Genomic DNA, 223,188 nt, shown 5'->3' with positions numbered 1-223,188 from the left:
TGTTGAACATCAGGCGCCTTGTAGCTGCGCGTCAGGCTGGCGCGCACCATGTCGCGGCCCTTGGGGTCGGGCTTGAAGTTCAGGTGCAGCAGGGGCGTCGTGACCTTGCTGGTGCTCTGAAAGTCGCTGCTGCCCGCCACGTCGCGATTGCCTTCACTCTGGAACTTCAGCTGCTCATGGCGCACGCCGAAGTAGGCCGACCACTGCTTGCTGATCTCCCACTCGTCTTGCGCGTAGACGGCCGTGCGCGTGATCGTCGCGTCGAAAGGCTGGCCTTCGATGCCGGGCAGCAGGTCGACGCCGTTCTCCACGGTGCGGCGCGTCTCGTCGCGGGTGCGGCGCTCCCACTCGCCGCCAACGGTGATGGTGTGGGCCTCGCCGGCGTACTGGCTGTACTTGCCGGCCAGCGACCGGTTGCCGTTGCGGTTCTCGCCCGATGTCACGCGCTGGATGGGCACCACGCCGCCGCGGCCGTCGTATTCGAAGTTGAAGTCCGCGCCGCCGGAGCCGGCACCCGCGCGCAGCTCGATGCGCTTGTCCTCGTTGAAGCGGTTGTTGTACTGCAGGTTGAGGCGATGGGCCGAGAACGTGCCGCGGTTGCGAGTCTCGTCCTCGAGCGCACGAGGCTTGTAGCCTTGGTCGTTGTCTGGCAGCAGGGTGACGCTGCTGCCGCCCTCGTTGCGGAAGCGGTTGCTGACGAAGAAGCCCTGCAGCGCCAGCGTCTCGTCGTCGCCCAGTTTCCAGTTCAGTCGCGGCGACACGTTCACGCCGCGGCCGTGGGAGCGGTCGCTGCCTTCACTGCTCAGGTGCTGACGCAACTGGCCCACCGTGGGCTCGGCGTTGGTCAGCCGCTCGCCCCGCGTCTCGTTGACGTTGTTCCACTGGTAGACCGAGATCGGCAGCACGAAGCCCAGGCCGCCGACGATGCGGTCGCCATACGTGAAGCCCGCGTTGACGACCGGCTTCTCGCTGGCATAGGCCAGGCCCAGGCGCAGGTCCTTTTGCACGACGCGCGGGGCATCCTTCAGGATGATGTTCAGCGTGCCGGCGATGGCCTGGGCGCTCTGGTCGGCCGTCGGCGCCTTGGTCACTTCCAGGCGCTCGACCTGGGCGGGGTTCAGGTTGTCCAGGCTGAAGCCCGGGGGCGCCGGCTCGCCGTTGACGAGGATCTGCGTGTAGGCGCCGCCCAGGCCGCGCATGCGCAGCTGGCCGCCGGTGACGTTGATGCCGGGCAGGCGCTTCAGCACGTCGCTCAGCTGCGAGTCGCCGTACTTGTCCAGCTCTTCGCGGCCGTAGAGCTGCTTGGCCACGGGTTCTCGCCGACGCAGGTCGGTGTCGGTCTGCTGGCGCGTGATGGACACGCGTTCGAGCTGGTTGCTGTTCTGTGTGGGCGACGTGGAGGCGCGGTCGACCTCCTGCTGAGCCAGGACCAGGGCGGGACTGAGCAGCAGCAGGGTGGCGAGGGACAGGGTTCTCAAGGCGGACTCCGAGGGGCGGTATGGGGCGGCGCGGACCATAGCCGGGCGGGGCAGGGGGCGCCGCCGCGCTGCGACCGGTTGCAATTTCAGGGGCGTCAATTGACGCCCGGCGTGGGTGGCCGACATCATGTCAGCCCCGTGCGACGGTGACGAAGGTCAGCGCTTGAGCTTGGCGAAGGCCGCCGCCATGGCGTTGCCGCCGACCGGCTGCGCGTCGCGCTGGCCGCCGCCAGACCGCTCGTTGCGGGCCGCGGGGCGGAACGCGTTGTCGGTCTTCGGGCCGCGTGGCGCCTGGGCGTCCAGCTTCATCGTCAGCGAGATGCGCTGGCGGGCCAGGTCCACCTCGAGTACCTTGACCTTGACGATGTCGCCGGTCTTGACCACCTCGCGCGCGTCGGAGACGAACTTGTTGCTCAGCTGGCTGACGTGGATCAGCCCGTCCTGGTGCACGCCCAGGTCGACGAAGGCACCGAACTGCGCGACGTTGCTGACGGTGCCTTCGAGCAGCATGCCCGGCTGCAAGTCCTTCACGTCCTCGACGCCGTCGTTGAAGCGCGCCACCTTGAAGTCCGGGCGCGGGTCGCGGCCAGGCTTTTCGAGCTCGGCCAGCACGTCCTTGACCGTGATGACGCCGAAGCGGTCGTCGGCCAGCAGCTCAGGCTTCAGCGTGCGCAGCACCTCGCTGCGGCCCACGATCTCGTCGGCCGTGCGCTTGAGCTGGGCCAGCGCCTTCTCGACGATGGGGTAGGTCTCGGGATGCACGCCGCTGAAATCCAGCGGGTTGTCGCCACCGCGGATGCGCAGGAAACCCGCCGACTGCTCGAATGTCTTGGGCCCCAGGCCGGTCACGTCCAGCAGCTGCTGGCGGTTGCGGAAGGCGCCGTTGGCATCGCGCCAGCGCACGATGCTGCTGGCCACCGATGCCGACAGGCCGGACACCCGTGCCAAAAGGGCTTGGGACGCGGTGTTCAGGTCCACGCCGACCTTGTTCACGCAGTCCTCGACGACGGCGTCCAGCGCGCGCGCCATTTCGGTCTGGTTCACGTCGTGTTGGTACTGGCCCACGCCGATGCTCTTGGGGTCGATCTTGACCAGCTCGGCCAGCGGGTCCTGCAGGCGGCGGGCGATGGAGACGGCGCCGCGCAGCGACACGTCCAGGTCGGGCAGTTCCTTGGAGGCGAACTCGCTGGCGGAGTAGACCGATGCGCCGGCCTCGCTGACGACGACGCGCTCGATCTGCACGGTGGCGTCCAGCGCCTGCAGCTTCTTGATGAGCTCGCCGGCCAGCTTGTCGGTTTCGCGGCTGGCGGTGCCGTTGCCGATGGCGATCAGGTTGACGCCGTGCGTGGCGCACAGCTTGGCCAGCGTGTGCAGCGCGCCGTCCCAGTCGCGGCGGGGCTCGTGCGGGTAGACGGTGGCCGTGTCCAGCACGCGGCCGGTGTCTGAGACGACAGCCACCTTCACGCCGGTGCGGATGCCCGGGTCCAGACCCATGACGACGCGCTTGCCGGCCGGCGCGGCCAGCAGCAGGTCGCGCAGGTTCTCGGCGAAGACTTTGATGGCGGTGGCCTCGGCAGACTCCCGAAGACGCGCAAACAAGTCTCGCTCCAGGCTCAGGCTCAGCTTGACCTTCCAGGTCCAGCCAATGGTCTTGCGGATCAGCGCGTCGCCGGGGCGGTTGGCGTGGCGCCAGCCCAGGTGCGAGGCGATGCGGCCTTCGGCCAAGGGCATCGGAGAGGACGCTTTCGGGTCCTTGGGCTGGCCGGCGAGGGGCTCCTCGTCCAGCACCAGCTTGGCGTCCAGCAGCTCCTGGGTGCGGCCTCTGAACACGGCCAGCGCACGGTGAGACGGCACGGTGCGGATGGGCTCGGCGTAGTCGAAGTAGTCGCGGAACTTGGCGTTGTCCGGCAGCTCGCCGTTCTTGCCGTCCATCAGCTTGCTCTGGAACAGACCTTCGGCCCACAGCCACTCGCGCAGCTTGCCCACCAGCACGGCGTCCTCGGCCCAGCGCTCGCTGAGCAGGTCGCGCACACCGTCCAGCACGGCGTGGGCGTCGGCAAAACCGGCCTCGGCGTTGACGAACTTCGCCGCTTCCGCCAGCGGCTCCAGCGACGGGTCGGCGAACAGCTGGTCCGCCAGCGGCTCCAGCCCGGCCTCGCGGGCGATCAGGCCCTTGGTGCGGCGCTTGACCTTGTAGGGCAGGTAGAGGTCTTCCAGCTCCTGCTTCGTCGGCGCGGTGCGGATGGCGGCCTCCAGCTCGGGCGTCAGCTTGCCCTGCTCGGCGATGGACTTCAGCACCGCCTCGCGGCGGTCGGCCAGTTCGCGCAGGTAGGCCAGGCGGGCGTCCAGCTCGCGCAGCTGGATGTCGTCCAGGCCGTCGGTGGCCTCCTTGCGGTAGCGGGCGATGAAGGGCACGGTGGCCCCGCCATCCAGCAGCTCGACGGCGGCCTGAACCTGGGCGGGCCGAACCTTCAGTTCGGCGGCAATCTGGGAAACGATGGGGTCCACAAAGACAACGGGCGCCGTGGGGCGCCCTGGCTGATACGTGAGGCGCGCATTTTGCCAAAGCGGGCGGCGGCATCCTCAATTGCGGGGAGGCGCCCGCTGCGGGGCGCCTCTAGGCTGCGGCCTGTTTCGCTGGAGGCCTGCCATGCCCGTCGCCTTGTCGCTGCCGATACTGACTCAGCTCGCACCCAACGCCCGCTCCAGCTACCGCGAGGCCGCAGCGACTGCGCAGCCGGTGCTGGACCGCCACGGCATCACGCAGAACAAGCTGCGTCTGGCGCACTTTCTCGCCCAGATCCTGCACGAGAGCGGCGCGCTGACCTTGCAGGTCGAGAACATGAACTACAGCGCGCCGCGGCTGCCGGTGGTGTGGCCCAGCCGCTTCCAGCCCAAGGGACCGCTGGACCCTGCCGCCTTCGCCAACAACCCTGAGAAGCTGGGCAACGAGGTGTACGGCAAACGCATGGGCAACACGCAGCCGGGCGACGGTTTTCGCTACCGCGGGCGCGGGCTGATGCAGCTGACCGGCCGCGACAGCTACCGCGAGGCCACGCGCTTCGTGCGCGGCTTCACGCCCGATGCGCCTGACTTCGAGGCCGAGCCGGACCTGGTCTTCAGCGCCGCCTGGGCGCTGCCCATCGCCGCCGCGGAGTGGGACGCCAAGGGCTGCAACCCGCTGGCCGATGCAGATCAGATCACCCAGGTCACGCAGCGCATCAACGGCGGCCAGATCGGCATCGCCGATCGGCGCGACTGGCTGCTGCGGGTCAAGTCCCTGCTCGGGGGCCCGTGATCCGGCCGGCGCGGCGCCGGGCCAGGCCTGTCAGCGCGGCCAGCCCCAGCGCCAGCATCGCCGCGCAGGCAGGCTCCGGCACGGGCGACAGCGGCGCGAAAGGCTGCGCCGCCCCGCCGCCGACGCTGAAGCTGTCGACCGACAGCGTGCGCGAAAAGTCGGACAGCCCGCCATCCTGGGCGCCGGTGAACAGCATCACGCTCACCATGTAGAAGTAGCGGCCGCAGGCGGGGGAGACCGGCGTGTCGCAGTGCAGCTGCGTGCCTTCGGCCGTCACCTGCAGCGTCGTGTCGACGTCGAGCGCGCCGGTCACCGTGTCCGTCTGCGCACCAAAGGCGTCGAGGTGGGTCTGGGTGCTTGGCTGCAGGCTGCCCAACTGGCGCAGCAGCGCATCGCCGCCCTCGGCCACGGCGCCCAGGCCGGCCGCGTCGAAGAGGGCGTACTGCTTCTCGCTGGTCAGCCCGGCCGGCGAGCCCACCGCCAGCGCGGCGACGGCGGCGCCCGAGCCCGAGCCGTCTGCGCCGGCCGCGCGCTGGCCCAGCGTGCGCAGCTGGCCGTCCAGCTGGAGCTGGAACTGGAAGGACGTGTTCTGCTCCAGCACCGCCCAGTACGACACCACCGAGTAGCCGACGGCCAGGGTGCCGCTGCTGGACGCATCGAGCGGGTCACGTGCCATGGCGCTGGCGCCCAGGCGGGTGGGCGAGATCTGTGCGAAGGCGGAGCCCAGCTTGCTGCCGGACATCTGCGAGTCCTGCGCGCTGCGCGTCAGGTCGGCAGCAGAGGGCAGGTAGCGCCAGGCGCCATCCTGGCTGAGCTGGCCGTCGATGACGCTGCCGGCAACCGACGCATTGGCGCCCACGTACCACTGGTTGAGTTCCAGCCCCCACAGGTTGGACGGATCCGGCAGGCCGATGGGCAGTGCGGGTGGCGCGATGTCCGCCGCAGCGGGGCGGGGCAGCAGGGCGGCAGCCAGGCTCAAAGTCAGCAGGGTGGGTCGCAGCAGGGGCATGGGACGGGGACGGTAAAAAAGACGGCGCAGTCTAGGCAGCCCGCCAGGCCCGCAGCCGCAGTGCCGATGTGCGTCCTAGGGAGGCGGCCCGGCCGAAGTGCAACAGACTGTGAGCGTTGCTCAGCCTGCCGCGCCCAGCCAGCGCGCCAGGCCTTGCGCCGCGCGCCGGCCGCTGGCGAAGCAGGCGGTCAGCAGGTAGCCGCCGGTGGGGGCTTCCCAGTCCAGCATCTCGCCGGCCACGAACACACCGGGCAGCGCCTGCAGCATCAGGTCGTCGCTCAGCGCCTCGAAGCGCACGCCGCCGGCGGTGCTGATGGCCTCGGCCACGGGTCGCGTGGCGTGCAGCGCCAGCGGCAGGTGCTTCAGCGCGACGGCGAGTTGGGTCGGGTCGAGCATCTGCTCGCGCGTCAGCAGCTCGTGCAGCAGGCCCATCTTCAGCGGACCGAGGTTCAGCCGGCTTTTCAGATGCGACGACAGCGACCGGCTGCCGCGCGGGTGCTTCACCTCGGCCAGCACGCGCTCGGGTGTCAGCTGGGGCAGCAGGTCGAGGTGCAGCGTCGCCGAGCCTTTGCTCGCGATCTGGTCGCGCAGCGCGGCGCTGGCGGCGTAGACCAGCGAGCCCTCGATGCCGGTGGCCGTGATGACAAACTCGCCGGGGCGGCTGGTGAAGCCTGCGGTCGCCAGCGCCACCGGCTTGACTGGCTGGCCGGCGAACTCGGTGGCGAAGCGCTCGCTCCAGCCGGGGCCGGCTGGGTGCGCCGCCGTGGCGCCGACGTCGAAGCCGCAGTTGGCCGGCCGCAGCGGCGCCACGTCCACGCCGCGCGCCGCCAGCCACGGCGCCCAGGCGCCGTCCGAGCCAAGCTGCGGCCAGGAGGCGCCGCCCAGCGCGAGCAGCGTGGCGCTGGGCCTCGCGAGACGCTCGCCGTCAGGCGTGTCGAAGCGCAGCGCGCCGTCGTCGCTCCAGCCGGTCCAGCGGTGGCGCATGGCGAACTTCACGCCGCTGGCGCGCAGCCGGTGCAGCCAGGCGCGCAGCAGCGGCGCGGCCTTCAGGTCGGTGGGGAAGACACGGCCGGACGTGCCGACGAAGGTCTGCACGCCCAGGCCGGCAGCCCAGGTGCGCAGCGCGTCCGCGTCGAAGCCCTGCAGCAGCGGTGCGATCTGCGTCGCCCGCGCGCCGAAGCGGCCCAGGAAGGGCTCCGGGGGCTCAGAGTGCGTGAGGTTCAGGCCGCCCTTGCCGGCCAGCAGGAACTTGCGCCCGACGCTGGGCTTGGCGTCGTAGACGGTGACGGCGTGACCGGCCGCGGCCAGCACCTCGGCGGCCATCAGGCCGGCAGGGCCGCCACCGATGATGGCGATGGAAATCGGGGAACTCATGCCCCGATTGTCCCAGGGCGCTAGTCCGCGCGCAGCTTCGCCCGCAGCCCCGCGCCGATCTCGGGCCGGTCCTTGAACGGATCGCTCGGATTGCGCTGCAGCATCACGTCCTCCAGCCGCGTCTGCACGCCGGCCAGCGCTTGCGGGTGGCTGAAGATGTAGAACTTGTGGTGGTCGATGGCGTCGAACACCAGCGCCGCCACGTCGGCTGCGGTCAGCTTGCCGGAGGACACCGCCTTGTCGGTCTGCGCCTGCGAGATCAGCTGGCTCTTGGTCGGCTTGGGCGCTGCGAACTCGCCGGGGCGGTTGCGGTGGCTCTGGCTGATGCCGGTGGGCACGAAGAACGGGCACAGGACCGAGGCATGCACCTGGTCCGTCACCAGCGACAGATCCTGGTACAGCGTCTCCGACAGCGACACGACCGCGTGCTTGGACACGTTGTAGACGCCCATGTTGGGCGGGTTCAGCATGCCGGCCATGGACGCGGTGTTGACGATGTGGCCCGCGTAGCCCGGGTCGGCCTTGGCGGCCGCCAGCATCATGGGCGTGAACAGGCGCACGCCGTGCACGACGCCCATCAGGTTGACGCCCAGCACCCACTCCCAGTCGCTGAGCGCGTTCTCCCAGATCAGCCCGCCCGAGCCGACGCCGGCGTTGTTGAAGACAAAGTGCGGGGCGCCGAAGCGCTGCTGCACCGCCGCTGCAAGCGCCTCCATCTGGTCGGCCTTGGCGACATCGACGACGCGGGACAGCACCTCGACCTGCTTGAACTCGGCAGCGGCCTGGTCCAGCGCATCGGCCTGCACATCCACGAGCACGAGGTTCATGCCGCGTGCGGCGGCCAGGCGCGCGGTTTCGAGGCCGAAGCCGGAACCGGCGCCGGTGATGACTGCGGTCTTCTTTGTCATGGCTTTCTCATCTCGATGTGGGGGATGCCGTCTTCGATGTAGGGCTCACCGTTGGGCACAAAGCCAAAGCTGCCGTAGAAGCGTTCCAGGTGCGCCTGTGCATGCAGCGTGATGGCGTGGCCGGGCCACAGCAGCGCGCACTGCGCGACCGCCTCTGCCATCAGCGCGCGGCCGACACCGCCGCTGCGTGCCGCAGGCGCCGTGACGACGCGGCCGATCAGCGCGTCGGGCCCCTTCAGCTCGGGCGGAATCAGCCGTGCGTAGGCCTTCAGCAGGCCGTCGTCGTCATGGCCCAGCAGGTGCCAGGTCTTGGGGTCGAGCCCGTCGATGTCGAGGAACACGCACTGCTGCTCGACGACGAAGACCTGCGAACGCAGTGCCAGCAGGTCGTACAGCGGTTGCGTGCCCAGCTCCGCGAACGGAACGCAGGTCCAGCGCATCAGACCAGCTTGACGAGCTGCTTGCCGAAGTTCTTGCCCTTCAGCAGGCCCATGAAGGCCTCGGGCGCGGCGGTCAGGCCTTCGGCGACCGACTCGCGGTACTTCAGCTTGCCCGTAGCCACGAGGCCGCCCAGCTCCTTCAGTGCCTCGGGCCAGACGTCCATGTGCTCGGACACGATGAAGCCCTCGACCTTCATGCGGTTCACGAGAATGAGCTGCGGCGCGGCCATCGGGATGGGCTGGCCGTCGTAGCCGGAAATCATGCCGCACATGGCCACGCGGCTGAACGCGTTGGCGCGCAGCAGCACGGCGTCGAGGATGTAGCCACCGACGTTCTCGAAATAGCCGTCGATGCCGTTCGGGCACTCGGCCTTCAGCGCGGCGGACAGCGCCTTCACGTCACCCGCCTGCTTGTAGTCGATGCAGGCGTCGAAGCCCAGTTCCTCGACCACGTAGCGGCACTTGTCGGCGCCACCGGCAATGCCCACCGCGCGCGCGCCTCGCGCCTTGGCGAGCTGGCCCACGGCCGAGCCGACCGCGCCGCTGGCGGCGCTGACGACGACCGTCTCGCCGGCCTTGGGGTTGATGATCTTCACGAGGCCGTACCAGGCCGTCACGCCGGGCATGCCGACGGCGCCGAGGTAGGCGGACAGCGGGATGTGCGTCGTGTCCACCTTCTGCAGCACGCCGCGCTGTGTGGCGTCAACGGTCTGGTATTCCTGCCAGCCGCCCATGCCGACGACCTTGTCGCCGACCTTGAAATGCTCGTTCTTCGACTCGACGACCTCGCCGACGGTGCCGCCGATCATGACTTCGTCAATGGCCTGCGACGCGGCATAGCTCTTGCTGTCGTTCATGCGGCCGCGCATGTACGGGTCCAGGCTCAGAAAGTGGTTGCGCACGCGCACCTGGCCATCGGCCAGCGGGGCCAGGGCTGCCTCCACGAGGCGGAAGTTGTCGGGGCTGACCTCGCCCTTCGGGCGGGAGGCGAGGACGATCTGGCGGTTGGTGGTGTTCATAGGGCGGCCTGTTCAGGAAACAGCCGCCATTGAATCACCCCGGGCGGGGCGCGTCGCGTCCCAGGGGCGACAGCTTCAGGCCGACGTCTGGATCGGGTAGTTCGTGCAGCCCAGCTTCTCGGAGATCTCGCGGCTGGCGGTCTGCAGCATCTTCACGACGTCCGGAGCCTTCTGCTCGTCGAAGCGGAAGGTCGGGAAGGACACGCTCATGCCGGCAATCGGCTGGCCGAGGCGGTCGAAGATGGGCACGCCCAGGCAGCGGATGTGGTCGTCGAACTCCTCGCGGTCCTCGCCGAAGCCTTGCGCCTTGACGATGGCCAGCTCCGCCAGGAACGCGGCGCGCTCGGTGATGGTCTTGTCGCGAAAGCGCGTGAACACGGCGCCATCCAGGATGCGGTCGCGGCGCTCGGGGTTCTCCCAGGCCAGCAGCACCTTGCCGATGGCGGTGCAGTGCAGCGGCGCGCGGCGGCCGACGCGCGAGTACATGCCCAACATGTGGCGCGAGTCCACCTTGTGGATGTAGATGATCTCGCTGTCGATCAGGTTGCCCAGGTGGACCGTCTCGCCGGTGGCGTCGGCCAGCATCTGCATGTGGTGCTTGGCCAGGTCCACGAGGTCGGGCGAGGGCAGGGCCTTGGCGCCGATCTCGAACATGCGCATGGCCAGGCCATAGCGCTCGCTGTCGGCCTCCTGGCGCACGTAGCCCAGGCCCTTCATGGTCTGCAGGAAACGGTAGACCGTCGCCTTGGGCATGGCCAGGCGCACCGACAGGTCGGTGATGCCGATGTCGCTGCGTTCACCCAGGGCGTTCAGGATGGCGAACACCTTGAGTACCGCGGCAACCGACTCCGGCTGCTTCGAATCGCCAATGTCTTCGTCCATCGTTTTGATTCTTTCGGGCGCTTGTTCCAGGTGGCGGATTCTGACTCAGGCCGGGCGCGCACCCGCGCCAGCGCGGATTTGCTCAACAAGACGATTGGGGTCGGCGGGCTGCAGGCCGCTCGTGTCATAGACCTCGGCCGGGCGCCAGCCGACGTCGCCGGACAGCGCCTCGGCCGGGTGGCTGGCGTTCCAGGCGGCCTTCAGGTCCACCGGCCGGCCGTTGAGCCGGTTGCCCTGTTCGCTCAACGCAGTACCTTTGAGGCGGCGGATCAGCTGGTCGGGCGCGACGCCTGCCGGCAGCTGCCAGTGGTTGAAGTCGCTGACGATCTGCGACTGGTAGCCCACGCCCAGCGAGTAGCCGAAGTCGTCGGCGCGGTCGGCACTGAACAGGTTGCAGGCCACGTGCACGCGGCCGTAGCGCACGCGCGGCGTGCGTTCCTTGCAGCCGTGGAAGTGGTTGTGGTGCAGCGTGACGCGCAGCTTGCCGATGTCCTCGGTGTGCTTCTCGTCGCCGCCGATCAGCATGGTCTTGTCGTGGCTGCTGAAACGGCACCAGGAGATGGTGATGAGGTCGCTGCCGTGGGTGATGTCCAGCAGCCCGTCGTGATGCTGCACGCGCCGACCCAGGCGCACGGGTTCGAGGTGGTCGGGGCGGTTGCCGTCGCTCAGGCTGCAGTGGTCCACCCACACGCGCCGGGCGCCGGTGATGCTCAGCGGGTCGTACTCGGAGTTCCACTCGCCATGGCCGTTGTCGCGCGGCTCCCAGGCGGGGAAGTGGTCGTAGGCGTCGGACAGGTCCAGGTGGCGCACGATGACGTTCTCCACCTTGCCCAGCAGCAGCGTGCCGTGCTGGAAACCGGCGCCAGGCGCCACGCCGATCAGCGTGGTGTTGGACGGCACGCGCACGACGATGGCGGCGGCCTGGCGCTTGGCAGAGCGCTCACGGGCCTCTTCCAGCGGGCCGGTGGGGTCGGCGCGGCCCCAGGTGGCGGGGTCGTAGGCGCGGTCGAAGGCGTCGAAGGTGAAGGCCGGGTCGCGGAAGGATTCGACACCGCCGGGGCCCAGGTCGATCAGCGTGTGCACGCGGATGATCTTGGGGGCGTCGCCGGCACGCAGCGCGGCATCCAGGCCGGCGCGGTCGCGCACGTCGAACACGTGCTCGGGCCGGGCGCCGGCGCCGCCGGTGGTCTTGCCGACGCCGGCCCAGCCGAGCGGGGCGTCCGCGGTGACCGGCGTGGCGGTGGTGGCGCAGGCGCCCAGCGCCGGCAGCGCGGCGAGGACGAGGAGACTGCGGCGGTTCAGGGTCATGGCGTGCGGTTGTTGAACTCGGTCATGCGGCTGGCGTCGGGCGCGCGGCGCGAGGTGCTGGCGGTCCAGGGGCCCACGTGCGCGCCGATCTCGCTGTCGCGCACGACGGCCATGCCGCTGGGGCTGGTGCCCGCTACCCAGGTGCCGGCCTTCACACCGGCATCCCAGGCGCGGCCCAGCGCCGTGGCACCCGGGTTGATGCCCGGCTCGCCGACGAAGCGGCTGTGCGTGACGAGAAAGCCCTGCTTCAGCCCCGGCGGCGTGCTGGGCGCGAGGACGATGCCGCCCTGGCCGGGCTTGCGAAGGTGGGCACGCGTGAGCAGAGTGGAGTGCTCGATGACCAGCGTGGCAGCGCCGAAGATGAAGTCCACGTCGCCGGCGATGAGGCTGTGGCGGATCAGCTGGCGGGCTGGCGCGTCGGGTGCGCGCCGCTTGACGTACAGCGTGTCCTGGTGGCCCAGCAGGCGCACGTTCTCCAGCTGGATGCGGTCGCCGGTCAGCGTCAGCGCGACGGCTTGGGCGCCGACGTTCTCGCCCAGCGCCGCGGGGAAGGCCTCGCCGCGACGGCCGGCGTCCATCGCGTCGTTGGCGACGGTCAGGTGCAGCAGCTGCACGTCGTCGCTTTGCACCAGCATGCTGGTGCTGCCGCTGGTGCCGATGGTGGTCTTGCCCGCCTCGGGCCAGCAGGGGTGAGAAGGTTCGTTCTCGGCCTTGGGCTTGCCGGAGAAGCGGTTGTCCACCAGCACCACGGCAGCGGCGTCGAGTGGCGTGCCGAGCAGCGCCAGCGGCACCTTGTCCTTGATGCACAGCGGGCCGCGGTAGGTGCCGGGCTGGATCTGGATGACCCAGCGCCTGCCATCGCCCTTGCCGGCCTCGGGCACCTTGTCGATGGCAGCCTGCAACGAGTCGCCCGGCTTGACGACCAAGTCGGGTGTGGCCATTGCCAGGTCAGCCAGCGGTGCGGGCGTCCAGTCGGCCAGGTAGGCCGCCGTCGTGTGCGCGGCGGCCTGCTCGGCGGTCAACTGCGGGCGCTGTGCCTGCGCTTGCGCAGTCGTCGCCAGCGCAGCCAGGGTGAGTGCGAGCAGCTTCACAGGTCGGCCAGGTAAAGGGCCGGCTCCACGCCGTTGGCGCGCTCCTTGTCGCAGCTGAACAGCACCTGCTTGTTGTCAGGCGTGAAGCTCGGGTGCGGGTGCGTGACCTGGCGGTCGTCCTTGTAGACGTCCCAGCCGCTGTCGTGGCGGGCGATGGCGCGCGTCGTGCCGGCCTTCAGGTCGAACAGGTGCAGGTAAGGGTCGCCCACCAGCATCGCGTTGCTGGCCGTGCTGTCGTGGCTGACCTTGCCGACGCCGTCGCCGACGATCAGCGTGCCGTCGTAGTTGCTCATCAGGTGCGAGCACTGCGGCATCGTGGTCAGCACCTTGTTCTGCAGCGTGACCGGGTCCAGGCTGCAGATCCAGCGCTCGGGCGAGTTGGTGTTGTACGACACATAGATCATCGCGCTGCCGTCCGGCACCCAGAACTCGTGCGTGCAGCTCTCGCCTTCGCTGTGCTCCTTGCCGCAGCGGCGGTTGGTGCCGTCCTCGTCGATGAACCACATGCGCGCGTCGATGAGGTCGTGCGGGCCTTCGTGGCAGTAGGCGACGGTGTTGTCGTCGAAGGGGCGGTACTGCGGATGGCCCAGCCAGCCGCGCTGCTCCAGGATGAGGGTGCGCTGGCCCGTGGACAGGTCCACCGAGAACAGCCGGCACAGCGGCTTCTTGTGGAACATCTCGTTGAACTTCTGCCAGGTGTTCAGCGGGAACCAGTCCTCGGCGGCGATCTCGATGCCGACGATCTTGGTGCAGGCGCTGTTGCTGACCCAGGTGCCGTAGCCGACCCAGGCGTCGGGCACGACGTACAGCACTTCTTCCTTCAGCGTGGCCAGGTCCAGGCGGATGAACTGGCGCTTGTCGCGCACGAAGAAGAGGTATTTGTCATCGGGGCTCAGGAAGCCGCCGAAGGTGTTCTCGCCGGCGCCGTCGGTCAGCTGGATGGCTGTCTGCGTGTCCAGATCCAGCAGGTGGTAGTTCCAGTTGGGGCTCGGGTGCGGGCCGAACTCGCCACCGAAGATCAGCTTGCGGCCATCGTTCGTGAAGCACTTCTGATAGAAGTAGTTGCGATGGCAGGTCACGTCCGGCGGCGTCAGGCGGGTGACGCGGGCGCCGGTGTCGGGGTCCTCGCGGGTGAGGAATTCAAACTTGCGTTCGGTGGATTTCATGGGATGGATCCTCTGCAGCAGGGCCTGCCATCGACACGGTCAACGAAAAAAGCCGGAACGACAGCACGCCCGCGCGGGGCAGGGCGCTGTTGAATTCCGGCTTGTCGTGCTCTCACCGTGTCTCCGTCGGTGGATTTTCTGTGGCCCCGCGGCGACGCCGGCGGGGCCTCCCGGCTGGCGCCGGGTTGAGGGTCAGCGTGCGAGCCAGCCGCCGTCGACCGCGACGGTGTAGCCGTTGATGTAGTCGGACGCCGTGGACGACAGGAACACGACCGGGCCGCCCAGATCCTCGGGCTTGCCCCAGCGACCAGCGGGGATGCGCTCCAGGATGGCGCTGTTGCGCTGCTCGTCGGCGCGCAGAGCGGCGGTGTTGTTGGTGGCCATGTAGCCGGGGGCGATGGCGTTCACGTTGATGCCGTGCGAGGCCCACTCGTTGGCCATCAGGCGCGTGATGCCCATGACGCCGCTCTTGCTGGCGGTGTACGAGGGCACGCGGATGCCGCCCTGGAAGCTCAGCATGGAGGCGATATTGACGATCTTGCCGCCGGTGCCCTGGGCCATGAACTGCTTGGCGACGGCTTGCGACAGGAAGAAGACCGACTTCAGGTTCAGGTCCATCACGTCGTCCCAGTCGGCTTCCGAGAACTTGATGGCGTCCTCGCGGCGGATGATGCCGGCGTTGTTGACCAGGATGTGCACGGCGCCATTCAGCGCCTTGGCCTGGGCGACCAGGTCGGGGATGCAGCTGATGTCACCCAGGTTGGCACGCAGGTCCAGGAACTTGCGGCCCAGGGCTTCGACGGCGACCTTGGTCTCGTCCGGCTCGGACACGTTGACGCCGACGATGTCGGCACCGGCCTGCGCCAGCGCCAGGGCCATGCCCTGACCGAGGCCGGTATTGCAGCCAGTGACGATGGCCGTCTTGCCGGCCAGGCTGAAGTTCTGAAGCACCATGGTGTTGTTATCCGATCAAGGCAATTAAGTCACGGGCGCGGCGCCCGTCTTGTGAGTCACCCGGTTCACATCTGCGCGTCTCTTGTTGAAGATGCGCGTCGTTCCCGCTTGAAACGACGGTGCCGGTACTGTTGAAACGCGGTTTCAAAAAATCGGTCCACCGGACTCTAAAGGGAGTCGCGGGTGTTGCGGAATCATGGTTTCTAATTAGTGAACCGATGTTCCGATTTTGCCAGCTTCCCCCTATCATCGTCCACAAATCAGCCCAAGACACCTTTCCTTACGCTTTCGAGGCAGGTCGTCGCAACTGACGTTTCTAGCCGGCGGCGGCTCCACTGAGCCGTTGCAACCCGGTGCTCGCACTGCAGCGACGCCGGTTCCAACAGACGGGCGCCCTTCGAGCGCCTGGCAAGACAACGTCCAGACCACAGAGCCGCCAGCATTTCACAGGCGGCCTCGCACCAGGAGACCCTTCATGTCCGCATCTCGTCCTTCCCGCCGCCTGGCCCTCTGCCCGGTTGCCCTGGCTGTCGGCCTGATCGCCGCGCCCGCCTGGGCTCAGACGGCACCGGCGGCGCAGCTGGAGACCGTCACGGTCACCGGCATCCGCGCCTCGCTGGAGAGTGCGCTGAACGCCAAGCGCCAGGAAAAGGGCATCGTCGATGTCATCAAGGCCGAGGACATGGGCAAGTTCCCGGACACCAACCTGGCCGAGTCGCTGCAGCGCATCCCGGGCGTGGTGATCGACCGTGACGCCGGCGAGGGCCGCAACATCACGGTGCGCGGTCTGGGCGGTGACTTCACCCGCACGCGCATCAACGGCATCGAGGCTCTGGCCACCACCGGCGGCACCGACAGCTCTGGCGGCGCCAACCGCACCCGCGCGTTCGACTTCAACGTGTTTGCGGCCGACCTGTTCAACTCGCTGACGGTGCGCAAGAGCAGCTCTGCCGACGTGGACGAGGGTTCGCTGGGCGCCACCATCGACCTGCAGACCGCGCGCCCCTTCGACATGAAGAAGTTCGTGGCGGCGGTGTCGGTGAAGGGCACGTACAACGACCTGCGCGGCAAGGTCACGCCCAAGACCTCGTTCCTGATCTCCAACACCTTCGCGGACGGCAAGATCGGTGCGCTTTTGTCCGGCGCCTACTCCAAGCGGCAGGTCTACGAAGAGGGCTTCAGCACGGTGCGCTGGGACAACGGTCCCTCCAGCGGCGGCTGGTGCTCGCCCGTGGGTGTGACGCCGGCCAGCCCGTCGACAACGCCCGCAACCAACTTCTGCGGCGCTTCGACCACCGCGACCCGCCTGCCCAACACGGCGGCCAATGTCGCGGCCTACACCGAGGCCAGCAAGGCCACCAACTTCCACCCGCGTCTGCCGCGCTACGGCCGCCTGACGCATGACCAGGAACGCCTGGGCCTGACCGGCTCCATCCAGCTGCGCCTGTCGGACACCACGCTGCTGACGGCCGACATGCTGTACAGCAAGCTGGATGCCACCCGCCAGGAAGACTTCCTGGAGGCCATCTCCTTCAGCCGCAACCTGTCGCAGGGCGGCAAGCAGCAGACCAGCGTGGTGGAGGCCCAGTACAACGCCGCCGGTCAGCTGGTCTACGGCAAGTTCAACGGCGTGGACATCCGCTCCGAGTCCCGCTTTGACGAACTGAGCACCGAGTTCTCGCAGCCCACGCTGACGTTCGAGCAGGACATCGGCGACTCCATCAAGCTGACGGTGCGCGGCGGCCGTGCCAAGTCGCGCTTCGACAATCCCATCCAGACCACCACCACGCTGGATGCGCCGAACGTCGACGGCTATGTGTACGACGCCCGTGGCGACGACCGCGCGCCGCTGATCACCTACGGCAACCTGAACCCTGCCACCGCCAACGGCGGCTTCCAGATCTACGGTGTGCCGGTTGGCGCCAGCAGCATTGCCAACTTCACGCCCAGCGAGATCCGCATCCGCCCCAACGGCGTGACCAACAAGCAGGACGTGGCCACCGCCGACATCGCGTGGGACGTGATGGACGGCCTGACGCTGAAGGGCGGCGTCAGCTACAAGAAGTTCAGCTTCGACAGCTATGACCGCCGGCGCACCGTCGAGACGATGAACACGCTGCCGGCCAATGTCCTCCCGGCCAGCCTGGTGACGAGCGTCAACGACTTCGGCAAGGGCCAGAGCCTGCCGGCTGGCTCCGTGACGTCCTGGGTCATTCCCAACCTGGACGCCATCGCCGCGGCCTACGACATCTACTGCAACTGCCTGAAGACCGGCGCCGCTGGTGGCCCGGGCGACTTCCGCCTGACGTCCATCACCAACGGCAATGCCCGCGGTGGCAACCGCGCCATCACCGAGACCGACACCGGCGCCTGGTTCATGGCCGACTTCGACACGCGCCTGGGCGGCCTGCCGGTGCGCGGCAACGTCGGCACGCGCTATGTGAAGACGGACATCATGGCCTCCGGCTACCTCGCCACCGGCGGCGGCAGCCTGGTGACGGCCGACCGTCAGTACAAGGACTGGCTGCCCTCGGCCAACGTGTCCGTCAACCTCACCCGCGAGCTGATGCTGCGCGTGGCGGCCGCCAAGGTCATGTCGCGCCCGCCGCTGCAGAACCTGAACCCCGGCGGCACGCTGTCCACCACCGGCACGCTGAGCTACACCGGCGGCAACCCGCAGCTGGATCCGTTCCGCGCCACCACGCTGGACGGCAGCCTCGAGTGGTACCACTCGAAGAACGCCTTCGTGGGCCTGGGTCTGTTCCACAAGAAGATCAAGAGCTACGTGCTGACCAAGGGCTTCGACCAGCCCTACAAGGACAGCGGCCTGCCGCTGTCGCTGCTGCCCAGCAACTTCACCGGCGACGAGGTCTTCCGCTTCAGCGCACCGGTCAACTCGCCCGGCGGCAACCTGAGCGGCTTCGAGATCAACGTGCAGCAGCCCTTCAGCTTCCTGCCGAGCTGGGGCAAGAACTTCGGCATCCTGGCCAACTACACCCAGGTCAAGTCGAAGATGGAGTACGTGCTGTCGACCACCGGCGTCGGCGCAGCCACGGTCACCGAAGACCTCATCAACCTGTCGCCGCGCTCCTGGAACCTGTCGTTCTACTACGACGACGGCACCTTCAGCGGCCGCGTCTCGACCTCGGCGCGTTCCGACTTCCTGACCACCGTCCCGGCTGGCAACAACCAGGACGTGGCGGGCAAGAAGAAGACCTTCAACGTCGACCTGTCGATGGGCTACAAGATCAACAAGCAGCTCGAAGTCACCTTCGAGGCCGCCAACCTGACCAACCAGCCGAACGATCAGTTCATCTCGCGTTCGATGGACAACGTGGTGGTGAACCACTACACCGGTCGCGAGTTCATCATCGGCGGTCGCTACAAGTTCTGACGCCACCGGGCGCTTTGCCCCGGCCGCTTCAGTCGCAGGCCGTTGCACGGCCACCGCCCCCGTCGCGAGCTAGGCGCGGGGTGCCGGTGGCCGGCACCGACGGCCTGGCACCACCGGTTCCAGAGCCCGCCCGCCGCCCGACCTCGCGTCGGGCCATGGGGCCCCCCAGGCACGACGCCGGACGCAGGTCCGGCGGCGGCCTCGCCGCGAGCGCGCGGCCATGTCTACAAACAATCACGGAGACTTCATGAACAAGAACCGCACGTCCTTCCGGCCGCAACTGAGCCTGTGCGCTGCCGCTGTGCTCGCGCTGACCGGCGCCGCCCACGCCCAGGAGGCTGCCGCCCCGGTCACGATGGAGCGCATCCAGATCACCGGCTCCTCCATCAAGCGACTGGCTGGCGAGACGGCGTTGCCGGTGTCGGTCAACAAGACCGAGGAACTGGACGCGCGCGGCCACACCGAGCTGAAGGACCTGATCCTGGAGCTGCCGCAGTCGCTGTCGCTGGGGCAGAACTCGGGCGCGGCCGGCCCGGTGCTGAACCTGCGCGGCCTGGGCCCGATGCGCACGCTGACGCTGATGAACGGCCGCCGTCTGGCCAACGAGCCGCTGCAGGACCAGTACGTGTCGGCCAACGTCATCCCGCGCATGGCGCTGGACCGCGTCGAGACGCTGCGTGACGGCGCCTCGTCCATCTATGGCTCCGACGCCATCGGCGGCGTGCAGAACTACGTCACCAAGCCCAGCTTCAAGGGCGCCAAGATCAAGGTCGAGCTGAACGCGCCGGACCGGTCTTCGCGTGGCCAGACCAATGCCGTCGGCTTCATCGCCGGTATCGGCGATCTGGGCAGCGACGGTTGGAACGTCTATGGCTCCATGGACTACCAGACCAAATCGGGGCTGATGCAGGGCGACCGTCCCGAGTTGTACGACGGCTCGGCACTGAACCAGCTGGGCCTGCTGGTCGCGCCCAGCAACAAGAACCAGAGCCCGTTGGCCAACTTCGGCTTCAGCGCCAGCGCCAACAGCAACTACAACCCGAACTTCGCGACGGGTTGCGTGTCGCCTTGGACACTGCCCACGCTGGGCGCCGGCAGCGTCGCGACGCCGGTCAGCTACAGCAACGCCGGCTGCTACCGCGATCCGAACTTCTTCACCGCCGTCAGCGATGGCAGCCGCATCAGCAATCTGTACGGCAAAGGCACGATGAATCTCGGCAAGGGCCACCGGGTGAGCCTGGAACTCGCTCACGCCGAGTTCACCATCGAGAAGTACCGCGGCCTGCAACTGCCCAGCGGCAATGAGCCGGCCACGACGTACACGATGCCGTCGACCAGCAAGTTCTACCCCGGCAAGGGCATCACGCCGTTGCCCACGGTGTACGGCAACGCCACCAGCGGCAACATGTACATCGATCCCGTGAGGACCCCCTTCACGCCGGTGCCCCTGGCCATGAACAACCGCCAGATCTTCTTCCAATGGGGGCCGGGCGAACTGGGCAACGCCTACCGCAACGACGAGCAGCTCAACGACCGCCTGGTGCTGAGCGCCGAAGGCTCGGCCTTCAACTGGGACTACCGCGTGGGCCTGAACTACGGCCACTCGACCCGCAACACCGCCACCGGCGGCGGCTACATCCTGTACAGCAAGGCGCAGGAAGGCTTCACCAAGGGCATCCTGAACCCGTTCGGCGCGCAGGACGCAGCGGGCCTGGAGTACCTGAAGAGCATCGAGCTGCGCGACTACGTCTACCGCAAGAACGAGGCCTACAACAAGTCCGTCGACGCCACGCTGACGCGCGAGCTGATGGAGTTGGGTGGCGGCCCGCTGACGCTCGCCATCACGGGTGAGCTGCGCCGCGACGAAGCCAAGGTCAGCGCTGCGCCGATGGACTACGTGAGTGTGGTCAGCAGCGCCGGTGTCGTGACCAAGGACGACATCGTGGGTGAGAACCCCACCGGCGTCGCCGCCAAGCTGAGCCGCAACATCAAGTCGGCCGTCATCGAGTTGGACGCACCGCTGACCAAGGTCTGGAGCATCAACGGTGCCGTGCGCTCGGACAGCTACAGCGACCTGAAGACCACCACGGTCAACCCCAAGCTGTCGGTGCGCTTCCAGCCCACCACGCAGGTCATGCTGCGCGCCTCGGCCAACACGGGCTTCCGCGCGCCGTCCATCATGGACATTCAGAACCCCACGCCGGAAGTGCGCACCGTGGCGATGGACGACCCGGTGCTGTGCCCCAGCACGACGCCGACGACCACCAACACCGGTGTGCCGGTGGCCTCGTGGGCTGACAGGCGTTCCCAGGTCTGCGACGTCCAGACCGACTACTGGACCAAGTCGCCCGACAACAGCCACCTGAAGCCCGAGAAGTCCAAGGGCTGGAGCTTCGGCGGCGCCTTCGAGCCGCTGCCCGGACTGCTGGTGACGGCGGACTACTGGGGCATCAAGATCACCGACGTGCTGGGCGCGCTGACGCTGGCCGAGGTGCAGCAGCAGCCTGCCAAGTACAGCGCCAACATCCTGCGCAAGGCCGACGGCACCATCGACCACATCCTGGCCAGCCAGGCCAACCGTGGCGACATGGACATGCGGGGCCTGGACCTCGCTGCCACCTACCAGCTGAAGGCCGGCAACTGGGGCACGTTCAACTTCAAGCTGGACGGCACCTACTACGACAAGTACGCGTTCTCGGTGGAGAAGGGCGGCGAGATGCTGGACAACGTCGGCATCCTGACTGGCGACGCCAAGTTCACCGGCCCCAATGCCGGGCTGGCCACCATGCAGCAGATCGTCTACCGCTGGAAGCACACCGCGTCGGTCGGCTGGCGCCTGGGCAACGTGTCGACGCAGCTGTCGCAGCGCTACAGCAGCGGGCTGAACGACCTGACGCCGCGTGCAGGCTCCAACTACACGGACGTCAAGGCCTACAAGCAGTACAACCTGAGCCTGGTCTACAACGGCATCAAGAACCTGAAGCTGAACTTCGGCATCAACAACCTCACCAACGCGTACCCGGTGTTGACGGCCAACACGACCTACAACGGCTACCTGACCAGCAACGCGGACATCCTGGGCCGCGCCTATCGGTTCTCGGCCGAGTACACGTTCTTCTAAGTCTCAGGCGGTTGCCTCGCTTCATGGCGCGCAAGGTCCCACCGGGCTTTGCGCGCCTTTTCATTTCAAGCCTCACGACCATGTCCCTTCGCACCTGTGCCATTCCGCTGCTGGCGATCGCCAGCGCCCTGCTCGCGTTCAACACCGGCGCCGCCGAGCCGGCCGCCACCGCCGCGCCAGCCGCCCACGCCGCCATCGTCCACAAGGGCTGGACCCAGACCGCCGGCGGGCGCGGCGGGCGCCTCATCAAGGTCACGACGCTCGCGGCGTCCGGCCCCGGCAGCCTGGCCGAGGCCATTGCCGCGACCGGCCCGCGCATCGTCGTCTTCGAGGTGGGCGGCGTCATCGACATGGCCGGCCAGCCGCTGAAGATCCAGGAACCCTTCCTGACGCTGGCGGGCCAGACCGCGCCCGACCCGGGCATCACCATCATCAAGGCCGAGACCACCGTCTCCACGCACGACGTGGTCATCCAGCACCTGACCTTCCGCCCCGGCGAGTTCGGCCGGCCCAAGAAGGGCGGCGGCGACCAGGACGGCATCTCCGGCATCGGTGGCGCGCGCGACGTCATCGTGGACCACTGCAGCCTCTCCTGGGCCACCGACGAGAACCTGTCCGCGTCCGGCCCGCGCTTCGAGGGCAAGACGCCCGAGGCATGGCGCCAGGCCACCTCGCACCGCATCACCTACAGCCACAACCTGCTGTACGAGGGCCTGGGCAACTCGGTGCACGTCAAGGGCGAGCACAGCAAGGGCAGCCTCATCCACGACAACACCAGCCAGGTGCTGCTGTACGGCAACGTGTACGTGTCCAACCGCCAGCGCAACGCGCTGTTCAAGGGCGGCGCGCAGGGCGCGATGGTCAACAACTACATCTTCAACCCTGGCGACCGCGCGGTGCACTACAACCTGCTCGCCAACGAGTGGGCCGGCCAGCCGTGGCAGAACGGCAGGCTGACGCTGGTCGGCAACGCGATGCGCCACGGCCCCAGCACGGTGCCCGGCACGCCTTTCTTCATGATGCTGGGCCAGGGCGACCTGGAGCTGCACATGACCGACAACCTCGCGCACGACAGCCAGGGTCGCGCCGTGCCGCTGCTGGGCAACAACGCTCAGACCACCGGCAAGATCATCGTTGCACCCAAGCCCGAACTGCCGGCGGGACTGGCCATCCGCCCCGCTGCTGATCTGGCGCGCGAGCTGCCGCCCCTGGTGGGCGCGCGTCCCTGGGCCCGCGACCCGCGCGACGCCAAGGTGCTGGCTGACATGGCCCAGGGCCAGGGCAAGCTGATCGACTCCGAGGTCGAGAACGCGCTGGGCTATCCGCGCGCCGCACAGACGCGCCGCGCGTTCAAGGCCGAGGACTGGAACCTCGATGACATGACCCCGAAAGCCGGCTGGCCGGCCCTCGCAAAATGATGAAGCAACTGCTCTCCCTCATCGCCGCAGGCCTGTGCCTGACGGCCTCCGCCAAGAACGCGCCGGCAGCCTCGGCGCCGCGCGGCGAGACCACCGCCAACGTCGCCACCGGCCCGCGCCTCATCCTCGTGGGCGACTCCACGATGGCGCCGCGCAGCGGCTATGGCAACGCGCTGTGCGCGCGCGTCCAGCAGGTCGCCTGCGTCAACCTCGCGCGTGGCGGCCGCGCCAGCAAGAGTTTCCGGGCCGAGGGCCTGTGGGACACGGTGCTGGCGCTGCTGAACGAAGGCAAGGATCAAAGCGGCGTGAAGCAGAAGACGCTGGTGCTGATCCAGTTCGGCCACAACGACCAGCCCGGCAAGCCCGGCCGCTCCACCGATTTCGCGACCGAGTTCAGCCCCAACATGGCCGGCTACGTGAAGGACGTGAAGGCCGCGGGCGGCGAGGTCGTGCTGGTGACGCCGCTGACACGACGCACCTTCAAGGAGGGCGTACTGCCCAACGACCTGCGCCCCTGGGCCGAGTCCATCCTGAAGGTCGGCGCTGAGCAGGGCGTACCCGTGCTGGACCTGAACGCCATCAGCCACGCCGCCGTCGCCGCAATGGGCCAGGCCGCTGCCGACACGCTGGCCGAAGCCCCGCCGCGGTTCGACCGCACCCACCTCGGCCCCAAGGGCGCGACGCTGTTCTCCGGCCAGGTGCTGGACGAGCTGCTGAAGCTGAAGCCTGAACTGGCGACGGCCAGGACCCTGACGCCCTGAGTCAGGGGCGCCGCGCGCGTCGCGGGCATAGAGTCTCGGGTGACTTCAACCGGAGATGCCCATGGCCTACGTCGACTGCTACATGGTGCCCGTGGCGCGCGCCAACAAGGCCGCCTACGAGGCGCTCGCCCGACTGTCCGCCGAGGTGATCAGGATGCATGGTGCGCTGCGCGTCATGGACGCGTGGCTCGACGAGGCCGGCCCCGACGCCCAGAGCTACCACGGCGACACGGCGCGCCAGCCGGGCGCGACGTACGGCGGCTTTCTGGCGGCGGCCGGCACGCGTGACGGCGAGACCGTCGTGATGTCCTGGGTGGAGTGGCCCGACCGGGCCGCGCGGGATGCCGGCATGGCCGCCTTCACCGCCGACCCGCGCGTGCAGTTCGAGGGGCAGGCCCCGGTGTTCGACGGCGCGCGCCTCATCGCTGGCGGCTTCGTGCCGATGCGGGCGGCACCTGCCACTTGAGCGGCGCGAGGCGCTGCCGCAGTCAGTTCAGACCGGTTGCCGGAAGCGCTGGCCCTTGAAGCGCAGCACCAGCTCGCGCGGGCGGATCTGCTCCAGCACCAGCTCGGCGCCCAGCCGCGCGCCTTCGCGCTGCACCTCGCCGTTGATCATCACGAAGCGGCTGGCCGGGTCGTCCGAATAGACCGAGCCGCTGATGGTCAGCCGAGGCAGCTCGCGGCGCGTGCCCTCCGGCAGTTCGGCCAGTCGCGGAATGCGGTCCTCGGGTGCAGGCGCTGCAGCCGCGACGGGGGCCGGTGCCGGGGCGGGCGTCGCAGCCGGCGGTGGCACGGGCGCCAAATAGGGTGACTCCGACACCGCCGGCGTCGGTACCGGCGCGCTGACCGTGGTGGGCACAGGCGCAGGCGCCGCTGCGACGGTCGCAGCGGGTGGTGCTGGCGGCGCTGGCAGCGTCGCCGGTGCCGAGGCTGGCATGGGGGCTGTCTGCGTCTGCGGGACGGCTGGTGGCGTTTCGCCCGCCCACCAGCTGCCGGCGCCAATGCCGGCCAGCAGCAACAGGCCGCCACCGGCCCAGGGCAGCCAGCGGCGCGGGCTGGCGCCGGCTGCGCTCGCAGGGACGGGCAGCGGCTGGGCATGCAGGCCGGGCACCTGGCCGCGCTCGCGTTCGCGGTCGGCTTCGGCCCGGCGCAAGGCATCGAGGATGTAGGACATGGCGGTTCAGTCGGTCGAATCGGTGGCCGCGTCCATGCGCGGCTCGGCCACGCCGGTGGTGCGGTTGATCAACATCAGCGTGATGGGACCGATGCGGCCGTCCGGCTGCAGGCCCTGGCCGGCCTGGAAGGCCTGCACCTGGCGCGTCAGCTCGCCCACGCCGGGCACCGCAGCGGGCGCGGAAGCGACGCCGCCTGGCGCGCGCGCGAGCTGCGTGGCCAGCCAGGTGCGCAGCGTGCCGGGGTTCTCGACCCGCTGCGCATAGCCCGGCGGCACGCGCCAGAACGTCGTGAACTCGCCGCGCCAGACGCCGGCCAGCTCGGTCAGCGCGACGCGGCGCGGCGTGCCGTCCACCAGCAGCGTGGCGTGCTGGGCGTCCAGCGCCACCAGCGCAGCCAGCGCGGCCGGCTGGCCCGGGCGCCGCAGCGTCAGCAACACCGGGCGGTCGATCAGCCGGATCAGCGCGGGGCTGCCCGTGCTGCTGCGGTAACACTGCAGGCCCCGCTGCGAGGCGGTGGCGCAGGGGTCTGCCTGCGGCGGCAGCGGCAGGCCCCAGCGGCCGGCCAGCGCGGCCCAGGCGCCGCCGTCGTCGGCACGCCAGTCGGCCAGGCGCAAAGGCGCGGGCGCCGGCGGGGCGGCGCTGGCGGACGGCGCTGCGAGCGCTGCGGGCGAAGCGGTGCCCGCAGCGCTCGCGCCCGGCCGCCCGGTCGACGCTGCGCCGGTGGGCGCCGACGTCGCAGCCACCGCCCCGGCAATGTCGTCGCGCTGCGCCGCTCGCGGGGCCTGTTGCAGCCACCAGGTCAACCCCGCAGCGGCGACGGCCGCGGTCAGCACCGCCACGCCGGCGACGGCCGGTGACGGTGCGCGCCGGCGCCGCGATGGCAACGGCGACGTACCGAACACCTCGGCCGCCGCGCGGCGCACGATGGCCGTCGTGACCTGGGCCTGGCCGCTGGCATAGCCGCCCAGCAGTGCGCGGTCGCAGAGCAGGTTGATGCGGCGCGGCACGCCGCGTGTCAGCTGGTGGATCAGGCGCAGGCTCTTGCGGTCGAAGGGCAGAGCGCCGGTGAGTCCGGCCACCTTCAGGCGGTGGCGGATGTACTGCGTCGTCTCGGCTTCGGACAGCGCGCCCAGGTGGAAGCGGGCGATGACGCGTTGTGCCAGCTGCTCCAGCTTGGGACGGGCGAGCAGGTCGCGCAGCTCGGGCTGGCCGATCAGCACCACCTGCAGCAGCTTGCGTTCGCTGGTCTCCAGGTTGGTCAGCAGGCGCAACTGCTCCAGCACGCTGCTCGACAGGTTCTGCGCCTCGTCGATGATGAGCACGTTGTTGCGCCCAGCCGCGTGCTGCGCCAGCAGGAAGGCGTTCAGCGGATCGATGTAGTCCTTGATCGTCTCGGCGCCAGGCGGCACCTGCACGTGGAACTCGTCGCAAACGGCCTGTAGCAGCTCGGTGACGGTCAGCTTCGGGTTGAAGATGTAGGCGACGTTGCAGTTCGCCGGGATCTGCTCGAGGAAGCAGCGGCAGACGGTGGTCTTGCCGGCCCCGATCTCGCCGGTCAGCAGCACGAAGCCGCCGCCGCTGTCCAGCCCGTACAGCAGGTGCGCCAGCGCCTCGCGGTGGCGTTCGCTCATGAACAGGTAATGCGGGTCCGGCGCGATCGAGAACGGCGCTTGTTTCAAGCCGAAGAAGGTCGCGTACATGGGGCGGCAGGATAACCATCCCAGCGCGGCGGTCGCTGGCACCTATCGCAAGCTCCTCCGGTACGAGGGTGCCGGCGAGCCTGCGTCAGCTATGCTGAATGGCCCGCTCTATTCGAGCGTTAGATGCTGCGGACTCATGAAGCTCATTCGAACCTCGGCCGCTCTCTTCCTTGCGATTGCGCTGGTCGGGTGCGACTTCCAGAAGGAGGCCGATGCCAAGTTTGGCGATCAGCACTTCAAGACAGCGATCTCCCTTATCGAGCTGCACAAGGTTCGGCATGGCTCGTATCCGGCAACGCTCGACGACCTCCAGTTCAAGGGTGACTGGGACGAGATTGCACTCGCGTCTGTTGAGTACGCCAAGCTGGATTCCGGGTATGCACTCAACGTGACGCGCGGCTGGGTGGGCAAGCCCACGCTCGTCTACCCGAAAGAGTTCTGGCAGGGTCTCGGCCTGCTCAAGTCGAACCTGAAGTCAGACGGCTAGCAATGCATCGGCCGCCTGGTCAGCGGCATTCATGCGCCCGCGGCTGGCGTACCGGCGTCAAGGCGCAGTCTTGCGCTTGGGCCGTATCAGCGTGCGCTGGAACCAGGCCTCGTTCATGCGCGACAGGAACGCGGCGTTGATGGGAAAGCCGCAGCGGTCGCCCAGCACGGCCTCGCTGCCGCAGCGCGGGCACATCGCGGTCTGGTCATCGATGGCCTTCGGGTCGTCCATGTTCTGCATCGTCAGCCCGGTCCAGCCGACGATCTCGTCGGGCTTGAAGAGGGCCACGCAGTGGCAGCAACCGCAGACCTGGCTGGCACCGATCTGCGCGAAGTTGTTGGTGGTGTAGCGGTAGGCGGCAAGCAGTTCGTTCATGGCACTCCCCGGCATGCGGCAACGCCGGCCGCGCGCGCTGACTATGCCAACAAACGGGCCAGCCAGGCAGTGGCGGCCTGCTGCTGCTCGGCGTCGAAGCGATGGCCGCCGGGCGTGGTCAGTGTCGAGAAGCCTGTCCCTCGCGGCCAGGCGCGCGCCAGCTGGCGCCACGCGGCCTGCTGGGCGTCCCACGGGAACAGCTTGTCTTCGGGCGATCCCATCAGCAGCAGCGGCCGGGGGGCGATCAGCGCGGCGACGTCGGGGTGGTCCAGCTCGGCGGCCAGGCCGGGGTGGGTCATGCTGAACGCCGACTGCCCCACCAGCGTGTGTTCGCCGGGCCGCAGCAGGCCCTCGCGCGTGCACATCCAGTGCGCCGCGACGCAGGCGCTGACCTGCGGCGCGACAGCGGCCAGCTGCCAGGCGCGGAAGGCACCCATCGAGAAGCCCAGCACGGCCACGCGGTCGGGCGCGATGCCCGGCTGCTCGCGCAGCCAGCGGTGGCTGCGCAGGTCGTCGCTGGCGATGACGCCGCCCCAGCTGTGGCCCAGCTGCAGCAGGTGGCTGGCCAGCGCCTGCTGGTCGTCCCGCGCGAAGCCGGGCCGGCCGCGTTCGCCCCAGCCCAGCGCGTCGATGGCCAGCACCGCGAAGCCGGCACGCACCAGCGTGTCGCCGACGAAACTGCCGCCGAAGTAGCGCTGCACCCAGCCGTCCGCTGCGGCGCTGGGAGCGAGCGGGCGGATCAGCTTCTCCTTGCCGATGTCGAAACGCGCGCCGTGGTCGTGCAGCAGCAGCACGGCCGGATGCGGGCCTGGGCCCCGCGGCTGCAGGAACAGCGCTGGCACCCGGTCGCCCAGGGCGCCGCGCAGCGTCAGCGCGCGCGCCACGTGGTCGTCGCGGTCCTGCTCCGCGCGCCACTCGGTGGCGAAGTCGCTGCTGTCGTCGCCGGGTAGCAGCACCAGGCGCTGCGCGGTGGCCAGCGCCTGGGCACGCCAGTCGGCATCGGGCCGCCACGCCAGCCGCGGGCGCCAGCGGCGCTGCAGCGCCGCCAGCGTGTCGTCCAGCGGCTCGGCGCGGCCAGTCAGTGGCGCCAGCAGGGCGAGCGAGGCGAGCAGTTGACGGCGTTTCAGGCTCATGGTTCGTCAGGGCTGCCAGTGGCAGCGTGCTGTGAGAGAGTCGGGCCACACCATCGCGAGACCACCCCGTGAGCCTGCCCCGCCGTTCCGTTTGCCTGCTGCCGTTGGCGTCGGCGCGGGCCTGGGGCGCGGGCACTGAGATCGCGCCGCTGCGCATCGGCTGGAGCGACTATCCGCCGTTCCAGCACGGCACCGCCGGTGAGCCGCCGCAAGGGCTGGACGTGGACTTGCTGGAAATGCTGGCGCGCGCCAGTGGTGAGCGGCTGCAGTGGATGCGTCGCCCGTGGGCGCGGCAGATGGCGGATGTGGCTCGCGGCGAGCTGGATCTCGTGCCCGGGGCGACGCCGTCGCCCGACCGGCTGGTGTTCGGCGACTTCACGCAGCCCTACCGGCAGGAGCGCGTGGCACTGCTGGCGCTGGCCGGCGAGCCGCAGGCGCTGCGCGGGCTGTCCGACCTGAAGGGGCGCGCGGTGCGCATCGGCGCCATCCGCGGCGTGGCCTTTCCCGCTGCGGTGCGCCGCGCGCTGGAGGACCCCGAGCTGGCGCGCCTGGTGGTGCCGCTGCACGCCAACGACCTGACGCTGTCGGCGCTGCGGTCGAGGCGCGTGGACTACGTCATCGACGACCCCAGCACGATGAACTGGCGCGTCGCACGCGAACCCGGTGCCGCGGTGCAGGTGGTGCTGGAGCTGGCCGTCAGCCCCGTGCACCTGCTGGTCGGCCGACCCCTGCTGGCGCAGCGGCCGACGCTGATCCAGCGCCTCAACCAGGGGCTGCAGGCGGCACGCCGGCAGCCGGAGTGGGCGCACGTACTGGCGCGCTACCCGGGCTACTGACGGTGGGCGGGGCGGCATGGGTGCCGCGGCCTAGTCGAGGGCGCGGTAGCGCAGGTTCGCAAAGCGCGCTTCGCCGCTGCCAGCCGCGTAGATCGCAGGGCGCAGGCTGGCGAAGCCGCCGCCCACGTTGTGGTGGTAGCCGGTCACGTCCATCTGCACCGGGAACTTGGTCCAGGGCTGGCTGGCGTCGGCGCGGCTGTAGAGCGTCAGCACATGGCGGGCGCACTTCAGCTTCAACTGCATCGTGCGGGCGATGCCGGCGGGCCGGGGCGCGGCGCGCAGGTCCTGGCCGTAGCGCAGCAGCCGGAAGCCCTGGGCGTTGGCGCCCATGCCGGCGTACAGCTTGGGGCTGTAGAACATCATCAGGCCGATCTGCACCCCCTCGTCGAAGTCCACGTCCACGTCGACCTCGAAGGCCGGGTCGCCCTGGATGAAGCCCAGCGGCGGGCTGTCGCCTGGGTCCTTGCCGGTGGCGCGCAGGTGCAGCCGGCCGCGGGCCACGCGGGCGCGCGCCAGTTGGCCTGTCCCGCCGCTGAGGAACTGCCAGTGCGACTTGAGGGCAGTCCCGGCGAAGTCGTCGGACAGCGGCAGGCCGTGGGCGACCTCCTGGCCGCCTTGCGGCTTCGTCATCGGCACGCCGTCGTCGGCCTCGACATGGAACCAGCCGTCAGCGCTGAAGCGTGCTGGCGCCAGCAGCATCTGCCGGCCCAGGGTGTGAAAGCCGTTCTCGTAGCCGTGGTACAGCATCCACCAGTCGCCGCGCGGCCCCTGCACGAGGCTGCCGTGGCCGCGCGACCACCAGCGCTCGCGCGACGAGGTCGTGCGCATCAGCGGGTTGTGCGGCGCCTGCTCCCACGGGCCGTCCAGGCTGCGCGCGCGGGCCGCAATGACCATGTGGCCGGTTGGCGGCCCGGCCGTGCCGCCCACGGCCAGCACCATGTGCCACCAGCCGCCGTGGAACAGCATCTTGGGTCCCTCGGGCGAGAAGCTCTCGACATCCCAGTCGTCGGGATAGCGCCAGGGGTCGTAGACGTGCTCGATGGGGCCAGCAACCTTGAGGCCGTCGGCGCTGAGCTTCACGCGGTCGCCGCCGGACAGGAACAGCCAGCGCTGGCCGTTCTCGCCGACCACGTGCGTGGGGTCGATGTGCCGGTGCAGGCCCAGCGGCTGCGGTTGTGACCACGGCCCCTCGATGCGGTCGGCCCAGGTCACGAGGATGTCGTTGGGCTGGGCCTTAACGGGCAGGTAGAGGTAGTAGCGCCTGCCGTGCTTGCACAGGTCCGGCGCCCACACGCTGCCCACCGGTTGCAGCAGCGCGTTCGCGATGGGCCGCCAGTTGACGAGGTCGCGCGAGTGCCAGATCAGCAGGCCCGGCAGCGCCTCGAAGCTGGAGTGCGTCAGGTAGTAGTCGTCGCCGTCCTTCAGCACCGAGGGGTCGGGCCGGTCGCCGGCCAGCACTGGGTTCATGAACCTGCCGTCGCCCATGTCCGCCTTGCGCTGGCCCTCGGTGCCTTTCGGCCAGGGCCGGCACGGCGGCAGGTAGGGCAGGCCGGGCGCGTCGCTGCAGTCGGCGGCCGCCAGCGCCGTGGACGGCGCCGCCAGCAGGGCCAGCAGTTCGCGGCGCAGCAACGTCACTTGTTCACCTGCTTGAACAGCGACGGCCAGCCGGCCTTGGGGCTCATGTCGGCGAGGTTCCAGTCGGCCTCGACGAAGGCGCGCTGCGTCGGCTTGCGCTTGGGCAGGCCGTCGGGGTTGTTCTGAGTCTCGTCGTCGATGAGCGTGCCGCGGTCCTCGGCGATGTCGGACAGCTGCTTGAAGTCCAGCGGGTCGCGTGCCCAGGGCCGCGAGCCCACCACCAGCGGCAGCAGCTTTTCCAGCTCGCGCGCCGGCAGCCAGTTCAGGCCGGCGGGCAGGTAGGGCTGGCGCACCGGCACGATCTGCGCGGTGCTGCTGGTGTAGCGACCGGTCAGCGGCAGCGGCTGGCCGTGGCGGTCCTGGGCGAGGTTGTCCTGCTCGAACAGCTCGACATCCCCTACGCCGCCCAGCGTGAACAGCGGCAGCCGCTCGACCGTGCCAGGGCCTGCACGCATGACATTGCCGGCCAGCGTGATCTTGCCGACCTGGTAGGGGCGGCCCAGCCACTCGTGCGCGATGAGGTTGTAGTGCACCGCCCTGGCGCCGGGGTTGTAGATCAGGTTGTTGACCATCGCCCCCCACGCGCCGCCCTTGAACAGCGCGTTGCGTTCGCGGTTCGAGGCGTAGACGTTGCCCAGCAGCAGGATGCGGTTGGCGTTGTCGTGGATCAGCGTGCCCTTGCTGTGCTCGCCCTTGGTGTGCACCGCCTCGCCCAGCCCCTCGTAGACGAGGTTGTGGCTGTAGGTGATCTCGTGCGACGTGGTCTCGCGCCAGTCGTCGGGCGTCGCGCCCTTGAAGCGCGGCCCACCCACCGACAGGTTCTCGTCGGTGGCCCACGAGAAGCTGCAGTGGTCCACGATGACGCGGCGTGCGCCCTCGGACGTGGTGATGCCATCTTGATCGCGGCCGCTGCGCTTGGCGCGGCCATAGGCGCCGGGGCGGATGCTGACGTGCTGCAGGATGACGTCGGCTGCAGCGATGTCGAACTCGCCACGCACCAGCGTGATGCCGGGGTCGGGCGCGGTCTGGCCTGCGATGGTGACGCGGCCCTCGCGCAGTCTGTAGCCGGCACCGCCCATGTCGATGACGCCGCCGACCTCGAACACGACGATGCGCGGCCCCGGTGTGTCCAATGCCGCCTTCAAGCTGCCAGGGCCCTCGGCCGCCAGTGTCGTCACGCGGATGATCGGGCCGCCCTGGCCGCCGTGGGTCTGCGCCCAGCCGGCGTGCAGGTAGGTGGCCGGGTGCAGCGGCGCCGTCGTCGTCGTCGATTCAGGCTGGGCCTGGGCCACGCCGGCCATCAGGGTCAGCGCCCACAGCACCCGCATCAGCCCGCCATCAGGTCTTGCATCGCGTCGCGCGGGATCAGCGCGCCGGGGTGCTGGATGACGCGTGCCGCCAGCCGGTTGCCGAAGGCAGCGGCCTCGGCCGCGCCCACGCCGCGCAGACGCTGGCTCAGATAGCCCGCAGCGAAGCTGTCGCCGGCGGCGGTGGTGTCCACCACGCGCTCCACCTTCTCGGCGGCCACTTCCTGCCACTGCCCGTCGCCGCCCACCAGCGTGGGCAGCGCGCCACGCTTGATCGCGATTTCGGCCACCGGCAGCGCCTGGGCCGCACTGACGGCGGCTTCCAGCGTGGGCAGGCCATGCAGCGCCTGGTGGTCGTCGGCGGTGATCAGCGCGACGCTGGCGGCGGCGAACGCGCGGCCGTACCAGTAGCGGGCGTCGGCCACCGAGTCCCACAGGCGCGGGCGGTAGTTGTTGTCGAATGCGACCACCTTGCCGGCGGCACGCATGCGGTTCATCAGCGCCAGCACGCGTTCGCGGCCGGCCTGGGGCAGGATGGCCAGGCTGATGCCGGACAGGTACAGCGCGTCCAGCGCGTCGGCCTGCTCCTCCAGGGCCGTCGCTGCCGATTCGAAGTAGGACCGGGCCGCCGCCTGGCCACGCCAGTAGTGGAAGCGGCGCTCGCCGTTGCCGTCCAGCTCGATCAGGTACAGCCCCGGCACCCGGCCGGGCAGGCGCTGCACCAGGCCGGTCTGCACGCCCTCGGCGGTCCAGCGCTCCAGCAGGCCGGTGCTGAGACTGTCGTCGCCAAGCGCCGTCGCGTAGTGCACGCGCAGCTGCGGGCCGCCGCAGCGGGACAAGTAGACGGCGGTGTTCAGTGTGTCGCCGCCGAAGGTCTGGCGCAGCTGGCCGAAGGCCTGGCCCTGCAGTTCCAGCATGCATTCGCCGAGAGCGGCGATGGACACCGGCCGGCCAGTGGCCGTGGAAGATGAAGTCACGATGGAAAAATGAAACAGCGGTTCAATAAACATATCGTACCTGTTCCTTCTCCGCACGTGGGTTTACCCCGGCCGCCGCATTTGAGTCAGCCGCCTGCGCGTTTGGAGGGGCTCCCCAGAGAAACCTAGGGTTACTCGGCCGCTGCCGCCGGACGCGCGGATGATGGGCCTCATCGCCCGGAGAAACGCCCATGCCGCCGTTGGAACCGCTGGACCTGCAGGACCTGGAGGTCACGATCTCGGAATTGATGGTGGCCACCGCCGACGGCCACGACCCGGCGCTGGACAAGCGCATCACCGACGTGCTGTTGACGCTGCGCCGGCAGTTGCGCATGGACGTGGTGTTCGTGTCCGAGTTCGTCGATGGCCGGCGGGTGTTCCGCTTCGTCGACGGCGGCGACCCGCTGGGCCTGCACACCGGCGACTCGGCGCCGCTGGAGCAAAGCTATTGCCAGGCCGTCGTGCAGGGCCGGCTGCCTGAACTCGTCACTGACGCCGCGCCCTTCGTCGCCGACGCCAGCCTGCCCGACGCGGGCATCCCGGTGGGCGCCCACCTGAGCACGCCGGTCGTGCTGCCCGATGGTCGCGTGTACGGCACGGTGTGCTGCTTCAGCAGCGCGCCGCAACCGGAGTTGCACGACAACGCGCTGGCCTGCCTGCGCCAGTGCGCGCGGCTGGTGGCGCGCAAGGTGGAGCTGGAGCAACACCCCGGTTGGTCGGCCACCGAGCCGCTGCCACTGCAATTTTGAAAAATTCTTGAGGAGGACCCATGAACGACGGTTTTGGACACGAGGTGCCGCCCCGGCATGCGCAGCAGACCCACCGCCAGGTGTCGCGCTACTGTGTCGTCATCGACGCCGCCGACGGCCCGCGGGCGCGGCTGCTGCTGGCTGACCGGACGCCGGTGGCCGAGTTCGACGCGGGCACCGAGGAGGTGACCGAGCTGATCAAGACGGCGCGCGCCAGCACCGGCGCCACCGGGCCGGAATGGGACCGCGCGCTGGCCGGCCACACGCCAGCCCAGCGCGCGGCGGCCACGGTCTACGAGCTGGACGTCTAACGGCCCCGACCCACGCACTGCAACGCCGCGCCGTGAAATAACCCACGAAAGCGGTGCGTGACCCGGGAACTCCTGCCAGGCGGTATCGACGATCCTGGGAATCACCCCTAGCATGCCGCCCTTTTTCGGCCGAGACCGGTTTGCCATGCACAAGCACAGTCGGGACGCAGAAGGCATCCCGACGGCGCAGGCGGTGGGGGCGCCAGCCTTGGACACCACAGGAGCCGCCTTGTCCCGCCCCGCTCGCATGGCGCGCGGTAGCGCGCCGGCTGCGGCCGACGCCGCGTGGCATGCGGTCGCGTTCCGCGAGATCTGGCAGGCCCGGCTGATCGGCATGGACCAGGCCCAGCGTGAGCTGGAGCGCTGGCGCGCGGCCCAGGGCGATGACCCCGGCAGTCTGCTGGCACTGCGCCTGGACCTGATGACCGTGCGGCTGGCGCCGCAGGGCGTGCAGGCGAGCCCGCGCTACCTCGAACTGGCCGCCCGGCTGCAGGCCAGCGGCGACCGCGACGGCGCCGTCATCGCTTCCAGCCTCGCGATGGGCACCGCGGCCTATGGCGGCGATGTGCTCAAGGCGGTGGCGACCTTCGAGCAGTTGCTCCCCGAAATCGACAAGCTGGCCGACCCGCTGGAACGCAGCGTGGCACTGTGGCCGGCGCTGTACCTGTACCAGACACTGGGCAATCCCGCCGCCTACCTGCGCCATGCCAACCAGCTGCTGGTGCTGGCCCGGTCCATGGGCCACAAGGGCATGTGCGAGGCTGCGTCGGCCAACCTGGGCATCGCGCTTTACCTGGCCGGTGACGAGCTGGCTGCGCTGCGCGTGCTGAAGGGCGTGCTGGACAGCAGCGGTGGCGTCGGCGGCTGGATCCGCTTCAGCGCCGTGGCCTGCCTGGCCGGTATCCACCACGCGCTGGGCAACTTCGACAAGGTGCTGCCGCTGCTGTCGGCCTGGGCCTTCCCGAGCCGGCAGGCCGGACTGGACCCGGAAGCAGTCAACCAGTTCCATGCGCTGGGTGCGGAGGTTCATGCCCGGCTGGGACGGCTGGACGACGCACGCCGCTGCCTGGCGTTCGTGGAGCAGGTGCCGCCGCCGCAGCGCAGCTACGACGTGCGTTGCCAGCTGGCGCTGTCGAGGGCGATGTACCTGCAGGCGCTGGGCCAACCGGCGCAGGCGCGGCTGGCGCTGGATGAGGCGGTGCAGTTGTCCGCGTTCTTCTCCGCCAGCCACCGCGTGCTGGACTCGCACTACTGGCGCTCCTTCGCGCAGCTGGCACGCGACCTGGGCGACTGGCAGGCAGCGTACGGCCACCTGGACCGCTACCGGGAGCTGGAGCAGCAGAAGAAGACCCTCGCCTCGGAGGCGCGGCGCATGGTGCAGCTGGAAAGCGGCGCGGCCGACATCGCCATGCTGGACGAGTTCCGCCGGGACCCGCTGACCGGGCTGGCCAACCGCGAGCAGATGCGCGTGCTGGGCGACGAATGGCTGGCGCGCCAGCGGGCCGAGCCGGTGGTGCTGATGTTGAACCTGCGCCGCTTCAACGCGATCAACGAAGCGCTGGGCCATGAAGTGGGCGACGCGGTGCTGGTGGCCGTGGCCGACCGGCTGCGCGCCGCCACGGCCGTGTTCGGGCTGGCGCTGGTGGCGCGCGTGTACGCCGACCAGTTCGCGCTGGCCGTGCCGCGCGACGACGGCGACGCGTCCATCCGGCAGCTCGCCGCGACGATCTTTGCCGCTCCGTTGAGCGTGCGCGGCCATCTGGTGGACATCAGCGCCGCCTGGGGCGTGGCCATGGCGCCGGCGCACGGCACGGCCATGCAGCAGCTGATGTCCAACGCCGAGATTGCGCTGCACCAGGACCGCCAGAGCGGCACCGGCTGGACGCTGTTCTCGCCGCAGCTGCGCAAGGCCAGCGCGCGCCAGCTGTCGCTGGTGTCAGAGCTGCGGCGCGCGGCGCAGGAGGACGAGTTCGAGCTGCTGCTACAGCCCAAGTTCGCACTCGCGGACGACCGCGTGACTGGCGCCGAGGCCTTGATCCGCTGGAACCATCCGGCGCGCGGCACCGTGCCGCCGGTGGAGTTCATCCCGTTCGCCGAGGACATCGGCGCCATCCGCGGCATCACCGACTGGGTGCTGCGCCGCGCGATGCAGATCACGCGCGAGCTGCAGCAGGCGCGCCTGGCCTGCCAGATCGCGGTCAACGTGTCGGCCCATGACATCGCCGCCGCCGGCTTCGGCGAGACGCTGCAGCGGCTGCTGGCCGAGACCGGTGCCCGCGCCACCGACATCCGGCTGGAGCTGACCGAAAGCGTCGTGATGAACGATCCGCAGCAGGTGGCCGGCCGCATGCGCGACATCAGCGCGATGGGCTTCGAGTGGTCCATCGACGACTTCGGCACCGGCCAGTCCTCGCTGTCCTACCTGCACCGGCTGCCGCTGCACGAACTGAAGATCGACCGCAGCTTCGTGCGCAATGCCGGCGACTCCAAGGCCACCATCACCTTGCTGAAGGCTGCCATCGACCTGGGCGCCAACCTGGGACTGAGCACGGTGGCGGAAGGCGCGGAGACGCAGCAAGAGTGGGACCTGCTGCGCCAGCTCGGCTGCGATGCCGCGCAGGGCTGGCTGCGCGCCCGGCCGATGGCGGTGGACGCCTTCCTGCGCTGGCTGGCAGCGCGCCGTTAGTGGGACGGTCTCAAGGGTTCTGACAGCTCGACGCCAGCCAGCCCGCCAGCTGCGGCAGCCAGGCGTCCACCGCCTGCGCCAGCCCGCGCACGGCGCCGCTTGCGTCGGGCGTGGAGGACCGGTCCAGCGACCAGGTCTGCTGCCGCGCGGCCTCGCCACCGGCCGGCCACAGCGTGGCGGTCAGACGCAGCTGTACATGGCTGTCGGTAGGGCTGTTGAACTGCTGCTCGAACTGGTCCAGGTGCACGGCCAGGAGGGCGGGCGAGCTGCTCGCGCAGCCGGGCATGGCGGCGAGCTGCTCGCGCAGGCGCTGGGTCAGCAGCGCGGCTGGCGGGGCCGCCCAGGCGCTGTCGCGGTAGTGCGCCAGCCGCTGCGCCTGCTGGAAGTTCAGCCGGTAGGCGATGCCGTCGCTGGACAGCCAGGGCGGTGCGGTCACGTCGGCGATGCGCCAGGCCAGCGGGCCGCCGGTGGTCGTCACCACTGCACCGGTGCCCGCGCCGGGGCCGAGGTCATAGACGGCCTGGGGCAGGGCGGTGGGGGCCAGCGAACAGGCGGTCAGCGCCAGCGTGGCGAGCAGCGTGGCAACGTGCTTCATCGGCCACCTTCCTTCAGCCGTTCGGCAAAGCCCGGCTCGCCGGGGCCGGGTGGTGGCGGGCTGCGGCCGAACAGCAGGCTCTGCGGCTGGTCGCCGAGGCCCTGGGCGGCGCGCTCCACGCTGCGGCTGGCGGCGGAGAGGTCCGTCACCAGGGGGCGCGTGCGCGGCGGGGTGTCGCCCACCAGCGCCAGTTCCAGGTTGCGCGTGCTGGCCTGCAGCTGGGCGGCGGCGCCGCCCAGTTGGTCCAGCACGGCGACCCGCGTCTTCAAGTCCTGTGTCAGCGCGCGGCCGTCGGCGGCCAGCGCCTCGATCTCGCGCAGCGCGGCGGTGGCGCGCTGCGCCGTGGCATCGGCGTCTTTCAGCAGGCCGGGCAGCGCGCGGGCGCCGGGCTGCAGTGCGGTCATCAGCTGGCTGGTGTCGGTGGCGGCCTGCTCCAGCTTCTGCAGCGACCGGCCCAACTGCGTGCGGTTGTCGTCGCTGAGCAGCAGGTTCAGCCGTTCCGCAGCCTCGGAGAACCGGGCGATCAGCAGCGGGCCGCTGGTCGCCAGGCGGTCCAGCAGTGCGGGCTGCAGTGGAATGCGCGCACCCGGCGCCGCACGCTGCAGCGGGGCGTTGGTGGCGGTTTCTTCCAGACCGATAAAGGACAGGCCCGTGACGCCTTGCAGGCCCAGCTGCGCGTGCGTTGCGGCCGACACCGGCGCGGCGGCGTCCACTGCGATGCCCACGAGGATCTGCCGGGGGTCCTGCGGGTCGAATCCGATGCTGTCCACGAAGCCGACCTCCACGCCGCGCAGCTTGACGGGTGCCTTCAGGTTCAGGCCGGAGACACCGCTGCGCGACACGACGGTGTAGTGCACGCGCGCCGTGCGGTCGCCCTGGAACCAGGCGACGCTGGCCGCCAGGGCCAGGCCCAGCAGCAGCAGGAACAGGCCGGCGGCGATGGCGTGAGCTTTGTTTTCCATGGTGTTCAAACGTTGGCTTCGTCACGCAGCACGGCGGGCACGCCGCCATCGTCGCTGGTGTCATCGAGACTGAGGCGAAAGCGCTGCAGGTCTTCTTCCGCGCAGCGCTGCACATGACCCAGGAAGAAGTTGCGCACGAAGGGGTGGGGCAGCCGGGCCACGTCGGCCAGCGGGCCGCTGGCAATGATGTGCTGGTCTGCCAGTACCGCCACGCGGTCGGCGACGGCGAACAGCGTGTCGACGTCGTGCGTGACCATGACGACGGTGAGCCCCAGCTCCTGCCGCAGCCGGCGCAGCAGCTTGACGAACTGCTTGGCGCTGTCGGGGTCCAGCCCGGCGGTGGGTTCGTCCAGGAACAACAGCTGCGGGTCCAGGATCAGCGCGCGCGCCAGCGACACGCGCTTGACCATGCCGCCTGACAGCTCCGACGGCTGCTTGGTTGCGTCCTCGGGCTTCAGGCCCACCTGCGCCAGCTTCAGCATCACCAGCGGTTTGAGCAGGTCGGGCGGCACGCTCTTGAGCTCGCGCAGCGGCAGCGCGATGTTGTCGAACACGCTCAGCGCCGAGAACAGCGCACCGTGCTGGAACAGCGCGCCCCAGCGGTAGCGCACGCACTCCAGGTCGCGCGCGGCGCAGCCGCCCAGCGGGTGGCCAAAGATCCTCACCGTGCCTTCGCGCGGCACGTCCAGCCCCAGCAGCAGGCGCAGCAGCGTGGTCTTGCCGGAACCCGAGCCGCCGATCAGCGCGACGACCTCGCCCCGGTTCACGGTGAGGTTCAGGCCGCGGTGGATGACGTGGCCGCCCAGCACCGTGGTGACGTTATCGACTTCGACGATGGTGTCGTTCATGTCACAGGCCCACGTCCGAGAACAGCACGGCGAAGATGGCGTCCACCACGATGACAAGCGTGATCGCCGTGACCACGGACTGTGTGACGGCCTGGCCCAGGCTCTCGGTGTTGGGCCGCACGCGCAGCCCGAAGTGCGAAGCCAGCAGTGCGATGAGGCCGCCGAACAGCATGGACTTGATCCAGCCCAGCCACAAATTGACCGGCTCCACCACGCCCGGCAGCGCCTGCAGGAACTGCGTCGGGTCCAGCTTGAGCTGCGCGCTGGCCGCGGCCATGCCGCCCAGCAGCATCAATGCGCTGGTCCACAGCGCCACCAGCGGCAACGACACGGCCAGCGCCAGCACCTTGGGGAGCACCAGCCGCACGGTGTGCGAGATGCCCATGACGGACAGCGCGTCCAGCTCCTGCGTGACGCGCATGACGCCGATCTGCGCCGTCATCGCCGAGCCCGAGCGGCCCGCCACGATGATGGCCGCCAGCAGCGGGCCCAGCTCGCGCAGCACGGCCAGGCCCAGGATGTTGATGACGAAGATGTCAGCGCCGTAGGTCTTCAGCTGGCGCGAGATCAGGTAGGACAGTGTCAACCCGACCAGGAAGCCCACCAGCGCCGTGATGGGCAGCGCCTGTGCGCCGGTGCGGAACACGTTGGCGGAGATCTCGCGCCACGCGATCAGCGACGGGTGGCGCAGGCCCTGCGCGAAATCCAGCAGCAGCCGCCCGGTCAGCGCGGTGAGGTCGACCGCATGGCCCGCGAACCCCAGCAGCCTCGCACGCAGCAGCGCAAGACCTGGTCCCAGCCGCGGCCGGCGTTGCGGCGCCGTGGTGGGCTGCATGAACTGCGCGAACAGCAGCGCCTGCTCGGGCAGCCACAGCAGCCGCGCGGGCCGCTGCTGGCCCCAGCCCTGCCACAGCGTCAGCGCGCCAGCGGTGTCCAGCCGGCCGACCGCCCGCAGGTCCCACAGCGTGTCGCCCCCGGCGGCCACCGCGTCGGCGATGCGCGCGCGGAACTCCTCGTAGCGGCCACGCAGCGCCAGAAGCGTCCAGTCGCCGCTGATGCGCCATTCCTGCGCGCTGCCGGCCTGCAGCTTCGGCTCGGCGTCAAGCGGCGCGGCGGGTGCCCACGCACCTGCCGGGCCGGGGGGCTCTGGCAGGTCGGGCGGGGACAGGGCGCCAGCGTCGCTCATGGCGCGCACGCTAGCACGCCATGCGTCAGCCGCACGGCAGTGCCAGCCGGCGCAGGCGCTGTGCGACGTCGTGCGCGGCCGGGCGGGTGTCGACCGCAGCGGCCAGACATGCATCGGCCAGCACCTGCACCGCGTCGGCGTGCTGTGCGCAGCGCGGGCCCAGCTCCTCCAGCAGGCAGCCGAGCGCGCGCACGTCCAGCGCCTTCAGCCGGGCGGCCTGCTGCGGCGGCACGCTGGCAAGGAACGAGGCCGCGCCGAAGTCACCCAGGCGGCCTTCTCCGTCGCCGTCGTGCAGCATGTTGTGGGCGTAGAAGTCGCCATGCGTCAGCGCGCGTGCGTGCAGGTGCGCCAGCGCGTCGGCCATGCCCGTGGCCAGCCGCAGTGCCGCGCCGGGCGCCATCTGCAGCGCCGGGTCGTAGACATCGCGCGTGCAGGACGCCAGGCTGGGCGGGCCGGCCAGCGTTCGAAAGCGCGGCGGTATCAGCGGCATCAGCAGGCCGTCGGCGCCGCCAGGGTGCCCGCTGAGCCGGCCGGTGGCGGGAATCAGGTGCGGATGCGCGCCGGCCTGCAGACAGGCCGCCAGTTCGGTGCCGGGCAGGCCGTCGCTGGTGACTTCGCCCTTGAACACCTTCAGCGCCACGGCCGTGCCGTCTGCGCGCGCAGCCCGGTGGATGTGGCCCGACGCGCCTTCGCCCAGCAGCGCCTGCACCTGCAGATCCGCCCAGTTCACGCGCGGCATGGGCGCGTTGTCGAGCGCTTCGGCTTCCTGCGCGGCGCTGAACGGGTTGCCGCCGTGCGCCAGCCACGTCAGACGTGGCAGCGTCAGCAGCCAGTCCGGCAGACCTTCGAATTGGTTCGCAGAGATCCGCAGCAGCTCCAGCCGCTCGCAGCCGGCCATCGTGGCGGGCAGGGCGGTCAGCCGGTTGCCGGCCAGCGCGACCTTCTGCAGACGGGCGCGGCGGCCCAGTTCGTCGGGCAGCGCCTCGATGCGGTTGTCGGTCAGGATCAGCCAGCGCAGCCGCGGCGGCAACGCCGCGGCCGGCACGTCGCTGATGTGGTTGGCCTTGAAGCCCACCATCTCCAGTGACTTGCAACGGCCCAGCACCTCGGGCAGGCGCGCGAAGCGGTTGTTGGAGCAGAAGATGACGCGCAGCCGGTGCAGCCGCGGCAGATCGGCGGGCAGGTCGTCCAGCGCATTGCCGGACAGGTCCAGCTCTTCCAGCGAGTCGGCCAGCGTGTAGACCTCCTCGGGCAGTTCGCGCAGGTCGGCGCGCAGTGTCAGTCGTCGGGCGCCGGACAGGGCGCCGGCGCGGAGTTGTTCCAGGGTGTTCAAGGGGCGTGGCTCGGTCTTCGCGTGGCCTGGGCCGAAGCGGGGAGGGTCTTCGCGGTACAGCGGCGCGGCATTGTCCGCGCAGCACGGCGGCGGCCGGTCGCACTTCCCCAGCGAAGCCCAGTAGCATTGGGCCATTCAACGCGAGGTGCCCCGTGAAACTCGAAGCCCTGCTCGCCACCGAGACCTTGATCCCGTCGCTGCCGGAAGGCGTCAGCCGGGTGCTTGCCGAACTGCAGAAGGAAGAACCCGACCTGCGCCGCATCAACGAACTGTTGTCCGGCGAGATCGGTCTGGCCGTGCGGCTGCTGCGCCTGGTGAACTCGGCGCGCTACAGCGCGGGCGACCAGCGCATCGGCACCATTGAGGCCGCCACAGCCCGGCTGGGGCTGGTGGCGACACGTCAGCTCGTCCAGGCGGCGGCCGTGGGCGGCGCCTTCAAAGGCGTGCCCGGGGCGGACATGACCAGCTTCTGGCGTTACAGCCTGGACGTGGCCAAGATCGCGCAGTCGCTGGCTGAAGAGCTGAGGCTGGACAAGGGCCTCGCCTTCACCGCCGGCCTGTTGCACGGCACCGGCGACCTGGTGCTGAAGATGGCGATGCCCGGGCGTGAGAGCCTGCAGCCGCCGTTCCCGACCGATGATGACCGCCACGAGACCCAGCGCGCCGACCTGGGCTATGCCTACCCGGAGGTCGGCGCCGCATTTGCCGCGCGCTGGCTGTTCCCGGACAGCATCGTCGAGGCGATTCGCCACCAGTGCGACCCGCAGGACGCGCGAGACAAGACGCTGGCAAGCCTGCTGCACCTGTCCATCTGGAGTGCCCGCGCGCACGAACTCGACATCGAGGGCGAGGCGCTGGCCGACGCGTTTCCCGGCGACGTCGCACAGGCCATCGGCCTGGCCGATGCGGAGCGGCTGCGTGGCGACGACGTCATCGCGTGGACGCCGGACGACGAGGCGCGCGACTTTTCCTGACGGCGACGACCGCCTGGCGACGCTGTAGCGCCCAGGCTGTCTGTCCTCGTGGCTCCCCGGCGTGGGCTCGAGCCCGGCCGCTCAGGCCTTCTTCACGAACTCCGACTTCAGCCCCATCGCGCCGACGCCGTCGATCTTGCAGTCGATGTCGTGGTCGCCGTCGGCCAGGCGGATGTTCTTGACCTTCGTGCCGACCTTGACGACCAGCGACGAGCCCTTGACCTTGAGGTCCTTGATGACGGTGACCGTGTCGCCGTCCTGAAGTACGTTGCCGACGGCGTCCCTGATGACGCGGGCCGCTTCGGCCGCCACCGCCTCGGAGCCCTGCGCCGACCATTCGTGGCCGCATTCGGGGCAGACGAGCTGGGTGCCGTCCTCATAGGCGTAGGCGGATTGGCACTGGGGGCAGGCGGGCAGGGTGCTCATGGGGTTCGGGAGAGATTCAGTGGGTCGAATGGAGGTGCGGCAACAGGTCAGCCGGCCTCTCGCTCTTTGTCGCCGCCAGCACCGAAGCCGACGCCGTGGGTCGCCAGGTAGTCGCGGATGAGGCGCCGCACCACCTGCGACGGGGTGACGTCCTGCTGCGCACAAAGCGTCTCGAAGGCCTTCTTTTTGTCCGGGTCGATCAGGACCGTGAGTCGTGCGGTTTTCTGCTCCATTGAGCGTCTCCTATGTAAATCGCATGATAATTGCGAACATATCTAATGCCAATTGAATTGGCTGTCTGCCCGATCGGCTCACCTCAGCATTGCTGGCGTGCGGGCCGACGCAGCCGACGCCCATCGCTGACAACTTTGCCGACCATGCCTCATACCGCCCATGCCGAGGACCACGTCAAGCCGTTCGTCTACGAGACGCTGACGACTAAGGCGCTGCACTTCTCGATCAGCGAGATCCAGAGCCGCATGCAGGTGCTCAAGCCGTTGGCTCTGGACCTGGACTACACGCGCACGATGATGGGATTCCTGCTGTTCAACGACAGTCCGGACACCATGGGCATGATCGGTCTGGGCGGTGGTTCGCTGGCCAAGTTCTGCCGCAGCTACCTGCCGAAGGCGCGCATCGACGTCGTCGAGATCAATCCGCACGTCATCGCGCTGCGAGACGTGTTCCACGTGCCGCCGGATGACAGCCTCTTCGCGGTGCGCCGGGGCGACGGCGCAGACTTCGTGCGCTCGCCGCCGCATCGCATGGACGTGTTGATGGTCGACGGCTACGACCCCGATGGCATCCCGCCTGCCTTGTGCTCGCAGGCCTTCTACGACGACTGCAGGGAATCACTGCAGCCGGAGGGCCTGCTGGTCGTCAACCTGCACATGGGTCACTGCGACTACGCCGTGCACGTCGAGCGGATCCGCCGCGCATTCGACGGTCGCATCCTTGTCCTGCGTGATCAGGACTGCGGCAACAGCATCGTCTTCGGCTGCGCCGGCTGCCGTCTGCAGCGCGCCCAGACCTCGCAGTTACGCCGCCCCCGCCACTTCGACGCCGCTGCGTGGAAAGAGCTGGCGCCCAGCCTCGCCGAGGTCATGGATGAACTGCGGAAGACGGCGTTTGACGGCGTGGGGCGCGTTTGACACATCCGCACCGCCGGGCGTTTCAAGCAAGATAGGCAGACAGCTCGCCCTCGCGGGCTGGACGTGCCCAGAAAAATGCCTCACATGCTTGCGCGTGTGAGGCTTTCGATTTGGCTCCCCGACCTGGGCTCGAACCAGGGACCTACGGATCAACAGGTCTATGGCTTGCTCAGAAGTCCGGATGTCCGAGACTGGCCAAGTCACTGTGTGTGGCAGGGTAAGGAGCAAGTTCGACAGCCGTTCACCTGGGTGTAGTAGCGCCTTGCTGCGCGTACGGCATCAGCACAGTTGTTGAACTGGCCCAGCAGTTGCACGTTCGCAGTCGACGGCCAATACATGCAGCCCTTCTTGTGCACCTCGTGGTCTCCGTTGGACTGCGCTGCCTTGTTGACGCAATAGTCGTCCATCGTTTTTTTGCCCTGGGATTGCGGAGCGATCGACTATCGGCGTGACCTGAGGACGCGGCATCCCCAAAACTTGGGAGACTTCCCCAGTCGCGCTGGAGCGGCACAGCGCTGTTCACCACAAAGAAAGAAGCCCCGCACGCTTAGACATGCAGGGCTTCTGAAGTGGCTCCCCGACCTGGGCTCGAACCAGGGACCTACGGATTAACAGTCCGGCGCTCTACCGACTGAGCTATCGAGGAAAAGTGCTTTGATGTCGGCGTGGCAAGCGGTTGCACCACGCGTCTTGGGTTTTCTGACGCTTGCGCATCAGGCTTGAATTTCTGGCTCCCCGACCTGGGCTCGAACCAGGGACCTACGGATTAACAGTCCGGCGCTCTACCGACTGAGCTATCGAGGAACAGAGCCCGTGACTATAGCAGTTTTTTCAAGGGCATCAGAGACGGACTTCGAGACTCGTGCGGAAAGTCCGCGGCGCCAGCGGGTAGAGGTAGCTGTGCTCGAACTGCCAAGGCGATTCGCGCCAGGCGCGGCGGTTGGTGACGTTGTCGATGGCAGCACGCCAGATCCAGGTTTGCGAGCCGGTGCCCGCCGTGTAGCGCAGGCCCGCATCGGCGACGGTCCAGGCCGGCACAGCGACGCTGTTGTCGGGTGTCGCAAAGCGTCGTCCTTCATGGCGCAGGCCCAGCTGCACCTGCAGGCCCGGCAGCAGGTCCTGGCGCAGCTGCGCCTTCAGCGTGGTCTTGGGGACGTTCGGTGGCGTCAGGCCGTTGAGGCTGGCGTCAGCACTGCCCTGGCGGCGTGCGCGCAGGTGCATGGCGCTGGCGAACAGGCCACCGCCGCTCCACTTCAGGTCGGCGCTGGCCTCCACGCCTCGGTGGCGGGCGACACCATCCGCGCGGCGTTCGCAGCTGTCGTCGGCACTGCATTCGGCAAAGCCGGGCAACAAGACGTCGCGCCACAGCGGGCGGCGGATGTCGAAGACGGTCAGCGCGCCTTCGACGCGTTGCGTGCCGGTCTTCAGCCCAGCCTCGATCTGGCGGCTCTTCAAGGCGGGCAAGGCCTCGCCGGCGTTCCTGTAGCGCGCACGGTTGGGTGCAACCTCGCTCTCCACGCCCTGTCCCCAGCTCGCGTAGATCAGCCACTCGCTGGCGATGGCGTGGCTCAACGCGAGCCATGGTGTCGTGACGCTCTGCGCGTAGTCGGTCGGGCGCGAACCGTCGGTGCGCACGCTCTTGCGATCCAGCCGCGTGTGACGCAGACCCATCCAAAGGCTGGTGTCGCTGCCGAGCACCACGCGGTCGCGCAGATAGAGCTCGTTGCTGCGTTCGTCGCGGTGGGTGTTCTCGCCGGTCAGGGCAGGCTTGGGTGCGGTGACGACGCTGCCGTCGATGTGGCCGATACCGGTGAAGTTGTAGGCCTGCTGCTGGAAGCGGCTCTTGAACTGGCTGGTCAGGCCGCCGACCGTGAGTTCGTGACGCATGCCGGCGAGCTGCACGGGGCCGCTGGCCGAGATGTCCAGCGACGTGGTGTCGCGGTGCTCGTTCTCGCTGCGGAAGTCGTACAGGTCGAAGCGGCCGTCGGGGCCGAAGCGGTCGCAGTAGTAGACGCCGTCGAACGTGCTGTTCTCGTTGCAGTCCAGGCCGAAGGCGAACGCGTTGCGATCGTCGGTGCGCAGGCGTTGCGCGCCCAGCGCGGCCTGGGCGCGCCAGCCGCCAGCCAGCTTGTGCTGCACGCGCAACGAGGCATGCGTGTTGTCGAAGACGACGGGCAGCGTCCAGGGCTGGTTGTTGAGGTTCAGATTGGGGTCGATGCGGCTCGCATCGGGCAGTTGATTGCCCAGCAGGCTGAAGCCGTCCTGGCTGGGTTGGCTCTGGCGGTTCAACTCCACCTCGGCCTCCACGAGCGTGTCCACACGGGGGCGCCACTCGGCCGCCAGCGCCGCCGTGTGTGCGTTGCCTTTGGTGTTGCGCACCTGCGGGTCCAGCCGGGCCACTGCCAGGTTCACGCGCAGGCCGAACTCGCGGTTGGCGCCAAAGCGCTGGGAGTGGTCCAGGCTGGCCTCCAGCGTGCCACCTTCGATCGCGCCCAGCATCAGCGTCGTCGCGTCGTCGGCCAGCGGGCGCTTGACGACGAGGTTCACCAGGCCGGCAGGCGCGCTGGTGCCGGCCTGCAAGCCGGAGCTGCCCTTCAGCACCTCCACGGCCGCCTTGTTGGCCAGCGACAGCGCGGTCTCGCCGCTGATGGGCAGGCCGTCCCGGCGCAGGTTGAAGCGGTTGTCGAGGTCGAAGCCGCGCACCTTCAGCTGCGACCAGTAACCGGCGGCCTGGTAGGCGTCGGACACAGACGCGTCCAGCTTGGTCAGGCCGGACAACTGGCTGACGCCGAGGTCGGCCAGGCGTTCGGACGACAGGCTCAGCACCTGCATGGGCAGCCTGGCGGGCGGTTCGGTGAAGCCGGCAAGGCCGGGAGCGGCCTCGACGGCCTTGCCGGTCACGCTGACCTGGGGCAGGGACTGCGCATCCGCCAGGCCGGCGGCAAGCAGTGCCGCGGCGGCGGCAAGAACGGAAACGGAAAAGAAAGGCGTTGCCATCGAAGCTCGGAGCGATGGCAGGTCGGCAAACACTGAAGACGCCGGGCCCCGGGAGACGAAACGGAAAAACGGAGGCCTGCGGTTCGGCTGCTTCCCTGCGCGAGGATTACCTCAATCAGGTTCAAAGGGACTGTCTCAGTCGCGCCTGCCGTGGCTGGCGCAACACCCCTAGCGAAGACCGGCGGACATGCCGCCGGCGGAGCGCATTCTATGGGCGCGGCTGTCGGCAGGCTTTGCTGGGAACGGTTTTTGCTGCGTCGCAGCAACGATTCCCACAGGAGCACCCCATGTCCGACCTCACCTTTGATTCCAGCACCTCACAAGCGTCGCGCATCGGCCTGGCCGAGGAGCATGAAGTGCACGGCTGGTGTCAGGCCCTCGGTGTGACCGAGGCCGAGCTGCGCGTGGCCGTGGCTGCCGTGGGTGATGATGCCGACGAAGTCCGCGGCCATCTGGGTCGGGGCGGCTGACCGTCCCAGCGGTTGGCCGTTCGGACGGCTGACCCGCCGCCCCGACGTGCGGCAAGTTCTGCGCGCAACCGGTCATCCGGGGGCTTCGCAGCGAGGCGTGATCGTCAACGCGCCTGACGCAAACAAGCCGCCCGGGGGCGGCTTTGCACGCCAGCGGCGGCCACTCAGTCGAACACCGGCGACTCCACGCCGAGCACCTTGTGCAGCTTGGGGCTGGTCGTCGTGTACTGCAGGTGCACGCGCTTGTCCGGGTACACGTAGGGTGCTGCGCCGAACGCGGCCAGTGCGGCTTCGTGGAAGCCGCTGAGGATGAGCTTCTTCTTCCCCGGGTAGGTGTTCACGTCGCCGACGGCAAAGATGCCCGGCACGCTGGTCTCGAACTTCTCGGTGTCGACGACGACCTGCTTGCGCTCCAGCGCCAGACCCCAGTCGGCGATGGGGCCGAGCTTGGGGCTGAGGCCGAAGAAGGTCAGCACCTGGTCGCAGGGCACGACGCGGGTGACGCCGTCGTTGCCGGCGACCTTCAGGCCGGTCAGCCGGCCCTCGTGTTCGGCAATGCCCACGGCCTGGCCGATGATGAGCTGCATCTCCTGCGCGTCGCACAGCTCGCGCATCTTCGCAACGCTGGCGGGCGCGGCGCGGAAGTCGTCACGCCGGTGCATCAGCATGACGCTCTGGGCCTTGTGAGGATTGCCGTCAGCGTACGCGGCGCAGAAGTTCAAAGCCCAGTCCAGCGCCGAGTCGCCGCCGCCGATGATGAGGAGGTTCTTGCCGGCGAAATCGGCCGGCGTCTTCACGCGGTAGTGGACCTGCGTGCCCTCGAACGGCTCCACGCCCTCAACCTTCAGCGTGCGCGGCTGGAAGCTGCCCACGCCGCCGGCGACGAAGACGGTCTTGGTGAGGAAGCGAGTGCCCTTGCTCGTCTCGACGCGGAAGCGGCCGTCCTGTTGCTTGTCGACCACCGTGACCTCCTGGCCCAGGTGGAAGGTCGCACTGAAAGGCTCGATCTGCCTGAGCAGGTTGTCGGTCAGCTCCTTGCCGGTGCACACGGGCACGGCTGGGATGTCGTAGATGGGCTTGTCGGGGTACAGCTCGATGCACTGGCCGCCGGGGTAGGCCAGGCTGTCGACGACGTGGGCCTTGATCTCCAGCAGGCCCAGCTCGAAGACCTGGAACAGGCCGACTGGCCCGGCGCCGACGATGACGGCGTCGGTCTCGATCAGTTCGGGGGGCGACGCTGGGGCCTGCATGGGCAGCGAGTTCAGCGGATCAGCTCGGGCAGCTTGCCCGTCTTGTCCTTCCAGTCGTCGGCATCGGGCAGCGCCGGCTTGCGCTTGGTGATGCTGGGCCAGCCCTTGGCCAGATCGGCGTTGATCTTGATCATGTGGATCTGATCGCCCGGCACATCCTCCTCCGGCATGATCGCGTTGACCGGGCACTCGGGAATGCACACGGCGCAGTCGATGCACTCGTCGGGGTCGATGGTCAGGAAGTTGGGGCCTTCGCGGAAGCAGTCCACCGGGCAGACGTCGACGCAGTCGGTGTATTTGCAGCGGATGCAGGCTTCGGTGACGACGTGGGTCATGAGCGGCTCTGGGAAGTAAGGGGCGCCTTCAGCGGCGGAATTTCGGGCGAAACAGCAATTTTATTGGAGGCGGGCAGTGCGCCCGTGCCAACGATGAGAACAGCCGGTCGGCCGCCGTGCAGCGGGGCGGCGTCGGCGAGGTCGGCGAGCCGGTGGTCGCTGGCCCGTGCGTCGGGGCAACCGGCGCGGCTGACGACCAGCGCGGGCGTGTCCGACGCCCAGCCGGCGGCCTGCAGCTTGGGGCCCAGCGTGTCGAGCTGGCGGCCGGCCATGTAGAAGACCTCGGTGTCGGCCGACAGCGCCGCACGCAGCTCGCCATCGGCCGTCATGGCCGTCGTCAGGCTCACGTTGCGGCCGCGGCCGCGGCGGGTCAGCGGGCGTTGCGTCAGCGCGGCGGCGGCGGACGCCGCCGTGACGCCGGGGACGACTTCGCTGTCGATGCCGGCAGCAGCCAGCGCCTGCAGTTCTTCTTCCAGGCGGCCGAAGATGCTGGCGTCGCCACCCTTCAGCCGCACGACGACGGCGTGGTCCCGCGCGGCCTGGACGAGCAGCGAGTTGATCTCCGCCTGCTTGGCCGAGTGCTCGAAGCCGCGTTTGCCGACGTAGGTCCAGCGCGCGTTCGGTGCCAGGTCTTGCAGCGCCGGATCGGCGAGGGCGTCGGCCAGCACGATGTCGGCCGTCGCCAGCGCGCGCGCGCCGCGCACCGTGATGAGGTCCGCCGCGCCGGGGCCGGCGCTGACGAAGATCACACGGCCAGCGGGCATTACCAGGCCTCTTCTGCCGCAGCCGCCGGCGGCGCGTCCACCAGCAACGCGCCGCTGGTGCGGTGGCTGGCCGGGTCGACGACGATCAGCGCGCCGCCGACGCGGTTGTCCACGAAAGGCTCGACAGGGAGCTCGTGCTGCACTTCCATCTGCACGCGGCCGATGGTGTTGACGGGCAGTTCGTGCGCGTCCTGTGGTTGCAGCGTGTTGATGTCCAGCACCGAGTCGATGGCCGAGATGCGCGCCTGCACCCAGCGGTTGCCGTGGCGCACCCAGTACTTGCGGCCGGGCTTGGCGGCTTCGGTGTCCAGCCAGGCCAGCGTGGCGGGGAAGGTCTTGGTCTGCGTGGCCGAGCCGGGCGTGACGATCCAGTCGCCCCGGCTGACGTCGAGCTGGCGGTCCAGCACGAGGCCGGCGGAGTCGCCAGCTTGCGCGCTGCCGACGGTCTCGCCGGACAGGCGCACTTCGGACACGACGGCGGTCTGCTTGGATGGCAGGACCTCGATGGTGTCGCCCGCCTTCACCGCGCCGTGGGCGATGCGGCCCCACAGCACGCGCGGCTGCACGCCGGTGCCGTTGGACTGGTAGGCATCCTTCTGCACGTACTGCACCGGCAGGCTCAGCGGCGCGTCGGCACGCTCGCTCAGCGTGGGCAGGCGCTCCAGCACTTGCAGCAGGCTCTCGCCGTTCCACCAGGGTGCGTCCAACGGCTGGGTCACGTTGTCGCCACGCAGCGCGCTGACCGGCACGGTGGCGGCCACGTTCAAGCCGGCCGCGGCAGCGAACTTGTCGAGCGCCGTCTTGACCTTGGCGAAGCCGGCGCCTGCGTCGTCCAGCGCGTCGATCTTGTTGATGGCGAACACGATGCTGGGCACGCGCAGCAACTGGGCCAGCAGCGAGTGGCGACGTGTCTGCGGCAGCAGCGTGACTTCGGCTTCGGTCAGGTCCAGCTTGGTGATGTCCACCAGCACGACGGCGGCGTCGGAACCCGCTGCGGCCGTGACCATGTTGCGCGTGTACTGCTCATGTCCGGGGGCGTCGGCAATGATGAACTTGCGCGTCTTGGTGGCGAAGTAGCGATAGGCCACGTCGATGGTGATGCCTTGCTCGCGCTCGGCCTCCAGGCCGTCGGTGAGCAGGCTCAGGTCAATGGGCCTCCCAGCGGCGCGGCGCTCCAGCGTGTCGAGCTGGTCGGCCAGGATGGCCTGGCCGTCGAACAGCAGGCGGCCGATCAGCGTGGATTTGCCGTCGTCAACGGAACCCGCGGTCAGGAATCGCAGCGCCTTCATCAGAAATACCCTTCCTTCTTGCGCTTCTCCATGGAAGCTTCACTGGTGCGGTCGTCCATGCGGGTGGCACCGCGTTCGCTCACCGTCACGGTCAGCGTCTCGGCCACGACCTCGCTTGCATTCGCGGCCGGGCTCTCGACCGGGCAGGTGCAGGTCATGTCGCCCACGGTGCGGAAGCGCACCTGCACGGTCTCCACCGTCTCGCCGGCTTCCGGCGGCGTCACGTCGGTGAGCGGCACCAGCAGGCCCTTGCGGCGGATGACCTGGCGTTCGTGCGCGAAGTACATGGGCGGCAGAGGGATGTTCTCGCGGGCGATGTAGAGCCACACGTCCAGCTCGGTCCAGTTGCTGATGGGGAAGCAGCGGAAGTGCTCGCCCGGGCGGATGCGCGTGTTGAACAGCGTCCACAGCTCGGGTCGCTGCTCCTTGGGCTGCCATTGGCCGAAGCTGTCGCGGTGGCTGAAGATGCGCTCTTTGGCGCGCGCCTTCTCCTCGTCGCGGCGGGCACCGCCGATCAGGCAGTCGAACTTGTGCTCCTCGATGGTCTCCAGCAGCGTCACCGTCTGGTGGCCGTTGCGGCTTTCCAGCGGGTGCGACAGGCGGATGGTCCCCTTGGCCATGCTGTCTTCGAGGTGGCCGACGATCAGGCGCTCGCCCATGTCAGCGACGCGCTGGTCACGGAACGTGATGACTTCGGGGAAGTTGTGGCCCGTGTCGATGTGCACCATCGGGAAGGGCAACTGGCCCGAATAGCCGCTGGCGTGCGCGGCGTTCTTCATCTTGAAGGCCTTCTCCGCCAGGCGCAGCACGACGCAGCTGTCCTTGCCGCCGGAGAACAGCAGGGCGGGGCGCTCGAAGCTGGCAGCCACCTCGCGCAGGATGAAGATGGCTTCCTCTTCCAGCGCATCCAGGTGCGCGTGGTCGACGTCGGCGATGAGTTGTTCAGGTTTCACAGCAGCATTCATGACTTCGCGTGCAGACCGCACTCTTTCGTTGAGTCCTCCCACCACCAGCGACCGGCGCGGAAGTCTTCTCCCACCGCGATGGCGCGCGTGCAGGGCGCGCAGCCGATGCTGGGCATGAACTGGTCATGCAGCGGGTTGTAGGGGACGGCGTACCGTTCGACATAGGCCCACACCTCCGCCCAGGTCCAATCGGCAATGGGGCTGATCTTGCGGCGGTGGTTGCCGTCGTCTTCGTCGAAGGCCACGTCACCGCGTGCGCCCGATTGCTCGCGTCGCAGGCCGGTGATCCAGGCCGAGCGACCCGCCAGCATGCGGCCCAGCGGCTCCATCTTGCGCACGCCGCAGCACGCCTTGCGCAGCTCGATGCTCTTGTACATCGCGTCCTCGCCCTCGCGGGCAACGAACTGGATGACGGCGTCTGCCACCGGCTTGAAGACTTCGACCTCGAAGCCATAGCGGTCCTTGATCTGCAGCAGCAGGCCCAGCGTCTCGGCGTGCAGCTTGCCGGTGTCCAGCGTCGAGATGTGCACCGGCAGGCCGGTGCGCGAGATCAGGTCGGTGATGACCATGTCTTCCACGCCCAGGCTGCTGCTCTGCACCAGGCCGTCGCCGTGCGCGATGCTGGCGTCGCGCAGGCGCTGCAGCGCGGCCTCGATCTTGGCTTCGAGCGCGGGCGTCCACTTGGCGTAGAGGCCGATGGCATTGCCCGCCGCGGGCGCTGCGGCCCAGGGCAGGGCGGATACGCCACTCACGCGGCGCTCCGCTGGAACCACGGCCGCGTCTCGGCCACGTCGCCCTGGTAGAAGCCCACCGGCGCGAACAGGTCCAGCGCCTTCTGCGCGAAGGCGGGGTTCTGGTCGCCCCGCAGGATGACTTCGTCGAAGCCGGTACGGGCCAGCAGCTGCATCATGTCTACCAGCACTTCGCCGCGCGCGCGGATGGCGCCGGTGAACTTGAGGCGGCTGCGCAGGATGTGGGCTTGGCTGTAGGCACGGCCGTCGGTCCACTTGGGGAACTCCAGCACGACGAGGGCAATGCGGTCCAGGTCACGCGCCAGCTCGTTGATGTCGGCATCGTTCGGAAACTCGATGGCGACCTTGAGATCGGTCGGCCAGTGGCCTTTGATCGCGTGCCACTGCTCCAGCGTCAGCAGGCGGTTGGCGGCAGGATCGGGATCGGGCTTGGGGCCGTCTTCGCCGATGGCGTGCTTCCAGGTGCAGGTGTTGGGGTTGATGAATTTCATATCGATCAAGCCTTGGCTGTGGACACACGGACGGCGTTGGCCGCGGTCTTGAACGGGTCGAGCCCCAGGCGCTTCACCGCATCGATGAAGTGCTCGCCACTCAAGCGCTCGCGCGTGAAGGTCTCGATGACGGCGTCGATGGCATCGGCGATCTCGTCGGCAGCAAAGCTCGGGCCGATGACCTTGCCAGCCACGGTGCCGCCGGCAAGCTTGGTGCCGTCCCCGCCGCCCAGCGTCAACTGGTACCACTCGGTGCCGTCCTTGTCGACGCCGAGGATGCCGATGTGGCCGCTGTGGTGGTGGCCGCACGAGTTGATGCAGCCGCTGATGTGCAGGTCGATCTCGCCCAGGTCTTCCAGTTCATCGATGTCCTGGTAGCGCTCGGCAATCTCGGCGGCCAGCGGCAGCGAGCGGGCATTGGCCAGCGCGCAGAAGTCGCCGCCAGGGCAGGCGATCTGGTCGGTGAGCAGGCCGGCGTTGGGTGTCGCAAAGCCGGCGGCGCGCGCGGCCTGGAACAGCTCGGGCAGGTCGGCAGCCTTGACCCACGGCAGCACGAGGTTCTGGCGGTGCGTAGCGCGCAGTTCGCCCAGCGAGAACTGGTCGGCCAGCGCGGCGGCGGTGTCCATCACGTCGGCCGTGGTGTCGCCCGGTGCGATGCCCACGCGCTTCAGGCTCAGCGTGACGGCGCGGTAGCCGGCGACACGGTGGCCGTGCACGTTGCGCTTCAGCCAGCGCGCGAAGGCCGGGTCACTGGTGTCCAGCGCGGGCTCGGCACTCGGCACCACGCCGGCCGGGTCGACGAAGCAGGCCGCCACGCGGTCCAGCTCGGCCTGCGGAATGATGTGCTCGTGGCCGCCGTTGTCGTCGGCCAGGATGCGGGCGAACTCCTCGTTGACCGCGTCGAAGAACTTCTGGCCTTCGGCCTTCACGAGGATCTTGATGCGCGCCTTGTAGAGGTTGTCGCGCCGGCCGGCCAGGTTGTAGCAGCGCACGATGGCCTCGATGTAGACGAGGATCTGCTGCCACGGCACGAAGGCGTTGATCTCCACGCCCGGGATGGGCGTGCGGCCCATGCCGCCGCCCACGAAGACCTGGAAGCCGATCTCGCCGGCCGCATTCTTCTTCAGCTGCAAGCCGATGTCATGCCAGCCGATAGCGGCACGGTCCTCGGCGGCGCCCGACACGGCGATCTTGAACTTGCGCGGCAGGTGGGCGAACTCGGGGTGCAGCGTGCTCCACTGGCGCAGCACCTCGGCGTAGGGGCGCGCGTCGACGATGTCGTCGGGCGCGATGCCCACGAAGGCGTCGCTGGTGATGTTGCGGATGCAGTTGCCGCTGGTCTGGATGCCGTGCATGTCGACCTCGGCCAGCAGCTCCATGACGGTGGCGCTGTCCTTCAGCGGAATCCAGTTGTACTGGACGTTCTGGCGCGTCGTGAAGTGGGCGTAGCCGCCCTGACCGGCGAACGGGCCGTCGGGCTGGCGGTCGTACTCGCGGGCGATCTTGGCGAGCTGGCGCAGCTGGCGGCTGCTCAGTTCGCCGTACGGCACGGCCACGCGGAGCATGGGCGCGTGGCGCTGGATGTACCAGCCGTTCTGCAAGCGCAGCGCGCGGAACTCGTCGTCACCCAGCGTGCCGGCGAGGTTGCGCTCCAGCTGGTCGCGGAACTGCGCGGCGCGGGCGCGGATGAAGCGGCGGTCGAAGTCGGTGTACTGATACATGCTCAGGCCAGGAAGGATCGGTAGAGGTTGAACGCGCTGACGAGGACGATGGTCGTCCCCACGAGGGCCAGCAGGGCCTTGGTGTGCAGACGCTTGGTGAGCAGCGCGGCGATGGGGGCGGCGAACAGGCCGCCCAGCACCAGCCCGGCCACGGTGACCCAGGGATTTTCGTCGCCGATCAGCAGCGCGAACACGCCGGCGCTGATGAAGGTCAGGAAAAACTCGGCCAGGTTGACCGAACCGATGGTGGTGCGCGGGTCGTGCCCGGTGCCGACCAGCGTCGTCGTGACCACAGGACCCCAGCCGCCACCGCCCACCGCGTCGACGAATCCGCCGAACAGGCCCAGCTTGGCGACGTGGCGCGGCGCGCCGCCGCGGGCCTTGATCTTGCGGAAGATCTTGCAGATGACGTACAGGCCCATCAGCAGCAGGTAGGCGGAGACGAAGGGCTTGATGACGTCGCCATCGATGCTGGACAGCACCCAGGCACCCGAGGCCGCGCCCAGCATGCCGGGCACCAGCAGGCGCAGGAACAGGTCGCGGTTGACGTTGCCCAGCTTCAGGTGGGCGAGGCCCGACACGCCGGTCGTGAACACCTCGGCGATGTGCACCGAGGCACTCGCCACGGCCGGGCTGCTGCCCGTGGCGAGCAGGAAGGACGTGCTGGTGATGCCATAGGCCATCCCAAGAGCGCCGTCCACCGTCTGCGCCAGCAGGCCCACGGCGACCGCGGCCCAGAACTCCTGGCTGGACAGGGCCTGCGAGACCAGCTGCAAGCCGCTGTAGCCGCCGGCCGGCTGCGTGAACAGCCGCGACGCCAGCGCGATTGACAGGGCCATCAACAGGCCGATCACCGACCACATGGCGACCCGCAGCACCGGGTGGCCGGGGTCGTTGGCGTGGGTCACCGCGTTCTCCAGCGGCGGCAGGCCGAGTTCGGCGTGCTCGGCGTTGACCGGGTTGTTGCTGAGGTCGAGGTCGCGGACTTTCATCGAGGCCGCGACTCTAGGGAATGTTGCGCTGCAGCAGAACTACAGAATTCTTCGGCCCATATGCCCGACGCGAATAAGCAACCTCAGTTTGTGGCCAGTTCGCGCAGGGCGGCGACCTGTTCGACGATGCGCGGCGGTACCGGCTCGGTGCCGTCGAGCATGGCGCTGATCAGCGCGGCGTTGTCGGCGGGCAGGCAGGCGGGAGACAGCGGCCAGTCCAGGTCGACGGTGTCGGCCGGATGGAGCGGCGCGGTGGCGCCGTCCTGGAAGCCGATCAGATGGGCCTTGCGGCGCAGGTGGGCGTAGGCCTCGCCCTCGCTGGCGCGCATCAACAGGGCGCGGCCACCCTCCGCCGTCAGGCCCGGCAGCGCCTGGCCCATGCTGTCCAGGTACTCGGGGTGGGTCACCGCCACCACCCGCACCCCGCGTCCGGCGGGGAAGGGGTCCAGCAGCTTGGCCAGGCTGTGCGAGCTGTTGCGCAGGCCCAGCCGGGGGCGCAAGGCCATCAATGTGTTCAAGCCTGGGTTCAGCATCTGCAAAGGCAGCACGGCCAGGCGGCGGGCGGTCAGCTGCGTTTGGGCATCGGCCAGCGTGGGGCTGGCGGCCAGTTGCAGCGCGTCCAGCAGCTCGAAGGGGCTGTGACGGCTGTCGAAGTCGTGGCGGCCGAAGATCAGCACCGGCACGCCCTCGCGCGCCAGCAGCAACGCCACCAGCGGCATCAGGTTGGCCTGCTTGCGGGCGCCATTGAAGCTGGGCAGCAGCACCGTGCGCGGGCCTGCGGGTGCGGCCAGCGACGCGGTGCGTGCGTGCATCGCCGCCAGGAAGCCGGCCACCTCGTCGGCGCTCTCGCCCTTGATGCGCATCGCGATGAGCAGGGCGCCCAGCTCCATGTCGGGCACGGCGCCGTCCAGCATCTCGCCGAACAGCTCCTCCGCCTGGGCGCGGGTGAGGTCGCGAGCACCGCGGGCGCCGCGGCCCACTTCCTTGATCAACGGGGCGTAGTCCATGCCGACAGTGTAGAAACGAAGAAGGCCGCGCGAGGCGGCCTTCTTCTAGAAGCGTCAGCTTCAGAACGCCATGCGGGCGCCCAGCGACACCATGCGCATGTTGGTGCGCTCACCCTGGTACTCGGCTCGGGTCGCGTCGATGCCCAGTTCGAGGCGGGTGGACGGCGTCAGCGCGTAGTTCACGGCCAGGCCCACGATGGGCTGCGTCTTGCTTTCCTTGTCGGAGTCCGTCAGCACACCGGCCTCGGCGCGCAGCTTGGTGCGCACGTAAGCCGCGCCCACGCGGCCGGTCAGGCCCCAGTCGGGCGACAGCGCCGCAGTGAAGGCGCCGCCCAGCACCGCCGCTTCCGGCTTGGCGCTGATCGACAGCGGGCCGCTGGATGCGCGGAACTTGCCGAAGTTGGCGTAGCCGGCTTCCAGCGCGAAGCCGTTGCCGAAGGCGTAGCCCAGCATGGCCTTGCCGCCGGTGCCGCTCTTGTCGCAGGCCAGCAGGCCGTCGCAGTCGACGTTCAGCCGGCTCTGGCCTGCCGACAGCAGCGCGTAGGTGTGGGGTTGGTTGCTGTTGGTGTTGGTTTGTGCGTGAGCACCTGCGGCCAGGGCGAGGGCGGCGAGGGTGAGGGCGATCTTTTTCATCGGGTACTGCTTTCTCTTGACTGCGTCGTTCATCGGATGCACGCCACCGATGTGGGAGGTGGCGTTGCTTCAACAGCGGCGGTTGCCGCGTGGACGCATCGTCGGCGCACCGGCGGGGTGCGGCCTGTAGGAAAACGCCTTGCGCCATGGACGGACGGTGGCGCCGCTGCTGGTGACGGGCGTAAGTGAAAGCAAGCTCGACGTCATGCAGCCGCCTGATACTGCAGCCACCCCCGCTGCCAGGCTGCCATGACGCCCCTCAAGCCCAAGACGCTGTACATGACGCTCAGCCTGCTGATGGTCGGGTTGGTGGTGCTGGTCTACGGCGTGCTGCTGCTGCATGAGCGTTCGCGCAGCGAGGCGCTGATGCTGCAGCAGGCGGCCGGCGCCGCGCAGCGCATCGGCCGCGAGGTGGCGGCCACCGTGGAGGCCGACCTGCGCCCCGCGCGTGTCACGGTGGCGTTGCTGGCAGCGGGGGCGTTGGGCCGGCCGACGCAGCCCACGGATCGCCTGGCGGCGCTGCCGCAGCTGGCGGCGGCGCTGCGCGACAACGTGTCGCTGTCTGCCGTCTACGCGGGCACGCACGGCGGCTCTTTCGTGCTGCTGCGCCGGCTGGAAGACGAACTCACGCGCCGGCGCATGGATGCGCCGGCAGGCGCCGTGTTCGCGCTGCAGACGGTGGACCGCGAGGCCGATGCGCTGCGCGGCACCTATCGCTTCTATGACGGCGCGCTGGCGGAGCTGCAGCGCAGCGACCGCATCGACTACGACTACGACCCCCGCACGCGCCCCTGGTTCCGGCAGGCCCAGCAGGTGGGTGGCGCGCGCGTGTTGCAGTCCGCGCCGTACCGCTTCTACACGACTGACGAGGCCGGCGTCACGCTGGCGCAGGCGGCCGACGCCGCGGTGCTGGGCGCGGACGTGAACCTGCGCGCGCTGGGCGAGATGCTGAAACGGCCGAAGATCAGCCGTTCGGCGGAATTGCTGATCGTGACCGCGAAGGGCGAGGTGCTGGCGCAGGCGGGAGGGGTTGCCGGCACGCCGGTGCAGCCGCTGGCGCTCGTCACGGAGGCTGCGTCACCCCTGATGCGCACGCTGTGGCAGCGCCGCGATGCCAGCGGCGCGCTGGCAGCGGTGCAGACGATTGATGGCCGCGACTGGGTCAGCCAGGCTGTGCCGCTGAACGGCACGGCCGACGCCGAGGCGCCGCTGGTCCTGTTGATGGCAGCGCCGCGCGACGAGCTGCAGGCCTACCAGATCCAGAGCCGTCGCGACGGCTTCTACATCTCACTGGTGCTGATGCTGCTGTTGCTGCCGGTGGTGCACCTGCTGGCCGACCGGGTGTCGCGGCCGCTGCGGCAGCTGGCACGGGAAGCCGAGGCGATCGAGCGCTTCGAGTTCGACGGACCGGACCCCAAGCGCAGCCTGATCCGCGAGGTGGACCGGCTTGCCGTGGCGATGACGGCCATGAAGCACTCGCTGCGGCGCTTCCTCGACATCGGTGGCGCGCTCAGCGCCGAGCGCGACTTCGACCGGCTGCTGGACCGCATCCTGCGCGAGACCATCGCGGTGACGGGCGCAGCCGGTGGCACCGTGCATCTGCTCAGCGAGGACGGCGAGCAGCTGCTGCCGGCGGCTTCAAATTCGCACGGCCAGACCGCCGCGCACACCGGGCTGAGCTGGGCGGTGGCGGACGCCGACGATGTGGCCGTGCCCGTGCAGGCACTGCGCGCCGGCGAGCCCGTGGACGTGGAGCTGACCTGGAACAACCCGGCGCAGCTGAAGGCCTATGAGCAGATGTTCGCCAGCCTGGGCGTGTCGCGCATGCGGCTGCTGTCGGTGCCGCTGCGCAACCGCCAGCGCGAGACGGTCGGCACGTTGACGCTGAGTTTTCGGCTGCCGGACACCGGACCGGCCCTGCCGCTGGGCGAGGCGCGTGTGGCCTTCGTGCGCGCGCTGTCGGGCACGGCTGCCGTGGCCATCGACAACCAGCTGCTGCTGCGCGCGCGCAAGGAATTGCTGGAGAGCTTCATCCGGCTGGTGGCTGGCGCCATCGATGCCAAGAGCCCCTACACCGGCGCGCACTGCCAGCGCGTGCCTGAGTTGACCAAGATGCTGGCGCGCGCCGCCTGCGACGCCACCGAAGGCCCTTATGCGGGCTTCTCGATGGACGCTGACGCCTGGGAAGCCTTGCACATCGCTGCGTGGCTGCACGACTGCGGCAAGGTCACGACGCCTGAGTACGTCGTCGACAAGGCCACCAAGCTCGAGACCATCTACAACCGCATCCACGAAATCCGCACGCGCTTCGAGGTGCTCAAGCGTGACGCGCTGATCGAGCGCCTGCAAGCCGAGCTGGGCGAAGCGGGCACCGGGCAGGCGCAGGCGGCTGCAGCGCAGACGCTGGCCGCACTGGATGCAGATTTCGAGTTCGTTGCGCAGTGCAACGTGGGCGGCGAGACGCTGGACCCCGCCGCCGTGGCCCGGCTGCGCGAGATCGGCGCGCGGCGCTGGCAGCGCACGCTGGACGATGGGCTGGGGCTGTCGATTGCCGAAGCCGCCAAGCTGCCGCGCGCACGCCCCGCGCTGCCGGCAACCGAGACGCTGCTGCGCGACCGCCCCGAACACATCGTGCCGCGCCCGGACGGCGAGCGGCTGGCCGCAGGCAATCGGTGGGGCTTCAGCCTGAAGCAGCCGGAGCACCTCTACAACCACGGCGAACTGCACAACCTGGCCATCGCACGCGGCACGCTGAACGAGGAGGAGCGCTACAAGATCAACGAGCACATGGTGCAGACGATCAAGATGCTGGAATCGCTACCGTTCCCGCGTCATCTCAAGGCGGTGCCGGAGATGGCCGGCGGCCACCACGAGCGCATGGACGGCAAGGGCTATCCGCGCGGCCTGAAGGGCGCCGACATGAGCCCGCAGGCCCGCATGATGGCGGTGGCCGACGTGTTCGAGGCGCTGACGGCCAGCGACCGGCCGTACAAGCCCGGCAAGAAGCTGTCTGAGTCGCTGGCGCTGATGCAGCGCATGGCGCGTGACGGCCACCTGGACGCGCAGGTGTATGAGCTGTTCCTGCGCTCGGGCGTCTGTACCGCGTATGCGCAGCGCTTCATGGCGCCGGCCGCGCTGGACGTGCCCGACGTCCAGGCCTACCTGCCCTGAGCGCGGGGATCAGGCCGCGCGCAGCTGGACGGCCAGCCGCAGCTCGCCGAACAAGTCCTTGGGGTTGGCCATTTGCGGCACCAGGTCGAGTGGCGAGCCCAGGCCCAGTTGCGCGCCGAGGTCACGCAGCAGCCGCAGCGCGGAGAAGTCCTCCAGCGCGAAGCCCACCGAGTCGAACACGGTGATCTGCGCCGGCGATTCGCGGCCCGGCACTTGGCCGGCCAGCACCCGCCAGAACTCGGTGACCGGGAAGTCCGCCGGCATCTGCTGCACGTCGCCTTCGATGCGCGACTGCGGCTCGTACTCGACCACCACACGCGCCCGCTGCAGCACGCCGGGATGCAACTCGGTCTTGCCGGGGCAGTCGCCACCGACGCCATTGATGTGCTGGCCCGGCTCGACCATGTCCGGGGTCAGGATGGTCGCGTTGGTCTTGTCGGCCGTGGCGGTGGTGACGATGTCGGCGCCCCGCACGGCGTCGACGACAGAGGCGCAGCGCACCAGCGTCACGCCTGGCATGCCGCTGAGGTGGCGCACCAGCTTGGCCGTGGCGGCCGGGTCGATGTCGTACAAGCGCAGCTCGCGGATGCCCAGCAGGTGGTGGAAGGCCAGGGCCTGGAATTCGCTCTGTGCGCCGTTGCCGATCAGCGCCATCACGCGGCTGTCCGGCCGGGCCAGGCGCCTGGCAACCATGACGGACGTGGCAGCGGTGCGCATGGCGGTGGTCAGCGTCAGTTCGGACAGCAGCACCGGCGCGCCGGTGGCCACGTCGGCGAGCACGCCGAAAGCCATCACCGTCGGCAGGCCGACGCGGTGGTTTTGGGGGTGACCGTTGACGTACTTGAAGCTGTACAGGTGGGCGTCGGCAATGGGCATCAGCTCGATGACGCCGTCGCGCGAATGCGCTGCCACGCGCGGCGTCTTGTCGAACTCGGCCCAGCGGCCGTAGTCGGCTTCCAGGTAGCCGACCAGGCGGCTCAGTAAATCGGGCAGTCCCACGCGCTGCACGAGGCGGGCAACGTCTTGGGTGGTGAGGACGGTGGGCATGGGATCTCCGGCTGGTGTTTCAGCCGATTCTTCCGAGCCCGCTCGCCAAGCAGAAGCGCAAACTCTGATGAATAACTGATTGCCATTTGACAAAATGGCAAGAGAAATTGACGGATCGATCGGCATGGACGCTTTGGATCAGCAACTGCTCGCGCTGCTGCGCACCGACGCCCGCGCCAGTGTGGCCACGCTCGCGGCCCGGCTCAAGGTGTCGCGCGGCACGGTGACCAACCGCATCGCCAAACTGGAGGACGGCGGCGTCATCACCGGCTACACGGTGCGGTTGCGGCCCGACACCGTGCCGGACCAGATCACCGCATGGATGAGCATCACCGTGGAAGGCAACCGCACGCGCGAGGTGGTGGCCATGCTGCTGGGCGAGCCCGGCATCACGGGGCTGTTCGACACCAACGGCCGCTGGGACCTCCTGGCCGAGATCCGCAGCTCCAGCCTGCAGGAGCTGGCCGACGTGCTGGAGCGCGTGCGGCTCATCAAGGGCATCGCCGGGACAGAGACCAGCATTCACCTGCAGAGCTACAAACTTGGCTGACACCACCGCTCGGGTATCGTCCGCAGCGCGCTCCTGGCCACCTGGCCCCTCAACATGATTTTTGCTCCCCTTCGCCGCGCCGCGCTGGCGTCCTTGCTGGTCTTCCTGACCGGCTGTTCGGTGATGTCCACGCAGCCGCCGTCGTTGCCCCCGGTCATTGCGCCGACGCCCGACCCCATCCCCGTCATCAAGCCGGTGCCCAAGCCACCGCGGCTGGGCCTGGCGCTGGGCGGCGGCGCTGCGCGCGGCTTCGCGCACATTGGCGTCATTCAGGTGCTGGAGGAGAACGGCATCAAAGTCGACCTGGTCGCCGGCACGTCGGCCGGCAGCCTGCTCGCGGCGCTGTATGCATCGGGCAAGGGCGGCAAGGAACTGCAGGCGCTGGCTGAGGGTATGGACGAGGGCGCCATCACCGACTGGTCATTCCCGTTGCGGGGACTCATCCGCGGCGAGGCGCTGGCGCGCTACGTGCGCGACAAGACCGGTGGCAAGGGCATCGAGCAGATGGTGCTGCCGCTGGGCATCGTCGCGACCGACCTGTCCGACGGCTCCGCCACGCTGTTTCGCAGCGGCGACACCGGCACTGCCGTGCGAGCGTCCAGCGCCGTGCCGGCCGTTTTCCAGCCGGTCAAGATCGGCCAGCGCGAGTACGTGGATGGTGGCCTGGTGTCGCCGGTGCCGGTGCGCTTTGCGCGCGAGATGGGCGCGCAGTTCATCGTCGCCGTGGACATCACGTCACCACCGGCCAGCGATCCGCTCAACGATGCCTTCCGCATGCTGCTGCAGACCTTCGCCATCATGGGCCGCAGCATCAACAGCTTCGAACTGCGCGACGCCGATGTCGTCATCCGCCCGCGGCTGGAGGGGATCGGCAGCGCCGACTTCACCGCCCGCCGCCGCGCCATCCAGGCCGGCCGCGAGGCTGCGCAGGCCGTGCTGCCGCTGCTCAAGCAGCGCATCGCCGAGAAGACGCGCTAGCCATGTCCACCGAGACGCCGCTGTTCCCGCTCGGCTCGGTGCTCTTCCCCGGCGGCCACCTGCCGCTGCGCATCTTCGAGCCGCGCTACCTGGACATGATCCAGCGCTGCCATGCCCAAGGGCAGCCCTTCGGCGTCGTCACCCTGACCGAGGGCCAGGAGGTGCGGCAGCGCGACGGCGAGGGCTTTCGGCGCGAGGCCTTCCACGCGGTCGGCACGCTGGCGCGCATCGAGCATGTCGAGCCGGTGCAGCCAGGCCTGTTCGAGATCCGCGCCCGTGGCGCGCAGCGCTTTCGGCTGCGGTCATCGCGCTGTCTCAGCCACGGCCTGCGGGTGGGCGAGGCGGACCTGCTGCCCGACGATGCCGCCGTGGCGGTGCCGGCCGACCTGGCGCCGGCGGCGCAGCGACTGCAGGCCCTGCTGGCGCAGTGGCGGGAGCGCCTCGCGGCGCACGAGTTGCCCATCCAGCCGCCTTGTCGCTGGGACGATGCTGGCTGGCTGGCCAACCGCTGGGCCGAACTCCTGCCCATGCCGCTGGCGGACCGGCAGCGGCTCATGGCGATGGACAACCCGCTGCTGCGTTTGGAGCTGGTGGTGGACCGGCTGGACGCGCTGGACGATCCGCGCGGCTGAGTCAGCGGCCCAGCCAGGCGGTCAGCACGCCCAGCACCTCGGCTTTCTCGGGTTCGTTGAAGATCTCGTGGAACAGGCCAGGCCACGGCCGCGTGGCGAGCACCTGCGCCGGGGCATTTGCAGCGAACGCTTCGCTGCCGCGCGGCGCTACGCAGCGGTCCGCGCCGGCCCACATCAACAGCGTGGGGAGCGCCCAGCGCGGCGCGTCCGCGATGACGCGCTCGCCGGCCTCGACGATGAAGCGCGTCAGCCGCGCGGTGATGCGGTCGTGCACCAGCGGGTCGGCCACGTAGGCCTGCACGACCGCGGGGTCGCGGCAGATCCAGTCGGGCTTCAGTCCGTTGCCCACCGCCAGGCCGGGCGCCAGGTTCTCGGTCAGCGCCAGCGCCAGCTTCTGCGCTCCGGACAGGCCCGCGTCCAGCGCCGGCGACGACAGCACCAAGCCGTTCAGCGGTCGGCTCCAGGCGGCCGGTTGCGGGCTCAGCGCCTCGGCGGCGAAACGCGCGGCCACCAGGCCTCCCATGCTGTGACCCAGCAGCGCGAGTCGGCTGTCGGGCTTGCGCACGGTGTCGATGACGCGTGCCAGGTCGCGCAGCAGTGCCTCGGGGTCGGGAATGTCACCCCGTTTGCCCTCGCTGCGGCCGTGGCCGCGCTGGTCCCAGCCGTGCACGTCCCAGCCCTGCGCGGCCAGCAGGGTGGCGACGGGGGCGTAGCGCCCACTGTGCTCGCCCAGGCCGTGCACGACGATCAGCTGGCCGCGCTCGGCCGCCGTGGCTGGCCAGTGGCGCGTGTGCAGCTGCAGGCCGTCGTCGGTTGTGATCGTCATGGCTTCGGGGGCAGAGTCGCAGGGTGGGACGTCAAGTTTGCCCGAGCTTCCTCGGGGCCGACTTCCGCCTCCCGCCTCGAGCCGAGTACGCGCGCGTAGGCCCAGGTGAACTCGGCGCCGATCAGCAGGATCTGCGCGGAGAAGTACACCCACACCAGCAGCGCAACCACCGATGCCGCCGCGCCGAAGCCCGACGCGATGCCGCTGCTGCGCAGGTAGAAGCCGATGACCGTGCGGCCCAGCTCGAACAGCCCCGCGGTGACGAGCGCGCCCAGCAGCACATCGCGCCAGGCCACGCGGGCGCGCGGCATCCACTTGAAGATCAACGCGAACACCGCCACCACCAGGCCCTGGCTGATGACCATGTTGGCGATGGTGGCGATGGTCAGCCACTCGCCGAACCACGGCTTCCACCACACCTGGGCGGCCGTCATCGCAGCGCCCAGCAGCAGCGACACCAGCAGCAGGAAGGACAGCCCCAGGATCAGCCCGAAGCTCAGCAGGCGCGCATGCAGCCACGCCAGCCAGCCCTGCACCGGGCGCCGCGGCACGCGCCAGATGGTGTCCAGCGCGTCCTGCAGCTCGGCGAAGACGGTGGTCGCGCCCACCAGCATCAGGCCCAGGCCCAGCGCCGTGCTGAGCCAGCCGCCCACCGGCCAGGCCACGCTCTTGAGCATGGCCTGGATCGTCGCCGCGGCCGATGCGCCGAGCAGCGACTCCAGCTGCGCGAACAGCTCGCCGCGCACCGCCTCGCCGCCCCACACCAGGCCAGCCACCGACACGACGATCAGCAGCAGCGGCGCTAGCGAGAAGAGCGTGTAGTAGGCCAGTGCCGCGCCCATGCGTGGACCGCGGTCGTCGAGGAAGCCGTCAAAAGTCAGTTGCAGCACGCGGCCCAGCGGGCGAATCGGTTCCAGCCATTGCATGGCCGCAGTCTGGCCGCAGCTGCCTCACGCGCTTGTAGGACGAAGCCCTTCGCGTCAGGGCGCGTTGCTGCGGTCCGCGAAGTGGAAGCGGACGAAGTCACGGCAAGGCCGAACAGGCGCGCTGTCCCGCGTGTCACCGGCGGTTCCTGGGTTGCGCGCGTGCCGGCAGCAGACCGCGATTCGCAGGCTCGCGCGGGGCTGCACCGGCGAATCGACGCCGCGAGTCGACGACCCTGTGGCGGTTCAGCGGCGGCGCAGCATGGACAGGCCGGCTCCGATGATGAAGACCGGCCACCAGTGACGCAGCGCGAAGAGGTCGCTGCCGAGGTTGCTGGCGGTCAGCATCGCGCCCACCAGCACCAGGGCGGCGCCGGCCATGCGCTGGCGACCTCGCAGGACCAGCCGCGCCAGGCCGAGCATCACCAGGCCCAGCGGCCAGAAGGTGCGCAGCAGCGCGATGTCGAAGAGGCGCAGGTTGTCCAGCAACGCCAGCGTGCCGACCGCGGCGATGCTCAGGCCCATGAAAACATGGCGGGCGGGAGGCGCGTCAGGGGCGCTGGTGGCGTCGGTGTTGTGGAAGCGGGTGTGGGGGCTTGGCATGGCGGGCTCCTTGGATGAATGTCGCCATTGAGCCCCGCTCGTTGCGGGACCGCGAGCCCGCCGCGCCGGATCGACGGCAGGGGCGATGAACCGTCAGCGGAGCGCGCGAATGAAAAAAGCCCGGTGCGCGAGCACCGGGCTTTCTAGTGGGGGCTGACGGTCGATCAGGCCGCGGCGCGCTTGGCGGAGCGGGTGGCCGTCTGCGTGGCCTTGACGGCCTGCGACGTGGCAGCCTGGAAGTTGGCTTCGGCCACTTCGACAGCCTGCTTGGTCGCCTTCTGGACGGACTCGAACGCGTTGTTGGCGGCGGCCACGGCCGACTTCACCAGTGCGACGGCGTTCTCGGTGCCGGCGGGCGCGTTCTTCGCGGCGGTGTCCACCATCGTGGAGAAGGTCTTCTGCGCGTCGGCGAACTGGCCTTCGGCGACCTTGGCCACTTCAGCGCCCGTGGTGGAGGCGATGTCGTAGACGTGGCGGCTGTACGAGGCGGCCTTCTCGGCGGTGGGCTGCAGCAGCGCGGCCTGCAGGGCCAGCAGCTCCTGGGCGTCCTTGACGGACATCGCGGCGGCGGTCGTGTCGGCCACTTCGGTCAGCGCGGTCTTGGCGACCTGCAGGTTCAGCTCGACGAGCTTCTCAACGCCTTCGAACGCCTTGTTCGTCAGGCCGAAGAGGGTTTCGACGTTGGCCTTGTGAGCAGCGAGGACTTGTTCAGCGGTCAGCATGTTGGACTCCTATCCTGGTTGACGAACAGTTTGCGGTGCTTTGCTGCACTGCAACATGAGTCCAATGATAAGGGTTGATCCGGAGATTGCAAGAAGTTTTTGTGCAGCGCAGCAAATTCGATGGCCATGGAGCTGACGCCCGTCCCGCCAGACGCGCTCAAGCCAGGTGCCGCAGCGTTTGCGTATCTAGGCGCTGCTGCACGGGCACCGCCATTCCTCCGGCTGGACCCGTCGACGGCTGTTCCGACTCCAGCATCAGCGTTGGCGGCGCGTCCTCAACGCCGGCGCCCTCTGCGGGGAACGTGGACACGTAGAACAGTGCTGCCACCATGCTCACGATGAGCATCGCGACAACGATGAGCTTGTGCATGGTCATGGTCACCTCGTGCGCTACTTGCGCAAGCGCATGTTCCAACCTGCGCATGCCAGCGCGTGTAGGAGTCCACCGCGCACGCGTGGCAGTCGCCGCTCTCTCCGGCGAGTGACGCTTCGGCCAAGAAAAAGGCCCTCCTGCAGCAATGCGGGGAGGGCCAAATCCACCGTTGCAGGTGGAGGAGACAAGCGGTCAAACCGAAGTTTGTTGCGCTGCAGCATAAACGAAAGGCGAGGCCGGCGCTGGGGCCAGGCGCTGCCATCTGCGACTTAGTTGGCGCGGATCCGTCCTCAGCGGGTCTGCGGCCAGCTTCCCATACACAGCGCAGGACGCTGGGCGCAGAACGCGGTGTTGCGCGTGGTCAAAAAGTGCACCAGGTCCGATATGGTGCGGGCACATGCTGGCCTTCCATTCCGACGCCCACAGCCTTGCGCTGCCGCCCGGGCACCGCTTCCCGCAGTCCAAGTACCGGATGCTGCGCGAGCATTTCGAGCGTGAGCCGGGCCTGCTGCGCATGCAGCCGGCACCCGCCGCCAGCGAGGTTGAGCTGGCGCTGGCGCACACGCCGGACTACATCGACGCCGTGCTGCGGGGCACGCTGAGCGCTGCGCAGCAGCGCGAGATCGGTTTCCCGTGGAGCCCGTCGATGGCCGAGCGCTCGCGGCGCTCGGTGGGCGCCAGCGTCGCCGCGGCGCGCGCCGCGCTGGCCGAGGGCGTGGCGGCCAACATGGCGGGCGGCACCCACCATGCCTATGCGGGCAAGGGGTCGGGCTTCTGCGTGTTCAACGACGTGGCCGTGGCCGCGCGGCTGATGCAGGCCGAGCAGACCGGGCTGCCGGTGCTCGTCATCGATCTGGACGTGCACCAGGGCAACGGCACGGCGGCCATCTTTCGTGGCGACGACAGCGTGTTCACGTTTTCCATGCACGGCGCGCGCAACTTCCCGTTCCGCAAGGAGGCCAGCGACCTGGACGTCGACCTGCCCGACGGCTGCGCCGACGCCGACTACCTCGCTGCACTGGACACGGCGCTGGCCGAGGTGTGGCGCCGTTGCGAGCCGCGACTGGCCTTCTACGTGGCCGGCGCCGATCCGCACGAAGGCGACCGGCTGGGGCGGCTGAAGCTGACGTATGCCGGCCTGGCCGAGCGCGACCGGCGTGTGCTGGAAGCGCTGCGCCAGCGCGGCGTGCCGGTCGCGCTCAGCATGGCGGGCGGTTACGGGCATGACCTGGCGACGACGGTCGCCGTGCAGGTGACCACGCTGAACCTGGCCGCCGAATCGTGGCGCGCCTGGCAGCTCAGCGCACGCGGAACTGGCTGACCACCTGGGCCAGCCGCTGCGCCTGCTCGCGCAGCGACTCGGCTGCCGCGGCGCTCTGTTCGACCAGTGCGGCGTTCTGCTGCGTCATATCGTCGACCTGGGTGACAGCCTGGTTCATGTTGTCGATGCCCCGGCTCTGCGCGGCGGCGCCGGCACTGATCTCGCCCATGATGTCGGTCACGCGCTGCACGGCGCCGACGATCTCGCCCATCGTCGCGCCGGCGTCCTGCACCAGCCGCGCGCCGGACTCCACGCGCTCCACGCTGGCGACGATCAGCGTCTTGATCTCCTTGGCCGCGGCGGCGCTGCGCCCCGCCAGGCTGCGCACCTCGCCGGCCACGACCGCGAAGCCGCGCCCCTGCTCGCCGGCGCGCGCGGCCTCGACCGCGGCGTTGAGCGCCAGGATGTTGGTCTGGAACGCGATGTCGTCGATGACGCCGATGATGTCGGCGATGCGGTTGGACGAGGCGGCGATGTCATTCATCGTGTCCACCACCTGCTGAACCACGCTGCCGCCGCGGTGCGCTACATCGGCGGCCGACGACGCGAGCTGATTGGCGGTCTGGGCGTTGTCGGCGCTCTGCCGCACGGTGCCGGTCAACTGGCCCATGGACGAGCTGGTGATCTCCAGGCTGGAGGCCGTCTGCTCGGTGCGCTGGCTCAGGTCCTGGTTGCCTGACGCGATCTCGGCGGACGCGGTGCGGATGGAGTCGGCCACCAGCATCACGTCGCCCAGCGACTGGCCGAGTTGCTCGCACATCTGGTTCAGCGCGCGCATCAGGCCGGCCAGCTCGTCCTCCCCGCTGGGCGTGGCGCGGCGGGTCAGGTCGCCGGCGGCAACGGACTCGGCCAGCGAGAGCGACGCGTTCACGTCCGCCGCGATCTTGCGCTGGATGGCCAGCAGCACGCCCATCGCCGCGCCCGCCGCCAGCAGCGACACCAGCGCGAACAGCCAGGCGCGCTGGCGTGCGCTGGCCTGCTGGGCCTGAGCCGCCTCCTGCTGCTGCACGCCCATGCCCTGCACGACCTGACCGATCAGCGTGGCCAGTTCCTTGTACCGTGCCTCGGCGTCCTGCATGGCCGCGATGCCCGTGTTGGGGTCCACCGAGGCCAGGTCGATGGCGCCGTCGGCCTTGGCCAGGTAGGCCTGCAGCAGCGGTTGCGCCGACTTGACCAGCGCCTCGGTATCGGCCGGCGTGCCCGGCATGTCGTGCAGCGTGGCCAGCGTGCGGGACAGCGCCTCCACCTGCTGCTTCAGCTGCGCGCGCAGTGCCTTGACCTTGGCATCGTCCAGCGACGCGATCAGCGCGATGGTGCGGAACACGCCCCCGTGCATCTCGCCGACCTGGGTCTGCACCGCCACCATGGTCATGAAGACCTCGTTGCGCTGCTGGCCGGCCTCGTTGGCGGCCACCACCTCGCGCAGCGAGTAGGCATTGCTGCCCAGCCCGATGGCGAGTACCACGCCCAGTGCCGCCAGGGGCGGCAGCAGCATCTTTGCAGCCAGCTTCATCGTTGCAACCTTTCGCGGACACCTTGCGGCGCCAGGGACGACAGCGCGGCCTCCGGGGCCGTGGCCTTACTTGTAAATGCCGCCGCAGACCAGCGTTTCGGCCAGCCGTTCGCAATACATCTGCTTGGGTTCGATCTTCTTCGTGGCGGGGTTGGTGAACTTGTAGTCCTGCCAGAAGCCATTGGGCTTGCTCTTGCCCAGCTCGACGCGCTCCTTCACGAACGGCTTGCCGTCGATGTCCTTCAGTTCGATGAGGTCACGCCCCACCTGCTTCTCGTTGGCGCCGTGGGCCAGACACTTGCCGTCCATGCCGTAGACCACCAGGTAGAGGTCGCTCTTGACGAACTGCGGGTCCTTGGCCGTGATGGCCGCGTAGCCCTTGGCTGCGCCGCTGGCCTTGATGAAGGCAACACCCTTCTTGACCATCGCAACGGCATCGTCCTTGGTGGCGTTCTGCGCCTGTGCGGTCGGGCCGGCGAGGAGGGCGGCCAGAGCGAGGGCAAGACCTGGAACGGGATTGCGCTTCATGGAGTGCTCCTTTCGAGCAGTGAGGGAGGCGGTGCGGGCCAGTGTCTCTCTTCGAAAAGCGGTTCAGCAAGTGCATATGCCGCATGAAAGCTGCACGGAGTCCCCCCGGCAGCGCCGTGGCGGGGCGCGTGGAAGAATGACGTCATGACCGCACGCCCCCAGCCCGACGCCCGCGAGGCCTATGCCCGCTTCGTGCCGCTGACGACCCGCTGGATGGACAACGACGCCTATGGCCACCTGAACAACGTCGTCTACTACAGCCTGTTCGACACGGCGGTGAACTCGCTGCTGATCGAGGCCGGCGCGCTGGACATCCATGGCGGCGCGGTCATCGGGCTGGTGGTCGAGACGCACTGCAACTTCTTCGAGTCGCTGGCGTTCCCGCAGCGCATCGAGGCCGGCGTGCGCGTGGCCCAGCAGGGCCGCTCCAGCGTGCGCTACGAGATCGGCCTGTTCGCCGAAGGCGCCGCCCGCTGTGCCGCACGCGGTCATTTCGTGCATGTCTACGTGGACCGCGACAGCCGCCGCCCGGTGGCGCAGCTTCCGCTCGCCTATCTGCAAGCCCTGGAGACCCTGAAACCATGAGCCGCAAGCACATCCTGGTTGCCCGTCGCACGCCGGCGGAAGTCATCGAGAAGCTGTCCGCGCACTTCGAGGTCGACGCGGTCGAGGGGGACGAGGTGCTGGCGCCCGCCGCGCTGCGCGAGCGGCTGCGGGGCAAGGCCGGCGCGTACATCTTCGGCAGCGAGCGCATCACCGCCGAGCTGCTCGACGCCTGCCCCGACCTGCGCGTCGTCAGCACGATGAGCGTAGGCTACAACCACATCGACGTGGCCGCCTGCACGGCGCGAGGCGTGCTCGTCACCAACACGCCCGACGTGCTGACCGAGACGACCGCCGACCTGGGCTTCGCGCTGCTGATGGCCGCCGCGCGCCGCATGGGCGAGGGCGAACGCCTGCTTCGCGCCGGCGGCTGGCAGCGCTGGTCGTGGGATTTCATGGCCGGCGCCGACGTGCATGGCAGCACGCTGGGCATCCTGGGCATGGGTCGCATCGGGCAGGCCATCGCACGGCGCGGCCGCTTCGGCTTCGGCATGCGGGTGGTCTATCACAACCGCAGCCGGCTGCCGGCGCAGGTCGAGACCGAACTGGCCGCGCGCTACCTGTCCAAGGACGAGTTGCTGGCCGTAGCCGACCACCTCGTGCTGGTGCTGCCGTACTCGGCCGAGTCGCACCACTGCATCGCCGCGCCGGAGCTGGCGCGCATGAAGCGCACGGCCACGCTAGTCAACATCGCGCGTGGCGGCATCGTCGACGAGGACGCGCTGGCCGCGGCGCTGCGCGAAGGCCGGCTCGGCGCGGCGGGCCTGGACGTGTTCGAGGGCGAGCCACAGGTCAACCCCGCGCTGCTGACGCTGTCCAACGTGGTGCTGACGCCGCATGTCGGCAGCGCCACCATCCCCACCCGGCTGGCCATGGCCGGCCTGGCCGCCGACAACCTCGTTGCCGCGCTGACCGGCGCGACGCCTCCCACCCCGTTGAATCCCGAAGTCCTGCCCCTGTGATGAAAGCCTTCCTGCTCGCCTTCGCGCTGGCACCGGCGCTTGCGCTGGCCCAGTCTCCTCAACCCAAGCCGCCGCCTGCCGCGCCGGCGTCGGCTCCCGCACCGGCAGCGGCCGACGACAAGCTGCCGCGCGATCCCAACAAGTTCGCCGCGCTGTCCCTGCTGGGCGACAACGTGCAGCTGTTGAACCTGACCCCCGCGCGTGGCGATACCGTGCAGGTCGGTGAATGGCGCGCCGTACCGGCGGGCGGCATCGACAACGCCGTGCTGCAGGCGCTGAACGAGGCCGTCAAGGCCGGGGACGACAAGCGCGAGGTCAAGCTCTACACCTCGTCCACGCGCAGCCTGTTCGGCGACCCGGCCAAGCTGTTCGTCGACGGCAAGCTCAACCTGCCGGGCAACCTGGCCACGGCCGTGCGCTCGGGCGGCGCCGGCATGCTGCTGCTGGTGACGCGCAGCACGCAGGAGCCCGGCCTGGTGGCCACCTTGCCGGCGCGGCTGCTCGCCAGCCTGGAGGGGCCTGGCTTCGTGCTGGACCAGCGACCCGGCGGGCAAATCGGATTCGACGGCCAGGGCGGACTGCCGGTGTTTGCGCCCTATGTGTCGTTGCGCGTGGCGCTGATCGACCTCGGCGACTTCAGGATCCGCCGCGAGCAGTCCATGGCCGTGGGCAGCCGCCTGCCGGTCACCCGCGAAGCCGGCGCCAACCCCTGGGCCGCGTTGACCGCCGAACAGCGCGTGCAGGCGCTGGAGAAGCTGATCGAGGCGGAACTGCCGAAGGCTGTGGCGGGGCTGGTCGCGCGCTGACAGGTCTGCCCCGGCGAATCTCGCCGGACCTGCGCCCGGCTGTCGGGGGCTCAGCCGCTCAGCGGCAACTCGATCCTCGCGTCCAGCCCGATGACGTGGCCGTCGCCGATGCGGTTGTCCAGCGTGATCTGACCGCCGAGGGTCTGTACCAGCGCCTGGCAAATGGCCAAGCCCAAGCCCGACCCCTTGCCAGACTCGCCGGCCGCGAATGGCAGGAACAGCCGCTGCTGCTGCGCCGGCGTCAGGCCAGGGCCGCCGTCGGCGATCAGCAGCCGGGCCCGTCCGGTGTCGACGGTCAGTGCGATGGCCAGCCGTCCGCCGGCGGGTGTGTGCTGGATGGCGTTGTGCAGCAGGTTGCGCGTCAGCTCGCGCAGCGCCCACTCGTGGCTGGCGATGGGCGCCGGCTGGGTGTGGATGTCGAAGTCCAGTCCCTGCTTGGCGATCAGCGGTGCCAGGTCCAGCGCGACCGCGCGCGTGATCTCGGCCCAGTCCTGCACAGGCATGGTCTCGCCCTGCTGGCGCATCTGCTCGGCGCGCGCCAGTGCCAGCATCTGGTTGGCCAGCTGCGTCGCGCGCGCCACGGTGGTGTCGATCTCGGCCAGCGCCTGCTGCGGCTCCACGTCACCCTGGCGGGCCGACTGCACCTGCACCTTCAGCACGGCCAGTGGCGTGCGCAGCTGGTGCGACGCATCGCGCACGAAGCGCTTCTGGTGCTCCAGCAGCCGGGCCTGGCGGGCCAGGGCGTCGTTGGTGGCGGCAATCAGCGGCGCCAGCTCCACGGGCAGGCCGGGCGCCTGCAACGGGCTGAGGTCATCGGCATCGCGGGCGCGCAGCGCCGCGCTCAGCTCGCTCACCGGCCGCGTGGCACGCTGCACCACCGCCCAGACGACGATGGCAATGACCGCCAGCAGCGCCGCCTGCCGCCACAGCGTGTGCAGCAGCACCTGGCGCGCCAGGCTGCGGCGCAGGTCCAGCGTCTCGGCGACCTGGATGGTGGCCAGCCCCATGCCGGTCTGGCCCGACACCGGCTGCAGCAGCACCGCCACGCGCACCGGCTCGCCACGGAAGTGGTCGTCGTAGAAGTCCACGAGCGCCGGATAGGCGCTCTGGTCCGGCAGCTTGCCTCGCCAGCTGGGCAGGTCGTCGTAGCCCGACACCATTTCACCCTTGAAGCCCAACACCTTGAAGTACAACCGGCTGCGGCTGTCGGTCTCGAAGGCCTCCAGCGCGGCGTAGGGCACGGCCGCCACGAGGCGCGCCTGCTCGCCGCTGCCGTCCACGCCCAGCAGCTCGCCGATCGCCTTGGCCGAGGCCAGCAGCGTCCGGTCGTAGGCGGTGTCGGCGGCCTGCAGTGAATCGCGGTACAGGCTCACGGTGTTGATGGCCACCAGCACGCCCACCGGCAGAAGGATGCCCCACAGCAGGCGCGCCCGCATGGACAGGCCGGCCAGGCGCCGGGCCAGCTCAGTCATTGCTTTGCAGCAGGTAACCCAGCCCGCGCAGCGTGACCAGCTTGGCACCGGTAGCCGCGAGGCGCTTGCGCAGCCGGTAGGCCACGACCTCGATGGCATCGGGCTGCGCGTCGGCGGCATCGGCAAATACCGTGTCGAACAGCTTCTCCTTGGCAACGGCCTGGCCCGGCCGCACCAGCAGCGCGCGCAACAGCGCGGCCTCGCGCGGCGGCAGCTCCAGCGGGAGGCCGTGGTGGTAGACGGCGCCGCTCTGTGCATCCGCGCGCAGACCGCAGAAGCCCGGCGCTTCGGCCGGGCGCGGGCCGGCCTCGCTGGCCTGGCCCTGGCGGCGCACCAGCGCGCGGATGCGCGCCTCCAGTTCGTCCAGGTCGAACGGCTTGGGCAGGTAGTCGTCGGCGCCGGTGTTCAGCCCCAGGATCTTGTCGCCCAGCGTGCCGCGGGCGGTGATGATGATGACGGGCGTGGTCAGCCCCACGGCGCGGGCTTGCGACAGCACGTCCAGGCCGTCCTGGCCCGGCATGGTCAGGTCCAGCAGCACCACGTCGGGCACGGCAGCCTGCCAGCGGCCGACGGCCTTGGCGCCATCGTCGCAGATCTGCACCTTGAAGCCGCGGCGCTCGAAGGATCGCTGCAGCGTGGTCTGCATGGCCGTGTTGTCTTCGATGACGAGGAGCTTCATGGGCCGGCAGGCTAGCACCGGGGCACACCCCGTCCCGAGCTGAGGTTTACCCCGACGTCGTCGACAGCGGATTGACAGCCTGGCTGTCGAGCATGGGCGCTCCAAACAAGACAGAGACAGGAGACAAACCATGAACTTCCAAGTGAAGCTGTGCGTGGCGGCTGCACTGGCGGCCGCATCGGCGCTGGCCGCTGCACAGACCTCCAGCGTGACCGTGTTCGGCGTGCTGGACGTCGGCGTTCAGCGCCTCAAGAACGGCAACAAGACGCTGAACCTCGAGAGCATCGATGGCATGCAGACCAGCCGCATCGGCTTTCGCGGCCAGGAACAACTGGGCGGCGGGTTGAGCGCCAGCTTCCACCTGGAGGGCGCCATCGGCCCCGATATCGGGTCCGGCGGCGACTGGCGGCGCCGCGCGACGGTGAGCCTCGCGAGCAAGGATGCTGGCGAAGTGCGCCTGGGCCGTGACTACACGCCCACGTTCTGGAACATCAGTCGCTTCAACGCCTTCGGCACCAACGGCGTGGGCGCGGCCAGCAACCTGGTGTACGGCTTCGACGGCGTGTCGGGCACCTCCAAGACGGTGATCCGCTCCGACAACTCGGTGGGCTACTTCCTGCCGGGCGGTCTGGGCGGCGTCTACGGTCAGGCGATGGTGGCGGCCGGCGAGGGCTCCACGGGACGCTACGTGGGCGCGCGCGTCGGCTACGCGGGCAGCGGGCTGGACGTTGCGCTGGGCCTGTCGGAAACGACCAACAACGCGGCAGGCGACAAATTCAAGGTCTTCAATCTGGGCGGCAGCTACACGGTGGGTGCTCTGAAGCTGCTGGGCCTGGTCCACAACAGCAAGCAGACGACGCGCGAGCAGAAGAACTGGGTGGTTGGTGCGCACTACGCGGTGGGCAGCGGCATCGTCCGCGCGAGCTACGTGAACGCGCGTTCGCGCAACAGCGCCAATGGCGAGGACTACACGGGCAAGCTGTTTGCGTTGGGTTACGTGCACAACCTGTCCAAGCGCACGTCGCTCTACACGACGCTGTCGCAGGTCAACAATAGCCGCACCGGCCGCTTCCTGATTCCAGGCGGCTCGGCCATCGCCCTCGGAGATGACTCGCGCGGACTCGAAGCCGGCATCTACCACTCGTTCTGATCCTCAAGACGACACGGAGACAACCATGCGTCGCGACACATTCCTGAAGTCCCTCGCGGCCCTGGCCGCCACCGGTGGTCTGCCCCTGGCGGCGCAAGCTGCGGGCGTCCCCATGAAGATGATGATCCCCGCCAACCCCGGCGGCGGGTGGGACACCACCGGACGCGCGCTCGGCAAGGCGCTGCAGGACGCGGGTGCCGCATCCTCGGTGCAGTACGAGAACAAGGGCGGTGCGGCCGGCGCACTGGGCCTGGCCCAGTTCGTCAACGCCAGCAAGGGCGACCCGCATGCGCTGCTCGTCATGGGCGCGGTCATGCTGGGCGGCATCATCAGCGGCCGGCCGCCGGTGAGCCTGACGCAGGCCACGCCCATCGCGCGGCTCATCAGCGAATACAACGTGTATGTCGTGCATGCCGCGTCGCCGCTGAAGACGATGAAGGACGTCATCGACCAACTGAAGAAAGACCCCGGCAGCGTCAAGTGGGGCGGCGGCTCGCGCGGCGCCACCGAGCATGTCGCGGCGGCCATGATCGCCCGCGATGTCGGTGTCGATGCGGCCAAGATCAACTACGTGCCCTTCCGCGGCGGCGGCGAGGCCACTGCGGCCATCCTGGGCGGCAACGTGACCATCGGTGGCAGTGGCTTCAGCGAGTTCCAGCCCTACCTGGACAGCGGCAAGATGCGCGCGCTGGCTGTCACGGCGCCCACACGCATCAAGGGTCTGAATGCGCCCACGCTGAAGGAGCTGGGCATCAACGTCGAGATCGGCAACTGGCGCGGCATCTACGCGCCGCCGGGCATCAGCGCCGAACAGCGCAAGGCGCTGACGGCCCTGGTCGTGCAGGCGACCAAGAGCAAGAGCTGGGCAGAGTCTTTGGAGAAGAACGGCTGGACGCCGGCGCTGCTGGCCGGGCCCGAGTTCGACGCCTTCGTCGACCGCGAGTTTGCGACCCTGCGGGCCATCATGGTCAAGTCTGGAATGATCTGAGGCCGGTCATGAGCAGCGACTCTTCCACCTCTGGCCAGGCACTGGTCGGCATCGGCGTCGGCCTCGTGGGCGCCGTGATGGCCTGGGGCGCCACCTTCATCTCGTCGGATGCCGGCTATGCCGGCGTCGGGCCGAACGCACTGCCTTGGCTGGTGTCCGTCGTGCTGATGGTGTGCGGCGCCTGGCTGGTGTGGGAGGCGCGCAGCGGCGGCTACCGCCACATGGACGAACCGTCCGGTGCCGCCCGCGGCGACTGGCGGGCGGTGGCCTGGGTGGTGGCGGGTGTCGTCGCCAACGCCAGTCTCATCACCACCCTCGGCTTCATCGTGTCCTGCGGCCTGTGCTTCGCGCTGGCCGTGCGCGGCCTGCGCATGGCGGAAGGCAAGGCGGGCGGTGGCCCGAAGCGCAGCGTCATCGACCTGCTGACCGGCGTTGCCATCGCGTCCCCGGTGTTCTGGATGTTCAGCAAGTTGCTGGCCATCAACCTGCCCGGCCTCACGGCCAGCGGCTGGCTGTGAGGAGCGGCCGATCATGATGGACCTCTGGAACCAGCTGATGGGTGGCTTCGCTACTGCCGGCACGCCCGTCAACCTGCTGTGGGCCTTCCTTGGCTGCGTCATCGGCACCGGCATCGGCGTGCTGCCGGGCCTGGGCCCGGCGGTGACGGTGGCGATGCTGCTGCCCATCACGTCGCAGGTCGAACCGACGGCGTCGATGATCTTCTTCGCCGGCATCTACTACGGCGCAATGTACGGCGGCTCGACGACGTCCATCCTGCTGAACACGCCCGGCGAGACCGGCACGATGGTGACGGCGCTGGAGGGCTTCAAGATGGCCAAGAGCGGCCGTGCCGGCGCCGCGCTGGCCACCGCGGCCATCGGCTCGTTCGTGGCGGGCACCGTCGCCACCGTGCTGGTCACGCTGTTCGCGCCGGTGGTGGCGGACTTCGCCGTCACGCTGGGTCCGCCGGAGTACTTCCTGCTGATGTTGCTGGCCTTCACCACCGTCAGCGCGGTGCTGGGCAAGAGCACGCTGCGCGGGATGACCGCGCTTTTCATCGGGCTCGCCATGGGCCTGATCGGGCTGGACCAGATCACCGGCCAGGTTCGCTACACGGGCGGCGTGCCCGAGTTCATGGACGGCATCGAGACCGTGCTGGTGGCCGTGGGGCTGTTCGCCGTCGGCGAGACGCTGTACATGGCGCTGTATGAGGGCCGCAGCAAGCAGGAGATCAACAAGCTCAGCAGCGTGCACATGACGAAGAAGGAGTGGAAGCGCTCCATCCCCGCCTGGCTGCGCGGCACGGTCATCGGCTTTCCGTTCGGCACCATCCCGGCGGGCGGCTCGGAAATACCGACGTTCCTCAGCTACGCCGTCGAGCGCAAGCTCAGCCCGCACAAGGCAGAGTTCGGCACGACCGGCGCCATCGAAGGCGTGGCGGGCCCCGAGGCCGCCAACAACGCGGCCGTGACGGCCACGCTGGTGCCGCTGCTGACGCTGGGTATCCCGACGTCGGTGACGGCCGCCATTTTGCTCAGCGCGCTGCAGAACTACGGCATCCAGGCCGGCCCACAGCTGTTCACCACGTCGTCCACGCTGGTGTGGGCGCTGATCGCGTCTCTGTACATCGGCAACGTCATGCTGCTGGTGCTGAACCTGCCGCTGGTGGGTTTGTGGGTCAAGCTGCTGAAGATCCCGAAGCCGCAGTTGTACGCGGGGATCCTGATCTTCGCGACGGTGGGCGTCTACGGCATGCGCCAGAGCGCGTTCGACCTGTTCCTGATGCTGGGCCTGGGGCTGATGGGCGTCGTCATGCGCCGTTTCGACTTCCCGACCGCACCGGTCGTCGTCGGCATGATCCTCGGCCCCCTGGCCGAGGCGCAGGGGCGCAACGCGCTGTCCATCGGCAGCGGCCACTGGAGCGTGTTCATCGAGCGGCCGTTGTCGCAGGGCCTGCTGGTGCTGCTGGCCGCGGTGCTGGTAGTGCCGTGGCTCTGGAAGCTGCGCAAGCGTCAGCCGGCCGGTTGACCGACGATGTGCCGCAGCACGTGGTCTTCCAGCCCGGCAAAGCCCGCCGCGGCGCGTGAGCGCGGGCGCGGCAGCGTCACTGCCGCATCCAGCGCGATGCCGCCGTGGTCGATCAGCAGCACGCGGTCGGCCAGCGCCACGGCCTCGGCCACATCGTGGGTGACCAGCAGCGCCGTGAAGCCGTGGCGGCGCCACAGCTGCTCGATGAGGCGGTGCATCTCCAGTCGCGTCAGCGCATCCAGCGCGCCCAGCGGCTCGTCGAGCAACAGCAGGCGCGGGCGGTGCACCAGCGCGCGCGCCAGCGCCACGCGTTGACGCTGGCCGCCCGACAACGTCGCCGGCCAGTCGCCGCCACGGCCGGCCAGGCCGACCTGGGCCAGCGCCTCCATCGCGCGGTCCTTCGCCTCGCGGCTTGTCAGGCCCAGGGCGACGTTGTCCGCCACGCGCTTCCATGGCAGCAGCCGAGCGTCCTGGAACATCAGCCGGCGCTCCTCCGCGCGGCCGGCGTCGATGTGGCCGGCGTCTGGCTGGTCCAGCCCGGCGATGAGGCGCAGCAGCGTGCTCTTGCCGCAGCCGCTGCGGCCCACCAGCGCGACGAACTCGCCGGGGGCGATGTGCAGATCCAGCGCCTGCAGCACGTGGCGCGTGCCGAACGACTTGCCGACGCCGGTCAGCGTCAGCGCCAGGCCATCTGCTTCAGCGGTCAGCGGCGCGGGTTCGGGCGCGTGTTGACGGGCCTGCACAGGTGCGTCGATCTCGGTCAGGAACATGCTCAGGGTCCTTGGGTCGCATAGCCCTGGTGCCAAGGCAGCCAGGCCTTCTCCAGACCGCGGGCGACGACATCGGCCAGCTTGCCCAGCACGGCGTACAGCAGGATGCCGACCAGCACGATGTCGGTCTGCAGGAACTCGCGTGCGTTCATCGTCAGGTAGCCGATGCCGGCCTGCGCCGACAGCGTCTCGGCCACGATGAGCAGCACCCACATCAGTCCCAGCGAGAAGCGCACGCCCACCAGGATGGACGGCAGCGCGCCGGGCAGGATGACCTGGCGGTACAGCTGCCAGCCGGAAAGCCCGTAGCTGCGCGCCATCTCGATGAGGTCGCGGTCGACGTTGCGGATACCGTGGAAGGTGTTCAGGTAGACCGGGAAGAACACGCCCACCGCGACCAGCACCAGCTTGGCGGCTTCGTCGATGCCGAACCACAGGATGACCAACGGGATCAGCGCCAGCGCCGGGATGTTGCGCAGCATCTGCAGCGTTGTGTCCAGCAGCGCTTCGGCGCGCCGCCAGGTGCCCGTCAGCAGGCCCAGTGCCAGACCCAGCCCGCCGCCCACCGCCAGCGCCGAGAACGCGCGCGCAGCGCTGACGCCGACGTGATGCGCCAGCTCGCCGGAGCGCAGCAGCGTCCAGAACGCGGCCAGCACGGCGGCCGGCTCGGGCAGGATGCGTGCGGCCAGCACGCCGCTGCGCGACGCGATCTCCCACGCGACGAGGATGCTCGCGGGCAGCAGCCAGGGGACGAAGCGGTTCAGCATGGTCACGACGCCGATACGGCCTTGGGCGCGTAGCTATTGGCGACGACTTCGCCGAACGGGCCGGTCAGCTGCGGCGACGTCAGCTTCTGCTGCAGCGACAGCGGCAGCAGCGGGAACACCAGCTCGGCGAAGCGGTGCGCCTCGTCGAGGTGCGGGTAGCCGCTGAGGATGAAGTTCTCCAGGCCGAGGTCGGCGTAGGCCTGGATGCGGTCCGCCACTTGCTGCGGGCTGCCGACCAGCGCCGTGCCGGCACCGCCGCGCACCAGGCCCACGCCGGCCCACAAGTTGGGCGAGATCTCCAGGCCTTCGCGGATGTTGGCCTTGTTGAAGCGGCCGCGGTGCAGCTCCGCCATGCGGCGCTGGCCCACCGAGTCCATGCCGGCAAAGCGGGCCTGCGCAGCGGCGACGGTGGCCTCGTCCAGCTCCGACACCAGCTCGGCCGCGGCACGCCAGGCCTCGTCCTCGGTCTCGCGCACGATGACGTGCAGGCGGATGCCGTAGTTCAACTCCCGGCCGCGGGCGGCGGCGCGCGCACGCACGTCGGCCAGCTTTTTGGCGACGTCGGCGGGCGCCTCGCCCCAGGTCAGGTAGGTGTCCACCTGCTCGGCGGCCAGCTCGTGTGCGGCCTGCGACGAGCCGCCGAAGAACACCGGAGGGTAGGGGCGGTTGATGGGCGGGTACAGCATCTTGCCGCCCTTCACGCTGAGGTGCTGGCCCTCAAACTCCAGCGCCTCGCCGGTGTGCGAGCGCTCCAGCACCTCGCGCCAGATGCGGATGAACTCGGCCGACTGCTCGTAACGCGCTTTGTGGTCCAGGAATTGCCCGTCGCCGGCCAGCTCCTCGGCGTCGCCGCCGGTGACGAGGTTCACCAGCAGCCGGCCGCCGGACAGCCGGTCCAGCGTGGCGGCCATGCGGGCGCTCTGCGTGGGCGCAACGAGGCCGGGTCGCAGCGCGACGAGGAACTTCAGGTGGCGCGTCGCGTCGATGAGGCTGGCGGCGACGACCCAGGAGTCCTCGCAGCTGCGGCCGGTGGGCAGCAGCACGCCCTCGTAGCCCAGGCTGTCCGCCGCGATGGCGATCTGCTTGAAGTAGGCGAAGTCGTTGACGCGCGCGCCGCGCGAGCTGCCGAGGTAGCGGCTGTCGCCGTGGGTGGGGATGAACCAGAAGATCTTCATGGGCGGGCGCTCGGATGGGGGCGGACGGCGGGGCGCCAGGCTGCGGCCGTGGTCGCCAGGATGGCGGCGAGGCGGTGGGCGATGGCAGTGCTCATCGCGCAGCCTCGGCCACCGTGGCACGGCCCGCTGCACCTGGCAGGGCGTCGGCCACCTTGATGGGCTTGGGAATCAGGCCCAGCGCATGGAAGGTGTCGGCGATCTTCTGCTGCTCGGCCGCGACGGCCGGCGTCAGCGGCTTCACGCCGAACTCGTAGCGCTGCAGGCTCAGCTCGACGACGTCGGGGGCCAGGCCTTGCAGCGGTGCGATGACGGCGGCGGCGGTCTTGATGTTGGCCTTCAGCGCGACGGCCTGCGCCTGCGTGTCCTCGAACAGCGCCTGCACCAGCTGCGGGTGCTTGCCGGCGAAGCCGCGCTCGGCCACGTAGTAGGCGTAGTTGTTGACGATGCCCTTGCCGTCTTGCAACAGGCGGGCGCCGCTCTGCTTCTCGACGGCGGCGAGGAACGGGTCCCAGATCACCCAGGCGTCCACCGCGCCGCGCTCGAAGGCCGCGCGTGCATCGGCCGGCGGCAAGTAGACGGCCTGCACTTCGCTGAACTTCAGGCCGTGCTTCTCCAGCGCCTTGACGAGCAGGTAGTGCACGTTGCTGCCCTTGTTCAGCGCGACCTTCTTGCCCTTCAGCTCGGCCACCGACTTCAGCGCCGAGCCCTTGGGCACCACGATGGCCTCGGCCTGCGGTGCGGCCGGGTCGAAGCCGATGTAGACGAACTGGGCGCCGGCCGCCTGCGCAAAGATGGGCGGTGCCTCGCCGACGAAGCCCACATCGACGGCGCCGACATTGAGGCCCTCCAGCAGCTGGGGGCCGGCCGGGAACTCCACCCACTTCACGTTGGCGCCCAGCGCGGCGAGCTTCTTCTCCAGTGAGCCGTTGTGCTTCTGGAACGTCAGCAGGCTGGCGGATTTCTGAAAACCGATGCGCAGAGTAGGTGTTGGCGTCTGCGCGGCGGCGCTGAACGCGAACGCGGCCAGCGCCAACGGGGCGGTCCAGCGCAGCAGGGAACGGAAGGTCGTCATCGCAAAAGTCCTTGTCGAAAAAGATCCCGGCGCTCGGTCACACCCGATCCGCGCCCGAGCGCCGGGAAGAAGTCGCCCACCCGACGGGCGGCGAGGAGACAAACGGTCAGAGGGAGAGCAGGTCGCGCAGCCGTCAACAGCTGGCCAGCGGCTCGGCAACGCGGCGCGGCGCCAGCGGTGCGACGGCACGGTCCAGCCGCGCCACCAGGTCAGCCTCCGGCACGAAGCCGCCAGCCTCATGGCGCTGCAGCTGGGCGTCGGTGGCGAACACGGCGTCCAGCACATGGCGCGCGCCGAGTGCGGACAGCACGGGCTTGAGCGCGTAGTCCAGCGCCAGCAGGTGCGCGGCGCTGCCGCCGGTGGCCAGCGGCAGCACGGTCTTGCCGCGCAGCGCGTCGGGCGGCAGCAGGTCCAGAAACAGCTTCAGCAGGCCCGAATAGGCCGCCTTGTAGATGGGGGTGCCGATGACGACCACGTCAGCTGCGGCGACGGCGCTGACGGCCAGCGCGATGGTGGCGTCCTGGGTGTCGGCGGCGATCAGCGCGGCGGCGGGCAGCTCGCGCACGCTGAGGCTGTTGCTGTGCGAGGCGACGCCTTCGAGTCGAGTCAGCGCGAACTGAGTCAGCCACGCGGAGCGCGAGCGTTCGCTGGGACTGCCGGAAATGCTGAGGATGTGCATGGTGGCCTGCGTGTGTTCAGGCCTTGCACGATAGGGACGAGCGCTTGTGCGCGGAACGAAGGAAAGCGGGGATGCTTATGCGTTCGGCGGGAAACGCTGGCGGAGGCTGTGAGATTCGAACTCACGGGCCGTTGCCGGCCGACGGTTTTCAAGACCGTTGGGTTAAACCACTCCCCCAAGCCTCCGCAAAGAGACGCGCATTCTAAGGGTGGGGCTCAGGCGCCCGGCTTCTGCGCTTGGTCGCAGTCGATCTGGACGATCTCCAGTGGCTGGCCGTCCTGCACGCGCGCTGCCGTCAGGCGGCCGCCCCAGACGCAGCCGGTGTCCAGCGCCAGCAGCCCCGGGCGGTTCACGAGGCCGAGGGTGGACCAGTGGCCGAAGGCGATGGGCGTGTTGGCCGTGCGCCGGCCCGGCGCATCGAACCACGGCATGAAGCCATCGGGCGCGGCGCCGGCGCCGTCCTTGGTCTTGAAGTCCATCTCGCCGTCGGCCGTGCAAAACCGCAGCCGGGTGAGTGCGTTGACCGTGAAGCGCAGCCGCTCGACGCCGCGCAGGTCGGGGCTCCAGCGTGCCGGTTCGTTGCCGTACATGGCGCGCAGGAAATCCGGCAGGGCAGGGCCGCGCAGCACGGCCTCGACCTCGGCGGCGAGGCCCAGCACGTCGTCGCGGCTCCACGACGGCACGACGCCGGCGTGCACCATCAGCCAGCCGGCGTCGAACGCGGCCAGGCGCTGGTGGCGCAGCCAGTCCATCAGCGCGTGGCGGTCCGGGGCGGCGAGGATGTCGTCCAGCGTGTCGCCGCCGTTTGGGCGGCGCACGCCGTGGTGCGCGGCCAGCAGGTGCAGGTCGTGGTTGCCGAGCAGGCAGGTGGCGGCATCACCCAGACCGATCAGGCGTCTGAGTGTGGCGAGCGACGCGGGACCGCGGTTGACGAGGTCGCCCAGCAACCACAGGTGGTCGCGCGACGGGGAGAAGTCCAGGCGCTGCAGCAGCCGCTCCAGGGCGTCGCAGCAGCCCTGGACATCGCCGATCAGGTAGTTCATGGACGGCATTGTCCCGGGCGCGCCCCCAGGGAAGGCCCCGTGGGCCGTGTCATGGGCTTCTGCTAGTCTCCCGGGCTTCGTTTTTGCCTTGCGCCGCCCCGGGTTATCCCGTGTCTGGCGCCTTCGATGGACACCGCTCTCGTTCTCTTCCTGATTCTTCTCAACGGCCTGTTCGCCATGTCGGAGATGGCATTGACCGCCAGCCGTAAGGCCCGGCTGCAAGTGATGGTGGAAAGCGGCGAGGGTGGCGCGCAGGCGGCGATGGACCTGCACGAGAACCCGACCAAGTTCCTGTCCACGGTGCAGATCGGCATCACCGGCATCGGCGTGCTGAACGGCATCGTTGGCGATGCGGCGTTCTCCGGCCCGCTGTCGGACTGGCTATCGCAGACCTTCAACCTGCACGGCGAGGCGATCAAGGTGGCGTCGACGGCGCTGGTGGTGGTCATCATCACGCTGCTGACCATCGTGTTCGGCGAGCTGGTGCCCAAGCGTGTCGGGCAGATCTACCCCGAGACGGTGGCTCGCCTGGTGGCGCCGCCGATGAACGTGATCTCGATGGCGACGCGGCCGCTGGTCAAGCTGCTGAGCTTCGCCACCGAAGCGACGCTGGGCCTGCTGGGCCTGCGCAACCGCGGCCAGCGCGGCGTGACGGAAGAGGAAATCGCCGCCAGCCTCGAAGAAGGCCTGGACGCCGGCGTCATCGAGCAGCACGAGCACCAGATGGTGCGCAACGTGTTCCGTCTGGACGAACGCCAAGTCGGCTCCATGATGATCCCGCGCGCTGAAATCGCGTGGCTGGAGGTCGACGCGTCGCCGGCCGAGGTGCTGGCGGTGCTGCGCGAACACGGTTTCAGCCGCTACCCGGTCTGCCGCGGCGGCCTGGGCGACGTGCTGGGCGTGGCCAACGCGCCAGCGCTGCTGGCGGGCATGCTGGAGGGCCAGCCGCTGGACCTGACGGCGGGCCTGGAGGCGCCGCTGTTCGTGCCCGAGACGCTGTCGGGCATGGAATTGCTTGAACATTTCCGCGTGTCGGACGCGCCGTTGGTCTTCGTCGTCGACGAGTACGGCGAGGTGCAGGGCGTGATTGCGGTGCGCGACGTGCTGGAAGCCATTGCCGGGGAGTTCAACGCCCCCAGCGACGGCGATGCTTGGGCGGTGCAGCGCGAGGACGGGAGCTGGCTGATCGACGGCCTGATCCCGGTCCCCGAGCTGAAGGACCGCCTGGGCCTGAAGGAACTGCCCGAAGAGGACCGTGGGCGCTACAACACCCTGGCCGGCATGATCATGCTGCTGCTGGGGCGCTTGCCGCGCACGACCGATGTCGTGGAGTGGGACGCGTGGAGATTCGAGGTCGTCGACCTCGATGGCAAGCGTGTAGACAAAGTGCTGGTCAGTCGTCTGGCCGAACCTGGAGAGAAGAGATCATGAGCAACCCCCCGATGTACGGCGAACTGCTGCCGCTGGACCGCGAAGTCCACAAGAACCTGAAGCTGGACACCGCCCAGACCGTCGTCGGCCGCGTGGCCGACCAGAACTCGGTGTTCCTGGCCGCCGTGGAGTTCGGCGACGCCTGCAAGGAGTACCCCATCGTCTTCGTGCGCGCCGGCACGCCCGACGCCGCCGGCAAGCAGGCCGTCGCGCCGCTGGCCGTGCTGGGCCTGAAGCCGGGTTCCAACCTGTTTGTCGACGGTGACAAGTGGACCGGCAACTACGTGCCTGCCTACGTGCGCCGCTACCCGTTCGCGATGGCCCGCATCGACGATGCCGCCAACTCGCTGGCCGTCTGCTACGACCACAAGTGGACCGGTTTCAATGAGTCCACCGGCGAGCCACTGTTCAAGGACGGCGAGCCGACAGAGTTTCTGCTGAACGCCCGCGCGTTCCTGGAGAACTTCGAGCAGGAGACCGAGCGCACGCGTCTGATCTGCAACCTGCTCGTCGACATGGACCTGCTGCAAGACATGCGCTTCGAGGCCGGCCTGCCCAGCGGCGAGAAGCTGGACGTCGAAGGCTTCCTGGCGCTGGACGAGAAGAAGTACAGCGAACTGCCAGACGACAAGGTGCTGGAACTGCACCGCAATGGCCTGATCGCGCTGCTGGAGATGCATCGCCTGTCGCTGTCCAACATGAACCGCCTGGCCGCACGCTACGCGGTTTGATGTCCAATAGCTGACGGCCGACCCCGGCCACGCTGGTCGTGGCCTTGTTTCACTCTGGTTGCGCACTGCAGCATGTAATTGCATGAATGTCGCCTGGTTGGGCGACGGGTTAACCCGTGTTAGTCAAGGATGCAGTTGTATCGGTGTGTTTTAGGGTGGGAAAAGTCACCCGGGTGTCCCTAGACTTCGCCGCTCACAGCGTGTTGGGCGCAAGGAAGCAGTCAACAAATGATGTCCCTCTTCAAGGAAACCCGCCGGCCGGATCACAATCCGTTCGGAGGTCCCCCGCTCGAACTCAACAGCGATTTCGGCGACATCGGCGGTGATGCGCTGGACTTGGTCGAACGTCGCTATGGTGACCGAGGGCTGGTCATTTCGCGGGAGCGCTATAACAGCGCCCGCGACGCCGAAGGCGACATTGTCTGCACGGCGCGTGACGGCGAGCGCGTCATCGGCACGATGTCGGTGCGCTTCGATGGCCGTGGCGGCCTGCACACCGACCTGATGTTTGAGGCTGAGCTGGCCGAGTGGCGGGCGGCGGGCGTCAAGCTGTGCGAGTTCGGCGGTCTGGCGGTGGACCGGGATGCGCCCGAGTCCAAGCGCGTGCTGGCGCAGCTCTTTCACCTGGGCTACCTGCATGCCTACAAGCGCGCACGGTGCGAGCGCCTGGTGGTGGAGGTCAACCCGCGTCATGTGGCGTTCTATCGCCGCTGGCTGGGTCTGCTCCCGTTCACGACCGCGCGCCACAACCCGCGCGTGGATGCGCCGTCGGTGCTGATGAGCGTGGATTTCGAAACCATCCGCGGCCAGATCGCGCTGTGGGGTGGTCGCCCAGAGACGATGTCGACGGCGCGTTGCCTCTACCCGCTGGTGTGGGGCCCGGCGGCCGAGGCTGCCATGCTCGCCAGGATCAGCTGAGGGTCAACTCAGGCGGCGTGTCCCAGGCGGCGTGACAGTTGTTGCGCCGCGCCGCGCAGGCACGCCACCAGCGGGCCTGCCGGCGTGGTGTCCATGCCGGCGCTGGGCCCGATCACTGTCAGCGCCAGCACCAGCCGCCCGGCAGCATCCATGACCGGAGCCGCTGCAGCGCTGACGCCCGCGACCACACTGTCCCTCGACGTGGCCACGCCGGCCTCGCGCACGGCAGCCAGCGTCGCCATCTCGGGCAGCGCCTCGCCCAGGGCGCGCGCATCGTCCGGCCGCCAGGCCGCGAACAGCCGCCCCGACGCCGTGCCTGACAGGCTCATGACCGTGCCGTGCCGCATGCTGATGTGCACCGGCGTTGGCCCCTCGGCGACGCGCACGATGGTGGGCCCACGCGTTCCCCAGACGGCGATGGCCACCGTGTGGCCCAGCTGCTGCGCCAGCGCCTCGATGACCGGCGTGGCCAGCCGTACCGGGTCGTACTGCTGAAGGCTGATGAGGCCCAGCTGCATGGCCAGCGGGCCGAGGCCATACGGCCCGCTGCCACCGTCCTGCTCCACCAACCCCAGCTTGATGAAGCTCACCAGGTAGGGGTGAGCCTTGGCCGGCGCCATGCCGGCCTCGCGCGCCAGGTCCTTCAGCGCCATCGGCCGGCCGTGGTGAGCCAGCGCCAGCAGCAGCTGACCACCCACTTCGATGCTTTGGATGCCTCGGGGTTCCTTCATGCTAATAATTCTATATTGGTGAATTGATTTGGATTAGGTTAAATTTCTGGCTTGCCAGCTGGAGATGCCATGACCACATCCCCCACGACCAAAGCCTTTGCCTCGCAGGCGGACCTGGAAGAAAAGCAGGTCACTTTCGAGCGCCTGTCCGAGCACGCCTGGGCCTACACCGCCGAGGGCGACCCCAACACCGGCATCGTCATCGGCCGCGACGCAGCCATGGTCATCGACACCCAGGCCACCCCGGTGATGGCGGCCGACGTGATCCGCCGCATCCGCGAGGTGTCCTCGGTACCCATCAAGTACGTGCTGCTGAGCCACTACCACGCGGTGCGGGTGCTGGGCGCCAGCGCGTTCAAGGCCGAGGGTCTGGAGCAGGTCATCGCCAGCGAAGGCACGCTGGCCCTCATCAAGGAACGCGGCGAGCAGGACAAGTCCAGCGAGATCGGCCGCTTCCCGCGGCTGTTCCGCAACGTCGAATCGGTGCCTGCCGGGCTGACCTGGCCCACGCTGACGTTCGCGGGCCGGCTGACGCTGGACCTGGGCGGCGTGCAGGTCGAGATGTTCTCGCCCGGCCGCGGCCACACGGCGGGCGACACGGTGGCGTGGCTGCCCCACGAGCGGGTGCTGTTCAGTGGCGATCTGGTGGAGTTCGATGCCACGCCCTATTGCGGCGACGCGCATTTCGCCGACTGGCCGGCGACGCTGGATGCCATCGCAAAGCTGGATGCGGCGGCATTGGTGCCGGGCCGCGGCCCAGCGCTGAAGGGCGCCGAGCAGGTCAAGGCCGGCCTGGAAGGCACGCGCGCCTTCGTCAGCGAGTTGTACGCGGCGGTGCAGGCGGGCGTGAAGGCTGGCGAGGCATTGAAGGCCGTCTACCAGCGCACGATGGCAGTGCTGCGGCCAAAGTACGGCCACTGGGTCATCTTTGATCACTGCATGCCCTTCGACGTGACCCGCGCCTATGACGAGGCCGGCGGCACGGCACATCCGCGCATCTGGACGGCCGAGCGCGACGTTGAAATGTGGAAGTCCCTCGAAGGCGCTTGAGGCTGGCATGGATCTGCCGCGCTACCCCTACCACCAGAGCCTGGAGCAGCGCTCCGGCCAGCCGCAGCGCCGCCCGGTGGTCATCGTCGGCGCCGGCCCGGTGGGGCTGACGCTGGCGCTGGACCTGGCGCGGCGCGACGTGCCGGTCGTCGTTATCGACGACAGCGACCGTATCGGCGAGGGCTCGCGCGCTGTCTGCTGGGCCAAGAAGACGCTCGAGGTGTTCGACCGGCTCGGCGTGGGCGAGGCCGTCGCGCGCGAAGGCGTGCGCTGGCATCGTGGCCGCGTGTTTCACGGCGAGCGCGAGGCGTATGCCTTCGACCTGCTCCCCGAGGCTCACCACAAGATGCCGGCGATGGTGAACCTGCAGCAGGATCAGGTCGAGGCGCGACTGGTGCGCGCCGTGCAACTGGAGCCGCGCATCGAGCTGCGCGGCCGGCACGAGTTGATCGGCCTGGAGCAGGACGCCGACGCGGTCACGCTGACCGTGCGCACGCCCGACGGCCTGTTTGACCTTCGCGCTGACTGGGTGGTTGGCTGCGACGGCGCGCGCAGCGCCACGCGGACACTGCTGGGCCTGGGTTTCTCCGGCCAGGTGTTCGAGGACCGCTTCCTGATCGCCGACGTGCGGCTGGCGCCCGATGTGCTGCCCCGCGGTCTCGACCCGGCGAAGCCTGAGCGCTGGTTCTGGTTCGACCCGCCGTTCCACCGCGGCCAGTCGGTGCTGCTGCATGCGCAGGCGGACGGGCTGTGGCGCATCGACTTCCAGCTGGGCCGCGACGCCGATGTGGCGGCGGAGCGCGACCCCGACCGCATCCGCGCTCGCGTGGCGGCCATGCTGGGCAGCGACGGGTTCGAGCTGGTGTGGTCGTCCATCTACCAGTTCTGCTGCCGCCGCGCGGAACGCTTCCGGGTGGACCGCGTGCTGCTGGCCGGCGACGCGGCGCATCAGGTCTCGCCCTTCGGCGCGCGCGGCGCCAACAGCGGCGTGCAGGACGCCGACAACCTGGGCTGGAAGCTGGCCGCGGTCGTGGAGGGCGAGGGTGACGAGGTGCTGCTGGACAGCTACGAGTTCGAGCGCCTGGAGGCGGCGGACGACAACATCGGCCACTCGACCCGCGCCACCGACTTCATCAGCCCCAGGAGTGCGTTGAGTCTGCGGCTGCGCAGGGCCGCGCTGGACCTGGCCGGGCGAACCGAGTTCGCCCGGCTGCTGGTCAATAGCGGGCGGCTGTCGCTGCCGACCGCGCATGTCGACTCCCCGCTGAGCACGCTCGACGGCGAAGCCTGGCGTGCCGGCCCCGCGCCCGGCTCGCCGGCGCCCGATGCGCCGCTGGACGCGGGCTGGCTCAGCGAACGCTTCGGTGACTTCCTGCTGCTGTGCTTCGGCTGGGCCGCGCCGGCCGCGGGCGTGAGCGTCATCACGCTGCCGGCCGAGGGCGTGGCCGCCACGCGCTACGGCGCTGGGCCGGGCAGCGTCTACCTGATCCGCCCCGATGCCGTCGTCGCCGCACGCTGGCACCGCTTCGACGCCGACGCGCTGCGCGTGGCGCTGGCCCGCGTCCACGGGAGGCCCGCATGAGCCCATTGAACCTGACCCCGAATTTCGGGCCGAATCCGCGCGAGGGGGCCGATGCCTTCTATGCCGAACTCATCGCTGCGCAGGCCGACCTGTCCGACGAGGCCGCCGCCGACTGGCTGGCGCGCCTCGCGCTGATCCTGTGCAACCACATCGGCGACCGCGACGTGCTCAGGCAGGCCTTCACCCTGGCTCACGAACCCCATGACTGAACTGACCAACCTGCAATACCTGACCGGCTTCGGCAACCAGCACAGCAGCGAATCCCGGTCCGGCGCGCTGCCCATCGGCCGCAACAGCCCGCAGCGTGCGCCGCACGGCCTGTACGCCGAACTGCTGTCGGGCAGTGCCTTCACGGCGCCGCGGGCCGACAACCAGCGCACATGGCTGTATCGATGCCGGCCCTCTGTCGTCGTCGGGGGGTATCAGCCGTTGCCGCATGCGTTTTGGAAGAGCGGGGCTGCCGAAGGCGAGGGCGCACCGCCTGACCCACTGCGCTGGGGGCCGACGCCGCTGGCCAGCGACGGGGACTTCATCGATGGCTTACGCACCTATGCCGTGAATGGCGAGGCAGGCGTGGGGGGCATGGGCGCATTGGCCTATGTCGTCACCCGGCCGATGCAACGCCGCGCGCTGGTCAATGCCGATGCCGAGATGCTCATCGTGCCGCAGCAGGGCCGGCTGCTCGTCACGACGGAGCTGGGTCGGCTCGAAGTCGCGCCCGGCTCCATCGCCTTGCTGCCGCGCGGCATGGCGTTCAAGGTCGATCCGCTGGACCAGGGCCCCGCGCGCGGCTACGTCTGCGAGAACCACGGCGCCGGCTTGCGGCTGCCGGAGTTGGGCCCCATCGGCTCCAACGGGCTGGCCAACGCACGAGACTTCGAGGCACCGACCGCCTGGCACGAGCAGGAGGCCGGCGCATACGAGATCGTCAAGCGCTATGGCGGCCAGCTCTGGCGCGCGACACAAGGCCACAGCCCGTTCAATGTCGTCGCTTGGCACGGCAACCTGGTGCCGTACCGGTACGACACGGCACGCTTCATGACGATCAACACCGTCAGTTTCGACCACCCCGACCCCAGCATCTTCACGGTGCTCACCAGCCCCAGCGACACGCCCGGCTGGGCCAACGTGGACTTCGTCATCTTCCCGCCGCGCTGGATGGTGGCCGAGGACACGTTCCGCCCGCCCTGGTACCACCGCAACGTGATGAGCGAGTTCATGGGCCTGGTGCTGGGTCAGTATGACGCCAAGCCCGAGGGCTTCAAGCCCGGCGGGGCCAGCCTGCACAACAGCTACGTGCCGCACGGGCCGGACGCCGAGGCCTTCGACAAGGCCAGCGCCGCCGAGCTGAAGCCGCACAAGCTGGACGCCACGCTGGCGTTCATGTTTGAGACCCGCTGGCCGCTCAAGCCCACGCGCTGGGCGCTCGATGAGGCGCCGCTGGAACGCAACTACGCCGACTGCTGGCGCGACCTGAAAGACGCATCCAAGGCATGAGCATGCTCGACCACACCCACGACGCCACGGCCCTCTCCTGGGTCGCCTCGGCCAACGACCTGTCCACCGACTTCCCGCTGCAAAACCTGCCGTTCTGCAGCTTCCGCCGCGCCGGCACGCTGGAGCCGTTCCGCGTTGGCGTCGGTATCGGCGACCAGATCCTGGACCTGACCGGTTGGGGCATCATCGACATGAACGCGCTGATGGCTCGCTCGAGTGGCGAGCGCCGCGCGCTGCGCCACCGGCTGTTCGACACCTTCAAGGCCGGCGCGCCCGAGGTGGAGCTGGTGCCGCAGGCCGAGGCCGAGTACACGCTGCCGTGCCGCATCGGCGACTACACGGACTTCTACACCGGCATCCACCACGCCCGCGCGGTGGGCAAGCTGTTCCGGCCTGACAGCCCGCTGCTGCCCAATTACCAATGGGTGCCCATCGGCTATCACGGCCGAAGCTCGTCCATCGTCGTCAGCGGCACGCCGCTGCGCCGCCCGCGGGGCCAGGTCAAGCCGCCAGATGCCGACGGGCCCGTCTTCAAGCCCAGTGCGCGCATCGACTGCGAGCTGGAGCTGGGCTTGTTCGTCGGCCCCGGCAACGCACTGGGCGAGCCGTTTTCCATTGACGAGGCGGACGAGCATGCCTTCGGCCTCACGTTGCTGAACGACTGGTCGGCCCGCGACATCCAGCCCTGGGAGTACCAACCGCTGGGCCCCTTCCTGGCCAAGAACTTCGGCACGACGATCTCGCCGTGGATCGTCACGATGGACGCGCTGGCGCCGTTTCGCATCCCGTTCGCGCGGCCCGAGGGTGATCCGCAGCCGCTGCCCTATCTGGACTCCGCCGCACACCGTGCGAACGCGGCGTTCGACATTGAGATGGAGGTGTGGCTGAAGACGCCCGGCATGGTCGAGCCTGCGCGCCTCTCGCGCTCCAACCTGCGCCATGCCTACTGGTCGCTAGCGCAGATGCTGACCCACCATGCCAGCAACGGCTGCAACCTACAGCCCGGCGACCTTCTGGGTACCGGCACCATCAGCGGCCCGGCCCCGGAGGAGGCCGGCTCGCTGCTGGAGTTGACCGCGGGGGGCAAGCACCCGCTCACGCTGCCCAACGGCGAGCAGCGCACCTTCTTGCTGGACGGCGACCAACTGGGCCTGCGTGCGTTCGCCGAGAAGCCCGGGTACCGGCGCATCGGCTTCGGCGCCTGCGACGGCGCAATCACGCCCGCTAGCTGAGCGCGCCCCTCGGATGGGGTGGTTGCCGCCGGGGCGTCACTGCGGGTGGGGAACCTGCAGGGCTGCCTGGGTACTCAATGCCGTCCGGCGTCCGCTGGTGCGCAGACGCCGGCGCTGCCTCTCAACGTTGAGCCGGGTGCACTTTTGCGAAGGATCTGACATGCCTGTGATGGACAACTACAAGGTGGCGACGCGCGCCTTCACGGCGCTCACCGCCAAGGTGGCGCCCACCATGAAGAGCAAGGGCCAGGAGGCCGGCTTCAAGAAGCTGCTGGTGCTGATGAAGAGCGGCAAGACGCTAGAACAGCGCATCCAGGACTACGACGACGCCAGGCAGGCGGCCAACTCCTGCAAGGATGACAACCTGAAGGCCTTGCCGGGTCTGCTCAAGGCGATGGACACGGCCTTGATCAAGATGAACGAGGCGCTGAAGAAGAACATGGACGAGTACGAGGCGCAGGCCAAGGTGCTGGGTCCTGCGGACGCCACCCTGAAGGCGGGGTTCGAGACGCTGGCGCAAAGGCTGGATGCGCTGCGCAAGTTCGCGAAGAGCGATGCCCTGCAGGTCGTCGCCATCGCCCAGAAGAGCCTGGGCAAGACCGCTTCGGCCGACGAGGTGCTGAACAAGAACCTCAAGATGGTGTACCTGGGCATCAAGAAGGGTTCGGCCGAGTTCGAGGCAGCGCTCAAGCAGTTCATCGCCAAGCCCAATGAGCAGAACCTGCAGGACGCCTTCTGCTCATCCACGGCGGCGCGGTCCATTTCCGTGGCGGTCACGCACTGGAAAGGCACGGTGCTGAAAACCAACCCCAAGATCGCCGAGCGCCTGCGCGCCGATCCGGTGCACCTGCTCACGCACATCGACGATGCTGCCCAGCAGAAGGGCGTCAAATTCTGGGAAACCCGGTTCGCCAAGAGCAAGCCGGGTTGGGAAGACCGCGCCAAGGTTCAGGCCAAGAAGTACCTTGACCAGGTCAAGAACTGGCGCACGATGGCCGACGAAATTAAGGGTCTCACTCAGTGACGGGGCCGCCGCCCTGAGACGGGCCGGCCCGCCTGACCTGCGCCGCACTCGCGCCGCACCCGTGCTTTGCGCGGGTGCGGCGCTGTCGTTTCTGGCCTTCGCTGCGCTGCTGGGGTGAGGGCGGCGCCCCGGAATAGTTCGCAGGCACCAAGCTGGACTCCCATGGTGCGCAATCGCACCAGGGTCGGGCATCGCTGTGACAAAACAGCCGGTGACATGCTGGCACGCGCCTTGCGCACAGACCTGGTTGGCTACTCGACCCCTCACATCCAACCTGGAGGCTTACACCGATGCTTCGCCGTTCTGCACTTGCCCTGGCCGCTGCTGCCACCGCTGCTCTCATCGCCCCCGCTGCCTACGCGGCCGACACCATCAAGGTCGGCGTGCTGCACTCGCTGTCGGGCACCATGGCCATCTCCGAGACCGTGTTGAAGGACACGGTGCTGATGGCCATCGACGAGATCAACGCCAAGGGCGGCCTGCTTGGCAAGAAGCTGGAGCCGGTGGTGGTGGACCCGGCTTCCAACTGGCCCCTGTTCGCCGAAAAGGCCAAGCAGCTCATCTCGCAGGACAAGGTCGCCGTCGTGTTCGGCTGCTGGACTTCAGTCAGCCGCAAGTCGGTGCTGCCGGTGTTCGAGCAGACCAACTCGCTGCTGTTCTACCCCGTGCAGTACGAGGGTGAAGAGCTGAGCAAGAACGTGTTCTACACCGGTGCCGCGCCCAACCAGCAGGCCATTCCCGCCGTGGAATACCTGATGAGCAAGGACGGCGGCGGTGCCAAGCGCTTCGTGCTGCTGGGCACCGACTACGTCTACCCGCGCACCACCAACAAGATCCTGCGCGCCTTCCTGAAGAGCAAGGGCATCGCCGACGCGGACATCATGGAGGACTACACCCCCTTCGGCCACGCGGACTATCAAAGCATCATTGCCAAGATCAAGAAGTTCTCGTCCGAAGGCAAGAAGACGGCCGTCGTGTCCACCATCAACGGTGACTCCAACGTGCCCTTCTACAAGGAACTGGGCAACCAGGGCCTGAAGGCGACGGACGTGCCGGTGGTGGCCTTCTCGGTCGGTGAGGAAGAGCTGCGTGGCGTGGACACCAAGCCGCTGCAAGGCCACTTGGCCGCGTGGAACTACTTCATGTCCATCAAGGCCCCGGCCAACGATGCCTTCATCAAGAAGTGGAGCGCCTACGCCAAGGCCAAGGGCATCGCCGGCCACAAGGACAAGCCGCTGACCAACGACCCGATGGAAGCCACCTACATCGGCATCAACATGTGGGCGCAGGCCGTCACCAAGGCCAAGAGCACCGACACCGACAAGGTCATCGCCGCCATGGCCGGCCAGACCTTCACGGCACCGTCGGGCATCACGTCCAAGATGGACGAGAAGAACCACCACTTGCACAAGTCGGTCTTCATCGGCGAAGTGAAGGCGGACGGCCAGTTCAACGTGGTGTGGAAGACGCCCGGCCCGGTCAAGGCCCAGCCGTGGAGCCCCTACATCCCCGAGAACAAGGGCAAGAAGGACGAGCCCACCAAGTAAGACCGCCGGTGCCGCAGCGTGGTGCTGCGGCCTGACGGCGCTGACCGTGGGCTGGCGAGGCCAGGCCTACGGCAGCACTGCCCTGATGGCGCGCGGCGTGCGCGCCATCCATTCCGTTCGCTTGGATCGTGATGATCAAACGACTTCTATTGGGATGCCTGCTGGCGTTGAGCGGCTTGTCGGCCTGGGCGCTGTCGCCCGAGCTGGCCAATCGCATCGCCGCAGGTGAGAGCGATGACCGCGTCGCGGCCTTGCAGCAGGCGCTGGCTGCGGGCGATGCCTCGCTTGGGCCCTTCCTGCGCGCGCTGCAGGACGGCCGCGTGCGCGTCAAGGCTGGCCAGGCCATCGTCGTCGCCGAGGGCGCCGAGGCGCCGGCCGATGCCGAAGAGCCGATGCTCAACAACCGCATGCGCCGCGAGATCGACTCCGCGCTCGCGGGGCTGGACCTGCTTTCCACCGACCGCGACACCCGCGCCAAGGCGCTGGCGACGCTGCGCGAAGACGCCGATGCGTCCAAGCTGCCGCTGCTGGAAAAGGCGCTCGCGGCCGAGGCCGACGCCGGCCTGCGCGAGCAGCTGAATTCCCTGGTGGCCGGCGCCAAGCTGTCGTCTGTCGACGCGGCGCAGCGCAAGGCCGCGGCGACCGAGCTGTCTGGCAGCGCCGACCCCGCCACGCGCGCACTGCTGCTGGAAAAGCTGGCCGCCGAGACCGACCTGGCCGCCAAGTCCGCCATGCAGAAGGCCGTCAACGACATCGGCGACCGCCTCGCCTGGGGCGAGCGCGCGCAGCTGCTGTTCTCGGGCCTGAGCCTGGGCTCTGTGCTCTTGCTAGTCGCGTTAGGCCTGGCCATCACCTACGGCCTGATGGGCGTCATCAACATGGCGCACGGTGAGCTTCTGATGGTGGGCGCCTATGCGACCTACATGGTGCAGCAGGGCTTCCGTGCGTGGGCGCCCGGCGCTTTCGACTACTACCTCTGGCTGGCGCTGCCGGCCAGCTTCCTGGCCGCGGCACTTGTCGGCGCGGCGATGGAGCGCAGCGTGATCCGCTGGCTCTATGGCCGGCCGCTGGAGACGCTGCTGGCCACCTGGGGCATTTCCCTGGTGCTGATGCAGGCCGTGCGTACGCTGTTCGGCGCGCAGAACGTGGCCGTGGAGAACCCGGCCTGGCTGTCGGGTGGCTGGGCGCTTCTGCCCAACCTGACGCTGCCGTACAACCGGCTGGCCATCCTCGTGTTCGCCGCGCTGGTGCTGGTGGGCATGGGCGCGCTGCTGGCGAAGACGCGCCTAGGCCTGATGGTGCGCGGCGTCACGCAGAACCGCCGCATGGCCGCGTGCGTGGGCGTCAACACGGCCCGCGTCGACACGATGGCTTTCGCGCTCGGCTCTGGCATTGCAGGTCTCGCCGGCTGCGCGTTGAGCCAGATCGGCAACGTGGGCCCCGACCTGGGTCAGAGCTACATCGTCGACGCCTTCATGGTGGTCGTGCTGGGCGGCGTGGGCCAGCTGGCCGGCACCGTCTACGCGGGCCTCGGCCTGGGTGTGCTGTCCAAGCTGCTGGAAGGCTGGCAGGGCGCGGTGCTCGCCAAGATCGCATTGCTGCTGGTGCTGGTGCTGGTCATCCAGAAGAAGCCTCAAGGCCTGTTCGCGCTGAAGGGCAGGTCGGTCGAATGAAAAAGACGCTCCTCATCGCCATCGCAGTGCTGACGCTGCTGGTGCCCTTCCTGCACTTGGCCTTTCCGGCGGGTCACCCGCTGCACCTCAGCGAGTTCTATGTCGGGCTGCTCGGCAAGTTCCTGTGCTTTGCCATCTGCGCGCTGGCCTTGGACCTGATCTGGGGCTTCGGCGGCATCCTCTCGCTGGGCCATGGCCTGTTCTTCGCGCTGGGCGGCTACGGCATGGGCATGTACCTGATGCGCCAGATCGGCCGTGACGGGCAGTACCAGTCGGACCTGCCGGACTTCATGGTCTTCCTGAACTGGAAGGAACTGCCCTGGCACTGGGCGCTCAGCGACTCGCTGATCGGCCAGATCTTCCTGGCGCTGGCCGTGCCCGGCCTGGTGGCCGCCGTGTTCGGCTACTTCGCGTTCCGCTCGCGCATCCAAGGCGTTTACTTCTCCATCATCACGCAAGCGCTGGTGGTGGCGGCCATGCTGCTGTTCTTCCGCAACGAGACGGGCTTTGGCGGCAACAACGGCTTCACCGACTTCAAGCGCATCGCCGGCATGCCGCTGAACACGCCGGGCATGAAGGTCGGACTGTGCGTGGCCAGCGGTGTCGCGCTGATCGGCTGCTACCTGCTGGCGAAGTGGCTCACGCAAAGCCGCTGGGGGCGCGTGCTGCAAGCCATCCGCGACGCGGAAGGCCGCGTGCGCTTCCTGGGCTACGACCCGGTCGCCTTCAAACTCAGCGCCTACGTCATCTCCGCGCTGATGTGTGCGATGGCCGGCATCCTGTACGTGCCGCAGGTCGGCATCATCAACCCCAGCGAGATGAGCCCGGCGGCCAGCATCGAGATGGCCATCTGGGCGGCGGTCGGCGGCCGCGGCACGCTGATCGGCCCGGTGCTGGGCGCCTTCTTCGTCAACGGCACCAAGTCCGTCTTCACCGTCTGGTGGCCTGAGGGCTGGCTGTATGTGCTGGGCGCGCTGTTCATCGCGGTGACGCTGTTCCTGCCGGCCGGCCTGGTCGGCCTCGTGAAGAGGTTCAAGAAATGACGCCGGAGCTTCTCGAAGCAGGCAGTGAGGCGCGTTCGCGCGCGCTGACGCGCATCGCCACCTCCGGCGAGCCCGTGTTCAATCAAGGCGTGGCGCTGTACGTCGAAGACCTGAAGGTCGCGTTCGACGGATTCCAGGCGCTGGGCGGGTTGTCGTTCACCATCGGCGTCGGCGAGCTGCGCTGCGTCATCGGCCCCAACGGTGCCGGCAAGACGACGACGATGGACTGCATCACCGGCAAGACCAAGCCGGACAGCGGCCGCGTCTACTTCGGCAGCAACCTCGACCTGCGCACGATGAACGAGCAGCAGATCGCCCGCGCTGGCATCGGCCGCAAGTTCCAGAAGCCCACCGTCTTCGAGGCGCTGACCGTCACCGAGAACCTGGAACTGGCGCTGGCCGGCGACCGCCGTGCGCGCTTCGCGATGCGCGCCAAGCTGAGCGGCTTGCAGCGCGACCGTTTGGGCGAACTGCTGAAGACTGTTCACCTGACCGATGAGCGCGAACGCGTCGCCGGTCTTCTGAGCCACGGTCAGAAGCAATGGCTGGAGATCGGCATGCTGCTGGCTCAGGACCCCAAGCTGCTGCTGCTGGACGAACCTGTCGCTGGCATGACCGACGAGGAGACCGAGCGCACGGCCGAGCTGTTCTTGAGCCTGGAAGGCAAGCACTCACTGGTGGTGGTGGAGCACGACATGAGCTTCGTCGCCACGCTGGCTGGTACTAACCGCACGGTCACGGTCCTTCATGAAGGCAAGACGCTGGCCGAAGGCACGATGGCGACCGTTCAATCGGACGAGAAAGTGATCGAGGTGTACCTTGGCCGATGACCTTCTACGGGTTCAAGACCTTCACAAGCACTACGGCGGTTCGCACATCCTGCGCGGCCTGGGCTTCGAGCTGAAGGCCGGCGAGATCACAGTCGTCATGGGCCGCAACGGCGTCGGCAAGACCACGTTGCTGAAGAGCCTGATGGGCGTCGTGCCCGTCACGTCAGGCAGCATCACGCTGGCCGGCGAGAACATCGACAAGCTCAAGACCCACCAGCGCGTGCGCGCCGGCCTGGGCTATGTGCCGCAGGGCCGCGAGATCTTCGGCCGGCTCACGGTGATGGAGAACCTGCAGATGGGCCTGTCCAGTCAGCCGGCCGGCACGCCGCTGCCGGCCGAGCTGTTCCAGCTGTTCCCCGTGCTCGACAAGATGCGCTCACGCCGCGGCGGCGACCTGTCCGGCGGCCAGCAGCAGCAGCTCGCCATCGCCCGCGCGCTCGCGCCGGGCCCGAAGGTGCTGCTGCTGGATGAGCCCACGGAAGGCATCCAGCCCAACGTCATCCAGGACATCGGCCGCGTCATCAAGCACCTGGCCCACGACAAGGGCCTGTGCGTGGTGCTGGTGGAGCAGTACTACGACTTCTGTGAGGAACTGGCGGATCAGTACCTGCTGATGCAGCGCGGCGAGATCGTCATGCGCGGGCGCGGGGCCGATATGAAGGCGGATGGGGTGAGGGAGCGGCTGGCGATTTGATCGTCACCAGCGCGTTCGGCGCATCGGCGCATCGGCGCATGCTCCAATGCCTGCTGCGGTCGTTCTCGAACGGCAGCCAACGCATCAGGTGTCTGCGTGCTTCTCCTCAAGCTGTTCCTAGTCCCCCTGTTCTTGCTGCTGTTGACATTGGCCGGTCGGCGATGGGGACCTTCGGTGGCAGGTTGGCTTGCTGGCTTGCCGGTAGTGGCGGGGCCTATCCTTCTGTTCTTGTCGCTTGAGCATGGCGCCGGTTTTGCCGCAGACGCTGCAGCCGCCGCGTTGTCTGCCGTGGTGGCGTCTGTGTCTTTCAGTGTCGCCTACTCGCATGCTGCGCAGCGCTGGGGTTGGCGAGTTTCCCTTGCTTTGGCGCTGATAGCCTGGGGTGTAGCGGCGCTGTGCCTTTCATTCATTCCGCCGTCCGCGACGACATCGCTGGCGGTATCGCTGCTCGTCCTGGCGATCGCGCCACGCCTCTTTCCCCACATGGACGAATCGTCGATAGCGCGCGTCTTCAGCGTCGGCGAATTGGGCGGTCGCATGGTGGCGGGTGCGCTGCTGACTTTGGCCGTCACCTTCGCGGCCAACTTGGTTGGTTCGACTTGGAGTGGCTTGTTGGCAGTCTTTCCGCTGCTGGGGAGCGTGCTGGCTGTGTTTTCGCACCGCGCGAATGGCCCCGCGTTTGTTGCCCATCTGCTGCGCGGCATGGCGGCAGGGCTGTATTCGTTCGTCGCATTCTGCTTTGCGTTGTCGGTCAGTTTGCCCGAGGCTGGCATTGCGCTGGCCTTCGCGGCGTCAGGGCTCATAGGCGTGGCCGTACAGCTGCTTTCAAAACGCCGCTTGAGGCGTGCACCTGGCGAGCTAGCGACGACGACTTCTGGTTGAGAGTAGTTCAAACCGCCATTGCGTCGACGTGGATCGGATGACCGAGTGCGCGCCTGCTGACGGGACGGGATGGCGTGACGCTGACCGTGTCGGTCTCGGTTTCCAACGGCCGACAGCCGGCGGCGGGTTGGAGTACGGGTTGTGGCAAGCTATCCACCGTGCCCCAAGCTCAGGCCCAGGAGATGTCCATGACCCTTGAAACCCTTCAAGCAGAAGTGATGCGTTTGTCGCCTGCTGATCGGGCAAATCTGCTGGATCGGTTGATCGCCAGCCTGGACGTGGATGCCGGTGTTGAAGCTGCGTGGGACGAGTTGGCCGACCAGCGAGAGCAGGAGCTTGCAGTCGGCGCCACGGCTGCCGTGGCCTTCGACTTGGCGATTGCTCGATTGGAAGCTCGCTTCCCCGGATGAACGTCACTCTGCATCCGGCTGCAGAGTAGGGCATTCACGAAGCCGCTGCGTTCTACGAGCGTGAGGGTTCGGCGGTCGTTGCAGCACGTTTCGTGGCTGAATTCAAACCGCTTGCGGCCCTGTTGGTCGAGCCTCCGGAGATCGGTTCGCCGCGGACAAAGGGGCGGCGTGGTCTTGCGATGAATGTCTTTCCCTACACCGTCGTCTATCGCGTGATCGGGGAGGAGATCAAGATCCTCGTCGTCAAGCACGACAGCAAGCGCCCAGGGTTTGGCGGTCGACGCGCCTAGCTTGCCTCCAGCCACAACACCGCAAACCACTGATTCGCATCCGTCCACACCTTGCCCGGCTTGAACCCCGCGCGCTGCGCCAGCGCCTGGAAGCCGCTGACCGTGTACTTGTGCGAATGCTCCGTGTGCAGGGTCTCGCCCTCATTGAACATGTAGCTCTGGTCGCCCAACCTCAGTACCAGCGGCTGCGTCGCGCGCAGGTGCATCTCGATGCGGCGGTACGCCGGGTTGTAGAAGGCGAGGTGCTCGAAGCCGCCACTCGGGAATTCGGCGCCAAGTTCCGCACGGGCGCGTTCCAGCACGTTCATGTTGAACGCTGCCGTCACGCCTCGCGCGTCGTTGTAGGCCGCATGCAGCACGTGGGCATCTTTGACGAGGTCGATGCCGATCAGCAGCCCACCGCCCTTGAGTTCGGCCGCCGCCAGGCGCAGGAAAGCATCGGCCTCGGCAGGCGTGAAGTTGCCGATGCTGGAGCCCGGAAAGAAGCCCACGCGGCGACTGCCATCGGCGCAAGGCGGCAACGTGTGTGGTCGCGTGAAGTCGGCCACCAGCGGCTGGATGGCGAGGCCGGGGCAGTCGACGGCGAGCCCGTCGCACGCGGCCAGCAGGTGCGGGCCGGAGATGTCCATGGGCACGAACTGCACGCCGTCATGCGGCATGGCGTCCAGCAGCAACCGCACCTTGCGCAGCGCGCCCGCGCCGTACTCGACGAGCTGCACCTGCGGGCCGAACTGCGCGGCCATGTCGGCGGCGTGCGCCTGCAGCAGCGCCAGCTCCGTGCGCGTCGGGTAGTACTCGGGCAGGTCGCAGATCTGCTCGAACAGGCGGGAACCGGTCTCGTCGTAGAAGTACTTGGGCGAGATCGCCTTGGGCGCACGGGCCAGTGCCGCATGCAGGTCGGCGGCGAACTGTCGTTGTTCCGCCGAAGCCCTGGGCTGGCGCCATTCGATTCCTGGTTTCATCGTGCGAGCCTCACTCCACTGAACTGCCAGCGCGCCGCCGGCGGGAAGAAATTTCTATAACTGGGCCGTGCGTGGCCCGGCGGCGTCGCGAGGCTGCCGCCGCGCAGCACCTGCTGGCCCACCATGAACTTGCCGTTGTATTCGCCGACCGCGCCCGCCGCCGGCTTGAAGCCGGGGTAGGGCGCATAGCTGGAGCGCGTCCACTGCCACGCCTGGTCGGCGGCCTGCGCGAAGCCGGGTAGCCCCGATGCCGCCTCCCACTCGAACTCGGTGGGCAGCCGCGCACCGGCCCATTCGGCGAAGGCACAGGCCTCGTAGAAGCTCAGTTGCGTGACGGGGGCCTCCCGGTCCATAGGCTGCACGCCGTGCAGGCCGAACACACGGCCGTCCTCCTGCCAATAGGCCGGCCGCTCCCAACCCTGAGCCTGAACGGCGGCCCAGCCGTCGGACAGCCACAGCAGCGGCTCGCGGTAGCCGCCGGCCTCGATGAAATCCGCGTACTCGCCGCAGGTGACGAGGCGGTTGCTGATTTCGAACGGCGTGACGAGCGCTGGGTGGCGCGGGCCTTCGTTGTCGAAGGCGAAGCCGCCGCCGGCGTGGCCGATATCGACGATGCCGCCGGGATGCTTCAGCCAGGCCTGCTCGGGAGCGCTGACCCTGGCAGGCGTTGCAGCGTCATAGGCCGGCAGCAGTGGGTTGCAGGAGAACGCGTGCAGGATGTCAGTCAGCAGCAGCTCCTGGTGCTGCTGTTCGTGGTGGCAGCCGAGTTCGATCAGCGCCAGCGCGTCGGCAGGGGCCGAATGCAGCAACTGAGGCAGCAGGTCGGCCAATGCTGCATCCACATGCGCACGATAGGCCTTGACCTCGGCGAACGACGGCCTGCTAAGCAGCCCACGCTGCGGGCGCGCGTGGCGCGGGCCCAGGCTCTCGTAGTAGGAGTTGAACAGCCGTGGCCAGCGCGGGTCGAAGATCTCGTAGCCGTTCAGGTGGGGCGTCAGCACCAGCGTTTCGAAAAACCACGTGGTATGCGCCAGGTGCCATTTGGCAGGGCTGGCGTCGGGCATGGATTGCAGCTGCGCGTCCTCGTCGGAAAGCGGCGCGGCTAGCGCCAGCGAATGGGCGCGGGTGAAACGGAGAAGCTCGGTCAACATGGGTGGCAACCGTAACGCGGTCTGGTGCCAACGGTATGTCAGTGTGATCGCCCAGGATGTAGGACGAGGCCACCCCAGGTTGATCTCAGTGGCCTTGCGTGACGACCCGCGAGGCGACCCGCGTGAAGGGCCAGGCGGCCAGCAATCCCAGCGCGATACCCAGGCCGTCGGCGACCACGTCCTGCCAGTCGGCCTCGCGCGGCGGCACGAAGCTCTGCGCGATCTCAATGCCGACGCCGTAGGCCAGCAGCGCCAGCACCAGCCAGCCCCACAGCCGCGGACGCGGCCACTGTGCCCATACGCCGACGAAGGCCAGCGTGCCAAACGCGAGCAGGTGGTTGGCCTTGTCCCAGCCGGTGTCGGCCGTCTTGGGCGGCACGGGCGCGAGCGCCAGCCAGGTGATGACGAGGAGCAGGGCGAGCAGCAGGGCTCGCCACAGGGGGCGCCGCTCGGGCGCCAGGGACGACAGGAACAGGCGGAGCATGGCGGGCTTCATTGTGGCTGCGTTGTGACCGCGTTTCGGGGCCGCAGCGTGTGAAAACGCCTGCTTGCCGTACATTGCCCGCATCCACACCTCATCGGGGAGAGAACAAGATGGAGAACTTTCAGGTCCTGTCCCTGATCGTGGGTTTTGTGCTGGGCGCCGTGCTGGCAGCCGGCGGCGTTTTCATCTGGCTTTCACGGCAGGCGAAGCTGCTTCAGCAGCGCCTGCAGCAGACGGAACTGGCCCGCCAGCAGGGCGGCCAGCAACTGACTCAGGCGCGCAAGCAAGTCGAGCAGCTGCAGCGCGACTGCCATGAACTGCGGCTGGCCGTGCGTCCCGCGCCGCGGCCGGCGCCCGCCCCCGAGGTCGTGCCCGACGCCGCCGAGGCCACGCGCCGCTACGCCGAAGCGCTGCTGAAGCCGGCGGCAGCGCCGGAGCCGGGCACGCAGGCCTTCAAGGACACGGTCGTGCTGAGCCGCGGCAGCGGCGACTGAGCCCGCGAAAGTCCTTGTCACTGCCGGGACAAGGGCGCGCAACGCGCGCTGCCTAGAATCGAACGATCGTTCTATTTCTGGGCCGACTGCTGGAGACGCGGTTTGCCCGCCAACCCGAGGTCGTGCCCATGACAGCCCATTACGAAGCCCGCGGCGCCGTTGCCGTGATCACGCTCGACAACCCGCCGGTCAATGGGCTGGGTTTTGCCACCCGCGCCGCCACGGCTGCCGGTGTGCAACGTGCGGAGGCTGACCCGGCCATCAAGGCCATCGTCCTCACCGGCGCCGGCAAAGCCTTCTCCGGTGGTGCGGACATCAAGGAGTTCGGCTCGCCCAAGGCACTGGCCGAGCCCAACCTGCTGAGCCTGATCGGCGTCGTCGAGAACTGCAGCAAGCCAGTCGTCGCGGCCATCCACAGCGTCTGCATGGGTGGCGGGCTGGAGTTGTCGCTGGGCTGCCATTACCGCGTCGCGCAGAGCGGTACGAAGGTGGCGCTGCCGGAAGTGAAGCTGGGCCTGCTGCCTGGGGCTGGCGGCACGCAGCGCCTGCCGCGCGCGCTGGGCGTGGAGCCCGCGCTGAACATGATCGTCAGCGGCGAGCCGGTGGAAGCGCAGATGCTGGCCATGGTCCCGGGCCAGAAGCTGTTCGACAAGATCGTGGATGCCGACGTGATCGATGCCGCCGTCAAGTTCGCCGAAGAGGTGTCGGACAAGCGCCCGCTGCCCAAGGTGCGTGACCTGAAGGCCCGCCATCCGAACGCCGACGCCTACTTCCAGTTCGCCCGCAACATGGTGGGTGGGATGTCGAAGAACTTCCCGGCGCCGCTGCGCTGCCTGGAAGCCGTGGTTGGCGCGGTCAAGCTGAAGTTCGACGACGGCATGCGCGCCGAGCGCGAGGGGTTCGCGGCGCTGATGCTGACGCCCGAATCGAAGGCGCTGCGCCACCTGTTCTTCGCCGAGCGCGTGGCCAGCAAGATCAGCGACGTGCCCGAGGGCACGCCGCTGCGCACCATCGCCAAGGTCGGCGTCATCGGCGCCGGCACGATGGGTGGCGGCATCTCGATGAACTTCCTGAACGCCGGCATACCGGTAACGATCCTGGAAACCAAGCAGGAAGCGCTGGACCGCGGCGTTGCGACCATCAAGAAGAACTACGAGTCGCAGGTCAAGAAGGGAAAGCTGAAGGAAGACAAGTACGCCCAGCGCATGGCCTTGCTGTCCACCACGCTGAGCTACGACGAGCTGAAGGACTGCGACCTCATCATCGAGGCGGTGTTCGAGGAAATCGGCGTCAAGGAAGCCGTGTTCAAGCAGTTGGATGCCGTGGCCAAGCCCGGCGCAATCCTGGCCTCCAACACATCTACGCTGGATGTCGACAAGATTGCTTCGTTCACGAAGCGCCCGCAGGACGTGGTGGGCATGCACTTCTTCAGCCCGGCCAACGTGATGAAGCTGCTGGAGGTCGTGCGCGGCAAGGAGACCGCCAAGGACGTGCTAGCCACCGTGATGGCTATCGGCAAGAAGATCAAGAAAACGGCCGTCGTCTCCGGTGTGTGCGATGGCTTCATCGGCAACCGCATGATCGAGCAGTACAGCCGCCAAGCCGGCTTCCTGCTGGATGAAGGCTGCACGCCTCAGCAGGTGGATAAGGCCGTCGAGAAGTTCGGCTTCGCTATGGGCCCGTTCCGCATGGGCGACCTGGCGGGCAACGACATCGGCTGGGCCATCCGCAAGCGCCGCGCCGTCGAGCGCGCCAACATGAAGTACTCGGCCAGCGCCGACCGCCTGTGCGAGCTGGGCCGCTTCGGCCAGAAGACCGGCGCCGGCTGGTACGACTACCTGCCCGGCAAGCGCGACGCGATCCCGTCGCCGGTGGTGGATGAGATGCTGGCCAAGCATCGCGAGGCTATCGGTGCGAACACACGGGACATCAGCGACGAGGAGATCGTGCACCGCCTGGTGTTCTCGCTGGTCAACGAGGCGGCCCATCTGCTGGAAGAAGGCATCGCCCAGCGCGCGTCGGACGTGGACATGGTCTACCTGACCGGCTACGGCTTCCCCATCTTCCGCGGCGGCCCGATGTGCTACGCCGACACGGTGGGCCTGTTCAACGTCGTGCAGGCGATGAACCGCTTTGCCAAGAACCCCATGGACGACGGCGAGTTCTGGACGCCGGCGCCGCTGCTGGCTCGCTTGGTGGCTGAAGGCAAGTCCTTCACCTAAGCCCTCGGTCCACCGAACAAGGATTCAAAACATGAGCAACGCACTGATCGTCTCCACCGCCCGCACCCCGCTGACCAAGAGCTGGAAGGGCGCGTTCAACATGACCCATGGCGCGACGCTGGGCGGCTGGGCCGTCCAGGCCGCCGTTGAGCGCGCCGGCATCGAGGGCGGCGCCATCGAAGACGTGCTGATGGGCTGCGCCAACCCGGAGGGCGCCACCGGCGCCAACATCGCGCGCCAGATCGCGCTGAAAGCCGGCCTGCCGGTCACGGTGAGCGGCGTCACCATCAACCGCTTCTGCTCCAGCGGCCTGCAGACCATCGCGATGGCCGCGCAGCGCATCATCGCGGGCGAGGGTGACGTCTATATCGCTGGCGGTGTGGAAAGCATTTCCTGCGTGCAGCAGGAAATGAACAAGCACATGCTTGCCGACCCGGCGCTTTTGAAGATCAAGCCGGAGATCTACTGGAACATGCTGCAGACCGCCGAGAACGTGGCCAAGCGCTACAGCATCTCGCGCGAGCGCATGGACCAGTACGGCGCCGCCAGCCAGCAAAAGGCCTGCGCCGCGCAGGCCGCCGGCCTGTTCAACGACGAGATGATCTCGGTGACGACCACGATGGGTGTAGCCGACAAGGTCATGGGCCTGATGAGCAAGGAAGTGACCGTCAGTGCCGACGAGGGCTTGCGCGAGGGCACGACCTACGAAGGCATCAAGGACCTGCGCTCGGCCGTGCCCGGCGGGCTGGTGACGGCCGGCAACGCCAGCCAGTTCAGCGACGGTGCCGGCGCCTGTGCGCTGGTCAGCGAGCAGTACGCATCCACGCACAACCTGAAGCCGCTGGGACGCTTCCTCGGGTTCGCCGTCGCCGGTTGCGAGCCCGACGAAATGGGCATTGGCCCGGTGTTCGCCGTACCCAAAGTGCTGAAGAAGCTGGGCCTGACGGTTGCTGACATCGACCTGTGGGAGTTGAACGAGGCCTTTGCCGTGCAGGTGCTGTATTGCGCCGACACGCTGGGCATCCCAATGGACCGCCTGAATGTCAACGGCGGCGCGATTGCCGTTGGCCACCCCTACGGTGTGTCGGGCCAACGCTTGACAGGCCATGCCCTCATCGAAGGCAAGCGCCGTGGCGCCAAGCGCGTCTGCGTGACGATGTGCATCGGCGGCGGCATGGGCGCGGCCGGCGTGTTCGAGGTTCTGTAAGGCTCAGGGCTGATTTGAAGGGCGGCGACCGGCTGGCGGCGCCGCTTTTCTTCATGGAGGAGGCGTGATGCGCCAGACCTTGGACTTCCTGCTGTTCGACTGGCTTCGGATCAGCGACCTGACCACGCGCGAGCGCTTCGCCGAGCATTCGGCCGAGACTTTTGCCGCGGTGCTTGACACCTGCGAGCGCATCGCCCGCGACAAGTTCGCGCCGTTCAACCGGTTGGCCGACACGCAGGAGCCCCACATAGTTTCGGATGCTGGCGGCGAGCGCGTGCACCTGCCGCAGGCCACGCACGACGCGACAAGGGCCTACGCCGAGTCCGGCATGCTGGCCGCCGCGCAGGACTACGACGTGGGCGGCATGCAGCTGCCCTGCGTCATCGAGATGGCGGGCAACGCCTTCTTCAGCAAGGCCAGCGTGGCGATGGGCGGCTACGCAATGCTGACCTCCGGCAATGCCAGCCTGTTGATGGCGCACGGCACGCCGCTGCAGCGTGAGGTGTTTGCCAAGAACGAGTTCGCAGGCCGCTGGTTCGGCACCATGTGCCTGTCCGAGCCGCAGGCCGGCTCGTCCCTGTCCGACATCACGACCCGTGCCGAGCTGGAGGACGAAGGCGATGTGCTGGGCGCGCGCTACCGGCTGACCGGCAACAAGATGTGGATCTCCGGCGGCGAGCACGAGATCACCGAGAACATCATCCACCTGGTGCTGGCCAAGATCCCCGGGCCGGACGGCAAGCAGATTCCCGGCATCAAGGGCATCTCGCTGTTCATCGTGCCGAAGTGGCTGGTCAACGAGCGCGCCGAGCTGACCGGCGAGCGCAACGATGTGGCGTTGGCCGGACTCAACCACAAGCTGGGCTATCGCGGCACCACCAACTGCCTGCTGAACTTCGGCGAGGGCCGCTGGACCCCGCAGGGCCGCAAGGGCGCCATCGGCTACCTTGTTGGCAAGCCGGGCGAGGGCCTGCGCGCCATGTTCCACATGATGAACGAGGCCCGCATTGGCGTGGGCCTGGGCGCGGTGATGCTGGGCTATGCGGGCTACGAAGCCAGCCTGGAATACGCGAAGCAGCGCCCGCAGGGTCGGCCGATGACCGCTGCCGGCAAAGACGCCGCCAGTCCGCAGCGACCCATCATCGAACACGCCGATGTGCGCCGCATGCTGCTCGCACAGAAGAGTTATGTAGAAGGCGGTCTCGCGCTGGAGCTGTACTGCGCGCGCCTCGTCGATGAGCTGAACACCAGTGACAACGCCGCCGAAGCGCAGGCCGTGCTCGACGTGCTGATCCCCATCGCCAAGAGCTGGCCCAGCGAGTGGTGCCTGGAGGCCAACTCGCTGGCCATCCAGGTGCTGGGTGGTGCGGGCTACACGCGCGACTTCCCGGTGGAGCAGTACTGGCGCGACAACCGCCTGAACATGATCCACGAGGGCACGCATGGCATCCAGGGCCTGGACCTGCTGGGTCGCAAGGTGGTGCAGCAGGGCGGTGCGTCGCTGGTGGCCACGGCAGCACGCGTGCAGGCCACCATCGAGCGCGCCATGCAGACCGACTGGGCCCCACAGGCCAATCAGCTCGCCGGCGCGCTGGCGCAGGTCGGCGGCGCGACGAAGAAGGCCTGGAGCACCGGCCAGCCCGAGGAGGCGCTGGCCAATGCCACGCCCTACCTGCAGGCCTTCGGCCACACGGTGCTGGCGTGGCTGTGGCTGGATGTGGCGTTGGCCGTCGAGGGCGACAGCGACTTCGCGCAGGGCAAGCGCGCCGCGGCCCGCTACTTCTTCGCCTACGAGCTGCCCAAGATCGCGGCGTGGCTCGACGTCGTTGCACGGCGCGAGTCGTTGTGCCGAGACATCAAATCCGAGTATTTCTGAGGAAACAGCATGAGCACCAAAGTCCAAGACCTCTTCGACCTGACCGGGCATGTGGCCCTCGTCACCGGTGGCTCGCGCGGGCTGGGTCTGCAGATCGCCGAGGCGCTGGGTGAGGCCGGCGCCAAGATCATGCTGACCTCGCGCAAGGCGGCCGACCTGGAAGAGGCCGCGGCCCATTTGCAGGCGCGCGGCATCGATGCGCGCTGGATCGCAGCCGACGCGGCCAAGGAGGCTGACGCGCAGCGCGTCGTCGCCGAGACGATGGAGCGCCTCGGCCAGATCGACATCCTTGTCAACAACGCCGGCGCCAGTTGGGGCGCGCCCGCCGAGGACCATCCCATCGAGGCCTGGGACAAGGTGATGAACCTGAACATCCGCAGCCTGTTCGTGTTCGCGCAGGCGGTGGCCAAGGCCAGCATGATTCCGCGCAGGTCGGGCCGCATCATCAACGTGGCGTCCATCGCCGGCCTGTCGGGCAATTCGGGCGTCATGAAGACCATCGCCTACAACACCAGCAAGGGTGCGGCCGTGAACTTCACGCGCGCACTGGCCGGCGAGTGGGGCGCCTACGGCATCACCGTCAACGCGCTGGCGCCAGGCTTCTTCCCGAGCAAGATGACCCAAGGCCTGCTGGCGGCTGTCGGCGAGGACAAGATGGCGGCGCACGCGCCGCTGAACCGCATCGGCGACGACGACGACCTGAAGGGCGCGGCGCTGCTGTTCGCATCGCGCGCGGGCAAGCACATCACCGGCCAGATCCTGGCGGTGGACGGCGGCGTGTCGGCCGTTCACGGGGGATGATGGCCGGATGGAATTCCCCGTTCACATTCCCTTCGTCGAGCAACTTGGCTTCCAGCTGCATGCCATCGGCGACGGTGAAGCCGAACTGCGGCTGACGGTCGCTGAGCAGCACCTGAACTCTTGGCGCGTGGCGCATGGCGGCGTCGTCATGACGCTGCTGGATGTGGCGATGGCCCACGCAGCGCGCAGCGTGAACCGACACCTCCCCGACCTCGGCCCCGGGGTCGTCACCGTGGAGATGAAGACCAGCTTCATGCGCCCCGGCGAGGGTCAGCTGCGGGCGGTCGGCAAGCTGCTGCACCGCTCCACGACGATGGCCTTCTGCGAGGGCTCGGTGTATGGCGAGGACGGCAAGCTCAGCGCCCACGCCACCGGCACCTTCATGTACCTGCGCGCACTGCCCGCTGGCCGCCAGCTGAAGCCGCTGGGCGGCGAGGGCGACTGAGCGCCCGCGGCCGAGCCCCCACAACGCGCTCGGCTTTGATTGGCGTTTTCTGAAACGTCGTTCCGATACGGGCACAATGGCGCCCAGCGCCCGCACCTGTCCTTGCGGCAGGCGCGCGGTTGGCCAGGCTGCCCATCCGGACCCTGATGGTCCTGCCCGATTCGGGATGGCACCTGGCGACGCCCGCGCCGCAGGCCCTCTGGCCTGTCGTACAGCGGCCCAGCACCCCTTCTGCACCACCCGAAAGCACCCGCCATGAAGATCGCCCTCATCATCGAGAACAGCCAGGCCGCCAAGTCCGAGATCGTCCACAACGCGCTCAAGACCGTCGCCGAGCCGCTGGGCCACCAGGTCCACCACTACGGCATGTACACGCCGGAAGACAAGGCCTCGCTGACCTACGTCATGAACGGCCTGCTCGCCGGCATCCTGCTGAATTCCAAGGCCGCCGACTTCGTCATCACCGGTTGCGGCACCGGCATGGGCTCCATGCTCGCCTGCAACTCCATGCCCGGCGTGTTCTGTGGCCTGGTCATCGACCCGACCGACGCCTTCCTGTTCGGCCAGATCAACGACGGCAACGCCATGTCCATGCCCTACGCCAAGGGCTTCGGCTGGGCTGCCGAGCTGAACCTGCAGGACTGCTACCGCAAGCTGCTGGAGAACGAGCGCGGCGCCGGCTATCCGAAGGAGCGCGCCGCCATCATGGCCAAGAACCGCGGCATCCTGAAGGATCTGAAGGCCGCCTCGTGCAAGGACATGCTGACGACGCTGAAGGCCGTCGACCAGGACCTGCTGAAGGCCGCCGTGTCGGGCGAGAAGTTCCAGGAACTGTTCTTCACGAATTGCCAGGACGACGCCATCGCTGCGCACATCAAGGGCGTGCTGGCGAGCTGAACTCCGCGCCAGCCGCTGCGCTGGCCTTCGTTCAATGAATGCGAGGGCGGGTCGCCGGCGACGGTGGCCCGCCCTTTGTGCTTCCTGGCAGCCGGCAGCCAGAATGGGTCATGAACAAGCAAAGCAGACGCAGACTCACCATCGCAGTCGGGGTGGTGGTGGTCGTGGGCTTGGTTCTCACATTTGCAGGGATGTCGGCCGAGCCTGATGCCGCAGGACTTCCTGCGGCGGCTGCGGCGCAAGCACCGTTGGTTCCGGGGCGCACCGCCGCTGTTCAGTCGACCGGGCCGTCCCCCAGCGTGCCTGTTGCCGCGCCGCCCGCAGCGACTGAAAGCCTGGTCGCCCCGACCGGGCCGCGCATTTCGGTGCCCATCGACTGGGCCCTCTATCCCGGCACGTTGCAGACACAGATCCAGCAGGCCCTGCAGAAGCACGATGGCGTCATGGCGGCGGACCTGGCGCGCAAGCTCCGGGAATGCGACATCACCGCCCGGTTGATGCGGCCCGAATCCATCCAGCGGCAGGTCGCGGCCGGCGGTGACCCTGCGTTGTCGGCGGTCAGGGACGCCGAGTTCCAGGCCTACCACCGCATCCTTGCCAATTGCCAGACGGTCGTGGGTGACCCCGTGCAACTGCGATCAGCGCTGCTGGACGTTGCCGTGGCGCGTGGCGTGATCGGCGCGGCGGTGGAGAGCTTCAACCTCGGCCAGCGCCGGCCCGAGGTGCTGGAGAGCCTTGTGCGGGACGCAGTCGCTGGGCATGTGTTCTCGTTGATACCCGTAACGTCCAACAAGCCCGCACTGTTTGGCATGTCGCTGGACCAGCAACGCAGCCTGCGCCTGGCCTTCGAGATTGCCGCGAACGATCCGGAAGTAGGCGCACTGATCCGGCCGTATGTGGGGATGGCCGAATCGCTCGCGGGTGTCTTCGTCGGCAAGCTCGGGTACCGCTTCGACCACGACGGCTTGACGTACGAGATGCGCCGCCAGGCTCAGCTCACGGCGCAGCACATCGTCGAGCGCGTCAAGGTGCCCAGGCCCGAGGTTGCGACCCTCCGATGAGCGCGCCGGGCTGCGGCCCTGCGAGACTGTCGCGATGTCTGTTGCTCCACCCCACCTCACGCTGCGCACACTGACGCGCGGCGACGGCCTGCTGGGCCTGCGGCCCCGCGGCGCCATCGGCCCGCGCGGCGAGCAGGTGACGGTGGCCATGCTGGCGCGGCGGGATGCCGACGCCGAGCACACGCTGCTCAAGATGGGTCTCATTGCCCTCGACCCCGCGCTGCTGCAATGGCGCGGACCGCCGCCGCCGCTGGGTGGCGAATCACTGTGGACGCTGGTCCAGGAAGAATTCTTCGGCGACTTCCTCGTCGAGGAAGTACCCGAGTTGCAGGCGCAAGGCTGGCAGGTCACGACCGAGCCGGGCTTCGCCCATCACAGCCAAGCGGTCAGCGGCTGGCAGCTGGGGGTCAGCGAGGCCGACGACACCGCACTCAAGCCCAGCCGTCGCGTACCGGGCACGGGCCTGGAGCGCCGGCAGGGCGCATGGCTGGTGAGCCTCGGCATGGAGGTGGACGGCGCCCGCATCGACCTGGCGCCGTTGCTGGCCAACCTGCTGCGCCGCGACAAGCGCTGGCTGGATGCCTGGGCCATCGCCGCCATCGAGGACGACGCCATCGTCAGCCTGCGAGCGCCGGGCGGGCGCCGCTACCACGCCACCGCCGCACCGCTGAAGGCCATCATGCTGGCGCTGCTGGACCTGCTGAAGCCGGCGCAGTTGGAAAAGGGCGAACCGCTGCGCCTGAACGACTGGGACGCGGCGCGGCTGCGCTGCATCGATGAGGAGTCGCGCGGCCGCTGGAAGATCCACGGCGACGCCGGCCTGCGCGCGCTGGCGCAGCGGCTGATCGCCGCAGGCACGCCGGCGGCCTTCGCGCAGCCGCCGGGGCTGGGCCTGCAGCTGCGGCCGTATCAATTGCACGGCCTCGCCTGGCTGCAATACCTGCGCGAGCAGCACCTCGCCGGCATCCTGGCCGACGACATGGGCCTGGGCAAGACGGCCCAGGCGCTGGCGCACATCTGGGTGGAGAAGCAGGCGGGTCGGCTGGACCGACCCGCGCTGGTCATCGTGCCGACATCGCTGCTGTTCAACTGGCGCCAGGAGGCCGCGCGCATCACCCCAGGGCTGAGGGTTCAGACCTGGCACGGCGCCTACCGCGCGGCCAGCGTGTCGCTGGGCGACGCCGACGTCGTGCTGACAACCTACAACCTCGTATGGCGCGACCTGCGCGCCTTGTCGAGCCAGCCTTGGCACCTGCTGATGCTGGACGAAGCGCAGTCGGTGAAGAACGCGCAGGCTCGCGCGGCGCGGGCGCTGCGCCGGCTGAACGCCCGCCACCTGCTGGCGCTGACCGGCACGCCGCTGGAGAACCACTTGGGCGAGTTGTGGTCGCTGTTTGACCTGCTGATGCCCGGTTTTCTCGGCGACTCGCGCACGTTCGCGCGGCACTGGCGCAAGCCCATCGAGCTCAACGGAGACGGTGCCCGCGCGCGGCTGCTGGCGGCACGTGTGCGGCCCTTCATCCTGCGCCGCCTCAAGAGCGAGGTGGCGACCGAGCTTCCGCCGCTGACTGAGTTCGTCAAGCGCGTGACGCTGGTCGGCCAGCAGAAGCAGCTTTACGAAAGCGTGAGAGTGGCAGCCGACCACATGGTGCGACGCATCCTGGAGCGCGACGGCTTCAGCCCGACCAGCCTCATCAGCGTGCTGGACGCGATGCTGAAGCTGCGCCAGGTGTGCTGCGACCCGCGGCTGCTGAAGGGCGTGGACATGGCGCCGCACACCGAGCGCGCCAAGCTCGAATGGTTGAACGAGCACCTACCGGACTTCGTCGCGCAGGGCCGGCGCCTGCTGGTGTTCTCGCAGTTCACCGAGATGCTCGACCTGATTGCCGCTGAACTGGACCGTTTGGGCCTGCCGCACCTGCGTCTCAGCGGCGCGACGCCTGCCGCGCGGCGCGGTGCCGTCGTGGCGCGTTTTCAGGCGTGCGAGGAGCCCATCCTGCTGGCCAGCCTGAAGGCCGGCGGCGTGGGCCTGAACTTGACCGCCGCCGACACCGTCATCCACGTCGACCCCTGGTGGAACCCAGCCGTGCAGGCGCAGGCCAGCGCGCGGGCGCACCGCATCGGGCAGCACCAGCCGGTGTTTGTCTACCAGCTGGTCGCGCAGGGCAGCATCGAGGAGCGCATGCTGGAGCTGCAGGCCCGAAAGCGCGCACTGGCCGATGGCCTGCTGGGGCAGGACGACGGTGCCAGCCTGAGCAAGTTCAGCCTGCCGGAGCTGGAGCGGCTGCTGGCGCCCCTCGAAGACGGCGCGGCGGACGCGGCCTGAGGTCAGCTGGAGGGCAGAACCGCACGGGGCCGCTGTAGCATCGCGCGCCATGACGACGCTGCCCCGCAATCTCCGCTTCAGCGTGCGCTGCGTCGCGCTGCTGGCGGCGGTGGGGCTTTCGCTGCCGGCGTTTGCGCAAACGCCGTCGGCGCCGGGTGCGCAGCGGCCGAAGGTGGGCCTGGTGCTGTCGGGCGGCGGTGCGCGCGGGGCTGCGCACCTGGGCGTGCTGAAGGTGCTGGAGGAGTTGCGCGTGCCGGTGGACGTGGTGGTGGGCACCAGCGCCGGCGCCATCGTCGGCGCGGCCTATGCGAGTGGCATGCCGCTGCGCGCGATCGAGAAGGAAATGAGCGGGCTGCGCACGGCCAGTCTGTTCCGCGACGTGGCGCGCGAGGACCTGCCGCTGCGCCGAAAGGAGGACGACGGGGTCGATTTCATCGGCCCCGAGGTCGGCCTGGGACCCAACGGCGTGCAGCTGCCCAAGGGCGCCATCTCGGGCGTGTCGCTGGAGGCGGTGCTGCGCCGGCTGACGGCGCGCCAACGCAGCGCCAACTTCGATCAGCTGCCCATCCGCTTCCGTGCCATCGCGGCGGACGTGTCGACGTCCGAGATGGTGGTGCTGGACCACGGCAGCCTCAGTGACGCGGTGCGCGCCAGCATGGCCTTGCCTGCTGCCGTCAACCCGGTGCAGCTGGAGGGGCGCCTGCTGGTGGATGGCGGCGTGGTGCGCAACCTGCCGGTGGATGTCGCGCGCAGCCTGGGTGCGGACATCATCATCGCTGTGAACATCGGCACGCCGTTGCTTGCGCGCAAGGAGATCGTGTCGCTGCTGTCGGTCGCCGACCAGATGGTGCGCATCCTGACGGCCAAGAACGTCAACCAGTCGCTCAGCGAATTGACCCCGCGCGACGTGCTGCTGACGCCCGACCTGGGCACCGTGGCCACGGCCGACTTCGACCGGCTGCCCGAAGCGGTGGCCGCCGGCGAGCGCTCGGCGCGCGAGGCCGCGGAGGTGCTGTCCAGGCTGGCCCTCGATGAGCGTGGCTATGCGCGGCTGGTGGATACCCGACGAGTGGCGGAGCAGGCCGCGGTCGGGCGCATTGACGAGGTGCGTGTGGTGGGTGCCATCAACGTGGAGCCCGCCGTCGTGCTCGCGGCGATGGAATCGCGTGCCGGCGAGCACTTCGACACCGAGGTGGCCGATCGTGACCTGAAGCGCATCTACGGGCGCGGCGATTTCGAGCATGTCAGCTACCGGGTCGTCGACGAGCCGGGCACCGGCCGCGTGCTGACGGTGGACGTCGCCGAGAAAGCCTGGGGCCCGCACTACCTGCGCTTCGGGTTGGGCCTGTCGACCGACTTCGAGGGCAACGCCTACTTCAACGCGCTGCTCAGCCACCGCTGGACCTGGCTGAACCGGCTGGGCGGCGAGTGGCGCAATGACGTGCAGATCGGTCGCACGGAGCGCCTGCGCAGCGAGTGGTACCAGCCGCTGTCTGAGGCGCAGCGCTGGTTCGTCTCCGGCTGGGGCGACTACCGGCGCGACCCGTTCGATCTCTACCAGGAGGGCCGGCGCTTTGCGCGGCTGAAGGTCACGAAGTCGCTGGTCGGCGTGGACGTGGGTGCGCCGCTGGGCACGGCGGGCGAGGTGCGCTTTGGCCTGGTGCGCGGGCGCGCCAGCTTTGGCACCGAGGTCGCGCCTTTGCTGGTCAGCGACCTGCCCAGCGATTCGGTGGGCGGCCTGTCGCTGCAACTGCGGTTCGACGAGCTGGACAGCGTGCGCTTCCCGCGCTTCGGCTATGCCGCGTCGGTGAAGTGGCAGCGTTCGCTGGGCGCGCTGGGTGCCACCAGCGTCTACACCAAGCTCGGCGTGGACCTGCGCGCCGCCTACTCGCTGGGGCGCCACACGCTGCGCGCCAGCCTGACCGGCGCCGGCGCGGTGGGGGCCGACAAGGAGCTGCCGGCGCACGAGCTGTCGCAGCTGGGCGGCTTCCTGCAGTTGTCGGGTTATCACACCGGTGAGTTCGTCGGGCGTGGCATGCGCTTCGGGCGCCTGATCTACACCTACCAGCTGCGCCAGGGCGGACTGCTGGAGGGCGCCTTCGTGGGTGTGTCGGCCGAGTCCGGCCGCATCGGCGACGCGGTGAGTGGGCCGGACAAGGCAGCCAGCCGGCGCGGCAACGCGATCTTCCTGGGGGTGGACACACCGGTGGGCCCCTTCTACCTCGGCTATGGCCGAGCCAGCGCCAACGCGCAGGCGGTGTACCTGTACCTCGGGCAGCCTTGAAGCCCGCCGTGACCTCGGCCGGCGTTGCGCTCGATCAGGGCGGCAGCGGTCGGATGCTGACGCCCAGGCTGCCCGGCGGGTGGTGGTCGTTGAACAGCTGCCACACGCGGCCGCTGCGCGCCACGTGCACGAACGCCGTTCGCAGCGTGCGGCGCTCGGCCTCGTCCAGGCTGCGGCGCGACAGGTACAGGCCGCTGGCACTCCATGCCATTTCGTCCAGCGGCTCCACGCGCAGCCGCTTCAGCAGCGGCGTCAGCTCGGGCTCGTTGACCAGCGTGCCGACCAGGATGGAGGCCGCCATCACCGTGCCGTGTGCCAGGCCCTGGCGCAGCGCGCGCGTGACACCGCTGGGGTCGGGCTCCTCGATCAGGCGATTGCGCTGGCGCAGCGCGGCGATGGCCTCGTCATAGGCTGCACCGAACGAAAAGCCGCGCACGACCGCCAGCTTGTAATCCGGCTGGGCCAGCATCTCGGCCAGCGAGCGCGGCACAGGCGCGTCGCCGTCCAACGTCAGCAGGCTCACGCGGACCTGGATCAGCGGCACGAACTCCGCCGTCGCATCGCGGGCGGGTGTGGCGGAGGCCGGAATGAGGATGTCGGCCTGGCCGGCGTCGAACATCGTCTGCAGCCGCGCGCGTGGCACCTTGCGCAGGTCCATCTGGCATTGCGAGGCGGCGGACACCTCGCGCAGCAGTGTCGGATAGATGCCCTGGGCCTTGCCGCCGTCGAAGCTGACGCTGCGCCCGATAGGCGCCAGCGGCACGTTGACGGCCCGGGTGCAGGCGGCCTGGGCGCTGGCGGCGACCAGCCAGCCCATCAACCACCAACCTGATCGCGTCCGCGCGTTCATGTCCCGTTGCCATCAGCCCTGCTGGGCCGATTGTGCGGCACGACCCGGCGCTCGGCCGCGTCGAACGCGAGCTGCATCGCGATGGCCAGAGCCGCGGCGGGCAGGGCGCCGGCCAGCATCAGCGCGGGGTCGTTGACCGCCAGCCCGGCAACGATGCGTTCGCCCAACCCCCCCGCGCCGACGAAGGCCGCCACGGTGGCCGTGCCGACGTTGGTGACGGCGGCGGTCTTCACACCGGCCAGCAGCATCGGCAGCGCCAGCGGCAGCTCCACGACACTCAGCGCCTGGCCGCGCGTGAAGCCGAGCGCCAGCGCCGCCTGCACCAGACCGCCCGGCACCGCCTGCAGGCCCGCGTGCGTGTTGCGCACGATGGGTAGCAGCGCGTAGACGAACAGCGCCAGCAGCGCCGGCAGCCAGCCGATGCGCCCGACCACGGCGATCAGGAAGGCCAGCAGCGCCAGCGAGGGCAGCGTCTGCAGCAGACCCACGGCGGCCATCACCGGTGCGGCCAGCCGCGGGAGCCGGTGTGCGGCAATGCCCAGCGGCACGGCCAGCGCGGCGGCCAGTGCCAGCGAGCCCAGCACCAGCAGCAGGTGCTGGCCGAGCAGCCGCGGCAGGTCGGGGGCCAGTAACCGCTGCATCAACCCCGACGCGGGCGGGGTGCCAGTGGCCGTCGCGGCGCCGAGGAAGCTGCGCGCCACGACCGCGAAATCCTGTCCCTGCAACTCGGCCGCGGCGTTGAGGCGGATCATCTGCGCCTCGTCCAGCCGGCCGGCAAGCGGAAGCAGCGGCGCCTCGTCGACGCCCTCGCGCATCAGCAGCACCGCGTCGTAGCGGGGGAAGAAGCCGCGGTCGTCGCGCAGCACGCGCACCGGCTGGCGGGCGAGCTGCGCATCGGTGGTGTAGACGTCAATGAGGTCGACCTGGCCGTTGGCCAGTGCCTGGTAGGCCAGACCGTGGTCCAGCCCGTTGCCCGGCGCCAGCTTCAGGGCATAGGCCCGCCGCAGCGCCGGCCAACCGTCGGCGCGGGCGATGAACTCGTGCGACAGACCCGGCTTCAACGCCGGCGCCCGGGCCGCCAGGTCCGAGATCGTCGCAATGCCCAGCTGCGCCGCGTCGGGCTCGCGCATGGCCAGCGCATAACTGTTGTTGAAGCCCAGCGGCACGGCGGCCTTCAACCCCAGCGGCTGCAGCCAGGCGTTGATCTGCGCCAGCGGCGCCTGCGCGTCGGCCGGCGCGTTGCGCTGCAGCAGCTCGCGCACGATGGTGCCGGTGTACTCGGGGTAGAGGTCGATCTGACCCTCGCGCAGCGCGGCGGCCAGGATGGCGGTGTTGCCCAGCCCCTGGCGGTGCTCGGCCGCCACGCCTTGCGACTGCAACGTCTGGCTGACGATTTCGCCCAGCAGATAGCTTTCGGTGAACCGCTTGGAGCCGACCTTGAGGGTCTGGGCATGCAAATTGCTGCATAGCCATACAAGGCCCATCAGCACGGCGAAGCGACGCAGGTTCATGAGCGGCAATGCTGCCTCAAAGCCGGTAGTCCTCGTCCTACGCAAACGGCAGAACGTCTCCGAATGCAACAGCGCGGTTGCGGTCCCAAATTGAAGTCCCATCCAGAACCCAGGAGTACCCCCATGTCCCGAGCCACCGATCTTCTGCTTCGCCAGCACAGTGACAGCCTGGGCGCCCACCTGCGCCAGTGCCGCCGCCTGTCGGATCGCAGCTTGCGTGCGCTGTGCTCGCTGGAGGCTCTGGACGCTGCCGTCGGCCACCGGCTGTTCACCACCGTCGTGTTGGGCGGCGTCGTGATGGCGGTGTTCCTGAGCTTCTCCGCCTGAGCGAAAACCGGCAAATTTTGCCGAACGGACAAGCGGCCCCGCAGGGGCCGCTTTCTTTTTGCCGATCACACCACCGCCGGTTCGGCACGCGGCACCTGGGCTAGCTCGGGCACGGGCACCCACAGCTTGAGCTCGCCCGGCTCGTCCGCGAGCACCAGCACCTTGCCCGGGGGCAGGGCACGGAAGCCGGCCGGCGCCTGTGACTGCCCCGAGGCGCGCTGCACCAGCAGCTCGATGACACGGCCCTCCACGTCCAGCCGCACGCGCGCCTGAGACCAGTGGGGCGGCAGGCAGGGCTGCACGCTGAGGTGGCCGGCGGCCAGCTGCACACCGCAGATGCTTTCCACGGCCGCGCGCAGCAGCCAGCCGGCGGCGCCCGTGTACCAGCTCCAGCCGCCACGGCCGGCATGCGGTTTCGCGGTCTCGATGTCACCCGCCACGGCGAATGGCTCCAACCCGTAGACGGCGCCATGCGCGCCGCGATGCGCCGGGCTGATCGCCGTGAAGGCCGCCCAGGCCCGGTCCGCCTGGCCCAGCCGTGCGCTGGCCATCAGGGCCCAGGTGGCGGCATGGTTGTACTGCCCGCCGTTCTCGCGCACGCCGCCGGGGTAGGCCTGGATGTAGCCGGCCTCGGGCTGGTGGTCCTTCAACGGCGGCCACAGCAGTCGCAGCAGGTGGGCGTCGCGGTCGTGCAGCTCGCGCCAGGCACTGTCCAGCGCCTGCGCCGCGCGCGCGGCGTCGGCCGCGCCGGTCAGTACGGCCCAGGCTTGCACGATCAGGTCGATGCGGCATTCGCTGGCCGTGTGCGTGCCCAGCGGCGTGCCGTCATCAAACCAGCCGCGGCGGTACCACTCGCCGTCCCAGGCTTTGGCGTCCAGCGCGGCCGACAGTCGGTCGCGCGCCTGCTTCCAGCGCTCGGCCCGCGCCTGCTCGCCGCGGGCGAGGGCCATGGGCCGCAGCGCGTCGATGACGCCGCACAGGAAGAAGCCCATCCACACGGACTCGCCGCGGCCCTCGGCGCCGACGCGGTTCATGCCGTCGTTCCAGTCACCGGTGCCGAACAGCGGCAGGCCGTGCGCGCCCACGGGCAGGCTCACGTCAATGCTGCGTGCAGCGTGCTCGTACAGGCTGGCCGTCTCGCTGCTGACCTCGGGCGTCTCGTAGATGTCTTCCGCGCCTTCGGGCACCTCGCGGCCATGGATGAAGGGCAGCTGTTCGTCGGCCAGCGCCGTGTCGCCGGTGCGCTCGGTGTAGAGCGCCAGCGCCAGCGCCAGCCACAACCGGTCGTCGGCGAAATGCGTTCGCACGCCGGCGCCGGCAGGTTCGTGCCACCAGTGCTGCACGTCGCCCTGCGGGAACTGGCGGCGCGCGTGGCGGCGGATCTGCTCCGCGAGCCGCTCGGGCGCATGGCCCACCAGCGACATCGCGTCCTGCAGCTGGTCGCGAAAGCCGAAGGCGCCGCCGGCCTGGAAGAAGCCTGCGCGGCCCCAGATGCGGCAGCCCAGCACCTGCGCTGGCAGCCAGTGGTTGACCAGCGCGTCGAAACCCGCGTCAGGCGTGGCCACCTGCACGGCGTTGCTGAGGCGGCGCCACACCTGGCGTTGCGCGGCGAGCCGGCGCAATGGGTCCTGCTGCCAGGCATTGCGGGCCAGCTCGCGAGCGGCCACCAGCGAGGGCGCATGGCCCAGCAGCACGGTGGCGTGCCAGGCATGGCCGGCCTCCAGGCGCAGCGCCACAGCCAGCAATGCGGCGGGATCGGTGCCGGGGCCGGCCTGGCCGTCCAGCGCCTGCGGCATGACCAGGCGGCCCTCGCCGTCGAACAGCAGCCGGCGGTCGCCGCTGGCCTCGACGGCAGCGTGCCACTGCCGCGGTGGGTTCAGGTCAGCCGCGAAGCCGGCCTGCTTCGGCCACGGCCACAGCGCATGGTCCTCGGCCAGCTCGGGCAACGCATCGGCCGTCACGTCGCCGCCGCGGGTGGGCCGCAGCGCCATCCACGCCGTCTGGCCGCCGAAGCCGTTCAGCCCGTCGGCCTGTGTGGCCAGCACCAGCACCGGCGCGTCGGGGCCAGCGCTGACTGCAGGACTCTCGATGCGCGTGACCACGCTCCGGCGCGCGCCGCTGTCCATGCCCAGCTGCCATTGCGCGGCGGCCAGCAGCCTCAGGCGGCGCGGCGCGCTGCCCGGCGCGGCGTGCAGCTCCACCTGGCACTGGCGCACCGCGGTGTCGGCGTCCACGGTCCAGCGCAGCCGCACCACCATGCCGGGCAGCGTGAAGGCCATCGCCGTGGCGCCGGGCAGGTGGGCCACGGCCTGGTGGTCGCTGGCGCGACCCAGCAGCCAGGCGCAGCCGCTGTCCAGGCAATGCAGGATCAGCCACTCGCCGGGCGAGTCCAGCAGCGCGTCGTTGGACCAGGGCGTGATCTGGTGCAGCCGGCTGTTGGCGGCCCAGGCCATGCCGGCGCCGCGCTCGGACACTTGGCAGCCGAAGCCCTCGTTGGCGATGACGTTGACCCATGGCCGCGGCGGCTGGGCCTGCGGTTCCAGTTCGAAGCCGCAGGCGCCGCTGGCGGTGTCGAAGTCGTACGCCGGCTGCTGAGCGCCCGGCTCCGCGTGGCGCCACTGCACATGGATGGCGCCAGCCTCGCGGCGCGCCTTGGCGGCCTGCTCGTGCGGGGCGGTCAGGCGCTCCAGCGCCTGCGCCAGCGGCCGGCCGTCGGCAAACCACCGCACGCGCGCCAGCAGGTTCAGCGCAAAGCGCGTGTCGTCCTGCACGGCGGCGTCCGCCAGCACGTGCAGCTTCGCGCGGCCGCGGATCTGCTCGGCCAGCGAGCGCAACGCGCGCGACACCGGCGCCAGGTAGGAGGCTGGCTCCGCGTCCAGCACGACGATGTCCACCGCCAGCGGGCTGCCCTGCGCCTGCAGCAGCGCGCACAGCTCGCGCACCATCATCACGCCGGTGGTGTCGGCCACGCGGATCAGGATGATGGGCGCGTCACCCGAGATGCCGTGCCGCCACAAGGCGTCGCGCTGGAAGCTACCTTCCAGCGCTGCCACGCCTTCGCGCGCGGCCTGCGAGGTCAGCAGCGTCTGCAACGACAGCCCGGCACGCCAGGCGCCCGGGGCCAGGCCCGCGCCCTGCGTTCGCACGCCTGCCATCGTGTGCGCCAGCGTCAGCGTGCGCTCCCGCAGCGGCTCCTGCGCGAGCTTGTCCAGCACGTGGTTCAGCGTCTGCGCATCCGCCGCCGCGGCGGTGGACACAGTCAGCATCACGCGGCTGCCGGGCGGCAGCGTCAGCGTCACGTGGATCAGCGAGATCGGATCGTTGCCGGTGTCCAGCTCACCGGCGGCGCTGGCCAGGCCCGTGACCTGGCCGTTGATGAGCGCCTTGGCCTCGGCGCGGGCGATGGCGCCGCCCGGCTGGCCGGGCCGGCCGCCGCGCGCCAGCCAGTGCGCGCGGTCGGCGCCGGCCTGCAGCCGCTCCAGCCGCGCGCCGCCCTCCAGCTCCAGGCCGGACAGCGCGTGCATCGCATGCACGGCCTGTTCCTTGTGGCCGCGCGGCAGGCGCTCCCAGCAGAGCGCACGCTTGTCCGGCAGCCAGTGGGCCTGCAGGAACAGCTTGCCGAAGGCCGGGTGTGCCAGGTCTGCGCGCGCCGGCGCCAGCACCGGCTCGAAGCTGGACACCAGCACGATGCGGCGGTCGCGGTCCGACAGGTTGCGCAGCGTGACGCGGCGCAGCTCCACGTCGTCCTCCACGGCCACCCACACCTCCGTGTGCGCATGCAGTTGCTCGCCCTCGGCCGTGAACTGCGCGCTGGCCGGATGCAGTCGTGCGCCATAGCGCCATTGCGGGCCGGGCGTGGGCCGCAGCGTCAGCGAGCGCCAGGGGCTGGACTCGGGGCCGCCGCGCCAGCTCTGCTCGGTGCTGGCGGGCCAGGGCGTGTCCAGGTCCCGCAGGTGGAGGTGGTGGCCCAGCAGGTCTTGCGCGAGGTCATCGTGCCAGCGGTTGACCAGCACCTGCTGGCCGGGCTCGCCCCATATCAGCGTGCCGCCGCCGTGTTCGCGCAGCATCGCGGTCAGCTTGCCGTGACCCAGCCAGGCGGTGGCGGGCAGCGCGCGTCCGCGCACGTCGGGCACCGCCAGCGACGTGTGCGTGCGCCGCGGCACGGCACGGCGCGCCGCGCGCGGCGGCTCCACCAGCGGCGCGACCTCGTGCGGCGCGCGCTCGTGCAGCAACCAGCGCACGGCCGACAGCCGCGGCTCGGCGTCGGCCCAGCGCTGCGGCGCGCCGCCGCACAGCACCTCGGTCAGCGCAATCAGGCTCATGCCATGGTGGTGGCTCATCGTCGTGGCGATGCGCTGCAGCTTCGGTCCCGGCTGGTCTCCCGAGGCCTCGGGCTGCCGGCTCGGGGTGTAGTCCAGCGCCTCCATGAAGCCGGTGTCGTGGCGCGCGCCCAGCGCCTGCAGGTGGCGCAGGTTGGCGACAGCCGCACGCGGCATCACCATCGTGGCCATCAGCGTCGCGTAGGGCGCGATGACGATCTCGTCCGGCGGCGTGTCGCGCAGCGCCAGCGCGGCCGTGCCCTGCGGGCCGTACTGGTAGGCGAGGCTCTCGTCGCGCTTGGCATACGCGCTCTCCGAAACGCCCCACGGCAGGCCGCGCGCCTTGCCTTCGCGGATCTGCTCCAGCACCGTGGCGCGCGCCGCCTGTTCCAGCGCGCTGCCGGCCGGTTCGTCCAGCACCAGCGACGGCATCAGCATCTCGAACATCGACCCCGACCAGCTTTTCAGCCCGGTCACCTGGCCGCGCGAGAAGAACGGCCGACCCAGTGCGCCCCAGTGAGACGCCGGCAGGTCGCCCTTGGCGATGGCAACGAGGCTGGCCAGCCGGGCTTCGGACGCCAGCAGGTCGTAGTGGTTCAAGTCCAGCCGCTCGGTGCCATGCTCACAGCCCATGGGGGCAACCGCGCCGATGTGCAGCTGGCGGCGCTGCGGGTCGTACAGCCAGGAGAAGTCGTGGGCGAGCGCCAGTGCCCGGGCGCGCGCCGCCACACGGTTCAGCGCGTCAGACACGTCGGCTGGCGGCGGGAAGCCGTCGCCACCGCGCGCGAAGCCCTCGCAGGCGGCAGCCACCACCAGCAGGTGCGCGCACAGGTTGCCGCTGTCCACGGCCGACACGTAGTACGGTTCCAGCACGGTCAGTCGCTGCGTGTCGACCCAGTTGTAGACGTGGCCGCGGTGCTTGGGCAGCTGGTCCAGCGTGTCCAGCGTGCGGCCGACGCGTTCCGCCAGGCCCACGTCGTGCAGCCAGCCGAACTCGCGCGCGCAGCAGGCGGACAGCAGGTACAGGCCGATGTTGGTGGGGGAGGTGCGGTGCGCCACCGCGACGTCAGGGTCGAACTGCACGTTGTCGGGCGGCAGGTCGTGGTCGTCCTTCGTCACCCAGCGCTCGAACCAGCGCCAGGTATCGCGCGCGATGCCCAGCAGGTAGTGGCGGTCGTCGTCGCTGAGCGCCTCGCGGCGCGGCCGGGCGCGTGGCCGGCTCGCCAGCGCAATCCACAGCGGCGACAGCAGCCATGCGGCCAGCAGCGGCAGCGCCTCGCCCCAGGCCAGCGGCACGCCCAGCGACGCCGCCGCCATCAGCGCGACTGCCAGCACGCCACTGGCCAACGTCAGTTTGCGGTGCTGGCGCCACAGCGGCCCCCAGTCTGTGCGGGCGGCGGCTTCCGCGGCATCGGCGGTGGTCCATTCCAGCAGGCCGCGGCGCGTTCGGTAGTGCCGCCACAGCGCGCGCGTGATGGCGTCCAGCTGCAGCCACGTGGCGGCCGGCAGCATGGCCAGGTGCCACAGCGTGCTGCCCGCCGCGCGGCCCAGCTCGATGAGCGCCTGGCGGTAGAAGCGCGGCAGCGAGATGCGGTCGCGCGTGGGCGCGCAGCCGGCCAGCGCCCCCATCAGCGGGCCGGCGCCGAAGGCCGCGGCCACAGCCGCCAGCGCCCAGCCGGGCGTCAGGCCCACGCCCAGCCACGAGGTCACCAGCAGCACCAGCGCCGCAGGTGCGACGAGGCTGCGGCGCAGGTTGTCCAGCATCTTCCAGACGTGGATGCCGCGCAGGCCCCAGCGACGTGCGTTGGCGATGAAGGGCAGCAGCTGCCAGTCGCCGCGCGTCCAGCGGTGGATGCGCGAAGCGGCCACGTCGGCGTGCATGGGCGCAGCCTCCACCAGCGTCACGTCGCTGACGCCGGCGCAGCGCATCAGCGAACCTTCCAGCAGGTCGTGACTCAAGACTTGGCCCTCGGGCAGGCGGTGCGCCAGCACCTGGGCGGCGGCCTGCACGTCGATCAGACCCTTGCCGGACGCGCTGCCCTCGTCGAAGAGGTCCTGGTAGACCTCGGAGCTGGCTGCGCTGTACGGATCCAGTCCCGGCTGGCCCGCGAACAGGCTGTGGAACCAGGTGCCGTGAACGGTGGAGCTGCCGGCTGCGGTGGCCAGCGGTGTGGCGATGCGCGGCTGCAGCATGCCGTGACCGTGCACGACGGTGATGCCGCCCTGCGGCGTGGTGGCCACGCGCGGGCGGTTCAACGGGTGAGCGGCGATGGCGACCAGCTCGCGCAGCGCGCCGGGGGGCAGGGCAGTGTCGCTGTCCAGCGTAAGGAGGTGGCGCGTGTCCGGCGCGGGCTGCGACAGTTCTCCCAGGTCCATGAAGCGGTCGGGCAATGTGTCCACCGGCTGGCCGGCCAGCAGCGCCACCAGCGCCTCGGTCTTGCCGCGCTTGCGCTCCCAGCCGATCCAATGCTGCTCTGTCTCGCTCCAGCGCCGCTCGCGGTGCAGCAGCAAGAAGCGCGGTCGCCCGTCGCAGCTGGGGCCGTGGCGCTCGTTGAGAGCGCGCACGCCGGCCAGCGCCTGGTCGACGAGGGACTGGTCGTGAGGGAGGTGCTGGGACTTGGCATCGCTGAAGTCGCTCAGCAGCGCGAACTGTGCTTGCGATTCCAGGTTGGCCAGGTGGTGGCGCTCCAACTGCGCGAGCAGCGTGGCGATGCCCTTGGGCCCGGTCAGCATGCAGGGAATGACCACCAGCGTGCGGGCCTGGGCCGGCACGCCACCGGGCCACGACAGGCGCGGCAGGCGCAGCGGCGGCGCGCATTCGCTGATGAGCCGGTTGGCCAGCGCCACGACGGCCTCGCTGACCGGCAGCAGCGCCAGCACCAGGGCGGCGGCGATCATCCAAGCACCGGCGCCGGCGGGCAGGCCCACGGCCAGCAGTACGCTCATGGCCGCAGCGCCCAGCAGCAGCAGGCAGCCCAGGTAGAGGCTGGTGCGGTGACGCAGCAGTGCGGCCGTGGCGCGCTCCGGCCAGCGCTCCTTGACGCGAAGTTCCTGCAACAGACGCTGGCGGCCGCGGCCGGTCAACCAGTGCAGCGGCGCGCGCTCGGCGTCGTCTGCGGCCCAGTCGGAGTCCGTACACAGCAGGCGCAGCACCTGCGCCACTTCGGCCTCGGGCAGGCCATGACGGGCGGCCAGGGCCTCGATGGCGTGCATCGTGCGGTCCTGCGTGCTCTCGTGCTCCTGGCGGTAGACGTCGATGTGGCCCAGCGCCCTCAGCGCCGGATGCACGGTCTGGAACAGCCCCGCCCAGTCGGCCGCGCCCATGCGGCGCAGGCTGCCGATCGCGTTACGGATGCTCTGGTGGTCGGCGGCGCTTTCGCTCTGTTCATGCGCCTGGGCGAGGGCGGCGTCGGGCAGGTTGTCGTTCAGCCACAGCCGCGCGGCGGCCCAGACCGAGCCGGGCTCGTCCGCGTGGTCGGGCAGGCCGATCTGGCGGTCCACCAGACGCTCGTGCAGGCGCAGCGCCAGCGCGTCGACGGCCGGGTCGCGCGGCCAGGCGCGCTGCCACTCGGCCAGTTGGTGTTGCACGGCCTCGGGGGTGAGCTGCGGCAGCGCCTCGAACAGCCGCTGCGCGGCGCGCCGGCCGATGTGGCGCCAGGCCGCGCGTTCGGCGAGCCGGCGCAGGTTTTCCACCAGCACTACGCGAAGCGTGGACGGCAGCGCCCACAGCTCGCGCAGCTTCAGCGCCTGGGCGTCGTGATGGCCTGCCAGGAAATGTCGCATCACCGTCAGGTCCAGCGAGCTGTCCGCGTGCGCCACCCAGGCCCAGGCGACGCCGTAAATGCGCGGCAGGCCTTGCAGCGGCTCGTCGGCCAGGCGTGGCAGGCGCTGGAAGTAGCTGCGCGGCAGGTCGTGCAGCACCTCGTCGAGCTGTTGCTGGACCAGGCGGGCGTTGTCCAGCAGCCACGCGTGCGCGGGATCGGTGTCGGCCTGCAGGCCTTCCTCGGACAGCACCTCCAGCGCGGCGCTCCACACCTCCAGGTTGCTGCGCAGCCGCGGCGAGAACGGCCGCGGCTTTTGATGGTCATCCTCGACGCGCTGGGCGGCGGCGAGGCTGCGGCCATGTTCGGCAAAGCGTTCGCTGCCGAACTGCACCGCGCGCACGGCCGGCGCGGCGGCCTCCGGGCCGGCGGCGAAGCGCAAGAAAGCGGTGGTGGCGCCGGCAGGCGTCAGTTCCTGCGGCGCTGGCGCAGGTGGCAAAGCTGTGGACGAGTCGGTCATGCAGGCACTGTCGGTGGCCCCGTCCATGGGGGACAGCGGCTCGCGTGCCGTGCGCTTGTCAGCGCATTCCTACAGCTGGCGTTACATGCAGCAAACATCCTCACGATGCGAAAAGCGCACCGTTTTTGCCTGAATTTCTAGGGGGCTCCCCGGGGCGCCCGGGATCAGCGCTGCTTTCGGAGCCGGTGCGCGAGTTCGAGGTACTCGGGGCCCACGCGTGCAGGCGTTGCATCTGCCAGATGGGCCCGCAGCACACGTTTGAGCGTCTCGGGTTGCGGCGTCAACGGGCCGGCGAAGCGCACGTGCTCGCCGTCGGCGATCAGCAGCGTCGGGAACGTCTCGATGTCCAGCTCGCCGATCAGCTCGGCCTCGTCCTCGATATCGATCCAGCGGGTGTGCAGGCCGGCCTGCGGCAGTTCGGCGCAGGCGGCTTCAAAGACTTGCTGGTACGACTCGCAGGTGCGGCACCAGGCGGCGCAGAGGCAGGCAACGTGAAGAGACATGGGCGGCATGGTGCCACGTGCCCCGGCGGACCATCTACTTCAAGCCGGCCCACCAGCGCCGGTTGGTGCGCGGCTGGCCTACGGTCAGTACCTCGCCGATCTCCGGCGTGGCCAACGCGATGCCCTTCGCCGCGGCGAGGTCGGCGATGCGGTCCAGCGGGTCGTGCCAGGTGTGGAAGGCCAGGTCGAAAGTGCTGTTGTGCACCGAGTACAGCAGCCGGCCGCGCAGGTCGGTGAAGGCCCGCACGCTCTGCTCGGGCGTCATGTGCACGGCAGGCCAGTAGGGGTCGTAGGCGCCGTTCTCCATCAGCGCGATGTCGAAGCCGCCGAAGCGATCGCCGATCTGCTTGAACCCGCCGAAGTAGCCCGTGTCGCCGCTGTAGAAGATGCGCTGGCCACCGCTTTCCAGCGCCCAGGAGGCCCACAGCGTGCGGTTGCGGTCGGCCAGCGTGCGGCCCGAGAAGTGCTGGGCCGGTGTGGCGGTGAGCTTCACGCCGGCATGAGTGGCGCCCTGCCACCAGTCGAATTCCTGCACTCGCTCGGCTGGCACGCCCATGTCCACCAGCCGAGCCTTCACGCCCAGTGGTACGAAGTAGCGCTGCACGCGCTGTGCAAGGTACTCGATGGTGGGCACGTCCAGGTGGTCGTAGTGGTCGTGGGACAGGATCAGGCCTTCGATGGGCGGCAGCTGCTGCAGCTGCAGCGGCGGCGCGTGGAAGCGCTTCGGGCCGGCAAAGCTGAACGGCGACACGCGCTCGCCGAACACCGGGTCGATGAGCCAGTACCGGCCCTGCAGCTTCAGCAGATGCGAAGAGTGGCCCAGCCGCACGATGTGGTTGGCCTGCGGGGCCAGTGCGTCGAGCTGCGCCGGTGTCAGCGGCCGCACGGGGATGGGGTCCTTGGGCACCGTCCCCACCTTTCCGGAGAACAGGAAGCGCGACCAGATGGCCCAGCCGCTGGCGCTGGCGGGCGCATCGGCATTGGGCGGGTTGACGAAGCCGCCGTTCTTGAACTGCGGCGAGGCGCGATAGGGGGAGTCCGCGTCGCCGCTGGTGGCGCAGCCGCTGAGGGCACCCAGCGCAGCCATGAAGGAAAGTCGCAGGAAGGCTCGCATCGAGTCAGTGTGCACGACCCGCCGAAAACCGGCGGCGCCCGCCGGCGGCGACAATGAGGTAATGAGCGTGATCGACGTGTTGCTGCTGGGGCTGCTGGCCCTGATCCTGATTGTTCTGATGTGGGTCTGGGTGCGGCAGCGAAGCCCGCTGGAGGTGCCGCAGGCACTGCTGCAGAGCAACGAGCGGCTGGAGCGCGAGCTGCGCGATGAGCTGGGCCGCAGTGCCAGCGGTACGCGCCAGGAGCTGGTGCAGGGGCTGGCTCAATTCCAGCAGGTGCTGGCGCAAGGGCTGCAGGGCAGCAACCAGTCGCTCAGCGCCCAGGCGCTGGCCGCCCGCGAGGCGCAGGATGCGGCCGCGGTGCGCAACGCGCAGGCGCAGGCCGAGTCGATGCAGAAGCTGAACGATGCGATGCGCGAGCAGCTGCAGGCGCTGTCCAAGACCAACGACCAGCGCCTGGCCGAACTGCGGCTGACCGTTGAGCAGCGCCTCACCGCCATCCAGCAGGACAACGAAAAGAAGCTGGAGCAGATGCGCGCCACCGTGGACGAGAAGCTGCACGCGACGCTGGAGCAGCGCCTGGGCGAGAGCTTCAAGCAGGTGGCCGAGCGGCTGGAGCAGGTGCACAAGGGCCTGGGCGAGATGCAGAACCTGGCGCGCGACGTCGGCTCGTTGAACCGCGTGCTGACCAACGTCAAGACGCGCGGCGTGTTCGGTGAGGTGCAGCTGGCCGGCCTGCTGGACCAGGTGTTCACGGCGGAGCAGTATGCCGCCAACGTGGCGGTGCTGCCGGGGTCGAACGACCGCGTGGAGTTCGCCATCTCGCTGCCCGGCCAGCGCCAGGATGGCAAGCCGCTGTGGCTGCCCATCGACGCCAAGTTCCCGCGCGAGGACTATGAGCGACTGCTGGACGCGCAGGAGCGCGCCGATGCGCCCGCTGCCGAGGCGGCCGGCAAAGCCATCGAGAACCGGCTGCGGCTGGAGGCCAAGACCATCCGCGAGAAGTACGTGGCGCCGCCGCACACGACCGACTTCGGCATCCTGTTCGTGCCGACCGAGGGCCTGTACGCCGAGGCGCTGCGCCGGCCGGGCCTGCTCGAGAGCCTGCAACGGGAATACAAGGTCATGCTGTGCGGCCCCACCACGCTGCTGGCCACGCTGACCAGCCTGCAGATGGGCTTTCGCACGCTGGCGCTGGAGAAGCGGTCGGCCGAGGTCTGGGAGGTGCTGGGCGCCGTGAAGACCGAGTTCGGCAAGTTCGGCGATGTGCTGGCCAAAGCCAAGAAGAAATTGGAGGAGGCCGGCAACACGCTTGACGCCGCCGAGGTGCGCACACGCGCGATGACGCGCAAGCTCAAGGGCGTGGAGGCCCTGCCCGACGATGCGTCCCAGCAGCTGCTTCAGATCAGCCTGGGTGAGGACGGGGAGTGATGCCACCCACAGCGGATGCCCCCGCCCCGAGGAAAGGCCTGCGCGACGCCTTTGTGTGGCTGGTGGCCACCATCATCTGCGTCCATGCCTGCATGGCCACCACGCGCGTGACGGCCAGCCTGTGGGTGCTGGGCCAGGGTTACGGCGAAGCGGCGGTCGGCATGCTGCTGAGCCTGTTCGCCGTCGCGCCCATTGTGTTGTCGCTGTGGGCCGGTCGGCTGGCAGACCGGCATGGCTTCCACCGCCCGGTGGGCGTGGGTGTGGCGATGGCGTTCGTCGGCGCGCTGCTGCCGCTGCTCGTTCCGCAGCTGTGGGCCATCGCCACCGGCTGTCTGTTGTGCGGCGGCGCGGTGGCCGTGGCCGCGGTAGCGCTGCAACGAGAGGCGGGGCTGATGGCCGAACAGCCCGGCGAGCTGAAGAAGATATTCAGCTGGATGGCGCTGGGGCCGGCCATGTCCAACGCGCTGTCGCCCATCATCGCGGGCCTGCTCATCGACTACATCAGCATGACCGCGGCGTTCGCCTTCGCGACCCTGCTGCCGCTGCTGGCCTGGGCGCTGGCGCGCAAGGTGCCGCGCAACCCGCCCAAGGTCTACACGAAGAGCTTCCGTGAGCGCGCCGCCTGGGATCTCTTCAGGCTGCCGGCCTACCGCCGGCTGCTGCTGGTGAACCTGGCGCTGTCGGCCGGCTGGGACGCGCACAGCTTCGTCGTGCCGGTGGTGGGCCATGCGCGCGGCCTGTCGGCCTCCAGCATCGGGCTGGTGCTGGGCAGCTTTGCGCTGGCGGCCACCGTCGTGCGGCTGGCCATCGTGCGTTTTGCCGACAACATTGACGAGGCCAAGGCCCTGCGCAGCGCGATGGGGGTCGCGACGCTGACCTTCATCGCCTATGCCTGGCTGCCTGGCACGATGGGGCTGGTGATCGGCTCGGCGCTGCTGGGCGTGGCGCTTGGCTCGGTGCAGCCCATGATCCTGTCCATGCTGCACCACGCGACGCCGCCGGACCGCCACGGCCAGGCGCTGGGCTTGCGCATGCTGACGCTGAACGGCGCGACGGTGGGCATGCCGGTGGGCTTCGGCATGCTGGCCGCCGCGACAGCGCTGGCCGCGCCGATGTGGGTGATGGCGGCCGCGCTGGTGGCGGCGCAGTGGCCAGCGCGCAAGCTTTGAGACAGCTGGCCTGTCCAACCTGTCCAACGCCAGCGACAGCACTTTCCTAACGTCTCCCCTTTTTGCAAGGCTTGCGCGATCATGGTGCGTGGGCGTTCTGCATCGGGCGCCGCGTCAACCAGACGAATGGAGGTGCTATGCGCGTCAATCAGCCTGTGACCCAGCGTGAGTTCGACTTCCCAGCCGACGCCACGCTGATGTCGACCACGGACACCCAGAGCTACGTGAAGTACGCCAACGACGCGTTCATCGCGGTCAGTGGTTTCAGCCGCGACGAAGTCATCGGGCAGCCGCACAACCTGGTGCGGCACCCTGACATGCCGGAGGCGGCATTCGAAGACATGTGGGGCACGCTGAAGGGCGGCGAGCCGTGGACCGGCTTCGTGAAGAACCGTCGCAAGGATGGCGATCACTACTGGGTGCGCGCCAACGCCGTGCCCATCGTGCGCGGCGGACGCACGCAGGGCTTCATGTCAGTGCGCACGCGGGCCACGCGCGAGGAGTCTGCCGCGGCCGAGCAGTTGTACGCCGACCTGCGCGATGGCCGCGCCAGCGGCGTCAAGCTGCACAAGGGCCTGATCGTGCGCACGGGGCTGGCGTCGCTGCTGAGCTGGCGCCAGACGATGGGTGTGCGCGCGCGCATCCGGCTGACGCTGGCGCTGATGGGGCTGGCCATGCTGCTGGTGGGCATCCCGCTGTCCGACGACGTCACGGCGCTGGCCAAGCTGGCTGCGCTTGTCGGCGTCGCGATGGTCGTCACCAGCATCGTCTTCGAGCAGACGTTCGCCCGGCCGCTGGAGCAACTGCGCGAGACGGCGCTGGCCGTGGCCACCGGCGCGCAGCAGGAAGTGACCAGCATGGACCGCGTCGACGAGATCGGCATGAGCATGCGCTGCATCAGCCAGCTGGGTCTGATGTTCCGCTGGCTGGTCAGCGACGTCAGCGAGCAGGTGATGAATGTGCAGACCGCGGTCAACGAGATCGCCAAGGGCAATGAAGACCTCAGCTCGCGCACGGAGCAGGCGGCATCCAGCCTGCAGCAGACGGCCTCGTCGATGGAGGAGATGACGGCCACCGTGAAGAACAACGCGGACACCGCGCTGCAGGCCAACGAGCTGTCGGGCCAGGCCAGCGAGGCGGCGGCCCACGGCGGGCAGGCAGTGTCGCAGGTCGTCTCTCGCATGGGCGACATCAGTGCCAGCTCGCGCAAGATCGCCGACATCATTGGCACCATCGACGGCATTGCCTTCCAGACCAACATCCTGGCGCTGAACGCAGCGGTCGAGGCTGCACGCGCGGGCGAGCAGGGACGCGGCTTCGCCGTGGTGGCGGGCGAGGTGCGCCTGCTGGCGCAGCGCAGCGCCGAGGCGGCCAAGGAGATCAAGACGCTGATCAACGCCAGCGTGGAACAGGTGGATGCGGGCTCGCGACTGGTGGACGACGCCGGGCAGGCGATGGGCGAGATCGTGGCCAAGGTGCAGCGCGTGTCTCACCTCATCGGCGAGATCAGCGGCTCCATCCGCGAGCAGAGCAGCGGCATCGGCCAGGTCGGCCAGGCTGTCAGCCACCTGGACCAGGTGACGCAGCAGAACGCGGCGCTGGTGGAGCAGAGCAGCGCGGCGTCCATGAGCCTGAAGCAGCAGACCGCCAGCTTGGTGGAGGCGGTGGGCGTGTTCCGCTGAGGCTGCGAAATGACCCGTCCGCGGGTGACATTTGTATCAGCGCCGGCATGTGCCGGCGTTTGCATTTCTGAGGCCTAAACTGGCTTGAGCCATTGCAACTTTCGTCTACAGGAGATGTCGATGTCCGCGGACACCCCCCGTTCCGCCAGCGGCGTTCCCGGGCTGGACGAGGTCCTTCACGGCGGCTTGATCGCCGGCCGGCTGTACCTCATCGACGGCGAGCCTGGCGCTGGCAAGACCACGTTGGCGCTGCAGTACCTGATGGAAGGCGTGCGCCAGGGCGAGCGCGCGCTGTATGTGACGCTGGGTGAAACGGCAGGCGAACTGCGGGCCAATGCGGCGTCGCACGGTTGGACACTGGACGACATCGAGATTGTCGAGCTGGTGGTCGACGAAAGCGAGTTGCAGGGCGACGCCGAGCTGACGATGTATCACGCGGCCGAGGTGGAGTTGAGCGAGACCACCCGGCGCGTGCTGGCCGCCGTGGAGCGCTGCAAGCCGCAGCGCATGGTGCTGGATTCGCTGTCGGAGCTGCGCCTGCTGGCGCAGAGCTCACTGCGCTACCGCCGCCAGATCCTGGCGCTGAAGCAGTTCTTCATCGGCCGCAACTGCACGGTGCTGTGCCTGGACGACCGCTCCGGCGAAGGCATCGATACGCAGGTCCACAGCATCGCCCACGGTGTCATCGAGCTGGACCGGACGGTGCCTGACTACGGCCCAGCGCTGCGGCAGTTGCGCGTCACCAAGCTGCGCGGCAGCAATTTCATCAGCGGCCAACAGGACCTGACGATCCGTCGGGGCGGGCTGCGGGTGTTTCCGCGGCTGACCGCCAACGAGCATGGCGCGGACTTCCCGCGCGAAGTTGTGCCCAGCGGCGTGAAGATGCTGGACACGCTGCTGGGTGGCGGCATCGAGCGGGGTACGTCGACGCTGCTGCTCGGACCGGCTGGGTCGGGCAAGTCCACGATCGCGGCCCAGTACGCCGTGGCGGCGGCGCGGCGCGGCGCGCATGCCGCGATCTTCGCGTTCGAGGAGTCGCGATCGCTGCTGCTGGACCGGCTGGCAAAGCTCGGCATGCCCGTCGACGAAGGTGTCGGACCCGGCCGTTTGATGGTGCGCCAGCTCGACCCGGCCGAGGTGCTGCCCAGCCAGTTTGTCAATCTGGTGCGCGAGTCGGTCGAGCGGGATGGCGCCGCCGTCATCGTCATCGACAGCCTGAACGGCTACATGAACGCGATGCCCGAGGCGCGCGCGCTGACCATCCAGCTGCACGAGCTGCTGACCTACCTGAACAACCATGGTGTGGCGACGTTCCTGGTGGCGACGCAGTCGGGCATGATGGGTGCAGGTACCCGCAATCCCGTCGACGCGAGCTATTTGGCCGACGCGGTGGTGCTGTTCCGCATGTACGAGCATGCCGGCACGGTGCGAAAGGCCATCTCCGTCATCAAGAAGCGCAGTGGCACGCACGAGGACACCATCCGCCAGCTGTGGTTCGACGGGCAGGGCGTGCATCTCGGCCCGCCGCTGGCGCACCTGCGCGGCGTGCTGACGGGGGTGCCCGTCGAACTGGAGCCGCCGCCCCAGCCCGCCTCCGGAGCCGATGCCAGTGCTGGGCCCGCAGGCTGAGGCCGCGCGCTCGAAGAGCGAGCGGGTCGTCGTGCTCGCCCCGACGGCGCGCGATGCCGAGGTCACGGCCCAGTTGCTGGCCCAGGCCGGTGTGGAGAGCGTCAGTGGCCGCGACTGGCCGCATGTGGAAGGCCTGCTTCGCGACGGCGCGGGCGCGCTGATGCTGGCCGACACGACGTTGATGGCTCCCGGATTTGGCAGCGTGGTCAAGCTTTTGCAGCACCAGCCGCGGTGGTCCAACCTGCCTGTGCTGGCGCTGTGCCGCCGGGGCCTGCAGTCTCCGGTGCTACGCCAGGCGGCGCTGGACAACCTGACGGTGCTGGATCGACCGACGTCTGCCGGCGTCATGATCAGTGCGGTGAAGGCGGCACTGCGCGCCCGGCGCGTGCAGTACCAGGTCCGCGACCAGATCGAATCGCTGCAGCGCGCAGACATGGCGCTGCGCCAGGCTGACCGGCGCAAGGACGAGTTCCTCGCCACGCTGGCGCACGAGCTGCGCAACCCGCTGGCGCCCATCCGCAGCGGGTTGCAGCTGCTGATGCGCGGGCCCGAGGACGAAGCGCAGCGCCAGCACGTCATGGCGATGATGGACCGGCAGATGACCCAGTTGCTGCGTCTCATCGACGACCTGCTGGAGGTGTCCCGCATCTCCACCGGCAAGCTCACCCTGCAGCGGGAAGAGCTGGACCTGAAACGCGTCGTGGAGACGGCGCTGGAGTCCAGTGGGCCGCTGGTCGCGCGCGCCGGGCATCACCTGCACGTGAGCTGGCCGGACGAAGTGCTGTGGGTGGACGGCGACCTGGCGCGGCTGGCTCAGGCGCTGAGCAACCTGGTGAACAACGCGGCCAAGTACACGCCCGACGGTGGCCGCATTGATGTGACGCTGGCGCGCGACGGCGCCCAGGGCGTGCTGAGCGTGCAGGACAGTGGCGTGGGCCTGCCGGCGGACATGATCGGGTTTGTGTTTGACATGTTTGCGCAGGTGAACCGCTCGCTGGATCGCTCGCAAGGCGGGCTGGGCATCGGACTGGCGCTGGTGCGCAGCCTTGTGGCCCTGCATGGCGGCCTCGTCAGCGCGAACAGCCCTGGCGTGGGGCAGGGCAGCACGTTCACCATCCGGCTGCCGCTGGTGCAGCAGTCGGCCGCGCCGCAGCTGCAGGCCGCGCCGCCGCCCCAAGCCGGGCAGGCGCGGCGTGTCTTGGTGGTTGATGACAACGAGGACGCCGCCACGGCGCTCGGGATGCTGCTGTCACTCGGCGGGCACGATGTGCAGGTCGAGCACAGCGGCGCTGCGGCGCTGCAGGCGGCGGCGCGCTTCCAGCCCCAGGCGGTGTTCTGCGACGTGGGCATGCCCGGCATGGACGGCTACCAGGTGGCCACCGCGCTGCGCCAGGACGCGCGCTTTGCCGGCACGCTGCTGGTGGCCCTGACCGGCCGCGGGTCAGAAGACGACAAGAAGCACGCCCGCGAGGCGGGATTCGATGCGCACCTGACCAAGCCGGCCAGCGAAGCGGCGATGTCGGCGCTGCTGGCGACCCTGTAGGTCTCGTCGGCCGGTCGCTAGCTGCCGCCGCGAACGCCGCGTGGGGGCACGCCAGTTGGAGTTCCGCATTGACGAACGGCCTGCTACGGAAAACCACGCAGAATGCCGCGCAGGCCACAGCTGTGGCGTTGGAGAGAGACACGATGAGAAGCAAGTTGGACGGGTGGATGCCCCTGTTCGCGGGTACCGCCCTGTTGACGCTGGCGCTGGGTGCGTCGGCGCAACCGGCCGTGGCGAAGCAGAAGCCCACGCCGGCCCGCGCGACGGCGGCGCCGGCCGTGGTGTCGGCGCCCGAGCGCGTGCGCGAGCTGGGCGGCATTGAGGAGTACCGGCTGCCGAACGGTCTGCAGATCCTGCTGTTCCCCGACGCGACGCAGACCACCACCACCGTCAACATCACCTACCGCGTCGGCAGCCGCCACGAGTCGCCGGGCGAGTACGGCATGGCCCACCTGCTGGAGCACCTGCTGTTCAAGGGAACGCAGCGCCAGCAGGACATCCCCGGCGCGATGGCCCAGCGCGGCGTGCGCTTCAACGGCACGACGACAGTGGACCGCACCAATTACTTCGCGTCGTTCAACGCCAACGCGGACACGCTTGGTTTCCTGCTGGACCTGGAGGCCGACCGCATGGTCAACAGCCGCGTCGCCAAGGCAGACCTCGACACCGAGATGACCGTGGTGCGCAACGAGTTCGAGCGCGGCGAGAACCAGCCGTTCGCCGTGCTGATGCAGCGCGTCAACGCGGCGGCGTTCGCGTGGCATCCGTATGGCAACGCGACCATCGGCCCGAAGAGTGACATCGAGAACGTGCCCATCGAGAAGCTGCAGGGCTTCTACAAGCGCTTCTACCGGCCCGACAACGCGACGCTGCTGATCGCCGGCCAGTTCGACCGGGCTGCCACGCTGGCGCTGATCAGCCGGCACTTCGGCCCGCTGGCGCGCCCCGCCCAGCCGGTGCCGCAGCCCTACACGGTGGAGCCGGCGCAGGACGGCGAGCGCAGCGTGGTGGTGCGCCGCGTGGGTGGCCAGCCCATCCTGCTGGCGGCCTATCACGTGCCGGCCATCACACACCCCGACACGCCGGCCATCCTCGTGTACGGTCTGCTGATGAGCCTGCAGCCCAGCGGCCAGCTGTACAAGCAGTTGGTGGAGCCCAAGCTGGCCGTTGCGGCCGGCATCTCGGGCCTGGGCGGCGTGGACCCCGGCACGACCTCCGCGTTCGCGGCATTGCCACCGGGCGCCGACGTCGACAAGGTGCAGGCGCTGCTGCTGGACCTGGCCGAGGGCCGCAGCGTCCAGCCGTTCGAAGAGAGCGAGCTGGCGCGCGTGCGCGACATCGCGCTGAACAGCTACCGGCAGCAGATGAAGAATCCCGAGGCGCTGATCCAGCAGATCTCCGGCCTCGTCGCCGCGGGGGACTGGCGGCTGCTGTTCCAGCTGATGGAGGACATTCCCAAGGTCACGCTGGCGGATGTGGAGCGCGTGCGGACTGCGTACTTCAGGCCCGCCAACCGCACGCTGGGCCGTTACCTGCCGGCCGAGCAGGTGGAGCGCGTGGAGATCCCGGCCGCGCCGGCGCTGGACCAGCGCCTGGCCACGCTGCAGGGCCCGCCGAAGGTGGAGGAGGGCGAGCAGTTGGAGCCGGTGCCGACCGTGCTGGAGACACGCATGGTCCGCACCACGCTGCCCAGCGGCATCCACCTGCACACGCTGCGCAAGCAGACCCGCGGCAACACGGTCGTGCTGCAGATGCAGTTGCGCTGGGGCGAGCGTGACGCGACCTTCGTGCGCAAGGGCACCGGCATGATCGGCTCGCTGATGAACGAGGGCAGCGCCGGCTACAGCAAGCAGCAGCTGCAGGACGCGTTGATCAAGCTGCGCGCGGGGCTGAACGTCTCCAGCTACGACCAGGGCGCCACCCTCTACCTCAGCGCCGAGCGCGATACCCTGCTGCCCGCGCTGCACGTGCTGGCCGACGTGCTGCGCCGACCGCTGCTGCCGCAGGATGCGTTCGACCGCGAGATCAAGGCGACGATCTCCGGCATCGAGGCCTCGCGCCAGGAGCCTGGTGTGCTGCGCCAGGAGGCTACCCGCGCCCACTACAACCGCGCCCGCGGTGTGACGCTGGGCCATCCCGATTACGTGATGGGCGTGGATGAGCGCCTGGCCGAGGTCAGGAAGACCACGCTGGACGACGTGCGCCGCTTCTACGGCGAATACTGGAGCGCCGACGATGCACAGGTCAGCGTGGTGGGCGCGTTGCCGGACGGGCTGGCGGCCGAGCTGGACCGGCTGTTCGGCGACTGGAAGAAGCCCGCCGCGCCGCGCTTCGTTCGCCATGTGCCCCAATACGCGGCCGTGCCGCCGGCGCGCTTCGACGCGATAGCGCGCGACAAGCCCAACGCCATCGTGCGCCTGCACCAGCCCCTGGCGCTGAACAGCGAGCAGCCGGACTTTGTCGCGTTGCAGCTGGCGGTGCAGGTGTTCGGCGGCGGCGGGCTGGAGAGTCGGCTGTCCGAGCGCGTGCGCCAGAAGGAGGGGCTGACCTACGGCATCGGCGCGTCGCTGAGCGCCGGCTACTGGGGCAATGACGGCAGCTTCGCCGTCCAGGCCAGCTATGCACCCGACAAGCGCGATCGCATCATTGCCGTCATCCAGGAGGAGATCGCCCGCATGGGCCGAGACGGCATCACCGCGGCCGAGCTGTCGCGCGCGCAGAAGGACATCTCCGAGGCCCGTCGACAGGGCCGTGCCGACCCGGGCACGCTGGTGTCCGTGCTGAGCAACCTGGCCGAGTACGGCGAAACCTGGCTGGCCTCGCACAAGCGCGACGAGGCGCTGGCGGCGGTGACCGTGGAGCAGGCCAATGCCGCCTGGCGCCGGTACATCCGTGCAGATGGTTTCATCATCTCCACCGCCGGTGACTTCAAGACGCCGTAAGGTCTAGAGTCAGCATCCCGTCACTGGAGCCCGCGATGAAGATCGACCCCTACCTGTTCTTCGAAGGCAACTGCGAGCAGGCCATCGAGTTCTACGAGCAGGCCCTCGCGGCCAAGGTGGAATTCATGATGCGCTATGCCGAGTCGCCCGAGCCGCTGCCCGAGGGCATGGTGCCGCCCGGCGCGGAGCAGAAAGTCATGCACGCGTCGCTGCACATCGGCGGCGCGCTGGTCATGATGTCCGACGACCTCAACAGCAGCGGGGGCGGCTTCAAGGGCTTCTCGCTGTCGCTGGACTGCCCCGATGCCGACGCCGCGCGCGAAGCCTTCGCCGCACTGGCCGATGGCGGCCACGTGGTCATGCCGCTGGGCAAGACCTTCTGGGCGCCCCTGTTCGGCATGGTGACCGACCGCTTCGGTGTCAGCTGGCAGGTCGGCGTGTCGGACGACGCCGCGTGAGCCTGGCGCCGCAGCTGCCGCTGTACCTGAAGGCTGACTGTTCGGCCTGCGTGGCGTTGTGCTGCGTGGTACCGCCGTTCGATGCCGTCCAGGGCTTCGGCTTCGACAAGCAGTCCGAGACGCCTTGCCACCACCTCTGTGCCGATCACCGCTGCGGCATTCACGACGGGCTGATCGCGCAGGGTTTCAGCGGCTGCGTCGCGTTCGACTGCCTGGGCGCGGGCCAGCGGCTGACGGCGCAGGCGCGGGAGCGCTTCGGCAGCGCCGACTGGCGCGCGCGGCCCGACGTGGCGCGCTGGCTGTTTTCCGCCTACCCGCGCGTGCGCGAAGCCCATGAATGGCTTGCGCGCCTGGCCCTGGCCGCGAGCGTGACCGGCCGGCCGGCGCTGCAGGCGCTGGCCGATGAACTGGACGCCGAAAGCCCGCGCTGGGCGGACTGGGCCGCGGACGAGTACGCCGCCTGGCAAGGCCGGGTGCGGGCGGTGCTGGTGCCGTTGGCACAAAATCGCGTCTCGACTTCCAGGAACTGACGCGATGTACGGATTGATGGGCAGCTTGAAGGCTGCCGAGGGGCGCCGCCCTGAGCTGATCCAGCTGCTGCTGGCCGAGTCGGGCGATATGCCCGGCTGCCTGAGCTATGTGGTGGCCGAAGACCCGGCGGACGAGCTGACCGTCTGGGTCACCGAGGTCTGGAAAGACGCCGCTGCGCACAAGGCCTCGCTGCAGCTGCCGGGAGTCAAGGCAGTCATCGCCAGGGCCAGGCCGCTCATTGCGAATTTCGGCGAGTATCGCGAAACACGTCCGGTGGGTGGCCATGGCCTTGCTGACTGAGTTCGTCGAGCCCAAGTGGCAGCGGCCGCGCGGCATCCGGCGCATCCATGTGGTGGCTGTGCTGTGCGCTTTTGCGGCGGTCGGTGTCGTGCTGGCCATGTTCGTCAGATACGGCATCGTGCAAATCGACACGTCGGGCGACCGCCTGCTCGTCGCCACCGTCGACCTGCGCCTGGGCACGCCGGCGCTGGCTGCCGAGCGCGGCGCGGCGCAGGCCCGCTTCGACATTGAGGCCGGCGAGTTGAAGGTGCAGAGCGTCGGGCCCAAGCCGGGCAAGGCCGAGCTGGCCCGGGCCGCACGCATGAAGCAGCGCTACGGCGTCGACTCGGTCAACAAGAGCGAGCAGGTGACGCCGGAAACGTCGGCCTACGTGGATGCCTACAACCGCGTCATGCGCGCCGAGATCGAACGCAAGCATGGCAAGGACGTGGCCGACGGGCTGCTGGGCTTCGAGAAGACCCGGCCCACGGTCGGTGCGTCAACGGCGTCCTGAATCGGCGCACATGAGCCTCAGCCCGCGCCCGCCGCAGACCGTGTACGTGTTCCAGGGCGGTGGCGCGCTGGGCGCCTACCAGGCCGGCGTGGTCGAGGCGCTCGATGCAGGCGGCATCGCGCCCGACTGGGTGGTGGGCACGTCCATCGGCGCCATCAACGCCGCGCTGATCGTCGGCAACGCGCCGGCCGATCGCCTGCCAGCCCTGCGCAGCTTCTGGACGCGCGTGACACGCGACGGTTTCCTGCCGAGTCTGCCCGCCAACCCGTTCACGGCCGGCCTGCAGACCTGGCAGACGCTGACGACCGGCATCCCCGGCTTCTTCAAGCCGCGTGGCCCGCTGGCCTGGGACATGAACCGCCGCGCGCCGCTGCCGGAGCTGGGGTTCTACGACACCAGCCCGCTGGCCGACACGCTGCGCGCGCTGGTGGACTTCGACCGCATCGCCGCCGCCGAGACGCGGCTGACACTGTGCGCGTGCGACGTGCGCAGCGGCGCGATGGCGCTGTTCGACAACCGCGATGGCAAGACCCGCATAGCGCCCGAGCACGTGATGGCCAGCGGGGCGCTGCCGCCTGGCTTCCCGCCGGTGCAGATCGGCAAAGAGGCCTACTGGGACGGCGGCATTTACTCCAACACGCCGCTGGACGTGGTGCTGGACGACAGCGAACGCCGCGACACGCTGTGCTTCATGGTGGACCTGTGGGACGCCAGCGAGGCCGCGCCGACAACGATGGCGCAGGCGCTGACGCGCTACAAGGATATTCAGTACGCCAGCCGCATCTGCGAACACCTGGACGACCACGAGCGGCTGCAGAACCTGCGCCGCGCGCTGCGCCAGTTGGGCAAGAAGCTCGGCGCGAAGGCGGCGGCCGACGCCGATGTGAAGGCGCTGCTGGCCCAGGGCTGCGACTCCCGCATCGACGTGGAGCACGTGGTCATGCAGGCGCTGCCGGGCGAGGACTCGTGGCGCGACATCGACTTCACGACCGCACGGCTGGACGCTCGCTGGCAGGCTGGCCTGCATGACGGCCGGCGCGTGGTCAAGCGCGCTGCCTGGCGTGAACCGATGCCCGAACACGTGGGCATGCGCGTGCACACGCTGGCGCAGCAGCGCAGCCGCTGACGCGTTCAGCGGGCGGCCAGCGCGGCGAGCTTCTGCACGGTGGCCCAGTTGCGTGTCGTGCCGGCGTCGCCGAGCTGCTTCAGCAGCGTGACCGCCGTCTTGCTTTCCAGGATGCCGTTGCCGCACCACAGGTAGGCCGCGTGGGGCGTGACGACGTAACGGTCGCCGCTGCCCGCCACGATGCTGGCCACTGCCTGCAGCGCGGCCGCGTTCGCCGGGATGGCGGCGAGCAGGCGGCTGGGGTCGTCCGCTTCGGGAATCGGCAGCTCCGCCGCAATGGCCGCCCATTCGTCGGCGGTCTTCAGGATGACCGCAGCATCGACACCGAGCTGCGCGGTCACGGCAGTACGGATCTTGTCGGCGCTGAGCGGCTTCTTCGCGTCGAATACGGCGTTGCCGCTGTTCAGCAAAGTGGCCACATTCGTCGCCCCCAGCTCGGTGAGCAGCGCCTTGAGGTCAGCCATCGCCAGGCGCTTGGCCTTGCCGACATTGATGCCACGCCAGAGGGCGATGTGGCGCATGGTCAGGACTCCTGTGAATGCACGGCGCGGGTTGCCGAGCCCGAGGTTGTAGCAGGCGGGAACCAGGGGCGCAGCCGCTCGACGTAGCCGTCTGGCAGCAGATGCCCGCCGGGGAAGCGCAGGTGCTGCTTGTCGGCGCCGGGCAGTGCGTCGAACAGCGCCTGGTTCTGCGCGCCGCTGGCGTACTCGTCGTCGTCCGCGCTGAGCAGCCAGACGCTCTTGCCGGCCAGGCCGGGCAGCAGGCGATGCGGCGAGACCAGGGCGACCTTGTCATCCACATGCGGCGGCACGATAGCCGCGACTGCCTGGATGCGCGGGTCCAGCGCGCCCAGCAGCATGGCCATCTGCGCGCCCATGCTGTAGCCTGCCACGCGCAGGTGCCGGGCGTCGATGCCGGGCTGCTGCACCGCCCAGTCCAGCAGCACGCGGTAGTCCTTCACCGTGTCGATCAGCATGCGTTCATAGGGAGCGCGCCTGCCCCACCAGTGCAGGTCGCGCATGATGTCCTGCACTGAGTGCGCGGGGTTCTTGCGCTCGCCGTGCTCGCGGGCATCCAGCGCAAGTACGGCGTAGCCGCGGGCCAGCGCCAGTTCGGCGATGCGGTGTGTCTGCTCGACGGTGGGCCGGCCCTTGAACTCAGCCTGCAACATGCGCTGGTGCGCGCGGCCCATCGCGTGCAGGCTCAACAGCAGCGGCGTGGCGCCGCTGGCATCGGCCGGGTACACGATGCGCCCCATGACCTCGGCGCCGTCGAAGCTGCTGAACCGCAACGCCTGCGCGCGGTGCCCGCCCGGCAGCGTCTGCACGTCGCCCAGCCGCACCTGCAGCGCCGCCACGGGCGCGTGGGCGTAGCGCGCCTGCACCTCGGCGGGCGAGGGGTCATAGGGCTTGAGGCTGAAGACGGCCCACCAGAGTGCGCCCGCGACCGCGGCGGTGCCGAGAAGCGCTGTCATGTACCTGCCTGCAGTCTTGATCATCATGGCCGCGCAGTCTGCGCGGCCGCGTGTGAAGAAAGCGTGAGCGCCGCGCCCGTTCAGGACAGCAGGCTGACGCGCGTCAGGCCGGCCTCGTGCGTCAGCGTCAGCCGCAGGCCGTTGCGCTCGGCCACGCGGCGCACGATGGACAGACCCAGGCCCAGCCCCGCGCTGGCCGCACCCTTCACGCCCACCGCATGGCCGGCGGCGCCAGGCTGCAGGAGTTCGGGCGGCGGGGCCGCGCTGGCATTGACGAGGCTGACCCGGTGCAGGTCGGCCTCGATGCTGATCTGCGGCGAGCCGCGGTGCGCCAGCGCATTGGCCAGTAAGTTGGACAGCAGCAGTTGCGTCAGCGCGGGTGGCCAGGAGCGTGTCAGCGTGGGCGGCACGTCGACGGCCAGCACGATGCCCTGCCGGTCCAGCAGCGGCGCATGCGCCAGCACGAGCTGCTCGATCTGAGGCAGCAGCGGCAGCTCGGGCGCGGCGTCTGGCATGCCGTCTTCTCGGGCCAGCGCGAGCAGCAGGTCCACCGCCTGCTGTAGCTGCCAGATCGCCGCATCCATCGTCGCCAGCGCCTGCTGCTGCTCGCGCGGGGCGCGGCGCTGCAGGTCCTCGCAGGCCATGCCCAGCACGGCCAGCGGTGTGCGCAGCTCATGGCTGGCATCACGCGTGAAGGCTTGCTCGCGGGCGATGAAGTCGCGCGTTCGCCTGTTCAGTGCGTCCAGGTGGCGGGCCAGGCGGCCGACCTCGTCCTCGTGCGCGTGGGCGTGGGCGTGGGCGTGGGCGTGGCCGGCCAGGTCCAGTGGCAGGTCCTCGGGCCGGCTCTGCGCGACGCGGGCCGCCAGCCGCGCCAGCGGCGCGCTGCTGCGCCAGGCCAGCCAGGCGCCCACGGCCAGCGCCAGCAGCGTCACGGCGCCGCCCCACAACGCCAGCCACATCAGCAGTCGCTGGCGCATGGGTCGTACCACGAGCTGCTTGCTCACCTCGGCGACGAGCAACGTGCCGTCGTTGCCCAGCGGCTGCAAGTGGTAGTGACGGCCCGCGTCGCCGGACAGCTCGCGGTCGTCGGGGCGCTGGGCGCGGGCGCGTGCCAGATCGCCCGGCAGCGCGTCGGCCGGCCGGTACACGCGCACGAAGTCCTGCGCCGGCACGCTCCAGTTGCCATGGGCCGCGTGGTGCGCGTGCTGGCGGCGCAGCTCCTGACGCAGCGCGCCGGTGAAGAATTCATCTTCGACGGCATAGACGAACAGCATCGCGAACATTCCGAACAGCGCACTGACCCCCAGCGCATAGCCGGTGAAGGCCAGCATCAGCCGGCGCTGCAGCCGCGGACGGTAGACGGGTTCGGGGCTCATCCCGGCACGTCGAGCCGCAATCCCACGCCATGCACCGTCTTGACCAGCGCCTGGTCAGCGCCCATCGCCTGGCGCAGCGTGTAGAGATGACTGCGCAACGCGTCGGACTCGGGCGGCTCGTCGGCCCAGAGCTGCTGCTGCAGTTCGCTGCGGGTGACGGTGCGCGGCCAGGCCTCGGCCAGCGCCACCAGCAGGCGGTAGGCCTGGCGAGGCAACGCCAGACCCTGGCCCGCGCTGCCGTGTACGGTGTGCGTGCGCCGGTCGATGCGCAGCGGGCCGCGCGTCAGCACCCAGCTGCGGCCCAGCTCGCCGCGGCGCGCCAGCGCCTGGCAGCGCCACAGCAGCTCCTCACCGGCAAAGGGTTTGAGCAGGTAGTCGTCGGCGCCCGCGCCGAAGCCTTCGCGCTTGTCCTCCAGCGCGTCGCGGGCGGTCAGCATCAACACCGGCACATGGCGGTCGGCCTGTGCGCGCAGCTGCCGGCACAGCGTGATGCCGTCCAAGCCCGGCAGACCCAAGTCCAGCAGCAGCACGTCGGGCGGCTGCTCCAGCGCCAGCTGCAGACCCAAGCGGCCGTCGCTGGCCTCGTCGACCGCCCAGCCGACGCCCTGCAGCAGTTCGACGATCTGGCGGCGCAGGGGGGTGTGGTCCTCGACGACCAGGATGCGGTTCACGCGGGCACCTCCTCGGCAGAGCAGCCTAGGGCGCGGCGCGTGAAGATTTCGTCAAGACATGCCTTGGTGGCGGAGCAAGGCGTCGATCTTCGGCTCGCGGCCGCGGAAGGCCTTGAAGTTGTCGATGGCATCGCGCGCGCCGCCGCGCTCCAGCACTTCGGTCAGGAAGCGCTTGCCGGTGGCCGCGTTGAAGACGCCTTCCTCCTCGAAGGCGCTCCACGCGTCCGCGCTCAGCAGCTCGGCCCACTTGTAGCTGTAGTAGCCGGCTGCGTAGCCGCCCGCGAAGATGTGCGAGAAGCTGTGCTGGAAGCGGTTGAAGGCGGGCGGGATCAGCACGGCCACTTCGGCGCGCACGTCGTCCAGCAGTCGCTGCACATCGGCCTCAGCGCCCGGCTCGCCGTGCAGGCGCATGTCGAACAGCGCGAACTCGATCTGGCGCAGCGTCATCAGGCCGCTCTGGAAGTTCTTGGCCGCGATCATCTTGTCGAACAGCTCGCGCGGCAGCGGTGCGCCTGTGTCGACATGGCCGCTCAGCTGCTGCAGCACGTCCCACTCCCAGCAGAAGTTCTCCATGAACTGGCTGGGCAGCTCGACGGCGTCCCACTCCACGCCGGAGATGCCGGACACGCCCAGGTCGTCGATCTGCGTCAGCATGTGATGCAGGCCGTGGCCGAACTCGTGGAACAGCGTGATGACGTCGTCATGCGTCAGCAGCGCGGGCCTTTCTTGTCCATTCAGGCCCACGGGCGAGGCGAAGTTGCACACCAGCTGCGCGACCGGTGTCTGCTGCTCACCGGTGGGCTTGAGCCAGCGGCTGCGCACCTCGTCCATCCACGCACCGGGGCGTTTGCCCGGGCGGGCGTAGAGGTCCAGGTAGAACTGCGCGATCAGCTTGCCGCCGCGCCGCAGCTCGTAGAACTTGACGTTGTCGTTCCAGACCGAGGCCTTCGCTTCGGCGATCTGCACGTCGAACAAGCGCTCGATGATGTTGAACAGGCCGGCGACGACCTTCGGCGCGGTGAAGTACTGCTTCACCGTCTGGTCGCTGAAGGCGTAGCGCGCTTCCTTGAGCTTTTCGCTCCAGTACGACACGTCCCAGCTTTCCAGCGGCTGGCCGTTGGCGAACTCGCGCAGCTCGGCCAGGTCTTTCTCGGCGAACGGGCGGGCGCGTTTGGCGAGGTCGCGCAGGAAGGTGGTCACTTCCGTGGTGGACGACGCCATCTTGGGCGCCAGCGACACCTCGGCAAAGCTGGCGTAGCCCAGCAGTTGCGCCTCTTCTTGGCGCAGCGCGACGATCTCGCGCATGGCAGCGGTGTTGTCCCACTCGGGCTTCCCCTGTTCGCTGGCGCGGGTCACGTAGGCGCGGTAGAGCTTCTCGCGCAGCGCGCGGTTCTCCGCGTACTGCATGACGGGCAGGTAGACCGGAAAGTGCAGTGTCAGCTTGTGGCCGCCGTCGTCCAGCTTGGTCGCGTCCAGCACGTCCTGCGGCACGCCGGCCAGCTCTTCGGTGCTGGCGACGTAGCTCCAGCCGTCGGTGGCATCCAGCACATGCTCGCTGAATTGCTGCTGCAGCTCCGCGCTGCGCTCCTGGATGGCAGCGTAGCGCTCGCGGGCGGCGCCCTGCAGTTCGGCACCGGACAGCACGAAGTTGCGGATCGCGTGCTTCAGCACCTGCCGGCGCGGTGCGCTGAGCGTCGCACTTTGCGCCGCCAGTACGGCCTTGTACTTGGCGAACAGCGCCTCGTTGGCGCCCATGGCCGTGCTGAATTCGGTGACGACCGGCAGCATCGCGTTGTAGGCCTCGCGCAGCGCAGGGGTGTCGGCGACGGCGTTCAGGTGGCCCACGGCACCCCAGGCGCCGCCCAGCCGCTCGGTCGCGTGGTCGAGCACGCGCGACAGCGTGTCGTAGTCGGCCGCTGTCTCGGGCTTGACAGCCTCGTCCAGCGCGGCCTGCGCGGCGGCCAGAAGCTCGGTGACGGCGGGCTGCACATGCTCGGGGCGGATGGCCGCGAAGTCGGGCAGGGCGGCGGTGGAGAGCAGGGGGTTGGACATGGTCATCAGACGGACTTGAGGCTGCGTTCGGCCGATTCAAGCGTATTCACAAGCAACATGGCAATCGTCATCGGGCCGACGCCACCGGGCACCGGGGTGATCCAGCCGGCTACTTCCTTGACGCCGTCGAAATCGACGTCGCCGCAGAGCTTTCCGTCGTCGTTGCGGTTGATGCCCACGTCGATGACGACGGCGCCGGGCTTGACCATGTCGGCGGTCAGCATGTTGCGTCGCCCCACGGCGGCAACCACGACATCGGCCTGACGTGTGTGTTGTCCGATGTCCGGCGTGGCGCTGTGGCAGACGGTGACAGTGGCGTTGGCTTGCAGCAGCAACAGCGCCATCGGTTTGCCCACCGTGTTGCTGCGACCGATGACGACGGCATGCTTGCCGCGCAGGTCGAAGCCCGTGCTCTCGATGAGCTTCATGCAGCCGTAAGGCGTGCAGGGGCGAAAGCCCGGCAACTGCGTCATCAACTCGCCCGCGCTCAGCGTGGAGTAGCCATCGACGTCCTTGCTGGTGGTAATGGCCTCGATGACCTTGTGCGGGTCGATGTGCTTGGGCAGCGGCATCTGCACCAGGATGCCGTGGATGGTCGGGTCGTTGTTCAGCGCATCGATACGGGCCAGCAGCTCTGCCTCGGTGAACGTGGCCTCGTACTTCTCCAGCACCGAGTGCAGTCCAGCGTCGGCGCAGGCCTTGACCTTGTTGCGCACATACACATGGCTGGCCGGGTCGTCGCCAACGATGACGACGGCGAGACCGGGTTTGCAGCCCTTGGCGGTCAGCGCAGCAGCACGCGTTGCCACTTCGGCGCGGATGGACTTGGAGAGGGCGAGGCCGTCGATCAGTTGGGCGGTCATGTCGATTCGCTTTCGAAAATGCAAAAGGCCGCTGGGGAGCAGCGGCCTTTGAAGTCAGTCAGGGGTCAAGCCTTGGCAGTGGCACCGAGCGCAATCTTCAGCAGATCGGCCACCGTGTTGGCGTTGAGCTTTTCCATGATGTTGGCGCGGTGCGCTTCCACCGTCTTGATGCTGATGCCGAGGTCGTCGGCGATCTGCTTGTTCAGGCGGCCAGCGACGATGCGCTCCAGCACCTGCGCTTCACGCGTCGTCAGGCGGGCCAGCAGCGCGTCGCGGCTGGCGGCTTCCTGGTGGCTGGAGAAGGCGTCGCGCGCTTGGTCGAGCATGCGCTCCACCAGGGCCAGCAGCTCTTCTTCCTTGAAGGGCTTCTCGATGAAGTCCATCGCGCCCTTCTTCATCGTCTGCACGGCCATCGGTACGTCGCCGTGGCCGGTGATGAAAACGATTGGCAGCGGGCTCTTGCGCTCGATGAGGCGGTCCTGAAGCTCCAGGCCGGTCATGCCGTCCATGCGGATGTCGGCGATCAGGCAGGCGACTTCACGGGGGTCGTAGCGGGCGAGGAAGGACTCGGCGGAGTCAAAGCACTTGACCCGGTAGTCCTTGCCTTCGAGCAGCCATTGCAGGGAGTCGCGGACCGCTTCGTCGTCATCGACAACGTAGACGTTGCCCTTCTTGGGGATCAAGCTCATGGTGTGGTGGGTTCGGTTCTCTGAGCGCTGCCGGCGCCGCCTTGTGAGGCGTCCGCACGCAGGTGTTCTGAGGTGATCGTGACTGGAATCGTGAAGGCGAATCGGCAGCCGACAACCAAGGAGCCATTGTAGAGGTTCTCCGCTTTTATCCGGCCCTGGTGAGACTCGACGATGGACCGGCATAACCCTAAGCCGATGCCCATGCCGTCGGCCTTGGTGGAGAAGAAGGCCTCGTACATGCGCGCCAGCACTTCGTCGGGCAGGCCCGGCCCCATGTCAGTGACCGAGAACTCGATCTGCCCTCCCATCTCGGCGCTGTGCTTGGGCACCACGCGCAGCTCGATGTGGCGGCGAGAGGTCGGCAGCGATTCGTTGTCGATGGCTTCGGCGGCGTTCTTCAGCAGGTTCATCAGCACTTGCTCGATGAGGATGGGGTCCACCATCATCTGCGGCAGCCGCTGCGCCACGTAGGTGTGGATGGCCACGTTGCGCCGGCGCAGCTCGATACCGGCCAGCTCCACCGCGTCCTCGACGATGTCGGCCGCGTTGGCGGGCTGGCGCTGCGGCTCGCTGCGCTTCACGAAGTTGCGGATGCGGTGAATGATCTGGCCGGCCCGCTGGGCCTGCTTGGCGGTCTTTTCCAGCGCCGCGAGCAGGTCGTCCTTCTGAATGGCGTCGTTGCGCACCCGGCTGACCATGCCGTTGCAGTAGTTGGTGATGGCGGTCAGCGGCTGGTTCAGTTCGTGGGCCACGCTGGAGGCCATCTCGCCCATGGTCATCAGCCGGCTCGTCACCTGCGCCTTCTCGGCCTGCAGCGCGGCCTGGGCCTCGGCGTGGCGGCGCACGGTGATGTCGGTGGCGATCAGCATCTGCGCCAGGCGGCCGTCGGTCCACTGCAGGTAGCGGGCGCGCACGTCGAACCACATGGCCAGCGACTCGACATAGACCTCGCGCGGATCGGCGCCGATCTCGGTCAGTGCTTCGGCAGGCAGGCCGGAGTAGTCATCCACCTCGTCCTCGCCGTCGCCCAGCGCCCCGCGGCGGCTGGTCGTGGCGCCCAGTTGCCCGCCGGCCAGCAGCGCGTGGCCCGCCGGGTCGGCGCCGAACCACAGCCGGTAGCTGCGGTTGGCGAACAGCAGCTCCGGGGGCTGCACGGACAGCACGGACACGGCGGCGTCCAGTCCCTCCAGCACGGTGGTGAAGCGCTCGTGCGAGGCCGACAGCTGGTCGCGCACCCGCTTGGCCTCGGTGATGTTGGTCATCGAGGTCATCCAGCCCGTCTGCTTGCCGCGCGTGTCCACCAGCGGCGACACGTACACACGCGCGTCGAACTGGCTGCCGTCCTTGCGCTGGATCTTGACCTCCACCCCGCCGGACGGGCTCTTGCCCTGCAACTCCTGCTGCAGCGCGCGTGCGTTGTCCTCGCGGCGGTCGCTGGGCCAGAAGGGGTAGGGCGGCGTGCGGCCGACGAGGTCGTTCTCGGTGAACCCGGTCATCGCGCAGAAGGCCGGATTCACATAGGTGATGCGCGTGTCCAGGTCCATGGCGCGCATGCCGGTCAGCATGGAGTTCTCCATCGCGCGGCGGAAGTTGGTTTCCAGCGTCAGCGCGTTCTGGATCTGCGTGCGCCGGCGCATGTGGCGCCACGTGCCCAGCAGCATCCACACCGTCAGGCCGGCCAGCGCCAGTACCAGCCAGAAGAGGGCATTGCTGATCAGGCCGATGGAGGTGCGCCAGCCCTGGCCGCGCAGCACCAGGCCGTTCAGCGCGGGGGCCAGCGGCACGTCGTGCAGCAGCGACGCGCGGCGCAGGCCCTGGCCAGGCATGGGGGTCACGGTGCTACTGACGACCTGGTCGGTGGCGTCCAGCACGGCAATGCTGTGGCGCGTGGCAACCTCGCTGGGCACGTAGTAGCGCAGCAGCGCCTCGACGGTGTACTCCGCGATCAGCACGCCCGCGAAGCCGCCGCGATCGATCAGTGGGATGTGCAGCTGGAACACCGTGGTGCCGTTGGAGTCCGTGAACGGCGGCGAGTACACAGGCTGGCGCCGATCCTTGGCGGCTTCGAAGGCCACGCCCGGTGCGTTGGACTGGTTGGGCATGGGCATGGACGGGTCGCTGCCGTCCGCCGACATCATGCCGTCGGCCTGGAAGCCGGCCGCGCCCACGCTGCTGCGGCGGTCGCGCCGCGCGCTGAGCCAGGTGACGTGCGTCAGCTCCGGCCTTTCGCGCGCGAACGCCTGCGCCTGCGCGGAGAACTCGTGCGCGTCGATCTGCCGCGTGACGACCTCGCGGGCGATGCGAACCAGTTGCTCCTGGTTCTCGATCAGCCGCAGCCGGATCTGCTGCTGCGCGATCTCAGTGTCGCGCTTGACGGACTCGGACTCGCGCTCGATTTCCTCGTTCCGCAGGTACCAGAACGCCGAGATGATGGCGGCCAGAAACAGCAGCACCGAGACCAGTGGACCCAGCGTGGCGAGGCGGTCCTGGCGCGACGGTGATTGTCGGAACCACCAGCCCAGCACCAGACGGCGCAGCGGCGTCAGGAAGCGTTGACCGCGGCTGCGGCGCGGAGGATCGAGGGTGTCGGCGGGCATGAGGAAATTATCCTGGCCGTTGCTGAGCGTCTGGTAATTTCACAATGAGAAAACACCTCGCACGATTCGAGAGTTGAGCGGGCTTTGTGCGACACTCCCGCGGCCTTCGGGCCTGCTGCCCGTGCTCGGCCCCGTCAGAACACCGTGACGCCCTGGATGCGTCGATATCAAGGAGACAACATGTCTGCCCAGCCGCAAGAGTTTCTCGGCGCCGCCGCGAACGACCAAGACCCGCAGGAAACCCGTGAGTGGCTGGATGCCCTCTCCGCCGTCATCGACCGCGAGGGTGCCGAGCGCGCGCACTTCCTGATCGAGGAAATGCTGGAGCATGCGCGCCAGCACAGCATCGACCTGCCGTTCTCGGCCACCACCGGCTACGTCAACACCATCGAGCCCTCGGCCGAGGCCCGCTGCCCGGGCAACATCCAGATTGAGAAGCGCCTGCGCGCCTACATGCGCTGGAACGCGATGGCGATGGTCGTGCGCGCCAACCGGCTGAACCCGGCCGACGGCGGTGACCTGGGCGGCCACATCGGCTCGTTCGCATCGGTGGCCAGCATGTTCGGCGCCGGCTTCAACCACTTCTGGCACGCCGACAACGGCGACCACGGCGGCGACTGCCTCTACATCCAGGGCCACAGCGCCCCCGGCATCTACGCCCGCGCCTACCTGGAAGGCCGTCTGAGCGAAGAGCAGCTGGACAACTTCCGCCAGGAAGTCGACGGCAAGGGCCTGTCCAGCTACCCGCACCCGAAGCTGATGCCCAACTTCTGGCAGTTCCCGACCGTCAGCATGGGCTTGGGTCCGCTGATGGCGATCTACCAGGCGCGCTTCCTGAAGTACCTGCACGCCCGCGGCATCGCCAACACCGAGAACCGCAAGGTCTGGGCCTTCATGGGCGACGGCGAGATGGACGAGCCGGAAAGTCTGGGCGCCATCAGCCTGGCGGCGCGCGAGAACCTCGACAACCTCGTGTTCGTCGTCAACTGCAATCTGCAGCGCCTGGACGGCCCTGTGCGTGGCAACGGCAAGATCATCCAGGAGCTGGAAGGCGAGTTCCGCGGCAGTGGCTGGAACGTCATCAAGCTGATCTGGGGCAAGGGCTGGGACGAGTTGCTGGCGCGCGACAAGAGCGGCAAGCTCAAGCAGCTGATGATGGAAACGCTGGACGGCGACTACCAGGCCATGAAGGCCAACGACGGCGCCTTCGTCCGCAAGAACTTCTTCGGCAAGTACCCCGAAACCGCCAAGCTCGTCGCCCACATGAGCGACGAGGAGATCTTTGACCTGCGCCGTGGTGGCCACGAGCCCGAGAAGGTGTACGCCGCCTTCGAAAAGGCCCACAACAACAAGACGGGCCAGCCGACCGTGCTGCTGGTCAAGACCGTCAAGGGCTATGGCATGGGCAAGGCCGGTGAAGGCAAGAACACCGTCCACCAGACCAAGAAGCTGACGGACGACGACATCAAGTACATCCGCGACCGCTTCAGCATTCCGATCCCGGACAGCGAGCTGGCGAAGATCCCGTACTACAAGCCAGCCGACGACACGCCGGAAATGCGCTACCTGCACGAGCGTCGCCAGGCCCTGGGCGGTTATCTGCCCAGCCGCCGCGCGAAGGCCGAAGAGCAGTTCACCGCACCCCCGCTGGCGACTTTCCAGGCCGTGCTGGACCCGACCGCCGAAGGCCGCGAGATCTCCACGACCCAGGCCTACGTGCGCTTCCTGACGCAGCTGCTGCGCGACAAGGACATCGGTCCGCGCGTCGTGCCCATCCTGGTCGACGAGGCCCGCACCTTCGGCATGGAAGGCCTGTTCCGCCAGATCGGCATCTACAACCCCAAGGGCCAGCTGTACACCCCGGTCGACAAGGACCAGGTCATGTACTACCGCGAGGACAAGGCCGGCCAGATCCTCCAGGAAGGCATCAACGAAGCCGGCGGCATGGCCAGCTGGATCGCTGCCGCCACGAGCTACTCGACGAACAACCGGGTCATGATCCCGTTCTACGTCTACTACTCGATGTTCGGCTTCCAGCGCATCGGCGACCTGGCCTGGGCGGCGGGCGACATGCAGGCGCGCGGCTTCCTGCTGGGCGGCACGTCCGGCCGCACGACGCTGAACGGCGAAGGCCTGCAGCACGAAGACGGCCACAGCCACATCCTGGCCAACACCATCCCGAACTGCGTGTCCTACGACCCGACCTTCGCGCACGAAGTGGCGGTCATCATGCAGCGCGGCTTGAAGCGCATGGTGGAAGACCAGGAGAACGTCTTCTACTACATCACGCTGCTGAACGAGAACTACCCGATGCCGGGCCTGAAGGCCGGCACCGAGGAGCAGATCCTGAAGGGCATGTACCTGCTGGAAGAAGCCGACGCGTCCAAGACCGTCAGCGTCAACCTGCTGGGCTCGGGCACCATCCTGCGCGAGAGCCAGATCGCCAAGATGCTGCTGGAAGAAGAGTGGGGCATCGGCGCCAACGTGTGGAGCTGCCCGAGCTTCAACGAGCTGACCCGCGACGGCCAGAACGCCGAGCGCTGGAACCTGCTGCACCCGACCGATCTGGCCTGCGTGCCGTTCGTCACGCAGCAGCTGGGCCGCACGACTGGTCCGGTCATCGCGTCGACCGACTACATGAAGAACTACGCGGAGCAGATCCGCGCCTTCATCCCCAAGGGCCGTTCGTACAAGGTGCTGGGCACCGACGGTTTCGGCCGCTCGGACTTCCGCTCCAAGCTGCGCGAGCACTTCGAGGTGAACCGCCACTACATCGTCGTCGCTGCGCTGAAAGCGCTGGCCGATGACGGCCTGGTTCCGATGACCAAGGTGGCGGAAGCGATCGCCAAGTACGGCATCGACGCCAACAAGATCAACCCGCTGTACGCCTAAGAGCCCGGGAGACAAGACATGGCATTGGTTGAAGTCAAGGTTCCCGACATCGGCGATTTCGACGAGGTCGGCGTCATCGAGCTGCTGGTCAAGGTCGGCGACACCGTCAAGGTCGAGCAGAGCCTGGTGACCGTCGAAAGCGACAAGGCGTCGATGGAGATCCCGTCGTCGCAGGCCGGTGTGGTCAAGGAGATCAAGGTCGCCGTCGGCGACAAGGTCAAGCAGGGCAGCGTGCTCGTCGTGGTGGAGGGCGATGCCGCCGCCGCGCCAGCGCCCGCAGCCGCAGCCGCAGCGCCCGCGCCGGCACCCGCCACCGCGGCCCCCGCCCCGGGGCCTGCCGCCGAGCCGGCGGCTGCCCCGGCCGCCGCTGGTGGCAGCGTCTCCGTCGTCGTGCCGGACATCGGTGACTTCGACGAGGTCGCCGTCATCGAGCTACTGGTCAAGGTGGGCGACACCGTCAAGGTCGAGCAGAGCCTGATCACCGTCGAGAGCGACAAGGCCTCGATGGAGATCCCGTCCTCCACGGCCGGCGTCGTCGAGGAGCTGCTGGTCAAGATCGGCGACAAGGTCGCCAAGGGCTCGCCGCTGGCCCGCGTGAAGGCCGCTGGTGGCGCCACCGCAGCGCCCGCCCCGGCGCCTGCCGTTGCTGCGCCGGCTCCCGCCGCTGCAGCGCCCGCAGCCGCGCCGGCGCAGGTCAGCGCCGCACCGGCCGCGGCACTGCCCGCGCACCAGCCCACCACGCCTACCGGCCAGCTGCCGCACGCGTCGCCCAGCATCCGCAAGCTCGCCCGCGAGCTGGGCGTGCCGCTGGGCGAAGTGAGAGGCTCGGGCGCCAAGGGTCGCATCACCGAGAGTGACGTGCAGGGCTTCGTCAAGGCCGTCATGGCCGGCACGACGCAGACCGCTGCGCAGAAGGCCGCCGCCCCTGCGGCTGGCAGCGGCGGCGGTGCGGGCTTGAACGTCCTGGCCTGGCCGAAGGTCGACTTCGAGAAGTTCGGCGCCATCGAGCGCAAGGAACTGTCCCGCATCAAGAAGATCTCGGGCGCCAACCTGCATCGCAACTGGGTGGTCATCCCCCACGTCACCAACCATGACGACGCGGACATCACCGAGCTCGAAGCCTTCCGCGTCCAGCTGAACAAGGAGAACGAGAAGGCCGGCATCAAAGTCACGATGCTCGCCTTCATGATCAAGGCGGCCGTCGCGGCGCTGAAGAAGTTCCCCGAGTTCAACAGCTCGCTGGACGGTGACACGCTCGTCCTGAAGCAGTACTTCCACATCGGCTTCGCGGCCGACACGCCCAACGGCCTGGTCGTGCCCGTCATCAAGGACGCCGACAAGAAGGGCATCTTCCAGATCAGCGCCGAGATGTCGGAGCTGGCCAAGAAGGCACGCGATGGCAAGCTGGGCCCGGCCGACATGAGCGGCGGCTGCTTCTCGATCAGTAGCCTAGGCGGCATCGGTGGCAAGTACTTCACGCCCATCATCAACGCGCCGGAAGTCGCCATCATGGGCGTCTGCAAGAGCAGCACGGAGCCCGTGTGGGACGGCAAACAGTTCGTGCCGCGCCTGATCCTGCCGCTGTCGCTGAGCTGGGACCACCGCGTCATCGACGGCGCCGCGGCCGCGCGCTTCAACGTTTACTTCGCGTCGCTGCTGGCGGACTTCCGTCGCATCGCCCTCTGATCGGGAGCAGGACCAATGGCACTCATTGAAGTTCAAGTTCCCGACATCGGCGACTTCGACGAAGTCGGCGTCATCGAGCTGCTGGTCAAGCCCGGCGACACCGTCAAGGTCGAGCAGAGCCTGATCACCGTCGAGAGCGACAAGGCGTCGATGGAGATCCCGTCGTCGTCGGCCGGTGTCGTCAAGGAAGTCAAGGTCAAGATCGGCGACAAGGTTGCCAAGGGCTCGGTCATCGTGTCGCTGGAAAACAGCGACGCGGCCGCACCGGCACCTGTCTCCGCGCCGGCTCCTGCTGCGGCCGCACCGGCACCCGTTGCCGCCGCACCGGCCCCGGTCGCCGCGACCTATTCGGGCAGCGCCGACCAGGCCTTCGACCTCGTCGTCCTCGGCGGCGGCCCCGGTGGCTACTCCGCCGCCTTCCGCGCCGCCGACCTGGGCCTGAAGGTCGCCCTCGTCGAGCGCTACGCGACGCTGGGTGGCGTCTGCCTGAACGTAGGTTGCATCCCGTCCAAGGCGCTGCTGCACGTGGCAGCGGTCATGGACGAGGTCAGCCACATGGCCGACCTGGGCGTGAAGTTTGGCGAACCCGAGGTGGACATCGCCAAGCTGCGAGCGCACAAGAACAAGGTCACCGGCAAGCTGACCAACGGTCTCAACGCCATGGCCAAAATGCGCAAGGTGACGGTGCTGCGCGGTGTCGGCTCACTGGTGGATGCGCAGCACCTGAAGGTCGAAGCGACCGACGGCGCGACGGGCCAGGCCAAGACCGGCGCGGTGCAGACCGTGGCGTTCAAGCGGCTCATCATCGCGGCCGGCTCGCAGGCCGTGCGTCTGCCCTTCCTGCCCAACGACCCGCGCATCGTCGACTCGACCGGCGCGCTGGAAATGGACATCGAGGCCGAGAAGATGCTCATCGTCGGCGGCGGCATCATCGGCCTGGAAATGGGCACGGTGTACTCCACGCTCGGCGCGCGCCTGGACGTCGTCGAGATGCTGCCCACGCTGATGACCGGTGCCGATCGCGACCTCGTCAAGGTCTGGCAGAAGTTCAACGCGCACCGCTTCGACAACATCATGTTGAACACGAAGACGGTCGGTGCCGAGGCCAAGCCGGACGGCATCTGGGTGACTTTCGAAGGCGAAGGCGCCCCGAAGGAACCGCAGCGCTACGACCTCGTGCTGCAGGCCGTGGGCCGCACGCCCAACGGCAAGAAGATCGCTGCCGAGAACGCCGGTGTCGTCATCACCGACCGCGGTTTCATCCCGGTCGACGTGCAGATGCGCACCAATGTGCCCAGCGTTTTTGCCATCGGCGACATCGTCGGCCAACCCATGCTGGCCCACAAGGCCGTGCACGAAGGCCATGTGGCGGCGGAAGTCATCGCCGGTGAACTGCTGGGTGATGAGAAGCTCAAGAAGAGCCAGTTCGACGCCCGCGTGATCCCGAGCGTCGCCTACACGGACCCCGAGGTGGCCTGGGTGGGCATCACCGAGGACGAGGCCAAGGCCAAGGGCATCAAGGTCACCAAGGGCCTGTTCCCGTGGACGGCTTCGGGCCGCGCGATCGCCAACGGCCGCGACGAAGGGTTCACCAAGCTGCTATTCGACGAGGAAAGCCACCGCATCATTGGCGGCGGCATTGTCGGCACGCATGCCGGCGACATGATCGGCGAGATCGCGCTGGCCATCGAGATGGGCGCGGACGCGGTGGACATCGGCAAGACCATCCACCCGCACCCCACGCTGGGCGAAAGCCTGGGCATGGCCGCGGAAGTGGCGCACGGCTCCTGCACGGACGTGCCGCCGGTGCGCAAGAAGTAAGCCGCGCGGCCCCGCCGCCAGCAGCCCGGTCCGGCAACGGTCCGGGCTTTTTTGTGCCCGGTCCTGGGGCTAACGGCAGGCTGCAGCGGCTTCGGACGTGGCGACAATGCCGCCATGACCTTCTTCTACTGGCTCATGGCCCTGGTGATGGGTGCCACGCTGCTGCCGTCGGCGCTCTTCATGGGCATCTATGTCTTCACCGGCGAAGACGCAGCCCTTCAGCGGGCGCGCGGGTTCTGGAACTTCCTGCGCGTGTTCACGCTGCTGTGCTTCAACCTGCTGGTCTGGGGCCACGTCGCCGTGGCCGCCTGGCAGTTGTTCCACTAGCCTCAGCGAGCCGTCTGGCGTCGCCCGCGCAGCCACACGCCCACCAGCCCCAGCCCCATCAGTAGCCAGGTCGAAGGTTCCGGCACAGCCGCCGCGGCGGCGTAGTCCGACAGGTACACCCCTTCGCCGTCGCCGTAGTGCACGATGAAGCTGCCGGTGCCGTCGGCCGTCAGCAGCCGCCCGCCGTCCGCCACGTTGGCGAACTGGCCGAACAGACCGCCGCCGGCGTTCAGCAGCTGGAAGCGCTGCTCCGGCCGCACCTGCGCCGCAAAGCCGGCGATGAAGTCCAGCGTCAGCAGCGTGTCACTGCCCAGGTCCACCGCACCGCCCACGTCCAGCGCGTCATAGCCGCTGCCACGCGTCAGGCCGCCCAGCTCCATCCACAGCTGGCCGCCACCGCTGAAGCTGAGGCCACTGCGCAGCGTCAGCAGGCCCGCGCTCTCGCCCGGCGCCAGCACGGCCGCCCCCATCTGTACGCGTTCCAGCTCGCCATGGCCGCCCAGCACGCCTTCGTCGACGACAGTGGTGCCCCTGTAGCTGCTGACGCCGTTCATCACCAGCGTGCCCGTGCCGGTCTTCAGCAGGCCGAGCTCGGGCGACAACTCGGAGATGCCGCCCTGCAGCACGACCGTGAAGCCGTTCGTGTCGATGAAGCCGGCGGTGTTGCCGCTCTCGCCGTCCAGGCGGATGTCGCGGCTGCCGGCCAGCGTCACGTGGTCATAGGCGCGCAGGCCGCCCCTGGCCGTGCGCGTGCTCTCGCCGTCGAAGAAGCGCTGGCCCAGCGTCACGCGGTTGGTGGCCGCACCCAGCGAGCCGTCGGCAGTGATGCCCACCACCGCGTCACCCACGCCACGTGCGTCGCCCAGTTGCACATCGCCGACGAAGCTGTTGGCCTTGTTTGCCAGCCGAACGTCGTACTTCGCACCGCTGTCGCCAGGGCGGCTGCCTCCCATGAAGGCCAGCGGTGCGCTGCCGGTCAGCGCGCGTTCGACGACCAACGATTGCCCGCCGGCCTGAAAGCCCGCGCCACCCGAGCCGATTTCCAGGTTCATCGCGGCCGTGATGACCAGCGGTGCCGCCAGCGTGCCGCGCGTGGCCAGCGTGCCGCCGTCCAGCCGCAGCAGGTTGCCCGCCGCGCCCAGCGCCTGGTCGTGGCCCACGTCGAGGCGGCTGCCGTGGCTCACCTCGATGCCGCCGCTGAAGCCGTTGGCCGCGTTCAACACCAGATTGCCCGGCGAGAAGCCCGGCCGGCCCACCACCAGCGTGCCCTGGCCCTTCACGCTGCCGTCCAGCACGCCGAACAGCGCGTCCAGCCGCGCGCCACTGCCCAGCTGCAGCTCGGCGCCGCTGGCGGTCGTCAGCGACGCGAAGGTGTGCGAGCGGCCGCCCAGGTCCAGCACCGCGCCGTCGTCCACGCTCACGTTGCTGCGTCGGCCCAGCGCCTCGGCCACGCCCAGCAGCAGGCGGCCCTGAGTTACGTCGACCTGCTGGCTGTTGCTGGCATTGCTGTTGGCGGTGTTGAGGGTCCACGTGCCCAGGCCAGCCTTGGTGATGCCCAGCCCGCTGATGGGCTGGTTGAACACCACGTTGAAGCCGTTGGTGTCCACCGTCATGTCGCGGAAGCTGGTGCTGCGCGTGGCGGCGATGGCCAGGTCGCCCGTGGCGCGCAGCGTGCCGGGCAGGCTGCCGAAGCCATTGGCGCGGCCCAGGTCCAGCACGCCGCTGGTGGCGCCCAGCGCGGCGTCGCTGGACAGCTCCAGCACCGCCGTGCCGCGTTGCGCGTTGCCGGCCACCTGCACTCCGCCGGTGTGGGTGTTGCGGCCGGTCAGCACGAACACCGTCTCGGCCTGCGCGCCGCCTAGGCCCAGCCGGCCGTCGCCGCTGAGGTCACCGCTGACGACGTAGCGCCCGGCCGTCGACGCGCTGAGCTGCGCGTTGTTGCTGCCCAGCTCCAGGGGCCGGTCGAGCGCGAAGCCGGCTGGCAGCGCCAGCACGCCGTTGAGCCGCACCGGCATGCCGGCGGCGCCGAGGTTGGTGTCGTTGGCGAAGCTCAGCAAGATGCCCTCCGCTACGCCCAGCCCGCCGGAAAAGCTGTTGTTGCCGCTCAGCGTGACGTGCGCGCGCAGGCCGAAGTTGACGAAGGCCAGGCCGCCGTCGCCTGTGATGTTGGCGCCGACGTCCAGCCGGGCGCCCGGCGACACGAACACTGCGCCGTTGCCGCCGGTCGTCGTGATCGCGCGGTTCAAGGTGCCCACTGGCGTGCTCAGCTGCAGCACGCCGCCCTGCTCGAAGCGCAGCGTGTTGGCTGCGTCGCCCAGCTGGGCCTCGGTGTTGGCGATGATCTCGCCCGCGCCGACCAAGTCGATGCGGCCGACGAAGCTGTGCGCCAGGTGGCCCAGGTCCAGAACGCCGCCGCTGACGCGCACCGGCCGCGCGCCGCCGATGGCGCCCTGCGCGAGCACCGAGCCGAAGCCGTCGAAGGCCACGTTCAGCGCGCCGTTGCCGCTGACCGCGCCCAGGGTGACGCTGCCGCCGCTGCCGTCGAACTTCAGCTCGCCATCACCGTGCACGCCGGCAATGCGGATCGCGCCGCCCTGGGGCCGCACCCGCAGCACGCCGTCGCCGCGCACGCCGCCGTTCACCAGCAGGCTGTTGTTGAGGCCCGCCGTGTCCAGCGTCAGCGTCTGGCCGGCGCGGTCCACCGTGCCGTTGATGACGAACTCGGCCGCTTCCAGGCCGGTGCCGGTCGCCCCCTGCGCGTGGATGCGTGCCGCGCCACTGAGTGTGACCGGCCCGGTGACAAAGGCCGCTGCCACCGGCTGGCCCAGGAAGTTGGTCACCTTCTGAGCGCTGCTGCTGAGCGTGCCGCCCAGCAGCATCGGGGCCGACACGAGCGCCGTGCCGCCGCCCACCAGTTGCAGCTCGGCGCCGTCGTGCACGGTGATCGACGCCGTGCTGCCCAGTCCCTGCCGGGAAACGCCCAGCCGGGCGCCGCGGGCCACCGTCGTCGCGCCGGTGAAGCTGCTGCTGGCGTTGCCGAGCACGACGGTGCCGTCCGCCACCGTCAGCCCGCCGCTGCCGCTGATGGCGCCCAGCAAGATCAGCTGGCTGTCGAGGCTCGGGCCGCCATGGACCTGCAGCGTGGTGTCCAGCCGCAGCGCCGTCTCCACGCGGCCATGGCCGCCGTCGGACTGCATGCGCAGGAAGGCGCCGTCACCCTGGAAGATCAGCGGCTGGCCGGCCAGCAGCGGCGCGCGGGCGCTGGCGCCGAGCGTCAGGCCGTGCAGCGCGAAGCCACCGGCAATGTCGTTGAAGCTGCTGGCGCGGGTTGCCGCATCCAGCACCAGCACGGTGTCGGCGCCCGGCTGGGGCAGGCCTTGCAGCCAGTTGGCCGCGTCGCTCCAGTTGGCGCTGGCGGCACCGCTCCAGGACCAGGTCGCCGCCTCTGCAACCGGCGGCGGCAACAGGGCGCCCAGCAGGGCCAGCGTGGCGGCAAGGGCAGTCGGGCGGGGGGGCTTGTTCATGGTGCGGCTTCCGGGCAGAGGGGTGCTGCGCCGCATGCTGCAGCGCGGGCGTCTCTGCACCGTCTCACCGCCGCGCCGCCGCCGGCCGCGGGCTCAGATCCGCGACTCGACCATCGCCGGGCAGTTGGCTGTGCCAAAGCGGTCCACCGGCATGCGAAAGCTCATGCCTTCGCGCAGCTGCCGCCAGCGCGCCGGATCCACGCGGCAGATCCAGGCGTGGTCGGCGCGGTCGCGCAGTTCGATCTCGAAGTAGGCCTCGCGCCGGCCCAGGCGCTCGCCGCCGGGCTGGCCAGGGGGCGCCACGCGCAGCGGCGGGCGCGGCCACTCGGGGCGGTCGCCGGGGCCGCCCTCGCTCTTGACGATCCAGCTGCGCCGCCAGGCCAGCAGCTCGTAGCGGCAGTGCTCGCCGGGCTCGGTGCGCACGCCGGTCGGGTCGGCAATGACGCGACGCTTGACGTCGTAGGCGCCCTCGGGCATCTCGTCGCACCAGTCCGAGCCAGTTTCGGTGCGCAGGCGCTCGACGACGATCTCCATGCGCCAGCTGCGCCGCGTCAGCTCCACGAACACGCCGGACGGTCCCCACACCCACCAGCCAAGCGTGGCCAGCGTCGCTGCCACCATGGCGATCAGCACGATGAACCGCAGGCGAGGCAGGCGCATGAGCCGCTCAGGCCGCGTCGAACTGCGCGTTGACGGCTTCTTCCCAGAGTGACAGCTCCTCCCAGCCAATCTGCAGCCATGCCATCGCGGCCGCGTGGTGGCCGGCCCAGTCGGCATCCTCGGGCAGGCCCTCGTGGCGGCGCATCAGGTGCTCGGCGATCAGGCCCACGGCGATCAGCGTATGGATTTCGGGCTCGATGTCGGCATGGCCCAGCGCCGACAGGTCGTGGTGCAGCCGGATGGCCGCCATCAGCGGCGGCGCCAGGTTCCACACGCGGATGACCAGCGCGCCGACCACGGCGTGATCGGTCTTGTGATTGGCGTTCTCGGTGGCGATGTAGGGGCGGTCGATGCGCGCGCCGGCCTCCACCATAGTGGCGGCGTAGCCGCGCACGCTCTGCAGCAGCACCGGCTGACCCACGTGCAGGAACAGGCCGAAGCTGTGCGCCAGGTCGGGCGACAGACCCGGCAGTTGCTGCGCGATGGTGGCCATCGCGACGGCGCGCTTGGTGCTGCGCTGCCAGAAGCGCGCCAGCTGCGGCGCGTTGACGGGAATGGCGTGCTGCACGAGGAAGCCCGTCATCACCGCCACGCTCTCGCGCAGGCCGATGCGGTTCATGGCCTGGCCCACCGTGGTGCAGGGCAGGCCCACCGGCTTGAACAGCGGGCTGTTGGCGATGCGCAGCAGCGTGGCGGCCATGGCCACGTCGCTGGAGGCGATGCGCGCCACCAGGTTCAGGTCGGGCTCGGGGTGGCTCATGGCCTGCTGCAGCTGCGCGAGCAGCTCGGGGCAGGGCGGGATCTGGATGTGCTGCAAGGGGCCGCGCCGACGCGCCTGATCCAGGTCGTCGCGGATGTGCTGGGCCTTGCCGCTGAGGGAGGGAGAGAGGGTCTGCATGGCCAGAAAATCATAGGGGGGCAGGGCCGCGGCTACAGTGACGCCGCCGCCCTCTGGCGTCAATCTTGCCGACTTTGCGATTCCGTTGACGCCGTCCGCCATGTTCGCCAGCCTTGCCTCGCACCCCTGGGCCTACCCGGCGCTGGAAGCGGCCCACGTGGTGGGAGTGGCGCTGTTGTTCGGCGGCCTCGTGGTGTTCGAGCTGCGCCTGCTCGGCCTGGCGCGCGCACTGGACCTGGCGGTGCTGGCCCGGCTGGTGCTGCGGCTGGCGCTGCTGGGCTTCGCGCTGTGTGCGTTGACCGGTCTGGCGATGTTTGCCACGCAGCCGCAGGAGCTGCTGGCCAATGCCGCCTTTCGCGTCAAGCTGGGGCTGCTGATGGCGGCGGGCATCAACGCCGCCTGGTTCCATGCGCGTGGCGGGGTGGCGCTGGTGGACCGCGCCGCGCGGGCGCAAGGCCTGCTGTCGGTAGGATTCTGGCTGGCCGTCATCATCTGCGGCCGCTGGATTGCTTATGTGTAAGTCCCTCGCCCGGTCGCGCCGCTGAACACGGGCGTGCCCAGGCGGTCCCCGCGAGGGAACGGCGATGCTTGGGCGCGGCCCGGCGCTGGGCACGGAATGCAACTGAAGGAGTTGTTGATGATGCAAAGACGCACCCTGCTTGCCGCACTGCCCGCGCTGGGCAGCCTGCCCGTGCTTGCCCACCATGGCTGGAGCAGCTTCGACCAGGATCGCCCCATCTACCTGAGCGGCAAGGCCGTCAAGGTGTCGTGGCGCAATCCCCATGCTGAACTGCAGCTGGAGGTGCCCGAGAACCTGGCGCTGCCCGCCGACTTCGCCCGGCGCAGCCTGCCGCGCCAAACCGCGCAGGTCGACGGCGCCGCACTGCTGGGCAAGGCCAAAGTGCCGACACGCCGTGACCGGCATTGGGAGGTCGAGCTGGCGCCGCTGACGCGCATGCAGGCCTGGAGCGTCGACGAGATCAAGCCCGGCACGGCGCTCGCGGTGCTGGGCTTCACCTTTGCCGGCGAGCAGGGCGAGGCGGTTCTGCGGGCGGAGTACCTCTTCGTGGGCGACAAGACCTACGGCTTGCGCTCGTCCCCGGCCTGAGGTCACACCGCGCCGCTGCGCGCGGGGCGGCAGCGGCCAGCGCGCGGGTACAGTGAAATCCACTTTCGGCCCGCCGCCCCTCCTTGTCCACCCGCCCATTCCGCGTTGCCCTCCGTCTGGGCTTGATCCGCTGGTGGCTGGCCGCGTTGATGGCCAGCCCGGCGATGCTGGCGACGGCCTACGACGCGGCCCGGGTGCTGGAGGTCGCCGCGCAGCGCGGCCCGCGCGTGGCGGAGCAGGCGCAGGCGTTGCTGCTGCAGATCGAGCGCAGCGCGGCGCAGGACGAGCCGCAGCGGCTGCGCGATATCAACGACTTCTTCAACCGCCGCCTTGCCTTCCGCGACGACGCCGTCACCTGGGGCCTGCCGGACTACTGGGCCAGCCCGCTGGAGAGCCTGGAGCGGCGCGCGGGCGACTGCGAGGATTACGCCATCGCCAAGTACTTCAGCCTCGTGGCCAGCGGCGTGCCGGCGGCGCGGCTGCGCATGGTCTACGTGCGGGCCCGCATGGACGGGCGCTCGCTGGCCCACATGGTGCTGGCCTACCATGCGCAGCCGGACGCCGAACCGCTGATCCTGGACAACCTGCGGACCGAGGTGCTGCCCGCTTCGCAACGGCCCGACCTGACGCCGGTGTTCAGCTTCAACACCGACGGCCTGTGGCAGGGCGTGGGGCAGGTGACGCAGGGCGACCCGCTGGTGCGGCTGTCGCTGTGGCGCGAGGTGGTGGCCAAGGTGCGGGCGGAGGGATTCCTTTGATGAGGGACGGATCATGTCGTTGATGCGCCAGGTGGCCTGGTTGCTGCTGGCCGTGGTGCTGGCGGCGTTGGTGGGGGCCGTGGGCCTGTCCACGCTGTCGGCCCAGCGGCTGATGCACACGCAGCTGGAGTTGAAGAACGCGGACAACGCGCAGGCGCTGGCGCTGGCGCTGTCGCAGCAGCGCGGCGATGCCGATCTGATCCAGCTGCTGGTGTCGGCGCAGTTCGACACCGGTGCCTACGAGTTCGTGCGTTGGCGCGATGCCAAGGGACGCACGCTGTTCGAGCGCGTGGGCGCGCCGCGCGCCGGCGAGGCGCCGGGCTGGTTCCGCGAGCTGGTGCCCATGGACGTGGCGCCCGGCGTGGCCCAGCTGTCCAACGGCTGGAACGCGATCGGCGTCGTCGAGTTGAAGAGCCATTCCACCTATGCCCACGACGCGCTGTGGCGCGCCTCGCGGCTGCTGCTGGCCTGGCTGCTGGGCGTGGGCATCGTGGCGGCCGTGGCCGCCTGGGCGGGGCTGCGGCGCATCCGCCGGCCGCTGGACGCCGCGGTCGAGCAGGCCGAGGGCGTGCTGGCGGGCCGCTTCGGCCAGGTGGTGGAGCCGCGCGTGCCCGAGCTGCAGCGCCTGACCCGCGCGATGAACGCGATGGTGCAGCGGGTCAAGGACATGTTCGAGGCCCAGGCCAGCCAGCTGCTGGTGCTGCGCGAGCAGGTCTACCTGGATCCGCAGACCGGTGTCATGACGCGCAAGCATTTCCTGGCCGAGCTGGATGCCGCGCTGCAGCGCGACGAAGGCCCGGTCGTCGCCGGCCTGGTGATGGTGCGGCTGCACGACCTGCACGGCCTGAACCTGCGGCTGGGCCGCCGCGCCGTGGACGACGCGCTGCAGACGCTCGCAGCCGCGCTGAAGGCCTACCCCTCCTCGGTGGCGGGCTGCCGCGCCGGGCGCCTGAACGGTAGCGACTTCGCGCTGTGGCTGCCCGCCGAGGGCGTGGCCGCCGAGACGGCGCAGGCGCTAGCCGACGCGCTGAGAGCCGGCCTGCCGGCGTTCGGCGCCGGCGTGCAGGTGGCGCTGGGCGCCGTGGAGCTGCCGCGGGAACGCTCCAGCAGCGTCTGGCTGGGCGAGGCCGACGCGGCGCTGGCGCGGGCGGAGCACGAGGCCCAGGTGAGCGGCAGCAGCAGCGTGGTGCAGGTGGTGGCGACGGCGGGCCCGGGCCGCGAGCAGGGCGAAGGCCTGTGGCGCGCTCAGCTGCAGCAGGCGGTGGCGCAGCGCCGCGGCCGGCTGGTGGAGTTCGCGGTGCGCGACCGCGGTGGCCGCCTGCTGCACCTGGAGTGCCCGCTGCAGTTGCAGCTGGACGCCGACGTGCTGCCGGCCGCAGCGTGGCTGCCGCTGGCGGTGCGGGCGCGCATGACAGCGTCCATCGATCTGCTGGCGGTGTCGCTGGCGCTGCAGGCCATCGCGGCCGACGGCCAGGCGCGCTGCATCAACATCGCGCCGGCGTCGCTGGTAGATGCCACTTTCCTGCCGCAGCTGCGCGACCTCGCCGCGAACTTGCCGCAGGCGGCGCGCGGCCTCCTTCTGGACCTGGCCGAGTCGGCCGCCGCCGAGCACTTCGACCGCCTGCAGGAGCTGGGCCGCCAATTGCGCCCGCTGGGCGTGAAGCTGGGGCTGGAGCATGCCGGTGCGGGTCTGGCTCAGGTGGAGCGGCTCTACCAGGCCGGGCTGGACTACGTGAAGCTGGACGCTTCTGTCTTGCTCGGCGTGGCTGGCGAGGCGGGCCGCGTGGCCTTCGTGCGCGGCATGGTCATCATGCTGCGCAGCCTGGCCTTGAAGGTCTATGGCGAGGGCGTCGTGGACGAGATGGACGCGCAGGCGTTGTGGGACTGCGAGCTGGATGGTTTGACGGGGCCGTGGGTGACGGCTTCAGGCGCGCAGTAAATGGGCGCTTTGGCGAGGCGTACTGCTCATCGAGAGGTTGCCGTGAGCCCCGCCCCGGCTATGCACCGGGCAACGCGATCCCCGCAAAAGCGACCCAAACAAAGAAAACGGGCTCGTAGCACCGCTCCCTTCAAAGCCGGCAAGCTAGCCTCAAACCTTCATCTCCCACCGCAACTGCCACTGCGTATAGCTCGGCCCCCCGCTGCGCGACGTGACGATCTGCGTGTCCGTCATGCTGATGCTGCCGGTGTAGTAGTCCAGCGGCGTCAGGTTGCTGGCCGACAGCCGTAGCGACTGCTCGGGCGTGATGTTCCACATCGCAAACGCGTCGGAGACAAGCTTGCGGTTGGTGGTGATCTCGGTCAGCGCCGTCTGCTGGATGGTGGACGACGGCGTCCAGTTGAGTGACGCGCCCAGCGACACCGGCACTGAGCGCAGCCGGTAGTCGAAGCCCAGGTTGGCCGTCGCCTTGGGCTGGCCTTCGATGCGGTTGTTGGGCCCCGGCAGTCCACCCACCTTGGATGTGAAGAAGCTGAGGTTGCTGCGCACGTTGATCGGCAGCGCGTCGTCGAAGTACTCGTCCAGCCGGAACTTGGCCTCCAGCTCCAGCCCCATTGTGCTGGCCTTGCCGAGGTTGCGCGGCCGGGCGACCCAGCGCGGCGTGGGGCTCCAGGACACGGTCTCCAGCTCGATCACGTTGCGCATCACGTTGCTGATGCGGCGCGCGAAGAAGTTGGCGCTGAGCATGCCGCCCTTGGTCAGGTACTTCTCGTAGCCGATCTCCACGCCCGTCGCCAGCTCCGGCTTCAGGTCCGGGTTGCCGGCGCGGTCCGGCGTCGTGATGTCGTGGCGCACGTCGGTGTTGATGCTGGGCCGGGCGATCAGGTCGTTGAGCTGCGGGCTGCGGTAGCTGCGCGTCAGGCTCATGCGGATGGCCTCGCGGCCGGCCGGGTCCAGCTTGTATCGCGCGTGCGCCAGCGGCGTGAACACGCTGGAGGTGTTGCTGACGACGTAGTTCACCGCACTGCTCTCGGTCTTGATGCCCTCCCAGCGCAGGCCGGCGTAGAAGTCCCACTGCTTGCCGAGGGTCCACTCGTCCTGGGCATAGGCCGCGAAGCGTGTGGTGGACGCGTCCATGTCGTCGCCGAACTCGCCCAGCCCCTCCTGCGAGACGCCGTCGATCAACGTCACACGGTGCGAGCTCCGGGTGTTGCCTTCGCCCTCGAAGCCGAACACGAGGCTGTGGTCGTTCTGCAGGCTGCGCGAATACTTGCCCACCAGGTTCCAGCTGCGGTCGCGGCTGCTGGTCGTGTCCTCCTGCAGCCGCTCACGCTCGTCGGCGGGGCGCTGCGGGTAGTTCTCGCGGCGCAGGCTGTGGCTGTCGCCGCTGGCGCCGCCCACGCCACCGCGCAGTTCAAAGCGCGTGTCGGCATCTGGGCGCATCTGCCACTGCGCGTTCAACCGCGCCATCGTGAAGCGGTTGTCGCCCTCGGTCTGCACGCGGTCGTAGTCGTCCACGGCGGCCGGCGTGACCGTGCGCAGGATGTCCGAGCGGCTGTCGCCCTTGTTGACAACGACGAAGGGCTGGATGGACAGCGTGTCCTGCCCGCCCAGCTTGAACTGCACGCGGCCGTTCAGGTTGATGCTCTCGCGGGTGCCCTCATTGGTGCCGCGCGTGGATTGCAGCAGCTCCGCCCCAGTGATGCGGTTCGTCCGCACGATGTCGCTGAAGACATCGTCCAGCCGCTCGCCACTCATCGCGTTGACGCTGAAGTTGTAGGTGTGGCCGGCGCCGAAGCTGTCGTTGCGGCTCCAGCTGATGTTGGGGCTGGCCTTGCCGCGCTCGAAGCCAACGCCGGCGCGGAACTCGTTGAGCCGCTTCTTCATGGGCTCGCGCAGCACCACGTTGATGGTGCCGGCAATGGCGCGCGTGCCGTACTCGGCCGTGGGCGCGCGTAGCACCTCGATGCGCTCGACCTGCTCGGGCGGCAGCTGGTCCAGCGAGAAGCCGGGCGGCATGCGCTCGCCGTCAACGAGGATCTGCGTGAAGCCGCCGCCCATGCCGCGCATGCGCACGTCGCCGCCTCGGCCCGGGCGGCCGCCGGTGGTCACGCCCGGCAGGCGCTTCAGCACCTCGCCGACGGTGGAGTCGCCATAGCGCTCGATCTCGTCGCGCGTGATGACGATCTTGCTGGCCGTCGACGCGCGGCGGATGGCGTTGTCGCTGGCCGTGCCGCTCACTTCCACGCGCTGCAGCTGTTCGCTGGTGCGGGCGTCCGGTGCGGCCTGGCGTGCAGGCGGCCGGGCAGCGCGGGCGGGGGCCGAGGCGGCGGCCTGAGGGGCGGCCGGGGTGGCGGGAGCGACGGGGTTGGTCTGGGCGAAGGCGGCAGGCAGGCCGCCGCAGGCGACCAGCGCCACGGCAGCAGGGATGCGAAGGCGTCTGAAGGGCATGTGGCCAGCTTGCCATGCCGGGCATGCCGCGATGTGGCTCCTCTGTTAAGAAAGAATGCGCGTGCCAGGGCCGGCGGCCCGCGAGGGCTAGACTTCCGGCCCGTTTCGCCGTGATGCCCTGCCGCCCATGACCGCCATTTCCGAAGCCGCGCTGCGGCCCCTGCTGCAAGCCGTTGTCGACCCCGGCAGCGCCCGCTCCCTCGGCGAGTCCAAGGCGTTGAAGTCGCTGCGCATCGACGGCGCCGATGTCGTCGTCGAGGTCGATCTTGGCTATCCGGCCGCCAGCCAGCACGACGCGCTGCGCGCTGCGCTGCAGACCGCGGCCCGCACGCTGCCGGGTGTCCGCAACGTCAACGTCACCATCACGACGAGCGTCGTCGCCCACGCCGTGCAGCGCGGTGTACAGCTGCTGCCGGGGGTCAAGAACATCATCGCCGTCGCGTCCGGCAAAGGCGGCGTCGGCAAGAGCACCACGGCCGCCAACCTGGCGCTGGCGCTGCATGCCGAGGGTGCCCGCGTGGGCGTGCTGGACGCCGACGTCTACGGCCCCAGCCAGCCGCTGATGCTGGGCGCCAGCGGCCGGCCCGAGAGCACCGACGGCCAGACCATGGAGCCGCACATCGCCCATGGCCTGCAGGTCAACTCCATTGGTTTCCTGGTGGACGACGATCAGGCCATGATCTGGCGCGGCCCCATGGCCACGCAGGCGTTGGAGCAGCTGCTGCGCCAGACCAACTGGAAAGACCTGGACTACCTCATCATCGACATGCCGCCCGGCACCGGCGACATCCAGCTCACCCTGTCGCAGCGCGTACCCGTGACCGGCGCGGTCATCGTCACCACGCCGCAGGACATTGCGCTCATCGATGCGAAGAAGGGCCTGAAGATGTTCGAGAAGGTGGGCATCCCCATCCTGGGCATCGTCGAGAACATGGCCGTGCACATCTGCAGCAATTGCGGCCATGCCGAGCACATCTTCGGCGCCGAGGGCGGCCAGAAGATGGCGGAGCAGTACGGGACCGAGCTGCTGGCCTCGCTGCCGCTGGCCATGAGCATCCGCGCCCAGGCCGACGCCGGCACTCCCACAGTCGCCGCCGAACCCGGCGGCGAAGTGGCCGCGCTGTACAAGGCGCTGGCGCGCAAGCTCACGTCCAAGATCGCGGCGCAGAGCAAGGACTATTCGTCCAAGTTTCCGACCATCTCCATTTCCAAGAACAGCTGAGGACACGCCATGACCCGACTGACCCGCCGCTTCCTCGTCGCCGGCCTTGTGCTGGTGGCCTCCGCTGTCCACGCACAAGCCGTGCTGCGCGTGACCGCCATCCCCGACGAGTCGCCCACCGAGCTGGCGCGCAAGTTCGCGCCGCTGGGCGCCTACCTCGAAAGCAAGCTCGGCATGAAGGTCGAGTGGACGCCGGTGACCGACTACGCCGCAGCCGTCGAGACCGTCGTCAACAGGAAGATCGACCTGGCCTGGTTCGGCGGCTTCACCTTCGTGCAGGCCAACGTGCGCTCCGGCGGCAAGATCGTGCCGCTGGTGCAGCGTGAGGAAGACGAGAAGTTCCGCTCCGTGTTCATCACCGACGCGAAAAGCGGCATCGCGAAGCTGGAAGACCTGAAGGGCAAGACGTTGTCCTTCGGCTCGCAAAGTAGCACCTCCGGGCACCTGATGCCGCGCAGCTTCCTGCTGGGCGCCAAGGTCAACCCCGACACCGACCTGAAGCGCGTCGCCTTCAGCGGCGCGCATGACGCGACCATCGCCGCGGTGGCCAGTGGCAAGGTCGACGCCGGCGCACTGAACATCTCGGTGTGGGAGAAGTTCGTCGCCGAGAAGAAGGTGGACCCGGCCCAGGTCAAGGTCTTCTACACGACGCCGCCGTACTACGACTACAACTGGTCGGTCCACGCTGACATGCCGCGGGCGCTGCAGGACAAGATCAAGGCCGCCTTCCTGGCGCTGGACCCGAACACGCCGCAGGGCAAGGAGATCCTGGGCCTGCAACGCGCGACGAAGTTCATCCCCAGCAAGCCCGAGAACTACACCGGGATCAAGGCCGCTGCCGAGAACGCTGGTCTGCTGAAGTGATCTCGCTGAGCGGCATCGCCGCTGCCGCGCTGGGCGGTACGGCGCCAGTGCTGCACGGGGTCGACCTCGAACTGGCTGCTGGCGAGCAGGTGGCCGTCATCGGCGCGTCAGGTGCCGGCAAGACGACGCTGTTGAACCTGCTGGCGCTGATGCAGGAGCCGCTGGCCGGCCGCTTCGCGCTGGAAGGCCGCGAGCCCTGGGTGCTGACCCGCAGCGAGCGGCGGCTCTTGCGCACGGGCATTGCGCTGGCGCCGCAGCACCCCCCGCTGCCGCCGCGCCAGCGCGTGGCCGTCGCTGTGCTGGCCGCGCGGCTGCCGCGCATGTCTTTCGGTCGCGCGCTGCGCACGCTGTGGAGCCCGCCGGATGCGCCGCTGGCGCACGCCGCGCTGGAGAAGCTGGACCTGCCCGACAAGCTCTGGCTGCGCGTCGACCGGCTCTCCGGCGGCGAGCGCCAGCGTGTGGGCCTGGCGCGGCTGCTGGTGTCCGACACGCGGCTGTGGCTGGCCGACGAGCCGCTGGCGGCACTGGACCCCGCCCGCGCCGAGCGGTCACTGGCCGCGCTGCAGAAAGGCGCCCGCGAGGCCGGTGCGGCGCTCGTGTGCAGCCTGCACCAGGTGGACCTGGCGCTCGCGCGCTTCCCGCGCGTCGTGGCGCTGAGCGCCGGCCGCGTCGTCTACGACGGCGCACCGGCCGGCCTTGGTGGCGAGCTGCTGGACGAGCTGTACCGCAGCCAGTTGGCGCCAATGGCCGACGCGGCGCCTCCGGCACAGCCGTTGCCGCTCCCGCAGGCGATGTGCCGTTGACATGCCGGTGATGGCCCCCGCACTGCGCGACCCCGCGCTGGCCCGGCGCTCGCTCGCGCTGCTGGCCGGCGCCGTGCTGCTGTGGCCGCTGCTGGTGCTGGCCGAGTTCAAGCCGTGGACGTTGTTCGACGAGCGCAGCCTGGCGGCCACCGGCCGCTTTCTCGTGCAGTTCTTCCCGCCAAGGATGGACGCCGAATTCCTCGTGCTGCTGGCGCGCGAAACCTGGCGCACGGTCGCCATCGCCACGGCCGGGTTGACGTTGGCGCTGGTCATCGCCGTGCCGCTTTCGCTGCTGTCCACGGCGCGGCTGTCGGCCAGCACGCTGGAAGGGCACCCCGGCCCGGCGCGCTGGCTGCGCCGCGGTGTGCGGGCGCTGCTGGTGGCGCTGCGCTCCGTCCCTGAACTGGTGTGGGCGCTGGTGTTCGTGCGCGTCGTGGGCCTGGGGCCGACGGCCGGCGTGCTGGCCATCGCCATCGCCTACGGGGGCATGCTGGGCAAGGTGTACGCGGAGATCCTGGAGAGCGCCGACCCCGCGCCCACGCAGGCGCTGCTGCGCGCCGGCAGCTCGCGCTGGCAGGCACTGCTGTTCGGCGCGCTGCCCAGCAGCCTGCCCGAGCTTCTGAGCTACACCGTCTACCGCTGGGAGTGCGCGGTGCGGTCGTCGGTGGTGCTGGGATTCGTTGGGGCCGGCGGCCTGGGCCAGCAGCTGGACAACGCGGCCAAGATGTTCGCGGGCGCCGAGGTCAGCGCGATCCTGCTGGTGTTCATCGCGCTGGTCATGCTGAGCGATGCGTTCAGCCGTTGGTTGCGCGGAAGGCTCGCATGAGAGGGTCCACCGCCGCCGTGCTGCTGGCCCTCGTGGCGCTGGTCATCGCCAGCTTCTGGTCGCTCGACCTGCAATGGGCCGCCTTCCTGGGCGCCGACGCGCTGGCCAGCATGGGCCGCTTCGCGGTCAGTTTCTTCCCGCCCGAGACCTCGCCGGCATTCCTCGCCAAGACGGGCTGGGCCCTGCTGGAGACGCTGGCGATGTCGGCGGTGGGCACGCTGCTGGCTGTGTGGGGTGGCCTCGCACTGGCGCTGCCGGCGTCGGGCAGCGGCCCGGCGCGGACGCTCACGCGTCTGGTGCTGAACGCGCTGCGCAGCGTGCCCGAGCTGGTGTGGGCGGCGCTGCTGCTCATCCTCGCCGGCCTAGGCCCGCTGCCGGGCACGCTGGCGCTGGCTTTGCACACCAGCGGCGTGCTGGGGCGGCTGTTCGCCGAGAGCTTCGAGAACGCACCGGCCGACGCGGCGCTGTCGCTGCGCCAGCGCGGCGCGGGGCCACTGAGCGTGTGGCTGTTCGCCACGCTGCCGCAGACGCTGCCGCAGCTGGTCAGCTACACGCTGTACCGCTGGGAGAACAACATCCGCGCGGCCAGCGTGCTGGGCGTCGTCGGCGCCGGCGGGCTGGGCCAGATGCTGAGCTACCACCTGGGGCTGTTCCAGATGCGCGAGACCTGCGCCGTGCTGGCCGGCATGATCGCGCTGGTGGGCCTGGTCGATGCGCTGTCCTGGGCCGTTCGCCGCCACCTCACCCGATGAATCCCAACGCTCTGCTGCCCCTGCTGCTCGACCGCTACTCGGTCGGCCCCAAGCACCTTGCTGAACCCGGCCCCGACGATGCGCAACTCGCGCTGATGACGGCCGCCGCTCTGCGCGCACCGGACCACGCCGAGTTGGTGCCTTTTCGCTTCAAGGTGGTGCGTGGCGATGCCAGGACGGCCATGGCCGCACTGTTTGCGGGCGCCGCCAGCGAGGCCGGCAAGGGCGAGGAGGGCGCCGCGCTGGACGCCGAGCGCGCGCTGCGCCCACCGGTCACCGTGGCCGTCGTCGCCCGCATCGACCTGGGGCACCCGTTGGTGCCAGCGCACGAGCAGTGGGCCGCGGTGGGCGGCGCGGTCGCCAACTTCCTGATGGCCGCGCACCTGCTGGGCTTTGGCGGCAAGATGCTCAGCGGCGCCAAGGTGCGCAACGCGGCTGTCGCCGCCGCCTTCTGCGAGCCCGGCGAGACGCTGGCGGGCTGGATCGCGCTGGGCACCCCGTCCCGCAAGCCCGCCGGCCCGTCCCGCAAGCCCGACCCCGGTCAGGTGCTGATCGACTGGCACCTGCCTTGCAAGAGAGACTGAACTATGGAACTCACGCCTAGAGAGAAAGACAAGCTGTTGCTGTTCACCGCAGCTCTGCTTGCCGAGCGCCGCAAGGCCCGCGGCCTCAAGCTCAACTACCCCGAGTCGGTCGCGCTGATCAGCGCCGCCATCCTCGAAGGCGCCCGCGACGGCAAGACCGTCGCCCAGCTGATGAGCGAGGGCCGCGAGGTGCTGACGCGCGCCGACGTCATGGACGGCATCGCCGAGATGATTCCCGAGATCCAGGTCGAAGCGACCTTTCCCGACGGCACCAAGCTCGTGACCGTCCACCAACCCATTGCCTGAAGACCGCCCATGAAACTGCAACGCTGGATTGCGATCCTCCCCCTGCTGGCCGCCTCTGCCGCCCAGGCCCACACCGGCGACCACAGCCACATGTCCGGTTTCGTCGACGGCATGCTGCACCCGCTGACCGGCCCCGACCACCTCGCTGCCATGCTGGCCGTGGGCATCTGGAGCGCGATGGCGCTCAAGTCACCGCTGCGCGCGCCGCTGGCGTTCGCTACCTCGCTGCTGGTCGGCGCGCTGCTGTCCATGGCCACCGGCTGGCACATGCCGGCCATGGAGACCGCCATCACCGTGTCGCTGGCCGTGCTGGGTCTGCTGGTGGCGCTGCGCCTGGCCATGCCGCCGGCAGCCGGTGCGGCCACCGCGGCCATCCTGGCCTTCAGCCACGGCGCCGCGCACGGGCTGGAACTGCACGGTTATGCCGCGCTGGCCGGCATGGTCTTCACCACGCTGGCGCTGCACGGTGCGGGCCTGGCGCTGGGCTGGAAGCTGCGCAAGGCCCCCGTGCTGGCCCGCGCACTGCTGGGTGCCAGCGTTGCCGCGCTGGCCGTGGTGCGCCTGGGCGGGGTGGCCTGATGATCCCCGGCGAGCTGATCACCGCCGAGGGCGAGCACGAACTGAACCCCGGCCGCCGCGCGCTGACGCTGAAGGTCGCCAACGCGGGCGAGCGGCCCATCCAGGTCGGCTCGCACTACCACTTCGCCGAGACCAATGCCGCGCTGAGCTTCGACCGCGAAGCCGCGCGCGGCATGCGACTCAACATTTGCAGCGGCACCGCCGTGCGCTTCGAGCCCGGGCAGACGCGCACTGTCGAGCTGGTCGATCTCGGCGGCGACCGGCAGGTCTGGGGCTTCCGCGGCTTGGTTCAGGGAAACTTATGACAGCCCCCACGCTCACTGCGTTCGCTGGCCCCCGAGGGGGCGCTCGTCTCCTCCGGACGGTCGCGCGGAGACTCAAATGAAGATCAGCCGCCGTGCCTATGCCGAGATGCTCGGCCCCACTGTCGGCGACAAGTTGCGCCTGGCAGACACCGCCCTCATCATCGAGATTGAGCAAGACCTGACGCTGCGCGCTGGCGGCTACGGTGAAGAAGTGAAGTTCGGTGGCGGCAAGACCGTGCGCGACGGCATGGGCCAGTCGCAACGCATGAACGGCCCCGGCCCGGGCTATGCGGTCGACACCGTCATCACCAACGCCGTCATCGTCGACCACTGGGGCATCGTCAAGGCCGACATCGGCCTGCGCGGCTGCCGCATCGCCGCCATCGGCAAGGCCGGCAACCCCGACGTGCAGCCCGGCGTGGACATCGTCATTGGCCCTGGCACCGAAATCATCGCGGGCGAGGGCTTCATCGTCACGCCCGGCGCCATCGACACGCACATCCACTTCATCTGCCCGCAGCAGATCGAAGAGGCGCTGATGAGCGGTGTGACGACGATGATCGGCGGCGGCACCGGCCCGGCCACCGGCACGCTGGCCACCACCTGCACGCCGGGGCCGCACCACATCGCCACGATGCTGAAGGCCGCCGAAGCCTTCCCGATGAACCTCGGCTTCCTCGGCAAGGGCAATGCGAGCCGGCCCGAGGGCCTGATGCAGCAGATCGACGCCGGCGCTATCGGCCTGAAGCTGCACGAGGACTGGGGCACCACGCCCGCCGCCATCGACAACTGCCTGAACGTGGCGGAGGCGACCGACACGCAGGTCGCCATCCACACCGACACGCTCAACGAGTCGGGCTTTGTCGAAGACACGATTGCCGCCTTCAAGGGCCGCACCATCCACAGCTTCCACACCGAAGGCGCGGGCGGCGGCCACGCGCCGGACATCATGAAGGTGGTGGGCGAAGCCAACGTGCTGCCCAGCTCCACCAACCCGACGCGGCCCTTCACCGTCAACACGCTGGACGAGCACCTCGACATGCTGATGGTGTGCCACCACCTGGACGCCGGCATCGCCGAGGACCTGGCCTTTGCCGAGAGCCGCATCCGTCGCGAAACCATCGCCGCCGAAGACATTCTGCACGACCTCGGCGCCATCAGCATGTTCTCGTCCGACTCGCAGGCCATGGGCCGCGTGGGCGAGGTCTCCTTGCGCTGCTGGCAGACCGCGCACAAGATGAAGGTGCAGCGCGGATCGCTGCCCGGCGACGGTGACGGCAACGACAACGCCCGCGTGAAGCGCTACCTCGCCAAGCTCGCCATCAACCCCGCGCTAGCTCATGGCATCAGCCACGAGGTCGGTTCGATTGAAGTCGGCAAATGGGCCGACCTCGTACTGTGGAAGCCCGCCTTCTTCGGCGTGAAGCCGTCACTGATTCTGAAAGGCGGCTTCATCGCGGCCGCCGCGATGGGCGATGCGAATGCGAGCATCCCGACGCCCCAGCCGGTGCACTACCGACCGATGTTCGGCTCGTTCGGCGCCGCGCTGCAGCAGGGTTCGCTGACGTTCATCAGCCAGTCTGGCCAGAGCAACGTGGAGAAACTGGGCTTGGCCAAGACGCTGGTGCCGGTGAAGGGCTGCCGCTCGGTCAGGAAGGCCGACATGGTGCTCAACAACTACCTGCCGACGATGGAGATCGACGCGCAGACCTACGAGGTGCGGGCGGACGGCGTGCTGCTGACCTGCGAGCCGGCGAAGGAGTTGCCGATGGCGCAGAGGTATTTCTTGTTTTGATGAGGTCTGTCCTCAGCTCCTCGGGGGTTGGGCTCGACGCATGGCGTCGCATTGCGTGTAAATTGATTTCGCGATTTCGCGATTTCGCGATCCCGCCAGATACCAGAACTTGCACTCGTGGTCTGAGCCGGGGTGCTCCAAAAGCCGGCTTGTGGGCAGGGCTGGCCGCCCTCGCAGCGAAGCAGTACTCGCCCCTGTGTGTCTTCTTCGCTCAGGGCCTTGTTTGCGCGAACCCAGGTCACGAGATCACGTGGGTAACACCATCTGGTCAATGGCTCTGTCGTGCAGAGCGTAGAGAAAGGCGACGGCTGCAGGCTCGAATGCACAGTAGCCGAAGTAGTCACCTTGGCACCGTCAATGCGAGTGTGGTTGTAGTGCCAGGGCACGACCTCGAAGCATTGGTACCAAGAGTCGCAACATGCTCTCAGCTCAAAATTGGCTTCTGGTTGTTCCATTTACATGGCATTGACTCTCGGACGGCTCGCACAGCCCCTGCTTGACGCTATGGGCCGGGGTCTGCGCACCGTCGGTGGCCAGCAGCGCCAGCAACAGCGAGAGCAAGACTTTCATCGGCCGGATGTTGCCCGAAGGCTGGGGCGAGGCAGTGTGCGGCGTTGCCGCCAGCCGCCAGTCGCCTACGGTCAGCGCGTGGCCGGCGGGTCCAGCCTGCCCAGCACCTGGCCGTTACCGGCCGTCCAGCGCAGCGCGACGCCCTCGCCCGACGCCGGGAAGATGCCGGTCAGCCCGGTGATGTTGACCTGGTGCGTGACGACGACCAGCACGCCCGGCCCGCGCCAGTTCGCCAGTTGCTGACGGGCCTGGGCCAGCACGGCCGGTTCATCGCCGGGCTGCTGGAAGAAGGACGCGAAGGCAGCCTGCGGCTGCACCCTCTGTCCGGGGAAGGCGAGCCGCGCGGTGTCCAGCGTGCGGCACCAGGGCGACGCCCACACGGCGCCCACGGGCAGCGCACCCAGCCGGCCGCGCAGCGCGTCGCCCAGTTGGCGGGCCTGCGCGCGGCCTGCGTCGCTTAGGTTGCGCTGGGTGCTGCAGTCTCCGGCGCGAAAGCCCGGCGGGTCGCCGCCGCCCGGCGCCAGCGCGTGCCGGTAGAGCACCACGTCGCCGTCGCGCAGATCCAGCGCGCCGGCGGGTCCGATCAGCAGGGCCAGCAGGCCGGCAAGCAGGTATCGCATGGCCGCCGATTCTGCGTGGCCGCGTGGCGCGGCACGGCGGCGCAACGGATGTCCCTGCAGCCACTCAGCCTTTAGTGCGCCGGCGGGTCTTCAGCGGTGCCGTACCAGGTCGCCGAACACGGCGTGCTCGCCGTCGCGGCGGTCAGGGCCTGGCGCGTCGTACAGCACCAGCCAGGCCGGCTCGCCGCCTGCGAGTTCGGGTGGCAGGTCGCACACCGCCTCGGCGCGGTTGACGCCGCGCCCGTGGGGCAGCGTGGCCGACTGCGCCAGCTTGGACACGAACCGCACGGGCTCGCGGTTCTCTGCCAGCCGCGCCTTCGCGCCCGGCCAGCGGAACAGCCGGATCTCTCCGTCGAGCACCATCGTCGGGCCCGCCAGGATGAACAGGTCGTCCCCCGAGAAGTGCAGGTCGCGGATGCCCATGCCTTCCAGCGGCAGGAAGTGCTTGCGGAACAGCCGGCCGCTGTCGTCCAGCGGCACAAGCCGCAGGTGATCAGCGCGGGCGTCGATCTGCACCTCCAGCAGCGCTGCCCAGCCGCGCAGCACCGGCCCACGCAGGCCCAGCAGCAGGCGCTGCCCGTGGATGGCCAGGCCCTCGATGTCAAAGCCGTTGTCCTTGCCGGGAATGGCCATGTAGGGCCCGAAGTGCGGGTCGTCGGCCAGGGCATCTGTCAGCGGGTTGGACTCGGCATCGCCTCGCAGGCGCAGCGCCCGCCGCCCGTCGCGGGCCTCCCGCACGAGCCGGGGCTCGCCGTCTTTGTCGAGCTCGATGGGCAGGCAGGCCAGCAAGCGGCGGTTGCCGTCGAGGCTCACCTTGGCGAGGCGCTTGGCGTTGGCGGCGTCGTCCTTGCCATCCTTGGCGTTCTTGCGCTTGAGGCCGTGCGAGCCCACCACCCACAGCATGCCCTCGTGCGCAGCCATGCCTTCGAGGTCGGCTTCCTCGTCGGCGGCACCGGGCAGGTCAAGCAGGTCGGCCAGCGGGAAGTCGCGCACCTCGCCGAAGCGCAGCAGCTCCGGCCCCTGGCTGTCCAGCCTACGCAGGCGGTCGATGCCGCAGGCTTCGTCGCCCGCGACCCAGAGCCAGTCGCCCGTGAAGGCGGCACCGGAGAGATTCGTCTTGACGAGGGACTCCGCCGTGAATTCGAGGCGGACGGCATTGTTGCTGCGCTTGTTCGGCACGGTGCGACCTGACTGGGTGGGGCAGCCGGGGCTGCGGGCATCGTCTGGGGCACGTGAGTGCCGACGGGTGCAAGCCTAGCGCGAACCGGGGTCGTCTTTGGGTGCGGTCTTCGTCGCAAGCCAAGCCTGCGCGTGCCAGATCCGCACGCTCGCGCTGCCGGGCCGCCGGACACTCGCCAGCATGACTGCTGCCGCTTCTTCCGCCACCCCCGCTGCGCTGGCTGGCCTCAAGGTTGTCGAACTGGGTCAGCTGATCGCCGGCCCGTTTGCGGCCAAGACGCTGGCCGACTTCGGCGCCGAGGTCATCAAGATCGAGCCACCCGGCGGGGGCGATCCGCTGCGCAAGTGGCGGCTGCTGCTGGATGGCACGTCGGTGTGGTGGCAGGTGCAGTCGCGCAATAAGCGCTCGCTGGCGCTGGATCTGCGCACGCCGCAGGGGCAGGACGTCGTGCGGCGCCTCGCGGCCGAGGCCGACGTGCTGATAGAGAACTTCCGACCCGGCGCGATGGAAGGCTGGGGCCTGGGACCGGATGAGTTGCTGGCCGCCAACCCGCGGCTCATCATGTTGCGCGTCAGCGGCTATGGGCAGACCGGCCCCTACCGCGACCGGCCCGGCTTTGCCGCCGTGGCCGAGGCCATGGCCGGGCTGCGCCACCTGACTGCCGAGCCCGGCCGCGTGCCGGTGCGCACGGGCGTCAGCATCGGCGACACGATCGCCGCGCTGCACGGCGTCATCGGTGTCTTGCTGGCGCTGCAGCACCGCCATGCCACCGGCCAGGGCCAGGTTGTCGACGTGGCACTGTACGAGGCGGTCTTCAATTGCATGGAGAGTCTGTTGCCCGAGTACAGCGCGTTCGGTGTGGTGCGCGAGCCGGCGGGCAGCGCCATGCCGGGCATCGCACCCAGCAACGCTTACCGCTGCGCCGATGGCGGCTACGCGCTGGTCGCCGGCAATGGCGACAGCATCTTCCGCCGGCTGATGGTAGTGATCGGCCGCGACGACCTGGGGCAAGACCCTACGCTGGCCGACAACGCCGGCCGCGTAGCCCGGGTGACCGAGATCGACGCGGCAATAGGCGCCTGGACGGCGCAGCGGCCGGTGGACGAGGCACTGGCCGCGCTGGCAGGTGCCGACGTGCCGGCCGGGCGCATCTACACGGTGGCCGACATCGCAGCCGACCCGCACTACCGGGCGCGCGGCATGGTGCAGCAGGTGCAGCTGCCCGGACTTCCCGATGGCCGCGCGCTGGACGTGCCCGGCATCTGCCCCAAGCTGTCCGCGACACCGGGAGGCCACCGCCGCAATGCGCCGGCGCTGGGGCAGGACTCGGACGCGGTGCTGGCGGAGCTGGGGCTGACGGGCGAGCAGATCGCGCAGCTGCGGGAGCGCGGCATCGTCAGGTGAGGGTGCCAGCGCGTGAGCCCGCCGGCACCCTCAACGGTGAAGCCTCACAGCTGAATGCCGTTGACCGCTTGCTTGACCTTGTCGAGGTTGCCCACGGCATCGCCGAATTGCTTGACCCGCTTCAACAGCTCGGGCTGGAAGTTCGGCATGGGCGTGCCGGCCTTGACCTTCTGTGCCTGGAACTGCAGCAGGCCCAGCAGGGCGGTGTGAGCAGTGTCCAGCGTGGCCGTGGCGGCGAGCCAGTCGTGGATCAGCGCCTTGAGGGGCGGGTCGAATTCATGCGCTGCCGGCGAGCGGGCGTCCACGCGTGACCCGCGGTCCGCCAGCATGACCTTGATCCACTGATCGCCAAGACCCTGCTCGGTCGGCTTCTTGATGGCTTCTGCGAAGTAGTCCTTGGCCGCGCCGCGGATGCGTTCCATGTCGCCGAGCACATGCTTGCGATTGGCCTTGACATCATCCAGGTGCTTGTCGATGTCGTCGTGGATCTGCTTCAGGCAGGCCGACGCCTTCTTCTCCGCCTTGATCTTGGCGTTGTTCAGGAAGGCCAGTAGCTTGGGCTTCTCGTTGCGCAGATCGGCGAGATAGGTCTTGGACTTCGGATCTGACGGCAGCTTGCGCAGGAAGTCGGAGACTCCCGTGTCGGTCAGCGTCAATGGCTTGGCCTTCTTCCAGGCTTCCACGGCTTTCTTGCTGTCAAACGTCATCGGGGATTTCCTTCCAGGTGAATTCAAGGCCCCGGCATTTGGATGGCGGCCGCTCTGAGTGGGCCGCCGCGGTGGTTTGGTTCCCTGGTGCTGGCGGCAACGGCCGGCTGCCCACCTGCAGACACGCCGTGAGACGGGTTCGCTTCGCAGGCCCGAAGGCAGCAGACGGTGCGGGGTGCCGCGCGTCAGCCCGCCATCAGCTCCGTGTAGCGCCGCTGCATTTCCTGGGGCGTCAGCTGCTCGATGGAGTGGCCCAGCAGCCACGCGTGGCCGAACGGGTCGCGCAGGCGGCAGGAGCGTTCGCCGTAGAACTGGTCGGTGGGCGGCATGACCATCACGGCGCCGGCCGCCACCGCGCGTTCGGCCATCGCATCGGCGTTGTCGACGTGAAGGTGGAGGGTGCAGCCGGTGAACTGCCCGTCCTGCGGGCCGACCATGCCGTACTCGGGGAACTCGTCGCACACCATCAGCACGAGCGGGCCCAGCTGCAGCTCGACGTGGCCGATGCGGCCGGAGGGTTCGACCAGCCGGAACAGCTCGGTCGCGCCGAAGGCCTGCTGATAGAACGCGATGGCGGCCTGGGCGTCGCGCACCATCAGGTAGGGAAACACTTCGTGGATGGCATTCATCGCAACAGCTCCTTATCAGGGCGGCACCGGCCGCGGTGGGCGCAGCGTAGGCGCCCGGGCGACGGGTGTATTGGATATTTTTCAGTCCGGCAGGGCCACGTGGGTCGGCTGGTCGGTGCGCACCGGCCGGTAGGCGCCGGGCGCCATGCCGGCCAACGCGCGGAACTCGCGGATCAGGTGCGACTGGTCGGCGTAGCCGCCGCCGGCCGCGACCTGCGCCCAGTCGCGCGGTCCGCAGCGCGCGAGCGCGGGTAGCAACTCGCCCAGGCGCAGCACGCGGGCATAACGCTTGGGCGTCAGCCCGACCGCCTGCTCGAAGCGGCGGATGAACTGCGCCGGCATGCAGCCGCTGGCATGCTGAACCGGCGCCACGCGGGCGCCGGCCGGCTCGCGGCGGAATGCCATGACGGCGAACGTGGCCAGTGGGTCGGGCGCCGGTGCAGTCATCAGCCGCTGCAGCAGGTGGTCGTGCATGAGCTGCAAGGCCTGCTGCGGCGACGACGCGGCCTGCATGCGCTCTCGCAGCGTGCGGGCCACCGGCCCCCACAGGTCCTCCAGCAGCTCGGTGCGGTTGCGCAACGCCGGCAGCGCGCCGGCGAAGAACGCGGCGGCGCCGCCCGGCCTGAAGTGCACGCCAACGACGGCCGACGGGCCTTCGGTGCCGCGCACGTTGAAACGGTCGTGGGCGCCCTGCACCACGGCGCCGCGCAGCCGGCGGGCGGCGTTCCCTAGCGCGTCGTCGTAGCGCACGAGGTGGTCCTGCAGCAGCGGAACCACGATGTCGGCGCTGCCAGTGGGCAGGCTGCGCTCGCGCGTGTGCGGCAGCTCGCCGCGGGCGCTGTACCACAGGCAGTCGACATGCGCGGCCAGCGGCGGCGCGGGGCGTTGGCTCAGGAACATGGCCGTGCTTGTAGCCGCGAAGGCAAGCCCCGGCAAGGCGGGTGACCCGCCGGCGCGCCTCCTCGCCCGAGGGGCGGGGGCTCTTCGCCCAGGACGCGTGGCTGCGGAGCGTGCAGGGCCGCGGCGGTCGCGCAACGTCGAGAATCCCGTCATGCAAGTCCGCCACCGAAGACTCCTCGCGCTGACGCGCCGCCATCCGTCCGCCATTCTGTTGATCGTGCAGCTGGCCGGGCTGCTGCTGTACCCGCTGCTGGAGTCCACGCGCATCGGGCCGCTGGCGCTGAGCGGGTTCGGCGTTGCGGTGCTCGTGGTCACGACACGCATGGTGCGGCGCACGCCGGGGCTGATGTGGCTGAGCGTTGGCCTGGCGCTGCCTGCCATCGTCATGCTGGTGCTGCAGGCGGTGTGGCACATGCACTGGCTGCAGCCGTGGTCGGCCGGGCTGGAGGCGCTTTTCTATTTCTATGCGGCGGGCAGCCTGGTGGCCTACATGATGGGCGACATGCAGGCGACGACGGATGAGCTGTTCGCAGCGGGCGCCACGTTCACGCTGCTGGCCTGGGGCTTCGCCTACGCCTATGTGGCGCTGCAGGCGGTGCAGCCGGGCAGTTTTTCGGCGGCCGTCAACGCCGAGCAGCCACGCACCTGGACGGAGCTGATGTTCCTCAGCTTCGCGCTGCTGTCGAGCACGGGCATCGGCGATGTCATCCCCGTCAAGCCGCTGGCCCGAGCGCTGACGGCACTGGAGATGTTCGTCGGCGTCATGTACCTGGCCGCCGTGGTGTCGCGGCTGATTGGGCTGACGTTGCTGCGCCGCGACCGCTGAGGGTAGCAACGCGCCGGACTTCATCCCCGCCTACAAGCGCGGCGCGTGTGCGCCGTCAGGCCTGACGCACGCCCACCCCTAGACTTCCGCGCCATCGGGCTGCGGTCAATACCGCCCGCAGCCGCGTGGACGAAAAGATCCGGAGGAACGATGCGCGTGCTGTCTGCTGGACAACCCTGGTGCCCGTACGTGGCGGGAACATTGATCGCGTTGCTGGCGCCGCCGCTGGCGGCACAGACGGCTCCCGCTCCGGCTGAGCCGGCGGCGCTGGACAAGTGCGTGGAGATCGGCGCGCCGGCTGACCGGCTGGCCTGCTACGACAAGGCGATGGGCCGCGCGTCCGCGCCCGCAGCTCCACCGGCCTACGTCGAGAACCCGGCCGGCGGCGCGCCCACGGCCGCCGCCGTGCCTGTGCCCGTGTCCACCTCGCTGCTGGCGCCCAAGGGCGACGTGGTGGCAGTGGCCGCCGAGCGGCAGGAGCCATCCAGCCTGATGTCCAAGTTCTGGGAGCTGGAGCCGCAAGACAAGCGTGGCGTCTTCAACTTCGTCGGCTACCGAGCCAACTACGTGCTGCCGATTCACTGGACGACACGCATCAACCGCTCGCCGCAGTCGCCCAGCCAGGCGGTGGTGGAGCAGCCCAACTTCCGGCGCGAGGAGGCCAAGTTCCAGTTGTCGCTGCGGACTAAGCTCGCGCAGGACGTGCTGCTGCCCGGCGCCGACCTGTGGGCCGCGTTCACGCAGCAGGCCATGTGGCAGATCTGGAACGGCAAGGATTCCAAGCCTTTCCGCAACAGCGACTACGAGCCCGAGCTGATGTACGTGGTGCCGACGCCCGAGAGCTGGCGCCAGCTGCCGCTGGGCTGGCAGTGGCGTTACGCGCAGCTGGGGCTGGCGCACCAGTCCAACGGCCAGTCCGACCCGCTGTCGCGCAGCTGGAACCGCATCAACATGGCCGCCGGTTTCGAGCGCGGCGACTGGTCCCTCGTGGCGCGCTTCCTGAAGCGGCTCAAGGAGAGCGCCGACACCGACAACAATCCCGACCTCGTCGGCTACCGCGGCCGCGGCGAGTTCCAGGTCAACTGGGCGCACCAGAAGCACACCGCGCAGCTGACTTACCGCACGACGCTGAAGGACGCCAAGTACGGCGCGCTGCAGTTCGAATGGACCTACCCGGTGTTCAAGGACCAGCCTAACGGCCTGCGCTGGTATGTGCAGGTGTTCAATGGCTACGGTGAGACGCTGACCGACTACAACTTCCGCCAGACCAGCGTCGGCGCGGGCTTCAGCTTCCTGCAGTTCTGAACGGCGGCAGCAAGTCAGCCGCGATTCAGCCGCAAGTCAGTCGCGGAAGGTCGGCGCGCCCTTGCCGGCCATCATGGCCTTGGTGAGGTCCTCGCTCATCAGCATGGCGGCGTTCCATGTGGCGATGTGGTTCAGGCCGTCGGCCACCGTGTGGTCGCGCGCGTAGTTCAGCTGCTCCTTGGTGCCGCGGATGGACAGCGGCGACTTGGCGGCAATGGCGGCGGCGATCTCGCGCACACCGGCCTGCAGCGTCTCGCGGCTGTCGAACACGCGGTTGACGAGGCCGATCTCGCGCGCCTCGGCAGCCTCCATGCGCCGGCCGGTGTAGGCCAGTTCGCGCACGAGGCCCTGCGAGCCGATCAGCTTGGGTAGCCGCTGCAGCGTGCCGACGTCGGCCACCATGCCGATGTCGATTTCCTTGATGGAGAAGTAGGCGTCGGCGCTGCAGTAGCGCATGTCGGCGGCGCAGATCAGGTCGATGCCGCCGCCCACGCAGGCGCCATGCACGGCGGCCAGCACCGGCTTGCGGCAGCGCTCCAGGCTGGTCAGCGTGTCCTGCATGTCCAGGATGATGCGGCGCAGGCTCTCGCGCATGCGGCCGTCGCACGGGTCCTCGATCTGCGGCGCGATGCCCATCATCATCTGCAGGTCGATGCCGGCGGTGAAGTGTCTGCCTTCGCCTTCCAGCACCGCGACGCGCACCTCGGGCTGGCCGTCGATCCAGTCGAACGCGCGGCGGATGTCCTGCCACATCACCGCATTCATCGCGTTGGCCTTGTCCGGGCGGTTCAGGCGCACGGTGGCGATGTGGTCGTGGATGGAGAGGGTGAGGGTGTCGAGTTGCAGGGTGCTCATAGAGACCTCTTGAAGCTTCAGGCAATCGGTTCGGCCTGCTGGCGGAGCCAGTCGGCCAGCTCGGATTCACTGATCTCGCTGGCCGCGACGCCGAGCATGGTGATGACGCAGTCGGCGTCGTTCGCAAGCAGTTCCAGGCCGTTGAGCGACAGGAACAGCTCCATGGCCACGTAGGCTGTGCGCCTGTTGCCATCGATGAACGGATGGTTCTTGGCCAGGCCGACGGCATAGGCGGCCGCCAGCTCGAACACGTCGGGCTGTCCGTAGGCCACCAGGTTCCGGGGCCGGGTCACGGCAGACTCGAACAGCCCCTCGTCACGAATGCCGGTGGCGCCACGGTGCTCGGCCAGTTGCTCGTGATGGATGGCCCGCAACACATCGGCGTTCAGCCAATGCCATTCGCGCCCGGAAGCATTCACTTGGCCAGTTCTCGCAGCACGGCGCGGCGCTTCTTCATGATGCTGCGCGCCGCGTCCATCTGCTGCTCGAACTCGGGGCTGTAGGGCGAGATCAACACGCCGTTGACGGCCTCCGACAGGTAGAGCACATCACCTTTCTCCACCTTCAGGCGCGCCAGCACCTCCTTGGGCAGAATCACGCCGAGGGAGTTGCCGATCTGGGTAATCTTGAGCGCACTCACCGCCGCCTCCGATGGTTATAACTTCTGTAATACTATCGGCCGCCTCATCCGTTGACAAGCCCATGATTCACGCCACCAAACGCATTGCCGGCGGCGCCGGCCTCGCCGCCGTGCTCGTCAAGCGCGCGCCCACGCTCGAACTGGACTGGGACACGCGCAGCAAGAGCCGCTTCTCCGCCACTGACTCCACCGGCCGCGAGATTGGCGTCGTGCTGCCGCGCGGCACCACGCTGCGCGGCAGCGACGTGCTGGTGGCCGAGGACGGCACGCTGCTGCGCGTCATCGCCGCGCCGCAGCCGGTGCTGCAGGTGCGCCATTGCGCCGAGCACGGCTCGCCGTTCGACCTGCTGCGCGCCGCCTACCACCTGGGCAACCGCCACGTGCCGCTGGAGCTGCAGCCCACGCTGCTGCAGTTCGAGCCCGACGCCGTGCTAGCCGACATGCTGCGCCGCCAGCATCTCATCGTCACCGAGGCGCACGCGGCGTTCGAGCCCGAGGGCGGGGCCTACGGCGAGGGGACTGGACACGGCCACCACCACGGCCCTCACCACGGGCACGACGATCATGATCATCGCCACGCGACCGAGCCCGCGCCGGTGCGCAAGCCGCTCGCGATTCCTGTCAAAGCGCACGACGCTGGCCATGTGCACGGCCCCGGCTGTAACCACGCGCATGACCACGGCCAAGACCACACCCCCGCGCATGGCCAACCCGGCCACGTGCACGGCCCGGGTTGCGGGCACGACCACAAGCACTGACCTCGACGGGGCGGTCGCGGGGAATCCGCACCTCCGCACGCAACCGCCGCTTCCCGGTGCCGCGCTGCCAGGCCGTTAGCATGCGGTGCGCTTGTTGGATGCCTGCCCTGAACGAGGGCGGCTGGCATCAGACGCTCAACCAGGGAGCCTTTGTTTTGACAACCATCCGTTTCGTTCTCGCCGCGCTCGCCATCGGGCTGCCCGCCAGCGGTTTCGCCCAGGCCAATCTCGCCGGCGCCAATTACATCGGCGTGGTGGTCGGCACCGGCAAGGTGGGCCTGAACTGCCCGAGCGGCACCCGGTGCAGCCCCGTCGATACCAACCGCACGCTGCGCGCGGGGCACCGGTTCAACGAGTCTTGGGCCTTCGAGGTGGCCTACGCCCACACCGACGCCGACTGGGGCGTGCTGGGCTACAACTACTCGGCCGAGTTCGTCGGCTTCAGCGTGGGCGCGGCCTACACGCTGCCGCTGTCGGCCAGCGTCGGCGCACTGGTGCGCGTCGGTGGCGCGTCCAACGAGCTGAAGCTGCAGCCGGCAGTCGCTTTCGGGCAGAGCAACCCCGGCACCCTCACCACGCGGTCCGTGAAGCCTTATGTCGGGCTGGGCCTGTCGTGGCAGTTCGCGCGGCACTGGAGCACCAGCTTCAATGTCGACCTGACGCGCGCCGATCTGCGCGAGACGCCCAACGGCTCCAAGCAGTCCGTCACGGTGCGCACGCTGGGCGCCGGCATCGCCTTGAATTTCTGACGCGTCGCGGCCGGCCAAGGCAGTCATCGCGGTGAAAATCGCCGCATGTCTGCCGACGCCTCGTCATCTTTGCTGCACCTGCTCTGGCTGGCCAGTCCCGCGCTGCCGGTCGGCGGGTTCAGCTACTCCGAAGGCCTGGAGGCCGCGGTTGACGCCGGCATCGTCCACGACGAGGTCAGCGCCGGCGACTGGCTGCTGAACCAGTTGGCACTGGTGCAGGCACGTGCCGAACTGCCCGTTGCCGCGGCAGCCCATGCGGCCACGATTGCACTCGACGCCGAACGCCTGACCCAGCTCAACGCCTGGGTATTGCAGACCCGCGAGACCAGCGAGAGCCTGCAGCAGGTCCAGCAGATGGGCCGCAGCCTGCTCGTTTGGATGCAGGGCCTGGTGCCCGAAGCGCGCGTGCTGCCGTTGCTGCGCGCACTGCAACCCGCGCCCAGCTGGCCGGTCGTCATGGGCGCGGCAGCTGCCTCACGTGGTGCAGCGCTCGAGCCCGCGCTGCAGGCCATCGCCTTCGGCTGGGCCGAGAACCTGATGCAGGCCGCCGTGCGCTGCGTGCCGCTGGGCCAGACGGCCGGTCAGCGGCTGCTGGCACGCCTCGTGCAAGCCATCCCCACAGCCGTGGCGAACGCGCTCGCCGCGCCCGAGCCCATGGCGTTTGCGCCGCTGCTGGGTGTGCTGGGCGCCCGCCACGAAACCCAATACTCACGACTGTTCCGCTCATGACCGCACCGCTGCACGCCATCCCCAACCGCACGAAGAAGCTGCCACCACTGCGCGTGGGCGTCGGTGGCCCGGTGGGCTCCGGCAAAACCACCCTCGTCGAGATGCTCTGCAAGACCATGCGCGACCGGTGGGACCTGGTGGTCGTCACCAACGACATCTACACCAAGGAGGACCAGCGCCTGCTGACGGTGGCCGGCGCGCTGGCGCCCGAGCGCATCATGGGCGTGGAGACCGGCGGCTGCCCGCACACCGCCATCCGCGAGGACTGCTCCATCAACCTCGAAGCCGTGGACCGCATGCTGGACAGGTTCCCGGATGCGGACATCGTCTTCGTCGAGAGCGGTGGCGACAACCTGGCGGCCACCTTCAGCCCCGAGCTGAGCGACCTGACCATCTACGTCATCGACGTGGCAGCGGGCGAGAAGATCCCGCGCAAGGGCGGCCCGGGCATCACGAAAAGCGACCTGTTCGTCATCAACAAGACCGACCTGGCGCCGCACGTCGGCGCCGACCTGGACGTGATGCGCAGCGACACCGCGCGCATGCGGCCGGTGAAGCCCTGGGTCATGACCAACCTGAAGACCCGCGAGGGCCTGGCCGAGGTGGTCAGTTTCATCGAGAAGAAGGGCTTGCTCGTTGGCTGATCCCGTCCGCTGGCCTGCGCGGCTGGCGTTGACTGCAAGGGCTGAAGGTGCCGCCACGCGTGTGCATGCGCGCCACGACGGCCCGCTGCGGCTGCTGAAGACGCTGTACCCTGAAGGTGAGGCCATCGCCCACGCGGTGCTGGTGCATCCGCCCGGCGGGCTGGTGGGCGGCGACCGGCTGGACATCGACCTCGACGTGCAGGCCGGTGCCCACCTGCTGGTCACGACGCCCGCAGCGACGCGCTTCTACCGCTCTCATGCCGGAGAAGCGGCGCAGGTGGTGACCGCACAGGTGGCGGCAGGTGCAAGGCTGGAGTGGGTGCCGCAGGAGACGCTCGCCTACCCGGCCTGCGTCGGCCGCAACGAGGTGAGGCTGCGCCTGGCGGCGGGTGCCAGCCTGTTCGCGACCGAGGTGCTGGGCCTGGGCCTGCCGGCCGCGGGCCAGGCGTTCGACACTGGCCGGCTGCTGCAGCACCTGGAGATCGAAGGCCAGTGGCTGGACCGCGGCTGGCTGGATGCGGCGGACCATGCGCTGTTGAATGGCCCCTGTGGCCTGGGCGGCCACCGCGTGCTGGGCACGCTCGCCTATGCGCAGACCACCGCGCTGGCCGTTGCCGAGGCGCTGCTGGACGACAGCCGCGCGCTGCTGGCCGACCAGCCGCTGAGCGGTGTCACCCACCTGGCCGGCCCGCGCGGCGCGGTGCTGCTGGTGCGCGTGGTAGGTGACGAGGTGGAGTCCGTCACAGCGGCGCTGCGGCGGGTGAGGGCGCTGTTACGCGAGCGGCTGTGGGGTCTGCCGGGAGGCGAGCCTCGCATCTGGGCCACCTGAGCGGCCCGCGGCCCCGACGATCCGGGGCCGGGTGCCGCTTCAGTTGTCGCCGCCCGGGATGTCCCGGCGCAGCTTGACCTTGGTGTCCGAGTTCTTGCGCATCTTGATGTTGATCATCTCGACGCCCAGCGAGAAAGCCATCGCGAAGTAGATGTAGCCCTTGGGCACGTGATGGCCGAAGCCTTCCGCCACCAGCACCACGCCCACGACGACCAGGAAGCTCAGCGCCAGCATCTTGATGGTCGGGTGGTTGGACACGAAGCGGCCGATAGGGCCAGCGAAGAGCATCATCAGACCGACCGAGGCGATCACTGCGGCGACCATGATGCGCACGTCGCTGACCATGCCCACGGCCGTGATGATCGAGTCCAGCGAGAACACCAGGTCGATGATCATGATCTGGACGATCACGGACGCGAAAGCCGCCTTGGCCTTGCTGGCGTTGCTCTCCACCTCGTCCTCGCCTTCCAGCGAGCCGTGGATCTCCACCGTGCTCTTCCAGATCAGGAACAGGCCGCCACCGATGAGGATGAGGTCTCGCCCGGAGACGTCCATGCCGAACACGGTGAACAGCGGCTCCACCATGCCCACGATCCAAGCCAGGGTCAGCAGCAGGCCGATGCGCATGAACATCGCCATGAACAGGCCCAAGCGGCGTGCGAACTCCTGGCGCTCCTTTGGCAGCTTGTCCACCAGGATGCTGATGAAGATGATGTTGTCGATGCCCAGCACCAGCTCCAGCGCTGTCAGCGTGGCAAAGGCGATCCAGGTCTGCGGGTTTGACAGCAGTTCAAGCATGGGGGGAGGGGTGGGCGTAGAAAAGCCCGCCATTCTCGCAAGTGCAGGCCCAGCTTGTCGCTGAGCAATGGTTCGCTTTTTGTTGCGGCCAAGCGTCGGATGGCGCTCAGCGCAGCCCCAGCGCCTGCAGCAGTTCAGCCGGCGCGTAGGGCCGGCGCCGTTGCGGCCAGGCCTCCACCAGCGCCTGCATGCGGGCATTCAACGGCGCCGTGCGGTGCAGTCTGGCGGCCAGGCGCCGGACCTCGCCGCACAGCGCGTCGATCTCGGTGACGCGGCCGGCCGCCAGGTCGTCGGCCATGCTGGACCGGGCCTGTGCGTCGATGCGCAGCATGCGCGACGCCGCCAGCCGGAACACGAACGTCGGCATGCGCAGCAGCAACAGCAGCCGGCGTGGCGGCAACGGCGTCAGCGGCGCGACCGTGCGGCCGGCTGCGCCGAGCAGGTCCAGCGCCTCCTGCTGCAGGGCGGCGAAGGCGAGCCGGTAGCCGCGTTGCAGCAGCTCGTCGCGAAGCGGGCGGCCGGACAGCGCGTTGACCGGGTTGTTCAGGTTCAGCAGCAGCTTGCCCCACTGCACCGGGGCCAGATCGGCATGCAGCCTGAGCTTCATCCCCGCGCGGCCCAGCGCCGTCTGCCAGGCGGTCAGCGCCGCGTCGTCGCGGCCGCCTTCCACGGCCAGCGCGCCGGCGGTGCCGCGGTGGTAGTGGCCGGGCGCGATCTCGGCGATGTTGTACGGCACCATGCCTGCGTGCCAGCGCAACTGCGGCGCCGTGGCACGCGCCTGAGAGGCGTTGCCGATGCCGTTCTGCAGGCTGACCACTGGCGTGCCCGCCGGCAGCTTCCGGCCCAGCGCCGTGGCGGCCTCGGCGGTGGCGCCGGACTTCACGCACAGCAGCGCCAGGTCGGGCTTGAGCCCGGTCGGCGGCTGCTCGTGCAGGTGCAGGTCCGCTGCCGCGATGCGGCGGTCCAGACCGTCCTGGTCGGTCAGCCGCAGCCCGTGCGTGCGCAGCGCGGCCAGCACGCGCGGGCGGCCGACGAAGTGAACCGGCACGCCGGCCAGTTGCGTCAACCCGCCGACGAAGCAGCCGACCGAGCCTGCGCCCATGACGAGAACGCCGGTCATGACATCCGTCGGGCGTCGGCGGCCGTGGAGAATGAAGCGGGCCGAGCGGCGGGCCGCCAGGGGACCGCCCGGGCTGGTCCGCGTTCAGCGAGACCCGACGGGGTGAGGGGCGTCAAGGATGCGCGAGATCGCGGAGGTGTGTCGGGCCGACGCGGCGCTCGATTTCCGCCAGCAGCGCGCGGCCCCAGCCAAGCATGAACATCGCTTCGCCGACGACAAACATCGGGCCGACCAGCAGTCCAACGAGGTCGTCGACGAAGGCGGGCTTGCGGCCTTCGTAGTAGTGGCCCACGAACTGCAGGATCCAGCCCACCACGAAGCTGCCGACGCCGATCACCAGCCAGCCGGTCGTCGTGGCGTCCTGGATGGCGGTCATTGCCAGCGCCGTCAGCACACCGTTGACGGCAGCCGTCGCGGCGCCCAGCATCAGGTTGCCGCGCGTCAGATACCACAGCGCGGTGAGGCCCCACAGCACGATGGCGGCGTTCATCGGCGTGTCGCCGATGCTGAACTCGGCGCGCGCCAGGAGTGCGCTGATCGCAAACACAATGAGCGGAATGCCGACGAAGTGCGTGGCGATGTTGCGGCGGTCGCGGTGATACGCGGCGTACTGCGCCATCAGGTCGAGGGCGGGGCGGAACAGGCTGGACATGGTGGAGGCTCCACACGAGGAGATGGTGGCTATGCTAGTCCAGCTGCGCGTGGGAGCGTCGTGCCCATGCCCGCAAAACCTTCGCAGAATCCCCAGTCACGCATGCAAACCACAAGCCGCAGACAGTTGCTGATCGGACTCGCCGGTCTGGCGGGCTGTGCCAGCGTCCCCTTGGTGACACCGCCCGCGCCGCCTGCGCCGCCAGAAGGCCCCAACGAGTTGCGCGTGCTGGTGTTTCGCGGCGGCGCGGCGTCGCGGCTGGGCCACAACCATGTGCTGCGTGCCGGGGACCTGCGAGTGGAGTGGCCGGCCACCGGCCCGGTGATGCGTTTCCGGCTGGACGTACTGGCCGTCGACCCCGCCCCATTGCGCGCTCGGCTCGGCGAGGCGTTTGCCAGCGCTGTTGACGACGAGGCCCGTTCCGGGACGCGCACCAACCTGCTGAAGGCGCTGGATGCGGCGGCACACCCCGAAGTGGTCGTGCGCACGCTGCAGCAGCAGGGCGAGGGCGCGCGCCGTGCCGTGGAGGCGGAGATCACGTTGCACGGCGTGACGCGGCGGCAGTGGTTCGTGGTGGCGGTGGACGGCGCGCGGGCGCGCGGCGAGGTCATCGTCCGCCAGAGCGACTTTGGCATCCAGCCGTTCACGGTGCTGGGCGGGCTGCTCGCGGTGCAGGACGCACTGGTCGTGCAGTTCGAGCTGCTTCAACCCTGAAGGCGCAGCAGCATCAGGTCCTTGCCCAGCCGGCGTCCGTCGGGCAGGCGTATCGCATCCGGCAGGTGGCCATAGCGCTCGAAGCCCGCGCCGCAGTACAGGCCGATGGCAGCGCGGTTGCCAGCGGTGACGCTGAGGGTGAGCTGCGCCAGGCCGGGTGTTGCCTTCACCCGGTCGAGCCCCGCGGCCAGCAGCGCCCGCCCGATGCCGCGGCCCCGGTGCGTGTCCGCCACCATCATGCCCACCAGGTGGGCGATGTGCTGGACCTTGTGTCGAGGCTCGCGCTCGCAGGTCAGTGCGCCGACGACGCGACTGCCGTCCAGCGCCACCAGCGTGAACAAGGTGTTGCCGCCGGCCAGCCGGCTGCGGTAGCTGGCCAGGTCGCGCAGCCGCTCGGTCTCGGCGTCGGACGTGAACGCCTCCGGGTGGCCCGACAGCATCGCATCTCGTAGCGCCTTGTAGGCGAGCAAGTCGGGTTCAAGCATGGGACGGATGCTGACGTCAACCATGCAGGTCTTCCATGTGGTTGAAGTTGGCAAACGCCCGCTCGTCGTCGAACCAGGCGACGCCATGCGGCTGCGAGCGCATCCAGCGCAGCACCGCCCGGCCCCCTTTGCGCAGGTACGCGGCCAGCGGCTCGCGCAGCCGGGCGTGCAGCAGCGCATGCGTCGGGTGCTCGCGCGCGGCCTGCGCGAAGGACAGGCCGTGGGGCTCAGCGGCGGCGCGCAGGCGTTCGGCAAGATCGAGCGGCAGGTGAGGGCAGTCGCACGGCGCCGTCAGCAGCCAGGCATCGCCGGGCAGCGCGTCCAGTCCGGCCAGCATACCGGCCAACGGCCCGGCGAACTCCAAGCCCGGCGGATCGACCCGCACGTCGTGGCCCAGCGCGGCGTAGGTGTCGAGGTTGCGGTTGGCGCTGATCGCCAACTGATCGGCCTGTGGCGCCAGGCGCTCGGCGACGTGGGCCACCAGCGGCCGGCCGTCCAGCAGTTGCAGCCCTTTGTCCACGCCCCCCATGCGGCTGCCGCGGCCGCCGGCGAGGATCAGGGCGTGGAGGTCGACGCTTGCCATGTCACCGCCCAGATGGGCTCCAGGCCGCCGCCAAAGCAACCTGCATCGACGAACTGCCTGGCCTGTTCAGGCGTCGGCGGGGGCTTGATCAGTCCGACCGACAACGGCTGCACCTTTGGGCCGCCGGGATGCCGCTGATGGGCAAAATCCAAGGGAATTGCAAGCGTCAGATGCCAGGCGAGCGCGGCGAAGGCCCAGGCCGGACGGTCGCGCAGCAAGGCGAAGCTGAGGCCGCCGAGCAGCGCGGCTGCCGCTGCGATGACGAGGGCTCGTCCAGCGCCCCAGTCGATGGAAGTGAAGTCCAGACCGACCATCAGGGTCAGCGGCCCAAGTGCCAAGCCCAGGGCCGTCCATCGAGCTGCGCGCCAGCCGTGACGCCAGCCTTGCCAGACCAGCGCGGACATCAGCAGCACTCCCAGCGCCCACCACGCCGGGCGGTGGGAGCCGAGCGCCACGAAGCTCAAGAGCGCGCCGATCAGCAGTGCTGATGCCAGGCCTTGTGCGGCCCGCCAGACATGAGGGCGAAGTAGCGGCTTATCCACCGATGTAGTGCATCTCGACGCGGCGCTCGGCGGCCGCCTCGGTGCTGCCGCGAAGCTGCGAGTAGCGGTCGTCGCGGCCGCTCCACACGGCGGCGATGGTGCTGGCCAGCTGGCCGTCGTCGACCGGCTCGGCGCCGCGCAGCAGGCTGCGCAGGTCATGGCCGCGGCTGGCGAACAGGCAGGTGTAGAGCCGACCTTCGGTGGACAGCCGCGCGCGGTTGCAGTCGCCGCAAAAGGCCTGCGTGACGCTGGAGATGAAGCCGACCTCGCCGCTGCCATCGGCGTACGCCCAGCGCTCGGCGGTCTCGCCCGGCGCTTGTGCCGACAGCGGCACCAGCGGGAACTCTGCGGCGATCCGGCGCTGCACCTCGCGGCTGGGCAGCACCTGGTCCATGCGCCAGCCGTTGGTGGTGCCCACGTCCATGAACTCGATGAACCGCAGCACCACGCCGCCCCCGTAGTTTTCGCGGAAGTGGCGTGCCATGGGCAGGATCTGGTCGTCATTGACGCCGCGCTGCACGACCATGTTGACCTTGATCGGCCCGAGCCCCGCGGCCAGGGCGGCGGCGATGCCGTCCAGCACATCGGCCACCGGGAAGCCCACGTCGTTCATGCGCTGGAAGACGGCGTCGTCCAGCCCGTCCAGGCTCACGGTGAGGCGGTTCAGCCCCGCGGCCTTCAGTCCGGCGGCCTTGCGGACCAGCGTGGAGCCGTTGGTCGTCAGCGTCAGGTCCAGCGCGCGGCCGTCAGGCGTGCGCAAGGGGGCCAACATGGCGAGCAGATCCTCCAGCCCGCGGCGCAGCGTGGGCTCGCCGCCGGTGATGCGCAGCTTCTCCACGCCCAGGCCGACGAAGACGCGGGCCAGCCGCGTGATCTCCTCGAAGCTCAGCAGCGCGCTGCTGGGCAGGAACTGGTGGTGTTTGTCGAACACCTGCTTGGGCATGCAGTAGCCGCAGCGGAAGTTGCAGCGGTCCGTCACTGAGATGCGCAGGTCGCGCAGCGGCCGACCCCGCGTGTCCAGCAACGGCCCGTCCACGCGCACGGCAGGCCGCAGCCGCAGCGGCGGGCTGTAGACGAGGGGAGCTTCGCGCACGGTCATTGTGGGCGGATTCTGCCCGCCGGCCGGGAGCGCTGCGTCAGAGGCGGAAGCGGCCCACGGTCTGCGTGAGGTTTTGCGCCTGCTGGCGCAGCGATTCGGCGGCGGCCAGGGCCTGCTCCACGAGTGCAGAGTTCTGCTGCGTGCTGCGGTCCATGTCGGCCACGGTGGTGTTGACCTGCGCGATACCCGCGCCCTGCTCGCTGCTGGCCGTGCTGATCTCGCCGATCATCGTGCTGACGCGCTGCACGCTGGACACCACGTCGCGGATGGTGGCGCCGGCGTCCTCGACCTGCGCCGAGCCGGTGCTGACCTTGGCGACGGAATCGTCGATCAGGCCCTTGATCTCGCGCGCGGCGGCGGCGCTGCGCTGGGCCAGCGAGCGCACCTCGCCGGCCACGACGGCGAAGCCGCGGCCTTGCTCGCCGGCGCGGGCTGCCTCGACGGCGGCGTTCAGCGCCAGGATGTTGGTCTGGAACGCGATGCCGTCGATGACGCCGATGATGTCCACGATCTTGCGCGACGAGGCTTCGATGCTGCCCATCGTGCCCACCACCTGCTCGACCATCGCGCCGCCCTTGCGCGCCACCTCGGACGCGCCGCGCGCGAGTTCATCCGCCTGGCGCGCGTTCTGCGCGTTCTGCTGAACTGTGGAGGTCAGCTCCTCCATGGACGCAGCCGTCTCTTCCAGTGAGGCAGCCTGCGCCTCGGTGCGGGTGGACAGGTCGCCGTTGCCGGCGGCGATCTGTGCCGACGCGGTGGCGATGGAATCGCTGGCCATGCGGACCTCGCCGACCAGCGCCGCGAGGTTGTCGCGCATTGCGCGAATCGCGTGCAGCACGCTGCTCTGGTCACCCGGGGACACGATGACCTCGGTGCCCAGGTCGCCGCCGGCAATCCGGCTGACCACTTCGGCGGCGTACTGCGGCTCGCCGCCCAGCTGGCGGAACAACTGGCGCACCCCCGCCCAGACGACGCCGGCCACGAGCAGCATCAGCACGGCGCCGATGCCGAGCAGCGTCAGCGTGTGGCGCCAGAACGCGCGCTCGATGTCATCGATGTAGTCGCCGAAGCCGATGATCCAGTCCCAGGGCGCGAACTTGACGATGGCGTACAGCTTTTCGACCTCGTCCTTGCTGCCGGGTCGGGTGCCTTTGGCGATGACGGTGCCGATGGTCTTGCCCTGCAGCGCGGCGCGGTAGCGCTCGCCGGCTTCCTTGCCGCCCTTGGCATCGACGATACCGATGCGCTTCGGGTTGGGGTGCACCAGGTTCACGTCGTCGCTGAAGCCGCGCACGAAGAAGTACAGGTCGTCGCGGTGGAAGCTGGCGATGGCGCGCTTGACCTGGGCCTGCGCTTCTTCCTTCGTCAGCTTGCCTTCCTTCTCCAGCGCGTGGCCCTTCTCGGCGGCCGCATGGGCCAGCGTGACCAGCGTGGACAGTTGTGCCACGCGGCCGTCCATCATGGAGCTGCGCAGGCTGGCCAGTGCTACGGTGGCCAGCACGGCCATGCCCAGCAAGGTGATGGCGCAAAGCCAGATCATGCGAGTGCGCAACTTCATCGGAATCCTTCGGTATGAATGCCGTGATGGTAGGAACGCGGGGGGCCGACCAAAGCCCGAATAAGCCGCGTGCCGTGGGGTTTTCCCGCATCGGGCTTGATCTGTATCGCCAGGGCTTCTAGGATTAACCGACCGGTCGGTAGAGGAATTCCATGTCCGAGCATCTGATCCAGATCGAACAGCAGGGCGCCGTGCGGGTGATGCGCCTGAACCGCCCCGAGGCGCTGAACGCGTTCACGGCCACGCTGCTGGCGCAGCTGCGCCAGGCGCTGGAGGCCGCCGCCGCAGACGCCACGACGCGCTGCGTGCTGCTCACCGGCTCGGGCCGGGCCTTCAGCGCCGGGCAGGACCTGGCCGACCCGCACGTGGCGCCCAGCCGCGAGCCCGGTGCCGTGCCCAAGGACATCGGCCACATGCTGGAGCAGTACTACATCCCGCTGGCGCTGCGCCTGCGCAGCCTGCCCATCCCGGTGGTGGCTGCCGTCAATGGCGTGGCCGCGGGTGCCGGTGCCAATCTGGCGCTGGGCTGCGACGTCGTCATCGCCGCAGAGAGCGCGAGCTTTGTCCAGGCCTTCTCCCGGATCGGTCTGATCCCCGACTGCGGTGGCACCTGGCTGTTGCCGCGTCTGGTGGGCCGCGCCAAGGCGCTGGAGCTGGCGCTGCTGGGCGACAAGGTGAAGGCGGCCGAAGCGCAGACGCTGGGCCTGATCGCCCGCGTGGTGCCCGATGCCGATCTGCAGGACGTGGCCATGGTGCTGGCGCAGAAGCTGGCCGGCATGCCCACGCGCGCGCTGGTGGAGACGCGCCGCGCGATGGACGACGCGATGCTGAGCGACTACGAGTCGGCGCTGAAGCGGGAGAGCGGGCTGCAGAGCCAGCTGGGCTTCTCGCACGACTACCTGGAGGGCGTGGCCGCCTTCATGGACAAGCGCCAACCCGAGTTCAAGGACCGCTGAAGATGGACGCGCAAGCCGTTGCCGAGAAGGTCCGCGACACGATGCTCGCGGACGACGCCGCCGCGCGCCTGCTGGGCATGCAGGTCGCCGAGGTCGCGCCCGGCCGCGCGGTCGTCACGATGACTGTGCGGGCCGACATGCTGAACGGTTTCGCCATCTGCCACGGCGGACTGATCGCGACGCTGGCGGACTCAGCCTTCGCGTTTGCCTGCAATGCCCGCAATGCATTGACGGTGGCGTCGGGCTTCGGCATCGACATCCTGAAGAGCGCCCATCTCGATGACGTGTTGACGGCGACGGCGCAGGAGACATCGCTGGCCGGGCGCACGGGGCTGTACGACATCACGGTGAAGAACCAGAACGGCGACCTGATCGCGATGTTCCGCGGCAGGTCGTACCGCTTGGGTGAACGCAAGGTATTCGAAGCATGACCGTCAAGATGCCCCAACCCGGCGACCTCGACCCCATCGAGACCGCCAGCCGCGACCAGTTGCAGGCGCTGCAACTGGAGCGCCTGCGCTGGAGCCTGCAGCACGCCTACGACCACGTGCCGCACTACCAGGCTGCCTTCGACGCAAAGGGCGTGCATCCGTCGGACCTGAAGACGCTGGGCGATCTGGCCAAGTTCCCGTTCACGACCAAGCACGACCTGCGCGCGAACTACCCGTTCGGCCTGTTCGCCGTGCCTCGCGAAAAGCTGGCACGCATCCATGCGTCGTCGGGCACCACAGGCAAGCCCACGGTCGTCGGCTACACGCTGAAGGACATCGACCACTGGGCCAACCTCGTCGCACGCTCCATCCGCGCTGCGGGTGGTCGTGCGGGCGACCTGGTGCACGTGGCCTATGGCTACGGCCTGTTCACCGGCGGCCTGGGCGCGCACTATGGCGCCGAGCGACTGGGCTGCACCGTCATCCCGATGAGCGGCGGCCAGACCGAGAAGCAGGTGCAGCTGATCACCGACTTCAAGCCCGACATCATCATGGTGACGCCCAGCTACATGCAGGTGCTGGTGGAGGAGTTCACCCGCCAGGGGCTGGACGCGCGCGAGTCGTCGCTGAAGATCGGCATCTTCGGCGCCGAGCCGTGGACCGAGGCGATGCGCCGTGACATCGAGGCCAGCGCCGGCATCGACGCGGTAGACATCTACGGCCTGTCCGAAGTGATGGGGCCGGGGGTCGCCAGCGAGTGCATCGAGAGCAAGGACGGCCCGGTCATCTGGGAAGACCATTTCTACCCCGAGATCATCGACCCCGACACCGGCGAGGTGCTGCCGGACGGCAGCGAGGGCGAGCTGGTATTCACGTCGCTGACCAAGGAGGCGATGCCCGTCATCCGCTACCGCACGCGCGACCTGACGCGGCTGCTGCCGCCCACGTCCCGGGCCATGCGCCGCATGGGCAAGATCGTCGGCCGCAGCGACGACATGCTGATCATCCGCGGCGTCAACCTGTTCCCCACGCAGGTGGAGGAGCTGGTGCTGCAGGAGAAGGGGCTGGGCGGGCAGTACCAGCTCGTCGTCAGCCGCAACGGCCACCTCGACGAGCTGGTCATCCGCTGCGAGCTGGCGCTGGGCGCGACGGACGACGGCATCGCCCGGCGCCTGTCTGAGCGCATCAAGAACCTGATCGGCGTGACGGCGACCATCAATGTCGAGCCGAACAACTCCATCGAACGCACGCTGGTCGGCAAGGCTCGCCGTGTCGTGGATCAACGCAAGAAGTAAGGAGCTTCAAGCATGTACACCCAAGCCATGGATCTGATGGCGCGGGAAGCCAAGCCGAAGGTCGTCAAAAGCGCCGACGAGCTGGCCCGCGAGGAAGCCTTTGAAGCCCGCATCGATGCCGGTGACTTCATCGAGGCCAAAGACTGGATGCCCGAGCACTACCGCAAGACGCTGGTGCGGCAGATCAGTCAGCACGCTCACAGCGAGATCGTCGGCATGCTGCCCGAGGGCAACTGGATCACGCGCGCGCCGACGCTCAAGCGCAAGGCCATCCTGCTCGCCAAGGTGCAGGACGAGGGCGGCCATGGTCTGTACCTCTACGCCGCCGCCGAGACGCTGGGCACCAGCCGCGACGAGATGACCGAGGCGCTGCTGTCGGGCAAGGCCAAGTACAGCTCCATCTTCAACTACCCCACGCTGACCTGGGCCGACATCGGTGTCATCGGCTGGCTGGTGGACGGCGCGGCCATCATGAACCAGGTGCCGCTGTGCAGGTGTTCGTATGCGCCTTATGCGCGAGCCATGATCCGCGTTTGCCGCGAGGAGAGCTTTCACCAGCGTCAGGGCTACGAGAGCCTGCTGACGATGATGACCCACGGCACCGCCGCGCAGAAGGCGATGGTGCAGGACGCCGTGAACCGCTGGTGGTGGCCGTCGCTGATGATGTTCGGCCCGGCCGACAAGGACTCGCCCAACTCCGAGCAGAGCATGCGCTGGGGGATCAAGCGCGTGACCAACGACCAGCTGCGCCAGAAGTTCGTCGATGCGACCATCCCGCAGGCCGGCATCCTCGGCGTGACGGTGCCCGACCCGGCGCTGAAGTGGAATGCCGAGCGCGACGCGTATGACTTTGGCGAGATCGACTGGAGCGAGTTTTGGCGGGTGGTGGGTGGCGAAGGCCCCTGCAACCGCGAGCGGCTGGCCGCCCGCAACAAGGCCTGGGACGACGGTGCCTGGGTGCGCGACGCGGCGCTGGCCCATGCGCGCAAGCAGGCCGTGAAGATGGAGGCGGCGTGATGAGCAACCCGAAGAATGAGTGGCCCTTGTGGGAGGTGTTCGTCCGCAGCAAGGCGGGCCTGGATCACAAGCACTGCGGCAGCCTGCACGCGCCCGACTCGGCGATGGCCATCCAGATGGCGCGCGACGTCTACACGCGCCGTCAGGAAGGCACCAGCATCTGGGTCGTGCGCTCCGAGCAGATTGTCGCCAGCGACCCGACCGAGAAGGGCAGCCTGTTCGACCCGGCCGACGACAAGGTCTACCGCCATCCGACGTTCTATGAACTGCCGGACGAACTGAACCACATGTGATGGCCATGGACGCGAAGACCACCGACGTGCTGCCCTACGTGTTGCGTTTGGCGGACACCTGCCTCATCCACAGCCAGCGCCTGTCCGAATGGGCCGGCCACGCGCCGGTGCTGGAGGAAGACCTCGCGCTGGCCAACATCGCGCTGGACCTGCTGGGCCAGGCACGCGCGCTGCTGACTCACGCCGGCCAGATCGAAGGCGCGGGCCGCGATGAAGACCAGCTCGCCTTCCTGCGCGAGGAGCGCGAGTACCGCAACGTCGTGCTGGTGGAGTTGCCGAACGCGGTGGCCAGCCCCAGCGATGGCGGCGGGCGCGACTTTGCGCTGACCACGCTGCGCAACGCGGCCGTCGCGATCTGGCTGGAGCTGCTCTACGAGCGGCTGCAGGCCAGCGCCGACACCGAGCTGGCCGGCATCGCCGCCAAGTCGCTGAAGGAGGTGCGTTACCACCGCCAGCACAGCAGCGACTGGGTTGTGCGCCTGGGCGACGGCACGGACGAGTCGCAGCGCCGCATGCAGGCCGCGCTGAACGTGCTGTCGCCGTACTTCAACGAGCTGTTCGCGGCTGCGGGCGTCGATGGCGTGGGCCCCGCGTGGAGCGAGCTGGAACCGGAGTGGCGCGCCCGCTGGGCCACGCTGATGCAGGAGGCCATGCTGACCCTGCCGCGCGACAGCGCGATGCAGCCACGCGGCATCGACGGCATCCACAGCGAACACATGGGCCACATGCTGGGCACCCTGCAGTTCCTGCAGCGCGCTTATCCAGGCGGAGTCTGGTGATGAACCTCGCCGCTGCTCGCGAGCGTCTGGCCACCGTGCCCGACCCGGAGATCCCCGCGGTGACGCTGGTGGACCTGGGCATCGTGCGCGACCTGCGCGAGACGCCTGGCGGCGTCGAGGTCGTGCTGACGCCCACCTACAGCGGCTGCCCCGCCACCGAGCTGATCGCCGACGACGTGCGTGCGGCGCTGGCCGAGTTCGGCGACGTGACGGTCACGCTGCAACGCGCCCCCGCCTGGAGCACCGACTGGATCAGTGCGGAAGGCCGCGAGAAGCTGCAGCAGTACGGCATCGTGCCGCCGCAGTGCCACGTTGGAGATGGCAGTGAGCAGGCCATCCGCGTGTTGCCGCGCCTGCGCTGCCCGCGTTGCGACGGTGGCAAGACCGAGCAGCTGTCGCGCTTCGGCTCGACACCCTGCAAGTCGACCTGGCGCTGCATCGAATGCGGTGAGCCCTTCGAATACTTCAAGCCCTTCTGACATGGCTTTGCACTTCCACCCTCTGCGCGTCACGTCCGTCGAGCGCGACACCGACGACGCGATGGTCGTCGGCTTCGACGCGCCCGAAGGCTTCACCTTCGAGCCTGGCCAGTACCTGACGCTGCGCACCCACATCGACGGCCAGGAACTGCGCCGCAGCTACTCCATCTGCTCGGACCGCCAGCTGCGCGTTGGCATCCGCCGCGTCGATGGCGGCGCGTTCTCCACCTGGGTGCACGAGCGCCTGCAGCCTGGCGACCTGATCGAGTCGTACCCGCCGCAGGGCCGCTTCGTCATGCCTGCGACCCAGGCCGACGGCCGGCACATGCTGTTCATCGCCGGCGGCTCGGGCATCACGCCCATCCTGTCCCTCCTGACGGCGCTGCTGGAGCGTGACCCCAGCGCCCGCGCGACGCTGATCTACGCCAACCGCCGCACCGCGTCGACGATGTTCAAGGAAGAACTCGAAGACCTGAAGAACCGCTTCATGACGCGGCTGTCGCTGCACCTCATCTTCAGCCGCGAGCTGGTCGACGCGCCGCTGTACGGCGGGCGGCTGGATGCGGGCAAGCTCAGCGCGTTCCTGGCAGGCCCTGTGCCGGCGGGCAGCATCGACGAGGTGTTCGTCTGCGGCCCGTTCGAGATGAACGACCAAGCCGAGGCCGCCCTGCGCGGCGCTGGCATCCCCGCCGAGCGCATCCACATCGAGCGATTCGGCACGCCCGAGACGCTGAGCGGCCGGCCTGTGCCGCACGAGGTCAGGCCGGGCGATGCGCCCGAGGCGCGCGTGACCGTGATCCGCGACGGCCTGTCGCGCGAGATCAACTTCATGGCCACGGACCCCAGCCTGCTGGACGCCGCGGCGCGCGAAGGCATGGACGTGCCGTTCTCGTGCAAGAGCGGCGTGTGCTCCACGTGCCGCTGCAAACTCATCGAGGGTCAGGTGCGCATGGACAAGAACTTCGCGCTGGACAAGGCCGAGGTCGCTGCGGGATTCATCCTGAGCTGCCAGGCCCACCCCTTGACCGACAAAGTCGTCATTTCCTTTGATGAGCGCTGATGGCCCGCAAACGTGCCCCCGGCTTTGAAGCCCAACGCGAGGACATCCTCGCCGCTGCCGCCCGCCTGTTCGCCGAGCAGGGTTTCAGCGCCACGTCAATGAACCAGGTTGCCGACGCCTGCGGTGTGGCCAAGCCAACGCTGTATCACTACTTCGAGGACAAGCAGGCGCTGCTGGCGCAGATCTGCGACGCGCACGTGCACGCGCTGCTGGCGCTGGTGGACGAGGTCAAGGCGCGCCAACTCACACCCGAGGCCCAGTTGCGCGCGCTGATCGAAGGTTTCACCCGTGCCTATGCCGACGCGCAGGACCAGCACCGCGTGCTGACCAGCGAGATCAAGTTCCTGGCGGATGCCGAGCGCGAACGGCTGCTGGACGTGGAGCGCCGCGTGGTGGGCGAGTTTGCTGCCACGCTGTGCAGCCTGCGCCCCGAGCTGCACGCCGCCCGGCTGCACAAGCCGCTGACCATGCTGCTGTTCGGCATGATCAACTGGACCTTCACCTGGCTGCGACCCGACGGCGACCTGTCACACGAAGCGCTGGCGGCTCTGGTAAGTGACCTGTTCTTTGGCGGCCTCGGCGCGGTGCATGCGCGGCAGCCTGCCCTGATCCCTGACTGACGACGACAACCTGAGGAGACACGATGAAACTGTTGAAGCAACTCACCGTCGCTTTTGCCGCGACGCTCACGCTGGCGGCGCATGCCGACATCAACGTCGGCGTCACAGTCTCGGCCACCGGCCCAGCTGCGTCGCTAGGCATCCCCGAGAAGAACACCATCGCGCTGATGCCGACAACCATCGCCGGCCAGAAGGTCAACTACATCGTGCTGGACGATGCTTCCGACACGACCACAGCCGTGGCCAACACGCGCAAGTTCATCACCGAGAACAAGGTCGACATCGTCATTGGCTCCACCGTCACGCCCAACTCGCTAGCGATGATCGACGCGGTGTCGGAGAGCGGCACTCCGATGATCTCGATGGCCGCGTCGGCCCGCATCGTCGAGCCCATCGACGCCAAGAAGAAGTGGGTCTTCAAGACGCCGCAGAACGACATCATGATGACGCTGGCCATCATGACCCACATGGCCGACAACGGCGTGAAGTCCGTGGGCTTTATCGGTTTCGCCGATGCCTACGGTGAGGGCTGGTGGGGCGAGTTCCAGAAGATCGCCGCCACCAAGAAGCTCAACATCGTCGCGAGCGAACGCTACAACCGCACGGACACCTCCGTCACTGGGCAGGTGCTGAAGCTCGTGGCGGCCCGCCCTGACGCCATCCTCATCGCCGGTTCGGGCACGCCCGCCGCGCTGCCGCAGAAGGCGCTGAAGGAGCGTGGCTACGCCGGCAAGATCTACCAGACCCACGGCGTCGCCAACAACGACTTCCTGCGCGTGGGCGGCAAGGACGTGGAAGGCACGCTGCTGCCCTCCGGCCCGGTGCTGGTGGCCTCGCAGTTGCCCGCCGACCACCCGGTAAAGAAGAGCGCCGAGGCCTACATCGCCAGGTACGAGGCCGCGCATGGCAAGGGCAGCGTGTCCACCTTCGGCGGACACGCCTGGGACGCCGGCCTGCTGCTGGCCGCCGCCGCACCCGAGGCGCTGAAGAAGGCCCAGCCGGGCACGCCGGCCTTCCGCGCCGCGCTGCGCGACGCACTGGAGAACGTGAAGAACGTGGCCGGTGCGCACGGCGTGTTCAACATGACGCCCGGCGACCACCTGGGCCTGGACCAGCGCGCCCGCGTGATGGTGACCATCGAGAAGGGCGCCTGGAAATTGATCAAGTGAGGTTTGCCGCCCCGGCCCCGCAGGCCGGGGCGCGGATGAGGGCCGCCCTGACGGCGGCCTGCGCAACGGCCTGCGCGCTGCGCGGCCTGAAGGATTTTTGAGATGGCAGTCCCCACCCTCCAGAGTTACATCGCCGGCCGCTGGGTCGGTGCCCGCGCGGCCAAGCCGCTGGCCAGCGCCGTCAACGGCCGTGTCGTCGCGCATACGCACGAAGACTCGCTGGACTTCGCCGAAGCCATGGCCTACGCCCGCGGCACCGCGCTGCCCGGCCTGCTGCGCACGCACTTCCAGGACCGCGCCCGCGTGCTGAAGGCGCTGGCTGCGTACCTGATGGAGCGCAAGGAGCAGCTGTATGCCATCAGCGCCCATACCGGCTCCACGCGCAGCGACTCTTGGATCGACATTGAAGGCGGCATCGGCACGCTGTTCGCGTACGCCTCCATCGGCGGCAAGGATCTGCCCAGCAGCAACGTGCTGCACGAAGGCCCGGCCATGCTGCTGGGCGCCAACAACCACTTCATCGGCAGCCACGTGCTTGTGCCCAAGCGCGGCGTGGCGCTGCACATCAACGCGTTCAACTTCCCGATGTGGGGCATGTTGGAGAAGTTCGCGCCGAGCTTCCTGGCCGGCATGCCCTGCCTGGTCAAGCCCGCGACGGCGACGAGCTATGTGGCAGAAGCCTGCGTGCGCCTCATCGTCGAGTCCGGTCTCGTGCCGGCCGGCGCGTTGCAACTCATCATCGGCGGCACGGGCGACCTGTTCGAGCGGCTGGACGAGGCCGACGTCGTCACCTTCACCGGCAGTGCCGACACCGCGCTGATGCTGAAGGCGCACCCCAACCTGCTGAAGAAGAGCATCCCGTTCAACGCCGAGGCGGACAGCTTGAACTGCGCCATCCTCGCGCCCGACGTTACGCCCGACGATCCGGAATTCGACCTCTTCATCAAGGAGGTTTCGCGCGAGATGACGGCCAAGGCGGGTCAGAAGTGCACGGCCATCCGCCGCACCATCGTGCCGGCTGCGCTGGTCGATGCTGTCGCCACCGCGCTGAAGGCCCGACTGAGCAAGACCGTGGTCGGCGACCCCGCCGTGGAAGGCGTGCGCATGGGCGCGCTGGCCAGCAAGGCGCAGCAGGCCGACGTGGCCGAGCGCGTCGCGCAACTGGCGAGGGATTGCGAGCTGCTGCTGTCCGAGCGCGATGGCTTCGCGCCCAAGGGCGACGGCGTGTCCGGCGGTGCCTTCTTCGCGCCCACACTGCTGCTGGCGCGCGACGCGGCCGCCAGCGACGCGCACCACCTGGAAGCCTTCGGCCCGGTGACGACGCTGCTGCCGTACGGTGACTTCGACGAAGCGCTGCACTTGGCCACTCTAGGCCGCGGCAGCCTGGTCGGCACCGTCTGCACTAAGACGCCAGCGCTGGCCGCGCAGGCGGTGCCGACATTCGCGGCGTGGCACGGCCGCATGCTGGTGCTGGACCGAGAGGCCGCGCTGGAGAACACCGGCCACGGCTCGCCGCTGCCCAAGCTCAAGCACGGCGGCCCCGGCCGCGCGGGCGGCGGCGAGGAGCTGGGCGGCCTGCGCGCTGTGAAGCACTACCTGCAGCGCTGCGCCGTGCAGGGCTCGCCGACGATGATCTCGGCCATCACGGGCGAGTACCAGCGCGGGGGCGCGGTCATCGAGAGCGACATCCACCCGTTCCGCCGCTACTTCGAAGACGTGGAAGTCGGGATGAGCCTCCTGACGCACCGCCGCACGGTGGGCGAAGCCGACATCGTCGCGTTCGGTGGTCTGTCGGGCGATTACTTCTACATGCACTTCGACGAGGTCGCGGCCAAAGAATCACCGTTCGGTCAACGCATTGCGCACGGCTACTTCGTACTGTCGGCGGCGGCCGGCCTGTTCGTCAGCCCGGCGCCCGGCCCGGTGCTGGCCAACTACGGCCTGGAGAACCTGCGCTTCGTCACGCCGGTCGCCATCGGCGACACCATCCAGGCACGACTGACCGCAAAGCGCAAGATCGACCGCCCGCCGCGTGACGATCAACCGGCGCAAGGCGTCATCGGCTGGGACGTGGCGGTAACCAACCAGCGTGGCGAACTGTGCGCGAGCTACGAGATCCTGACGCTGGTGGCGAAGAAGGTGGCCGGCTGATAAGCGGACGCCGGTGCACCCGGGGGGCGCCGGCCGCCCGCGTTCAGCGGGTGGTGGTGCCGGACTCTGCCGCGGCCTTCAGATCGGCGCGGCGCGCGCCGGTGAAGCGCTTGGACCAGTAGGAGTCGCGCATGTCCTCGACGCGCACGGCGCTACCGGTGCGCGGGGCATGAATGAACTTGCCTTCACCGACGTAGATGCCCACGTGGCTGAAGGTGGCGCGCATGGTGTTGAAGAACACCAGGTCGCCGGGCTTGAGTTCGTCCTTGCGGATGGCCAGCAGGCTGTTCATCCTGGCCTGCTCGTCGGCACGGCGCGGCAGCACCAGGCCGACACTCATCTCGAAGATGTGACGCGTGAAGCCGCTGCAGTCAAAGCCGTTCTCGACCGAGTTGCCGCCACGGGTGTATCGCACGCCGAGGAAGTTCATCGCCGACAACACCAGGTCGGACGCCGTGTCGCGGACGCTCGCCAGCAGACGAGACGACCCGCCGCCGCCTTCGGACGCATTCAACAGGCCGCGCTCGCTGAGGAAGCGGCTGACCGCGTCACCCGTGGCAGCAGCCTGCGCCGCCTTGGGGGCAGTGGTGCCAGGTGTTGCGATCTTGTCCACCGCGGTCTGCTGCTGTTGCTGCTGCAGACTCTGGCCGTAGGCGCCGGTCATCGTGCCTGGCGGCGGCAGCGTCGACGCCTGTGCCACCCCTTGCGCATGCGCGGCAACGCAACCGGCGGCCAGCAGGCCAGCGGCGGCAATGCGATTCAGCAGGGCAAGGGAAACAAGCGACATTCGCGAAGACAGGAACCGGAGCGGGCCGCAAGGGCCGGATAGCAGAGTGGGACAGCGGCGCGGAGGTTAGGGGGGCACCCGGGCACCGTCAATCGAAGCGGGCGTAAAGCATGAGATTTTCAGGGCAAACCCCGGGGTTCTAGAGCGGCCACCTCGTAAAAACCCTGTAATTCATCACGCGAGCTGTTTGCGCGAGGTCAGATTGTCGTCAGTGCCTGGAGTCCACACTGGCTGGCATGACGCCCATCGCCTACGCCGACTTCCACGCCCGCTCTCTGGCTGAGCGCGACTCCTTCTGGGCCGAGCAGGCACGGCGCATCGACTGGCAGACGCCGCCGCAGCAGATCTGTGACGTCAGCCGGCCGCCGTTTGCGCGCTGGTTTGTCGGGGGCACGACCAACCTGTGCCACAACGCGGTGGACCGCCACGCGGCCGCGCGGCCCGACGAGCGCGCGCTGCTCTGGGTGTCGACCGAAGTGGGGCAGCAGCGGGTCTACAGCTTTGGGCAGTTGCAGGGTGAGGTGGAGGCGTTTGCCGCCATGCTGGTCGAGCAGGACGTGGGCGCCGGCGACCGCGTGCTGATTTACATGCCCATGATCCCGGAGGCCGCTTTCGCGATGCTGGCCTGCGCGCGCATCGGCGCCATCCATTCGGTGGTGTTCGGCGGCTTCGCGTCCAGCAGCCTTGCCAGCCGCATTGACGATGCCAGTCCGAAGCTCGTCGTCAGCGCCGACGCCGGCAGTCGCGCGGGCAAAGTGTTGCCTTACAAGCCGCTGCTGGACGAAGCCATCGCGCTGTCCACGCACAAGCCCTCGGCGGTGCTGATGGTGGATCGCGGCCTGGCGCCCTTCCAGCGCGTGCCCGGGCGCGACCTGGACTACGCCGAGTTGCGCCGTCGCCATGACGGTGCGCGTGTGCCCTGTGCCTGGCTGGAGAGCAACACGCCCAGCTACACGCTGTACACCAGCGGCACGACCGGCAAGCCGAAGGGCGTGCAGCGCGACGTGGGTGGCTATGCGGTGGCGCTGGCCACCAGCATGGACTGGATCTTCGGCGGCAAGCCCGGGGAGACCTTCTTCTCCACCAGCGACATCGGCTGGGTCGTGGGGCACAGCTACATCGTCTACGGCCCGCTGATTCACGGCATGGCCACGTTGATGTACGAGGGCACGCCGGTGAATCCGGATGCCTCAGTGCTGTGGAGCCTGGTGGAAAAGTACCGCGTGACCGTCATGTTCAGCGCGCCCACGGCGGTGCGGGTGCTGAAGAAGCACGACGCGGCGCTGCTGAAGCAGCATGACCTGTCGTCCTTGCGGGCTCTGTTTCTGGCCGGCGAGCCGTTGGACGAGCCCACGGCGCGCTGGATCGCCGAGGGCTTGAGCGTGCCCGTCATCGACAACTACTGGCAGACCGAAACCGGCTGGCCGCTGCTGACGGTGGCGCATCACATTCCCGGCGTGCAGGCCGTGCCTACGCGGCTGGGCTCGCCGGGCGTGCCCATGTACGGCTACGACGTGCAGCTGCTGGACGAGCAGACCGGAGCCGTGCTGACCGCTCCCGACCAGAAGGGCGTGCTGGCCATCGCGCACCCGCTGCCGCCCGGCGCGCTGCAGACGGTGTGGGGCGACGACGCGCGTTTCGCCAATACCTACTGGCACAGCGTGCCTGGTCGCGAGGTCTATTCCACCTTCGACTGGGCCACACGCGATGCCGACGGCTACACCTTCATCCTGGGCCGTACCGACGACGTCATCAACGTGGCCGGCCACCGGCTGGGCACGCGCGAGATCGAGGAGTGCATCTCGGGCCACGCCGCCATTGCCGAGGTCGCGGTGGTGGGAGTGGCCGATGCGTTGAAGGGCCAGGTCGCCATCGCGTTCGCCGTGCTGCGCGACCCGGCGCTGGCATCACCGGCGCTGGAAGGCGCGGTCATGAAACACGTAGACGCGCAACTGGGCGCCGTAGCGCGGCCGGCGCGCGTGCTGTTCGTGACGGTGTTGCCCAAGACCCGCTCCGGCAAGCTGCTGCGCCGAGCGCTGCAGGCCGTGGCCGAAGGCCGCGACCCGGGCGACCTGACGACGCTGGACGACCCGGGCGCGCTGGCCCAGGTGAAAACCCTGCTGCAGAAGTAGGGCGTGAGGAACGGCTGGGCGCGATGCACCCAGCAGAATCGGCGCCTTCCCACGAGGAGCACCGATGAAGAACGCCATGACCACGCTGGCCGCTCTGCTGCTGGCCGCCGCTGCGCAAGCCCAACCCAGGCTGCCCGGCCCGAACTTCCCAACCTATCACAGCGTCGCCGACGTGAAGACCCGTTGCGACGCCGGCCTGAAGGGCGCCAAGCAGCGCGTCGTGCAGCTGGAGAAGCGCCCGGTCGACGCGGGCTGGCTGGCCGCGCTGGACGATCTGACGGTCTACTTCGAGGACCACCAGTACCCCAACGACTTCATCCTCAACGTCCACCCGGACAAGGCCATCCGCGATGCGGCACAAGCCTGCTCGCTGCGCTGGGCTGACTTCAATTCCAGCCTGGGCCAGAACGAGAAGCTGTACCGTGCGCTGCAGAAGACCCCGAAGCAGGACGGCATCGACGCTGAGTTTGTGCGCCTGGCCTCCGGCCAGTTCGAGGACACCGGCGTCGCGCTGCCCAAGGACAAGCGCGGGCGTGCCAAGCAGATCCTGGACAAGCTGACCGAGCTGGATCAGCAGTTCAGCAAGAACATCCGCGACGCCGGCACTCGCGTGACCTTCACCGAGGCCGAGCTGAAGGGCGTGCCTGCCAGCGTGTGGGACAAGGCCAAGCGCGACGAGCAGGGCCGCATCGTGCTGGGCGTGGACGCGCCGAGCTATATGCCCGTCATGCGCAGCGCCGAGAGCGAGGCCGCGCGCCAGCGCATGTGGCTGGCCAAGACCAATGAGGGCGGCCAGCCCAACCTGGACCTGCTGGCCCAGATCGTCACGCTGCGCGGCGAGTACGCGAAGCTGTTCGGCTTCGACAATTACGTGGACTTCAACCTGCGCCGCCGCATGGCCAAGGACGGCGCGACGGCCACGAAGTTCCTTGACTCCGTGACCGGCGCCGTCAATGCGCGCGAGAAGTCGGAGTTGCAGGAGCTGCGCGCCGCCAAGGCACAGCATGTCGGCACGCCGCTGGCGCAGACTATGGTGCAGCGCTGGGATGCGATCTTCTACAGCGAGCGCGTGAAGCGCGAGAAGTTCAGCGTGGACCAGAACGCCTTCCGCTCCTACTTCCCGCCGCAGGCCAGCCTGGAGTTCTCGATGAAGATCATCGAGCAGCTGATGGGTGTGAAGTACCAGCGCGTCGACAACAAACTCTGGCACGACGAGGTGCAGACATATGTCGTCAGCGACGCCGCGTCGGGCCAGCCCATCGCGCAGATGTACGTTGACCTGTATCCGCGCGAAGGCAAGTACAACCACGCGGCGGTATGGCCGCTGCGCGGCAGCGCCGCGCGCGCCGGCCGCACGCCGGCCGCAGCGCTGGTCGTCAACTTCGACCGCCAAGGCCTGACGCTGGATGAGGTGGAGACGCTGCTGCACGAGCTGGGCCACGCGGTGCACGTGAACCTGTCCAAGACCCGCTATGCCGCGACCGCGGGCACGGCCGTCATGCACGACTTCGTCGAGGCGCCGTCGCAGATGCTGGAGGACTGGGTCTATGACAAGCGAGTGCTGAAGCTAATGCAGGCCGTCTGCGCGGACTGCAAGCCAGTGCCCGACGCAATGGTGGACCAGGCCCAGGCCGCCAAGCACTACGCCAAGGGCATGCAGTTCGGCCGCCAGCACCTGTACGCCAGCTACGACATCACGCTGCACCAGCAGGCCAAACCCGAGCCGCTGCCGCTGTGGGCGCGCATGGAGGGTGCGACGCCGCTGGGCCATGTGCCGGGCACGATGTTCCCGGCCGGCTTCGGGCACATCGCCGGCGGCTATGGCGCGGGCTACTACGGCTACCTGTGGAGCCTGGTGGTCGCAATGGACCTGCGCACGGCGTTCGACCAGGACAAGCTGGGCGCCGACGTCGGCAAGCGCTATCGGGACCTGGTGCTGGGGCAGGGCGCTCAGAAGCCGGCGCCCGAACTGGTCAAGGACTTCCTGGGCCGCGAGTCCAACTCGCAGGCGTTCTTCGAGTACCTGAAGAAGTGACCCAGGGCCGCGTCAGCGGCCCTTCTCTCAGGTGGGCGCGTCAGTGCCCGCAGCTGCTGGCGCCGCAGCCCGCGCCAACGGCTTCGGCGGTTGCGACGTCCCGGCACTCTCCCGTCGTCGGGTCGAAGCCGGCCTGCTGCATCGTCCACACCAGCGCTGCATCCATCATCTCGGCATGCTGCGGAAACCAGCCCGCCAGCTCCGTGCGCAGGATGTTGAGCGGCTCGCGGTCGTTCAGCTCGTTCGCGTAACGCAGCGCCTCGCGCATCACGTTCAGCACCATCGCGTGCTGGCTGGCGTGGCAGTTTTGCGGCTCGAAGCCGCAGCGCGCCATCCAGTCCTCTTCCATCGCGAAGTGAGCCTCGGTGTGGGCCAGCAACGCGTGATAGGCGGGCAGCGCGTCGATGCCCGCATCCAGCGCATCGCCGAAGGCATTCAGATGTTCGACGAACTCTTGGTGCGTGTGGTCCAGCGTGGGCTGGTTCAGGGTCAGGGCGTCGGTCCAGGCGAGTGTCGTCATGTGCGCATGCTAGCCAAGGTGACGACGGAACCCTTTGATGCCGGTTAATCAGTGCGGGGCAGATCGACGATGAAAAGTCGCTGTTGGGGCCGACTCTCGAAGTTGCCTGCGTGTGTATCGCTTCAGCCAGCGCGACGGCGGCGCGCCAGCAGGCCGACGGCGGCGAGTCCGCCAAGCAGCAGTGCGTAGCTCCGGGGTTCGGGTACGGGTGCCAACGTGTAGCTGATGTTGTTGATGCCGACGTTGTAGGCTGAGTTCTCCCACTCGATGACAACGCCCGTGGTGGAGCTGATGCTCGGGAAGAAGGTGCTGGGGCCGCCGGACGTGCCGACATCGCCGGCATGGCTGAACATCACCGCGCTGCCGAGCGAGAACACGCGCAGGTTGGTGGTGCGGGTGTTGGTGGCATAGGCGCCCAGGTCAAGGGTGTCCAGCGTGATGGCCATGCCCGACGCCGGCGTGAGGGTGATCCGCGCGAAGGAATTGGCGTCGCTACCGCTGGCCCACAAGGCGCTGGGCAGCGTGTTGTAGCCGGTACCCCACCAACGCAAGCTGTCACCATTGGTGGAGTCCACGTCAAGGTAGCTGACGTCAAGTTGGCCGGCGACATCGCCGTGGGCCTGGTTGACGAAGCTGCCATTGGCGCACGTGACAAGGGTGCCAACACCGCTGGCACTGCTGGAACAGCTGACGGTGGGGAATGTGATCGTCGCGGCGAAAGCCGGCGAGGCGATCAGGGCGGTCAGCGCGGCAAGCGTTTTCAGATGCATGGGGAGCCTTGGTTCGAGACGCCCGGCACGATAAGCGGTGGCGCGGATGATTCCGCTCCCTAGTTCGTGCGCCCTCCCCGTGAATGAAGGAGTCGGGTTTTGTCAGCTCGCCAGGCGAGCCCGATGGCGCTCAACCTGCGCCCGCACCTGCGCCGGTGCGGTGCCGCCCAGCACGTTGCGGGCATTCAGCGAGCCTTCCAGCGACAGCAGGTCGAACACGTCGGCCTCCACACGGGCGTCGAACGCCTTCAACGCGTCCAGCGACAGCGCGGCCAGGTCCACGCCCTGGGCGGTGGCAGACTTCACCGCATGCGCGACGACCTCGTGCGCGTCGCGGAACGGGAGGCCCTTCTTAACCAGGTAGTCGGCCAGGTCAGTGGCGGTGGCGTGACCCTTCAGCGCCGCAGCGCGCATCGCTTCGGGCTTGGGCGTCAGGCCGGCCAGCATGTCGGCAAAGATGCGCAGCGTGTCCTTCAAGGTGTCGACCGTGTCGAACAAGGGTTCCTTGTCTTCCTGGTTGTCCTTGTTGTAGGCCAGCGGCTGGCCCTTCATCAGCGTGACCAGGCCCATCAGGTGGCCCGCCACGCGGCCGGTCTTACCGCGCGCCAGCTCGGGCACATCGGGGTTCTTCTTCTGCGGCATGATCGACGAGCCTGTGCAGAAGGCATCGGGCAATGCGATGAAGCCGAAGTTCTGGCTCATCCACAGGATCAGCTCCTCAGACAGCCGCGAGATGTGCAGCATCACCAGCGTGGCGGCCGATGTGAACTCGATGGCGAAGTCTCGGTCGCTGACGGCGTCCAGGCTGTTCTGGCAGACGCCTTCCATGCCCAACGTCTTCGCGACGCGCTCGCGGTCCAGTGGATAGCTGGTGCCGGCCAGCGCGGCGGCGCCCAGCGGCAGTCGGTTGACGCGCCTGCGGGTGTCCAGCATGCGCTCGGCGTCCCGCGCAAACATCTCCACATAGGCCAGCAGGTGGTGGCCGAAGCTGACCGGCTGTGCGACCTGTAGATGGGTGAAGCCGGGCAGGATCACGTCGGCATGCTCGGCGGCCTTCTCGACCAAGACGCGCTGAATCGCCGTCAGCAGCGTGACGATCTCGTCAATCTCACCGCGCAGCCACAGGCGCACGTCGGTGGCGACCTGGTCGTTGCGACTGCGGCCCGTGTGCAGGCGCTTGCCGGCAATGCCCACGCGCTCGGTCAGGCGGGCCTCGATATTCAGGTGCACGTCTTCCAGATCCAGCTTCCAGTCGAACTGGCCGGCCTCGATCTCGGCGGCTATTTCATGCAGGCCGCGCTGGATGGCGGCGTGGTCCTCGGCGCTGAGGATGCCTTGCGCCGACAGCATCTCCGCATGCGCCAGGCTGCCGGCGATGTCGGCCCGCCACAGGCGCTGGTCGAAGCCCACACTGGCCGTGTAGCGCTTGACCAGATCGCTCATCGGCTCGGAGAACAGGGCGGACCAGGCTTGGGACTTGTTGGCGAGTTGGTTGTCTGACATGGAGCGGAGCGACGTGATTCGACGCGCACAATCGCGCGCAGCTCGGCATTATCGAACGTAGCTTCAGTCATGCTTTCGTCCTTCTTCAAGCGCCGCCCTGAGCCTCACCACAGCGTCTGGCACGAGTCCCGCCAGGTCAGCCAGTGGCTGGCCTTCGCGGCCACCGACCTGCCCGACCTGCCCGGGCTGCGCACGCCGCCGCTGCTGGACCCGACGCGTGCCTTCGACGTGTGCCACGTGGGTCTGGTGATGCGCGCCGTGCTGGGCGTGCAGCTGCTGCTGGCGCTCGGCGCTGCGCTGCTGGCGCGCGATGCCGGCCAGTGGGTCACGCTGACGGCCAGCGGCACCGTCGTGACGATGTTCGCCACGTTGTCATGGCTGCTGGTCGTCTGCGGCGCGAAGCGTCTGTGGCCGCGCCTGGCTGAGCCCCTACAGTGGGGCGTGCTGATGGCGCTGGGCGCCCTGTCGGCGCTGCTCGGCTTCTCGCTGCTGAACCTCACCAGCGACGAACCCGTGCCGGTGTGGCGCTGGGGCAGCATCGCCGCGGCCGGCGCCAGCGGGGCGGCGGTGCTGCTGGCCTGGTTGAAGCTGCGCGAGCACAGCCAGCGACCGGCCGACGCACTGGCGCAGCTGGTCGAGCTGCAGTCGCGCATCCGGCCGCACTTCCTCTTCAACACGCTCAACAGCGCCATCGCGCTGGTGCAGATCGACCCTGCCCGCGCCGAGGGCGTGCTGGAAGACCTGGCCGAGCTGTTTCGTGTGGCGCTGGCGGACTCCAGCACCTCGGTCACGCTCGCCGAAGAGGTTGAGCTGGCCAAGCGTTACCTCGCCATCGAGCAGATCCGCTTCGGCAAGCGGCTGCGGGTCATCTGGCACCTGGACCCCGCCGCCGGCGCTGCCCGTTTGCCACCGCTGCTGCTGCAGCCGCTGGTGGAGAACGCGGTGCGCCATGGCGTGGAGCCCAACGACGACGGCGGCGAGCTGGAGGTCAGCACGCTGCGCCGGGGCGGCGAGGTGGAGATCCGCATCGTCAACACGGTCGGCGCGCCGCAGCGTATCGCCGGCCACGGGCTGGCGCTGCGCAATGTCCGCCAGCGGCTGCGGCTGATGCACGACGTCGCGGCGCGCTTCGACCTCGAATCCACCGACACTCGCTTCTCCTTGCGCATCGTGCTGCCGTCATGACCGTCCTGCGTGTCCTCATCGTCGACGACGAACCCCTGGCCCGGCTGCGGCTGCGCGGTCTCGTCGAAGCCATCGCCGAGCCCCGCTGCGAGGTGCTGGCCGAAGCCGCCACCGGCTCTCAGGCCGCGGCCTGGCTGCGCGACCACGCCTGCGACCTCGTGCTGCTGGACGTGCAGATGCCCGGGGCCGACGGGCTGCAGCTGGCCGACGGACTGGCGCAGCGCGCCGTGGCCGGACAGTCAGCGCCCATGATCGTTTTCGTCACGGCGCATGCCATGCACGCGCTGCGCGCGTTCGAGCTCGACGCGATCGACTACCTGACCAAGCCGGTGCGCCGCGAACGCCTGCAGGCAGCGCTGGCGCGCAGCGCGCAGCGCCTGGCCGAGCGTTCAGCCGCGCTGGCGCGTGTGCCTGCCGAAGCCCCTTCGGCGCCGGAGCACGACTTCATCACCCTCACGGACCGTGGCCGCCTCAGACGCGTGCCGGTCAGCGAGGTGCTGTACTTCAAGGCCGAGCTGAAGTACGTGACGCTGCGCACCGCCAGCGAAAGTCATGTGCTGGATGGCGCGCTGTCCGAGCTGGAGCAGCGCCTGGGCGAACGCTTCCTGCGCATCCACCGCAACGCGCTGGTGGCGCGCTGGGCGGTGCGCGAGCTGGAGCGCCACGCGCCCACCCATTTCGGCGACCTGGACGGCGAGGGCGCCGAGTCAGCCGACAGCTGGGCCGTGCGCGTGGTGCACGTGGACGAGTGGCTGGCCGTATCGCGCCGCCAGGTGGCCGCAGTGCGCGAGGCGCTGGCGGGTCTGGGGCGGTGACGCCGATGCGTGGCCTGCTGCTGCTGGTGCTTGCGCTGGCCACGGCATGCAGCCAAGCACAGACGGTGCAGCTTTGTGCGCACCACCACGCAGCCCGTGCTGCGCCTCTTGCATCCATGACGACTGCAGCCGTGACCCGGCTGCAGCAGCAGCGCGACCCCCGCGCGCTGGCAGTGGCGGACTACCTGCTGGCTGGTGCCAACGAGCCCGACAGCGACGCCGCCCGTGCGCGCCTGCACGACCGGGCCCGCGCCTCCGCCGACCCGCTGCTGACCGTGCTGGCGCTGCACAAGCCCTGTTCGCAACCGGGCTGCCGCAGCATCGAAGCCGCTCAGTGGTCGCGGCTGGAACCCGATAACCTGCTGGCCTGGCTGGTATTGCCGACCACCGCGGGCGACAGCGACTACCTGCTCGACCAGATCGCCTCTCGGGTGCGGCTCGTGCGTGACTACCGGCGTGAGGCCGCCGCCGTGGTGGACGGCTCGACGGGCGGCGTGCTGGGCGACAGCTGGCCGCTGCTCAACCTGCGTTCGCTGGCTGTCAGCTGCCCGCGCGACCTGCACGACGCCACCCGGGCGCAGCGCTGCGAGAAGGTGGCCGATCTGCTGTGGAGCGGCGGCGGCGCCGTGGAGCGCCTGATGGCGCTGACGCTGATGCAGGGCGTGCAGCGCCTCCAGCCGGAGCGCCGGGCGCTGTGGGGACCGCGCCTGCAAGAGGTGACGCTTGCTCTGCGCAGGCTGCCCGATGGCCAGGTGATCAGGCCCGGCCCCGGCGCGCTGTGCGACCTGATGACACCGCCCGGTAGCGCCGTGCTCGCTGCTTCGGACGACTGGCGCCGGGCGTGGCAGGTGTTGGCGGCCAGCGGCGTGTACTTCGACCCTAACCCGGACCGCCGCTATCGGTGAGCAGCTGCGATGAGGACGCAATGTTGACGCGACGCTGGTGCAGGGTGGCGCTGCTGGCGGTGGTGCTGGCGG

205 protein-coding genes, 3 tRNA genes and 1 riboswitch (2 of these 209 running past the window's edge) are annotated in these 223,188 nt (G+C 69.2%); of the genes, 109 read left to right on the top strand and 99 right to left on the bottom strand.

The window, feature by feature from the left end:
- Positions 1-1,478, bottom strand: partial view of a TonB-dependent receptor plug domain-containing protein gene (locus ACG02S_RS16320; RefSeq protein ID WP_394471527.1) — the 5' portion only. 757 nt of this gene lie to the left of the window's left edge; only the first 1,478 of its 2,235 coding nucleotides appear in the window; its start codon is at positions 1,476-1,478; its stop codon lies off the left edge, out of view.
- Positions 1,479-1,634: 156 nt separating this feature from the next.
- Positions 1,635-3,986 carry a Tex family protein gene (locus tag ACG02S_RS16315; RefSeq protein ID WP_394471526.1) on the bottom strand — a complete coding sequence of 784 codons (2,352 nt, stop codon included), beginning with the start codon at positions 3,984-3,986 and terminating at the stop codon, positions 1,635-1,637.
- Positions 3,987-4,128: 142 nt separating this feature from the next.
- Between ACG02S_RS16315 and ACG02S_RS16310 the strand changes: the two genes are divergently transcribed.
- Positions 4,129-4,776: a glycoside hydrolase family 19 protein gene (locus tag ACG02S_RS16310; protein ID WP_394471525.1), complete on the top strand. Its 648-nt coding sequence runs from the start codon at positions 4,129-4,131 to the stop codon at positions 4,774-4,776.
- On the opposite strand, the gene ACG02S_RS16305 is transcribed toward ACG02S_RS16310, so the two are convergent.
- The 10 genes from ACG02S_RS16305 to kduD form a co-directional block, all read right to left on the bottom strand.
- The gene (locus ACG02S_RS16305; protein ID WP_394471524.1) at positions 4,751-5,785 is read right to left on the bottom strand and encodes a hypothetical protein; all 1,035 of its coding nucleotides are present in this window, start codon (positions 5,783-5,785) and stop codon (positions 4,751-4,753) included. The genes ACG02S_RS16310 and ACG02S_RS16305 overlap by 26 nt on opposite strands.
- Positions 5,786-5,905: 120 nt before the next feature.
- Complete coding sequence (locus ACG02S_RS16300; RefSeq protein ID WP_394471523.1) at positions 5,906-7,159, bottom strand: TIGR03862 family flavoprotein; 1,254 nt, start codon at positions 7,157-7,159, stop codon at positions 5,906-5,908.
- A 20-nt stretch (positions 7,160-7,179) separates the two neighbouring features.
- Positions 7,180-8,067: an SDR family oxidoreductase gene (locus ACG02S_RS16295; RefSeq protein WP_394471522.1), complete on the bottom strand. Its 888-nt coding sequence runs from the start codon at positions 8,065-8,067 to the stop codon at positions 7,180-7,182.
- Positions 8,064-8,507 (bottom strand): GNAT family N-acetyltransferase, encoded by a 444-nt coding sequence (locus ACG02S_RS16290; protein WP_394471521.1) that lies wholly within the window; start codon positions 8,505-8,507, stop codon positions 8,064-8,066. The genes ACG02S_RS16295 and ACG02S_RS16290 overlap by 4 nt, the downstream gene beginning before the upstream one ends.
- Entirely contained in the window at positions 8,507-9,526 is a 1,020-nt protein-coding gene (locus ACG02S_RS16285; RefSeq protein ID WP_394471520.1) for an NADP-dependent oxidoreductase, read from the bottom strand. Before ACG02S_RS16285 ends, ACG02S_RS16290 begins: the two co-directional genes overlap by 1 nt.
- Positions 9,527-9,601: 75 nt before the next feature.
- On the bottom strand, positions 9,602-10,408 hold the full coding sequence (gene kdgR / locus ACG02S_RS16280) for a DNA-binding transcriptional regulator KdgR (RefSeq protein ID WP_394471519.1): 807 nt from the start codon (positions 10,406-10,408) through the stop codon (positions 9,602-9,604).
- 45 nt (positions 10,409-10,453) lie between these two features.
- Positions 10,454-11,716, bottom strand: coding sequence for a pectate lyase family protein (locus ACG02S_RS16275; protein WP_394471518.1), 1,263 nt, complete (start codon positions 11,714-11,716; stop codon positions 10,454-10,456).
- A complete protein-coding gene (locus ACG02S_RS16270) occupies positions 11,713-12,807 on the bottom strand; it encodes a pectinesterase family protein (protein ID WP_394471517.1) in 1,095 nt (364 codons plus the stop codon). Before ACG02S_RS16270 ends, ACG02S_RS16275 begins: the two co-directional genes overlap by 4 nt.
- On the bottom strand, positions 12,804-13,973 hold the full coding sequence (locus ACG02S_RS16265; RefSeq protein WP_394471516.1) for an oligogalacturonate lyase family protein: 1,170 nt from the start codon (positions 13,971-13,973) through the stop codon (positions 12,804-12,806). Before ACG02S_RS16265 ends, ACG02S_RS16270 begins: the two co-directional genes overlap by 4 nt.
- Positions 13,974-14,165: 192 nt before the next feature.
- Positions 14,166-14,927: a 2-dehydro-3-deoxy-D-gluconate 5-dehydrogenase KduD gene (gene kduD / locus ACG02S_RS16260; RefSeq protein ID WP_394471515.1), complete on the bottom strand. Its 762-nt coding sequence runs from the start codon at positions 14,925-14,927 to the stop codon at positions 14,166-14,168.
- Positions 14,928-15,402: 475 nt separating this feature from the next.
- Here kduD and ACG02S_RS16255 point away from each other — a divergent pair, with 475 nt between their 5' ends.
- The 5 genes from ACG02S_RS16255 to ACG02S_RS16235 all read left to right on the top strand — a co-directional run bounded on the left by ACG02S_RS16255 (position 15,403) and on the right by ACG02S_RS16235 (position 24,087).
- Positions 15,403-18,321 carry a TonB-dependent receptor gene (locus tag ACG02S_RS16255; protein WP_394471514.1) on the top strand — a complete coding sequence of 973 codons (2,919 nt, stop codon included), beginning with the start codon at positions 15,403-15,405 and terminating at the stop codon, positions 18,319-18,321.
- Positions 18,322-18,568: 247 nt separating this feature from the next.
- On the top strand, positions 18,569-21,442 hold the full coding sequence (locus ACG02S_RS16250) for a TonB-dependent receptor domain-containing protein (RefSeq protein WP_394471513.1): 2,874 nt from the start codon (positions 18,569-18,571) through the stop codon (positions 21,440-21,442).
- A gap of 80 nt (positions 21,443-21,522) precedes the next feature.
- Positions 21,523-22,860, top strand: coding sequence for a pectate lyase family protein (locus tag ACG02S_RS16245; protein WP_394471512.1), 1,338 nt, complete (start codon positions 21,523-21,525; stop codon positions 22,858-22,860).
- Positions 22,860-23,621: a rhamnogalacturonan acetylesterase gene (locus ACG02S_RS16240; protein ID WP_394471511.1), complete on the top strand. Its 762-nt coding sequence runs from the start codon at positions 22,860-22,862 to the stop codon at positions 23,619-23,621. The genes ACG02S_RS16245 and ACG02S_RS16240 overlap by 1 nt, the downstream gene beginning before the upstream one ends.
- Before the next feature lie 61 nt (positions 23,622-23,682).
- Positions 23,683-24,087, top strand: a complete 405-nt coding sequence (locus ACG02S_RS16235) for a DUF1428 domain-containing protein (RefSeq protein ID WP_394471510.1) — start codon at positions 23,683-23,685, stop codon at positions 24,085-24,087.
- Between the two features lie 27 nt (positions 24,088-24,114).
- Here ACG02S_RS16235 and ACG02S_RS16230 read toward each other — a convergent pair whose 3' ends face one another.
- Positions 24,115-24,795, bottom strand: coding sequence for a general secretion pathway protein GspB (locus tag ACG02S_RS16230; RefSeq protein ID WP_394471509.1), 681 nt, complete (start codon positions 24,793-24,795; stop codon positions 24,115-24,117).
- A 6-nt stretch (positions 24,796-24,801) separates the two neighbouring features.
- Entirely contained in the window at positions 24,802-26,496 is a 1,695-nt protein-coding gene (locus ACG02S_RS16225) for an AAA family ATPase (RefSeq protein WP_394471508.1), read from the bottom strand.
- Between the two features lie 136 nt (positions 26,497-26,632).
- Here ACG02S_RS16225 and ACG02S_RS16220 point away from each other — a divergent pair, with 136 nt between their 5' ends.
- Positions 26,633-26,983, top strand: coding sequence for a hypothetical protein (locus ACG02S_RS16220; RefSeq protein ID WP_394471507.1), 351 nt, complete (start codon positions 26,633-26,635; stop codon positions 26,981-26,983).
- Positions 26,984-27,040: 57 nt separating this feature from the next.
- Here ACG02S_RS16220 and ACG02S_RS16215 read toward each other — a convergent pair whose 3' ends face one another.
- On the bottom strand, positions 27,041-27,358 hold the full coding sequence (locus tag ACG02S_RS16215) for a hypothetical protein (protein WP_394471506.1): 318 nt from the start codon (positions 27,356-27,358) through the stop codon (positions 27,041-27,043).
- Between the two features lie 41 nt (positions 27,359-27,399).
- On the bottom strand, positions 27,400-28,491 hold the full coding sequence (locus ACG02S_RS16210; RefSeq protein WP_394471505.1) for an alpha/beta hydrolase family protein: 1,092 nt from the start codon (positions 28,489-28,491) through the stop codon (positions 27,400-27,402).
- 68 nt (positions 28,492-28,559) lie between these two features.
- On the opposite strand from ACG02S_RS16210, the gene ACG02S_RS16205 reads away from it, so the two are divergent.
- Positions 28,560-29,327, top strand: a complete 768-nt coding sequence (locus ACG02S_RS16205; protein WP_394471504.1) for a substrate-binding periplasmic protein — start codon at positions 28,560-28,562, stop codon at positions 29,325-29,327.
- Positions 29,328-29,357: 30 nt separating this feature from the next.
- Here the strand turns inward: ACG02S_RS16205 and ACG02S_RS16200 are convergent, their stop codons facing one another.
- The 3 genes from ACG02S_RS16200 to ACG02S_RS16190 are packed head-to-tail and all read right to left on the bottom strand — an operon-like array spanning position 29,358 to position 33,246.
- Positions 29,358-30,962 carry a family 43 glycosylhydrolase gene (locus tag ACG02S_RS16200; protein WP_394471503.1) on the bottom strand — a complete coding sequence of 535 codons (1,605 nt, stop codon included), beginning with the start codon at positions 30,960-30,962 and terminating at the stop codon, positions 29,358-29,360.
- Positions 30,959-32,290, bottom strand: a complete 1,332-nt coding sequence (locus ACG02S_RS16195; RefSeq protein WP_394471502.1) for a pectate lyase family protein — start codon at positions 32,288-32,290, stop codon at positions 30,959-30,961. Before ACG02S_RS16195 ends, ACG02S_RS16200 begins: the two co-directional genes overlap by 4 nt.
- Positions 32,290-33,246, bottom strand: a complete 957-nt coding sequence (locus tag ACG02S_RS16190) for a sugar kinase (RefSeq protein WP_394471501.1) — start codon at positions 33,244-33,246, stop codon at positions 32,290-32,292. Before ACG02S_RS16190 ends, ACG02S_RS16195 begins: the two co-directional genes overlap by 1 nt.
- Before the next feature lie 191 nt (positions 33,247-33,437).
- Here ACG02S_RS16190 and ACG02S_RS16185 point away from each other — a divergent pair, with 191 nt between their 5' ends.
- The 3 genes from ACG02S_RS16185 to ACG02S_RS16175 all read left to right on the top strand — a co-directional run bounded on the left by ACG02S_RS16185 (position 33,438) and on the right by ACG02S_RS16175 (position 36,992).
- Entirely contained in the window at positions 33,438-33,995 is a 558-nt protein-coding gene (locus tag ACG02S_RS16185) for a GAF domain-containing protein (RefSeq protein WP_394471500.1), read from the top strand.
- A 20-nt stretch (positions 33,996-34,015) separates the two neighbouring features.
- Entirely contained in the window at positions 34,016-34,306 is a 291-nt protein-coding gene (locus ACG02S_RS16180; RefSeq protein ID WP_394471499.1) for a hypothetical protein, read from the top strand.
- Positions 34,307-34,535: 229 nt separating this feature from the next.
- Entirely contained in the window at positions 34,536-36,992 is a 2,457-nt protein-coding gene (locus tag ACG02S_RS16175) for a putative bifunctional diguanylate cyclase/phosphodiesterase (protein WP_394471498.1), read from the top strand.
- A 10-nt stretch (positions 36,993-37,002) separates the two neighbouring features.
- Here ACG02S_RS16175 and ACG02S_RS16170 read toward each other — a convergent pair whose 3' ends face one another.
- From ACG02S_RS16170 to ACG02S_RS16150, 5 genes are read right to left on the bottom strand one after another with little or no spacing between them, the layout of a single operon-like run.
- Positions 37,003-37,587, bottom strand: a complete 585-nt coding sequence (locus tag ACG02S_RS16170) for an ABC-type transport auxiliary lipoprotein family protein (RefSeq protein ID WP_394471497.1) — start codon at positions 37,585-37,587, stop codon at positions 37,003-37,005.
- A complete protein-coding gene (locus tag ACG02S_RS16165; RefSeq protein WP_394471496.1) occupies positions 37,584-38,549 on the bottom strand; it encodes an MlaD family protein in 966 nt (321 codons plus the stop codon). Before ACG02S_RS16165 ends, ACG02S_RS16170 begins: the two co-directional genes overlap by 4 nt.
- Positions 38,550-38,554: 5 nt before the next feature.
- Positions 38,555-39,397: an ABC transporter ATP-binding protein gene (locus ACG02S_RS16160; RefSeq protein ID WP_394471495.1), complete on the bottom strand. Its 843-nt coding sequence runs from the start codon at positions 39,395-39,397 to the stop codon at positions 38,555-38,557.
- Between the two features lies 1 nt (position 39,398).
- Positions 39,399-40,550 (bottom strand): ABC transporter permease, encoded by a 1,152-nt coding sequence (locus ACG02S_RS16155; protein WP_394471555.1) that lies wholly within the window; start codon positions 40,548-40,550, stop codon positions 39,399-39,401.
- A gap of 58 nt (positions 40,551-40,608) precedes the next feature.
- Entirely contained in the window at positions 40,609-41,916 is a 1,308-nt protein-coding gene (locus tag ACG02S_RS16150; RefSeq protein ID WP_394471494.1) for a leucine-rich repeat-containing protein kinase family protein, read from the bottom strand.
- A gap of 152 nt (positions 41,917-42,068) precedes the next feature.
- Here ACG02S_RS16150 and ACG02S_RS16145 point away from each other — a divergent pair, with 152 nt between their 5' ends.
- Entirely contained in the window at positions 42,069-42,890 is an 822-nt protein-coding gene (locus ACG02S_RS16145; RefSeq protein ID WP_394471493.1) for an HDOD domain-containing protein, read from the top strand.
- Positions 42,891-42,971: 81 nt separating this feature from the next.
- Here the strand turns inward: ACG02S_RS16145 and ACG02S_RS16140 are convergent, their stop codons facing one another.
- Together ACG02S_RS16140 and ACG02S_RS16135 are read right to left on the bottom strand one after the other, a co-directional pair.
- Positions 42,972-43,316 carry a zinc ribbon domain-containing protein YjdM gene (locus ACG02S_RS16140; RefSeq protein ID WP_394471492.1) on the bottom strand — a complete coding sequence of 115 codons (345 nt, stop codon included), beginning with the start codon at positions 43,314-43,316 and terminating at the stop codon, positions 42,972-42,974.
- A 47-nt stretch (positions 43,317-43,363) separates the two neighbouring features.
- Complete coding sequence (locus ACG02S_RS16135; RefSeq protein ID WP_394471491.1) at positions 43,364-43,549, bottom strand: ribbon-helix-helix protein, CopG family; 186 nt, start codon at positions 43,547-43,549, stop codon at positions 43,364-43,366.
- A gap of 144 nt (positions 43,550-43,693) precedes the next feature.
- Between ACG02S_RS16135 and ACG02S_RS16130 the strand changes: the two genes are divergently transcribed.
- Positions 43,694-44,467 (top strand): spermine/spermidine synthase domain-containing protein, encoded by a 774-nt coding sequence (locus ACG02S_RS16130; protein WP_394471490.1) that lies wholly within the window; start codon positions 43,694-43,696, stop codon positions 44,465-44,467.
- 570 nt (positions 44,468-45,037) lie between these two features.
- On the opposite strand, the gene ACG02S_RS16125 is transcribed toward ACG02S_RS16130, so the two are convergent.
- The 3 genes from ACG02S_RS16125 to ACG02S_RS16115 all read right to left on the bottom strand — a co-directional run bounded on the left by ACG02S_RS16125 (position 45,038) and on the right by ACG02S_RS16115 (position 47,464).
- A tRNA-Asn gene (locus tag ACG02S_RS16125) sits at positions 45,038-45,113 on the bottom strand.
- Between the two features lie 82 nt (positions 45,114-45,195).
- Positions 45,196-45,271: transfer RNA gene (locus ACG02S_RS16120), tRNA-Asn, on the bottom strand.
- Positions 45,272-45,307: 36 nt separating this feature from the next.
- Complete coding sequence (locus ACG02S_RS16115) at positions 45,308-47,464, bottom strand: TonB-dependent siderophore receptor (protein ID WP_394471489.1); 2,157 nt, start codon at positions 47,462-47,464, stop codon at positions 45,308-45,310.
- A 75-nt stretch (positions 47,465-47,539) separates the two neighbouring features.
- A riboswitch (TPP riboswitch) is annotated at positions 47,540-47,644 on the bottom strand.
- 107 nt (positions 47,645-47,751) lie between these two features.
- On the opposite strand from ACG02S_RS16115, the gene ACG02S_RS16110 reads away from it, so the two are divergent.
- Positions 47,752-47,934, top strand: a complete 183-nt coding sequence (locus ACG02S_RS16110) for a DUF3606 domain-containing protein (RefSeq protein ID WP_394471488.1) — start codon at positions 47,752-47,754, stop codon at positions 47,932-47,934.
- 164 nt (positions 47,935-48,098) lie between these two features.
- On the opposite strand, the gene ACG02S_RS16105 is transcribed toward ACG02S_RS16110, so the two are convergent.
- The 11 genes from ACG02S_RS16105 to ACG02S_RS16055 form a co-directional block, all read right to left on the bottom strand.
- Positions 48,099-49,184: an NAD(P)/FAD-dependent oxidoreductase gene (locus ACG02S_RS16105; RefSeq protein WP_394471487.1), complete on the bottom strand. Its 1,086-nt coding sequence runs from the start codon at positions 49,182-49,184 to the stop codon at positions 48,099-48,101.
- A gap of 11 nt (positions 49,185-49,195) precedes the next feature.
- A complete protein-coding gene (fdxA, locus tag ACG02S_RS16100) occupies positions 49,196-49,519 on the bottom strand; it encodes a ferredoxin FdxA (protein ID WP_394471486.1) in 324 nt (107 codons plus the stop codon).
- Positions 49,516-50,283 (bottom strand): uroporphyrinogen-III C-methyltransferase, encoded by a 768-nt coding sequence (gene cobA / locus ACG02S_RS16095; RefSeq protein WP_394471485.1) that lies wholly within the window; start codon positions 50,281-50,283, stop codon positions 49,516-49,518. The genes fdxA and cobA overlap by 4 nt, the downstream gene beginning before the upstream one ends.
- On the bottom strand, positions 50,283-51,572 hold the full coding sequence (locus ACG02S_RS16090) for a sulfate adenylyltransferase subunit 1 (protein ID WP_394471484.1): 1,290 nt from the start codon (positions 51,570-51,572) through the stop codon (positions 50,283-50,285). The genes cobA and ACG02S_RS16090 overlap by 1 nt, the downstream gene beginning before the upstream one ends.
- A complete protein-coding gene (cysD, locus tag ACG02S_RS16085; protein WP_394471483.1) occupies positions 51,572-52,537 on the bottom strand; it encodes a sulfate adenylyltransferase subunit CysD in 966 nt (321 codons plus the stop codon). The genes ACG02S_RS16090 and cysD overlap by 1 nt, the downstream gene beginning before the upstream one ends.
- Positions 52,534-53,289, bottom strand: coding sequence for a phosphoadenylyl-sulfate reductase (locus ACG02S_RS16080; RefSeq protein WP_394471482.1), 756 nt, complete (start codon positions 53,287-53,289; stop codon positions 52,534-52,536). Before ACG02S_RS16080 ends, cysD begins: the two co-directional genes overlap by 4 nt.
- The gene (locus tag ACG02S_RS16075; protein ID WP_394471481.1) at positions 53,286-53,780 is read right to left on the bottom strand and encodes a DUF934 domain-containing protein; all 495 of its coding nucleotides are present in this window, start codon (positions 53,778-53,780) and stop codon (positions 53,286-53,288) included. The genes ACG02S_RS16080 and ACG02S_RS16075 overlap by 4 nt, the downstream gene beginning before the upstream one ends.
- A 5-nt stretch (positions 53,781-53,785) precedes the next feature.
- Positions 53,786-55,501, bottom strand: a complete 1,716-nt coding sequence (locus ACG02S_RS16070; protein WP_394471480.1) for a nitrite/sulfite reductase — start codon at positions 55,499-55,501, stop codon at positions 53,786-53,788.
- A gap of 2 nt (positions 55,502-55,503) precedes the next feature.
- Positions 55,504-56,493 carry a sulfite exporter TauE/SafE family protein gene (locus tag ACG02S_RS16065; RefSeq protein WP_394471479.1) on the bottom strand — a complete coding sequence of 330 codons (990 nt, stop codon included), beginning with the start codon at positions 56,491-56,493 and terminating at the stop codon, positions 55,504-55,506.
- Positions 56,494-56,576: 83 nt separating this feature from the next.
- The gene (gene ybiB / locus ACG02S_RS16060; protein WP_394471478.1) at positions 56,577-57,500 is read right to left on the bottom strand and encodes a DNA-binding protein YbiB; all 924 of its coding nucleotides are present in this window, start codon (positions 57,498-57,500) and stop codon (positions 56,577-56,579) included.
- Between the two features lie 60 nt (positions 57,501-57,560).
- Positions 57,561-58,133, bottom strand: a complete 573-nt coding sequence (locus ACG02S_RS16055) for an outer membrane beta-barrel protein (RefSeq protein ID WP_394471477.1) — start codon at positions 58,131-58,133, stop codon at positions 57,561-57,563.
- Between the two features lie 249 nt (positions 58,134-58,382).
- On the opposite strand from ACG02S_RS16055, the gene ACG02S_RS16050 reads away from it, so the two are divergent.
- Positions 58,383-61,304, top strand: a complete 2,922-nt coding sequence (locus ACG02S_RS16050; protein WP_394471476.1) for an HD domain-containing phosphohydrolase — start codon at positions 58,383-58,385, stop codon at positions 61,302-61,304.
- Between the two features lie 9 nt (positions 61,305-61,313).
- On the opposite strand, the gene ACG02S_RS16045 is transcribed toward ACG02S_RS16050, so the two are convergent.
- Positions 61,314-62,351 (bottom strand): ornithine cyclodeaminase, encoded by a 1,038-nt coding sequence (locus tag ACG02S_RS16045; RefSeq protein ID WP_394471475.1) that lies wholly within the window; start codon positions 62,349-62,351, stop codon positions 61,314-61,316.
- A 124-nt stretch (positions 62,352-62,475) separates the two neighbouring features.
- Between ACG02S_RS16045 and ACG02S_RS16040 the strand changes: the two genes are divergently transcribed.
- From ACG02S_RS16040 to ACG02S_RS16030, 3 genes are read left to right on the top strand one after another with little or no spacing between them, the layout of a single operon-like run.
- On the top strand, positions 62,476-62,901 hold the full coding sequence (locus ACG02S_RS16040; protein ID WP_394471474.1) for an Lrp/AsnC family transcriptional regulator: 426 nt from the start codon (positions 62,476-62,478) through the stop codon (positions 62,899-62,901).
- A gap of 54 nt (positions 62,902-62,955) precedes the next feature.
- A complete protein-coding gene (locus ACG02S_RS16035) occupies positions 62,956-63,879 on the top strand; it encodes a patatin-like phospholipase family protein (protein WP_394471473.1) in 924 nt (307 codons plus the stop codon).
- Between the two features lie 2 nt (positions 63,880-63,881).
- The gene (locus ACG02S_RS16030; protein ID WP_394471472.1) at positions 63,882-64,511 is read left to right on the top strand and encodes an LON peptidase substrate-binding domain-containing protein; all 630 of its coding nucleotides are present in this window, start codon (positions 63,882-63,884) and stop codon (positions 64,509-64,511) included.
- Position 64,512: 1 nt separating this feature from the next.
- Here the strand turns inward: ACG02S_RS16030 and ACG02S_RS16025 are convergent, their stop codons facing one another.
- From ACG02S_RS16025 to ACG02S_RS16005, 5 genes are all read right to left on the bottom strand, one after another.
- Positions 64,513-65,337 (bottom strand): alpha/beta hydrolase, encoded by an 825-nt coding sequence (locus ACG02S_RS16025; protein ID WP_394471471.1) that lies wholly within the window; start codon positions 65,335-65,337, stop codon positions 64,513-64,515.
- On the bottom strand, positions 65,334-66,263 hold the full coding sequence (locus ACG02S_RS16020; protein ID WP_394471470.1) for a YihY/virulence factor BrkB family protein: 930 nt from the start codon (positions 66,261-66,263) through the stop codon (positions 65,334-65,336). The genes ACG02S_RS16025 and ACG02S_RS16020 overlap by 4 nt, the downstream gene beginning before the upstream one ends.
- 243 nt (positions 66,264-66,506) lie before the next feature.
- On the bottom strand, positions 66,507-66,863 hold the full coding sequence (locus ACG02S_RS16015; protein WP_394471469.1) for a LiaI-LiaF-like domain-containing protein: 357 nt from the start codon (positions 66,861-66,863) through the stop codon (positions 66,507-66,509).
- Positions 66,864-67,027: 164 nt separating this feature from the next.
- Entirely contained in the window at positions 67,028-67,585 is a 558-nt protein-coding gene (locus ACG02S_RS16010) for a phasin family protein (RefSeq protein WP_394471468.1), read from the bottom strand.
- 157 nt (positions 67,586-67,742) lie between these two features.
- The gene (locus tag ACG02S_RS16005) at positions 67,743-67,961 is read right to left on the bottom strand and encodes a hypothetical protein (protein WP_394471467.1); all 219 of its coding nucleotides are present in this window, start codon (positions 67,959-67,961) and stop codon (positions 67,743-67,745) included.
- Between the two features lie 394 nt (positions 67,962-68,355).
- Between ACG02S_RS16005 and ACG02S_RS16000 the strand changes: the two genes are divergently transcribed.
- The gene (locus ACG02S_RS16000; protein ID WP_394471466.1) at positions 68,356-69,279 is read left to right on the top strand and encodes a histone deacetylase family protein; all 924 of its coding nucleotides are present in this window, start codon (positions 68,356-68,358) and stop codon (positions 69,277-69,279) included.
- Here ACG02S_RS16000 and ACG02S_RS15995 read toward each other — a convergent pair.
- Complete coding sequence (locus tag ACG02S_RS15995; protein WP_394471465.1) at positions 69,257-70,792, bottom strand: methyl-accepting chemotaxis protein; 1,536 nt, start codon at positions 70,790-70,792, stop codon at positions 69,257-69,259. The two genes, ACG02S_RS16000 and ACG02S_RS15995, sit on opposite strands and share 23 nt — an antisense overlap.
- 66 nt (positions 70,793-70,858) lie before the next feature.
- Positions 70,859-71,320, bottom strand: a complete 462-nt coding sequence (locus ACG02S_RS15990; RefSeq protein WP_394471464.1) for a cache domain-containing protein — start codon at positions 71,318-71,320, stop codon at positions 70,859-70,861.
- 144 nt (positions 71,321-71,464) lie between these two features.
- Between ACG02S_RS15990 and ACG02S_RS15985 the strand changes: the two genes are divergently transcribed.
- The 3 genes from ACG02S_RS15985 to ACG02S_RS15975 are packed head-to-tail and all read left to right on the top strand — an operon-like array spanning position 71,465 to position 73,691.
- The gene (locus ACG02S_RS15985) at positions 71,465-71,905 is read left to right on the top strand and encodes an acyl-CoA thioesterase (protein WP_394471463.1); all 441 of its coding nucleotides are present in this window, start codon (positions 71,465-71,467) and stop codon (positions 71,903-71,905) included.
- Complete coding sequence (locus ACG02S_RS15980; protein ID WP_394471462.1) at positions 71,902-72,885, top strand: 2-hydroxyacid dehydrogenase; 984 nt, start codon at positions 71,902-71,904, stop codon at positions 72,883-72,885. The genes ACG02S_RS15985 and ACG02S_RS15980 overlap by 4 nt, the downstream gene beginning before the upstream one ends.
- Entirely contained in the window at positions 72,885-73,691 is an 807-nt protein-coding gene (locus tag ACG02S_RS15975; RefSeq protein ID WP_394471461.1) for a hypothetical protein, read from the top strand. The genes ACG02S_RS15980 and ACG02S_RS15975 overlap by 1 nt, the downstream gene beginning before the upstream one ends.
- Before the next feature lie 50 nt (positions 73,692-73,741).
- Here ACG02S_RS15975 and ACG02S_RS15970 read toward each other — a convergent pair whose 3' ends face one another.
- Positions 73,742-75,163 (bottom strand): sensor histidine kinase, encoded by a 1,422-nt coding sequence (locus tag ACG02S_RS15970; protein ID WP_394471460.1) that lies wholly within the window; start codon positions 75,161-75,163, stop codon positions 73,742-73,744.
- Entirely contained in the window at positions 75,156-75,842 is a 687-nt protein-coding gene (locus ACG02S_RS15965) for a response regulator transcription factor (RefSeq protein ID WP_394471459.1), read from the bottom strand. The genes ACG02S_RS15970 and ACG02S_RS15965 overlap by 8 nt, the downstream gene beginning before the upstream one ends.
- Before the next feature lie 130 nt (positions 75,843-75,972).
- Between ACG02S_RS15965 and ACG02S_RS15960 the strand changes: the two genes are divergently transcribed.
- From ACG02S_RS15960 to ACG02S_RS15945, 4 genes are read left to right on the top strand one after another with little or no spacing between them, the layout of a single operon-like run.
- Positions 75,973-76,992, top strand: coding sequence for a porin (locus ACG02S_RS15960; protein ID WP_394471458.1), 1,020 nt, complete (start codon positions 75,973-75,975; stop codon positions 76,990-76,992).
- Between the two features lie 25 nt (positions 76,993-77,017).
- Positions 77,018-77,980 carry a Bug family tripartite tricarboxylate transporter substrate binding protein gene (locus ACG02S_RS15955; RefSeq protein ID WP_394471457.1) on the top strand — a complete coding sequence of 321 codons (963 nt, stop codon included), beginning with the start codon at positions 77,018-77,020 and terminating at the stop codon, positions 77,978-77,980.
- Positions 77,981-77,988: 8 nt separating this feature from the next.
- Positions 77,989-78,498, top strand: a complete 510-nt coding sequence (locus ACG02S_RS15950; RefSeq protein WP_394471456.1) for a tripartite tricarboxylate transporter TctB family protein — start codon at positions 77,989-77,991, stop codon at positions 78,496-78,498.
- A 16-nt stretch (positions 78,499-78,514) separates the two neighbouring features.
- A complete protein-coding gene (locus ACG02S_RS15945; RefSeq protein WP_394471554.1) occupies positions 78,515-80,008 on the top strand; it encodes a tripartite tricarboxylate transporter permease in 1,494 nt (497 codons plus the stop codon).
- Here ACG02S_RS15945 and ACG02S_RS15940 read toward each other — a convergent pair.
- The 7 genes from ACG02S_RS15940 to ACG02S_RS15910 all read right to left on the bottom strand — a co-directional run bounded on the left by ACG02S_RS15940 (position 79,993) and on the right by ACG02S_RS15910 (position 85,514).
- The gene (locus ACG02S_RS15940; protein WP_394471455.1) at positions 79,993-80,778 is read right to left on the bottom strand and encodes an ATP-binding cassette domain-containing protein; all 786 of its coding nucleotides are present in this window, start codon (positions 80,776-80,778) and stop codon (positions 79,993-79,995) included. The two genes, ACG02S_RS15945 and ACG02S_RS15940, sit on opposite strands and share 16 nt — an antisense overlap.
- Positions 80,779-80,780: 2 nt before the next feature.
- The gene (ssuC, locus tag ACG02S_RS15935; protein ID WP_394471553.1) at positions 80,781-81,545 is read right to left on the bottom strand and encodes an aliphatic sulfonate ABC transporter permease SsuC; all 765 of its coding nucleotides are present in this window, start codon (positions 81,543-81,545) and stop codon (positions 80,781-80,783) included.
- 2 nt (positions 81,546-81,547) lie between these two features.
- Complete coding sequence (gene ssuD / locus ACG02S_RS15930; RefSeq protein WP_394471454.1) at positions 81,548-82,720, bottom strand: FMNH2-dependent alkanesulfonate monooxygenase; 1,173 nt, start codon at positions 82,718-82,720, stop codon at positions 81,548-81,550.
- 91 nt (positions 82,721-82,811) lie between these two features.
- On the bottom strand, positions 82,812-83,792 hold the full coding sequence (locus tag ACG02S_RS15925) for a sulfonate ABC transporter substrate-binding protein (protein WP_394471453.1): 981 nt from the start codon (positions 83,790-83,792) through the stop codon (positions 82,812-82,814).
- A 133-nt stretch (positions 83,793-83,925) separates the two neighbouring features.
- Positions 83,926-84,471 (bottom strand): NADPH-dependent FMN reductase, encoded by a 546-nt coding sequence (ssuE, locus tag ACG02S_RS15920; RefSeq protein WP_394471452.1) that lies wholly within the window; start codon positions 84,469-84,471, stop codon positions 83,926-83,928.
- Between the two features lie 97 nt (positions 84,472-84,568).
- Positions 84,569-84,656 (bottom strand) — tRNA-Ser (locus ACG02S_RS15915).
- A 30-nt stretch (positions 84,657-84,686) separates the two neighbouring features.
- Entirely contained in the window at positions 84,687-85,514 is an 828-nt protein-coding gene (locus ACG02S_RS15910; protein WP_394471451.1) for a symmetrical bis(5'-nucleosyl)-tetraphosphatase, read from the bottom strand.
- A gap of 126 nt (positions 85,515-85,640) precedes the next feature.
- Between ACG02S_RS15910 and ACG02S_RS15905 the strand changes: the two genes are divergently transcribed.
- The 3 genes from ACG02S_RS15905 to ACG02S_RS15895 all read left to right on the top strand — a co-directional run bounded on the left by ACG02S_RS15905 (position 85,641) and on the right by ACG02S_RS15895 (position 88,594).
- On the top strand, positions 85,641-86,945 hold the full coding sequence (locus ACG02S_RS15905; protein ID WP_394471450.1) for a hemolysin family protein: 1,305 nt from the start codon (positions 85,641-85,643) through the stop codon (positions 86,943-86,945).
- Positions 86,942-87,676 carry a SapC family protein gene (locus tag ACG02S_RS15900; protein ID WP_394471449.1) on the top strand — a complete coding sequence of 245 codons (735 nt, stop codon included), beginning with the start codon at positions 86,942-86,944 and terminating at the stop codon, positions 87,674-87,676. The genes ACG02S_RS15905 and ACG02S_RS15900 overlap by 4 nt, the downstream gene beginning before the upstream one ends.
- A 228-nt stretch (positions 87,677-87,904) precedes the next feature.
- Positions 87,905-88,594: an N-acyl amino acid synthase FeeM domain-containing protein gene (locus ACG02S_RS15895; protein ID WP_394471448.1), complete on the top strand. Its 690-nt coding sequence runs from the start codon at positions 87,905-87,907 to the stop codon at positions 88,592-88,594.
- Positions 88,595-88,602: 8 nt separating this feature from the next.
- Here the strand turns inward: ACG02S_RS15895 and ACG02S_RS15890 are convergent, their stop codons facing one another.
- Positions 88,603-89,325, bottom strand: coding sequence for an IclR family transcriptional regulator (locus ACG02S_RS15890; RefSeq protein ID WP_394471447.1), 723 nt, complete (start codon positions 89,323-89,325; stop codon positions 88,603-88,605).
- 69 nt (positions 89,326-89,394) lie between these two features.
- Between ACG02S_RS15890 and ACG02S_RS15885 the strand changes: the two genes are divergently transcribed.
- The 14 genes from ACG02S_RS15885 to ACG02S_RS15820 all read left to right on the top strand — a co-directional run bounded on the left by ACG02S_RS15885 (position 89,395) and on the right by ACG02S_RS15820 (position 103,079).
- A complete protein-coding gene (locus tag ACG02S_RS15885) occupies positions 89,395-90,375 on the top strand; it encodes an MBL fold metallo-hydrolase (RefSeq protein WP_394471446.1) in 981 nt (326 codons plus the stop codon).
- A gap of 7 nt (positions 90,376-90,382) precedes the next feature.
- Positions 90,383-91,957 (top strand): FAD-dependent oxidoreductase, encoded by a 1,575-nt coding sequence (locus ACG02S_RS15880; RefSeq protein ID WP_394471445.1) that lies wholly within the window; start codon positions 90,383-90,385, stop codon positions 91,955-91,957.
- Positions 91,954-92,166: a DUF2783 domain-containing protein gene (locus tag ACG02S_RS15875; RefSeq protein ID WP_394471444.1), complete on the top strand. Its 213-nt coding sequence runs from the start codon at positions 91,954-91,956 to the stop codon at positions 92,164-92,166. The genes ACG02S_RS15880 and ACG02S_RS15875 overlap by 4 nt, the downstream gene beginning before the upstream one ends.
- Positions 92,159-93,454, top strand: a complete 1,296-nt coding sequence (gene hmgA / locus ACG02S_RS15870; protein ID WP_394471443.1) for a homogentisate 1,2-dioxygenase — start codon at positions 92,159-92,161, stop codon at positions 93,452-93,454. Before ACG02S_RS15875 ends, hmgA begins: the two co-directional genes overlap by 8 nt.
- Complete coding sequence (gene fahA / locus ACG02S_RS15865) at positions 93,451-94,686, top strand: fumarylacetoacetase (protein ID WP_394471442.1); 1,236 nt, start codon at positions 93,451-93,453, stop codon at positions 94,684-94,686. The genes hmgA and fahA overlap by 4 nt, the downstream gene beginning before the upstream one ends.
- Positions 94,687-94,855: 169 nt before the next feature.
- Positions 94,856-95,710, top strand: a complete 855-nt coding sequence (locus ACG02S_RS15860) for a hypothetical protein (RefSeq protein ID WP_394471441.1) — start codon at positions 94,856-94,858, stop codon at positions 95,708-95,710.
- 290 nt (positions 95,711-96,000) lie between these two features.
- The gene (gene urtA / locus ACG02S_RS15855) at positions 96,001-97,257 is read left to right on the top strand and encodes an urea ABC transporter substrate-binding protein (protein WP_394471440.1); all 1,257 of its coding nucleotides are present in this window, start codon (positions 96,001-96,003) and stop codon (positions 97,255-97,257) included.
- A gap of 131 nt (positions 97,258-97,388) precedes the next feature.
- Entirely contained in the window at positions 97,389-98,930 is a 1,542-nt protein-coding gene (urtB, locus tag ACG02S_RS15850) for an urea ABC transporter permease subunit UrtB (RefSeq protein WP_394471439.1), read from the top strand.
- Entirely contained in the window at positions 98,927-99,973 is a 1,047-nt protein-coding gene (gene urtC / locus ACG02S_RS15845; RefSeq protein WP_394471438.1) for an urea ABC transporter permease subunit UrtC, read from the top strand. Before urtB ends, urtC begins: the two co-directional genes overlap by 4 nt.
- Entirely contained in the window at positions 99,970-100,803 is an 834-nt protein-coding gene (urtD, locus tag ACG02S_RS15840) for an urea ABC transporter ATP-binding protein UrtD (RefSeq protein WP_394471437.1), read from the top strand. Before urtC ends, urtD begins: the two co-directional genes overlap by 4 nt.
- Complete coding sequence (gene urtE / locus ACG02S_RS15835; protein ID WP_394471436.1) at positions 100,793-101,497, top strand: urea ABC transporter ATP-binding subunit UrtE; 705 nt, start codon at positions 100,793-100,795, stop codon at positions 101,495-101,497. The genes urtD and urtE overlap by 11 nt, the downstream gene beginning before the upstream one ends.
- A 96-nt stretch (positions 101,498-101,593) precedes the next feature.
- Entirely contained in the window at positions 101,594-102,379 is a 786-nt protein-coding gene (locus ACG02S_RS15830) for a hypothetical protein (RefSeq protein WP_394471435.1), read from the top strand.
- A gap of 188 nt (positions 102,380-102,567) precedes the next feature.
- Entirely contained in the window at positions 102,568-102,789 is a 222-nt protein-coding gene (locus ACG02S_RS15825; protein ID WP_394471434.1) for an addiction module protein, read from the top strand.
- A 32-nt stretch (positions 102,790-102,821) separates the two neighbouring features.
- Positions 102,822-103,079, top strand: coding sequence for a type II toxin-antitoxin system RelE/ParE family toxin (locus ACG02S_RS15820; RefSeq protein WP_394471552.1), 258 nt, complete (start codon positions 102,822-102,824; stop codon positions 103,077-103,079).
- Here the strand turns inward: ACG02S_RS15820 and egtD are convergent.
- The 3 genes from egtD to ACG02S_RS15805 form a co-directional block, all read right to left on the bottom strand.
- On the bottom strand, positions 103,076-104,041 hold the full coding sequence (gene egtD / locus ACG02S_RS15815) for an L-histidine N(alpha)-methyltransferase (RefSeq protein WP_394471433.1): 966 nt from the start codon (positions 104,039-104,041) through the stop codon (positions 103,076-103,078). The two genes, ACG02S_RS15820 and egtD, sit on opposite strands and share 4 nt — an antisense overlap.
- Positions 104,038-105,192 carry an ergothioneine biosynthesis protein EgtB gene (gene egtB / locus ACG02S_RS15810; RefSeq protein ID WP_394471432.1) on the bottom strand — a complete coding sequence of 385 codons (1,155 nt, stop codon included), beginning with the start codon at positions 105,190-105,192 and terminating at the stop codon, positions 104,038-104,040. The genes egtD and egtB overlap by 4 nt, the downstream gene beginning before the upstream one ends.
- A gap of 85 nt (positions 105,193-105,277) precedes the next feature.
- Positions 105,278-105,676 carry a VanZ family protein gene (locus ACG02S_RS15805; RefSeq protein ID WP_394471431.1) on the bottom strand — a complete coding sequence of 133 codons (399 nt, stop codon included), beginning with the start codon at positions 105,674-105,676 and terminating at the stop codon, positions 105,278-105,280.
- A gap of 110 nt (positions 105,677-105,786) precedes the next feature.
- Between ACG02S_RS15805 and ACG02S_RS15800 the strand changes: the two genes are divergently transcribed.
- The 10 genes from ACG02S_RS15800 to ACG02S_RS15755 all read left to right on the top strand — a co-directional run bounded on the left by ACG02S_RS15800 (position 105,787) and on the right by ACG02S_RS15755 (position 119,289).
- A complete protein-coding gene (locus ACG02S_RS15800; protein WP_394471430.1) occupies positions 105,787-106,170 on the top strand; it encodes a hypothetical protein in 384 nt (127 codons plus the stop codon).
- A 128-nt stretch (positions 106,171-106,298) separates the two neighbouring features.
- The gene (locus tag ACG02S_RS15795; protein WP_394471429.1) at positions 106,299-108,392 is read left to right on the top strand and encodes a 3-hydroxyacyl-CoA dehydrogenase NAD-binding domain-containing protein; all 2,094 of its coding nucleotides are present in this window, start codon (positions 106,299-106,301) and stop codon (positions 108,390-108,392) included.
- 31 nt (positions 108,393-108,423) lie between these two features.
- Entirely contained in the window at positions 108,424-109,599 is a 1,176-nt protein-coding gene (locus ACG02S_RS15790; protein ID WP_394471428.1) for an acetyl-CoA C-acyltransferase, read from the top strand.
- A gap of 67 nt (positions 109,600-109,666) precedes the next feature.
- Entirely contained in the window at positions 109,667-111,475 is a 1,809-nt protein-coding gene (locus tag ACG02S_RS15785; protein WP_394471427.1) for an acyl-CoA dehydrogenase, read from the top strand.
- Positions 111,476-111,484: 9 nt separating this feature from the next.
- Positions 111,485-112,276, top strand: a complete 792-nt coding sequence (locus tag ACG02S_RS15780; protein ID WP_394471426.1) for an SDR family oxidoreductase — start codon at positions 111,485-111,487, stop codon at positions 112,274-112,276.
- A gap of 7 nt (positions 112,277-112,283) precedes the next feature.
- The gene (locus tag ACG02S_RS15775) at positions 112,284-112,721 is read left to right on the top strand and encodes a PaaI family thioesterase (protein ID WP_394471425.1); all 438 of its coding nucleotides are present in this window, start codon (positions 112,284-112,286) and stop codon (positions 112,719-112,721) included.
- Between the two features lie 255 nt (positions 112,722-112,976).
- The gene (locus ACG02S_RS15770) at positions 112,977-113,618 is read left to right on the top strand and encodes an RpiB/LacA/LacB family sugar-phosphate isomerase (protein WP_394471424.1); all 642 of its coding nucleotides are present in this window, start codon (positions 112,977-112,979) and stop codon (positions 113,616-113,618) included.
- A 110-nt stretch (positions 113,619-113,728) separates the two neighbouring features.
- Entirely contained in the window at positions 113,729-114,679 is a 951-nt protein-coding gene (locus tag ACG02S_RS15765) for a hypothetical protein (protein ID WP_394471423.1), read from the top strand.
- A gap of 34 nt (positions 114,680-114,713) precedes the next feature.
- The gene (locus tag ACG02S_RS15760) at positions 114,714-117,005 is read left to right on the top strand and encodes a DEAD/DEAH box helicase (protein WP_394471422.1); all 2,292 of its coding nucleotides are present in this window, start codon (positions 114,714-114,716) and stop codon (positions 117,003-117,005) included.
- Between the two features lie 49 nt (positions 117,006-117,054).
- On the top strand, positions 117,055-119,289 hold the full coding sequence (locus tag ACG02S_RS15755) for a patatin-like phospholipase family protein (RefSeq protein WP_394471421.1): 2,235 nt from the start codon (positions 117,055-117,057) through the stop codon (positions 119,287-119,289).
- Between the two features lie 34 nt (positions 119,290-119,323).
- Here ACG02S_RS15755 and ACG02S_RS15750 read toward each other — a convergent pair whose 3' ends face one another.
- Both ACG02S_RS15750 and ACG02S_RS15745 read right to left on the bottom strand, forming a co-directional pair.
- Positions 119,324-120,106, bottom strand: coding sequence for a substrate-binding periplasmic protein (locus ACG02S_RS15750; protein WP_394471420.1), 783 nt, complete (start codon positions 120,104-120,106; stop codon positions 119,324-119,326).
- Positions 120,107-120,135: 29 nt separating this feature from the next.
- Positions 120,136-121,650: an ABC transporter permease/substrate-binding protein gene (locus ACG02S_RS15745; RefSeq protein WP_394471419.1), complete on the bottom strand. Its 1,515-nt coding sequence runs from the start codon at positions 121,648-121,650 to the stop codon at positions 120,136-120,138.
- Positions 121,651-121,773: 123 nt separating this feature from the next.
- On the opposite strand from ACG02S_RS15745, the gene ACG02S_RS15740 reads away from it, so the two are divergent.
- The gene (locus ACG02S_RS15740) at positions 121,774-121,977 is read left to right on the top strand and encodes a hypothetical protein (protein ID WP_394471418.1); all 204 of its coding nucleotides are present in this window, start codon (positions 121,774-121,776) and stop codon (positions 121,975-121,977) included.
- A 65-nt stretch (positions 121,978-122,042) separates the two neighbouring features.
- Here the strand turns inward: ACG02S_RS15740 and ACG02S_RS15735 are convergent, their stop codons facing one another.
- The 3 genes from ACG02S_RS15735 to ACG02S_RS15725 all read right to left on the bottom strand — a co-directional run bounded on the left by ACG02S_RS15735 (position 122,043) and on the right by ACG02S_RS15725 (position 132,167).
- Positions 122,043-130,577, bottom strand: coding sequence for a GH36-type glycosyl hydrolase domain-containing protein (locus ACG02S_RS15735; RefSeq protein ID WP_394471417.1), 8,535 nt, complete (start codon positions 130,575-130,577; stop codon positions 122,043-122,045).
- A gap of 164 nt (positions 130,578-130,741) precedes the next feature.
- Positions 130,742-131,080 (bottom strand): thioredoxin family protein, encoded by a 339-nt coding sequence (locus ACG02S_RS15730; protein WP_394471416.1) that lies wholly within the window; start codon positions 131,078-131,080, stop codon positions 130,742-130,744.
- Positions 131,081-131,114: 34 nt separating this feature from the next.
- Complete coding sequence (locus tag ACG02S_RS15725) at positions 131,115-132,167, bottom strand: MBL fold metallo-hydrolase (RefSeq protein ID WP_394471551.1); 1,053 nt, start codon at positions 132,165-132,167, stop codon at positions 131,115-131,117.
- Between the two features lie 88 nt (positions 132,168-132,255).
- Here ACG02S_RS15725 and ACG02S_RS15720 point away from each other — a divergent pair, with 88 nt between their 5' ends.
- The 11 genes from ACG02S_RS15720 (at position 132,256) to ACG02S_RS15670 (ending at position 145,496) form a co-directional block, all read left to right on the top strand.
- On the top strand, positions 132,256-133,623 hold the full coding sequence (locus ACG02S_RS15720; RefSeq protein WP_394471415.1) for a DNA recombination protein RmuC: 1,368 nt from the start codon (positions 132,256-132,258) through the stop codon (positions 133,621-133,623).
- A complete protein-coding gene (locus ACG02S_RS15715; RefSeq protein WP_394471414.1) occupies positions 133,623-134,792 on the top strand; it encodes an MFS transporter in 1,170 nt (389 codons plus the stop codon). The genes ACG02S_RS15720 and ACG02S_RS15715 overlap by 1 nt, the downstream gene beginning before the upstream one ends.
- Before the next feature lie 137 nt (positions 134,793-134,929).
- Complete coding sequence (locus ACG02S_RS15710; protein WP_394471413.1) at positions 134,930-136,474, top strand: methyl-accepting chemotaxis protein; 1,545 nt, start codon at positions 134,930-134,932, stop codon at positions 136,472-136,474.
- Between the two features lie 120 nt (positions 136,475-136,594).
- Positions 136,595-138,103, top strand: coding sequence for an ATPase domain-containing protein (locus ACG02S_RS15705; protein ID WP_394471412.1), 1,509 nt, complete (start codon positions 136,595-136,597; stop codon positions 138,101-138,103).
- Entirely contained in the window at positions 138,078-139,646 is a 1,569-nt protein-coding gene (locus ACG02S_RS15700; RefSeq protein ID WP_394471411.1) for a hybrid sensor histidine kinase/response regulator, read from the top strand. The genes ACG02S_RS15705 and ACG02S_RS15700 overlap by 26 nt, the downstream gene beginning before the upstream one ends.
- 143 nt (positions 139,647-139,789) lie before the next feature.
- Entirely contained in the window at positions 139,790-142,588 is a 2,799-nt protein-coding gene (locus ACG02S_RS15695; RefSeq protein ID WP_394471410.1) for a M16 family metallopeptidase, read from the top strand.
- Positions 142,589-142,623: 35 nt separating this feature from the next.
- On the top strand, positions 142,624-143,046 hold the full coding sequence (locus ACG02S_RS15690; RefSeq protein WP_394471409.1) for a VOC family protein: 423 nt from the start codon (positions 142,624-142,626) through the stop codon (positions 143,044-143,046).
- Entirely contained in the window at positions 143,043-143,576 is a 534-nt protein-coding gene (locus tag ACG02S_RS15685; RefSeq protein WP_394471408.1) for a hypothetical protein, read from the top strand. Before ACG02S_RS15690 ends, ACG02S_RS15685 begins: the two co-directional genes overlap by 4 nt.
- A 4-nt stretch (positions 143,577-143,580) precedes the next feature.
- Complete coding sequence (locus tag ACG02S_RS15680) at positions 143,581-143,877, top strand: putative quinol monooxygenase (protein ID WP_394471407.1); 297 nt, start codon at positions 143,581-143,583, stop codon at positions 143,875-143,877.
- The gene (locus tag ACG02S_RS15675; protein WP_394471406.1) at positions 143,861-144,370 is read left to right on the top strand and encodes a hypothetical protein; all 510 of its coding nucleotides are present in this window, start codon (positions 143,861-143,863) and stop codon (positions 144,368-144,370) included. The genes ACG02S_RS15680 and ACG02S_RS15675 overlap by 17 nt, the downstream gene beginning before the upstream one ends.
- Positions 144,371-144,380: 10 nt before the next feature.
- On the top strand, positions 144,381-145,496 hold the full coding sequence (locus tag ACG02S_RS15670; protein WP_394471405.1) for a patatin-like phospholipase family protein: 1,116 nt from the start codon (positions 144,381-144,383) through the stop codon (positions 145,494-145,496).
- 5 nt (positions 145,497-145,501) lie between these two features.
- On the opposite strand, the gene ACG02S_RS15665 is transcribed toward ACG02S_RS15670, so the two are convergent.
- The 8 genes from ACG02S_RS15665 to ACG02S_RS15630 all read right to left on the bottom strand — a co-directional run bounded on the left by ACG02S_RS15665 (position 145,502) and on the right by ACG02S_RS15630 (position 155,218).
- Positions 145,502-146,017 carry a DUF1697 domain-containing protein gene (locus ACG02S_RS15665; protein WP_394471404.1) on the bottom strand — a complete coding sequence of 172 codons (516 nt, stop codon included), beginning with the start codon at positions 146,015-146,017 and terminating at the stop codon, positions 145,502-145,504.
- Between the two features lie 2 nt (positions 146,018-146,019).
- The gene (locus tag ACG02S_RS15660; RefSeq protein ID WP_394471403.1) at positions 146,020-146,970 is read right to left on the bottom strand and encodes an alpha/beta hydrolase; all 951 of its coding nucleotides are present in this window, start codon (positions 146,968-146,970) and stop codon (positions 146,020-146,022) included.
- Positions 146,971-147,050: 80 nt separating this feature from the next.
- Entirely contained in the window at positions 147,051-148,346 is a 1,296-nt protein-coding gene (locus tag ACG02S_RS15655; RefSeq protein WP_394471402.1) for a histidine kinase dimerization/phospho-acceptor domain-containing protein, read from the bottom strand.
- The gene (locus ACG02S_RS15650; RefSeq protein WP_394471401.1) at positions 148,343-149,017 is read right to left on the bottom strand and encodes a response regulator transcription factor; all 675 of its coding nucleotides are present in this window, start codon (positions 149,015-149,017) and stop codon (positions 148,343-148,345) included. Before ACG02S_RS15650 ends, ACG02S_RS15655 begins: the two co-directional genes overlap by 4 nt.
- Before the next feature lie 51 nt (positions 149,018-149,068).
- On the bottom strand, positions 149,069-151,069 hold the full coding sequence (locus ACG02S_RS15645) for a M3 family metallopeptidase (protein WP_394471400.1): 2,001 nt from the start codon (positions 151,067-151,069) through the stop codon (positions 149,069-149,071).
- Positions 151,070-151,074: 5 nt separating this feature from the next.
- A complete protein-coding gene (gene folD / locus ACG02S_RS15640; RefSeq protein ID WP_394471399.1) occupies positions 151,075-151,932 on the bottom strand; it encodes a bifunctional methylenetetrahydrofolate dehydrogenase/methenyltetrahydrofolate cyclohydrolase FolD in 858 nt (285 codons plus the stop codon).
- A 65-nt stretch (positions 151,933-151,997) separates the two neighbouring features.
- Positions 151,998-152,621, bottom strand: a complete 624-nt coding sequence (locus tag ACG02S_RS15635; RefSeq protein WP_088483486.1) for a response regulator transcription factor — start codon at positions 152,619-152,621, stop codon at positions 151,998-152,000.
- On the bottom strand, positions 152,618-155,218 hold the full coding sequence (locus ACG02S_RS15630; RefSeq protein ID WP_394471398.1) for a PAS domain S-box protein: 2,601 nt from the start codon (positions 155,216-155,218) through the stop codon (positions 152,618-152,620). The genes ACG02S_RS15635 and ACG02S_RS15630 overlap by 4 nt, the downstream gene beginning before the upstream one ends.
- A gap of 180 nt (positions 155,219-155,398) precedes the next feature.
- Here ACG02S_RS15630 and aceE point away from each other — a divergent pair, with 180 nt between their 5' ends.
- The 4 genes from aceE to ACG02S_RS15610 all read left to right on the top strand — a co-directional run bounded on the left by aceE (position 155,399) and on the right by ACG02S_RS15610 (position 161,944).
- Positions 155,399-158,110 (top strand): pyruvate dehydrogenase (acetyl-transferring), homodimeric type, encoded by a 2,712-nt coding sequence (gene aceE, locus ACG02S_RS15625; protein ID WP_394471397.1) that lies wholly within the window; start codon positions 155,399-155,401, stop codon positions 158,108-158,110.
- Between the two features lie 18 nt (positions 158,111-158,128).
- Positions 158,129-159,796, top strand: coding sequence for a dihydrolipoyllysine-residue acetyltransferase (gene aceF, locus ACG02S_RS15620; protein ID WP_394471396.1), 1,668 nt, complete (start codon positions 158,129-158,131; stop codon positions 159,794-159,796).
- 15 nt (positions 159,797-159,811) lie between these two features.
- Positions 159,812-161,617: a dihydrolipoyl dehydrogenase gene (lpdA, locus tag ACG02S_RS15615; protein ID WP_394471395.1), complete on the top strand. Its 1,806-nt coding sequence runs from the start codon at positions 159,812-159,814 to the stop codon at positions 161,615-161,617.
- A gap of 114 nt (positions 161,618-161,731) precedes the next feature.
- On the top strand, positions 161,732-161,944 hold the full coding sequence (locus ACG02S_RS15610) for a hypothetical protein (protein ID WP_394471394.1): 213 nt from the start codon (positions 161,732-161,734) through the stop codon (positions 161,942-161,944).
- A 2-nt stretch (positions 161,945-161,946) separates the two neighbouring features.
- On the opposite strand, the gene ACG02S_RS15605 is transcribed toward ACG02S_RS15610, so the two are convergent.
- The 3 genes from ACG02S_RS15605 to ACG02S_RS15595 form a co-directional block, all read right to left on the bottom strand.
- A complete protein-coding gene (locus ACG02S_RS15605; protein WP_394471393.1) occupies positions 161,947-165,468 on the bottom strand; it encodes an autotransporter-associated beta strand repeat-containing protein in 3,522 nt (1,173 codons plus the stop codon).
- Between the two features lie 93 nt (positions 165,469-165,561).
- Positions 165,562-166,128 (bottom strand): hypothetical protein, encoded by a 567-nt coding sequence (locus ACG02S_RS15600; protein WP_394471392.1) that lies wholly within the window; start codon positions 166,126-166,128, stop codon positions 165,562-165,564.
- A gap of 7 nt (positions 166,129-166,135) precedes the next feature.
- Positions 166,136-167,026, bottom strand: a complete 891-nt coding sequence (locus tag ACG02S_RS15595) for an HDOD domain-containing protein (protein ID WP_394471391.1) — start codon at positions 167,024-167,026, stop codon at positions 166,136-166,138.
- Positions 167,027-167,126: 100 nt separating this feature from the next.
- Between ACG02S_RS15595 and ACG02S_RS15590 the strand changes: the two genes are divergently transcribed.
- The 4 genes from ACG02S_RS15590 to ACG02S_RS15575 all read left to right on the top strand — a co-directional run bounded on the left by ACG02S_RS15590 (position 167,127) and on the right by ACG02S_RS15575 (position 170,831).
- Positions 167,127-167,546 carry a hypothetical protein gene (locus ACG02S_RS15590; protein ID WP_394471390.1) on the top strand — a complete coding sequence of 140 codons (420 nt, stop codon included), beginning with the start codon at positions 167,127-167,129 and terminating at the stop codon, positions 167,544-167,546.
- Between the two features lie 120 nt (positions 167,547-167,666).
- Entirely contained in the window at positions 167,667-168,134 is a 468-nt protein-coding gene (locus ACG02S_RS15585) for a DUF6152 family protein (protein WP_394471389.1), read from the top strand.
- A gap of 83 nt (positions 168,135-168,217) precedes the next feature.
- Complete coding sequence (locus ACG02S_RS15580) at positions 168,218-168,892, top strand: transglutaminase-like cysteine peptidase (protein WP_394471388.1); 675 nt, start codon at positions 168,218-168,220, stop codon at positions 168,890-168,892.
- 13 nt (positions 168,893-168,905) lie between these two features.
- The gene (locus ACG02S_RS15575) at positions 168,906-170,831 is read left to right on the top strand and encodes a bifunctional diguanylate cyclase/phosphodiesterase (protein WP_394471387.1); all 1,926 of its coding nucleotides are present in this window, start codon (positions 168,906-168,908) and stop codon (positions 170,829-170,831) included.
- A gap of 150 nt (positions 170,832-170,981) precedes the next feature.
- Here ACG02S_RS15575 and ACG02S_RS15570 read toward each other — a convergent pair whose 3' ends face one another.
- The gene (locus tag ACG02S_RS15570) at positions 170,982-173,282 is read right to left on the bottom strand and encodes a TonB-dependent receptor plug domain-containing protein (RefSeq protein ID WP_394471386.1); all 2,301 of its coding nucleotides are present in this window, start codon (positions 173,280-173,282) and stop codon (positions 170,982-170,984) included.
- Between the two features lie 127 nt (positions 173,283-173,409).
- On the opposite strand from ACG02S_RS15570, the gene apbC reads away from it, so the two are divergent.
- The 10 genes from apbC to ureC all read left to right on the top strand — a co-directional run bounded on the left by apbC (position 173,410) and on the right by ureC (position 181,318).
- Positions 173,410-174,504, top strand: a complete 1,095-nt coding sequence (gene apbC / locus ACG02S_RS15565) for an iron-sulfur cluster carrier protein ApbC (protein WP_394471385.1) — start codon at positions 173,410-173,412, stop codon at positions 174,502-174,504.
- 9 nt (positions 174,505-174,513) lie between these two features.
- Positions 174,514-175,368 carry a putative selenate ABC transporter substrate-binding protein gene (locus ACG02S_RS15560; protein WP_394471384.1) on the top strand — a complete coding sequence of 285 codons (855 nt, stop codon included), beginning with the start codon at positions 174,514-174,516 and terminating at the stop codon, positions 175,366-175,368.
- Entirely contained in the window at positions 175,365-176,171 is an 807-nt protein-coding gene (locus ACG02S_RS15555; RefSeq protein WP_394471383.1) for a phosphonate ABC transporter ATP-binding protein, read from the top strand. Before ACG02S_RS15560 ends, ACG02S_RS15555 begins: the two co-directional genes overlap by 4 nt.
- A 10-nt stretch (positions 176,172-176,181) precedes the next feature.
- Positions 176,182-176,997: a phosphonate ABC transporter, permease protein PhnE gene (gene phnE / locus ACG02S_RS15550; protein WP_394471382.1), complete on the top strand. Its 816-nt coding sequence runs from the start codon at positions 176,182-176,184 to the stop codon at positions 176,995-176,997.
- The gene (gene phnE / locus ACG02S_RS15545; RefSeq protein WP_394471381.1) at positions 176,994-177,749 is read left to right on the top strand and encodes a phosphonate ABC transporter, permease protein PhnE; all 756 of its coding nucleotides are present in this window, start codon (positions 176,994-176,996) and stop codon (positions 177,747-177,749) included. The genes phnE (ACG02S_RS15550) and phnE (ACG02S_RS15545) overlap by 4 nt, the downstream gene beginning before the upstream one ends.
- Positions 177,746-178,333 (top strand): nitroreductase family protein, encoded by a 588-nt coding sequence (locus ACG02S_RS15540; RefSeq protein ID WP_394471380.1) that lies wholly within the window; start codon positions 177,746-177,748, stop codon positions 178,331-178,333. Before phnE (ACG02S_RS15545) ends, ACG02S_RS15540 begins: the two co-directional genes overlap by 4 nt.
- Before the next feature lie 3 nt (positions 178,334-178,336).
- On the top strand, positions 178,337-178,639 hold the full coding sequence (locus ACG02S_RS15535) for an urease subunit gamma (RefSeq protein ID WP_394471379.1): 303 nt from the start codon (positions 178,337-178,339) through the stop codon (positions 178,637-178,639).
- 9 nt (positions 178,640-178,648) lie between these two features.
- The gene (locus ACG02S_RS15530; protein WP_394471378.1) at positions 178,649-179,218 is read left to right on the top strand and encodes a HupE/UreJ family protein; all 570 of its coding nucleotides are present in this window, start codon (positions 178,649-178,651) and stop codon (positions 179,216-179,218) included.
- On the top strand, positions 179,218-179,523 hold the full coding sequence (locus ACG02S_RS15525; protein WP_394471377.1) for an urease subunit beta: 306 nt from the start codon (positions 179,218-179,220) through the stop codon (positions 179,521-179,523). Before ACG02S_RS15530 ends, ACG02S_RS15525 begins: the two co-directional genes overlap by 1 nt.
- Positions 179,524-179,599: 76 nt before the next feature.
- Entirely contained in the window at positions 179,600-181,318 is a 1,719-nt protein-coding gene (ureC, locus tag ACG02S_RS15520) for an urease subunit alpha (RefSeq protein WP_394471376.1), read from the top strand.
- 429 nt (positions 181,319-181,747) lie between these two features.
- On the opposite strand, the gene ACG02S_RS15515 is transcribed toward ureC, so the two are convergent.
- The 3 genes from ACG02S_RS15515 to ACG02S_RS15505 all read right to left on the bottom strand — a co-directional run bounded on the left by ACG02S_RS15515 (position 181,748) and on the right by ACG02S_RS15505 (position 183,687).
- A complete protein-coding gene (locus tag ACG02S_RS15515; protein WP_394471375.1) occupies positions 181,748-181,888 on the bottom strand; it encodes a hypothetical protein in 141 nt (46 codons plus the stop codon).
- A gap of 71 nt (positions 181,889-181,959) precedes the next feature.
- Positions 181,960-182,508, bottom strand: coding sequence for a histidine phosphatase family protein (locus ACG02S_RS15510; protein ID WP_394471374.1), 549 nt, complete (start codon positions 182,506-182,508; stop codon positions 181,960-181,962).
- Positions 182,509-182,598: 90 nt separating this feature from the next.
- Positions 182,599-183,687 (bottom strand): DUF3616 domain-containing protein, encoded by a 1,089-nt coding sequence (locus tag ACG02S_RS15505; protein ID WP_394471373.1) that lies wholly within the window; start codon positions 183,685-183,687, stop codon positions 182,599-182,601.
- 181 nt (positions 183,688-183,868) lie between these two features.
- Between ACG02S_RS15505 and ACG02S_RS15500 the strand changes: the two genes are divergently transcribed.
- Entirely contained in the window at positions 183,869-185,092 is a 1,224-nt protein-coding gene (locus ACG02S_RS15500; RefSeq protein ID WP_394471372.1) for a CaiB/BaiF CoA transferase family protein, read from the top strand.
- A 44-nt stretch (positions 185,093-185,136) separates the two neighbouring features.
- Here the strand turns inward: ACG02S_RS15500 and ACG02S_RS15495 are convergent, their stop codons facing one another.
- The 3 genes from ACG02S_RS15495 to ACG02S_RS15485 all read right to left on the bottom strand — a co-directional run bounded on the left by ACG02S_RS15495 (position 185,137) and on the right by ACG02S_RS15485 (position 187,328).
- Positions 185,137-185,799 (bottom strand): hypothetical protein, encoded by a 663-nt coding sequence (locus ACG02S_RS15495; RefSeq protein ID WP_394471371.1) that lies wholly within the window; start codon positions 185,797-185,799, stop codon positions 185,137-185,139.
- Positions 185,800-185,984: 185 nt separating this feature from the next.
- Positions 185,985-186,428 (bottom strand): VOC family protein, encoded by a 444-nt coding sequence (locus tag ACG02S_RS15490; protein WP_394471370.1) that lies wholly within the window; start codon positions 186,426-186,428, stop codon positions 185,985-185,987.
- 81 nt (positions 186,429-186,509) lie between these two features.
- Positions 186,510-187,328 carry an AraC family transcriptional regulator gene (locus ACG02S_RS15485; RefSeq protein WP_394471369.1) on the bottom strand — a complete coding sequence of 273 codons (819 nt, stop codon included), beginning with the start codon at positions 187,326-187,328 and terminating at the stop codon, positions 186,510-186,512.
- A gap of 151 nt (positions 187,329-187,479) precedes the next feature.
- Here ACG02S_RS15485 and ACG02S_RS15480 point away from each other — a divergent pair, with 151 nt between their 5' ends.
- On the top strand, positions 187,480-188,154 hold the full coding sequence (locus ACG02S_RS15480; RefSeq protein WP_394471368.1) for an ion channel: 675 nt from the start codon (positions 187,480-187,482) through the stop codon (positions 188,152-188,154).
- A 150-nt stretch (positions 188,155-188,304) separates the two neighbouring features.
- On the top strand, positions 188,305-189,459 hold the full coding sequence (locus ACG02S_RS15475; RefSeq protein ID WP_394471367.1) for a phospholipase A: 1,155 nt from the start codon (positions 188,305-188,307) through the stop codon (positions 189,457-189,459).
- Between the two features lie 36 nt (positions 189,460-189,495).
- On the opposite strand, the gene ACG02S_RS15470 is transcribed toward ACG02S_RS15475, so the two are convergent.
- From ACG02S_RS15470 to ACG02S_RS15460, 3 genes are read right to left on the bottom strand one after another with little or no spacing between them, the layout of a single operon-like run.
- Entirely contained in the window at positions 189,496-190,314 is an 819-nt protein-coding gene (locus ACG02S_RS15470) for a crotonase/enoyl-CoA hydratase family protein (protein WP_394471366.1), read from the bottom strand.
- A gap of 17 nt (positions 190,315-190,331) precedes the next feature.
- Entirely contained in the window at positions 190,332-190,733 is a 402-nt protein-coding gene (locus tag ACG02S_RS15465; RefSeq protein WP_394471365.1) for a type II toxin-antitoxin system death-on-curing family toxin, read from the bottom strand.
- A complete protein-coding gene (locus ACG02S_RS15460) occupies positions 190,730-190,954 on the bottom strand; it encodes an AbrB/MazE/SpoVT family DNA-binding domain-containing protein (protein ID WP_394471364.1) in 225 nt (74 codons plus the stop codon). The genes ACG02S_RS15465 and ACG02S_RS15460 overlap by 4 nt, the downstream gene beginning before the upstream one ends.
- Positions 190,955-191,016: 62 nt before the next feature.
- On the opposite strand from ACG02S_RS15460, the gene ureE reads away from it, so the two are divergent.
- The 5 genes from ureE (at position 191,017) to ACG02S_RS15435 (ending at position 194,663) form a co-directional block, all read left to right on the top strand.
- On the top strand, positions 191,017-191,712 hold the full coding sequence (gene ureE, locus ACG02S_RS15455) for an urease accessory protein UreE (protein ID WP_394471363.1): 696 nt from the start codon (positions 191,017-191,019) through the stop codon (positions 191,710-191,712).
- A 155-nt stretch (positions 191,713-191,867) separates the two neighbouring features.
- The gene (locus tag ACG02S_RS15450; protein ID WP_394471362.1) at positions 191,868-192,461 is read left to right on the top strand and encodes an outer membrane beta-barrel protein; all 594 of its coding nucleotides are present in this window, start codon (positions 191,868-191,870) and stop codon (positions 192,459-192,461) included.
- 45 nt (positions 192,462-192,506) lie between these two features.
- Positions 192,507-193,190, top strand: a complete 684-nt coding sequence (locus ACG02S_RS15445; RefSeq protein ID WP_394471361.1) for an urease accessory protein UreF — start codon at positions 192,507-192,509, stop codon at positions 193,188-193,190.
- Positions 193,187-193,834, top strand: a complete 648-nt coding sequence (gene ureG, locus ACG02S_RS15440; RefSeq protein WP_394471360.1) for an urease accessory protein UreG — start codon at positions 193,187-193,189, stop codon at positions 193,832-193,834. The genes ACG02S_RS15445 and ureG overlap by 4 nt, the downstream gene beginning before the upstream one ends.
- On the top strand, positions 193,827-194,663 hold the full coding sequence (locus ACG02S_RS15435) for an urease accessory protein UreD (protein WP_394471359.1): 837 nt from the start codon (positions 193,827-193,829) through the stop codon (positions 194,661-194,663). The genes ureG and ACG02S_RS15435 overlap by 8 nt, the downstream gene beginning before the upstream one ends.
- Before the next feature lie 39 nt (positions 194,664-194,702).
- Here the strand turns inward: ACG02S_RS15435 and ACG02S_RS15430 are convergent, their stop codons facing one another.
- The 3 genes from ACG02S_RS15430 to ACG02S_RS15420 all read right to left on the bottom strand — a co-directional run bounded on the left by ACG02S_RS15430 (position 194,703) and on the right by ACG02S_RS15420 (position 197,233).
- Positions 194,703-195,461: a TerC family protein gene (locus ACG02S_RS15430; RefSeq protein WP_394471358.1), complete on the bottom strand. Its 759-nt coding sequence runs from the start codon at positions 195,459-195,461 to the stop codon at positions 194,703-194,705.
- A gap of 106 nt (positions 195,462-195,567) precedes the next feature.
- Complete coding sequence (locus ACG02S_RS15425; RefSeq protein ID WP_394471357.1) at positions 195,568-196,581, bottom strand: 2-dehydropantoate 2-reductase; 1,014 nt, start codon at positions 196,579-196,581, stop codon at positions 195,568-195,570.
- Between the two features lie 112 nt (positions 196,582-196,693).
- Positions 196,694-197,233, bottom strand: coding sequence for an Mpo1 family 2-hydroxy fatty acid dioxygenase (locus ACG02S_RS15420; protein WP_394471356.1), 540 nt, complete (start codon positions 197,231-197,233; stop codon positions 196,694-196,696).
- A gap of 102 nt (positions 197,234-197,335) precedes the next feature.
- Here ACG02S_RS15420 and ACG02S_RS15415 point away from each other — a divergent pair, with 102 nt between their 5' ends.
- Positions 197,336-197,947 carry a YceI family protein gene (locus ACG02S_RS15415; RefSeq protein WP_394471355.1) on the top strand — a complete coding sequence of 204 codons (612 nt, stop codon included), beginning with the start codon at positions 197,336-197,338 and terminating at the stop codon, positions 197,945-197,947.
- Here the strand turns inward: ACG02S_RS15415 and ACG02S_RS15410 are convergent.
- From ACG02S_RS15410 to ACG02S_RS15390, 5 genes are read right to left on the bottom strand one after another with little or no spacing between them, the layout of a single operon-like run.
- Positions 197,938-198,432: a GNAT family N-acetyltransferase gene (locus ACG02S_RS15410; RefSeq protein WP_394471354.1), complete on the bottom strand. Its 495-nt coding sequence runs from the start codon at positions 198,430-198,432 to the stop codon at positions 197,938-197,940. The genes ACG02S_RS15415 and ACG02S_RS15410 overlap by 10 nt on opposite strands.
- 16 nt (positions 198,433-198,448) lie before the next feature.
- Complete coding sequence (gene mobA / locus ACG02S_RS15405) at positions 198,449-199,015, bottom strand: molybdenum cofactor guanylyltransferase MobA (protein ID WP_394471353.1); 567 nt, start codon at positions 199,013-199,015, stop codon at positions 198,449-198,451.
- Complete coding sequence (locus ACG02S_RS15400) at positions 198,988-199,557, bottom strand: hypothetical protein (RefSeq protein ID WP_394471352.1); 570 nt, start codon at positions 199,555-199,557, stop codon at positions 198,988-198,990. The genes mobA and ACG02S_RS15400 overlap by 28 nt, the downstream gene beginning before the upstream one ends.
- On the bottom strand, positions 199,550-200,656 hold the full coding sequence (moaA, locus tag ACG02S_RS15395; protein WP_394471351.1) for a GTP 3',8-cyclase MoaA: 1,107 nt from the start codon (positions 200,654-200,656) through the stop codon (positions 199,550-199,552). Before moaA ends, ACG02S_RS15400 begins: the two co-directional genes overlap by 8 nt.
- A 37-nt stretch (positions 200,657-200,693) precedes the next feature.
- Positions 200,694-202,214, bottom strand: a complete 1,521-nt coding sequence (locus ACG02S_RS15390; RefSeq protein WP_394471350.1) for a methyl-accepting chemotaxis protein — start codon at positions 202,212-202,214, stop codon at positions 200,694-200,696.
- A gap of 152 nt (positions 202,215-202,366) precedes the next feature.
- Between ACG02S_RS15390 and ACG02S_RS15385 the strand changes: the two genes are divergently transcribed.
- The 11 genes from ACG02S_RS15385 (at position 202,367) to paaZ (ending at position 212,464) form a co-directional block, all read left to right on the top strand.
- Positions 202,367-203,170 (top strand): enoyl-CoA hydratase-related protein, encoded by an 804-nt coding sequence (locus tag ACG02S_RS15385; RefSeq protein ID WP_394471349.1) that lies wholly within the window; start codon positions 202,367-202,369, stop codon positions 203,168-203,170.
- A 2-nt stretch (positions 203,171-203,172) separates the two neighbouring features.
- Complete coding sequence (gene paaI, locus ACG02S_RS15380; protein ID WP_394471348.1) at positions 203,173-203,601, top strand: hydroxyphenylacetyl-CoA thioesterase PaaI; 429 nt, start codon at positions 203,173-203,175, stop codon at positions 203,599-203,601.
- Positions 203,598-204,896 carry a phenylacetate--CoA ligase PaaK gene (paaK, locus tag ACG02S_RS15375; protein ID WP_394471347.1) on the top strand — a complete coding sequence of 433 codons (1,299 nt, stop codon included), beginning with the start codon at positions 203,598-203,600 and terminating at the stop codon, positions 204,894-204,896. Before paaI ends, paaK begins: the two co-directional genes overlap by 4 nt.
- Before the next feature lie 12 nt (positions 204,897-204,908).
- Positions 204,909-205,913: a 1,2-phenylacetyl-CoA epoxidase subunit PaaA gene (paaA, locus tag ACG02S_RS15370; protein ID WP_394471346.1), complete on the top strand. Its 1,005-nt coding sequence runs from the start codon at positions 204,909-204,911 to the stop codon at positions 205,911-205,913.
- Positions 205,913-206,206, top strand: coding sequence for a 1,2-phenylacetyl-CoA epoxidase subunit PaaB (gene paaB / locus ACG02S_RS15365; protein ID WP_394471345.1), 294 nt, complete (start codon positions 205,913-205,915; stop codon positions 206,204-206,206). Before paaA ends, paaB begins: the two co-directional genes overlap by 1 nt.
- Entirely contained in the window at positions 206,206-206,985 is a 780-nt protein-coding gene (gene paaC, locus ACG02S_RS15360) for a 1,2-phenylacetyl-CoA epoxidase subunit PaaC (protein WP_394471344.1), read from the top strand. Before paaB ends, paaC begins: the two co-directional genes overlap by 1 nt.
- A complete protein-coding gene (gene paaD, locus ACG02S_RS15355; protein ID WP_394471343.1) occupies positions 206,985-207,464 on the top strand; it encodes a 1,2-phenylacetyl-CoA epoxidase subunit PaaD in 480 nt (159 codons plus the stop codon). Before paaC ends, paaD begins: the two co-directional genes overlap by 1 nt.
- A 1-nt stretch (position 207,465) precedes the next feature.
- Positions 207,466-208,524 (top strand): 1,2-phenylacetyl-CoA epoxidase subunit PaaE, encoded by a 1,059-nt coding sequence (gene paaE, locus ACG02S_RS15350; protein ID WP_394471342.1) that lies wholly within the window; start codon positions 207,466-207,468, stop codon positions 208,522-208,524.
- Positions 208,524-209,144, top strand: a complete 621-nt coding sequence (locus ACG02S_RS15345) for a TetR/AcrR family transcriptional regulator (RefSeq protein ID WP_394471341.1) — start codon at positions 208,524-208,526, stop codon at positions 209,142-209,144. The genes paaE and ACG02S_RS15345 overlap by 1 nt, the downstream gene beginning before the upstream one ends.
- A gap of 23 nt (positions 209,145-209,167) precedes the next feature.
- A complete protein-coding gene (locus ACG02S_RS15340) occupies positions 209,168-210,313 on the top strand; it encodes an ABC transporter substrate-binding protein (RefSeq protein WP_394471340.1) in 1,146 nt (381 codons plus the stop codon).
- Between the two features lie 102 nt (positions 210,314-210,415).
- Positions 210,416-212,464, top strand: a complete 2,049-nt coding sequence (paaZ, locus tag ACG02S_RS15335; protein WP_394471339.1) for a phenylacetic acid degradation bifunctional protein PaaZ — start codon at positions 210,416-210,418, stop codon at positions 212,462-212,464.
- A gap of 43 nt (positions 212,465-212,507) precedes the next feature.
- Here the strand turns inward: paaZ and ACG02S_RS15330 are convergent, their stop codons facing one another.
- Positions 212,508-213,251, bottom strand: coding sequence for a C40 family peptidase (locus tag ACG02S_RS15330; RefSeq protein ID WP_394471338.1), 744 nt, complete (start codon positions 213,249-213,251; stop codon positions 212,508-212,510).
- 236 nt (positions 213,252-213,487) lie between these two features.
- Here ACG02S_RS15330 and ACG02S_RS15325 point away from each other — a divergent pair, with 236 nt between their 5' ends.
- Complete coding sequence (locus tag ACG02S_RS15325; protein WP_394471337.1) at positions 213,488-215,383, top strand: propionate--CoA ligase; 1,896 nt, start codon at positions 213,488-213,490, stop codon at positions 215,381-215,383.
- Between the two features lie 64 nt (positions 215,384-215,447).
- Positions 215,448-217,418, top strand: a complete 1,971-nt coding sequence (locus ACG02S_RS15320) for a M3 family metallopeptidase (RefSeq protein ID WP_394471336.1) — start codon at positions 215,448-215,450, stop codon at positions 217,416-217,418.
- A 40-nt stretch (positions 217,419-217,458) separates the two neighbouring features.
- Here ACG02S_RS15320 and ACG02S_RS15315 read toward each other — a convergent pair whose 3' ends face one another.
- The 3 genes from ACG02S_RS15315 to argH form a co-directional block, all read right to left on the bottom strand.
- Positions 217,459-217,938, bottom strand: a complete 480-nt coding sequence (locus ACG02S_RS15315) for a hemerythrin domain-containing protein (protein WP_394471335.1) — start codon at positions 217,936-217,938, stop codon at positions 217,459-217,461.
- A 122-nt stretch (positions 217,939-218,060) separates the two neighbouring features.
- Complete coding sequence (locus ACG02S_RS15310) at positions 218,061-218,708, bottom strand: PEP-CTERM sorting domain-containing protein (protein ID WP_394471334.1); 648 nt, start codon at positions 218,706-218,708, stop codon at positions 218,061-218,063.
- Positions 218,709-218,810: 102 nt separating this feature from the next.
- Positions 218,811-220,211, bottom strand: a complete 1,401-nt coding sequence (gene argH / locus ACG02S_RS15305; protein WP_394471333.1) for an argininosuccinate lyase — start codon at positions 220,209-220,211, stop codon at positions 218,811-218,813.
- A gap of 69 nt (positions 220,212-220,280) precedes the next feature.
- Here argH and ACG02S_RS15300 point away from each other — a divergent pair, with 69 nt between their 5' ends.
- The 4 genes from ACG02S_RS15300 to ACG02S_RS15285 all read left to right on the top strand — a co-directional run.
- On the top strand, positions 220,281-221,396 hold the full coding sequence (locus tag ACG02S_RS15300) for a sensor histidine kinase (RefSeq protein WP_394471332.1): 1,116 nt from the start codon (positions 220,281-220,283) through the stop codon (positions 221,394-221,396).
- Positions 221,393-222,211 (top strand): LytR/AlgR family response regulator transcription factor, encoded by an 819-nt coding sequence (locus ACG02S_RS15295; RefSeq protein WP_394471331.1) that lies wholly within the window; start codon positions 221,393-221,395, stop codon positions 222,209-222,211. Before ACG02S_RS15300 ends, ACG02S_RS15295 begins: the two co-directional genes overlap by 4 nt.
- Before the next feature lie 116 nt (positions 222,212-222,327).
- Positions 222,328-223,116 carry a hypothetical protein gene (locus ACG02S_RS15290; protein ID WP_394471330.1) on the top strand — a complete coding sequence of 263 codons (789 nt, stop codon included), beginning with the start codon at positions 222,328-222,330 and terminating at the stop codon, positions 223,114-223,116.
- 20 nt (positions 223,117-223,136) lie between these two features.
- A protein-coding gene (locus tag ACG02S_RS15285; protein ID WP_394471329.1) for a hypothetical protein crosses the window boundary here: on the top strand, positions 223,137-223,188 show its 5' portion. The gene runs 1,115 nt beyond the window's last position; 52 of the gene's 1,167 nt are visible here — the first part of the coding sequence; it begins with the start codon at positions 223,137-223,139; its stop codon lies beyond the right edge, outside the window.

Source organism: Pelomonas dachongensis, assembly GCF_043555865.1.
In the GTDB taxonomy this organism is placed as follows: domain Bacteria; phylum Pseudomonadota; class Gammaproteobacteria; order Burkholderiales; family Burkholderiaceae_C; genus Pelomonas; species Pelomonas dachongensis.
The sequence above is the reverse complement of the archived record's forward strand: the minus strand, read 5'-3'. Positions and strand labels throughout refer to the sequence as shown.

Excerpts from the sequence above, each read along its gene's own strand:
- ACG02S_RS16310 (WP_394471525.1), top strand. The coding sequence starts at position 4,129 with ATGCCCGTCGCCTTGTCGCTGCCGATACTGACTCAGCTCGCACCCAAC.
- ACG02S_RS16305 (WP_394471524.1), bottom strand. The coding sequence starts at position 5,785 with ATGCCCCTGCTGCGACCCACCCTGCTGACTTTGAGCCTGGCTGCCGCC.
- ACG02S_RS16300 (WP_394471523.1), bottom strand. The coding sequence starts at position 7,159 with ATGAGTTCCCCGATTTCCATCGCCATCATCGGTGGCGGCCCTGCCGGC.
- ACG02S_RS16295 (WP_394471522.1), bottom strand. The coding sequence starts at position 8,067 with ATGACAAAGAAGACCGCAGTCATCACCGGCGCCGGTTCCGGCTTCGGC.
- ACG02S_RS16290 (WP_394471521.1), bottom strand. The coding sequence starts at position 8,507 with ATGCGCTGGACCTGCGTTCCGTTCGCGGAGCTGGGCACGCAACCGCTG.
- ACG02S_RS16285 (WP_394471520.1), bottom strand. The coding sequence starts at position 9,526 with ATGAACACCACCAACCGCCAGATCGTCCTCGCCTCCCGCCCGAAGGGC.
- kdgR (WP_394471519.1), bottom strand. The coding sequence starts at position 10,408 with ATGGACGAAGACATTGGCGATTCGAAGCAGCCGGAGTCGGTTGCCGCG.
- ACG02S_RS16275 (WP_394471518.1), bottom strand. The coding sequence starts at position 11,716 with ATGACCCTGAACCGCCGCAGTCTCCTCGTCCTCGCCGCGCTGCCGGCG.
- ACG02S_RS16265 (WP_394471516.1), bottom strand. The coding sequence starts at position 13,973 with ATGAAATCCACCGAACGCAAGTTTGAATTCCTCACCCGCGAGGACCCC.
- kduD (WP_394471515.1), bottom strand. The coding sequence starts at position 14,927 with ATGGTGCTTCAGAACTTCAGCCTGGCCGGCAAGACGGCCATCGTCACT.
- ACG02S_RS16255 (WP_394471514.1), top strand. The coding sequence starts at position 15,403 with ATGTCCGCATCTCGTCCTTCCCGCCGCCTGGCCCTCTGCCCGGTTGCC.
- ACG02S_RS16250 (WP_394471513.1), top strand. The coding sequence starts at position 18,569 with ATGAACAAGAACCGCACGTCCTTCCGGCCGCAACTGAGCCTGTGCGCT.
- ACG02S_RS16245 (WP_394471512.1), top strand. The coding sequence starts at position 21,523 with ATGTCCCTTCGCACCTGTGCCATTCCGCTGCTGGCGATCGCCAGCGCC.
- ACG02S_RS16240 (WP_394471511.1), top strand. The coding sequence starts at position 22,860 with ATGAAGCAACTGCTCTCCCTCATCGCCGCAGGCCTGTGCCTGACGGCC.
- ACG02S_RS16235 (WP_394471510.1), top strand. The coding sequence starts at position 23,683 with ATGGCCTACGTCGACTGCTACATGGTGCCCGTGGCGCGCGCCAACAAG.
- ACG02S_RS16230 (WP_394471509.1), bottom strand. The coding sequence starts at position 24,795 with ATGTCCTACATCCTCGATGCCTTGCGCCGGGCCGAAGCCGACCGCGAA.
- ACG02S_RS16225 (WP_394471508.1), bottom strand. The coding sequence starts at position 26,496 with ATGTACGCGACCTTCTTCGGCTTGAAACAAGCGCCGTTCTCGATCGCG.
- ACG02S_RS16220 (WP_394471507.1), top strand. The coding sequence starts at position 26,633 with ATGAAGCTCATTCGAACCTCGGCCGCTCTCTTCCTTGCGATTGCGCTG.
- ACG02S_RS16215 (WP_394471506.1), bottom strand. The coding sequence starts at position 27,358 with ATGAACGAACTGCTTGCCGCCTACCGCTACACCACCAACAACTTCGCG.
- ACG02S_RS16210 (WP_394471505.1), bottom strand. The coding sequence starts at position 28,491 with ATGAGCCTGAAACGCCGTCAACTGCTCGCCTCGCTCGCCCTGCTGGCG.
- ACG02S_RS16195 (WP_394471502.1), bottom strand. The coding sequence starts at position 32,290 with ATGCGGGTGCTGTGGGCGCTGACCCTGATGGCCGGCGTGGCCCAGGCC.
- ACG02S_RS16185 (WP_394471500.1), top strand. The coding sequence starts at position 33,438 with ATGCCGCCGTTGGAACCGCTGGACCTGCAGGACCTGGAGGTCACGATC.
- ACG02S_RS16180 (WP_394471499.1), top strand. The coding sequence starts at position 34,016 with ATGAACGACGGTTTTGGACACGAGGTGCCGCCCCGGCATGCGCAGCAG.
- ACG02S_RS16170 (WP_394471497.1), bottom strand. The coding sequence starts at position 37,587 with ATGAAGCACGTTGCCACGCTGCTCGCCACGCTGGCGCTGACCGCCTGT.
- ACG02S_RS16165 (WP_394471496.1), bottom strand. The coding sequence starts at position 38,549 with ATGGAAAACAAAGCTCACGCCATCGCCGCCGGCCTGTTCCTGCTGCTG.
- ACG02S_RS16160 (WP_394471495.1), bottom strand. The coding sequence starts at position 39,397 with ATGAACGACACCATCGTCGAAGTCGATAACGTCACCACGGTGCTGGGC.
- ACG02S_RS16140 (WP_394471492.1), bottom strand. The coding sequence starts at position 43,316 with ATGAGCACCCTGCCCGCCTGCCCCCAGTGCCAATCCGCCTACGCCTAT.
- ACG02S_RS16135 (WP_394471491.1), bottom strand. The coding sequence starts at position 43,549 with ATGGAGCAGAAAACCGCACGACTCACGGTCCTGATCGACCCGGACAAA.
- ACG02S_RS16130 (WP_394471490.1), top strand. The coding sequence starts at position 43,694 with ATGCCTCATACCGCCCATGCCGAGGACCACGTCAAGCCGTTCGTCTAC.
- ACG02S_RS16115 (WP_394471489.1), bottom strand. The coding sequence starts at position 47,464 with ATGGCAACGCCTTTCTTTTCCGTTTCCGTTCTTGCCGCCGCCGCGGCA.
- ACG02S_RS16110 (WP_394471488.1), top strand. The coding sequence starts at position 47,752 with ATGTCCGACCTCACCTTTGATTCCAGCACCTCACAAGCGTCGCGCATC.
- ACG02S_RS16105 (WP_394471487.1), bottom strand. The coding sequence starts at position 49,184 with ATGCAGGCCCCAGCGTCGCCCCCCGAACTGATCGAGACCGACGCCGTC.
- fdxA (WP_394471486.1), bottom strand. The coding sequence starts at position 49,519 with ATGACCCACGTCGTCACCGAAGCCTGCATCCGCTGCAAATACACCGAC.
- cobA (WP_394471485.1), bottom strand. The coding sequence starts at position 50,283 with ATGCCCGCTGGCCGTGTGATCTTCGTCAGCGCCGGCCCCGGCGCGGCG.
- ACG02S_RS16090 (WP_394471484.1), bottom strand. The coding sequence starts at position 51,572 with ATGAAGGCGCTGCGATTCCTGACCGCGGGTTCCGTTGACGACGGCAAA.
- cysD (WP_394471483.1), bottom strand. The coding sequence starts at position 52,537 with ATGAATGCTGCTGTGAAACCTGAACAACTCATCGCCGACGTCGACCAC.
- ACG02S_RS16075 (WP_394471481.1), bottom strand. The coding sequence starts at position 53,780 with ATGAAATTCATCAACCCCAACACCTGCACCTGGAAGCACGCCATCGGC.
- ACG02S_RS16070 (WP_394471480.1), bottom strand. The coding sequence starts at position 55,501 with ATGTATCAGTACACCGACTTCGACCGCCGCTTCATCCGCGCCCGCGCC.
- ACG02S_RS16065 (WP_394471479.1), bottom strand. The coding sequence starts at position 56,493 with ATGAAAGTCCGCGACCTCGACCTCAGCAACAACCCGGTCAACGCCGAG.
- ybiB (WP_394471478.1), bottom strand. The coding sequence starts at position 57,500 with ATGGACTACGCCCCGTTGATCAAGGAAGTGGGCCGCGGCGCCCGCGGT.
- ACG02S_RS16055 (WP_394471477.1), bottom strand. The coding sequence starts at position 58,133 with ATGAAAAAGATCGCCCTCACCCTCGCCGCCCTCGCCCTGGCCGCAGGT.
- ACG02S_RS16050 (WP_394471476.1), top strand. The coding sequence starts at position 58,383 with ATGACGCCCCTCAAGCCCAAGACGCTGTACATGACGCTCAGCCTGCTG.
- ACG02S_RS16045 (WP_394471475.1), bottom strand. The coding sequence starts at position 62,351 with ATGCCCACCGTCCTCACCACCCAAGACGTTGCCCGCCTCGTGCAGCGC.
- ACG02S_RS16040 (WP_394471474.1), top strand. The coding sequence starts at position 62,476 with ATGGACGCTTTGGATCAGCAACTGCTCGCGCTGCTGCGCACCGACGCC.
- ACG02S_RS16035 (WP_394471473.1), top strand. The coding sequence starts at position 62,956 with ATGATTTTTGCTCCCCTTCGCCGCGCCGCGCTGGCGTCCTTGCTGGTC.
- ACG02S_RS16030 (WP_394471472.1), top strand. The coding sequence starts at position 63,882 with ATGTCCACCGAGACGCCGCTGTTCCCGCTCGGCTCGGTGCTCTTCCCC.
- ACG02S_RS16025 (WP_394471471.1), bottom strand. The coding sequence starts at position 65,337 with ATGACGATCACAACCGACGACGGCCTGCAGCTGCACACGCGCCACTGG.
- ACG02S_RS16020 (WP_394471470.1), bottom strand. The coding sequence starts at position 66,263 with ATGCAATGGCTGGAACCGATTCGCCCGCTGGGCCGCGTGCTGCAACTG.
- ACG02S_RS16015 (WP_394471469.1), bottom strand. The coding sequence starts at position 66,863 with ATGCCAAGCCCCCACACCCGCTTCCACAACACCGACGCCACCAGCGCC.
- ACG02S_RS16010 (WP_394471468.1), bottom strand. The coding sequence starts at position 67,585 with ATGCTGACCGCTGAACAAGTCCTCGCTGCTCACAAGGCCAACGTCGAA.
- ACG02S_RS16005 (WP_394471467.1), bottom strand. The coding sequence starts at position 67,961 with ATGACCATGCACAAGCTCATCGTTGTCGCGATGCTCATCGTGAGCATG.
- ACG02S_RS16000 (WP_394471466.1), top strand. The coding sequence starts at position 68,356 with ATGCTGGCCTTCCATTCCGACGCCCACAGCCTTGCGCTGCCGCCCGGG.
- ACG02S_RS15995 (WP_394471465.1), bottom strand. The coding sequence starts at position 70,792 with ATGAAGCTGGCTGCAAAGATGCTGCTGCCGCCCCTGGCGGCACTGGGC.
- ACG02S_RS15990 (WP_394471464.1), bottom strand. The coding sequence starts at position 71,320 with ATGAAGCGCAATCCCGTTCCAGGTCTTGCCCTCGCTCTGGCCGCCCTC.
- ACG02S_RS15985 (WP_394471463.1), top strand. The coding sequence starts at position 71,465 with ATGACCGCACGCCCCCAGCCCGACGCCCGCGAGGCCTATGCCCGCTTC.
- ACG02S_RS15980 (WP_394471462.1), top strand. The coding sequence starts at position 71,902 with ATGAGCCGCAAGCACATCCTGGTTGCCCGTCGCACGCCGGCGGAAGTC.
- ACG02S_RS15975 (WP_394471461.1), top strand. The coding sequence starts at position 72,885 with ATGAAAGCCTTCCTGCTCGCCTTCGCGCTGGCACCGGCGCTTGCGCTG.
- ACG02S_RS15970 (WP_394471460.1), bottom strand. The coding sequence starts at position 75,163 with ATGACTGAGCTGGCCCGGCGCCTGGCCGGCCTGTCCATGCGGGCGCGC.
- ACG02S_RS15965 (WP_394471459.1), bottom strand. The coding sequence starts at position 75,842 with ATGAAGCTCCTCGTCATCGAAGACAACACGGCCATGCAGACCACGCTG.
- ACG02S_RS15960 (WP_394471458.1), top strand. The coding sequence starts at position 75,973 with ATGAACTTCCAAGTGAAGCTGTGCGTGGCGGCTGCACTGGCGGCCGCA.
- ACG02S_RS15955 (WP_394471457.1), top strand. The coding sequence starts at position 77,018 with ATGCGTCGCGACACATTCCTGAAGTCCCTCGCGGCCCTGGCCGCCACC.
- ACG02S_RS15950 (WP_394471456.1), top strand. The coding sequence starts at position 77,989 with ATGAGCAGCGACTCTTCCACCTCTGGCCAGGCACTGGTCGGCATCGGC.
- ACG02S_RS15945 (WP_394471554.1), top strand. The coding sequence starts at position 78,515 with ATGGACCTCTGGAACCAGCTGATGGGTGGCTTCGCTACTGCCGGCACG.
- ACG02S_RS15940 (WP_394471455.1), bottom strand. The coding sequence starts at position 80,778 with ATGTTCCTGACCGAGATCGACGCACCTGTGCAGGCCCGTCAACACGCG.
- ssuC (WP_394471553.1), bottom strand. The coding sequence starts at position 81,545 with ATGCTGAACCGCTTCGTCCCCTGGCTGCTGCCCGCGAGCATCCTCGTC.
- ssuD (WP_394471454.1), bottom strand. The coding sequence starts at position 82,720 with ATGAAGATCTTCTGGTTCATCCCCACCCACGGCGACAGCCGCTACCTC.
- ACG02S_RS15925 (WP_394471453.1), bottom strand. The coding sequence starts at position 83,792 with ATGACGACCTTCCGTTCCCTGCTGCGCTGGACCGCCCCGTTGGCGCTG.
- ssuE (WP_394471452.1), bottom strand. The coding sequence starts at position 84,471 with ATGCACATCCTCAGCATTTCCGGCAGTCCCAGCGAACGCTCGCGCTCC.
- ACG02S_RS15910 (WP_394471451.1), bottom strand. The coding sequence starts at position 85,514 with ATGAACTACCTGATCGGCGATGTCCAGGGCTGCTGCGACGCCCTGGAG.
- ACG02S_RS15905 (WP_394471450.1), top strand. The coding sequence starts at position 85,641 with ATGGACACCGCTCTCGTTCTCTTCCTGATTCTTCTCAACGGCCTGTTC.
- ACG02S_RS15900 (WP_394471449.1), top strand. The coding sequence starts at position 86,942 with ATGAGCAACCCCCCGATGTACGGCGAACTGCTGCCGCTGGACCGCGAA.
- ACG02S_RS15895 (WP_394471448.1), top strand. The coding sequence starts at position 87,905 with ATGATGTCCCTCTTCAAGGAAACCCGCCGGCCGGATCACAATCCGTTC.
- ACG02S_RS15890 (WP_394471447.1), bottom strand. The coding sequence starts at position 89,325 with ATGAAGGAACCCCGAGGCATCCAAAGCATCGAAGTGGGTGGTCAGCTG.
- ACG02S_RS15885 (WP_394471446.1), top strand. The coding sequence starts at position 89,395 with ATGACCACATCCCCCACGACCAAAGCCTTTGCCTCGCAGGCGGACCTG.
- ACG02S_RS15880 (WP_394471445.1), top strand. The coding sequence starts at position 90,383 with ATGGATCTGCCGCGCTACCCCTACCACCAGAGCCTGGAGCAGCGCTCC.
- ACG02S_RS15875 (WP_394471444.1), top strand. The coding sequence starts at position 91,954 with ATGAGCCCATTGAACCTGACCCCGAATTTCGGGCCGAATCCGCGCGAG.
- hmgA (WP_394471443.1), top strand. The coding sequence starts at position 92,159 with ATGACTGAACTGACCAACCTGCAATACCTGACCGGCTTCGGCAACCAG.
- fahA (WP_394471442.1), top strand. The coding sequence starts at position 93,451 with ATGAGCATGCTCGACCACACCCACGACGCCACGGCCCTCTCCTGGGTC.
- ACG02S_RS15860 (WP_394471441.1), top strand. The coding sequence starts at position 94,856 with ATGGACAACTACAAGGTGGCGACGCGCGCCTTCACGGCGCTCACCGCC.
- urtA (WP_394471440.1), top strand. The coding sequence starts at position 96,001 with ATGCTTCGCCGTTCTGCACTTGCCCTGGCCGCTGCTGCCACCGCTGCT.
- urtB (WP_394471439.1), top strand. The coding sequence starts at position 97,389 with ATGATCAAACGACTTCTATTGGGATGCCTGCTGGCGTTGAGCGGCTTG.
- urtC (WP_394471438.1), top strand. The coding sequence starts at position 98,927 with ATGAAAAAGACGCTCCTCATCGCCATCGCAGTGCTGACGCTGCTGGTG.
- urtD (WP_394471437.1), top strand. The coding sequence starts at position 99,970 with ATGACGCCGGAGCTTCTCGAAGCAGGCAGTGAGGCGCGTTCGCGCGCG.
- ACG02S_RS15825 (WP_394471434.1), top strand. The coding sequence starts at position 102,568 with ATGACCCTTGAAACCCTTCAAGCAGAAGTGATGCGTTTGTCGCCTGCT.
- egtD (WP_394471433.1), bottom strand. The coding sequence starts at position 104,041 with ATGAAACCAGGAATCGAATGGCGCCAGCCCAGGGCTTCGGCGGAACAA.
- egtB (WP_394471432.1), bottom strand. The coding sequence starts at position 105,192 with ATGTTGACCGAGCTTCTCCGTTTCACCCGCGCCCATTCGCTGGCGCTA.
- ACG02S_RS15805 (WP_394471431.1), bottom strand. The coding sequence starts at position 105,676 with ATGCTCCGCCTGTTCCTGTCGTCCCTGGCGCCCGAGCGGCGCCCCCTG.
- ACG02S_RS15800 (WP_394471430.1), top strand. The coding sequence starts at position 105,787 with ATGGAGAACTTTCAGGTCCTGTCCCTGATCGTGGGTTTTGTGCTGGGC.
- ACG02S_RS15795 (WP_394471429.1), top strand. The coding sequence starts at position 106,299 with ATGACAGCCCATTACGAAGCCCGCGGCGCCGTTGCCGTGATCACGCTC.
- ACG02S_RS15790 (WP_394471428.1), top strand. The coding sequence starts at position 108,424 with ATGAGCAACGCACTGATCGTCTCCACCGCCCGCACCCCGCTGACCAAG.
- ACG02S_RS15785 (WP_394471427.1), top strand. The coding sequence starts at position 109,667 with ATGCGCCAGACCTTGGACTTCCTGCTGTTCGACTGGCTTCGGATCAGC.
- ACG02S_RS15780 (WP_394471426.1), top strand. The coding sequence starts at position 111,485 with ATGAGCACCAAAGTCCAAGACCTCTTCGACCTGACCGGGCATGTGGCC.
- ACG02S_RS15775 (WP_394471425.1), top strand. The coding sequence starts at position 112,284 with ATGGAATTCCCCGTTCACATTCCCTTCGTCGAGCAACTTGGCTTCCAG.
- ACG02S_RS15770 (WP_394471424.1), top strand. The coding sequence starts at position 112,977 with ATGAAGATCGCCCTCATCATCGAGAACAGCCAGGCCGCCAAGTCCGAG.
- ACG02S_RS15765 (WP_394471423.1), top strand. The coding sequence starts at position 113,729 with ATGAACAAGCAAAGCAGACGCAGACTCACCATCGCAGTCGGGGTGGTG.
- ACG02S_RS15760 (WP_394471422.1), top strand. The coding sequence starts at position 114,714 with ATGTCTGTTGCTCCACCCCACCTCACGCTGCGCACACTGACGCGCGGC.
- ACG02S_RS15755 (WP_394471421.1), top strand. The coding sequence starts at position 117,055 with ATGACGACGCTGCCCCGCAATCTCCGCTTCAGCGTGCGCTGCGTCGCG.
- ACG02S_RS15750 (WP_394471420.1), bottom strand. The coding sequence starts at position 120,106 with ATGGGCTGGCTGGTCGCCGCCAGCGCCCAGGCCGCCTGCACCCGGGCC.
- ACG02S_RS15745 (WP_394471419.1), bottom strand. The coding sequence starts at position 121,650 with ATGAACCTGCGTCGCTTCGCCGTGCTGATGGGCCTTGTATGGCTATGC.
- ACG02S_RS15740 (WP_394471418.1), top strand. The coding sequence starts at position 121,774 with ATGTCCCGAGCCACCGATCTTCTGCTTCGCCAGCACAGTGACAGCCTG.
- ACG02S_RS15735 (WP_394471417.1), bottom strand. The coding sequence starts at position 130,577 with ATGACCGACTCGTCCACAGCTTTGCCACCTGCGCCAGCGCCGCAGGAA.
- ACG02S_RS15730 (WP_394471416.1), bottom strand. The coding sequence starts at position 131,080 with ATGTCTCTTCACGTTGCCTGCCTCTGCGCCGCCTGGTGCCGCACCTGC.
- ACG02S_RS15725 (WP_394471551.1), bottom strand. The coding sequence starts at position 132,167 with ATGGCTGCGCTGGGTGCCCTCAGCGGCTGCGCCACCAGCGGCGACGCG.
- ACG02S_RS15720 (WP_394471415.1), top strand. The coding sequence starts at position 132,256 with ATGAGCGTGATCGACGTGTTGCTGCTGGGGCTGCTGGCCCTGATCCTG.
- ACG02S_RS15715 (WP_394471414.1), top strand. The coding sequence starts at position 133,623 with ATGCCACCCACAGCGGATGCCCCCGCCCCGAGGAAAGGCCTGCGCGAC.
- ACG02S_RS15710 (WP_394471413.1), top strand. The coding sequence starts at position 134,930 with ATGCGCGTCAATCAGCCTGTGACCCAGCGTGAGTTCGACTTCCCAGCC.
- ACG02S_RS15705 (WP_394471412.1), top strand. The coding sequence starts at position 136,595 with ATGTCCGCGGACACCCCCCGTTCCGCCAGCGGCGTTCCCGGGCTGGAC.
- ACG02S_RS15700 (WP_394471411.1), top strand. The coding sequence starts at position 138,078 with ATGCCAGTGCTGGGCCCGCAGGCTGAGGCCGCGCGCTCGAAGAGCGAG.
- ACG02S_RS15695 (WP_394471410.1), top strand. The coding sequence starts at position 139,790 with ATGAGAAGCAAGTTGGACGGGTGGATGCCCCTGTTCGCGGGTACCGCC.
- ACG02S_RS15690 (WP_394471409.1), top strand. The coding sequence starts at position 142,624 with ATGAAGATCGACCCCTACCTGTTCTTCGAAGGCAACTGCGAGCAGGCC.
- ACG02S_RS15680 (WP_394471407.1), top strand. The coding sequence starts at position 143,581 with ATGTACGGATTGATGGGCAGCTTGAAGGCTGCCGAGGGGCGCCGCCCT.
- ACG02S_RS15675 (WP_394471406.1), top strand. The coding sequence starts at position 143,861 with ATGGCCTTGCTGACTGAGTTCGTCGAGCCCAAGTGGCAGCGGCCGCGC.
- ACG02S_RS15670 (WP_394471405.1), top strand. The coding sequence starts at position 144,381 with ATGAGCCTCAGCCCGCGCCCGCCGCAGACCGTGTACGTGTTCCAGGGC.
- ACG02S_RS15665 (WP_394471404.1), bottom strand. The coding sequence starts at position 146,017 with ATGCGCCACATCGCCCTCTGGCGTGGCATCAATGTCGGCAAGGCCAAG.
- ACG02S_RS15660 (WP_394471403.1), bottom strand. The coding sequence starts at position 146,970 with ATGACAGCGCTTCTCGGCACCGCCGCGGTCGCGGGCGCACTCTGGTGG.
- ACG02S_RS15655 (WP_394471402.1), bottom strand. The coding sequence starts at position 148,346 with ATGAGCCCCGAACCCGTCTACCGTCCGCGGCTGCAGCGCCGGCTGATG.
- ACG02S_RS15645 (WP_394471400.1), bottom strand. The coding sequence starts at position 151,069 with ATGTCCAACCCCCTGCTCTCCACCGCCGCCCTGCCCGACTTCGCGGCC.
- folD (WP_394471399.1), bottom strand. The coding sequence starts at position 151,932 with ATGACCGCCCAACTGATCGACGGCCTCGCCCTCTCCAAGTCCATCCGC.
- ACG02S_RS15635 (WP_088483486.1), bottom strand. The coding sequence starts at position 152,621 with ATGAGCTTGATCCCCAAGAAGGGCAACGTCTACGTTGTCGATGACGAC.
- ACG02S_RS15630 (WP_394471398.1), bottom strand. The coding sequence starts at position 155,218 with ATGCCCGCCGACACCCTCGATCCTCCGCGCCGCAGCCGCGGTCAACGC.
- aceE (WP_394471397.1), top strand. The coding sequence starts at position 155,399 with ATGTCTGCCCAGCCGCAAGAGTTTCTCGGCGCCGCCGCGAACGACCAA.
- aceF (WP_394471396.1), top strand. The coding sequence starts at position 158,129 with ATGGCATTGGTTGAAGTCAAGGTTCCCGACATCGGCGATTTCGACGAG.
- lpdA (WP_394471395.1), top strand. The coding sequence starts at position 159,812 with ATGGCACTCATTGAAGTTCAAGTTCCCGACATCGGCGACTTCGACGAA.
- ACG02S_RS15610 (WP_394471394.1), top strand. The coding sequence starts at position 161,732 with ATGACCTTCTTCTACTGGCTCATGGCCCTGGTGATGGGTGCCACGCTG.
- ACG02S_RS15605 (WP_394471393.1), bottom strand. The coding sequence starts at position 165,468 with ATGAACAAGCCCCCCCGCCCGACTGCCCTTGCCGCCACGCTGGCCCTG.
- ACG02S_RS15600 (WP_394471392.1), bottom strand. The coding sequence starts at position 166,128 with ATGCGCCTGCCTCGCCTGCGGTTCATCGTGCTGATCGCCATGGTGGCA.
- ACG02S_RS15595 (WP_394471391.1), bottom strand. The coding sequence starts at position 167,026 with ATGCAGACCCTCTCTCCCTCCCTCAGCGGCAAGGCCCAGCACATCCGC.
- ACG02S_RS15590 (WP_394471390.1), top strand. The coding sequence starts at position 167,127 with ATGTTCGCCAGCCTTGCCTCGCACCCCTGGGCCTACCCGGCGCTGGAA.
- ACG02S_RS15585 (WP_394471389.1), top strand. The coding sequence starts at position 167,667 with ATGCAAAGACGCACCCTGCTTGCCGCACTGCCCGCGCTGGGCAGCCTG.
- ACG02S_RS15575 (WP_394471387.1), top strand. The coding sequence starts at position 168,906 with ATGTCGTTGATGCGCCAGGTGGCCTGGTTGCTGCTGGCCGTGGTGCTG.
- ACG02S_RS15570 (WP_394471386.1), bottom strand. The coding sequence starts at position 173,282 with ATGCCCTTCAGACGCCTTCGCATCCCTGCTGCCGTGGCGCTGGTCGCC.
- apbC (WP_394471385.1), top strand. The coding sequence starts at position 173,410 with ATGACCGCCATTTCCGAAGCCGCGCTGCGGCCCCTGCTGCAAGCCGTT.
- ACG02S_RS15560 (WP_394471384.1), top strand. The coding sequence starts at position 174,514 with ATGACCCGACTGACCCGCCGCTTCCTCGTCGCCGGCCTTGTGCTGGTG.
- phnE (WP_394471382.1), top strand. The coding sequence starts at position 176,182 with ATGGCCCCCGCACTGCGCGACCCCGCGCTGGCCCGGCGCTCGCTCGCG.
- phnE (WP_394471381.1), top strand. The coding sequence starts at position 176,994 with ATGAGAGGGTCCACCGCCGCCGTGCTGCTGGCCCTCGTGGCGCTGGTC.
- ACG02S_RS15540 (WP_394471380.1), top strand. The coding sequence starts at position 177,746 with ATGAATCCCAACGCTCTGCTGCCCCTGCTGCTCGACCGCTACTCGGTC.
- ACG02S_RS15535 (WP_394471379.1), top strand. The coding sequence starts at position 178,337 with ATGGAACTCACGCCTAGAGAGAAAGACAAGCTGTTGCTGTTCACCGCA.
- ACG02S_RS15530 (WP_394471378.1), top strand. The coding sequence starts at position 178,649 with ATGAAACTGCAACGCTGGATTGCGATCCTCCCCCTGCTGGCCGCCTCT.
- ACG02S_RS15525 (WP_394471377.1), top strand. The coding sequence starts at position 179,218 with ATGATCCCCGGCGAGCTGATCACCGCCGAGGGCGAGCACGAACTGAAC.
- ureC (WP_394471376.1), top strand. The coding sequence starts at position 179,600 with ATGAAGATCAGCCGCCGTGCCTATGCCGAGATGCTCGGCCCCACTGTC.
- ACG02S_RS15515 (WP_394471375.1), bottom strand. The coding sequence starts at position 181,888 with ATGAAAGTCTTGCTCTCGCTGTTGCTGGCGCTGCTGGCCACCGACGGT.
- ACG02S_RS15510 (WP_394471374.1), bottom strand. The coding sequence starts at position 182,508 with ATGCGATACCTGCTTGCCGGCCTGCTGGCCCTGCTGATCGGACCCGCC.
- ACG02S_RS15500 (WP_394471372.1), top strand. The coding sequence starts at position 183,869 with ATGACTGCTGCCGCTTCTTCCGCCACCCCCGCTGCGCTGGCTGGCCTC.
- ACG02S_RS15495 (WP_394471371.1), bottom strand. The coding sequence starts at position 185,799 with ATGACGTTTGACAGCAAGAAAGCCGTGGAAGCCTGGAAGAAGGCCAAG.
- ACG02S_RS15490 (WP_394471370.1), bottom strand. The coding sequence starts at position 186,428 with ATGAATGCCATCCACGAAGTGTTTCCCTACCTGATGGTGCGCGACGCC.
- ACG02S_RS15485 (WP_394471369.1), bottom strand. The coding sequence starts at position 187,328 with ATGTTCCTGAGCCAACGCCCCGCGCCGCCGCTGGCCGCGCATGTCGAC.
- ACG02S_RS15480 (WP_394471368.1), top strand. The coding sequence starts at position 187,480 with ATGCAAGTCCGCCACCGAAGACTCCTCGCGCTGACGCGCCGCCATCCG.
- ACG02S_RS15475 (WP_394471367.1), top strand. The coding sequence starts at position 188,305 with ATGCGCGTGCTGTCTGCTGGACAACCCTGGTGCCCGTACGTGGCGGGA.
- ACG02S_RS15470 (WP_394471366.1), bottom strand. The coding sequence starts at position 190,314 with ATGAGCACCCTGCAACTCGACACCCTCACCCTCTCCATCCACGACCAC.
- ureE (WP_394471363.1), top strand. The coding sequence starts at position 191,017 with ATGATTCACGCCACCAAACGCATTGCCGGCGGCGCCGGCCTCGCCGCC.
- ACG02S_RS15445 (WP_394471361.1), top strand. The coding sequence starts at position 192,507 with ATGTCTGCCGACGCCTCGTCATCTTTGCTGCACCTGCTCTGGCTGGCC.
- ureG (WP_394471360.1), top strand. The coding sequence starts at position 193,187 with ATGACCGCACCGCTGCACGCCATCCCCAACCGCACGAAGAAGCTGCCA.
- ACG02S_RS15430 (WP_394471358.1), bottom strand. The coding sequence starts at position 195,461 with ATGCTTGAACTGCTGTCAAACCCGCAGACCTGGATCGCCTTTGCCACG.
- ACG02S_RS15425 (WP_394471357.1), bottom strand. The coding sequence starts at position 196,581 with ATGACCGGCGTTCTCGTCATGGGCGCAGGCTCGGTCGGCTGCTTCGTC.
- ACG02S_RS15420 (WP_394471356.1), bottom strand. The coding sequence starts at position 197,233 with ATGTCCAGCCTGTTCCGCCCCGCCCTCGACCTGATGGCGCAGTACGCC.
- ACG02S_RS15415 (WP_394471355.1), top strand. The coding sequence starts at position 197,336 with ATGCAAACCACAAGCCGCAGACAGTTGCTGATCGGACTCGCCGGTCTG.
- ACG02S_RS15410 (WP_394471354.1), bottom strand. The coding sequence starts at position 198,432 with ATGCTTGAACCCGACTTGCTCGCCTACAAGGCGCTACGAGATGCGATG.
- mobA (WP_394471353.1), bottom strand. The coding sequence starts at position 199,015 with ATGGCAAGCGTCGACCTCCACGCCCTGATCCTCGCCGGCGGCCGCGGC.
- moaA (WP_394471351.1), bottom strand. The coding sequence starts at position 200,656 with ATGACCGTGCGCGAAGCTCCCCTCGTCTACAGCCCGCCGCTGCGGCTG.
- ACG02S_RS15390 (WP_394471350.1), bottom strand. The coding sequence starts at position 202,214 with ATGAAGTTGCGCACTCGCATGATCTGGCTTTGCGCCATCACCTTGCTG.
- ACG02S_RS15385 (WP_394471349.1), top strand. The coding sequence starts at position 202,367 with ATGTCCGAGCATCTGATCCAGATCGAACAGCAGGGCGCCGTGCGGGTG.
- paaI (WP_394471348.1), top strand. The coding sequence starts at position 203,173 with ATGGACGCGCAAGCCGTTGCCGAGAAGGTCCGCGACACGATGCTCGCG.
- paaK (WP_394471347.1), top strand. The coding sequence starts at position 203,598 with ATGACCGTCAAGATGCCCCAACCCGGCGACCTCGACCCCATCGAGACC.
- paaA (WP_394471346.1), top strand. The coding sequence starts at position 204,909 with ATGTACACCCAAGCCATGGATCTGATGGCGCGGGAAGCCAAGCCGAAG.
- paaB (WP_394471345.1), top strand. The coding sequence starts at position 205,913 with ATGAGCAACCCGAAGAATGAGTGGCCCTTGTGGGAGGTGTTCGTCCGC.
- paaC (WP_394471344.1), top strand. The coding sequence starts at position 206,206 with ATGGCCATGGACGCGAAGACCACCGACGTGCTGCCCTACGTGTTGCGT.
- paaD (WP_394471343.1), top strand. The coding sequence starts at position 206,985 with ATGAACCTCGCCGCTGCTCGCGAGCGTCTGGCCACCGTGCCCGACCCG.
- paaE (WP_394471342.1), top strand. The coding sequence starts at position 207,466 with ATGGCTTTGCACTTCCACCCTCTGCGCGTCACGTCCGTCGAGCGCGAC.
- ACG02S_RS15345 (WP_394471341.1), top strand. The coding sequence starts at position 208,524 with ATGGCCCGCAAACGTGCCCCCGGCTTTGAAGCCCAACGCGAGGACATC.
- ACG02S_RS15340 (WP_394471340.1), top strand. The coding sequence starts at position 209,168 with ATGAAACTGTTGAAGCAACTCACCGTCGCTTTTGCCGCGACGCTCACG.
- paaZ (WP_394471339.1), top strand. The coding sequence starts at position 210,416 with ATGGCAGTCCCCACCCTCCAGAGTTACATCGCCGGCCGCTGGGTCGGT.
- ACG02S_RS15330 (WP_394471338.1), bottom strand. The coding sequence starts at position 213,251 with ATGTCGCTTGTTTCCCTTGCCCTGCTGAATCGCATTGCCGCCGCTGGC.
- ACG02S_RS15325 (WP_394471337.1), top strand. The coding sequence starts at position 213,488 with ATGACGCCCATCGCCTACGCCGACTTCCACGCCCGCTCTCTGGCTGAG.
- ACG02S_RS15320 (WP_394471336.1), top strand. The coding sequence starts at position 215,448 with ATGAAGAACGCCATGACCACGCTGGCCGCTCTGCTGCTGGCCGCCGCT.
- ACG02S_RS15315 (WP_394471335.1), bottom strand. The coding sequence starts at position 217,938 with ATGACGACACTCGCCTGGACCGACGCCCTGACCCTGAACCAGCCCACG.
- ACG02S_RS15310 (WP_394471334.1), bottom strand. The coding sequence starts at position 218,708 with ATGCATCTGAAAACGCTTGCCGCGCTGACCGCCCTGATCGCCTCGCCG.
- argH (WP_394471333.1), bottom strand. The coding sequence starts at position 220,211 with ATGTCAGACAACCAACTCGCCAACAAGTCCCAAGCCTGGTCCGCCCTG.
- ACG02S_RS15300 (WP_394471332.1), top strand. The coding sequence starts at position 220,281 with ATGCTTTCGTCCTTCTTCAAGCGCCGCCCTGAGCCTCACCACAGCGTC.
- ACG02S_RS15295 (WP_394471331.1), top strand. The coding sequence starts at position 221,393 with ATGACCGTCCTGCGTGTCCTCATCGTCGACGACGAACCCCTGGCCCGG.
- ACG02S_RS15290 (WP_394471330.1), top strand. The coding sequence starts at position 222,328 with ATGACGACTGCAGCCGTGACCCGGCTGCAGCAGCAGCGCGACCCCCGC.